Origin of the sequence: Pseudoalteromonas rubra, from assembly GCF_001482385.1 — a bacterium.
GTDB classification, from domain to species: domain Bacteria; phylum Pseudomonadota; class Gammaproteobacteria; order Enterobacterales; family Alteromonadaceae; genus Pseudoalteromonas; species Pseudoalteromonas ardens.
Window position 1 is genome coordinate 979,276 of the sequence record NZ_CP013611.1, and the last position, 230,686, is coordinate 1,209,961.

Here is a 230,686-nt window from a genome sequence, read left to right on the forward strand (position 1 = left end):
GTCCAGATTCGATCGCCTTCTGCGATTTCATCCAGGCGGTTTTCCATTTTGGCCGTAAAGTCAAAGTCCATCAGCTCATCGAAGTTTTCGATCAAACGGTCTGTCACTATTTCGCCCATTTTCTCGGCATAAAAACGGCGGTTTTCTACCCGCACATAGCCACGGTCCTGAATGGTCGAAATAATCGACGCATACGTTGAAGGACGACCAATGCCACGCTTTTCGAGCTCTTTAACCAGGCTTGCTTCGCTGAAACGCGCAGGTGGTTTTGTGAAGTGCTGCTTAGGATCAAGTGCCTGCAACTGAACGATGTCGCCCACCGCCACAGCTGGTAGTGCCTGCTCTTCTTCGTTTTTCTTACGGACTGCTGGCTGAACACGTGTCCAACCGTCAAAACGTAACACTCGGCCGCGCGCTTTAAGCGTGTAATCGCCCGCACCTACAGTGATATTGGTCAGGTCGTACTCTGCGGGGGTCATTTGGCACGCCACAAACTGACGCCATATCAGCTCATAGAGCTTCTTAGCGTCTGCATCTACGCCCTCAACATGGCCGGAAAGGATGTTCACATCTGAAGGGCGAATTGCTTCGTGCGCTTCCTGTGCATTGTCTTTCGCACTGTATTTAATAGGCGCACCCGGCAAGTACTTATCGCCAAAGTTGTCCTGAATATAACCACGAGCCATTTCAACCGCATCATTCGATAAGTTGGTTGAGTCAGTACGCATATAGGTAATATAACCCGCTTCGTACAAACGCTGTGCCAGCATCATGGTCTTTTTAACGCCGTAACCCAATCGGGTGCTGGCGGCCTGTTGCATGGTTGACGTTATAAAAGGAGCACTCGGGCGGCTCTTACTGGGTTTCTCTTCAACCTTAACAACCTGATACTGCGCTTTTTGCAGTTCAGTAACCGCTTTATTGGCCTGCGTTTCGTTCAACGGTTTAAACGCTTCGCCCTGATACTTAGTGACAGCAAAACGAACGTCCTGCTCTGCCAGTGCAGTATCTGCGTGAATATCCCAGAACTCTTCTGGAATAAAGGCTTTGATTTCACGCTCACGTTCAACCAGCAAGCGTACCGCCACAGACTGAACACGGCCCGCTGACAATCCGCGCGCGACTTTTTGCCACAACAACGGTGACACCATAAAGCCCACCACGCGATCCAGAAAGCGTCGTGCCTGCTGCGCATACACCATGTCTGTGTTTAACTGACCTGGCGCCTCAAAAGCTTGCGTGATGGCATTTTTGGTGATCTCGTTAAATACAACCCGTTTGTATTTGCTTGCATCAGCACCAATCACTTCTTCCAGGTGCCATGCGATGGCCTCTCCCTCTCTATCCAAATCGGTTGCGAGATAGATGGTGTCGGCATTTTCTGCGAGCTTAGCCAGCTCCTGAACCACTTTTTCTTTGCCGGGTAACACTTCATAGTGCGGCTCCCAGCCCTTTTCCGGGTCTATCCCCATGCGGGCAACCAGGTTCGCATAATCTTTCTTTTTTCTGTACTCAGCTTTTTCCTCTGGCGACATTTTTCTCACTTCAGCAGGAGATTTAGTTGCAAGGCCTTTGGTTTTGCCTGCGCCTGAGGTAGGAAGATCACGGATATGACCGACACTGGATTTTACAATGTAGTCTTTACCCAGGTACTTATTAATAGTTTTTGCCTTTGCGGGAGACTCTACGATTACTAGCGATTTGCCCATAGCTGCCTATTTGACTTCTGTCTGGTTGTTGCCCTTCATTGGGCGCGATTAAATATAGGTATATCCACAAATACCTATTGTTACAAGCTTTTCATTCGATCTTTTCGCCAAGCAGTGATTTTATGAACAATTGTTGCTGTTAATTTACCCAGGCGTATAGATTGCTTGATGGAAAGGGCGAATATAGCGGATATAAAAGGAATTTCAAGGGGTAAAGGGAAAGTGAGTACATTTCAACGAATTTGTGCAGACTTCATAGGAAACATTTTAAGAATGGCGAATATGGACCGGAGCTTCCTCCGGCCCATGCAAGTCACACCAATTTACCCTGCGTCTTGAATCTGTACTGAGTATGAAATGATTGAGGCGTCTCCACCATCAAACGCACTTGGGATTGTAAACTGAATGGTTAGTTTGCCAATGTCCAGGCTGTTTGCAGCTTGCTCTCTTGATACTGTGACAGTCGCGCTTTGAACGCCATCATTTGACGCTCTGGACACAACTCCTTGTAACCCACTGACTGTGGCTACACCGTTATCCGCTGTGATTTGAACTTCTGTCCCTTCTGGTAACGAGTTACCGTATAAGTCTGAGTAATACACAACAAAGCTGACATTATCGGTCGCTGGCAACGTAGAGTCTGTTAAATCAATACCAGTAAAATCACAATATGCGTCATCATCCGATACCTCTAAACCCGTCACGCCTAATCTTGGAATATCACGCCCGTTTGTATCTTTTGCGTTTTCACAACTAGATACTTCAAAGGCGATCTCAGACACAAATGTTGGGCAACTATCACTATCTAACGCAAGGTAGTCGCCATCATCGGGGTCTTCCACCATGATTGGTGCTCCTGTATTAAGCAAACACTCATTACCCAAATTCTCTACGCCAGGTACTGTGTCTTGCGTCGGAAAAGTGGGGCAATTAGTGTCATCTAACAAGATATTGCCATCATCATCCAATGTCGGCATACCTCTGAAAAATGCGCAACTCTGCCCGGTTCTGAATTGATAAGTCACATCAGATCTGCTCACTGTAAACCTCACATAAGGAGTATTACCAGAAGCGATAATTTCAAACTGTTTTCTCACCTCAACCAACTCACGCGAACAATAGGGGCCACCTTCAGCATTCATCGCTTCTTCAGAGCAAAGTAGACCGTTATAGATGCCATCCCCGTTATCATAGATGCCATTATTATTGGCATCATTGAATGTTTCGTTGTGGCCACCTCTGGTGTTATTTGGTTCGCAGGCTTCACCATCACACACTATGGGCTCTCCACAATTATTACCATCGACGTCACATAAAAATTTCCCATCTTCGTTATGGTCTACAAAGGCTTCTGGTAAGTCAAAGGCGCTGTAAAATTCTCCCTGATCAAAACGGCCATTACGTCGCTCTATTAATACATTACCATCATCATCAAGGGTACTGGGCCGGTCAATAAACGTTTCCTGTCCTTTCGCAGTCACCAGAACGGATACTCTACCGCCTCGGATCAATATGTTTCCATCTTTGTTTGTTTCCGGCCAGATGCGACATGGCGCAGGCTGGCCATTATACAGATCACAAACGCGGTCTAACGTATTACCCCACTTAGAAGCTGTAAACGGCATTTCTCCCTGACTACGCCACTGAACGGTACATCGTCCATCCACAGCCGAGCACTCATAAGTGTTTGTACCACCAGCACCATCTATATTTCCGACAATTCCCGCCTCTACCTGCACATTTGCAACGATATTGTCACCAGTTAACTGGTTGAACTGATCACCAAAAAAGATGCTAATGTCATTGGTAAAGCCCAATGTATTAAGTGCATTCATATAATAGGTGGTAGCACCGGCATCGAAACTATTTTGATCCGGTACACCAGAAGACAAGACAATGCCCGACGAAACGGCATTGATCTGCTTATCAGCTGACAGTAAACGAAGGGTCTTACCATCTGGACATTGATCATTCGTTGGCTCAGCAGTACATACGTCAATACGCGATTGCCAACAGGTGTAGTCCTCTCCATCAGGTAAGGTCGCTAATTCCTCATCGGAAATGTAACACGCTTCAACTATGATATCTCCGGGAACAATACCCGATCGGATCGTAGTTTGCGCAACACCTTCATTATCTGTGCTGCCTGTATAAGCAGTTAACAATGCGTCACCAGTGAGATCTGATATTTTAAAATCAATTCTTTTCTGGTTAAGAGGACGACTGTCACTATCTATCAGCTTAAATCTGACTGTAGACGTTGTAGGCACCCCTCCGATGCCAGGAGGAAGACCTATGAAGCTTTGACTAGCATCCAAAAACTGAATTGCCTGAGCTTCAGCCTCTGACACCGCAAAAGTTATGTTGGCAGGCTGGTTAACACCACCACCCGAAACCACAGTTGCAGTCACAGTATCTAAACCGCGACAACCATTCGCTCTATACGTCGTATTTGCCTGACCTTCTTCTGAGCTGACAGACTGGTCAATAGTAGCCAGTCCTTCATCTACGCAGTTAGACGTAAATTCGACATCGATAGGATTGAGGTAGAGCGCTGATTTAAACTCATCTACATACACATTTGCGGAAATCACCATACTTCCGCCAGCTTTCAATGGATTTTCTTCTGACGCAGTTGCCGACAACTCTATAAATAAGCTTTGCAGACCGACGGAGAAATTTACTTTTCCTTCTTCCCCTTTATATTGCGCGGTGATAGTGCCTGCTCCACCGGAATCTCCTGGCTGGAATTTAAGCAGAGCGACGCCAAAACGGTCTGTTAAAACACGCCCCTGAGCAGGTAGTAGCTGACCAATATCAGAGGTAACCTCAATAATGTCATTTTCAATATCCTCTTCGTCTTTATCTGTGACCTTGATAAACACATCAACCGTATCTGATGACTCTAACTGGTTAGTATCAGTACAATTTGTCGACGGCAAGCTCGGGTTAAGTTCAATGCTATCGCGCTCACTGTCCCAGCCAGGTAAACAGCCGGTTAAAACTCTGGCATTTATTCGATACTCACCCTCATCGTTCTCGATACCGTCAGAGTGGAACAGAACACCTGCACTTTCAAATACTTCACCCGCCTCGGAAGTATATTTAGCCTTGATTATACCGATGCCTTTTTCATTAGTGGGATTAAGGCTTATTTCGGCGTCGCCATCCTCATTAGTTTGTGCCCGACCATCACTGGGGCTGAGCGTCGCAATAGGCTCTACAGTGAATTCAACTAATACTTTTTCCAGCGGTTTATCATTTTTAAGAACTCTGGCAATAACAGTGCCTTTGGTGTTGTCGTCAAGTTGATTATCTTTATCGATGTTATTTCCGACGCTATCCTTAATACTTATAATTTGAATAGCAATGCCTTTTTCAACCGCGATGATCCCATCAGAATAGAAGCGACCATTTTTGGGCGAAAAACTTGGAATCTCAGGTAACGATACATTAAATGTGCCTAAACCTCCGTTGTCTGAGGCCCTTATATCGAACGAAGCACGACCACTGTCGTCTGTCAACGCCTTACCATTACCTCCGTCATCCAATTCCGCTAATACCAGATCATTTACAGAAACTACTTGTCCCTGGAAGGCAACGCCATCTCGAGTAAGTGTAACTACAATTTTGCCTTTATTGGATGCACTTAGCGGGTTGCTTTCATCTATTTCATTACCCGGCCCTCTGTCTAGGACTTCAACAACCATCTGTAAGCCACCATCTCCCGCGCCAACATAGCTGGCAACGCTTCTGGCTGCTTCATCACCGGACACTGAGTAAGTTGCTGTAAACGCATCAAGTTGTTGATCAACCGTCGCTGTTTCTGTGGCGAAAATCTGAATCTCAGCCTGGCCATTCGCATCCGTTCTGACTGACTCGGTTGGCTTTGCAAAGCGCGCGCTGGCTTCAACAGCAACCGTAACTTCAGCGTTTGCTACAGGCTGTTCATTCAAAGTGAGCTGAATCTTTGCAGTCAGTGGATTAGCCAGTGAGAGATCACTGGAAGCTTGCTCTGCGGCGTTAACCAATTGCACGCTCAGGTCATAAACCTCTTTATCGTAAAAGGGGTTACCGGCGGACTCAAAACCAATACGCGCATTAATTTCTTCATTATAAGTAACCTGAACATAACCGGCCCCAACTTTGTCAGTGGCCAGTACCAGTAAACGGGCAGCACCGTTTGCATCTGTTTGCACGTTAGAATTGCCATTGGTGACCAGCAGGTCCTCACTATCCACTTCTTTAGAAAACTCCAGTACCTGGCCTGTCAAAGGCGTACCATTGTCTGTAAGAACCGCAGTAACAGTCGCAACTTCTGCACCAGAAATAGGGTTGCTGGCATCAATTGCTTGACCATCTGAGCCAGTGATGGTCATGGCAATCTGAATACCCCCATCGCCGTCAGCTGCGTATGGCACTGAGCCGGTTACGGTATTTTCACCGACATCGGCGGTGGCGGAAATGGTGCCTGCGCCCCCTGCCCGGTTAGCGATAATGGTTACCTTGGCTTCACCGTTACTATCAGTTAATTGAGAACTGACAGAAGCAAAATCTGAGAACTCATCATTCGTGAAATTAACCAGGTTGTTTGCAATGGGCGCACCATCGTTAGTGAGCTTTGCTGTAATAGTAATGGGGTTACTAATACTCAGGCTACCACCACTAGCAGAACTAGTAGTAAGTACCAGTTCGTAGTCTGTATTTGTACCGTCACCTCCCGAGGTGTCTTTTTCAATCGAACCACCGCCACCACAGGCGATCATCAGCAAGCTGAGCAAAGTAATACTAAACCAGCGCATCAGAGACATTTTCGATTCTCCCTTGCAATCTAATAATTTTGAGTTATTTTCACCATGTTAACCCAATTGCGGATCTAAAATCACAAATTTTTAGCGGCCGTCATCGATTTTTTCTGTTCATCTTCAACTATCCTGTTAGGCTATAGCGATTTTGTAAATTAGAAGTGTTAGGACAATGTCAAAGGCTATGTCACAAAACAAAAAAATGAGCCTAACAACCCGTATCATGCTGGGCATGGTATTGGGTGTTATTTTGGGTCTGTTAATCCAATCCATACTAGGCGATCAGCCTGAAGTTGCAATTCCGCTGGGCCTGTTCGATTTACCGATTAAAGGTTTTTTCGTTGATGGTCTGTTCCACATTGGCGGACAAATTTTCATCGCCAGCTTAAAAATGCTGGTTGTTCCTCTAGTCTTTATTTCTCTCGTTGTTGGCACCTGTAGTCTGAGCGATCCAAAGAAACTCGGTCGCCTCGGTGGAAAATCCATTTTGCTATATTTGTCCACTACGGCTATCGCAATTACGGTTGCTATCTCACTTGCTCTGCTCGTGAGCCCAGGAGGGGGCGTAGAAATTCCAACGACCGCGACATTCAACGCACAACAAGCACCTACATTGACTCAGGTCATTATCGGGATGTTCCCAACCAATCCAATTAACGCAATGGCCAGTGGCAATATGCTTCAGGTTATTGTGTTTGCGCTGTTGTTTGGCATTGCTATGGCATTAAGTGGCGATGCAGGTAAGCGCTGTGCGACAGTGTTCGAAGATTTAAATACCGTCGTGCTGAAGCTAGTAACCCTGCTGATGAATCTGGCACCTTATGGTGTTTTCTGTCTGATGGCCAAACTATTTACCAGTATTGAAATGGACCTGATTGTCGAGCTGGGTAAATACTTCCTCGTTGTTGTTGCAGCCCTACTGATCCATGCTTTTGTCAACTACAGCATTTTACTAAAAGTGCTGACAGGCCTGAGTCCACTCACCTTCCTGGCAAAAATGAAAGATGCCTGTATGTTCGCATTCAGCACATCAAGCTCAAGTGCCACTATGCCTGTGACACTGGAAACCGCCACCAAAAAGCTAGGTGCTAATAACTCGGTTGCCTCTTTTACCGTGCCTCTGGGCGCAACCATCAACATGGATGGCACCGCCATCATGCAAGGGGTTGCAACTGTCTTTATCGCACAAGTCTTCGCTGTAGATTTGACCCTAAGTGACTACCTGATGGTCATTCTGACCGCCACTTTGGCATCAGTAGGTACCGCAGGTGTGCCAGGCGTCGGCCTGATCATGCTGGCTATGGTCCTTAATCAGGTAGGCCTGCCAGTTGAAGGGATCGCCATCATTATGGGTGTTGACCGTCTGCTGGATATGACGCGTACCGCAGTCAATGTTACTGGTGATTGTATGGTGACCTGTGTGGTGGCCAAGTCAGAAGGTGAGCTGGATACCGAAGTATTCAATGATGCCGATGCAGCCAAAGCGCTGGAAGAAGACATCGACTTGGACAAGCTGTCGAAAAAAGCTTAGCTGAGTAAATAGATAAAAAAGGCAGGTTGCATAAGCACCTGCCTTTTTTATTGCCCGCCACGTCTCACAAAGACGAGGCGCTACTTTTTATCATGAATAGCATCAAGGCGTGCTAACAAGCTCGAGGTATCAAAGCGTCCACCCCCGAGTGCCTGTACATCGGCATAATACTGGTCGACCATGGCTGTCAGTGACAATGATGATCCATTGCTACGCGCTTCGTCCAATGCAATGCCCAAATCTTTACGCATCCAGTCGACAGCAAAGCCAAAGTCATACTCTCCCGCGAGCATGGTTTTATAACGGTTTTCCATCTGCCATGAGCCCGCTGCACCTTTGGCAATTGTCTCAACCACTTTTTCGCCGTCCAGGCCAGCCTGTTTCGCAAAATGAAGTCCTTCTGCCAGCCCTTGTACCACACCGGCAATACAGATCTGATTCACCATTTTGCACAGCTGGCCCGAGCCCACTTCTCCCAAAAGCTGGCTAAAACGGCTGAAGGCCGCCATCGAAGGTTGCACACGTTCAAATACTTCAGGGTCACCGCCCACCATCACGGTTAATACCCCATTTTCAGCGCCAGCCTGACCACCCGATACAGGTGCATCCAGGAATGCAACGTGTTGCTCAGCTGCACGTTGCGCCACCTCACGTGCCACCTTAGCCGAAGTTGTCGTATGGTCAATCAAAACGGTATCAGGCTTCATACCTGCCAAAACCCCATTATCGCCGTAAACAACGGATCTCAGGTCATCATCGTTGCCCACACACATGAATACCAACTCAGCATCTGCGACGGCTTCTTTGGGTGTTGCTGCGAATGCGCCCTGATACTGCTGCGCCCAACGCTCTGCTTTTGTGGTGGTGCGGTTGTAAACGGTCACCTGATGACCCGCTTGTTGTAAATGACCGGCCATGGGATAGCCCATCACCCCCAATCCGATGAATGCAACTTTGACTGACATAAATTTGTCCTATTTGGCTGTTAAGCTAGAAAGATGGAGTTGTTATACCTGAGCCATCTAGCCATGGCAAATGAAAAATACCAGCTATGAATCAAGTGATTAAAAAGAAAAAACATCAAGGAGCCTGACAGGATGGAGAACATTTATCGTTTCAGCGTGAAACTACTTAACGGCGAGACGCTGGCACTCAAATCCTTACAAGGCAGACCCGTGTTGATCGTCAACATTGCCAGTAAATGTAGCTTTGCGCCGCAGCTGAGCGCATTAGAAAAGTTATATAAGAAATACCACCCTATGGGGTTAGAGGTTATCGCTTTTCCCTGCCACCAGTTTGGCCGTAATGAGCCACTGGAAAACGAAATGCTGAGGGAATTTTACCAGTCGCACTTCAATCTGAGCTTTCACATTTCAGAAAAAATACTGGTGAACGGCCCGGATGCTCACCCACTCTTTAATTACCTCAAGGTAAATACACGGGGGATCGCGCAAAACCGCGCTATTAAATGGAATTTTACTAAGTTTTTAGTAAACTCAGAGGGTGTTTTATTGTCCCGCTATGCACCCAGGACAAAGCCCGAAACCTTAAAATCGATTATAGAGAGCCAAGTGTCCAATGAGAGTCGCCCTATTCAGTTCGCAAAAGTATGAGCTGCCATTTTTTGAGCATGCACTGACCCTGTTTCCTGATATTGAGTTTGAATTTTTTGAGCAAGCACTGAACGATAAGACTGTTGCACTGGCGCAAGGGTTCGATGCCATCTGCGTGTTTGTGAACGATCAGGTTGATGCCAATGTGTTAGCCGAATTGGCTGAATTGGGCGTTCAAAGTATTGCACTACGCTGTGCAGGCTTTAACAATGTCGACATAGAAGCAGCACACGCATTAGGGATCAAAGTAGTACGTGTCCCTGCATACAGTCCTGAAGCCGTGGCAGAGCATTGTATTGCCCTGATGCTGACACTGAGCCGTAAAACTCATAAAGCCTACAACCGGGTACGAGAAGACAATTTTGACCTCAACGGCTTGCTGGGTTTTAACCTGCACAATAAAACCGTTGGTGTCATCGGCTGTGGTAAAATTGGTCAGGCTCTGGTGGCCATTCTCAACGGCTTTGGCGCACACGTGCTGGTCTACGATCCGAATATCGGAGAAGGCTCGTACACCCAAGTATCATTAGATATGTTGCTTGAGCAAAGCGACGTCATTACCCTGCATTGCCCACTCACCGATGCCACACATCACATGATCGATGATGCAGCCTTCGACAAAATGAAACTAGGTGTAATGCTGATTAACACCAGCCGGGGTGCGCTGGTAGACAGCAAAGCCTGTATCCGCGCGCTGAAATCAAGAAAACTCGGCTACCTTGGCCTGGATGTGTATGAGCAGGAGTCTGAACTGTTCTTTAAAAATCGCAGTGATGAAGTGATTCAGGACGATGTTTTTATGCGCCTGGCCAGTTTTCAGAATGTACTCATCACCGGACACCAGGGCTTTTTTACTAAAGAAGCCTTAACCGAAATCGCCCACACCACAGTGACTAACCTCAACGCCATCCGCACTGGGCAGACGCTGGAAAATCAGGTTTGATATTTACCTCAAGCCAGATGGTTCAGCAGACACAAAAAAGCCCGGCAAGCCGGGCATTTTTGTGTCCAATGATGGTTACTTAAAAAACGCCACATTGGCAAAGACGGCTGTCATCAGCACCGGGCAGACAAAACGCACATACTGGGCAAACCAGTACATTTTTCCACTACACTCCAGAGCAAGCTGGTTACCACGACGCCATACCCAACCTACGGTAACAAAGTAGAACAAGCCCATCAGTGGCAACTGATAATGGGTTAAAATCTGGATCACCAGACCAAACAGCCAGTCGAAATTGAGGATAATAGCCCCTGAGCTTATCAGCAGCACAAAGGTCACCAGCCAGGTTGCTTGGCCACGCTTAAAACCATGGTTTTCCACCAGAAATGACACGGGAATTTCGGTGGATGAAATCGTTGAAGTCAGTGACGCTATCGACATCAGTACAAAGAAAGTCAGCCCGACGAACAAACCTATCTCGCCCATGGTTGCAAACAGCTCAGGTAAAATAGCAAAAATAAGCCTGCCCTCACCCACCAGCTTGCCATTTTGGAAAACTTCTACACCATTATTCTGAGCAATAAACAAAGCAGGAATAATCAGTAACCCTGCCAGGAAGGCAACACCAGTATCCAGCATTGCGACACTAAAAGTTAGTTTTGGTAAGTTCTCATTTGGTTTCAGGTAAGAGCCGTAAATCATCATGCAGCCTACACCCAGAGACAAAGAGAAAAACGCCTGCCCCATGGCAGCAATGATCAATTCAGGGTCGCCAATCTTGCTAAAATCGGGCACAAGGTACGCCTTAAACCCGGCAGAAGCGCCTTCCAGTGTGCCCATATAAGCGATCAACGCTACCAACAGCATTAGTAACACAGGCATGAGTCGACGAGACCAGGTTTCAATCCCTGACTTAACCCCCTGTAATATAATGCCAGCCGTCAGCAGTAGCATCATTGGGGTAAAGATAAAATTCCGTAAGGTCGAATCACCTGAGAGAAAAGCGCTGGCTGCATCCCAGCCAACTAAACGAGCCAGTGGTTCGAGCGAATGCGCCAACATCCAGCCGGCAACAATAGAATAGAAACTGAGCATGACAATGGCACCGGCAAGGCCGATGTAACCTGCAGAGGCACCGATTTTAGGCTGTTTTTCCTGCCACGCCTGCTTAAGCGCTTTCACCGGGTTGGCTTGCGCCTGATGACCCAGGTACAACTCCGTATACAAAGCAGGTAATGCCAGTAAGAATATGACGATAAAGTAAACCAGCAAAAACGCGCCACCACCGTGGTTCGCTGCCTGAGTGGGAAACCCCCAAATATTACCAAGTCCGACTGCCGCACCGGCTGCCGCTAACACAAAGCCCAGACGGCTTTGAAAACCTTCACGCACTTGAGCCATAATCGAATGCCAAGTTAATTATTGTTGTAGACTGGCGATTATACGCACTTGTAAACAAATTGCGAGTGTCAGTTCGGGCAAATCGGAACAGCCAACGGTGACAAGGGTTTACGCCCTCAGATCAGAGCTGGTCTGCCAGCCTTCACCTGGTGACATCAAGCCCGAACACACAGTTCAGCAAGACTTAAAAACTCGAACCAGGCGTTTGCAAAAAAGCCAACTCTTCAGCGCTCGACTCACGCCCTAAAATGGCATTTCGATGGGGGTAACGGCCAAACTGTTCAATAATTTTTTTATGCGCCAGCTCAAACTCATAGTTTGGTAATGATTTAAACAGGGCATCCGCCTGCTGATGCATGCTCAGACTTTCACTGTGCATGTAAGGCAAATACAAAAAGGTGCGCTGAGTTTTCTCTAGTTGCTGATCAAACCCTTTTTCAACGGCGTGCTGTGCTAAACACAAAGCCTGCGGGTCGCTGGCAAACGCAGCCGGTGTGTCGCGGAACATATTGCGCGAAAACTGATCAAGCACAATGATTTCACACAGCGCCCCCACCGCGGTCTTTCGCCATTCAGCCAGTTCTCCGGCCACAGCCTGCTGGTGTACATGGGCAAACCGCGCCGTGATTTTATTGTCGAACTGAGTCGACTTTTGCCACCAGTCCTGTTCCTGACATTCGACAAACCAGAACTGATAAATTTCCTGATATTCCATGGATACACCTGTGAGTAATTGATTTAGGTATCAGAGCGAGTATTACCCGCTCGTGATAAAGTGTCCAGCCCGACTTGCCAGGCCCCTGAATTATGCCGCTTCCAATAATCGGCTGTGGATCGCCTGTACGACTGCGTCCGATTCCGTTTGCTCAACCAAAAAGCACAGGTTATGGCGACTTGCGCCGTGACAGATCAGGCGAATATTAAAGTCAGCCAGTACTTGCATCAGACTCGCTTCACCATGGCGCAGCTGGATCTCAGAACCTATCATGGCCACCAATGTCAGATTGTTTTCGACACTGACCTGACAAAACTCTCCGAGTTCATCCAGACAAGCTTGCGCCAGCTCGGGCCGTGTGGCATTTGGCGCATTGTCCAGCGTCAATGCAACGCTGATCTCAGAAGTAGTTACCAGATCAACCGAAATATTATGTGCACTCAAAATGGTGAATATACGTGCCAGAAAACCACTTGCAAGCAGCATTTCCGGACTTTTCAGTGTTAACAGGATCTGGTTCTTACGTTGCGTGACTGCACGGATCCCAGGTTCCGAGCGGTTGTTCTTTTCAATCCAGGTCCCACCAGCATGCGGGTCTTTACTTGAGCCCACAAACACTGATATTCCGCTGCGACTGGCAGGCAATATAGTGGCCGGGTGTAGCACTTTAGCACCAAAGGTTGCCATTTCTGCGGCTTCATCAAAACTCAACCGGGCGATTGGCTGCGCTTTTTGGCACAAACGCGGATCTGTACTGAAGATACCAACGACATCTGTCCAGATATGTACACTGCGTGCAGCAATTGCCTCAGCCAGTAGCGCTGCACTATAATCAGACCCGCCGCGCCCCAGCGTGGTGGTTTGTCCCTGATTATCACTGCCTATGAACCCTTGAGTCACCACCACCTGCTCCTGCAACAAGGGAATTAAATGGGCCTCGGCGGCTTCACGTGTTGCGTCAATATCTGGCACTGCCTTACCAAACTGGCGGTCTGTTTTAAGCACCCGTCGCACATCAAATCGGCTGCTGGCAACCCCTAAATCTCTCAGTACCTGAGTAAACAGATAAGATGAAAAGCGCTCTCCAAAACTCAGCATTTCGTCGCACTGCTGTGCGTCCAACGCAGGTAATTGAGCAAGTGTGTGAAAATCATCCCGTGTTTCAGTAAACCCTGCCTCCAGATCAGCATCGAGCGTTAGACATGCCAGAATGCTTTGTTGAATATCCATCACAGACTGAAACAATGCCTGGCGTGCCTCTGCATCGACTTTTTGCTGCGTCAGGGTTACCAGGTGATTCGTCACACCGGCACTCGCGCTCACGGCCACAACACGGACATTCGGGTCATCGTGGACTATCGTGGCGCATCGCTGCATGGCTTCGAAGTTTGCAACACTGGTGCCGCCAAATTTAGCAACGACATACTGGGAATTCATTTTATCTCCTTGGGATCACACTGGGCGATCAACATCAATAAGGAGAACTTGGCAATAGGATGGACTAACCATAAAGAAATGACCTCTGCCAGAAGCTCTCCACCTGAAAACGGTGACAGTCCCGAGGATTCAACCTCAAGGACCGAAAAATCACGCTGACGCAACCTGACTTTTCTCGGCGAGTACTTCCCTCACTGATGGTCACGGGTAATCGTCACCTCACATCAGCTACCTAAGCATCGCGCCTCTTCTGTTTATTTTGCCGGGATTTAACTGAATCCTGGCAAAATAAAAGCCCGCATTTTGTGCGGGCTCGAAAAAGGTATCTTTTAGACGTCTAGGTGTCAAGTACAAATTTGTCCCTGTCACCAAAGTTTAAATAAATTGCCCCATAAAATAGGCGCCCGCATAGCCTGCCGTATAGGCAATTAACAAATACAGGCTCATTCTTAAGTAACTGGTAAAGGTTAGAGCTTTAACTTTACTCATGGCAATGATCCCGGCAGCAGAGCCGATAATCAGCATAGAGCCACCGACACCCGTTGCATAAGTAAAAGTCAGCCATTGCTGAGGGCTCATAACAATGTCCGCCTTTAACAGAGCAGCCGTCAGGGGCACGTTATCTACCGCAGCACTCATAAGGCCAACCAGATAACTGGCATACTGAGGCTCAATGAATTCATACAACTGGGTAAACATATTCAGGACACCCACCTCTTTTAGTGCCCCAACCAGCAACAACACACCGACGAAAAACAGTAAAGTGTCGTACTCTATCTCGCGGATATAATCGATGATCTTTTTGTTGACGTCTTTCTTGCGCATCAGAAACTGCGCCATTAAAAACATCACCGACAGACCACACAGGAAAGTCAGCATAGGTGGGACCTGATATTGCACGCTCAGATACAGCGTGGTGAGTACAGTGGTCATGAAGATAACGGCAATCGTGATGTCCGTTTTCTCTATACGACGCAGCACTTGTTTTTCGAATAGCAGTTGATCTTTCATACCAATGGACAACAGTGTAGCCAGCAACAACACACTGACAATTGAAGGCGCAACTAGCAGCAGGAGATCGGGAATGGTGACCTTGCCAGCCAGGAAAATCATCAGTGTCGTGACATCGCCGGTAATGAGCGATACCCCTCCTGAGTTAACACTAAAAATGATCAATGTGGCATACTTAATCAGTTTCTTCGGGTCTAGTTTGAGTGACATGACCACAGCCAGCGAGATAAGTGTCGCAGTAATGTTGTCAGAAATCGAAGAAAACAAGAAGGCAAAGCCGCCAACCAGGAACATCATTTTACGTTCGCTGATCTGGGTTGGCATCACACGGTGAACAATGTTTTGTATAAAACCTTTGGAGTTCAGGTAAGCAACAAAGGTCATCGCTGCCATCAGGAATAACCACAATGTGGCAATTTCCAGAATGTTGTGATCGAGCCGATGTTGTATAGTTTCTGAGCTTTCGCCATGGATCGGAGAGATAAATAGGATAATCCAACATAAAGTGCCAAAAAAAAGGGTCGTTTTGGCCTTGTTTACATGGATAATATCCTCTATAACGATAAGCACAAAAGCGACCGCTATCAGGGTTAGGATAATGGGCGTGACCATATGCGTAAACAACCTGTAATTAAAAGTAAAAATTGTGAAGAGTAACGTAATCGGCGCGGAGTCTAACACTTAGCAGCACACTGTGCCACGAGTAGTTACATATTATGACAATTTTCTTACCTGATACCGTCACAAAATTGATACACACTGGAAAGCTATGATCCCAGCTAAAAAAGTATTAAATACGCTGAATGAACACTGGGGCGTCCTGGAGCTGCTTTTTAAACGCTTTAAGATGGCCGATTTCAGCCTAAAAGATGTGCAAAACATCATCAAATTGAAAAACCCAAACTGGTCAAGTGAACGTATTTATAGAGAAACCAATCGGTTACTAAACCAGGAAATAATTATTCCTCTGGCCAAATCATCGCAACTCGAAATTAACCGAGCCGTGGCCGACTTCGCTAGTTTTTTATTACAGGAAGAACACCTTGGCCTGGCTGAAGAAATCACAGTATTAGTTAAAGATCTGCAACGACTGGGAGAACGCTTGGCCCAGGCAGGCGATGAAGGCGATCACAGTGAGCTGCGTCGTTTTAGTCGTATTATGGATGAGCGTGTGCGCAAAATCGTCAAGCTGTATCATCATAATGAAAGTGCCATCATGAACCTGGTGGAACAGGCAAAATCAGATCAAGGTAATCTGTCTTTGCAAAAACGCTATCGCGCCGTGATTGAAGCATTTGATGAATATATCGAGCCAATGCTGGAAATGGTCGATATCCATGGACCCTTCCAAGCCTGCTTTACGACTATAGAGCATCAGATCAGTGAACAGATCGCGCAAATCGAACAACTTGGCCGTGGTGCACAGGACAAACGAATGCTCGAGCAATTGCGTACCCGGATCCTTGATATGCACCTGATCGGGCGTGAGAGCTTAGGTAAAAGTGCCGATATGCTGATGCCACTGCGCGAAGAACTCAGACGCAACACACTCATTACCCGCCAGGCGGCAAAAGTCCTGGGCTTGATCCGTAAAAATGGCGTTGATCGTATGCTCAGCCCGGTGCAGCCCTACTTTGTCTCAGACATACAGCGTTTCAGCCTGGGTCAGCAACGTCATATGGTGGCTTATATGGCCAGTCTCAGCGAGTTCGAACACGAGGAATATCAATTGCCGGATCAGCAGGATGTGCCTGCATATCAAAGCCCAAATATTCCGGATTATTCGGACGTGCGTAAATCGTTTAAAGGGTCCGGTAAAAAGCGTACCGCCTTGCTTGGCTTTTTGAGTGAACAATACCCGGCGCTGGAAGCGGATGAAATGCTGTTCTTGTACCAAAAGCTGATCAGCGATCCCGAACTCGATATCGCCCAGGACGAGCAACAACAAACGATGCAAATCGCCAATACCCGCATTCGACTTTATCCGTTCAGTGCAACGGACAAGCAATCAGATAACCAGAATTAGTAAACACCATGACACACATTAATCTAGACGAACTCAGTCAGTTACAGGCGATCAATAAAAAATTGGTCAGTGGCTACCATATCAGCGAACAGGACACGACACAGTGGCAAGAGCTGGATCAACACATAGAGTCATATCAGGCACTGTTCAATGCCCTTGGCCATGACCTGCAACACGACAGCCGTGGCTTTTATTATCTGGCCAGTGATGAAAGCACCCCCAACATGGGCAAGATCTCCCGTGCCATTGCCCTGACTGTATTCATCCTGATCGAGCACTTTGCCAACCAGGGTAAAGATCCGCTGCGCGCTTTGTTTGACGAAGTGCTGGATTTGGAGCTGATGCAGACTCTGGTTCAACTAAACAAACACCTGTTTGACCAGCTAGAAATTTTCTCAGGGTCCGATCTTCGCAAAGACGTTTGTCTGCGTATGGTTCGCCTGGGCCTGGCTCGCGAAGTAGAGCAAGGTTTCTCGCTACTGGCACCGGTATATCGTTATATCGACGCGCTGATGGAAGTAAATGAGGACAATTACGACACACTTGAGGAAGAAGTATGAACAAGCTGTATGGTCTCAGTAAACTCGCCCTGCTCAACACCGCAGGTTATGCCAAGTGTGTGATCCCACTGGATAAAAGTGCCTCTATCTGTGCCCCGAACAACACAGGTAAAAGCTCAGTCATCAATGCCCTACAATTCCCGCTTATCAACGATTTGCGCCTGACCGAATGGGATGGTCATGACCTCGAAGAAACCCGTAAGTTCTACTTTTCAAGTGATCAGTCTTACATTCTGCTTGAAGCAAATCTGCCTCATGGTGACGTCGTCATCGGCGTTGCGGGGTTAGGTAAAATTGCCGGTTACGCGCACCAATTCTTTTGCTATAACGGCAAACTCAACCTGGATGACTTCACCCAGGGAAAAAGCATCATTAAATACACCAAGTTGTTCAATCACTTACAGGAGAAAGGCTTTAAGCCCGTTGAACTCAAAGCGGCCGAACTGAATGCCTTGCTGACAGGCGGGGCAACGCCGTACGATGGTGACATCAATCTCAAGATGATCCCGCTGAACAACGTCCAGGATGCCGCGGTATACAAAGAGATCTTCCGCCGAATTCTGAACCTGCATAAACTGGGTGCCCATGATGTCAAACGCTTTATGCTTAAAGTCTTTGAGCGTCATATGTCCAACTCCAAAGTCGACTTTTATGAAGTATGGCGCCGTGCGTTTGATAAAGTAAACCGCTCTCGCCGAGAGTTGAATGCACTGGAGTCCATGCAGGAACCCATTGCTGCGCTGGAGCAAATGATTGAAGGCGAAGCGACCCTCAAAGGCAAACTTGCCGCCTACGCACCTAAGCTCGACAAAGCCATAGTGGAGTTCGATGAGTATCAGCAGAACCAGATTAGCGAGCTCAATGATCAACTTGAGAATATCGAACAGGAAAAGCGCGAGTTTGAGGAAAAGCAGCAGCTCTATGTGCAACAGTCACGCGATATTGAACGAAAGCAAACACAGATAGAGCAATGGTTTACTGACTACCACGCGCTCAAGTCTGAGTTTGAGCTCACCAACCATGCAACGCTAAAAACCAATCTGACGCTGCTGAAAAAAGAGTACGAACAGCTGTCGTTCTCCATTAACAGTGCACAGGGTCAGAGCCTCCATACGCTGGACTATCGAATTGGCGAAACGCAAAAGCAAGTCAAGAGCCTGAAACTTCAGCTCAAGAACCTGGAATTCAACCTCTTTACCCGAATGCGTGAAGACCTTTCACTGAAAGAAGTAGAAGAGGTCTCTCGAATTCTGAATCCGGATATTTTGTCTTTTGCCACCACCGGTAAGGGCGAAGTTGAGATCAGCGATGACGACGCCTTTGGCGACTTTCTGGCGCAATTATCTGCGGCTGTCAAAGGCGGTGAACTTAAGCTTCCTGGTGCCACCATCAAGCTGAAAAAGCTGGCACCAGTACAAATGCAAAGCGGCGAAAACAAAACCCAGTTGCAGGCGCAGCTGGAGGCACTACAACAGTCACTGCAGGAGCTGAAACAACAGCGCGAAGTGTCTGCCAATGTGGCCGAAAAACAACAAGAACGCGATGCACTCTACGATGAATTAATGGCCACCGAAGCGGCATTAAAACGCTTTGAACAATTCCAGACCATGGCGCAATCGGCTGAAGCCCAACAGGCATTGCAGGAACAGCTGCAAGCTGAGCGCGAGCAAGTAGATGATTACCTGCAGGATGTGCAACGTAATGCCGGGTCAATTTCAGATCGTCGCTCCATCATCAAGAGTAAACAAGATCTGATCCTGCGCCAGGCCGATCGCCTTAAGCAAGTGAAGTCTGAGCGCATCGATCATACGCTCGACTTGTATAGTGGCAAGCAAACGCCCTACCCGGTTGAGATTAAATTAGACTTTGATAACCTGGCCGAAGTGATCCATCAATTCAACAAAGACTGTCAGGAACTTCGAAACCTGGATGTCAATGTGCGCAACACTTACCTGCACATCTACAACGCCGGGATTACTAAGTTCGACAACGAAACAGACGATGCGACTAAGTACGCTAAGCTTATCAGCGCCTATCACAACCTGGATAATGAGCGAGATGCAGTAGAACGTCAGGCCCGTGTGGCACTGACGGAAGTCGCCGCAACCATCAAAGGTCTGCGTGAAGACCTGGATCGCCTGCGCCGGGAAATGAACAGCTTTAACAAAGGGATCAGTCAGCACCGCATCTCTAACCTTAAGGCATTTAAGATCAATGTGATCCCAAGAAAAATGCTGGTTGGGAGTATAGACACTATCATCGCAACATCCGACTTGTATGAGCAAGGTGAAAGCTTTGACTTACTCAGCGAGCAACCCGCCGACAGTCATGCAGTCAACGAAGCTAAAGATCACATTATCAAGCTGGCCAGCGACAAGGCAGGCCTGACACTCACTGACCTGTTTGATATTCGCTTTGAAGTGGTGAATCGCGCAGGCGATACTGAGCACTTTGATAAAATTGACTCTGCCGGCTCAAATGGGACCCGGATCACCATTAAACTTCTGTGCGGCATGTTGTTTATTCGTTATTTGCTATCGGATCAGGAGCAGGCTATGTATCGCATCCCTATCTATATTGATGAGGCAGCCGATATTGACCCGCAAAACCAAAAGGCGATCATCGAAACCGCCCTGAGCTTTGGCTTCGTACCTATTTTCGCCTCGGTTAAACCACAGATAAGTTGTGATTATCTGGTGCCAATCCGCAGCGTCAATCAGGGCAGCCAGAACTGGGTTGACGAAAAAGACTGGATCGAAGTCGAACACAATTAATATCAAAAGGGCACAATTGAGTGCCCTTTTTTGTGATGATCTTCGCGCTTTAACTGTCGTATACTTAGGTAAGCGTTAGATTTTTTTGTTTTTAAGGAGTAAACCATGCTGAACCAACTTAAAAAATACCTTGTCAGCACCAGGACCTTTGCCGTCGTGGCAAGTTTACTGATGCTCAGTGCCTGTGGCACCACCCCGGACTGGGACTACGACAAGTCTGTTGAATTTACAAACTATAAGACCTATGCCTGGTCGGCGGAGGCCAGCTTACAAGCACGCCCGCAAAATTATCAAATCAATGGGTTAATGGAAAAACGTATTCGTAACGCCATCACCGAACAAATGGCAAAGCAGGGATTTAAATTAGTTGACGCCACTGTGGCTGATATTCTGATCAACTACCATGTGGCAGTTGACAAAAAGCTGGAAGTGGACACCTTTAAAGTCAGTTATGGGGCACGCTGGAGCTACTGGGGATGGGGTGTCGATCACCATACTACGGCCCGGGAATATAAAGTTGGCACGCTTGTGGTAGACATTATTGACCGAACTTCCAACCAGCTGGTTTGGCGTGGAGCCAAAGAGAATCGGTTACGTGCCAAGCAAACCCCGGAGCAGCGTACCGAATCAATTAATAAGACAGTTACCGAAATCCTGGCAAACTTCCCGCCTGAAATACAGCACTAAGCTATCATTAAAAAAGCCGATGATATCTTCACGATATCAGCGGCTTTTTACTATTCTCACGTCGGCTCAATTAAAACTGATAGCCAAACTTCAGATAGACCTGACGACCCAACGCACTGTGGGTTTTGTTATCAATACCCATTGATTCAGATGGCGCTAACGGTGCCTCTTCATTCAACAAGTTTGATGCCCCGACGGTTACGGTCAGTTTGTCGTAACCTATATAGCTGACACTGGTATCAACTGTCGTCCAGGAGTCAATTTCATACTTATCGCCATTGCTGTCTGCCAGATCCAAATTCTTATCGACATAGTTAAAACTCAGATTGGCAACAAAATCATCCATTGACCAGTCCACACCAGCTGTCCAGCGATATTTAGGGTGCTGATACTCACCATTGAGGTCTTCAACGACTGTACTGGTGTTGCCAGTGTCGTCACTTTCAAACGATTGCTCTTCAAAGTTCAGTGTATACGTCAAATTGTAATTGAAACGGAACTCACCCATGTCGGACGTATTCAGTAAATATTCAATGTCCAGATCGAAACCATCCGTTTCACGACCACCAATATTCACAAAGGTATCATTGATTGTCAGGATCCGACCTAAGGTGCTTCCCTGATTCGGTGCACGCACCACCAGGTTAGGATCGGTACCACAGCAATCAACCAACTTCTGTGCACCAATTTTCTTGATCAAGTCTTCCTGATCATAGTTCCAGTAATCCACACCAATGCTGAAGGTATCCGTCGCCTGCCAAATCACGCCCAGATTAAAGTTTTCCGACTCCTCAGGTTGCAATTGCTTGTTACCTGCAACGATGGCCGTATATTCAGTCGGAGAACAATCGGCATCATCACCTGTTTGTTTACAACGCTCTTTATCAATTACACTGGGTGACTCATCAGTACGACCAAGGTGTAACTGAACGAGTGAAGGTGCACGGAATGCGGTTCCCCAGGAGCCACGGACCACAACTGAGTCAATGGGTGTCCAGCGAAAAGCCACCTTAGGATCCGTGGTATTACCAAAATCACTGTAGTCTTCATGACGCAATGCGAGCTGAAGCTCTAAGTTTTCCAGTAACGGAGCACTGAATTCTGCGAATACCGCTGTATTGTCACGATCACCATTGGCCTGAGTGGCCTCCGTACCGAATATCTCACCACGGATATACTGGCTATCCGGGTTATCTTCAATTTTTTCATAGCGGTGCTCAAAGCCAAATGCCGCCGACACATAACCATCACCAAATTCAAATAACTCACCAGAAATGGTGCCGTCTAATGACTGCATAGTGGATGAGCCGTAACGCGTTGTGGTAGTTTCAAAGAAATCCAACCCAGCTTGCGTATTCGTGCTGGGTTCAAACGGGTTCCAAAGTCCTGTATCAATCGCCTGCTGGGCCCGCACTTTATTTGGGAAGCCGTCAAAACCTTTTTCGACAGCACTGGACCGAATGGCAGAATATGCAAACTCCCACTCCCAGTCCTGCCACTCACCTCGCATCCCCATCACTGCACGATAGTATTCTGAGTCGACGTCTTTCTTACGGTTACCGATGTCTACGGTACGACGCCGCATTGAAATGTCCACACCATGGAGGTAGTGACCGGGCTGATCAGCTAAGGGGTGATTAGGGTTATCACCTGCCATATTCAGCTCCGTAAAGCTCGGGCTACCGGCGCCCTGAATGAAAGTTGAGGCGTGTTGTGCCGAAAATTCCGCAAAACCTTCAACACCGTCCATAATTTCCTGCACACCGTTATAGTTAAAAGTAACCCGTTCGGTTGAGGGTACCAGGCTCATATGTGGTGCATAATCGTAACGGCAGATATTCCCTATAATCATCTCTGCCGGACAGACATCATTTCCCCACTCGTCAGCGAACAAGGTTTGACGAACCTGAGTACCATCATCCTCGGTACGCACTACTGGCAGCCGTTCCCACTGCTCATCTGTCAACATACTGCGTACTACTTCAATACTGCCAGGGAAGCCAGACGAGCTCAGTGAATTATTTCCGCCCCGAAAAGTCTGGTCAGCCGTTGCCGTATAATCTCTGTCAGAATAAAAAATATCGCCGCGCTTAAAGTAATCAAGCGTAAAGTTGTGATGACCTTTACTGGTTGAATTACCCCATAATAAAGTAAAGTTCTGCTCTTCACCGCCACCGTCTGAAGTGTCAGATATTTTGGCAGCCACCTCAAAGCCATCGATGTCGTTGCGCAGGATAATGTTAATTACCCCTGCAACCGCATCTGAACCATAGGTTGCAGACGCCCCGTCTTTTAACACATCGACGCGCTTTACTGCTGAAACCGGTATAGTGTTTAAATCAACAAACGACGTTTCAATGTCTTTTGCAAACGGACTGACAGCAACCCGACGACCATTAATCAGTACCAAAGTGGATGATGCGCCAAGCCCACGAAGTGCAACGCTGGAACCACCATTTGCCGTGTCATCACTGGAGTTACCTTGAGTACTAAAGGTCCCCGTACCTGCCACAGGTAACTTTTGTAAAGCGCCAATCAGATCTGTTGAGCCTGTTGCAGCCAGATCGGCCGCAGAAATGCTTTGTACCGGCGAAGGCCCTTCCATATCAGAACGCTTGATATGCGAGCCAGTCACCTCTATGCGCTCAACTTCACCTTCTTCCGCCATCGCCATTTGTAAGCTGCCAGTGAGTACTGTTGAGACAGCCAGCGCAGTGAGTGTAATCCCCTTTTTCATTCTTCCTCTTCTCCATAGTGTTAATTATATTTGTAATTGCAAACATTTTATAACACAGAGAAAACAACTTAAGAACACATAAATACAAAAGATAAAACCAAAATAAACAAAAGAGATTGCAAATTAAGCAGGTATTGCGCTTTCACGCTTTATTAATGAATTTTTCGCTGAGATCAAAAAGCCCGGCATACCAGGCCGGGCTTTTTATTGCATTGATAGCAAGTAGTTAGATAGCTGTATTATTGATATTTTTAATAAACTGCTTAACAGGTACATCGTTACACTTTAGGTTACGTGCCTGATGACGGAATTTATCCAGACTTGATAGTCCCTCTTTGGCAGCCTTGAGACATAATTCAGTCGCAATTGTGCCATTTTTAGCAACAAGCTTTATTTTTGCTTGCTCATTCGCCGACTCAGCTTTAACTTGTTTGGCAAATGAACGGATGTCTTCACCGTTACACTCAAGTGTTTTAGAAAAACGTGATACGAACACACCGTGCTTGGAACCATACGCACGTGCAGCACTCAGACCTTGCTCTGCCGCGATAGCGCATACTTTAGATTCTGGTGATGCGTTGCCGTTCACAACTTGTGCGCCAGCAGAAGCAGAAAAAGATGCAATCGAGATCAGTGTAACAAGAGAGAGAGACTTAAACATAATTTACCCCAAATGAACGAATTGGTGCGCATTATATATACAACACTCCCTTTGTAAATGGTAAAAACTAACTTTACTGATCATTTAATAGCCTATTCACAACTCCCTAATCAGGCGCTTTAAAGCGGTTACAATTTTCGCGTTCATTAACAAATCTGCGCATCATAAATACCGTTTTATGGAACACATAATTCCCCACTTACATACCAACTTCAGGACCAAACGCAACAAGGTAAAATCTCGCTCCCCTCTCCATTCGCGCAGACATAAATGATAGACTTAACGCCACTTAATTCTGCATATTAAAGAACAACAATTATGAAAGTTATCTCATTCAATATAAATGGTCTGCGTGCCCGCTTGCATCAGCTGCAGGCTCTGATCGACAAACATCAGCCTGATGTTATCGGTTTGCAGGAAATCAAAGTCCATGATGAAGCCTTTCCGGTCGCTGACGTTGAAGCAATGGGCTACCACGTCTATTTTCACGGCCAAAAAGCTCACTATGGTGTTGCACTGCTTTCTAAAAAGCCAGCTAAACAAATCCAAAAGGGATTTTCAACAGACACAGAAGAGTCGCAAAAGCGCATGATAATCGGCACCTTTGAAAGTAACAGCGGTGAAGATGTCACGGTTATGAATGGTTACTTCCCACAGGGTGACAATATTAACCACGAAACCAAATTTCCGTACAAACGCCAGTTTTATGCAGATTTGATGACTCACCTGGACAGCACTGCCGATAACAGTGAGCATTTGATTGTGATGGGTGACATTAATATTTCTCCTGTCGATCTGGATATCGGGATCGGCGAGCCTAACCGTAAGCGCTGGCTTAAAACGGGTAAATGTTCATTCCAGCCCGTAGAACGTGAATGGCTGAAAACCTTACTCGACTGGGGCCTGAAAGATACTTTCCGTGAGCTAACTCCGAATGCGAGCGAGAAGTACTCATGGTTTGATTATCGCTCTAAAGGGTTTGACGACAATCGCGGACTGCGTATCGACGTTGTCCTTGCGACTGCCCCTTTGATGGCTAAATGTGTTGAGAGTGATATCGACTATGAACTGCGCGGTATCGAAAAGCCTTCAGATCATGCGCCAGTCTGGGCGACCTTTGACCTGTAATTGACATGTTCACAGCACTTATGGCCGTAGGCTTGTTTGCCCTGAGCTTCAACAAACAGCAGTACCAGGCATTGCTACAAACACCGGCAAGACAAACCGGCGTATTAGCTTGTGCCCTGGTACTGGCGCTGCTATGGCAGATCCAGGCAGGTATCTTGCCACACCTCTCTATCCATATCTTGGGGATCACCGCGGCAACACTCACGCTCGGTTGGCATATGGGCCTGTTATGTGCCACGCTCGCGACTTTACTCAGTTATTTCTTTGGCCCCATGCCCATCGAAAACTTATGGACATTCTGGCTGTTTACCGCTCTACTTCCGGTTTATCTGAGCTACGGCCTATTTTTGCTCTGTTATCACTTTCTCAGTCGCCATTTTTTTGTCTATATCTTTGTCTGTGCATTTTTGTGTGGCGGCCTCGTTGCAGCCAGTAAAATAGCGATAAGTGCACTGTATTACCTAAGCATTGGACTTTATGACTGGCCTGTACTGGTCGACAATTATATCTTTTATGCGATCATCATGTGGTTTCCGGAAGCCATGCTGAATGGCATGGCCATCACTTTACTGATCACTTACCGCCCACACTGGGTCAAAACCTTTTACGATAGGGATTACTTAGATAAATGACGCTACATTATCGCTGCCCCATTTGCTCAGCACCTTTGACTGAACAAAATAAAACGTTTCGTTGTGAACACAATCATCAATTTGATGTAGCGAAAGAAGGGTATGTTAATCTCCTCCCGGTCCAGTTTAAGAAGTCCCGCCAGCCGGGTGACAATTTAGACATGGTTCAGGCACGGCGCAACTTTTTTGCCACCGAACACTATCAGTTTTTACAAACTCACCTGGCACACGCCATAGCCACATTATCCAATGAGTCTGTTATCGACTTAGGGTGCGGAGAAGGCTTTTATACTCAGGAAATTGCCAACGCGCTGCCAGCAACCAGCCAGGTATTTGGTGTAGACATCTCAAAACCGGCTATCCGTTACGCGGCAAAACGCTATCCTCAGGTCCAGTTCAGCGTTGCCTCAATTAAAGATGCACCGTTTGTCGAACACCAAGCAGATGTGTTGCTGAGTGTGTTTGCGCCGGTATTTGCTGACGAAATGGCCCGTTTACTCAAACCTGAAGGCCAGCTACTGGTTGTCAGCCCAGGTCCTAAGCACTTGTACGAACTTAAAACACATATCTACGATGAAGTGAGATTACATGATGCACCGGACTGTCCAAAGGGCTTTACTGAAGTGGCTCAGGAGCATCTCGAGCAGACACATAAAGTCGCGACAGACGTCATTAAGCATTTGATAAAAATGACGCCCTTTGCATGGAAATTCAAAGAAAGCCATTACCAAGCATTAGAGCAAGCAAGTTACCACGAGGTAACCTTTTCGTTTCTGATCACACGCTACCAAAAATCTGAGTTGGTGGCTGATTAATCCGTATAAAACATAAAAAACCTCTGACTTATCAGAGGTTTTCTTTTGCAAATGCTTTGTCCATTTTCTCAAACATATCGTTCAGCAGTTTCGCCAGTTCACGATACTTGGGATCCCGTGCAGCATCGGCCTGATACCCATTGGCCACCATTTTGTGATACAGCTCTTTATACCAACTATTCAAAGCCGGATCCAACCGAGTATCCGCCCGCTTCCCCAGCCAAAGTAAACCCTGAACAGGCAAAGACAAGAAGAATAGCGCAATCGTAATGGCCTGAGGTAAATAAGCCATCCCCAAGTACGAAGTCTGGACAAAGACCGAAATAATCGCCAGCGCAGGCATTACCTGAAGGGCAAACTCAGTGGCTTTAATCACTCTGAATTCGGGAAATAACAGCGTCAATTCCTTGCGCATTGGCCATTCTTTGGCATACTGACGTCCAAGTTGCACTTGTGAAATAAGACTTTTCTGCATCATAACTCCCGGGTGCGAGGGAAAATTCTCTGCGCATTATATTGATTTAAAACCGCAACGGGCAACTTACATTTAGTCAATTTCAGGAAACCAAGCAACACTATTAACCCGTTGCTTACCTGCCATCGACCAGCGCCTGCTTAACAATCAATAAAACTCGCAATAAAACACGATAAACCAATATCGATGGCCTAACGTTTCTCAAAAAAATCGGGTAAAATTAACTTTGTACTCGTCAATTATACCTTAGTCTAATATTAAGCTAAATGCGCCATTTCATTTAGCTTAATACGCAATAACAGTTATTGTCAAAACGGATAGTCATTATGTCATCTACCCATGTTCTGGTACTCAATTGTGGCAGCTCCAGCCTCAAGTTCGCAATCATAGACCCAAACACCGCTCAGGAACACCTTTCTGGCCTCGCTGAACGCCTCGGCGAAGACAGCCCACAAATTAAATATAAATATGATGGCGAAAAACACATCATCATGCTCAATTCTGGCGATGCGCATCAGATTGCCATCGACAAACTTGTCGAACTGGTCAAATCCCTCAACCTCGACAATAAACTGGTGGCTGTGGGTCACCGCGTCGTTCATGGTGGTGAACACTTCACACAATCAGCACTGATAGATGACACCGTTCACCAGGCTATAGTTAAAACCGCAGATCTGGCGCCATTGCATAATCCAGCTAACCTGCTCGGCATTGACGCTGCTACCCAGGCATTTAGCCACTTGCCACAAATTGCCGTCTTTGATACCGCGTTCCATCAGAGCATGGCCCCCAGTGCCTACCTGTACGCTTTACCTTATGACCTGTATAAAACCCATGGTATTCGTCGCTATGGTTTCCATGGTACCAGCCACTACTTTGTATCGACTCAGGCCATCAAAGCATTAGGGCTTGAGCAGAAAAGTTCTCGTATTATTACCGCGCACCTCGGTAACGGTTGCTCAGTGTGTGCGATAAAAGACGGTAAATCAGTCGATACCAGCATGGGGCTTACGCCACTGGAGGGCCTGATCATGGGCACTCGCAGTGGAGACATCGATCCGGGCCTTTTCTCCTATCTGGTTAACCAGCTTGATTACAGCGTTGAACAAGTCGACACGTTACTGAATAAACAAAGCGGTCTGCTGGGGATCAGTGAACTGTCGAATGACTGCCGCACCATTGAAGAGGCGGCAGCGGACGGACACCCACAAGCAACGCTGGCATTGGAGATGTTCTGTTATCGCTTAGCTAAACAAATTGCCAGTTTTGCCGTGCCACTGGGTGGTGTAGATGCCGTGGTGTTCACTGGCGGTATTGGCGAGAATTCAGATGTGATCAGGGCAAACGTTGTCGAGCAACTCGGGTTCTTAGGTATGACAATTGATGAGTCAGCGAACCTGGATGCTCGCTTTGGCAAGCAGGGCGAAATTACACGCACAGGTACTGGCCCCAAGGCATTAGTCATCCCTACCAATGAAGAGTGGGTGATTGCCCATGATGCAGCGCAACTGGCACAGGAGCAATAAGCCATGAGCCGTCGTATTATGTTAATCCCTATTTCCACCGGTGTTGGCTTAACGTCAGTATCAGTTGGGATAGTCCGTGCGCTGGAACAAAAAGCCGTTTCGGTTAACTTTTTCAAACCGATTGCACAACCACGAAAAGAAGACACAGGCCCTGAAAAATCAACTTTAATCGTCCAACAAGGCTCTTCGATTTCTCCACCAAAACCGTTTGAGCTCAGCTACGCAGAGCAAATGATCGGTGACGGGAAAGGCGACGACTTGCTCGAAGAAATCGTTGAGCGTTTTGAAAGTGCCATCAACCCTGGTGAAGTGGCTATCATTGAAGGCATGGTCCCTACCCGTCGTCAGCCTTATGCAGGTCGAGTGAATCGGGAGATCGCGCAAACACTCGGTGCGGACATCGTATTTGTGCTCACCCCGGGCAATGACAGCAACGATCAACTGGAGGATCGTCTGGAGATTGCCGCCGGTAACTATGGTGGTGTCGACCACCCGCGGGTATTGGGTTGCATCTTTAACAAGGTAAACGCGCCACTGGACGAGGATGGTCGTGCGCGTGCGGACCTGGTTGATCAACATGAACCCGAGCAGCTAGAAAATGAAATTAACAGGCTCGCCTCACTACCTATCTTCCGTAAGCACCCGTTTATGTTACTGGGTGCCATTCCCTGGGACTTTGATCTTGTTGCGCCACGAGTGGTTGACCTGAGTAATTACCTGGGCGCAGAAGTGATTAACGCCGGTGACATGGCACATCGACGGTTAAGACGAGTGACCTTTTGTGCCAGAACAGTGTCAAACATCCTGAACCATTTTACGCCAGGTGCGCTATTGGTTACGCCAGGTGATCGTTCTGATATTCTCGTTGCTGGCTGTCTGAGTGCTATGAATGGCACTAAGCTTGGTGCTATTTTGCTCACTGGCGGATTCAAACCCGAAGCCAAAATCATGGAGCTGTGTGAGCAAGCTATGGCAACCGGCCTGCCAATTTTAGCGACCACAGCGGATACCTGGCGAACGTCTTTGTTGCTACATAACTTCAACATGGAAGTCCCGGCTGATGATGAACAGCGTATCGACAAAGTAAAGCAGCATAACGCCAGTCACATTGATGCAGACTGGCTAGATTCGTTGGCTCAGGGCGTGGCCCGGACACGGAAGTTATCGCCACCTGCTTTTCGCTTCTTGCTGACAGACTCTGCACGAAAAGCGAACAAGACCATAGTATTGCCGGAAGGCAATGAACCTCGCACGATTAAGGCCGCGGCAATCTGTGGCGAGCGCGGTATTGCCAGAACGGTATTACTGGGAGAGCGCGAAGAGATAGAACGTATCGCGGCACAACAAGGTGTTGAACTCAACGACAATGTCACCATTCTCGATCCGCAAGAAGAAGTTGAGAAGTATATTGCACCTATGGTTGAACTGCGCAAAAACAAAGGCCTGACTGAAGTTGTCGCTGCCGAGCAACTACAAGACAATGTGGTACTGGGTACAATGATGCTGGCTGAGGACAAGGTCGATGGTCTGGTATCAGGCGCTGTCAACACCACTGCAAACACGATCCGCCCGCCACTTCAGCTCATCAAAACAGCCCCGGATTCATCCTTAGTCAGCTCAGTATTCTTTATGCTACTGCCCGATCAGGTCCTGGTTTATGGTGACTGTGCCATTAACCCTGACCCAGCCGCTGAGCAACTGGCTGATATCGCGATTCAATCTGCAGAGTCTGCCGCTGCATTTGGCATTGAGCCAAAAGTGGCCATGATCAGCTATAGCACGGGTACCTCTGGCCAGGGTGCTGACGTAGACAAGGTACGTGAAGCTACGCGCATTGCGCAGGAAAAGCGCCCGGATCTCGATATTGACGGACCGCTGCAATACGACGCAGCTATCATGGAAAATGTGGCACGTAAGAAAGCGCCGAACAGTAAAGTAGCAGGAAAGGCGACAGTATTTGTATTCCCGGACCTCAATACTGGTAACACCACCTACAAAGCCGTTCAGCGGAGCGCCGATCTGATCAGTATTGGTCCGATGCTACAGGGGATGCGCAAGCCCGTGAACGACCTTAGCCGTGGTGCACTAGTTGATGATATCGTGTATACCATCGCACTGACCGCAATCCAGGCGGGACAAAACGACCAGTAACACCGCCGTGCAATCTGTGGTCTAATTCGGGAAGTATGCCCACTTCCCGAATTATAACCTGACGGGCTGTGCAGCCAACGGAAAAAGGTTTCTTTTGGCTATGCTTGACTATACTATTACAGAGTCGAAGATGTCGGGACTCGGATATGTCGAAGCAAACATTACAGGTATTGCCACACAATTTTACCATCCATAGTCTGGATAGTGATCAGGCTGTGCCCACAGAAGTAATGTCAGCCGAGATCTTCTTCATCGCCAAAACCTCTGAAGAGCTCTCGATTGTCTGTCCCAGCGACTTGGTGTTTAACAGCTTCGCCACAGAGCCACATTGGCGCGCATTGGAAGTCATTGGCCCTTTGGGGTTTTCGCTCACTGGCATCATGGCCAACATATCTGGCGTACTGGCCAGTGCCAATGTCTCCATTTTTTCCATTTCCACCTACGACACTGACTATATTCTGGTTAAAGAAACCCAACTACCCGACGCTATTAAAGCACTCAAAAAAGATGGATACCTGTTTGTCTGATGCACTTATCACAGCAAATTAATTACGCCCCCATTGCCCAAATTGCTAATCCGATCATGCATATTGCCAGTCCGTTTACGGGTAAGGTCCACCCAGCGAGTCAGCATCCAGAAGCGTTATTTTCCAGCGGTATGTTGGGTCCTGGGGTCTGCGTAAAGTTAAATGCAGCCATGATGCTGGCACCTTGCCCCGCCAAGGTCGAAAAAATCAGTCAACACGGTAGTGAATTTGTCCTTAGAACAAAATCGGGGTTGCTTCTGCTACTGCACCTCCTTATCCCGGCAGAGTACCGAAGAACTGAACACCTCATTCAGCACAGCTATGGCAAAAAGCACGTCGCGATGGGCGATATCTTGTGCTACTTCGATGTACCGAGCGATGTCGATGTGCTGGGCACCCTGCTATTGCTCAATGCAGACAAACTGGGACCGTGTTATTATCCTTTAAATCAAGTCACTGCGGGTAAAGATCCGCTTATCACATTATCCAGAGCATGTAATTTATGACCACCATTATGTACGGTATCAGCAACTGCGATACGATTAAAAAAGCAAAGAAATTCCTTGAACAAAACGACATCAGCTACACCTTTCACGACTACCGCAAAGACGGGCTCGATGAGCAAATGCTGGCTGAATTTGTTGCGGCACTGGGCTGGGAAAATGTACTGAACAAACGTGGTACCACCTATCGTGCACTCAGCGATGAAGACAAACAAAACCTGGATGCTGACAGTGCACAAACACATATGTTAGCCGCCCCAGCCATGATAAAACGTCCTATTCTGCTGCACGCTGGCCAATATCACCTGGGCTTTAAAGCGCCACAGTATCAGGAAATTTTCTCACTATGAGTGAGACACACAGTGAAGTAGTCGCGCTGGCCAAGGCACTTATCCAGCGCCCTTCCGTCACGCCTGAGGATGCCGGGTGCCAGGCAATGATCAATGCCCGCCTGAGTGCACTGGGGTTTAATGTCGAAGAGCACTTCTTCGTTGATACACTTAATACCTGGGCACGCAAAGGAGATGAAGGGCCACACTTTTGCTTTGCAGGCCACACCGACGTGGTGCCCGTTGGCAACGAACGTGACTGGCACTATCCGCCTTTTTCAGGTGAAATACACGACGGTATGCTGCATGGCCGTGGTGCTGCCGATATGAAAGGGTCACTGGCTGCTATGGTGGTGGCGACTGAACGTTTTGTCACGCGTTTTCCAGACCACAAAGGGTCGATCAGCTTTTTAATTACCTCTGACGAGGAAGGCCCCTTTATTAATGGCACCACCAAAGTGGTGGATTTACTTGAAGCAAGAAATGAAAAAATAGACATGTGTCTGGTTGGCGAGCCCTCATCCAGGGATCAGCTTGGTGATGTGGTTAAAAACGGACGTCGTGGTTCACTCACGGGACATTTGACCATCAAGGGAATACAAGGCCATGTTGCCTATCCGCACTTAGCCAAGAACCCAATCCATCTCAGTACACCCGCGCTGACTGAACTCAGCACAACCCAATGGGATCAGGGTAATACTTTTTTCCCGGCTACCAGTTTTCAGATCTCGAATATCCACGGTGGCACCGGGGCCGGTAATGTCATCCCAGGTAGCCTGGATGTGCAGTTTAATTTTCGTTTTAGTACCGAAGTGACCGCAGAGCAACTCAAGACACGTGTGGCCGAAATACTCGACAAACATGACCTCGACTATGAGCTTCACTGGACACTAAACGGTCTGCCCTTTTTGACAGAGCCGGGTCCTTTACTGAGTGTTACCCTGGATGCCATCAAAACAGTCACCGGGATTAATTCGAACCCGGAAACCACTGGCGGAACCTCTGATGGTCGCTTCATCGCGCAAACCGGTTGTAAAGTGATTGAACTGGGCCCGGTGAATGCCACGATCCATCAGGTCAATGAGTGTGTGAGTACGGAATCTCTCGATCAGCTTGCAGCAATCTATGAATTGATCCTGGAAAAACTACTTACATGATCCAACTCAGCACGCTTGCCTCACAGGCATCAGGCCTGTCCACCAGCCATTTGATTGCGGTAGATAATGTGATGGTCCATAGTGCGGTGCAACGTGATCTCTGCGCGCTTAGCAAAGCGGCCGAGCGCGCCGGGTTTACCTTCAGTATCGCCTCGGCACATCGTGACTTCCATCGTCAATGTCTGATCTGGAACAACAAGGTAAACGGTGTGCGCCCAGTATTGAACAGTCAAAATGAACCAGTTGACCTGGCTTTGTTATCACCACAAGCACGAGTGCACGCAATCATGCTTTACTCAGCGCTGCCAGGCGCAAGCCGGCATCACTTTGGCACCGATCTGGATGTTTACGCGCGCAATTGTCTGCCTGACGGTCAGCAGCTTCAATTGGAGCCCTGGGAGTATGAGCAAGATGGGCCTTTTGGCGAATTTAATGCCTGGCTGAGCGAACATTTAGCAGAGTTTGGTTTTTTTCGGCCCTATCAGCGTTACCAGGGAGGCGTTGCGGCTGAACCCTGGCACATCAGTCACCGTCGTTGTGCCACACAAATGATGACGGCATTGTCGTTGCAAACACTGACAACCGTGATTGACGCTCATGACGTTGCAGCGAAGGACACTATCTTGGCTATGTTGCCAACGCTGTATGATCAGTACATTGACAACATATGTGACTAAGTCAGCAATACAGAAATCGTTATTGCTGGCGATAGTGTTCAAAAAATCGCTGCATTCGCGCCATCGCAGGCTCCAGCTCATCCATATGTGGTAAAAAAACCAAACGGAAATGGTCTGGCTGAGGCCAGTTAAACGCCCTGCCGTGTACCAGCAAAATTTTCTCTTCACGCAACAAATCAAGCATCATTCGCTCATCATTTTTCACATTGAAATGTTGCGTGTCAATTTTGGCAAACGCGTATAACGCCCCCATAGGTTTGACACAAGATACGCCCTGCATGTCATTCAGCCCTTGCCATGCTATCTGGCGTTGCTCATATAACCGTCCACCGGGTTGGATCAATGCATCTATCGACTGAACCCCACCCAGTGCCTGCTGAATGGCAAATTGTGCCGGTACATTGGCACATAAACGCATGGATGCCAGCATGTTCAAGCCATCGATGAGATCTTTCATTGCGGACACTTTGCCACTTAACACCATCCAGCCCATACGTAAACCGGCGGCCCGATACGTTTTAGCAAGGCCATTAAAAGTGATCACCGGTAGATCATCGCACAATGAAGCAATTGACCAATGTTCGGCGCCATCGTAAAGGATCTTTTCATAGATTTCATCGCTAAGCAGCAACAGGTTATGCTCTCTGGCAATATCAATGAGCCCCTCTAGCAAATCTTTGCTATACACAGCGCCGGTTGGATTATTCGGATTGATCAGTACCAGTGCGCGCGTTTTTGCGGTAATTTTGTTCCGTATATCAGCCAGTTCAGGAAACCAATCAGCGGCTTCGTCACACAAATAGTGTACCGGCTTCCCCCCTGACAACTTAACAGAAGCAGTCCATAGCGGATAGTCGGGTGCCGGGATAAGCACCTCATCGCCATCATTCAGTAACGCCTGAGTAACCATCTGGATAAGCTCACTGACCCCGTTACCAATAAAAATGTTGTCTACGCTGATATTTGGCAGTTTTTTTTGCTGATAATGCTGATATACCGCGACTCTGGCAGAATAAAGCCCTTTAGAATCACAATAGCCCTCTGCATCCGACAAATTGCGAATGATGTCACGGTGCATATCTTCAGGCATATCGAAGCCAAAGGCAGCCGGATTACCGATGTTCAGTTTAAGAACCTTGGTACCTTCGTCTTCCATTTTCTTTGCCTGTGACAACACAGGACCGCGAATGTCGTAGCACACCCCATTGAGTTTGCTGCTTTTAGTAATTTTTATCATTATTTCTCCCCATTCAGGCTCTTAGAATAGCGCCCCAATGACAGGAAGAAAAGGAGATTTCTTGATGAAGATAAAAAGGAAAAGTGGGTTGACTTTGCAGTAAAGAATAAGCTGACAGTAACGCGGAAAACAAACAGCTCATCGTGGGTGTTGGGCAGACTAATTGAGCAACGCTCTAACGCGAGCGAAGCTCATAATTCTAAGCATTGGCCATCAGCCATTGCTGCAATTTTACCGTAGAGCCAGCTACCTGTTTGGATAAGTTACCTAACGATTCTTTGGCAGAATTGACATCTCCCTCCAACAGAAAAAGTTCAATCTCTCGGGCACTGTCAGACAAACTCATTGCACCAAACTGTGCCGCATTCGATTTTAGGCTGTGCGCGTTACGTGTCGCTGCCTCCAGGTCTCCAGGTAACGACTCGCGGACTTCACGTTCCAGCCGTTCAAATTCACTGATGCAGAATACCAAAGTGTCTGAAAATTGCTCACCTAACAGGGACTGCATCGTATCCAGGCAAGCTTCATCAATTATTACATTCATATTAGTCCTTTTCGTTATCAGGCTAACAAACCCAGCAAAAGCCTCTCTATATTGTTAATGCTAGCTAAGAGGGTCCTAAACTGCAAACTATGATATGATCTGTGACAGAAAAAACAGTTAAATAATGCGATGAAACGAGCCCTTTGCGATCACTGCCACTTTCCACTTCAGACATGCGTCTGTCCATTTTTGGGTAGCACCGTTCACAATCGCTGTAAGATAGTGGTATTACAACACCCCAGTGAAGCCAAAGTAGCCAAAAACACGGTCCGGTTACTGTCGCTGCAACTCAGCAATATCGAGGTCATTCAAGGGGAGTCGGAAGCCGACTTCAGCGATATCCGTACACAGCTACAATCACAAGCCTGCGCACTGCTTTACCCTTCTGACAACGCACTGACGCTCGATGGCACAAGCTATCAGCAAGACCAGCCACACATTGAAACACTGGTGGTATTGGACGGAACCTGGAAAAAGGTACATAAAATACTTATGCTGAACCCCTGGCTGATGAGTCTGCCACATGTCTCGTTCGCGAACTTACCAGAAAACCAGTACTCTATTCGTAAAGCTGAGCAGGCATTCAGTCTTTCAACTCTGGAAGCAACCGCCCATTTTTTACACCTTTATGAGCAGATCCCGCCTGCCCCTTTCTATCAAGCGCTGGCTGGTATGATTGCACAGCAGACCAGGCATATGCCAGATCATGTAAAACTTAGGTATCTGAGTGACGAATAGGCGCTCAACTAATCGGTTAAAACGCCAGTTTTTCCGTGATGGTCCGGATTACCGGTTTGGTGATCAAACCAGTTTTGATGAAATCAAAGCCACTTTCGGTTTTAAAACCATTACCTTAGGCGCCTGGGTGAGTAAGGAAGAGCAACATATTGCGGCTAACTTACTTTACGATGCGCTGGCTGACCTCACTCAGATCTTGTCACTGCCTCCTGTTGCTATTGGCTTGCGGGGTACATTAAATCTGGCCTTCGGCAGTGGTGGACAGGCCGGTGTGCAGGCCCATTATGACAGCAACAAGCGTACCCTGGCACTGGCTAAGAACGCGGGGGGTGGTGCACTGGCGCACGAATGGTGGCATGCTTTTGACCACTACATTGCCAAACACATGTTCCATGAGGCTCGCGCACACGACTTTGCATCCGCACTGTGGCTGGTGCAGCCGCCTGTACTTTCACACCCGCTTAACCAACAACTTGATGCATTATTCCGCTTGTTATTACTAAACAGCAGCGCAAACGAGCCAAGTGATTATTTTAAGCATGCAGTGTTACTGGATAAAGCACGTGGTACTCAATATTATGCAAAACCACAGGAACTAACCGCACGTGCATTTGAATGGGTCATAGCGAATCATCCTCAGATCCGCAACGCCTTTTTGGTAGATGACGTGCTCGACTCCCCGTTACAACATCAGGGCGGATTTCCCGATCCCGGTATCGCGGCAGCAACGCTGACAACCACAACTAACTATTTTCAGATGCTAGGTGCTGCGTTATATCGTCAAGCGCAATGAACTGCGTTAACCACGTCTTATATTCTTCAAACGGAAGTGGTCTGGAAATATAAAACCCCTGGCCAATATCACAGCCAAACGCTTTCAACATTTGGTAACAGTGCACGCTTTCAACGCCTTCAGCAACCACCATAGAGCCCAGATTGTGCGCCATATCACAGGTCGCCTTACAAATCGTTTGATTGGTCGCTGAGCTGGCGATATTCATGACAAAACTCTTATCTATCTTTATCTCATCAACCCCAAGCTGGCTAAGGTATGCCAAAGAAGAATACCCAGTGCCAAAATCGTCAATGGCCATTTTAACGCCCAGGCGCTTAAAGCCATCAATGACCTCATTCAGATCTACTTCATTAGCGAGGGTAACGGACTCTGTAATTTCCAACATAAGCTGGGATGGTGCCAAATTTAACTGACTGATCAAAGTTATCAATTGCACCGCCAGATCTTTTCGGCCAATGTCTTTGCCAGAGACATTGAGTGACAAAACATGATGCGAGTAAACACTGCACAGCTCGGCTTGTAAAGATAATGCCTGCTCGACCACCCAATCGGTAATTTCAGGGATCATGCCAGAGGCTTCTGCAATGGGAATAAATTCATCCGGCGGAATAACCCCCAACTCAGGATGATGCCAGCGCAATAACACCTCAGCGCCAAATACTTCTCCTTGCTGCAACTTGACCTGAGGCTGAAAATACAAGGTAAATTGACTCTGCGAAACCGCATATTTCAGCGAAGACGCCACCTTGATCCGTCGTTCCAAATACAACGAATCGTTATGATCAAACAACTGCCATTTTTGCGTACCAAGCGGTCGTGCCGATATTGCCTGCAATGCGCGCTGCATCAGCGCTTCAGTCGTTTGTGCATGAACAGGGTTACTGGCTACGCCAATTTCAAGCTGATCAACAAGCAGCTCTCCTTTAAAGTTGATCCCTTCTTCAAAAATAGATGCCAGCAGACAAGCGTACTGCTCTACCTGACTTAACTCTAACTTGCCACGCAAGACAATAGCAAACAGGGTGTCATCCAGCCGATAGATCTGGGTTTTACTGGTCGGTTCAGCAGCAATCGTTACCCGGCCATAGGTATCCAGCTGCACCTGTACTTTTTTCAATAACGATTTGAGCTGAATAGCAGCGTAATCCCAGCCCATATTCAGCCTAATTACACTCAGAACCTTCGGTCGAAACATGACCAATGTGTGATGCTGATGTGTGTTTTGCAAACCATCGAGGGCTTTTTTTAGCATATGCCGGTTTGGCAGTCCGGTTTCTTTGTCATGGTTTGCATACTGGAGTAACAACAGCTTTTTCTGCCTTTCATGCCAGTAGACAAAATAAGCCAGCAGCAGCACATGCCCCGTCAGTAAGGCATGATTGAGTAAATAGTAACGTGAACTGGCAAGCACGCCCAGCTGACCCAGCATCAGAAACACCAGTAACACCAACGCGGGTGCAAAAACGAGAGCAAGTAAACGCGCTTCACGTTGATGTTGGGGAGGTTGTACGTACAATATATAAGCCACATAAGCGGTCACCACCAAAGCAGCCATCACCTGAAACAACAACTGATAACTGGCATGTAACGGCGCACTGATACACACTACCAGCAACAGGGCCCACAGCAAACGCCACAGATAATACTTATGTTGCTCATTGAGACGCTTTTGCGCAGCAAAATAATGGAAGAAACACAGTACGCAAGTCAAAGAAAGCAAGAAAAACTGGCTACTATAAGTGACCAACGCGCCACTTATTACTGTCGGGAACAACAACACATTTATCCCGCTCTCAGCGCCACTAATAAACGCAATAAGCATGACGTATCCCGCAATGGCCAGTAACCCGGGCCTGAACTGAGAAACAGCCATCATGGCAAGAAAAAAAGCAACTAAATAAATGCTGCCCGTCTCAACACCAAACAAGAATACCCTGTGGCTAAATAACTGCACAAAGTCGGATTCCGACACCATGGAAATGGATAATACCTGTGGGTGCGTGCCCTGAGCCTGAATAAAGAGCTGCGCACTAAGCTCACTCCGTGGTACTTTGATATGCGGTAATACCGCCTGAGCAGGTGAAGCAAGCTCTTTAGCCGGCGCGATCAGCGTGTATTGAATTAATTTACCCGCGCGCTCAAGGTAGAACTTGAGAACTCCCTGAACCGGCTGAGTATATATTACTTGTTCACTTTGTGTGTTAGCCGGGATCTCGACGCGAACCCAAGTTGCGATGCCTCGCTGCAATTTAATAGTCTGCTCTGACTCTGACATTTGCGTCATCATTTGACGGATCTCCGCCAGAGTCAGTTGATTTGTGGCATCATTATAAGCTGAGAGCGAAATCGGTGTCTGATCGCCTGCGACAAGATCACTAGTCTGAGTATGGCCCTCAAAAGCCAAGCCTATCGTTACAATCAACAATACTGCTATCACGCGTATCACGCCTGACCACATCCCAACCTCCTTGAGCAAGTGGCATAAATAGCTCAGCCAATCAGCGAACCAGTTGCAACAGAGGCTTGTTTCGCTGGTTTCGGATTAGTGCTAACAACGCAGTGAACGTATTCAATTGTGCACATTACGATGTAGCGGTAATGTTAAGTATGGAAGCTGAAGTTTGAATTGCCAGTATCAAGTTAAAAAATTCTCACTGTTGCTGGCGCAAAGGGGGATTGATAGGCTGAAGTATGTGGCAGTTTTGATAGTCGCCACATACTCGCCGATAGATTTAATGTGTGCTCACTGTATCAGCGATTATCATCACTGATCCGGCTTGCAATTGCGCTGTTTTGCCCTTTGTATTTGGCATCTTTTCGCATATTGTATGGTGCTTCAGCGGGGCTGCTCAGGGTTTCAAAACTCAGTGCACCAATCTTCATCTTAGGTCTTAGTGCCAGTGGCAGCTTACCCGAATTATAAAACTCCAGCACGATATTACCCGACCAACCTGGATCTATGCGGTGCGCCGTTACATGCACCATCAAGCCAAGCCGGGCCAGTGAAGAGCGACCATCCAGCCAACCAACTAGATCCGCTGGTAACGTCACTGATTCATAAGTCATGGCCAATGCCAGCTCACCAGGGTGGAGGAAAAATGCCTGACCATCTTCAAGCACAATTTCATCACTCATAATGGATTCCATTGCGGCATTAATCTGCTCTTTAGGTCCGCTCAGGTCAACGTAAGGTGCAGCATGGTCCTGGAACACCCGAAACTTGTTACCCAGACGCAGGTCAACAGTAACCCCTGAGATCATCTCATCCGCCGGTGATGGCTCGATTTGAATATGTTGTTTTTTTATAGCTTCTTTTATATCTCTGTCGGAGAGTCTCATTAGTTAGTCATCCGTTATTAAAATTTCGACCCCTTGAGTCGATTGTGATTGTAAATACAACATGCTGCTCATCAACTGCGCACAATATATGTAGTGGTCTTTTATCACCAGCGACTGGGTTGTGATGTTCGCGCCCTGTTCCGAGTTTTCCCGGATCCCGGTATCAAGCGGAATTTCAGCCAGCAAAGGAACACCGTGACGCGCGGCCAGTTTAGCGCCCCCTTCACTGCCAAAAATCGCATTTTTACCACCGCAATGCTGACACGAAAAATAACTCATATTTTCGATCAAACCTATAATAGGCAGGTTCACTTTATTGAACATTGCGACACCTTTTTGTGCATCTGCCAGAGCCAGATCCTGCGGCGTAGTGACCACAATAGCACCGCTGGCAGGCACTTTTTGTGTCATGGTCAGCTGAATATCTCCTGTCCCAGGCGGCATATCGACTATCAAATAGTCCAGCTCACCCCAGGCTGTTTCATTCAGCAATTGCGTTAATGCTTGCGAAGCCATAGGCCCACGCCAAACTGTTGCGTCGTCCTCAGGTACCAAAAAGCCTATGGACATCGCCCGAATACCATCTTTTTCAAAGGGTTTTAAAGTCTTTTCATCGATTGCCTCTGGCTGTTGGCCGACCAGCCCCAATAATGAGGGGATTGACGGACCATAAATATCCGCATCCAGAATACCGACTTGTGCCCCCTGGGACGCAAGTCCGGCAGCCAGATTAACGGCAGTAGTCGACTTGCCCACTCCGCCTTTACCTGATGCCACCAAAACAATATGCTTTATTTGCTTAAACTGGGTACTGCCCGCTACCTCACTGTGGCAGGCAACCTGAATATCTGTATTGAGAGAGTCGCTCAGATGTGAGGACAAAACAGCGCCCTGCCCTGACGCCGCGAAAGGTAACATTAGTGATACTTGCCAGAGTCCATCCTGCGATTTGTCTGGGGTGATTTCTGTAATCCACTGCGTATCAATTCCCATTGGAAATATTGCACTGCGGTAGTGCTGCAGGTGAGTTTTAATCTGTTCTTTGATTGGGTCCTTCCTGGTAAATAGTTTTTCAATACCAAACATACAAATAAAACGCCTTGAGGTGATGAAATGGGCGCTGGAATTATGTAACATTCACCTCATTAAAACCAGTCAAATTCGCGTCTGCCGGGAATTTCCCAGCCGTTCTGGTCAGTCTTTTATCAATAATTGACGCACTGACCGGTCCGAAGTTTTTGTTCTCTGCCCAGATTAGCACCGAGCGTGATGCCAGTCGCCAGATCTGCAGAGCCAAACTGAGCCGCTCTATATTCGTGGAATAACTATGACAAAGAGAAAAATTCTCATAACAAGTGCATTGCCGTACGCCAATGGACCGACTCACCTGGGTCACCTTTTGGAATATATTCAAACTGATATCTGGGCGCGTTTCCAGAAACAACAAGGCCATGAAACCTATTATGTCTGTGCCGATGATGCACACGGCACCCCTATTATGCTTAATGCACAAAAGCAAGGCATTACACCTGAAGAGATGGTTCAGCAAGTCAGTATAGAAAGACAACGTGATTTCGCCGACTTCAACATTGAATTTGACAACTACCACAGCACGCATAGTGATGAAAACCGCGAGCTAAGTGAATTAATTTATACGCGTCTTAACGACAAAGGTCATATCAAAAAGCGCACTATTTCACAGTTGTTTGACCCAGAGAAAAGCATTTTCCTGCCTGATCGCTTTGTCACGGGAACCTGTCCAAACTGTAAAGCAGAAGACCAAAATGGCGATAGCTGTGATGCCTGCGGCGCCACCTACAGCCCAACCGAGTTGATTGAGCCTAAATCAGCGATGTCTGGTGCTACGCCCATTTTAAAAGACTCTGAGCACTTTTTCTTTGATTTACCAGCATTTGAAGACATGCTGAAAACCTGGCTACGCTCAGGCAGCTTGCAGGCTGAAATGGCCAACAAACTGGACGAGTGGTTTGCAGATGGCCTGCAACAGTGGGATATTAGTCGTGATGCACCTTACTTTGGTTTTGAAATCCCTGGTGCCCCGGGCAAGTACTTCTATGTCTGGTTGGATGCGCCAATCGGCTACATGGCCAGCTTCAAAAACCTCTGTGACAAGCAAGGTCTAAACTTTGACGAGTTCTGGGCTGAAGGCTCAGATGCAGAACTTTATCATTTCATTGGTAAAGACATCATCTACTTCCACAGTCTTTTCTGGCCTGCGATGCTGGACGGTGCAAACTTCAGAAAGCCGAACAACGTCTTTGCTCATGGCTTTGTTACCGTAAACGGCGCGAAAATGTCTAAGTCAAAAGGTACCTTCGTCAAAGCGCGTACCTACTTAGAGCATCTGGACCCAGAGTACCTACGTTATTACTATGCCGCGAAACTAAATAGTGGCGTGACCGATCTTGATTTAAATCTGGAAGATTTTGCACAGCGCGTAAATTCAGATTTGGTTGGAAAAGTCGTAAACATCGCCAGCCGCTGCGCAGGCTTTATCACCAAGAAATTTGACGGTAAGCTCAGCAGCACAGTCATGGATGAGGCTTTGCTAAACAGCTTTGTCGCAGCCAAAGACAGCATTGCCGGCCACTATGAGAACCGCGAATACAGCCGTGCTGTTCGTGAGATCATGACCCTTGCCGACAAAGCGAACCAGTTCATCGACGCTGAAGCACCGTGGGTACTGGCCAAAAATGAAGATACTCTGGAGCGTGCGCACCAGGTGTGTTCACTGGGTCTGAACCTGTTCCGAGCTTTGCTGACTTACCTCAAGCCGATTCTGCCTGGCATGGCAAAAAATGTTGAAGCATTCCTGAATTCGCAGCTGTCATGGGAAAGCCTGGGCACACCGCTGGTTGATCATGAGATCAACAAGTTTAAAGCCCTGATGCAACGTGTTGAACTGGATAAGGTGAATGCTATGGTTGATGCTTCTAAAGAAAGCTTGGAGAAAAAAGTGGGTGGTCAGAGCGCTCAGCCTGCAGCGGACAGTCCGCTGGCCAAAGAGCCAATCGCGGACGAAATCGAGTTCAATGATTTTGCCAAAGTTGATTTGCGCGTCGCTAAAATTGCCAACGCAGAGCACGTTGAAGGCGCAGACAAGCTGCTGAAACTGACACTGGACTTAGGTGGCGAAACTCGCCAGGTGTTTGCAGGTATTAAGTCTGCTTATGCACCCGAAGATCTGATCGGCAAACTCACCGTCATGGTTGCCAACCTGAAGCCTCGCAAGATGCGCTTTGGTATGTCTGAAGGCATGGTGCTGGCAGCAGGCCCTGGTGGCAAAGAAATCTATATTCTCAACCCGGACGAGGGCTCACAACCGGGCATGCGTGTGATGTGATCAGCGCTGCTATTAAGCTAGATTGAACAAACGGGCCATCAGGCCCGTTTTGTTTTTATTTAGGGGTTTGAGTGTCCTGCGACAACTTGTCGCGCACTGCCATCAGGGCATAACCCAGCAAGTTTAGTCCATGCCACTTCTGAGGCACACTTGCAAATTCGTGGTCTTCTGCCAGCCCAATCCCCCAGATTTTATCAACCGGACTGGCCTCGACCAGAATCCTCTTGCCGGTTGAAAACAAGAATTCCTTCAGTTCAGGGTTTTGAGCAAACTTCAGCATGTTTGCACTGACAACAATATCGAATCGCTTAGCATTCCAGGTGGCTTCATCAAAACCGGTGACAGCTCTGCCCAGCTTTTTAGCCTCGCCAGGATGACCACACTCTAAAATGCGCAGCGCCACATCGTGATTATCAAATAGCATCGCCTTGTGGTACATCATGTAATGCTCAGCGCTTTTAAACATCAACCCGTGCTGCTCAAAGTGAGCCGGATACCATTGACTGAAACAAGACTTGGAAACACCTGATTTGGCCTTTTGATGACCCCAGAAAAAAACAAACTTCGGCTTTTTTGATTTCGCAATATACTCGATTAATTGCGCGTTACTAGTTATTGTCACAAAGACTTCCTATGTATAATGTATGTCACTCATGCTCAGAGGCTGTTCACCGCTTCTGGGCACCTGATTACTCACTAAATCAATGTATGTGCCATAATGAACTTCTGTCCGTCCATATCAACGACACTAAATCCATGTGATTCATATAACTTCACCAAATGAGCCTCACAGCGAAGATACAGTGCAGGCAACTTGAGCTTAATTGCCTTGGCAATCGCAAACTCAATCAAAGCCGTTGAGATGCCTTTGCCACGATGTTCAGTCGGCACATACACGCCGTCTAACCAATGCCGATAGCCTGAATAATTAGAATCGATTTGCTGTTTGATTTCGCCTGCACCAACTAACTCATTATCAATATAGGCAGCGAACCCTGTGCGTGAATCAGATGACGATATTTTATCAATCACGCCTTGTACTGTGGCATGAGGGTCTTTACTGTCCCAATGCTGGTAATACCAATTGGCGATGAGCTCAATGTCTGAATGGTCGCTCGATAAGTCTGAGACTTTCATTTGGGCTGTCCTGGGTGATTGTTATTGTTCTTAATTCCGGTATAGTTTCAAGGCTTCATTTCCCGTTAAAGAGAGAGCTTGATACAGAGGTTTGGAATTGCCTGAGGCTCTGCAAAGCGCTGCCCTAGCAATGATATTGGAAGCATTGTATAACAATTTGGTCCGCTGTGCTTTTAACATTTCACCTTGTGCAAAGGCCGCGCTAAAGCACGACTTTGCACCGTAAAGCGTTCGGCGAGCTGCGAAGCGTTGCTTCGGTCTCAGAAAAGTACGAGTGGACACATATCCCTATGGAGGGCTCCCGGGTCAGGTATCAGCGACCAAAGCTCAATGCACATCCGGCTAAAATGGCTCATTTCACCTTGCGCAAAGGCCGCGCTAAAGCACGACTTTGCACTATAAAGCGTTCGGCGAGCTGCGAAGCGTTGCTTCGGTCTCAGAAAAGTACGAGTGGACACATATCCCTATGGAGGGCTCCCGGCTTTTCATCCATGAAAAGCGTTCGGCGAGCTGCGAAGCGTTGCTTCGGTCTCGCCTCACCCAACCATTTCTTCGCCTTTGGGCGGGGAGTATGGGACCCTGATGGTCACTTCAATGCCCTCGCCTGGGCTTGAGTTCGCTGAGATTTCCCCTTTAAGTAGCTGTGTGACCAGGTTATAAACGATATGCATGCCCAAGCCACAACCGCCCTGACTCCTTTTCGTCGTTACAAACGGATCAAACAGGGTTTTCAGGCCTGCTTTTGGCATGCCCACGCCATCATCGCGATAGATTAGTAACCAATGCTCTCCGACCATGCTTGCTGATACCTCAACCTTGCCCTGCGGATGAGCTTCAAAGCCATGGATCATGGAATTGTTGAATAAATTCGTCATGATTTGATAGATGGCGCCCGGATAGGTATTCACTAGCATGTCTTCGTCGCCCGTAATGGTCAGGCCGATCTCTTTGCCTTTGCTCAGTGGCAACAATGAACTGAAGACATCGGCAATATAGTCTTTCACATTGATGTCTCGTTCAACTTCACTGGACTGATCCACAGCAACCTGTTTAAAGTTGCTGATCAGCATTTGTGCCCTGTCCAGGTTACGTAAAATGAGCCGATACCCTTCTTCCTGCTCGGCATTGAAACGCTCTAAATCAGTCTGGCGTAGTTGCTTTTCCCGAAGCTTTTCGTTGATGTTGTGCAGACACTCTTGATTATAGGTCAGCGCCGTAATGGCCACGCCCAGTGGTGTATTGATCTCATGGGCGATGCCCGCGACCACATTACCCAATGAGGCCATTTTCTCACTTTCTATGAGCTCTTGCTGGGTACGTTTAAGCTCCATCATAGCTTGTTCGAGTTTCTGGTTTTTCTTATATAGCTCATCCGTACGCATAGCAACTTTGATTTCAAGTTGTTCATTGAGCGTTTGCAAGGCATTTTGATGCGCCTTCAGCTCCGCGATGTCCTTTAATGCCCCAACAATACGCTGTGGTCTGCCATGATGATCACGGCTCACCACCTTGCCACGCTCTAATACCCAGCTCCACTGGTCTTTTAACGTTTTGACACGCATGGCGATTTCATAAGTATCCAGCTCTCCTTCAAGGCATGATTCGATCTTTTCTTCCCAGACAATGCAATCTTTTGGATGCACAAACTGATCAATGTCTTCAACTGTCATGGTGGTTTGGTTTTTGCCATAGTCAATGCGCGGTTTTACGCAGTAGCGATAGACTTTTTTGTCTTCCAGATGCCAGTCCCACAGTTCGTCGCCACTGGCCCACAAACTCAGCTCAAGGCGCTGCTGAAGCTCATTCATGACTCTGTTGTCATTCACAACCTGACGATAACGTGCCTGCCGTTGCCTGAACCATAAAGCAAAGCTGAGTGTTAGGGCCACGATATAAAAGGTTTTAGAGTACCAGTCCCACCACCAGGGTGCCTTTATCTGAATTGTAAAGCGATGCACAGGTGACTTCTGATTGAAGCGATTCACCGTATAAGTCTGTACCTGATAATTACCAGGCTCCAGTTTCAGCAAATTAATTTGCCTGACACCATCTGCGAGTTTCAACCACTGGTCGCTCAGCCCAACAATACGGTAAAAGAAATTTAGCCGCTCAGAGCCATAATCCAGACTGGAGTAATGTAAGGAAACGATATCCTGATTGTAATTAAGCAGCAGTTTTTCAGTCAGCTCAGGCGCCAGTGTCAGCTCGCTGCTGGCTTTAGGATGTAAGACTTCACCAAGCAGCTCGATGTTGGAGATCAGTAAGGGACGGATCCCAAACGCAATGCGGATCTGTTCAGGGTAAAACTGGTTGAACCCTTTGGCGCCGCCAATAAATACCCGACCATCAGGGGCTAACCAGGCTGCATTGTAGTTAAATTCATTATCCTGTACGCCGTCTACTACCAGAAAATTATCGATATTATGGTCGTGAATATTAATCCGGCTCAGACCGCCGCTGGTTCCAAGCCAGATATGTTCCTGTTGATCAAATACCATGGCCCAGACTGCCTCATTGGCCAGCCCATCGGTCACTTTAAGTACTTTTTCCACCTCGAACTGCTTGTTGAGAATGCTTATACCGGACTCACTGGCCACCCAGACTGCACCGAGTGAGTCGCGGGACAACATGAACACAATATCTGATGCCAGCCCATTGTTGGTCGTGAGAGATTTGATATTCTGACCATCATAATGAAATAAACCATCGCCCACACTCCCAAAGTAGAAGCCATCGCCGTCTACCAGGAGTGAAGAAACATGATTGGGTGCCGACACGGATGGCGCAAAGAAGGGCTGCAACTTTTTCTGGGCTTCGTCGTAATAAAGCAACCCCAAAGTGCGTGAGCTAAGTAAAACCAGCTGTTTAAATACGGTGATATCATTAAAACTCAGCTCGGGTCCGTTGCCAAAATCAGGCATAAAATAGGTGACTTCACCGCTTATCAGATTTAACCGTGCGACTCCGGCACCACGTGATGTCAGCCAGGCATGCTCTCCGACAATCTGTATCTTAGTGATAAAAGTATTGGAAAAACGGGCTAGCTGAGGATAAACCTGCTCTACTTTCACAAACCTTTGCTGCTCAAAAATATAACCACCGCTAGAGGTTGCAACCCATAGTCTGTCCGATTCATCCAGCGCGAAGCTGCGAATATCTGAATTAGTTAACGGAGAGTGAGGATAATTGTACTCGCCCACATGACCAAAGGTTTCGCTGAGCTGACTGATAAAATGCAAACCCCGAGTCTCTGTGCCTATCCACAGATCGCTGTTGCTATCGCGAAATACCGAGAGGATACTGCTATCTTGTAATCCTGATTTATTATTGCCACGTTTATACCAACGCTTTTTAATTTCCCCTTTCATATCGAGCAAGTACACGCCATGACTGGTTGCAACAAAAAGCTCGCCAGCAGAAGCAAACACGGAATGCAGCACCAACTTAGCGTCGGATGTGATTGCGCTTTGCCATAACGCGCGCTCAAACAACGTATCATAAGCGGTAAGCTGGTTATCTTTACTGATCAAAAAAGCGCGCTCGCCACTGACCATCAGAGATTTATAATCGCCCGCCAACAATAGAGTTGTTATGCCCGTTTGACGGTTGCTGACCATCAATCCTTCGTCAGAAAGATAATAAACCAAGTTCTTATACACAGTTACATAGCGTATGAAATCCCCTTCCAACGCCACTTCCTGCGGCTCTAATGTAGTCTTATCAATTACATAATAAAATCCATCTTCTGTGGTCACGGACACAGCAGCGCCTTGGCAGCCTATTGATTGCACTCTATCTGATAGGATCAAAGGGCTAAAATCACCCAAAAAGCTCTGAAACCGTCCTGTTACAGTGTGATAAACACTCAACCCGGTGCTGGTACCAATCCACAAGGATTCACCGCTGTGACACAGGGCAGTAATAAATGCCCCGGCCAGCGCAAAGGGATCTTGTTGACGACTAGAAAATTGCTTAAAAGAATGGCCATCAAAACGATTCAGACCAGCCTGAGTACCTATCCAGATGTAGCCAAGCTGATCTTCTTCAATAGCAGTAATACTGACCTGACTGAGGCCAGATTCATAATCATAATGACGCATCACCTGTGCAGTATCTGAAAACACAGGAACGGCAAACGCGATTGCAGAGTGTAGCCAGATCATAAGCGATATGAGGATACTGGCACCTAACTTTGTTTGTTTTATCTGCTGCTGATACAACCCTATCACCTTTTAAACAGGCTCTTTGTTGTAACTATAGCAAAACTTTACAATCCAGCTGAGATGTCGCTTGCTGGGTTAGCCGGGTGCATCGTCATGTTCGGACAATGAGAACTCGGTCATTTGACCATCCCCCCGTAACAACCGATAGCGACTTAAACGTCCCAGCTCCAATTCAACCAGGCTAATGGCGGAAGCACTCACCAGATAACGCTTGCCGGGGCTATCACTATGGTGTTTACGCACCGAGAGTTGCCAACGTTTAGTAAATAAATTAAACGGGCTCCATGGGGCGAACAACCAGGTATCCAGCTTTTCCAGAATATGCAGCAGGCGTTTCGGAAACTCATTTTTAATTCCCGAAGAAGTGAGCTGCCAAATACGATTGTCATGGCGGCCAAATCGCGCGGCAACCGAAAAACAAAATGAATAGTGAACATCGCCCGAGAGTATGATTGTCTCAGAGGGGGTATCTTCACGTTTAAAAATATCGATCAGTTTTTTCGCTGCGCCCTCATGGGCCATCCAGTTTTCAACATCGACCACCAAAGGTTGACCACATGCGTTAAATACCGCTTGGATGGTCTCAATGGCCTTAACCCCAAAAACCGGTGCCGGGCTGACCAGTAATACACTCTCCTGCTGCAGCATTTGCTCCTGCAATTCCATCAATGTTTCCCAGTCCATGAGTCCACTGGGTTCGTTAAAGTCCTGTTCGTTACGCCAGCGGTGCGTGCGCGTATCTAACACCACCACTTTCGGTTGAGTTTCAAGGCAATAATGCCACTGGGTAAAACGATGCAAAGCTTTATCAAAGCTGGTCAGTGCCCATGTATTGTGCGCGGTAAGACTTTGTGTGAAGCCATCAATCAGCTTACCCGACGCCGACAGGGCATCATTCCCCAGTCCCTGAAACAACCAGTAGGCGATAAGACCATTGGCAATAATCCGCCGGCTTGCCGGCGAATTCGCTATATTCTGCTCCCAGCGAGCGGTCAGATTCCAGTCATCCGTCACATCGTGATCGTCAAACATCATCAGGGTCGACACATTCGCAAACAGGCGCTGCGCAGCTGGCAGCGTCTCAATAAAGCCCTCCAGCGCGCGCTTATCGGCTGCAAACTCCAGCGCTTGTGGATGGCTCAGTGACTGGCCATGTAACTGCGATAAATCAACCAACTGCCAAGCCTGGAAACTAAAGTTAAGCAGATAACAGGCAATAAATTCCTCAAGTGTGATGAGATGGTTGCCAGCCTTAACACTCGAAAAATGAGCTTCATCTTTTTTCAGCCAATGGCTAATTGACCATTTACTGCGTGCCTGCCAGGGGGTTTTGGGTAACCAATGATGACGCTGATACAGTTGCTGCTCTAGTGACTCAGGTAAGCTCAGTGTCTGGTTGTCTTCAGGGTAAATTTCCAGCAGCGAAATCAGCTTATGAACAGCCAGCAACATAGGACCCGCCACATCGTCGGCATAGATTTGATCGCCAGACATCAGCAATAAGGCGGGTCGTTTGTCGCTATCATCCAGAGTTTGATTCAGGTAATCGTCAGCGCTTGCCAGACTGTCACGACTGTGATGATGCGGATTACGACATGAACCGTGCAACACACTGCGCAATGTATCCGGTATCAATAACTGAGGCGCATCCGTATAACTCAGGCTGCTCATATCGAGCCATTGCCCGCCAGCTTTAACACGATAGCTCAGGTTGGTATCGCACTCGAAGCGACCCGTTTTAGGTGTCACCAGTACAAAGCACAGATACAGATAAGTGCCCAGGCGTATTTCACTCAGCTGTGACGACACTTCGACGCCTTCTACAGCGACTTCAAACTCAGGCACGTCCGTGGTAACAAACTGCAGGCAAATTTGTGTGGGCTCTGCCCGGCGCACCATAGGGCCGAGCAATACATAGGGAAGCGCAGAACGATTAGCTGGCATTACCACGCTGAGCCAGACCAAACAAACGGTAGAAGTTCTCCGTTGTCGCGCTAGCTAACTCCTTGTAACTAATACCTTTTAAATCCGCAATAAAATAAGCCACGTCCTGTACATAGGCAGGCTGATTGGTTTTACCTCGATGTGGCACAGGTGCCAGATACGGTGAATCCGTTTCGATCAGCAGCCGCTCAAGTGGCAGGCGCTTTACAACCTCTTGCAGCTCAACGGCATTCTTAAAAGTCACAATCCCTGAGATGGAAATATAAAACCCCATATCAATGGCTTGTTTGGCCATTTCCCAGTTCTCAGTAAAGCAATGTAAGACACCGCCACACTGCTCTGCCTGATGCGCGCGCATAATATCCAACGTGTCCTGTCTGGCATCGCGGGTATGGATGATCAACGGCTTATTGAGCTCATTGGCAATATCGATATGCTGTGCAAAGCTGTCTCTTTGTACCTGATGCGTGTCTTTTGAATAGTAGTAATCCAGCCCCGTTTCACCAACCGCGACCACTTTTGGGTGCTGTGCCAGTTCTTTTAATAGCGCAGGATCCAGTGCGTCTTCCTGATTGAGCGGGTGCACGCCACACGATGCCGAAACATCATCAAAGGGCAGAATTTTTTCCAGCATGGCAGGAAATTGTGCCAGCGTCACGCTCACACACAAAAAGTGTTCAACCTGTTTAGCTCGGGCATCGCTCAGGATCTCGGGTAATGTTTTTCCAATTTTATCAAAATCCAGCCTGTCCAGGTGACAGTGAGAATCTACAATCATAACAACTCTTACATGGTGTAGGTGGGTTTGCCTGAATTCAGCTTAGTACCCAGTATTTTTACTATTTTATCATTCAGCAATTCGTCTTCGGTCTCGAAGCCTACCCCTATCCCTGGCGGGTTGGAGTTCTGTGCTCCCTGTGGCGTGATCCAGACCACCTTGCCCGTGACAACATCTTCTTCCAGCGCATCCGGTAAAGTAATACGCAGCGTCAGCGCCTGACCCATTTCATAGCGGCTATTGGTTTGTACAAATAAACCACCACTTTTTTGATAAGGCATGTAACTACGATATAGCTCGTCAATGTCTTCAAAATCAACTAGTAACTCTTGCACCTTGACTCCTATCTTAAGGTTTGCTGCAACTGATAACACAATCGTGACAGACTCAGGGACAAGTTTAAGCCTAACACAGTGTGTTGGTCTACTGAAAACCGCCTGAGCGTGGCAATTGCGACCTGCGCTTTGTCGAATGCCAGTTCACCACGCGCTATTTTAGTGTTGATTGCCGCCAGTGCAAAGCCACAAAATACCTTGACCAGGCTGGTGTCTGCTTGTAAAGCTTTGGCTAATGCTTCGGCATCAGCGCCTTCACCAAGACGTTGAGCTTCCTGCCACAGGTTATCAATAGCACCCAGCTGCTGCGCTTGCGCCCATCTAAGTAATAATAGCGGCTGGGAGATAAAGTGAGCGACCCAAGGGTATTGTCCGCTGTGGATCCCTTGCTGTGCCAGCCAGCCTTCAGCGCTATCAACATCAGCAACTCCCACATTCATCTTGTTACAGCGACTCAAAACGGTCGCCGTAACACGCTCAGTATCGTTGCATAACAGCAGTAAGTAGCGCCCTTTTGCGGGTTCTTCGAGGGTTTTCAATAACGCATTCGCAGCAGATTCGGTGAGTTTTTCTATGCCATCAATCACCACCACTTTATTGCCTCCCTGCTGTGCAGAGTGGAATATAAAATCATTTAAACTGCGGATCGCCTCTACACTGATACTGTGTGATTCAGCCGTGATCAACAGTTTGTCCGGATGATTATCCGCTTCGACCAATAAGCAGCTTTTGCACTGCCCACAAGCGCGCAACGAAGTACCTGCCTGTTTGCACAACAATGCTGCACTAAGCGACTGCGCCAGCTCAAGTTTGCCTACGCCTGTCATACCATGAAACATCTGCGCATGATGAAAGCGCTGTTGCTGAAAACTCATCTGCAACTGCGCATAAACCGTTTCTAACCACGGGTACATATCAATTGACCTGTCAACAATTTGTGTTATCGCGGCGACTGGCCGCAATCACAGAATCAACGACCCTCAGGCAGGCAGACAATACAGACTGTTTATCTTCCGACGCATCAATCACACTAAAACGCTCCGGTGCAGCCTTGGCCTGAGCAAGGTAGCCCTCTCGTGCGCGATGCAAAAACTCCATTTTTTCATCCTCAAGTCTGTCGAGCCCTTCGCCTCGTTGATTGACGCGTTGCAGCCCCAGCTCAGGGTCTAAATCTAAAATGAGATTCATGTCGGGCTTAAATCCACCGAGCGCCAGTTCATTGATGGTCTTTATGGTCTCAAGATCAATGCCGCGCGCGTAATGTTGAAAACTAAAAGTTGCAGCGTCAAAACGGTCTGAAATAACGACTTTACCGGCCTCCAGGGCTGGACGGATTTTTTCTTCTACGTGTTGTGCCCGGGCTGCACCAAACAGCATCAGCTCAGTCATTGAGCACATTTCTGGTGTACTGGGATCCAATATCACGCTACGGACCTTTTCACCAATCGGCGTGCCACCGGGCTCGCGGGTCAGTACGACTTCAAATCCCTGTTGCTCGAGATAGTCAGCAATGCCCTGAATCACGGTTGTCTTGCCAGCACCGTTACTGCCATCACAAACCAACATAAAACCTTTACTCATACACTCTCTCTGACATACCGCTCGGTACCCTGTACCGTTATCTTAAAAATAGCTGACATTATAGCGGTTTCACGTCGCTATCAGTAGGATTAATTCTTTGAATAGTGTACCGTTTGATGCATCAATCGATTTTCGCAGGGATAAAGTAATGCAAATTGATCTCCATCACGCTATGACCTGGGTGGTTGCCAGAGACGCCGGTTTCTCACCTGCTCAGGCCACCACCATAGCGCATGCGGCACAATATGTAGACGATGCCACCAACTATGGTCATATCAAGTTTCATAATGGTGCAGCTTACGAGCGTATTGCAACTGCCCATAAAATGCTTGAGTATCGTAATCTGGATAGCCTTAAAAACATGAAAGTGTGGGTGCCGTTTCATTTTTTGCCTGGCAACGGGGGGTTACCTGCTGGGGAAAACCCTGCGGGCAGCTTTATTCAGAAACTTGTGTGTCGGCCACATTCGTTTGTAGCAAAAGACATGGTCGCAGAAGTGTTAGCGGATAAAGACCGGCCTCATTCATTGCATCGCCTGGGGATCACCGCACACGTCTTTATCGATACGTGGGGACACCGCGGTTTTGCGGGGGTCGACCACCCGGTCAATCACGTTCGTGACATCAAAGATCATAATGGTCAGAGCCACGAAACACTCATCGCAAAAGTCACAGATTACTTTGCTAATATTCTGCAGGACAACATTCCCAGTCTGGGCCATGGTCAGGCGCTATCACACCCTGATCTGCCACATCAGCACTGGTCTTATCAAAATGGTCTTGGTGAAGCCGTTGAACGCAATAACCCGATTGACTTTTTGCAAGCAGCAAACGCGCTGTGTAAAGTATTTCAGACTTACCTAGTCAGGCCCATTACTGGTTTGTCATCTGGCGTAGAGCGAGAGATTGCACAGTGCTTTAGTGAGTTTGTCAGTGATAACGGCGCGACACGCCACCTGCAATGGTTGGATGCCATCGCCGCCGATCGCTTTGGCCTGGGTGCACACCAACTGACTTACATCGCCAAAGGACCTGGCTCCTGGAAACATCAGGCGCTGGGCACCACGCTGGCGGATGGCGATGAAGATTGCTATCAGTATCACCCGGACTTTCTGCACAGTGACTGGAAACATTTCCATGATGCGGCGAAAAAACATCGCCAAAGTATCATAGTCGATATCTTACCCAGATACGGGATCTGTGTCAGTTAAACCCGTTGGCACCGTAATCAGATTCTGATACGGTGCCAACGCGACTAGTCTTGTTTTAGTGTAACAGGCTGATCTTTAACGCCGGCGTAGAATACCACTATCTGCGCGGCTTCTTTACCCACACTTTTCCCCCAGTGCCAGGTGTCAACGACCTCAACCAGGGTGTCACCCGCTTTGATGCGGATCGTCTCCCCGCTTTGTGTCTCAACCTCAAGTTCCCCCTTTAACAACAACCCGGCATTGATGTAGGGATGTTTGTGAACAGGTAAAGTCTGGCCGGAAGGAATGGTAAAGCGCATGATCCGCACCTCTGGCTGGCCTTTTGGGTAAGCTGGCAACACTGAACCATTCCAGCTATATTGCTGCTTTGTCAGCGTTTCTACCTTGATCTGTTCAGTACTGTGCGCTTGCGCTGTGCTGATGCTCGTGATACTCACTAACCATAAAGCCGATAAGGAAAATGCAGTGCTTTTCATAAATGATAATCCATAAGAGTTTTGCGTATCCTAAAACGTTAATGTGTTTTAATTGTGGATCTCTGTCGACGCAGCAATATCGCGCTGTGGCGACAGTTGTAGATTGATATCACACTGAGCGGGTAAAGTTTCCAGCCCCCATTGCGTCAGTCGCTGAAAGAACTGGACGAAGTGCGCAACCTCTTGTTGCGACATGCGGCGAGACTGTGCACCAGACAAGCTAAGCTTCTGCTCTTGCTCAAAGCGCCAGCGGGCAACATGAGAGAAACACCCTGCGTCGAGGAATATGAGCTTATCCACCTGTCTAAACAGCTTCTGATAGTCCGCTTTGAGAAATTGATTGACGGCATGCCGATAACGCCCATCCGGATCCCGGCTTTGTTCCAACCGATTGACAGGACAGCGCAATTGCTCAGCAGGTTGTGCTTCAACCCCAAGACACCAGCCTTCTAGGATCAAAACATCCAAGGTGCGGGTATGCGTCCACAGTTCAGGTGCAAACGGCTCATCCATGGATTTATCGAATCGGGGTAATATGAGCGGCTGCCGGGCACGAAATCTTGCCAGAATCTCTTCGGCCAGTGCGGTATTATGTGTACCAGGTACGCCCCGGGTTTGAAACAGGGGATGAATATCAGCTGCGCGCTGTGCGCGCTGTGACCGGCTCAGGTAGAAATCATCCAAAGATACGCTGTCAGCGCGCAGTCCGCGCTGCCTCAGTTCAGCCTTTAAATACTCTGCCAGTGTCGATTTGCCGCTGCCCTGAGACCCACTGATCCCCAGACACAAGGGTGTCTGCTGCGCTACCTGCTGCGCCAACCAACCTGTCACTGGCGCCAACGACTGAATGTAGTGTGCTGTTAATCCATGATCTCTACAAAATTGGCGTTGCCAGGGCGCTACAACAAAAGAGTCATTCATTGAATTATGAATTGTCGGTCAACTCATATTTGTAACCCGCGCCATAAATAGAGTGGATGAACTCACTGTTCGGGGACAATTGAGACAACTTTTTGCGAATTTTTTTGATATGACTGTCTATCGTACGATCACTGACGATGCGGTCATCATCGTAAATATTGTCCATCAAACGCGAACGGTTATAAATTCGTCCGGGGTATGCCACCAGAGTTTGTAACAACACAAACTCCACCTGCGTCAGTTCAACAGAATTATTTTGGTAGGTTACAAACAGGGTGTTTTCATCAAGCAGCAACTGCTCTGATTGTGGTGTGCTGGCCCCCACCCGACGCAAGATGGCTTTGACCCGTGCCACAACCTCTCTTGGGCTGTAAGGTTTGCACACGTAATCATCAGCTCCCACTTCAAGGCCAAGTAAGCGATCTATCTCTTCCGCTTTGGCGGTCGTCATGATAATGGGCACCATGGAGTTACGCCGCACTTCCCGACAGATAACAATGCCATCGACATTAGGTAGCATCAAATCGAGTAATATAATATCGGGATCAAAGCTCTCAACGGCAACCAACGCCTGGGCGCCATCATGGACCATCTGTAATTCATAGCCCGCCTGAGTGACGTACTTGCCCAAAATAGCCGCAAGCTTTTTCTCGTCTTCTATGATCAGTACTTTTTGCATCTTAGGCGCTCACTTTCACCTTGGGTCTTCTCCTTCCCAAAATTAAGTGAAATCGCTTGAATTTACAACCCTTTTAAGAAAACCGCATCACCACAGCCAAACCGCCAAGTTCACTTTCGCGAGCCTTGATCGTGCCATTATGCGCCTGCACGATACTAGTACAGATAGCCAGCCCCAGGCCTGAGCCCCCCGAGGCGCGATCTCTGGACTGTTTGACCCGGTATAATCGATCGAACAACTTGTCTAGCAGTCCGGGTTCTACCCCGGGCGAGCTATCCTGCCAGACTATCTCAATTTGCTTCCCATGCTGTTCAATCGTCACCAATATTTGGCCAGGATTGTTCTGATCAGAATCGGTGTACCGCAAGGTGTTTTGCATCAGGTTGCCGAATAATTGTGCCATGCGCCTGTCATCACAGTCCATCAAACTCTGCGTGTTTCCCTTCAGCTGATATTTAAAATGACGATTGGCAAGCTGTGCCTGATGATTGCCAAAGGTTTGCTCGACCAGCTCGCCCAGACAATGTGGTGCCATTTGATAGCTTAACGAGCCTCTGTCAGACATGGATAACTGGTGTAAATCATCCACCAACTGAGTCAGCCGGCCAATTTCCTCGTGCAACGACTGCAACTGCGCGGGATCCGTTTCTATCACCCCATCGATCATCCCTTCTAATTCTGCTTTGAAAACGGCGATTGGCGTGCGCAGTTCATGAGAGATATCGGCGATCCACTGTTGCCTGGCTTGCTGGTTTTCTCGCAAGGTCTCGGACAGAGTGTTCAGATCCCGGGCGAGCATGCCCAACTCATCGTTACTGTCCGTGTTTAAATTGCTCTGATAATCACCGCTTGCCAGGTTTTGTGCTGCGCGACGTAACGCCAGCACAGGGGCAACCAGATAATGGCTAAACGGAATGGCCAATAAGCTCGACGCAATCAAAGCGGTGATAGCGATGTACATAAACCATTTTTTTTGACGCTCGGCAAATAAGCTATCGAACCGGTTGCTGATCACCAGACCGTCTTCAAGCCCAACATACCCAAGCAAAGGCGCATCGGTTTTGTCAAATTGATATACAGGCACCCAAAGAGTGGTTCGGGTTGTTGTAAGCGAGCCAATCACTTGCTCTCCGGCCGCATTTTTATACACCAGACGACCACTACCATTGTCCCCATGTCCTCTGGGCGGCCTGCGGCGTCTTTCCGGACGTGCACTACCTTCGCCCTTTGCCGGCCGCTCAGCATCAAACCCTGTCTCTTTGTCTGAACGTCGTTTATAGTGGGGCTTTTTGCTATCCTCGCTGCGCAATCTTCGTCCTTCACGTCCAGGCCGCCGCCCCTCATGATCAAACGGCCGACGCGGCCGATGCATAGCAGGACTGTCGTAGCTATCATACGATGACGCAGATCTGGCATTGGTGGCGCTGGTTACATTTCCTCTCAGCTCTTCAACCAGCTGATGCCAGGCCGGATGACGATGAAACACCCACTCCTCACCGTAGCGTGCGTAATTATCTCGAATAGAAGGCAGTAAGGCGACCAGTCGGGCACGGCTATTTTGCTGAATATAGTCCTGGAAGCTCTTCTCAAAAGCAGTCTGATTGGCAAAGTAGATCGCCATGATCAATACGGTGTTGACCAACAGCAAAATAGCCAGCAGCTTGTGCCGTATTGTCAGTTTCATGATGTAGCTACCCCTGTGAACGGAATTCAAAACATGGAATACCAATTGTACTTAATACCGGGTCAATTTGATGGGACAAATAGGACGCTAACGGTATTAAAAATTTTTCACTTACAACAACTAAATAGAAAAATTTTTGCCTGGTTATCGACCCTAATTTTTCGCCTCAAAATAGAATACTTAATTAAGTCAATTGGTGTAAGACCAGTTGCTAGTCAGTATGTAAGGTTAATGTGCAAATAGTGTGGAAGTAGTGACAAAATTGACCAAAGCAATAACACGCTCATGCAACTGCTCAGTGTGAGTGGCCCGCCAAAAGTCAGGCGAGCCGGAGTTTCTAGTGACTAATTAAACTGCACGATTTCCAGGCCAAGCATATAGCCTTCACCTTCGCTGTTGTTACCACACCGGATGACTTTAACATGTGCGTTGAGCGGAGGAACTGATCCACCATGGCTATCAATAAACACATCCAGCATTTCGTTGACCTCGAGTGGTTCCTCAACAATGATTGATAATCCCGTGGCACTTAAGTCGTGACAAGTACCGTGCAGTTTGTGCCCCGAGGACAACACGGTTAACTGTGCCTGTGTATTGACCATCATGCGCATAAAGCGCCTTTTATCCTCATGTATCATGGCGTGCTCCACTCTTTGTTATCATTGCTTGCCTGCAAAAAATTACCTTGGAATAATTTGCACCATATTTTTTATTTTCTCAGATAAGGATTGCATGGAAAAGGGCTTAACCACATAGGCATCACAGCCGGCATCAAAGCCCGCCTGTTTCTCCTGATCAGACTCCAGGCCCGACACCATGAGTACGGGAATATCACGAGTTTCAGGCGTATTCTTCAACATCCGACAGGTATCATACCCATCCAGCCCTGGCATACATACATCGAGCAGGATCACATCTGGCGGATCGGCAATCGCATTCGACAGGCAGCTCTTACCCGATTCAGCATAGCTAAATTTAAATGCGTCTGACAAAGCCATTGAAAGCATCTCAAAATTGAAATACTCGTCGTCAACCACTAGCACATGCGGCGTTTTCATCCTGCTCCCCTGTGTGGGCATAGTCAATGCCGCTTCCTTTTCACAATCCAAAAATAGTTTCCTCTTAATAAGGTAATTGCCCTAATGCAAATTGCAAGTCAAAACACACTATTCGATCTCATTTAACGCATTGGTGATCCGTTTTGCCGAAATCGGATAAGGTGTTCCTAGTGTTTGAGCAAACAATGACACCCGAAGTTCCTGTTGCATCCAGAAAATCTCATCGAGTGTTGCCGGCATCGGGATCCCTTTTGGCTGTTTGTTACACTTATCGGTATAGGCCGACGCCACTTTTTCAAGCTCCAGAACACATAAACGGTCCCGATTAGGGTCAACAGGCAGCTTCTCCAGACGCTTTTCAATGGCTTTCATATAACGCAGCAAATCCGGCAGCTTATGTGCCCCATGCTGACTAACGAACCCTTTAAAAATCAGGCTTTCAAGCTGAGATTTAATATCACCATGCGCCGTGATCATGGTCAAATCCACACGTCCCTTCATACGCTTATTGATACCATGAGCAATGCTCAGCACCTGCTCAACCGCAGATGCGATTTCCACTACTTTATCGCCAAGTTCAGCCCGGACATGTTCTTTAGCTTGTTCAAAGTCCTGTTCAGAACGAATCGCACTATAGTCACCCAGCAAGGCATCAATCCCCGCAGCGGTACAATCATCAATTAAATCGTTAATTTTACCGAACGGATTAAAGTAAAGTCCCAGTTTGGCTTTATTAGGTAAATGCTGCTGTAGATACTTCACCGGCGAAGGCACATTCAGCATCACCAGTCGTCGTAAACCAAGGCGATGTGCCTGTTGCGCCTTCAGAGGGTGATCAAACAAACTGATTGATGTACTTTGCTCGTTATCTACCAGAGCAGGGAAAGCTTTGATCTCATACCCCCCCTGCTTCTTGGTGTATTCACTGGGCAAGTCACCAAACGACCACTCGGTAAGCCCTTCCTGCTCAATACCCTTTTCAGCAACCTTAGACAGCGTTTGTGTTACTTTGCCTTGTAACTTGGCTTTGAGCACATCCAGATCATAGCCATGAGCAATGACCTTATTATGTTCATCCAGTACCTGAAACTGCATTTTTAGATGGGATTCCAGCGCACTTAAATCAAACGCTTCCACATCAACTTTAACCCCTGTCATGCGCAATAAGCGGTTAGCCAGCGCCTCCAGAAAGCCCCCTTGCATCGGTTCAATCGCAGCCAGCACTGCATCAGCATAGTTAGGTGCAGGGACAAAATTACGCCGCAGACTTTTTGGCAGGCTCTTAATCAATGAACAGATCAAGTCATGGCGCAGTGCCGGGATATGCCAATCAAAACCCTCAGAGGCGACCTGATTGAGCAACGGCAGGGGTATATTTACCGTTACACCATCAACCGGCTGACCCGGCTCAAAGTGGTAGCTCAAGGGCAGCATCAGGTTACCCTGCTGCCACACATCGGGATAATCTAACGCCGTAATATGCGACGCTTCGTGCTGCATCAAGGCATCCCGATCCATGTGTAAAAATCGTTTATCGGCTTTTTTCTTATCTTTCCACCAGTGATTAAAAGCAGCGCGATTATTAACATCAGCCGGGATCCGCGCTTCATAAAAGGCCTGCATCATATGCTCATCAACCAGAATATCACGGCGACGGGCTTTATTTTCCAGATCCTGAATGTCTTCAATCAAGGCCTGATTGTGCTGTAAAAAGGCTTCGTTTTGCCCTAATTGCTGAGCAACCAGCGCTTCTTTTATGAATAATTCGCGACACAGTACGGGCTCAATCTGACTGTACACTGTGCGCTTTTTACCCACTATGATCAATCCATACAGGGTTTGTTGTTCAAATGCGATGACACAGCCCTGTTTCTTTTCCCAGTGTGGTTCACTGTAACTGCGCTTAACCAGATGCTCCGCCAGTGGTGCAACCCAGTTCACATCAATCTTGGCGTTAATACGGGCGTACAGCTTACTGGTTTCCACCAATTCGGCTGCCATTACCCATTTAGGGCTCTTTTTAAACAGGCCTGACCCCGGGAAAATATGAAACTGGCTGTTACGAGCGCCCTTGTAAAATTTCTTCTCGTCTTTTTGACCAATGTGACTTAGCATCCCGCTCAATAACGCCTGGTGAATGGCCTCGAAGCTCGCCTCATTACCAGACGCCTTTAATCCCATCTCAGTGCAGACTGTGGTTAGCTGGTAAACAATATCCTGCCACTCTCTCACCCGCATATAGGCCAAAAAGTCCTTCTGACACTGCTTTCTGAACTGGCTACGACTCAGCGCCTCTTGCTGCTCTTCCAGATACTGCCACAAGTTAAGAAACGCCATGAAGTCCGAATCTGCATCTTCGAACCGACCATGTTTTTCATCCGCTGCGCCGCGTTTTTCCTGCGGTCGCTCCCTGGGGTCCTGGATAGACAAAGCGGCTGCAATGATGATCACTTCACGTAACGCCCCTAAAGGCGCACCAGCCAGTACCATACGCGCGAGGCGAGGATCGATAGGCAAACGGCTCAGTTTACGGCCAGTCTGAGTCAATGAGGTTTGTTCACGTCTGGCTGCTGGCTTAACCGCCCCCAGCTCTTCGAGCAAACTGACACCATCTGTGATGTTGCGGTTGTCTGGTGCCTGAACAAAGGGAAAGCGCTTAATGTCACCCAAACCCAGCGCCAGCATTTGCAAAATAACTGATGCCAGGTTGGTACGCAGAATCTCGGGGTCGGTAAATTCAGGACGGCCCAGGAAATCTTCCTCGGAATACAAACGGATACACACACCCGCAGCAACCCGGCCACATCGACCCATACGCTGATTTGCACTGGCCTGAGAGACAGCCTCAATAGGTAGTCTCTGTACTTTGGTTCGGTAACTATAGCGGCTGATCCGCGCAGTACCCGGATCGATTACGTAGCGGATCCCGGGTACCGTCAGAGAGGTTTCTGCAACGTTGGTTGAAAGTACAATACGGCGATGGCTATGTGCGGCAAAGATGCGATTCTGCTCCGCATTCGACAAGCGAGCATACAAAGGTAATATCTCAACCCCTTTAAGATTGCGCTTGCTCAGTGCGTCCGCGGTATCGCGGATTTCTCGCTCACCATTCATAAAGATAAGAATATCACCGGAACCCTCAGCGCACAGCTCATCAACAGCATCAAAAATGCCCTGCAATTGATCGTTTTCGGCTTCGCTTTCATCTCCACTGGCATCAATCACCGGTCGGTAGCGCACTTCTACCGGATAAGTGCGTCCCGAGACTTCTATAATAGGTGCATTATTAAAGTGTTTTGAAAAACGCTCCGGATCTATGGTCGCTGAGGTGATGATCACTTTCAGATCGGGACGTTTAGGGAGCAGGTTTTTCAGGTAGCCGAGAATAAAGTCGATGTTCAGACTGCGCTCGTGGGCTTCATCGATAATAATTGTATCGTACTGATTCAGGTATCTGTCTTGCTGGATCTCAGCGAGCAAAATACCATCGGTCATCAGCTTGATATAACTTTTGTCGGAAACTTGATCGCTAAAACGGATCTTAAAACCCACTTCCTGACCAAGCTCACAATTAAGCTCTTCGGCAATACGGTTGGACACGCTACGTGCAGCCAGACGACGGGGCTGAGTGTGGCCAATATAGCCATCAACGCCACGACCCAGCTCCAGGCAAATTTTAGGTAACTGAGTGGTTTTACCTGAGCCAGTCTCACCCGCAACTATGACGACCTGGTTCTCAGCAATGGCTTTTTTAATATCGTCTTTTTTCTGACTTACAGGCAGTGCTTCGGGGTATTGCACACTCGGCAGGCCAGCCAGGCGCTTTACTCTGAGCGTTTGGCTGTGCGCTATATCACGCGTTATCTGAGTGATTACCTTTTGCTGTTTCGCTTCGTCTTTTATTTTTTTGACGCCCTGAAGACGCTTTTTAAAGAGAAACTGATCCTTTTTGAGGCAATCCGCTATGTTCGAATACAACGACTGCAAATCCACTACACGACACCTTGTTACTGAGAAAATCGTCGCGTAGTCTAGCAAAAAGCATGAGTACAGCCCAGTCCCTTTGACAGGGGCTGCGCACTAAATACCGACAGGCAGGCTTAATCTGGTAAACTGTATGTGACGCACTTGCCGGTATACTGAGACCTAATCAGCGATTAAACAAAGCGATTGCCCGACTCATAGGTATCATGGAGATGCTTGTCAATCGCGTACAACACATTAGTGCGGCTGATCACCCCTACCAAACGGCAGTCATCATCGCACACAGGATATAACTTGGGTTTATCGGCGGTCATTCTGTCAGCCAGCTTCAAAATGCTGTCGTCCGGGCTCACACACAAAGGTTCGGTATTCATCACATCAGCCACGATGCTGTGTGATTCGTTCTGATAAGTAGCTTCGAGCATAGTGCGAATACAGTCCTGTTCAGACAGAAATCCCACCACGTGTTGCATATCATCAATCACGGGGCCTCCGGCCTGACCACTTTGTAGTAACTTTTCCACTGCCGACTCGATGCGCATGTCCGCTTTAAAGGTAACCGGACGATGATTAAGATAGTCTGCTACTTTGACAGATTGCATATTTCATTCCCCTAAAAAAACACCAGCTTCATATTAAATAGTAGCTGGCGTTACAAAAATTGCCCAAGTTTACAGGCCTTAAGCATATTAATTAGGGTTGCTTTGTGTCGTCGAAAATACCGACATAGGTGGGCTGCGTGTTAGATTTGCTGGCGCGATACATTCCTTTGGTATTAAAAGGCATGCTGATATTGCCCTGGGCATCTAAAATGATCACTCCGCCGGTACCACCTGCCTTAAGCATTGGGCCAAAAATTACATCCTGTCCCGCTTGTGTCACTGTTTTTCCCTGATACTGTACCCGCGCGCAGATATCCGCCGCGACGTTATAACGAATAAAATACTCACCATGTCCAGTCGCAGAGACAGCACACGAGTCATTGTCCGCGAATGTACCTGCGCCAATGATCGGTGAATCACCGATACGACCAAATCGTTTTGCCGTCATCCCGCCAGTTGAGGTGCCTGCCGCGAGGTTGCCCTGTTTGTCCAGTGCCACTGCCCCAACAGTGCCCATTTTGTATTGCTGTGGTAGCTGTTGATGTAAAGCCTGATAATCCTTAATCCCCTGCTCTGCCTGCTCCAGTTTCTTTCGCGCTTTTTGCCAGGCCTCATAGCGGTGAGGTGTATCAAAATAGTCCTTGTTGACGAACGCAACCCCTTCACGCTTTGCAAACTCTTGCGCACCTTCACCACTGAGCATCACGTGCACCGATTTCTCCATAACCGCTCTGGCTAACTCAATGGGATTTTTTATCAGCGTCACACCCGAAATTGCGCCAGCCTGGCGATCCCGGCCATCCATAATCGACGCATCCAGCTCATGCGTGCCGTCATAGGTATATACCGCGCCTTTTCCGGCGTTAAAGAATGGGGAATTTTCCAGCACCTTAATTGCGGTCGTAATTGCATCCAGGCTTTCACCGCCTTGTTCCAAAACCGCATACCCTTGCTCAACGGCTGATTGCAAAGTTTGCCGGTAAGCCTGCTCCTGCTGTGGCGTAAATTTGGCACGCTCAATTGTGCCTGCGCCACCATGGATTGCAATAGCAATGGGTGATTGAGCTGGGGCTGAAAAAACGGGATTTGCAGTGCTTAATGCAGCAAGTAAAGATGAAGTAAGTAATAAACGGCGCATGTCGAATTCCTGTTGTTCTTTTATTGTCGAACTAAACTGCCGGATATAAATTCTGGTTACAAAAAAAAGCGATAAAAAAAGCGCCCTTAAGGCGCTTTCTTGCAATTCATAGTCACTCGTGACTTAGCTTGCCTGACGCTTTGCTTTCAGGCGTGCCAGACGACCAACTTGATGTGTAGAAGTCAGGAAAGAGAAGATAGGTGCCAGGTAGCCACGCTTACGCAGCTCAAGGTAAGCTTCGTCGCTCAGTTCGTTCAGCTTACGCTCGTCTACTAGGTAGATACCGTTGATGTCTTTCTTTTCACCAGCGATTTCAACAGTCAGGGTCTGTTGTACCAGCAGATCTTTCTCAGCCAGGTATTGTGTGAACGCTTCAGTAACGCGAGAGAACTCGATGAAGTTAACCAGCGCTTCTTTACGACGCTCAAGGTACTCAGTTTCTTTGCCGTCTTCGAACAAAGCATTGCCTTCTTCTTCACCTACCAGCGGACTCGCTTCATCAATCACGATGCCGTACTGATCTTGCTCTGGGTGCTTAACCAGACCAAATGGGTAACGAGATGCAGCCAGTGGTGCGATACCCGCAGTCCACTCGCCATCTTGTACAAACAGGTTTTCACCTGGCTCAAGACCAAATAAAGCAACTGCCTGATATTGACCGCTCTCTGTATTCTTAACAAATGCCATCGGGAATTCTGTTGCTACACGTGCAAACTCGTGTGCAACGACCGGGATCAAGTGCTGAGATTTTAAAAATTCTACATTGATGCCATTTTTTACTTTAGTGTTGGCATGTTTTTCGTTGTGTAAAGGCTGCACTTGTTGCTCCGCCATAATACTGCTCCGTTTTATCATAAAGTTGTTATCTATATGCGTCCAAGGCTATAGCTTTTCAAGGTAAAAGAAAAGAAATATTGTGGTTAAATTCTTTGAAAGCCATATCTTGCTGCTTTTGCAATCAGGTTGCTGTGCGTCTCTAACATTGCTCCAGCTTTTTGCTGCTGCTGGGCCACCAGCTTCAGCATAGCTTCCTGTTGTGACAGTTTTTGTGGCGACGGGTAATTGCATTGACTGGGATAATTCATGCCATACAACACGTACAGATGATTCTCCAATCTGAACACATCCAGACTACTGACAAAATCATACTCATTAGGAATGTCATTACGCCATAATGCCAGTTTATGTTGCAGCGATTCCGGGATCGATTCTGGCAAACGGTTCATACGCCAAAACTCACTATCGTCACGATCAGAAATGCAGTAATGAAGTTTGATAAAGTCAACGATTGACTGCCAGACATGTGTCATATGCTGATTAAACTGCTGTGCAATTGCGGGGATTTCCTGACGTTCACCAGGGAGACGCTTTGACAACATTCTCGCCGCTAAATCAAACACTAATAGCCCGGTTGCTTCCAGCGGTTCAACAAAACCCTGGGACAGCCCAATACCAATACAGTTTTTCACCCAGGCTTGCGACCGATATCCCACCTGCATTTTAATCAGCCGGGATTCGACGGTGTCTTCTGGTTTTCCGAGGTAATCAGATAGGTCACGATGCGCCTGTTCATGGCTCATAAACTGATCGCTATACACATGACCAACTCCCTTACGGGTTTGCAGGCCAATGTCCCAAATCCAGCCAGCCTGCTGAGCAGTTGAAATAGTATAAGGCGGCACCTCATGCTCATTTTCATAAGGAACTTGCGTCACCACAGCATGATTGGCAAAGAGAACGTCACTCTTATCAATAAACGGGGTATTTAGCGCTTTGCCAAGCAATAAAGACTGGAAACCGCTGCAATCAATAAACAAGTCGCCTTCAAGCAGGCCCCCATGTCTCAGCTGCAATCCCGATATGGATCCATCCAGTGCGAGCTTGACCGATTCTACCTCATCCAGCACGTGGTTAACCTGACGGTTTTTAATCGCATGTTCTGACAGCAATGCCGAGAATTTTCCAGCATCCAGGTGAAAAGCATAATTAATCATACGCTCATATTCAGCATTCGTGATCAGCTTAGGCGCCTTGTTTTCGAGCGCGATATGGGCCTGAATGGAAACACTTTGGTCAAAACGAGCCCTGGCTCCAGGTAACTGATGCAACCAGTAAGGCAACAGATTCACCCCGTTCACATTTGGATCGTCAAATGGATGAAAATAGCAATGGGGTTGTCCGTTAACTGGCTTATTCCAGCCAACAAAATGAATGCCATTTTTAAACGTAGCGTCGCACAGGCGAAACATATCCGACTCGCGAATACCAAACTTCTTCAGGCTATCAACAATCACCGGAACAGTCCCCTCCCCGACACCAATCGTTGGAATGTCAGGAGACTCTACTAATGTGATGCTCACATCCTCGGACGCATCTGCGGCCAAATGATTGGCAGCCAGCCAACCCGCAGTGCCACCACCGACAATGACGATACGCTTAATTTTAGTTTCTGCATTTTGCACAATTCACCTCACAACCACTGAAAAGACCACTTCGGACGGACATACCGCTTTTACTACAAACAATGTACGCCTGTCTCGATCTTGCCATAAAACAGGCATAAAAAAGCCCCACTATTTAAGCAGGGCTTTTCCAAACAACAAAATTAGAAGCGTAAGTTTGCACCCAGTGCAATCTTGCGCTCACCCACATAGCTCCATGCAGGGAAGTTGTGTTTCGTTTCTTCTTTCAACAGACCGTCAGAGCCAGAAATACCAATCTGGTAGCTGTCTTCTTCAAGAATGTTTACAACTTCAAGCGTCAGGCTGATATTGTCATTCACCTGGTAGTTACCAGTGAAGTCCAAAGTACCGAAGTCCATGTGCTCACGTGAAGAGTAGAAACCAGTTTCACGGATCATGAACTCAGAACGCCAGTTATAAGCAAGACGAGCACCGAAGTCATCATTCTCATAGTAACCAACCAAGTTAACTGTGTGGTCAGAACTGTCTGAGAAACGGCCGATACGGTCATCGAAGTTTGTTTCTTCAGATGAGCTGTCTGCATACGTGTAGTTAACAATCGCACCGAAGCCATTGTCAAACGCGTGTTGAAGCTGAAGCTCAAGACCAATTACGTCACCACCGTCACCATTAACACGGTTAACGATATTCCACACGTCACAGTTACATGCCGGGTCGTTAATACCGATAGACTGATTTGGCGTGGTTGATGACGTTACGAATGTCTCGATGTCTTTGTAGAAGAACGTCGCACTTGCGAAGTTGCTGTCACCGTAATAGTACTCGTAAGACACGTCCAACTGAGTTGCCTTGAACGGTTCAAGACCTGGGTTACCAGTTACTTCTTGCTGGTCGTTCGGGTTTTCATTGTCGTAACCACTCAGGCTAGAACGTGCAAACACATCCTGGTAGTTAGGGCGACTGATAACCTGTGCGATTGAACCTCTCAGGATAGTGTCTTCATCCAGGTCGTACGCGATGTTGAAGCTTGGCAGGATATCTGAGTAATCCGCTTCTTTGTTAGACAGTGTCTTAGATTTCAGTGCATTACCGCCGTAGAAGTTACCTGAATCTGTGATACCTGTCACAGTGATGTCTGAACCATAGTAGTCACTGTTTACATCTGTAGAGATGTAACGCAGACCGAAGTTACCACGGTAGTTTTCACCGCTGAAATCAGCCATTACGTAAAACGCAAAGTTTTCTTCTTCAAGTGCTGCATAACCACTGCGGTCACGTACATATTCGCTGAAGTTCTGCGCAGTGTGGTTGAACATCGCATCCAGGTGTGGACCTGGGATAGTGATGTATTCAAAACCAGCTTCGTTTACACCGTTACCATATAGTTGAGCAGGAGCGATATCAGCAATGTCCGCAACTACGCTAGTTGGGTCATTTGCATCGCTTAGTACTGGCGAACCATCTGCATTACGCTGAATGTTTGCCAGGCCTTTGAAGTTGTCTTCTTCAACCTTGTGGTTAGTGAAACGAGCACCAACGTGCACAGCTGTGATGATGTCATGATCAAGCATGAACTTAGTATCAAGTTGTGCGTACGTTTCTTCATCCGTATTTGGCTGATTACGTACTGCCCATGCTGCTACGCCTGGACTACCCTCATTCCAGTGACCAACGCGATAATCATTTTCTTTAAGCTGGATCTTGATACGCTTGCCCGTCATGTCGATCATGCCATAGCGATCTTCATGAGAACCAATCAAACCACCATAGTTTGTTTGTGCTTCTGTACCACCTGTTGCTTCTGAGCGACCGATACGACCAGAGATTTCGAACGTGTCACGTTTGAATTCAAAGCCAAAATCAACCGTTTCAGATTCCATCTTCGCACGACGTGCAAAGGCTTGTAGCCAAGACGGGTTATCTGTTGGCGTTGCCGCTGTTGCTTCAGACAACATACATACGCCATCTGGGTTTTCGCCCAGACAATTTGCGCCAGCCTGGAAGATCCAGAAGCTGCTGTTGTTGTTGTTCGCTTCTAACTCAAGGTTCATGTAAGTCAGATCGAATGACAGTTCATCATTTGGCGCGTACTGGAATGCTACGTTAGTTGCTGTTCTTTCACGCTCTTGCAGGAAGTAGTTAGCAGAAACTGCACCATTCCAGCCAGCAAGTGATTCGTTACCACGACGAACATAGTCAGTTTCCTGCACTGCTAACGCGGCAAGTACACCAAATGTTTCATCATCGTTTTTATAGCTTGCAAGGCCACTGTAAGCAGGGTCCCATTGCTCAGACTGGCTTGAATATACGCTCTTTACAGAAGCGAAAACGGTTCCGGAATCCAGGTCTAGTGGTTTACGGGTTTTTACGTTAACCGTACCACCAACACCACCTTCAACAATATTTGCTTGTGAAGACTTATACACATCGATACCTGAGATAAGTTCAGGTGGCAACAATGTGTAGTTGAAGCTTCGGTCAATTGCTTGCTCAGTGTACCAACCTGTTGAAGCAACGTTCTGACCGTTCAGAGTTGTCAGCGTTAGCTGGCTAGATGCACCACGAATAGATACTTGCTGGCCCTGACCAAACTGACGGCTAACCGCTACGCCCGGGATACGACCCAGTGCTTCACCTACGTCACTGTCTGGAAACTTACCGATATCTTCTGCTGATACCGCGTCTACAACGCTGGTCGCAAATCGTTTAGTATTAACTGCTTCAGCCAATGAACGGCGGATACCGCGCACCTCAATGACTTCAACGTTTTCTTGAACGCCAGTCTGGTTATCTTCAGCAAACGCTACGCCTGTCACACCCGTACTTAGGATGAGGCCAACCTTAGCTGCCAGTAAGCTTTTTTTAAAATTATTAGCTAACACAGGATTCCCCTTGAATCATTTTGTTGGTTTTTAAATCACTTCTGCCCAGTGATGATGACAACGCTGTCATCTAATAACAAACCATACACCCAAAATTACAGATTCGCTACATCTTTTTTTGTGGCTTACATAAGATTTTTTCAACAAAATCCTAACCTACTGAAATAGATAGAATAAATAATTTTGAGGTTATAGTTTGTTACAAACGAGAAGAATATATCACAAGCTATGCACTTTTTAACAGCAGTTGCGATGAGTTATGTAGAAGAATTGGACCTAATTAATAAACTAATCTAATTTAGGCGAGTTGTGCTATCTGATTATTCCATAAACGTTCGGGCAGAAGCGGATTCAAGGTGATAATAGATCTCAATGACAACGCTGTCATTTTATCTTTTTCATCATTGCTTTGTCCAGTGTATTTGCATGACAAATTTGCGAAGAAGCCTTTAAACACGCTGATGTACGGCATTTGTTCACCGCAAAACAAGTACTTAAACCGAGTTAAGAGAGTGAAAATTTGTCACTACCCTTTCTTTTAAATTCATATATGCATCAAGGCTTGTTAAATGAAATACCCCACTGATGGCTTTTACTGCTAAATATGGCTTTATGATATGAACTCTGACAGGATGAAAAAGGTAAACAGTACACCTCACTATCCGATGAGCTTTCTGCAATGTACCTTTAATTACAACAAAAAGCCCGGTCGAGTTACTCGCCGGGCTTTCTGACACAAATAAAAACTGCGTTGATTTATTTACTCAGGTCAAGCATCAGCTTGTTCAGGCGAGCAACAAACCCAGCTGGGTCTTTCAGGCTGCCACGTTCTGCAAGCAGTGCCTGATCCAGCAGTACCTCTGACCATTGTGCAAACTTATCTTCGTCCTGCTCAACGTTAAGGTGTTTAACCAACTGATGCTCAGGGTTGAGCTCAAAGATTGGCTTAGACTCAGGGGCAGACTGACCAATCGATTCCATCAGCTTTTGCATCTGTGAGCTCATGTCATGGTCATCAACAACCACACAAGCCGGAGAATCTGTCAGACGGTGCGTAAAGCGTACTTCTTTTACTTTATCGCCCAGCGCTTCTTTGATGCGCTCAACCAGGCCTTCTACCTGCTTTTCGCTCTCTTCCTGCGCCTTTTTACTTTCTTCGTCTTCCATATCACCCAGGTCTAAATCACCACGCGTAATTGACTGGAATTGTTTCTCAGCAAACTCTGTCAGGTGGCTCATCATCCACTCATCTACGCGATCTGAGAGCAATAGTACCTCAATGCCCTTCTTACGGAAGATTTCAAGGTGTGGTGAGCTCTTCGCAGCTTCAAAGCTATCTGCCACCACGTAGTAAATTTTGTCCTGACCTTCTGTCATACGCTCGATATACTGCTCCAGTGACACAGTTTGTGCACTCTCGTCAGTATGAGTCGAACTGAAACGCAGTAGCTTAGCAATCGCTTCTTTATTAGCAGCATCTTCAGCCGGGCCTTCTTTGATAACCTGGCCGAATTCATTCCAGAAAGTCTGGTAGTCTTCTGCCTTGTTCTTACCCATACGGTCAAGCATCTTAAGGATACGTGACGTACAACCCTTACGGATAGCCTGAGTAACTTTGTTATCTTGCAGGATTTCACGTGATACGTTCAGTGGTAGATCGTTGGAATCCAACAAACCTTTAACAAAACGCAGATAGCTTGGCATAAACTGTTCAGCATCATCCATAATGAATACACGTTGTACATACAACTTCAGGCCTGTCTGACGATCACGGTTCCACATGTCGAAAGGTGCCTTTTTAGGAATGTACAGCAAACTGGTGTACTCCGTTTTACCTTCCACTTTGTTGTGTGCCCAGGTCAGCGGCTCTTCCCAGTCATGACCAACATGCTTGTAAAACTCTTTATATTCTTCTTCGCTGATCTCTGACTTATCACGCGTCCACAAAGCCGTAGCACGATTAATCCCTTCCCACTCGCCAGGCTGGGCTTCAATTTTTTCACCGTCCGGACCTTCAGATTCTGGTACAGGGGCTTTGAACATTTCCACTGGGATAGAGATGTGATCAGAGTACTTAGTCACGATTGAACGCAAGCGGAAGTCATCTGCGAACTCCAGCTCTTCTTCACGCAGGTGAAGAATGATCTCTGTACCGCGCTCTGCTTTTTCAATATCAGCCAGGGTGTATTCACCCTCTCCTTTTGACTGCCATTCAACAGCCTGCGCCTCACCCGCTTTACGTGTGCGTACAGTCACTTCGTCAGCAACGATAAACGCTGAGTAGAAACCCACACCAAATTGGCCAATCAGCTGAGAGTCTTTTGCCTCATCACCTGTCAGATTTTTAAAGAATTCAGCAGTACCAGACTTTGCAATGGTACCCAAAGAGCTGATCACTTCGTCACGAGTCATACCAATACCATTGTCAGAAATGGTCACTGTCTTCGCGTCTTTGTCAGCACTGATACGTACACGCAGGTCGGCATCACCTTCATACAGGTTACCGTTTTGCAGCGCTAAGAAACGCAGCTTGTCAGCAGCATCCGACGCATTGGATACCAGCTCACGTAAAAAGATCTCTTTGTTTGAGTACAAGCTGTGGATCATCAGCTGAAGCAATTGCTTAGTGTTGGCACTAAATGAATGATTTTCTTTAGTATTTTCGGTAGTCATTTGGTACACCCTAACTTATTTGGTACACAATAATAGTACATAGTTAATCACTTAACTTGCGTTATGCTGAGGTATATTGTGCTGGGGAGATTTTTTTCAAGAGTGAGTAGGGAAAAAAAATTACGGATTGCATATATTCAGAGCAGGGAGAAAGCCCTTTCGGGCGTTCATTATATCGCTTTTCTGCCGCTAAACGCATGCATCAGAGTCATACCATCAACCAATTCAAGCTCCCCCCCTACTGGCATACCGTGTGCGATTCGCGAGGCAGTCACATTATGTTGATGGCACATCTCACCGATAAAGTGGGCTGTGGCCTCCCCTTCGACCGTCGGGTTGGTTGCCAGGATCACTTCATTGATGTTGCCATTACTAAGCGTTTTTTCCAGCACATCCATGCCAATTTCATTTGGACCAATTCCATCCAGCGGAGACAAATGACCCATCAAGACAAAATACAATCCCTGGTACTGGCCTGTTTGTTCGATTGCCAGCACATCGCTCGGAGATTCAACCACACACAACAACCCGGTATCCTGACGTTTAATATTGCTGCAGATATCGCATACCGGGGTTTCTGAAAACGTCCGGCAAGATTCACAGTGACCAATTTTATCCATTGCCTGTAACAGGCTCTGGCCTAACTGCGTGCCACCATTACGGTCTCTTTCAAGCAGGTGAAAGGCGATCCTTTGTGCCGATTTAGGTCCAATTCCGGGTAAACAGCGCAGCGCTTCAACCAAAGCTGAAAGTGAGGGAGATAATTGCATAATAGAGCGTTCTTAATTTGCTGACAGCGTTGCACGATAGCATGCAGACATCTGATGGCCTAACACCAACACGACGGCTATCTATGACACTGTTCGTATTCGTTCAATGGTTGCCATCTTACTATGTCTAATGCAGTAGCGACAAGCCAAAGATAAGTCACACGCCAGGTATCACAGCACGTTAGGTAAAAAGAAAAAGGCGGGCAATCGGAGAAGATTGGATCTCATGGGTAAGAGTGAATACCCGCCTGAAGGACGCAAATCGTGTCTTTAATTTGTACCGATTAACTCTTTGCCACCAGTTCTTTACTTACCTGATCGATACCAACTTCGCTGATCCGTGAGGTAATTTCTTTTTGCTTCGCGCTGAGCAATGAGATGCTCTCAGCAACCAGGTCATACACCTGCCACTCTCCAGCTTTGTTCTTACGAAACTTGAATACAATGTCGATAGTTGGGGCATTCGGTTCAACAATTTCTGACTTCACAGAGGCAAACTTACTGTCGGCGCTTACAACTGGTTCAATAAAGTTGACCTGCTGACCTTTATAGCTCATTAGCGCATTTGCATAGGTGTTTGCCAAATATTGCTCGACGGCATCGATGAAGGTCACCGCCTGTTCGCGCTTAATCTCACGGACATGTTTACCCAACAACTTAAAAGACACATATTTAATGTCTATATGTGGCATCAGTTGCTCACGTACCAACTTTTTCAGCTCAGCCTTCTTGTGCACTTCTTCCAGGGTATTGAGCTTGCTAATATCCACAAATAATTGGTCACCAACCGATTTTATCAAACCGTAAGGGTTACTTTGTGTATCCGTGGCAGCAATGCTTTGTAAGCTGCTAAACGCCAGCAGTGCCACCAGCATAAGTTGCATTAGTTTTTTCATGATCCGCTCCGTTATATGTTAATGACGCCAGTTTAGCGCTAACTTTGCAGATGAAAAACACACGAATCAGCACCATATTAGTGCCACTTTGGCATCAATAAGATTTCCTTTAAAAATCAGATACCTAGTTATTTAGTGCCAAAACAGCATCAATAAGTTTCTATTTGGTACCTTTTTAATGGCAGCTAACACCCAGACAATGGGGATATTCAATTCTACTGAGTTAGATATCATTATGATCAGAGCAATCGTATTCCTGCTGTCACTGCTTATTGTTGTTACTGTACCTGCACACGCGAAGCAACATGGCTATGCCATCCATTACATTCATGGTGAAGGTAGTGTCGATGGGATTAAATTAGCGTACCAATATCATCCTGAACTGGACTTACCGCCAGCCTGGCGCCACTTTGATGTTCACTTCGAAAGCAGTATCAACTTCTGGCGTTATGGGGAAGATAACCATCACGACGGTAACTTTGTCCTGGCCGTTTCTCCCATGATCCGCTACCCATTTACCACCTTTAACGGGCATCCGGTAGCCATAGAGTTTGGCATTGGCGTCGCCTTACTGGATGATACTCAGTTTGCCGGTAAGGACGTCAGTACCCATTACCAGTTTGAAGACAGAGTAGGACTGGTGTATCAGATGGGCGATGCCAATGTTGCGATCCGCTATATGCATTACTCCAATGCCGGCTTTAAAAGCCCCAACCCCGGATTGGATTTCCTGTCACTGTCCTATTCAGCGTATTTTTAAGCAATTTATGCCCGGTCAGTCGCAGTACTCAATGGCCTTAGGTCAAATAGCGAATATGACGTGGTCCAATCATCTGACCGCGTCCAGTCAAAGTCGCAATTACTTTGTTTTGTAAAACAGGGTTAGTTCTCACTAACCCTGTGAAGCCTCCAGGTTACCTCTTACAGAGTCAGCCAACCTTGACAAACAGGCAGTTTATTCTAACCTCCAAAGATTAGAGTAAGTTAGTCACTGACCATGTCATATCAGCGTTTTGATAGAGTAACACGTCATTGGCACACTACAATGAGTAGGGCAAGGGACAACTTATGACCAGGAAATTACCCAGCCAAACGCCAACGGCGCTCTTGCTATCCTCCGCTTTAATCATCAGTTCACATAGTGCAGCACAAGATGATGAACTTGATACATTGATGGAGCTAAGTCTAGAAGACTTACTCGATGTCACCGTGTCATCCGCTTCCGGCATTGAAGAAACACTACGTGACGCCCCCGCTGCTATAGTGATCATCACCGCTGCAGACATCAGGCAACGCGGCTATACCAGCATTGATGAAGTGATCCTGGATCTTCCCGGGTTTGATAGCACAGTCACCAATGGTAATGGTGGCGTTATCACCTATCAGCGCGGCTATCGTACGCCGCTCACCCAGCGCACACTCATGCTGGTCAATGGCATAGTCGATAATCACTTGTGGTATCACGAAGCCACCTTGTCAAAAAATTACCCATTGTCGAATATAGCGCGGATAGAAGTGCTGTATGGCCCGGTAGGTGCGGTATATGGCCCCAATGCATTTTTGGGGATCATCAATCTGGTCACATCCGATGCTCGAGATACGCATCAGGATAATGATTTTTTTAAAGTGCATATTCAGTCCGGCAGCTATAACACACAGAGCGTTGATATTGCAGCAGGCGGCAACCATAACAACCTGACCTATAATCTGTCTGCTAAATACTACTCAAGTGACGAAGCCGATATCTCTGATCTGGCGCCCTGGGGTTTTGTCAGTAACGAACTATTGAGCAACCGCGATATCTGGGGGCCAGTCATCTATGACACTGCCCTGTCCGCCAATTGCGAGGCGGATGGCTGTCCCCACAGCTCTAAATACAATGAGTTTGGTGCCTATCATGACCCACAACGGGAATGGGGTATTCTTGCCGATGTTGTGTTCAAAAACCTGACATTGGGGATCATAGAATGGGAGATGCGCCATGGCTGGGGTCCACAATACCCGCATGATAGAGCGCAGCCTGCGGCCCAGTGGTATCGTAACTCTGAACAATATTACCTGCGACACGCTGGCACAATTAAAAATAACTTACGGGTAAATACCCTGCTGCTGAGCAGAAAAAGTGGCAATGGCGGTTACTGGGTCGAGTCCTTCCCCGGCTCTACCGCTTTGACTGGTGCAGATGTGGTATCAACACTGACCATTTCACACTGGCGAACAAGTAATAAGAGCTGGCTGTTTAAGCAAGACTACGAGTTTGATTACTCTGAGCAGTTAAAGCTCAGCGGCGGTATTAAATTTGAGGATAAAGAACTCACCAAAGCTTACGACGCCTGCGGCTATTTTCCCGAAACCTTTTGTTCATCAGATACGCCTGAGACCGCCGGTGACGGGGTTGCGAGCAATAGGGACAGCACCATCAACATTCAACCAGATACGCTCAGTCGGATGCCAGACGAAAACCTCGCCAGCCTGACCGACAGAGGCGCATACATTCAGGCCATCTGGAATATCAATGACTGGCGGGTCAATGCAGGTGTAAGATACGACAAAAATAGTCTGTACGGGAGTACCACTAATCCCAGAGCTTCCGCAATTTATTTTCTCTCTGATAAATCAACCATTAAGATGCTTTACGGCACGGCTTTTCAGGAACCAGCCCCGATACAACTATGGGGAGGCTGGAGCGGCCGCTCTGCCAACCCAGATCTGAAGCCAGAAAAAGCAGAGAACTATGAGTTCATCTATATGTATCAGCAGGACAACTGGCTGCATGACCTATCCTTATTTACCGCCAGATACGACGACGTTGTGAAAGAAGAAGCGGAAAACGCCGGAAAGCGCAGCACCTATGGACTGGAGTATCGCGGTAAATTTGAGTTTAACAACGTTATCCCTGGCGCTGCCAATATCTCCGGTAACCTGTATTACGCCCATACTAAAACTAAAAGCAGTGTCAGCTACGACCACACACTGGATCTGTGGGTCGGTCAGGGTATAGAAAATTGTCAGGACATCGCCCAGAGCCATACGCTATCCTACGATCCCTGCCAGGATATGAATGCAGAGCTTGGAGATATCGCGCCGCACAAAATCAGTGCCGAACTCAATGTACCAGTCAATGAGGCACTTAATGTCAACGTCAGAGCCAACTGGGTTTCAGACAAACCGCTGTACATGAGAAATACACTGCGCGCGAAAAACAGAGAAAATAGTGCCTACTTAACGGTCGATGCCAACATCATTTACCGATACGAATCAATTGAAGTCGCGTTTAAAGTAAAGAACCTCTTTGATGAAGTCTATTACCACTCCGGCGCAGAAGCCGCCGCAAGTGGCGATGATTTTAAACAACGCTCACAGGGCTGGGCTAACTCCCTGATCCCTCAGGAAAAACGCAGCTTTATGCTATCGGTGAGAATGCGGTTTTAGTCTACCCCTGACCTCAAAAGGCCACCTAACCTAAGATTTACAATACACCACTAAAGTCTGTGCCGCTCATAACCATTAACGATCCTGCACCATGAAATCTTTGGCCATATCGTGTAAAGGCAGTGCAGGCTTGCTGTGATTCTGATTTCACAGGGCGTTGTTTCCTAAATCATTGAACTAATTTAGCCTTATGTGATCAGATCTCGAAAGCAAACACAGAGGCTGAACTTTGAAAGAAAAGCGTATCACCAACTGGCGCGAATACAACAAAGCCCTTATCGCCAGAGGCAACATCCAACTTTGGTTTTCCGAGGATGCGATTGAACAGTGGAACAACACGCAACATCACGGCGGTAAAGGCCGGGCTAATCATTTCTCAGAGCTGGCGATTGAGACCTGCCTGACTTTACGGGCTGTATTTCGCTTGTCTCTTCGAGCTGCACAGGGTTTTGTTTCCTCATTAATATCAATGATGAAGCTTGATTTGGATACGCCAACTTATAGCTGTTTGTGCAAGCGTAGTGCAGAGCTGGCAGTTCGCTATAGGCCACACTCCAGTGCATCCGGAGGCATTGATATTGTGGTTGATAGCACTGGTTTGAAGGTGTACGGAAATGGTGAGTGGCACGCAAGAAAACATGGTGCAAACAAGCGCCGAACATGGCGAAAGCTACACCTGGCAGTTGATCCAGATACACACCAAATCGTAGGCGCTGAGTTGTCCACAGTGTCTGTAGCTGATTCAGAAGTTTTGGGTGACCTACTCAGACCATTGCGCAGGAAGATCAGCTCAGTTAAAGCAGATGGTGCTTATGATACCAGAGGCTGTTATGCCGAAGTAGCAGCTAAAAAGGCCGAAGCAGTGATCCCACCAAGGAGTAACGCACAGTTGTGGGAGGATGGACATGCTCGCAACAGCGCGGTCATTTTAACAAAGCATATAGGCAGCAGTGAGTGGAAAAAATGTGTGAACTACCATCAACGTTCACTGGCGGAAACGGCAATGTACCGATACAAACAGCTAATGGGTGACAAGCTGGTCAGTCGTGGATTCAATCAGCAACACACTGAAGCGATGATCAAAGTGAAAGTACTCAATAGAATGACTAGGCTAGGTATGCCTGAATATCAGGGAAGCAGTTGAAATCTCGGTGTTACCTAAGTTATCTGGATTTGATCAACAAGGCCATTTCACAGGCACAAAGCGAAGGTAAGGCTGCTGGCCCGCTTCATAAATAACAAGGCAACCATTTTTATCGTTTTTATTCCCTCTGACAAAGGGGTGACGTGTTGTGCAGGCATTAGGTGAGTTTTATGAACTGCTTTGATACAGTTTCTAGCCCAATATTGGGGTTAGCTCAGGTGCCAATGTAGCATTGCTCCTGTGACATAAAAACGTAGGCTGAACAATTTCATGTCACAAGTGCAAAACGGGTGCTTCATTACTAAGCTTATTTCATCCTGATTAATCTGGGCTCTAATGTTGCACACCATCGGTTACCTCTTGATTTCTTACGCTTGTGTACTGGCAAATGGCATCTTTGCCCAGGATGAGTCACTTTCTGTTTATACTGAACACTTTGCCCCTTACACCATTGCTGAACCCGATCACAGACTGTCAGGTAGTGCTGTTTCTATTGTTAATCAGGCACTTGCTTTGGCCGGCCTCGAAACTGATATCAAAGTGATTCCCTGGGCTCGTGCCTATGAGATAGCATTAAGCCAGCCAAATGTACTGCTCTTTTCTATGGCAAAAACCCAAGAACGTGCGGCACTATTTCACTGGCTCTATCGCATCACTACATTAAAGTACGATTTTTATTCATTGCACAACAAACAGGTAGAACTGGAAAATATCACGGATGCACTCAGTTATACGACGGTCGCAATTCGGGGAAGCTATGAGGAAAGCAAGTTGATCAGCTTAGGGTTTACTGAAGCTGATAATCTGGTACTGGTTGCTAATATGGAAAGAGCGTGGCAAATGCTCAATAAGGGTAGAGTACATACCATATTTGCATCACATGTGCCCGTGAAAGTCATCTCTCAAATTCCCACCCAATACATACGGCATCAGGCCATAAACGATCAACTGAGTCTATACGTTGTCGCAAGTTTATCCACGGAGCCAGTTTATATCAATGCGCTGACTCGAGCCTTTGAACAACTGGAAATGGAGTACACGGCTAACTCATTTCAGGGGCAATAAGAAATAACTTAGACAGTAACTAAATTTGAATAGTTGCCTATCACAACATACTTTACAAAGAGTTAATTATGGGAGTATTAAAAGACATATATGGACGCTCCAGCGATCTCGCTTGTTTTCATGTTTTTGCTTTTTTTAGCTTTTTCTGAAAACTGCCACCAACAACATAGGTAATACCGTGAAGTCATAACACCAACGCTAACGGCCAAAATGCTTTGTATGGCCCAAACCACAGTCCCAGAAACAATAAAATTGCACCAACATATGGCACAAATGAAGTGCTATCATTTCTAAAAATTGCTGACAAATAAGCATACCAATTACCAAGGCCTATAAAAGCACCCAGAATAATCAAACTTAGAAGGGGTAAGGAGTTCATTTAAATCTTCATTTTCAGACAAGACACATAACGCTCGCTTAGCCAACTCAAAATATCAGGCTAAATTAGCAACAACGAAACGCGAGCCTTCTTTTTCACCTGTGGGGCGCAGCGCTTTTGATGGCCACATCTCTGAAGCCACAGCCATTCCCGTATAAGGCCCAATAACTATACAGCTTACGTTGAATGCCTATACAGCTTTACTTTTTTTGGCACCTGTTATGTACCAATTACTCGGAAGTTTCAAACTCAAAGCCGCCAACTTTTTTAGCCACCAAATTGTAAACCCAGCAAAACAGGCGCTGCATAAAGTAAAACATAACCCCATAGAATAAGGGAGCAAAAGCGAAAAATAAAAATGAAAAGCTGGGGATTTGTTCTCCATTGTTGGTCTTCATTTCTGGAGTCATAAAGAAGAAAAATATGGATATAAAACTGAACGGTAACATTAAGATTACTAGCGTAATTGCAAACACTTTACTTGTCTGATGACCAGAGATATTTGTGATTTGAATTTTCATAGTAGCCAATTTCCCCTTTACATATGACGCCCACAGTTGAGGAGTGCACAGATACCTATATCTCGAACCAATTTGCTGGACACCAACAACATTGATTGCGCTAACTTACATCCTACACAATATCCTCAGAAAAATCTGTAATTCCGCCTAATTCAAGAGCTTTCGCTCTGCTTGTGGGCATTTGGAAATCTCGAATCAATAAAAATGTCGAGTCGATGACATCCATTCCAATATGAGGCTCAAAAATTAAAAAGCCGACAAATTGAACGTGCAGGTGACGTGCTATCCACAACACGCCTGCCACTAAATATTGGCCTTTTGTCGCTTTGTGTATTTAGATTAGGTTGCTCAGTATAGATGCCTTAGAATAGCCTCCTCAAACAAAGGAGGCTGGCATGACAATAATCAGATACTGTTGCGACGATATCTACATACTCGATCTAAATAGATGCGGTGAACTCAAAATCGCTGATAACATAGAAGACGCGATAAGTATTGGGCTAGCTTTCAACGAAAAACTAGAAATTGGACACTACAAGGAAAAGATTGAGAATACCTCACAGTTACTGAGCTATCTCGATAAAATAAAACGTAATGTTGCCAGCACTGGAAGAGTTCCTCTCATAGTGATCACGGGTCACGCCAACAAAGATCATCTCCAGCTGCCAAACCGTGAGCATATCCACTGGAAGGATGTTTTTGCTTTACTCTCCGAGATCAATGAACTCACTAAAAATAATCTGGTTGTTTTATCTAGTTCTTGTTGGTCCGCTTTTGCCCTCAAGCATTCAGTCAAACTCGGCTGCAGAGCGCCTTTATATAGCCTCATTGCACCTGAGGTTGCCATTGAAGCAGGGAGTGTGGCTGATGGTTTTGGTAATTTCATTCGTGAATTACTACGCTCGGAAGATTTGCAAAAAGCGATTCAGTCATTTGATGACACTGAGGCGGTTAATCCTAAGCACTACGCACTACATTTCTGCGGTATATTGTTTAGAAAGGCGATCTATCAAACCATTAAAGGAAAAATTAACACTGATTATGAGAACTTATATCAAGCAGCGATAAAGCAAGAGCCTGCTTTGGCAAACTTTTCGAAACAGACAATGATAGATGGCCTAATTGAATTCAATCAAGAGAGGTTTTATCCGGTGTATGACAGGCACTACCGACATTACATGATGCTTGATCTATTCTCTGAAAACGAAAAACGCGATGCTTTCGATATCAAGGCTTTCGAAGAAGACGTGAGGGCTGGAAAAATTGTCATGGAGTAAAACAATCATCATATAGCCATCAGTTGAAAAGAAACTCTACCTCAGGTTTTGGCAACCATTTTCAGTGATGAAAAAACCCGACCATCAGGCCGGGCTTTGTTAACTCATAAATATCGTTGCGGTTTAATCACGCGTAATACGGATCACCGGGCGTTGCTGGCAGGTTTTCCCAAGCAGGCAACTCAGTGCGTCACGCACGGTGTCGACGCTAAAGTCGAGCAATTTGACCTCAGGTGCCTTAATACGACCATTGCTGACATCATCTAGTAACTGGCGGCCCATAAAACACAAATGCTGTTGAGCACACAAGCTGTTGGCCATCCAGGCACCAGCGACTGAGACCACGCCAATATTAGGCGCTTTCTCAAAGAGGAGTTCTTCAGGAATGGTGCCAAAGCCATTCAGACAAGCGATCCGGCCACAGAATCTCAGATGGCGCAGGTCATTCAAAAAGGAGTCACCGCCTTGTGTATTCAAAATACAGTCAAAACCACCCGGGCCCATTTCTCGTTTGATCTGTTCGCACACCGACTCTGATTCGCAATCGAACACCCAGTCTGCACCAAGTTTACTCAGTCTCTTGTGGTGTTCTTTCTGTGCAAAAGCAAACACCTGAGCACCGCGCTGTTTGGCATATTGCACTGCAAAATGAGCCACGGCCCCCTGTGCGCTGTTGATAGCTAAGGAGTCGCCATCCTGTACCTGCATTTTATCCAGTGCCAGTAGTGCTGCCATCCCCGCATTGGGTAAGGACACTGCCACTTCGCCGCTCATGCCATCCGGTACTTCCGACACCGCGTGGCTGGGTACAACCGCGTATTCTTTCAGCATCCCCTGCTCTGCCAGGCTGGCATTAAACAATACCCGACTGCCTTTAGGCGGAAATACCCCTTTAGCAGCTGACACCACAGTCCCGACGGCATCCAGTCCCAAAATATGCGGGTATTGCCACTGGCAAAATCCGTCTTTCGCCATCCGTGCATCCAGGTGATTCAGGGCCACATAATCAATGGCAACCAGTAACTCGTTATCTCCCGGCACTGGCATAGCGTGCTCTGCCATCGCTAAGTCAAACTCAGCGCCACTTTGACGCAGCTCCAGCGCTCGCATGGTGGTTTTTTCGACTGACATGGTGGTTTTCTCCACTTTTCGACCCTTTTGAGGCCTGATTGCCCATAACTTTAAATTTCCGATTATGGGCAAAACTTCGCAATTGTTGCTATTAAACCATCTTGGTCTCTGTCAAACAACTCAATATTGTGACAGGTGTTTAAATCCTGTTAACGGCTATTTCCCAATCACCGGCTCTCTTGTACTGTCTTTCGAGCCTTCCTTTGAGTTTTCGTTTAGGGTAAGTATGCGATAGAACACTGGCGTGAATAGCAAACCAAATACTGTTACCCCAATCATACCAAAGAACACCGCATTACCCATTGCCTGACGCATCTCTGCACCTGCCCCTGACGCCAGTACCAGAGGGACCACACCAGCTGTGAACGCAATCGAGGTCATGAGGATAGGGCGCAGTCGTAAACGACACGCTTCCATAATGGCTTCCAGATGGGTAGCCCCGGTTTTATGCTTGTCGCGGGCAAACTCAACCATCAGAATCGCGTTCTTCGAGGCCAGTGCCACCAGTACAATCAGCGCAATCTGGGTGAAGATATTATTGTCACCACCGAGCATGTATACACCTGCCAGTGCAGAGAATATCGTCATTGGTACTATCAAGATGATGGCAAGCGGTAAACGCAGACTCTCATATTGTGCAGCCAGTACCATGAAGACCAACACCACAACCAGAGGGAACACATAAACCATGGTATTGCCCGCCAGGATCTGCTGATAGGTTACCTCAGTCCACTCATAACTGATCCCTTCCGGTAAGCTCTCGGCCAGTACAGATTCAATCGCTTCTTTGGCCTGATCTGAGCTGTAACCCGGCGCTGGACTTCCGTTCAGTTCAGCCGTCATATAGCCGTTATAATGCATTACCCTATCCGGACCTGTGGTGGGAGTCACCGTAACTACCGAGCCCAGCGGTACCATGTTGCCAGCGGCATTGCGAACCTTCAGGTTGTTGATCTGTGACTGTTTGGCACGAAACTCAGCGTCGGCCTGTGCTTTTACCTGATAAGTGCGACCAAACAGGTTAAAGTCATTCACATACACAGAGCCAAGATAAACCTGTAGCGCACTGAATACTTCATCCAGCGGAATACCTTGTAATAGTGCCTGCTCACGGTCAACGTTAATATCCATCTGAGGTACCTGGATACGGAAGCTGGAGTACAGGCCCGTCAGTGCCGGATGTTGCTGAGCCTGACCAATGGTATTCTGAAGCGCCGCAAACAAGGCTTCGAACCCTTTATTACCTCTGTCCTGAAGCTGCAATTTAAAGCCTCCAGTGGTACCCAGACCCAGAATTGGCGGCGGTGGGAAAACCGCAACAAAAGCCTCATCAATTTCAGCAAAACGCATATTCAGTTGCATCGCAATCGCATGGGCAGAGAGGCTGGGATCCTGACGTTCCGAGAAATCAGCCAGTGGCGTAAACACAATGCCGCTGTTAGTACTGTTAGTAAAACCATTTACCGACAGACCTGGGAATGCCACGGTATGGGCAACACCTGGTACTTCCAGCGCAATTGCTTGCATTTGTCTGACAACGGCTTCTGTTCTGTCCAGACTGGCAGCATCCGGCAGTTGTGCCACCGCAACCAGATACTGCTTATCCTGCTGAGGAATAAAGCCACCCGGCACTGAGTTAAACAGACCAACCGTTGACCCCACCAGGCCTAAGTAAACCACACCCACTACAACGCTCATGCGGATCAGTTTTTGTACCAGCTTCTCGTAACCTTGTGCACCTTTGTCGAACATACGGTTGAACGGTTTAAACAACCAGGCACCAAACAGTTTGTCCAGCACACGAGTCAGACCATCTTTAGGCGCATCATGCGACTTCAACAACAAGGCAGAAAGCGCTGGTGACAGGGTCAGAGAGTTAAACGCAGAGATCAAGGTTGAAATCGTGATTGTCAGGGCAAACTGCTTGTAGAACTGGCCCGACAATCCCGTAATGAACGCCGTCGGAATAAAGACTGCACACAGTACAAAAGCAATCGCGATAATTGGACCGGTTACTTCGGTCATGGCTATTTTGGTTGCCTCGAACGGACTGTACCCGTCCGCAATGTTGCGTTCTACGTTTTCAACCACCACAATGGCGTCGTCCACAACAATACCGATGGCCAGTACCAGACCAAACAAAGACAGTGTATTAATAGACACGCCCAGCATCTGCATCACCGCAAAAGTACCAATCAGTGACACCGGCACAGCAATTAATGGGATGATTGACGCACGCCAGGTTTGCAAAAATACCACCACAACCACAACAACCAGCAGGATGGCTTCAAGCAAGGTCTGAATAACCGCATCAATTGAGCCGCGCACGAATACAGTCGGGTCATAGGCAATTTCATAGGTCATGCCTGTCGGGAAGTCTTTAGACAGACGTGCCATTGTCGCTCGTACGTTATCTGACAAGGCAATGGCATTAGAGCCCGGGCGCTGGAAGACAGGCATGGCAAGCGCAGGCTGGTTGTCCAGCATGGCACGCAGCGCATAGTTTTCCTGGCCCAGCTCAACGCGGGCGATGTCCTTTAAGCGTGTGATCTGGCCCTGCTCGCCCACTTTGATGATCACTTCTTCGAATTCATCAATTTGAGTTAAGCGACCTTTTACGTTTAACAATACCTGAAACTGGTTCTCATCCGGTGAAGGCTGAGCTCCCAGTGAGCCTGCTGCTACCTGCTGGTTTTGTGCGCGTAATGCGTTGATCACATCACCTGCTGTCAGATTGCGGGCTGCCAACGCGTCGGGGTTTAACCAAACACGCATAGAGTATTTAGCACCACCAAATAGTTGCAGATCGCCCACTTCCGGCAAACGCTTCAGTTCGTCTTTAATATAGATGTCCGCATAGTTGGCCATGTAAGACGTATCCTGCTGACCATCCGGAGAAACCAGGTGGACCACCAACGCCAGGTTAGGTGACGACTTTTGTGCTGTCACACCCAGGCGTTGCACTTCCTGTGGCAGACGCGGCAAGGCGTTATTCACACGGTTTTGCACCTGAACCTGTGCCTGGTCCAGATCGGTACCCAGGGCAAACGTCACAGTCAAAGTTAAACGACCATCGCTGGTTGCCTGAGATGAATGGTATAACATGTTTTCGAGGCCATTCAGTTCCTGCTCTAGCGGCGTTGCAACAGTCTGACCTATAACTTTGGGGTTCGCACCCGGGTAGCTGGCATTCACCACAACCGTAGGTGGCACCACTTCAGGATATTCACTGACAGGCAACTGAAACAGTGAAATGGCGCCAGTGATCACAAACACCAGCGAGAGCATGGCCGCAAAAATAGGCCTGCTGATAAAAAAGTGAGAAAAGTTCATAATGGCCTCTTAGTTTGCAGCGCTGAGCTGAGTGTCGCGCTGTGCAATCACAAGACGGGTATCATCCAGGTTTAGCATGACCATATTTGGTGTAATAGGCATACCCGGTCCGACACGCGCAGGACCATTGGCCGCCACTTTATCCCCATCTTCCAGACCCGATTTAATCGCGCGGAATGCGCCGTAGCGCTCGCCCAACTCCACCAGACGATATTGCAGGGTATTGTTAGCATCAACAGTCAACACAAAGCGGTTTTTCAGATCAGTGCCAATGGCGCGCTCAGGTACCAACGGCATCGTGGTCGCGTCTGCGGCGCCTAAAGAGATACGAGCAAATGCACCGGGCTTAAGGCCATGCTGCTTCGCGTCAAATACTGCGCGAACACCTAGTGTGCCGGTATTTGGGTTAATTTCATTGTCGATAAAGTCGACCACGCCAGGTACAGATGCACCACCGTTGATACGCTGCAATTGCACCGTGACCGCATCGGTAGCATCAACACCGGCAAATTTGTCGCTCCAGGTGCGTTCGTCCACATCAAAATATGCATAGATCTGCTGATCTGACACTATGGTTGCCAGCGTGGTTTCGCCCGCACTCACATAGTTACCTTTAGTCACGATGGCACGAGATACGACCCCGCTGATCGGCGCTTCAACCTGACTGAACTCCAGATCCAGACGCGCTTTTTTCAGTTGCGCCGCAATGGCATCACGATTAGCTTGTGCCTGACGTAATGTCGCCGCGCGCTGTTCAGCAAGCTCGGTTGACATGGCTTTCTCAGCCACCAGCTGCTTGGCTCGACGCGCTTCACTTTTTGCCTGCATCAGGGCTGCATCGGCGCTCACCAGTTGTGCGTTCAGGGTTTCAACCTGCACTTCAAACGGGCGCGGATCGAGCCTGAACAGAATCTGCCCTTTTTCAATACGCTCGCCTTCTTTGAATGTCATCTGCTCTACCTGACCAGACACTCGCGGCTTAAGCACAACCCGCTCTGGCGCCTGCAAACGCGTAGTAAAGGTATGCCAGGACTGGACCGGCGCCATTTTGACCTGTGCCACATCAATGGTCAGTGGCGGTGGCTGCTGCCCTTCCTGTGCGCTTGGCTGGCTACAACCACTAAGCACCAAAGCAAGTGCGACCGCACTAAGTGTATAGCTAATTTTATTCATGACATTCTCCGACAGTATGAGTTGATATGATGGTACGAAGAATTACCGTGAAGAAAAATGGTGGTTTTTTAAAAACATTAGTGCCAGAATGGCACCAATAAACTTTTCTTTGTGTTGAAAGGACAGGTTATGGATACCACCAGCCGCTTGATTATGTTGCTCGAAGTTGTTGAGCAGGGGTCATTTTCTAAGGCCGCTGAACTGAGAAATATAGACCGTTCAGTGATCTCCAAACAAATAGGCAAGCTCGAAGAAGAGCTGGGGGTTCGACTCCTAAATCGCACTACCCGGTCCTTTTCCCTGACTGCGGCCGGTGCTGAAATGGTAAAAAAGGCTGCGGATCTGCGCTTACTATTACAAGATACCGTGCAACTGGCCGAAAATTATCACCAGGAGCCCAGAGGCTTATTACGTATTACCGCATCGAGTTATATCGGCCAGCATTACCTGATGCCAGTCATCAACGACTTCCAGAAGCGCTTTCCTCAGGTCAGTATTGAGATACGTATGGATGACCGGGTGGTTGATATGATCTCTGAAGGGTATGATCTGGCCTTTCGGGTCGGTGAACCACGCGACTCGTCTCTGGTTGCCCGCAAGATAGCCCGAAACAAAATGCTGATCCTGGCAACACAGCGCTTTATCGACACCTATGGCAAGCCCAAAACCATGGCCGATCTGGCCGACTTGCCAGCGGCTTCCTACAGCAGTTCCCATCTGCGCTTTGAATCCATCAGCTACATCGACGAAAATGATAAACCCCAGGAACAACCCATTACACCTGTGTTTCGCTCCAATGATGCCGAAGCCCTGATGTCCAAGGTATTGTCACATACTGCATTCTTTACCGCACCAGCCTTCTTTTTTGCCGATGGCGTCGATACCGACCAGCTGATCCCGATGCTGACGCATGTCAACCTGCCCGACTACAGCGCGGTGTATGCTGTGTATCCACACCGAGATCTCCCCGTCAGAACCCGGTTATTTTTGGACGCGGTACGCCACTATATCGGCGAGCATAAGCCGCGCTGGGAGCTAAATATTCCCGGCATTGACCAGCTTTATCAGTCTAACAATAAATAATTGCACCTTGTGGGTATATTTATACCCATACAAAATATTCAATAATGACAACGATAAAATAACAGTAGTAATGACATGTTGTGCGCTGTAGAGCGCAAAAACTCGAGGGAAAGAGATTTTTTCAGATTTAATTCAACTCCAAATACATCAATAATGTCATTTCACAAAGAGTCATACATACACACCATCAAAATCAATAAAGCCGTTATTTTTCATAGCAATAAAATTTAAAGCCAGGTGTTTGCCGAGGTGTTAACGCACAAACCAAAGTCATTTATTAGCCATATATATGGCACACAGATGCCATGAATTCTTAGCCTCTTTGTCTTTTTTGGTTTCTATAGTACTGCCCCTGAAACAATTACAGAGTCAGGATTATGAAATTAAAATTACTAACACTTGCAATGCTTTGCGGCAGTGCCGCTTTACTCACTGGTTGTTCGGATAGCGACAACGAGTTGCAATTCAAAGAGCCGCCGAAAGAGCAACAAACGGACGATGATAAGCAACCTGTAACTGACAAGCAACCAACGGACAAAGATGACAATAAGCAGCCTGAAGAGCCCAAGATTGCTGAAGGTACACTGCTTGAGCTGCGCGTCATGGAAACCACGGACCTGCATGCTAACCTGATGAACTTCAATTATTTCTCGAACAAAGCAGATGACAAAGTCGGTCTGGTCAAAACTGCAACTCTGATCCGTCAGGCACGCGAGGCAGTTGCAAACTCCGTACTGGTTGACAATGGTGACCTGATCCAGGGCAGCCCGCTTGGCGACTATATGGCAAAAGTTAAAGGCCTTGAAGAAGGTGATGTACACCCAATTTATGAGGCGATGAACACGCTGGATTACGATGTCGCAAATATCGGTAACCATGAGTTTAACTTTGGTCTGGAGTTTTTAGACGAAGCCATCGACGACGCCAAGTTCCCATATATCTCGGCCAACGTATTTAAGGATGACGGTGACGATGACGCGAGCAACGATGTACCTCTTTTCACTCCTTATCTAATCAAAGAGAAACAAGTCATTGATAAAAATGGTGACACACAAACGCTGAAAATCGGTTACATCGGTTTTGTTCCACCTCAGATCATGCAGTGGGACAAAGCAAACCTGGAAGGTCAGGTTATTGCCAAAGACATCGTCGATATGGCCAAACACTATGTGCCTAAGATGAAAGAAGAAGGCGCGGATATCATCATTGCTATTCCTCACTCTGGACTGGAAACGGCTGAGAAGAAACCTCTGGCTGAGAATGCCAGCTACTACCTGTCAAAAGTCGACGGCATTGACGCAATCATGTTTGGTCATGCCCACGCTAACTTCCCGGGTTCGCGCTATGCGGGCCTTGAAGAACATGGTGTCGACAATGAGAAAGGCACCATCAATGGCGTTGCAGCCGTGATGCCTGGTTTTTGGGGTAATAACCTGGGTATCATCGACATGACGTTAGAATACAGCGCAGACGGATGGCAGGTAAAAGACACTCAGTCGACATTACAACCAATTTCTGTCACCAATGAGGATCGCACCGTCACGTCTTTAGCAGACAACGATGCCCAGGTCGAAAACGCGGCAATGACCGCTCATGAAGAAACCAAAACCTGGGTTAACGAGCCGTTTGCTAAGATTGCTGATGAGGTCAACAGCTATTTCGCTCTCGTTAACGACGACCCGTCCATTCAAATCGTGACCGATGCTCAGCTTTGGTATACGCAAACAATTGTAAAAGCGACTGAACTGGATGATCTACCTGTGTTATCTGCAGGCGCGCCATTCAGAGCAGGGCGTGGTGGCCCGGATGACTTTACAGCGGTCGATAAAGGAGATATTGCTTATCGTAACGTAGCCGACCTGTATATTTACCCAAATGTACTGAAAGTTCTTAAACTCAATGGTGCCGAAGTTAAACAATGGCTTGAAATGTCAGCAGGTCAGTTTAACCAAATCACGCCAAACAGTGAAGATGTTCAGGTTCTGGTTAATACCGACTTCCCTTCTTATAACTTTGATGTGCTAGATGGCGTGAGCTATCAAATTGATGTGACCGAGCCTGCTCGATACGACACCAAAGGCAATAAAGTATCTGATGGCAACCGCATTAAAGCCCTCACCTACCAGGGCGAACTGGTAACGGATGAACAGGTATTCCTGGTTGCAACGAATAACTATCGTGCGTCAGGTGGCGGTAACTTCCCGGGGATCTCAGGTGAGAAAATTGTAGTTGATTCTCCCAATGAAAACCGTCAGGTCGTCGCCGATTACATTGCACTACAGTCAAATAAAAACCCGGAAACCGGCATGGATCCTAGCGCGGATGGAAACTGGTCATTTGCACCGGTAGAGGGCGCAAACGTGGTATTTTACAGCTCTGCGTCGGATAAAGCCGCCGCATTCAGTGCGCGCTTTGCCCATATCACACCTTTAAACAAAACCACGGATGATGGTTTTGCAATCTATCAAATCGACCTGACTCAGTCTGCTAACTGAATTTCAGAGCGATAAACAAATTAAAAGCCACGCACTTGCGTGGCTTTTATATCGCGCCGTAATCACAAACAGTATACGGCAATATCATATCAACCTGCTGAACTGAACGCGCAATTTTGAGGCCAAAGGATTGTGTGCTTGCCAGGGAAACTTGGCTGTTCAGCGAGCTTAACTTAGTTCGTAATCAGTTTACTCACTGAGTTCATGCGCTCATTTAGCAAAGGTAGTCAGACAGGTTGATATTCACAACGGGAATTGATGATGAAACTATCTAAACTAACAGTTTTAGGCCTTGGTGTAACGCTGGCGCTTAGCGCTACCGCTTTGCAAGCAGCTACACCGTATAACTGGAATAACACCGCACCGGTCAAAGTACCGAGTGCACAACAAAGCAATGGCAAAACCGTTCTGTTCGACGTCTCGCACGGCGGCGTTGAAGGTAATGCCGACTGGGTTATCGACGGCGCATTTTCTGACTTCGCCGACGCTCTTGTCGCTGAAGGTTACCGCGTTGAGGAATATCGCGGCGTCGATTTGAATAACGATGGTAAAATTCGCTTTTTTGATGACCGTAGTTTCTCAACTCAGGCAAACGAAGCCATCATTACTTATGATGCCATCAAACATGCTGATGTGTTTGTCCTGGCAGAAACCAACCGCCCATTTACCCTGGCAGAGCAACAGGCGCTGGAAACCTTCGTCGCCGCAGGTAAAGGCATCTTCTTTATCGCCGACCACTATGATGCGGATCGCAACCTAAATACCTGGGATGCGACTGAAGTCTTCAACGGCTACAACCGCTCTGATCTGAGCAAGTATAATATGGGTGGCGCTTATGGCGACTGGCGCAACCCAAAAAGCGCACAACAAGGCTGGTTAGTAGAAAACTTCGGTATTCGTTTTCGCTTTAACGGCGTTGACTACAAGCAAGGCGTCAGCGGTGTTGAGCCGGCTTATCAGACCGAAGGTCTGACACAAGGTGTTGCACCTATCCTGATGGCGGCTGGTGCAACCCTGGCGATTGTCGACGGTCAAAAAGCCAAAGGACTGGTTTACTTTGCTGAAACCGACACTCCGACTAAGTGGCGACATGCCAAAGACTCAGGTTTGTATTTTGGCGGAGAAGCTGAAGGCCCTTATGTAGCAATAGCTAAATCAGGTGCTGGTAAAGCTGCTTTCATTGGTGACTCTTCGCCGATTGAAGATGCAACACCTAAATATCGTCGTCAGGACAGTGGCAACACTAAGAAGACTTACCCAGGCTGGACAGATCCGGGCCACGCTTCCGTGCTGTCAATTAACATCGTCAACTGGCTGGCTACGCCAGAGGGCTACACCCACTTTGATGGTGCCAATGGCCGCACACCTGGTCGCGTCACACCAGTGCCGATGACCTCAGAGGAAATGTTCGATCCTAACAATGGCCAGCCCTGGAGCAACCCAAGCAATGGCTTCAACCCTTGGGATACTGATACCTATAAAGACAACTCTTTCAATGCACCGTATGGCCAGGGCCAGGTAGACCCAGATCCTGATCCGGATCCAGATCCGACACCAGGTACAGCAGTTTCCGTTGCTGACGCTTTGGCAGCGACAACCGGTACTGAGTTGGTCGTTCAGGGTAAAGTGACTGATGCCGTTAATGGTATCTATGGCCTGCTACTGACTGACTTAAATAACCCGGCTGTCAGTATCAATGTCAAATTAGAGTCTAATCAACGCGCCGACTTCAACCCACAGTTGAACCCTGAAATTCTGGGTAAAACTCTATTAGTAACCGGTAAGCGTAACAGCTACATGGGTGAACCGGGTATCCGTTACGTTACTGATTTGGTTATCGCACCAAGCGCACTGTCCGTTTCTCAGGCGCTGGCCACCGCTCAGGGTGAAACCATTACCTTAACCGGTAAGGTCAAAGCACCGCTGAACAGCATCTATGCTTTGGTCTTGTCAGACCTATCTGACGACAGCACCACCATCAACATCAAGCTAGAGTCAAGCCAGCGCGCTGAGTTCAGCCCTCAGCTGAACCCAAGCATTTTGGATGAGACTTTAGTGATCACCGGTAAGCGCGACTCATATATGAGTCAGCCAGGGATCCGTAACGTCTCTGAAATTGCCAAGGCGTCGTCGACTTCACCAGACCCGGATCCAAACCTGGATATGACGGTTAGCGAAGTACTGGCTAAAAGCAATGGTACACCCGTTGTTGTGGCTGGTACCATAACTTCTGCTATCAACAACATTTACGCCCTGGAACTGAGCGATCCAAACGCACCGGGTAACAAGCTATATATCAAGCTGGAATCATCGCAGCGTGCGACATACAGCCCTCAGCTGAACCCCGCTTTATTGGGTAAAAAACTGCGCGTAACCGGCGTTAAAAATGACTATATGAGCCAGCCTGGCGTACGTAATGTCACTGCACTGACTCTGTTAGATTAACAGTGTATTTTGGCAGCATGGGGTAACCCCCATGCTGTCTTTTTTACTCGTAGTAACGAATATGCAGAGATGACCCGTCGGGGTCATGTATATGTCCCATCATCATATCTAAGTCCCCATCTCCGTCCATATCAGCGAATGTTGACTGGGCACTGTGAACCGTCCGCCAGAAATCTGGGTACTCATTGGCCATCACTAAAGGAATCAAATCCCCCAACGGCTGATAATACTCATCCAGAAGCGCTAAGCCAATACTGTAACTACTTGTGCCTTGCCCCTCCTCATAACCAGCCAAAACAATATCTGTGTTGCCATCACCATTGGTATCACCTACCGGCACGATTCGCACCAGCCGAAAAGGCTTACCGCTATTCACTGTTATGGGATGCGTTGTAAATGAAGTAAAAGAAGTATAATTACCCTGCGCGATGTGAAAAGTGAGCGCCTTTGAATCTGCGTTAGGCCCAACCATATCCGGCAAATCATCATTGTTCATATACCCGGCAATAATGGGCTGACCACCGAATGGCGAAAACAGATTGTTGATACTGTGCACATCACCATTGTTGCTTATTTTAAGTGCCATATACAGGCTCTCTGCTTGTGATCGGCCCATGGAACCGCGCAGATCGCCGTCGGTGTCAACAGCAAGAGTCAGAAAGTCCAGCGTACCGTTTTGATCGATATCGCCAATGGGGTGAGGCGATATTCCAAAGGTTGCGTTTGACGTAAGTACAACGGGTAAATTACCTGCGGCATTGGAATATTCCATGCTATTGAGTACAGTATATGAAAGCTGCTCGTTTTCGAGCTTTCTATCAAATAGCAAAACCCGAAAGCGTCCGGACGGATTCATGGGTGTTCCATTTTCGGCCATAACTACATCCGTGGTGCCATTACCATCAAAGTCGCCGACCCGTTTCAGATAGCGTGCATCAAACCCCGCCGTAAAGCCGCTATCTTTGAGCATTAGTTCATCCACAGACTGAACTCGGCTCACTGCACCCGATGCGTCCAAATAGATTATAAAGAAGTGCCCCTGAGTATGATTGGCAGACTTGTGCTTTCCCGTCACAAGCAGCTCAGGTATACCATTTTGGTCCAGGTCATCTAGTGTCGTGATGGCCAGGCCGTAATTACTTTCCATACTAAGGGCTTCGACACCCAGATCGCTTGCACGAATAACGATATCGCGCGCAAGCGTTGTGCCCAACGGCAAAGTAGGCACTATGTCGGCCTTAGTGTATTGGCTATTGAATTTTGGCTCTGCGGGCGGTGTTTGCGCCGCCTGGATGCGCACCTGATCAAGCGACACCCATTGCGCATCGGCGGTCTGATTTGACACCGATAACCCAACAACGCCTGTATGTGACCCCAGATTATAACAAGCTGGCGTATTCACAATGCCGACCTGAGAAAACTGCACCAGGTGCTTGCTACCGTCGCTGTAATGAACTGAAGCAACAACTTGGGTCGAGCGATACCGGGTGGAGTGCTGAACATAGCACAGTTCCAAGTTGACCGAGCCAGACTGTGCATAAGCAGCTAAACTTAAGTAGGCTTCTCCTTCATCCTGGGTCCCGTTGTGTGCAGCTTTACCGACTATATAAGCGCCACCGCTACCATACTGCCCTTGCGTACTGTTTCTCCAGTAGCCACTGAACTGCCACCGGGTATCATTCTCTTCAATCACCCCCAGAGTTGGTGATGCCTGAACCAAACCACTGAGAAAAGCGAAAACCATAATTTGAAGTACCAAAGAACATCGCATTTATTAATTCCTTCTATAAGTACATTGAGTCTTACGTGTTTTGAAATGAAGCTAGGTTGAGGTGTTGTGTTAACGTGGAACGAACAACCGGGCAAGTCTAGGCAACACTCCTATCTGATGCAAACAACACTGGGGGATGTCATCAAAAAATCATCTATTGGCAGTTCGGCGTCCCTGCATCACTGCAAACAGACAGGTATCAATCACCTTGTACCAATGACTCTATGTCTTCAATCAACTCTTCCAGTTCAGATACCAGACGTTTTTTCTGTTTAGCACTGAGGCTTTGATATACATCCAGCAAATATTGTTGGTTGGCTTTGCTGTTTTGCTCATTCGCCTGGTTCAGCTGCTCAGAACGATAGACTTCTGGAGCCATCAGTAACTCAGACAGGCTGGCTTTGAACGCTTCACCGCGCTCGGGCTGAGCAAACAAAGCTCTGAGCTCTCCCTGATAACGCGCGCGATAGTCTGACCATAACGCTGCAGTGCTGACTTGCTGCTCATACAACTGCTCAATGCGCCCTTCCTGTTCAGCAGACAACCTACCAATCCAGCGCTTCAGGTTGTTCTTACGCTCTTTTAGCCAGCGTTTGTGTTTTTTCTGCTCCGAACGCTTTGCTCTTTTCTCTGTCCGCTCAGCTTCTCCTTCGGCAATTTCATCAAATAGTTCACTGACCTGTGCGTCACTGAGCATCGGGGCCATTTCGACCAGATCAGGCACCACTTTGTTACGCAAACGATGCCAATGCTCAAGCATTTGTTCACGATGGTAGCCAATCCGCTCCAGCGTAATTTTGTCATTTTCTATATCTGATTTCAGCATAGTAAGCTGCTGGGCGTACTGTGTCAGCTCCTGCGACTTATGCCAGTCCAGCCAGGCAAGCAAACGCTCATCAAACTGCGCTTCCTGTTCATCGGTAAGCGAAACATAGTCATCAAGATACCAATAGCTCAGCCAGTCGGCGTTTTTATAAATAAATTTAGTTGAACAGCCGGTCATCGTTAGCAATGCCAGCACCAGTAAGAACTTTCTCATCGTCGTATCCATAGTCCGTGTTATTAGTCTCTTTAGTTAATACGGAATTCGACAAAATGTGGACTAAAAAAGTGTCTGTAAATATTTCGTTCGTTACAAACTCCGTCTAATCCCGAAATCTAACAATAAGCCGATTATCGCAAAATCTGAGCCCTCCCCCTCACGGCAACTAGCCTGCATACTGATGCTCAGACAACCATACACGAGGAATACCTATGAGCCACTGGAATGATGAAGATGCCATCAGCTATGACAATAAATGGGGGGAACTGGATTTCCACCAGCAGATCCCCCAACTTGCTGGCGTACAACCAAGTTTCAATATTGTTGAGTTAGGCTGCGGTGGCGGGTATCTGAGCTTATGCCTGGCACAGGCTGCTGAAAATGTACGTGTAACAGCATTGGATCCGGCCCCTAAAATGATCGCGCTGGCAAAAGCGCGACAACATAAAGCTGGCCTCTCACAAGCGCAGTTGCAATTCTTTGAAGCCGGTGCTGAAGCACTGGATGTCAGTCCTGACACTCAGGACTTAGTGATCGCTGCATTTTCCGTCCATCATTGGCAAAGTCCGGCACAGTCCATGGTATTGGTTTACACTGCACTCAAGCCGGGCGGTAAGATCTGGATATGTGAGGATCTGGATGCACCTACCGAAGGACATACCGAAGTGCACGCTGAATTGAAGACACTTAACGGCGTTAAAGGACTGCTGCAGCAAACTGGTTTTACCCAGCTTTCACATAAAGTGCATCGCAGTCATGAAGGTGAATTTCTGATAATTGAGGCACTTAAGCCGTCATAAAACAGCTAAACAAAGCGCCCGGCTTAATGTCCGGGCAACTATCATTACATCAGTACCAGAGAAAATACACTCAGCCAGATCAATTGAGTCCAGTAGGACAAGCGTTGATACAGACCTGCGCCGCGCTTAACTTGAAACGCATTTACCAGTTTGGCCGTGAAAAACATCGAGATTAAAACTATCAGGATAGAAAAAACACGAAACCAGGGAGTAACCAGTTCAGAGTCCGGACTAATGGCCACAAACACTGGCGCCAGTAATAAAGTTAACATTACGACAGAGCCAGCGGTGGAGTGGATCAAACAGTGACGACTAGGTGTGGGTGTATAGGGGTCTTTGTCCATCGGAAAATAACCCGCAAACCAGGTACCAATACCATGAAACACAATCAACACTCCGGTGATGTAAAACGCGATACTGGCCTCAGGTAACTGCGTCACATGCCAACCAAATATCACAAACATCACACTCAATGGATAGTTATTTAACCAGGGTGATAACTTTTGAGTTGGGCTCCCTGCAGCCCCCAATTCACTGCAAAACTGGTTAAAGTGATCGTAATTCGGATAAAATCGGCCTGCAATATAAACACCGCATGTTATCCACACGGTTGCAACCAGGCCCAATAACGCTGCAAAATATTCAAACATCCCCTTCCTCCTTGGTCCAGGAACAGCTTTAGATGATGGTTAAACGCTTTTCTTATTGTTTTGCACTATAGTCAAAAACCACTTGTATACTAAGTGCTAATACAATGTACCCATTAACGACTCAAATTGCAAAAATTGAGCTGTGTGACTCACCTATCGATATCTCCTCCTGGACACAAAAAAATACAATAGAAAACTAAAAAACAAGACTGATTAACAAGATACAATCAAAACCTTGATATGGAGAGTTTCTTACACAACGAAAAGTTGGACAAAATCCAGCCTGATCACATATTATTAAATTTATTCACATTTAATGACATTAGGCCATTAACTAAATCGTTATTTGTGGAAGGATCATAATAAAATATGAAGGAAACTAACATGAAAAAGCTTATTGCACTTACGACCCTGGCTGCCTGTCTGTTCTCGCTTAGCACCACAACGCAGGCAAGGGGCAGCAATCCCGGAGATTTCCGTTATTATCACTTCCAATGCCTGGACAGTAATCAGGTCCAACTTTGGTTCAGGATTTCACAGACCTATAATCCAACATTTGCCACCAGCTGTGAAAACGATGGTGGCAGACTCAAAGTCACCAAAGTGTTCTGGTAGACACCAAATAGGCTCCATTAAGCCATGATGGCCATAATTACTTCATTGGCCATTTTCAGCATAGTGCATATCCCAGCGGCGGAGAAATGATCTCACTTTTGCTTGCAATCACCAAAAAGTATCAATAGACTGTGCCCGTTCGAAAGACAAACGAACATTAATCACCCAATTTATATCAATCAACCGCAGAGGAGAAAAATATGACTAATACATCACGTTCCTTTGCAGGTCTTGTCCGCTAATTAGCTGAAAGCGACTAACTTCCTTTAGCTTTCTGACAAAACTATTACCCGGTCTCGCCATTATGAACAGGCGAGTAAATAGATCTGCCAATTCGTTTTACACTAAAAATTATAGTGCTCTTTTAAGAGCAAGGAATTGGTATTATGGGCAGATCCGTCCAACAAATTACACCCAACGTCAGCCTGATCGCGTCTGAAGAGACCTGGATTGAGGGTTTGGCAATTCAACAACTTAAAAAAACATCAGAGTTAGCTGGTATGCAGCAGGTTGCCGGTATGCCGGACCTACACCCGGGCAGAGGCTACCCGATTGGCGCGGCATTTTTTACCACAGATCAGATTTATCCTGCTCTGGTCGGCAACGATATCGGTTGTGGTATGTCGCTCTGGCAAACAGCAATGAAAACATCAAAAGTGCATCTGGACAAGCTGGTCAAAAAGTTTGCCCATGTTGAGTCTCCACTTGATGAAAGCTGGTGCGACTATGTTGCAGAGCGAAAACAAGCAAAGCAAATAGACAACAAGCAATTTGATCATGCTCTGGGCACAATTGGCGGAGGTAATCACTTCGCTGAATTTCAATCCATTGACAAGATCTACGACGAGACAACCATCAATGAATTAGGGCTGGACAAGCGCAGCTTGCAACTACTGGTGCATTCAGGCTCTCGGGGGCTTGGGCAATCAATTTTGGTCGAGCATGTATCCAGGTTCAATCACGCAGGGCTAGCTCACTCAGATAGCGCATTTGGAGCGTATCTGACCAGACATGATGAAGCACTGCGTTGGGCGGAGCTGAACCGTGAACTGATCGCACTGCGGTTTCTCGGGGCAATCCGTACCAAGGGCACGTGCGTACTGGATATAAACCACAATCTGATGTCACCCAAAACACTGGCTGGTGTTGAAGGCTGGTTACATCGTAAAGGGGCAACCCCAAGTGATAAAGGGTGCGTAATGATCCCAGGTTCGCGCGGTGATTACAGTTACCTGGTAAAACCCAAAAACACCACTGAGCCACATGTCAGCTTATATTCACTGGCCCATGGTGCCGGCAGAAAGTGGAAACGGGGCGAGTGTCAGGGGCGCCTGAGTCATAAATATAAGCGCGATGATTTATATCGCACTGAGCTCGGTAGCCGAGTGATCTGTGGCAACAAAGAGCTGCTTTATGATGAAGCGCCACAAGCGTACAAAAAGTGTGAAACCGTGATTGCTGATATGGAGGACGCAGGTCTCATTGACGTTGTTGCCCGCTTTAAACCGGTATTGACCTTTAAAACCAATGGAGACTGTAGCGGATGATTTTGTTGCAACTTTCTTCAGGACAAGGCCCGGCGGAATGCTGTCGGGCTGTCGCTTTGGCTGTGAGTCGTATCACGCGACAGTGTCACAAAACAGGTGTCGGGCTCACCGTGATTGACACGACCTTCTCCGGCAACAAAGAAGGATACAAATCCGTTTTGCTCAGATTGAATTCTGCAGATGGTGATACCATAGCGACACAACTCGCATACCAGTGGCAAGGCTCAATGCTGTGGGTATGTCAAAGCCCGTACCGGCCAAGGCATAAACGCAAAAACTGGTTTTTTAGCGGCACAGTTACAAAGCTAGATGAACATTCAATGAGTCAACAAATCACCTTTCAGCGCTGTCGGGCTTCGGGTGCAGGTGGCCAGCATGTCAACACCACAGATTCTGCTGTCAGGGCAACACATACCGAGACAGGGATCAGCGTCAGAGCCCAAAGTGAACGTAGTCAGCATGCCAATAAGCGGATCGCCATCGCCCTCATACACAACAAACTGGAAGCAATGAAATCCCAGCAACGACATGATCAGACCAAAATGCGCTGGCAGCAACACCAGACACTTGAAAGAGGTGCGCCAAAGCGCACCTTCACAGGTGAAGAGTTTAAGGAAAAACGATGACCAAATATCGTCTGGGATGCAACTAGTATCTGAAAGGATTTTAGAGAAATGATCTGTCAACTCGGATTACAATATGGCGCGCTGATCACAATTGTCGCATTTCAGCTGACAGAATCGGCGCTGCAAGCCAACAACAAAAACAGACTCCATACCGTGTCTGACGAGGTACTGAAATCACAGCTCGACAGGCTTCAGTGGCCGGCCAGAACTGAGGGGCATCGCATGTTGGTCATGGGCGACCTGGGGGTTGAACTAAGCAGGGCCGGGCGCTTTTAAATACCTATGCGCACAGCGTAATTACTATAAAAGGGGACTTAGCTATTTCCCCCCTATCAGGCTGCGCCTTACATAAACGCAATAAAGCGTGTTGGTTTATAAACACCACCACGCTTGTTGCAATCACATGTCGAATTTAGAGCTGTTTGTCATATTCAGAAATAATCGTGGTGTGCGTAACTGATGAATCGAAGTACCTTGCTTTGACCTTTAAATAATCTTCATCAGAGAAAAAACGCTCGGACGCCTCTTTACTTGGAAAGTGGATAGTGAAAACCCGGTTAATCAGTGCACTAGTCTCGGATTTGAGGACTTCACTGACGATAAAGTCGTATCCGAACCCACCATGATACTGACTTAATATAGGCTTCATTGCTGCCCTATACTGCGTATATACCGCATCATCCGATACGGCTAACCCGACTAAATATTCATACACCATAATCTTTCCTTTCTAATATAGGGGGTTGAGTTAAACTCAATCACGTTCTCAATTGCCCGGCAATTCACCACGCTGCCAGCTCCACCAAACCCTATTTTCGACATATCAATTGAACTGCAATCGCTTAAACGCCCTGACCACGAGGCCTTGGATTAATGCCTTTTAATTTAATGCGCAGACCAGTTGAGTAAAGTCGGACGGTCGCCACTACAAATGTCATCCGTGATACGCATAGCCACTGACTTATCAGCCATCCATATAGCCAGCAGTGCTGAATAATGTGTTATCCCTGGCTCTTTCGAAGTGTCAATCGCAACAACATTTCCTGGGTGTCCGCATCCTTTGGAGGTATGGGGTTTATCAATACTGATTGTAAATTGATTGCCATAAAATTCAATAATTTGAATTTTCGCACCACTGACCTGGCTTATTCCCGCTTGAGTAAACATGGAAGCCATCGCCAGCGCGCCCATCAGGAGATATTTTTTCATGATTCTGACCTATCCTCGTTATTTAGTCTTATAAAATTTCAGGTTGTTATCTACCTACTCTACACTCACGTTTATGCGCTTTGTCTTCGTAATATAAGCAGCACTTAATCCACTGATAAAACCAAAAATATGGCTTGAACTGCTAGTTTGTGCAGAGAAGTCAAAGAGGGTCGCTAAAAAACTGATGTTGGCGTAATAAGTGAGTATCAATAAAGCGATAAAACTCACAATACCCAGCACGTTGCGGTTAAATACGGCTGCGCCAAGCAGTAAACCAAAATAGCCCATAACCACACCCGATGCACCAATGTGATTACCTGAACCAGCAAAAAGCCAGACAAGCAACCCTGTCGCAACCACAATGAACAAGGTTACCCTTTTAAAGTTAGGCAACCTGGCAGCCAGATACCCACTGATGGACAAGCCTACCAGATTGCTCACCAAATGGCCCCAGCTACCATGGATAAAAGGCGCAGTAAACACACCGCTCAAATGGTTGATACTCAGTGGTATCACGCCAAAACGCCCTACAGGTAAGCCAAAGACACTGCCTAACAGGTGTACTGAGATCATCAGTATCATCGCGTAAACAACCCACATAAAATTGGGCGGTAAAATCAATGCGCGCTTGCTCATTTATCTCCTCATTGTTTTAGTCGCAGATTTCTAAATCTGAGGCAAAAAAATAGCGCCATACGGCGCTATTTTTCTTTTACTTTCAATTAAAAAGGCATTTTGAAGCCCGGAGGCATCTGCATGCCACCGGTGACTTCTGACATGCGTTTTTGCGACTCTTCACCTACGCGACGCACAGCGTCATTGACCGCTGCTGCTAGCAAGTCTTCGATCATGTCTTTGTCATCTTCCATCAGGCTTTCGTCGATTTCTACACGGCGCACGTTGTGGCTACCAAGCATAGTGACTTTAACCAGGCCAGCACCGGCTTCGCCAACAACTTCAAGGTTTTTAATCTCTTCCTGGGCTTTTTCCATGCGCTCTTGCATTTGCTGCGCCTGCTTCATGATATTGCCCATTCCACCTTTAAACATACTCTGCTCTCTTACACTTCAAAAATTAAAATTCTATGGGATACAAGATAAGGGCTTACTCTCGCAATTACAATGCCCTTACCGATTTTTCATCGACCAAGGCCTCAAACTCACGGGCAAAGGCCTGGATCACGGGGTCATGATTAACCGCATCAACCGCCTGCAGGTATCTCTGCTGATCAATATCCTGCTGGATAAGAAATGGCGTGTTGTTCACTGCGTCAACAAATTCGATATTCAACTCGACCGGTGCATTTAGTCGCTCAGTCAGACTTTCATGCAGTTTTTCTCTGAGCATACTGGAATCCAGATGCTGCTGACTTTGCTCCACTTGTAATGTACAGTGCTGGTCCTGACGATTAAACATGGCATGCAGTGCAAACTGCCTTACCCGGCCACCGAGCTGCATTTGTTCAATCATCTGCGCCCAGTCATCTTTTTGATAAGCGAATTTAATATCGCTGATTGGACTGACAAAATTCTCTGGAGCAGGAATATCCAGTGTATTTTCCTGCGTTTCTTGCTCGCCTGGAGCTTGTGGTGCTAATTGCTCAAGCAGCTCAGGCGCCAGCTTACTTTCATCTTTTTTAAAGCGCTCAGCCATATCTGGCTTTTTAGCTTTACGGACCGGTGCAACAGGCTGAAAGCTTTGCTGAGGCATTGGCTCTTGCATCTGGGTTTCCGCAGGTCCACTTTGCACAGGCTCTGCTGACGTTGGCGGGAAATGTCTGCCTGATGCAACAGCGCCGGACTCAGGTCCAGCTCCCTGCTGTGGCTCAGACTTTTTTCCTTCGTCCTCTCCTCGCAATAACTTACCCGCCCCGGAAATTTGCCGGTTTTGTAATATTCGGGCAATGGCCGACTGCGCTTGCTGCTGCTTTTGTGCAAGTTGCTGAACCGGTGCATGCTCCGGTTGTTGACCTTGATCCAATGTCGGATCCGATTGCTGATGCGCTGCCTTTGGCTGAGACTGAGGCTCGCTCTGGTACTGCTCATACCCCTGAGATTCGGCCTGAGCCATAATGTCCTGGTATTGTTGCTCAATCGAGGCATCGCCCGGCATCGACTGAGGTGCTGAAGGAGGAGTCTGTTTCGGAGCTGCGCCTTCACCCTGAATAACTGGTGCCACTCGCTCTGGTATGGCCTGCGATACCGGAACTTGGTGCGCAGGGACATCCGCTTTGTGAGCAATAACTGGTACATCATTTTGTTGCACCTGTGCAGGCGGAGCACTCTGATGTGTCTGTGTTGCGCCTGACTGTGCAGCCACTTCCGCGTTCTGTTGCGGTGCGGGCTGCGGATCTGGCGTTACCGCCTGACTTTGCGTTGATGCACTAGGATGTTCAGGGGCAGATGCACTGGTTTGCGCCTGTGGACCACGTGGCTTCGTACTCAGCATATCTCTGAGTTTGCTGACCTTTCCAGGATCTTTTGCAGCTGAGGCAGGTACCGAACCAGTCGGCAGGCTAAAGTCAGCCTGTTCAAATGCCAGCAATCTCAACATGATCATTTCAAAGCCCAGCTTCGGCTCAGGCGCCCAGCTCAGATCTTTTTTTCCGGCCAACAATAACTGATACATAAACTGGGTGTTTTGCGGCGTTAATTGCTGCGCTAGCGTCTTCACTTGCTCAGCCTCAAACTGACCAAAATTAGCCGCCTGAGGAACCAACTGAGTTAACTGCACCAGATGCAGTAAGCTAATCAAATCATCCAGTACGCTGGTAAAATTACCATTTTTCAGTGCGATGTCCGCAACTTCCGCTAGTAAGGCTTCCCCGTCTTGTGACAGTACAGCTGCCATCAGTAATACCGCATGACTACTGTCCATCAGGCCCAGCATTTGCTGTACTGCGGGCAAACTCAACTGACCATTAGTTTGTGCAATCGCCTGATCGGTCAGGCTGAGCGCATCACGCATACTGCCGTCTGCGGCTTTAGCCAGTACTTCTAGCGCGGGCTCTTCAAAATTGACAGATTCCTGAGGCAAAATTTGCGACAGTTGCGTTACTATCTGGCTCTGTGCCATCGCATTGAGGTTAAACTGCAAACAACGCGATAAAATGGTGATCGGTAATTTTTGTGGATCTGTGGTCGCCAACAGAAACTTAACGTGCTCCGGTGGCTCTTCCAGAGTTTTAAGCAAAGCATTAAAGCTATGCTTGGACAACATGTGCACTTCATCGATGAGATACACTTTGTAGCGACCGCGAGTTGGCGCATATTGCACGTTGTCCAGAATTTCTCTCGTGTCTTCAACTTTTGTGCGCGATGCAGCATCTATCTCGATGAGATCAATGAACTTACCGGCTTCGATCTCTTCACACGCACTACATTGACCACACGGGGTGGAGGTGATCCCCACCTCACAATTCAGGCTCTTAGCGAAGATCCTGGCAATGGTCGTTTTACCCACTCCGCGAGTACCTGTGAACAGATAGGCATGATGCAAACGTTGCTCATTCAATGCATTTATGAGCGCCTGTTTAACATGCTCCTGCCCCATCATCTCGTGGAACGACTGTGGGCGCCATTTACGCGCCAGAACCTGATAACTCATCGTGCGTTACTCGCCGTCAAACTCGACCAGTTTAAGCACTTTAATGCCCATGTCTGTAACACGCTTCTCACCGCCCAGTTCTGGCAATGAGATGACAAAAGCGGCATCGGTTGCTTTACCACCAAGGCGCTCAACCAGTTTAGCGGTTGCTTCAATGGTACCACCAGTTGCCAGTAAATCATCAACCAACAGAACTTTATCGCCCTGCTCTACAGCATCAGTATGCAGCTCTAACACATCTTCACCATACTCAAGCTGATAAGATTGGCTAATCACTTCACGTGGTAACTTACCTGGCTTACGTACCGGAATAAACGGCAAACCCAGTTCATAAGCTAAAGGCGCACCAAAGATAAAGCCACGAGACTCAGTACCAATGATTTTGGTGAATCCCTGATCTTTGTATGCTGCAACCAGGCAATCCATCGTTGCTTTAAAAGCTGCCGGATTAGCCAACAAGGTTGTGACATCACGGAACATGATCCCTTCTTTCGGATAGTTAGGAACCGTTGCGATGCTGTCTTTAATCAGTGACAAATTTGCTTGTGTCATAATTGAATGCTTAATAAGTTTTAATATCAAAGAGCTCGATTATAACAAGAAAGCATTCACATGAAATGCCAGGAGGCAGGATTTTGCGATAAATTCACAATCTTCGGATAGAAAAAAACCACCCAATCGACAGGTGGCTTTTTAACTCTAGGTTCTATGTAGCGATTAAGCGCTCAGTGCAGTCGCCCAGCCTAGAATTGCATTCAGGCAACCAATGCCAGCAAATACAGCGATAAAAGCCAGGAAATACTTCGCGTTGAACGGATCTTTGAAATCACCTTTAGACATATTACACCTTTATTTATTAAGCGCTGGGTGAGCAAACAGCCTAAAGTGGACAAAACTGTCCAGAGTCAGCCGCTTGTCCTGCACTCAGCATAAGCACGACAAAACGGCGCCCATAATAATCGAACTTAACAAGCTGATAAAGGGGAATTATGCTTTTTTATCGACCAATATGCCAAGGCGAACAAACTGACTAAGCGTCTGGATTGCGCCATTAATCAGGGTCTCTTCGTCAAATTGGCTAAATTGCTCGGCCAGATGTGCAGCCAACCCACCTATGGTTATCCCGGGGTTGACAACAATATTTTGGACCAACAATGCCGTCATCGGGTTAGTTTCGATAAATTGTACGTCAAATGCTCTGTCGCGATAAACAATAAAACAATGAGGGCCTGAGGTGCTCTGGGGCTGATAGTCACAAGTTATCTGATGCACAGGATACTGATAACTTACACTGCGCGCAGCCTGTGCCAGATACAGCCCCGACTGCTCAGACAAAGGCAGCGGTATTGGCAACTCTGCTTCGGCTTCCTGCACAATCGCAACTTCCAATTCGGTCCATTCATAATGGGCCAGTTCGAGCATAAAAGGCGGATCCGCAGGTGTAGATGTATACCCTTCTTGCAAAAAGCCCAAAAATTCCCGGCTAATATCCAAAAAGTAAGGAGACAGGCAATCGTGTTGACTAAAAAACGCCCGTACCAAAGTTAGCCAGGCTTGTTCATCATAGAGGCTTTTCAGCACCGGAAATGTAGAGGCGACAAATCCTTCAATATTATTGAAAAATAGCTCGCGATAAACTTGCATGCGCCTGTCTTCAATGTCTTTCGGCGCAGGGTTTTTGCCAGGGTTCTTAATGTGAGCCATAAAATCGGCCTGGATTTGCTGAAATGACATCAGGCGATCCCTCTATGTGATTTATCCAGACGCTGTAAGGCATGGATCTGATCCACCTCATCCAATAACTGAGGCATAGGGGGAATATTGAAGTCTCGTTCAAGCAAAGTCGGAAACACACCATGTATGCGATACGCCTCCTGCAATAGCTGCCAGACAGGGTCGCACACTGCATCGCCATGCGTATCGACGAGCAGATCCTCTGCCTCAACATAATGACCGGCAATGTGGCCATATGCAATCCGCTCACTGGGCATCGCAGCTAGAAATGCGCTGGCATCATAACCATGATTAATTGAGTTAACGTAAATATTGTTCACATCCAGCAGCAAATCACAATCAGCTTCTTCCAATACCGCCAGGGTAAAATCCAACTCTGATAATTGCTGACCAGGTGCTGCGTAATAGGAGACGTTTTCTACCGCGATACGACGCTCCAGGCGTGCTTGCGCTTCCCGGATCCGTGCAGCGGTATGCATGACGGCTTCTTCAGTAAAAGGGATCGGCATCAAATCATACATGTGTCCGTCCCCTGAACAATAGCTCAAGTGTTCGCTGTAGCAGCGTATGTTATGTTGGCTAAAAAAAGACTTCAGATCACTGACAAACTCGGTATCTAGCGGTGCCGGTGATCCAAGTGATAATGATAAACCATGACAGACAAATGGGTGCCGGGCCGTTAACTCTGAAAACTGAGCAGCGTATTTGCCACCGAGCGTCATCCAGTTTTCTGGTGCGACTTCGTAATAGTCTACCTGCTGAGGCGGCGTAGCCAGAATCTCATCCAGCATTTCACGCCTCAGGCCCATACCCACCATACCAAACGGTTTATTCATTATCACTCCTTAGCCTGATCACAAATTATGCGTGGCCACCGCATTTGCCTTCACCACACTTACCTTCTTTTTTGGTTTTGCCACCACATTTACCTTCGCCGCATTTGCCTTCTTTTTTACCTTTGGCATCGCCGCCACATTTGCCTTCACCGCATTTGCCTTCTTTTTTGCCTTTGGCATCGCCGCCACATTTACCTTCGCCGCACTTGCCTTCTTTTTTACCTTTGGCATCGCCGCCACATTTACCTTCGCCGCATTTGCCTTCTTTTTTACCTTTAGCATCACCGCCACATTTACCTTCGCCGCATTTGCCTTCACCTGCGTCTAACTGATAACCAGCTGTCATCTGCTCAAAGCTAAATGGATTAGCAGCAGCCTCTGGTGCGCTGAATGTAGCCGCAGTAACGACAGCAGCACCTAATGTCATTGCAAGTGTGTTAGTTTTCTTTACTGATTTCATGTTGTTCTCTCTCAATCGGTAGCAATAAAAAATGGATGATTCGCTTAGTAGACCACGGACTGAAGATATTTATTTCAGTATTTGAGAAATTTTTATCTCCATTTCCCTATTAATAATCTGCTCCTCTCGTATAGAATAGCGCGAATTTTTTCTGGTGCGGTAATAATGAAACTATTTTTGGCCCCGATGGAGGGCGTTGTCGATTTCAAAATGCGCGAACTACTCACTGATCTCGGTGGGTTCGATATGTGTGTCACTGAGTTTATTCGTGTTGTAGACCTGACACTGCCGCGCCGTGTCTTTGTCCGTTACTGTCCTGAACTCCTCAATGGCGGTTTAACCCGCGCAGGCACGCCTGTGCGCATTCAGCTGCTTGGCCAGGTGCCCCATGCATTGGCCGCGAATGCCAGAAAAGCCGTAAAGCTAGGCTCTCACGGTGTTGATCTTAATTTTGGGTGTCCGGCTAAAACGGTCAACAAGAGTAAAGGTGGCGCAGTACTGCTCAAAGCGCCTGAGCAAATATATCAGATCATTCGCGCTGTTCGCGAAGCGGTACCGCACGAGCATGAAGTCAGTGCCAAAATTCGACTCGGCTTTGACGACGATGCAAACAGCACCGAAATTGTCGACGCCGTGCAAAGCGCAGGCGCATCCAGTCTGGTGATCCACGCCCGCACCAAACGGGATGGCTATAAGCCACCGGCCTACTGGGAAAAAATTCCTCCGCTGTTAGAGCGACTGACAATTCCTGTTGTTGCCAATGGCGAAATATGGCAGGTAGAAGACGCCATGCGTTGCCAGCAGCGCAGCGCCTGCGACAATCTGATGTTAGGCCGCGGCGCCCTGGCAACACCGGATCTAGCCGCCAAGATAAAAGCACACGTCGAAGGACGAGACTACCGTCCACTTGAGTGGCAGGAAGTGGTTTACCACATATTGCATTCCTCAATGCATCAGGACCCTGAGGTGGGTGAAAAGTACTTTTCCTCACGCACCAAACAGTGGCTAGGTTACTTAAAGTTACAGTATCCTCAGGCTCATACCTTATTCGATGAAATAAAACGTCTGAAAAGCAAAGATGACGTGGTATCCGTGCTGGATAAATACGCAAAGTCCCCGCTGCTTGATTCAAATCATAACAATGAGCCGACTGCCTAATAGATAATGGATGCTCAGAAAAGGAGAAGAGCGCCATGAATGAGAATTTAAAGAATCACTATCAGGTAAAACTGCAGGCTGAGCTCGACCAGATCCGACACGAGTTTCTTGCGGATTTGAAGCAAGCCAGTAACCATGCGACCGAGGCGTTGATCAGCACACTACAGTCAGCGCCACCACACGAATGGGTCGATATCGCGACTGACAGGATCTGTCCGGGTCAATTTCCGAACTTTGAACGCCTGGTCAAAGTAGAAGCCGCGATTTGCCAGATGGACATAGGCCAGTTTGGCTACTGCTGCGACTGTGAGAAAAAAATTGAAGACACCCTGCTCGCTGTTGACCCAGCCGCACAAAGGTGCCTTGAGTGCCTGGCTAAGCAGAAGTAATTTGGTTTAACAGCGCAAAGCTGGTTGCAGGAAAGAAAAGGATATTCTTTAACACAACAAAGGCCTGGTCTTCATTCAGCGCTAACCTAGATTGCAGTGCCAACAGTGCTTGCTTTTGCGACCAAGCAAAGTAATGAACCCCCAAATCCACTTCCATCATGACTGTGGCGAATTGAAGTTCGCCTTTAGTCCACTTGGTGTCACATTGACTGGCAGTTTGGCGCAAAGATACGAATTGGTCCCGCCAGTTTAAACCCGCAGCTTTATCGCACTTAGCCAGCAACTGATGTACCAAAGGTTCACTGGTCTTGTAATTCAACTGTACCATAACGTCCCTGGTATTACTTGTGACACTCTGTAATTCACTCAACAAGGATTCAGGCGCATTAACAGTGCCACTATAGAAATTGAGCTTGCTCTGATACCACTCTTTACCGTTCGGCAGCTGGTACATACCCAGTGACGATCTGACCCGATAACTTTCCAAATACTTCATCAGCTGCCGCGCAGCTTGTGATTGTCTGGTTACCTCAGGCGTAAGATGTTCAAGTAACTGATTTCTTTCTAACCGGTTAAGGACTATTTTACTTTCCCGGGCTTCGTTAAGACGTGACTCTACATATCCGTACCAGGTATCCAATTGAGAAGACGACACACCTTGCAATTTTGCAACCTTGGGGAGATTAATATGTACCGGCCAGGGTAAAAAGCGTTCAGGGTATCTCTGCTGTATGCTCAGATACTGAGCTTCCTGCACCGCCACTTCCCCGAAGCTAGTCAGATCTGCGCGCAACAAAAGATCGTGACGTTTTCTCAAATAAAGTTCAGTAAAAGGCAATCCGGCAAACTCATTCTCAGCCAAGACCTGTAACTGACTTGTTGATGAAAACCAATTAAGTTGTTTGAGCTGCGCAGACAACTCTGTGTAAGGGAGGTTTACTTGCGGTTCAGTACAGCCGCTCATCATAGTCAACAGCACAAGTGCTGAGGACACATAACGCCGAGAGGTTTTCATGTCGGTTTATCCACTTTGTTTCACGTTGCAGATATGCACTAGGCACAGCTGATCCCAATCGGGTTAGATTATAACAAAGATAAGGAGAGGTTTTAGTACTTAAATCAGTGTACTAAGGTCGAGAATAGCACTGTTGATGACAGCGTTAGGTGAGCTGGGGCTATAAAAGCAAAAAGCCCCTTGCGGGGCTTTTTCGACTTAAAGGCTGATGCCTTTACGCTGTGCTTTCTCTTTGATGAAAGAGGCCCAGCTGCGAGCAAATTTGCGTGTTCTAGGATCTTCCTGAGCCTTAACAATCGCAGTATATGCTTGCTTATACTTTTCCTGATAGAGGTAAGCTTCCGCTAAGTCTGAGTAGATTGTACCTTTTTTCTTAGAACCCAGTTCCAGCGCTTTGTTCAAACGAACAACGGCTGCGTTGTACTGTTGGTCCTGAAGTAACAAACTACCGGCTTTACGGTATAATTCAGCATCTTCGTCGAACTTTGCAGCTTCTTCATAGTACTTAGCAGCATCACTGATGTGCTTAGCCTGATGGTAGTAGCTGGCAATTGCCGTTACGTTTTGCTTAGTGCGCTTAACCTTCTCCTCTTTGACCGACTTTTCCATCACCTTGGCGGCTTTGTATGGAATTTCGTTCAATGAGTAGTAGCTGCTCAGAATTTTATAATGGTTTTCTTTTTCAAAATAACCATTCTTATAAGCCACTTCCATCACGGTCTGACCTTTTTTATAGTCTTCCGTTTGCATATAGAAGGAGCCCAACTGAGTCCACATTTTCGGGTCTTCAGGGAATAATTTCACCAGCTCTTCAGCCACCTTTACGGCGTTTTTAAACTGCTTAAGCTCAAAGTAAGAACCAATTTTAAGCATGTAGAATGACTTATTCGGTTCTTCTTTGTTTAACGCAATTGCCTGGTCCGCAGGCTCAATCACATCTCTGAACTGCTTGAGTTCATAGTTTGCTTGAGCAATACGGCCATACACTTTAGCGTCTTGTTCGCCAGTGAAATCCATCCAGTCGTAGTAAGCTTTCTTGGCACCGTCGTACTGCTCAGTACCAATCAGAAGGTCACCCAACAACTTGATAAGATCGCCCTGATCTTTAAAGTTCAACACATCTGGTGCAATCGCCTGACGGATGTACTTAATTGCTGTTTGATACTCTTCTTTCTGAGCATACAAGTTACCCAGGTAACGGTTTACCGTAGCGCGGTCGAAATCATCAGACGCGTCGATCTCAAGCAATAATGCAATTGCTTCATCAACTTTGTCTTCGTTATATAAATCAAACGCTTTGATAACCTTTTTACCTACTCGCTCACCCATAACCTTGGTTTTGGCATTTTTACGCGCTTCGATCTTTGCAGGATCTGGAGCGGCAAACGCGGCAGTGCTTAAAGCACCGCCAGCCAAAGACATCATCAGAGCAAGAGCTGTTGCTTTAGACATTTGCTTCATACCTTACTCCTATTAGTCTTGGTTAAGTTTAAAGTCGAGTTGTACAGTAATACCTGGTTGTTTCTGAGGCTTACCATCAACGATTTTAGGTCTGTACTTCCATTTGCGAAGCGCACGTTTTGCTTCACGGTTGAAAATACGCTTTGGTTCAGCATCGATGATCTCAATGTCATCTACACCGCCCAGCTCATTGATAGTAAAGCGCAGCTGTACCCAGCCCTCTTTACCATCACGCGCTGCTTGAGGCGGATACTTAGGTTCGATACGAACGATAGGTGTTGCTTCACCGTCACGACCGAAATCACCAGGACCACTTAAACCACCAGCTGTGCCACCGATGTCGATGCTAGGCATGTTAAAGCCAATTGCACCTGCATTTGGGTTAGCATTCTCAGGCTGAGGCGGCTGCGGTTTAGGCGGCTGCTTTGGCGGTGGAGGAGGTGGAGGCGGTACACGCTTCCTCTCCTGCACATCTGATTCAGGCGGATTCGACATAATCTCGACTATGATCTCTTCCTTCTTGTTATCAGCCCTATCCGCTCCTCCTGAGATTAGATAGGACATAAAGAAGAATAAGCCGAAGGTTACTGCCCCACCTGCAAGAAGTGAAAACAGAAATCGAATCATCACTTAGCTCCAGCTATTGAAATCTTCAAGGCGTCGTCAGTTGCCTTAATCTGGTCCATTACCTTAACAACTACACCGTGTTTCGCGCCTTTATCCGCCTGGATAATAACGGTCTCGGTTTGTTGCTCAGCTAACAGATTTTCAAGGTTCGCACTTACACGCTCAACATCAACCTGACGCTTGTCCATCCAGATCTCACCGTTTTCACGGATAGCGATAAAGATGTTCGCATTCTTAGTTTGTTGTGCCTGCGCAGCTTTTGGCTTTTTAACTTCAATACCGGCCTCTTTAACAAAAGAGGTAGTAACGATGAAGAAGATCAACATGATGAATACGATGTCAAGCATCGGGGTCATGTCTACTGCTGCTTCTTCTTCCTCACGAAAACGTTGTTTACGTGCCATAATAAAATCTCTCTCTAGTGATGTGGCAAGCTATCAATTAGTTTTTCTTTAGCCATCTTAGCTCTCGCTTCAAGACGGGTGCTAAAGAATACACCTGATAGTGCCGCAACCATTCCAGCCATTGTTGGTATCGTTGCCATTGAGATGCCTGAGGCCATCAATCGAGGGTTACCTGTACCTTGTGTAGCCATGGTTTCGAATACCGAAATCATACCTGTTACTGTACCGAGTAGACCGATTAACGGACACATTGCAACCAATGTTTTGATAATCAACATGCGCTCATCTAATTTTTCAGACGCTTCAGAAATCCATGCATCGCGGATTCTGTGTGCGTACCAAGATGTAGTATCTTGGCGGGCATCCCATCTGCTTACAATCCCCTTTTTAATTTTAGGAAATTCAGCCAATAGGAACCAATAGCGCTCAATCATTAATACCCACATTAGAAAGAGTGCTATCGCGACCACGTATAATACATCGCCGCCTGTAGCAACAAAATCCCTGATAGATTCCCACGTCTCCACCAGGACTAGCATTATGCTCTCTCCTTCTCCGCGTGCGCAGCAACGATACCCGCGCTTTGCTCGTCAAGAATGTGTAGGATAGATTTACTACGACCCGCAACGATAGCGTGAAGTAGGATTAACGGTAGCGCAGCAATTAGACCAAGCGCAGTAGTAACAAGAGCTAGAGAGATGTTACCTGCCATGATCTTCGGATCACCAGTACCAAATAGTGTGATTGATTCGAACGTCAAGATCATACCAACAACCGTACCTAGTAGACCTAGTAGCGGTGCGATAGCTGCAAGGATCTTGATGATGTTGATACCAGCTTCGATGCGAGGCGTTTCACGTAGAATTGCTTCGTCAAGTTTAAGCTCAAGGTTTTCAACGTCTTGGTTCTTGTTGTCATGATACACTTTCAAGATACGACCCAGTGGGTTGCTGTCACTTGGGTTGTTAGCGTTCTTGATTTGCGCCTTGATCTTCGCACCAACCAGCATTAGGTCTAGGAAACGAACAACTGCGATTAACGCACCAAGAGCCAACAATGCAGTGATGATGTAACCTACTGTGTCACCCTGGTGCCAACGTTCTTCAACAGTTGCACGCTGAGTGTTCAGACGTAGGATAGCACCACGCGTTGGGTCAACAACGAAAGGTGTGTACTGGTTAGCAGACGTGCTCAGAAGATCAGCAACAGTTGCCAGAACGTCTGAAGAAGGTTGCTTACCTAAAGGTACGATTTGTTTGTTTTCTGCATCGTAAACAACGTAGCCGTCTTTAGTTACCAGGTTGAAGTTACCAACACGCGTTACTTGTTTAACATTGATGTCGCCGCTTAGTTCTGCTACTTCAGATTCGAACGTAGAGATCTTTGCAGACTCAGTCATTTCAGTTTGGAAAGCAATCCAAAGCTCTTCCAACTCGCGAGTAGTTGGTAGTTCTTTAGCAGCTGCCAGTGAACGAAGTACTTCTGAACGTCCAGGCTTTTCAGCACTGATGATTGACGCTTCGATAGCACCGATTGCTTCAGCAGCGTTACGACGTACCACACCGAACATCTCACCCAGGGTACCCTGCGCGTTAAGTAGTTCAGTTTCTTTTTCAGCAAGTGTTACTTCGTTTTGCTTGAATTCCTTGTTAAGACGCTCACCACGTGCTTTTTCAGCAGCAAGGTCACGCTTAGCTTTGTTCAGCAAAGCTTGCTTGTCAGCACGATCTGACAGGAACTCTTGTTCGCGAGCTTTGTTGATTTTACCTTCAGAGATACGGTTCTGCTTTACTTGCTCAAGGATTTTATCCAGAGACTCAGTGCTTGCATGTGCGTTCAACGCGCCACCAGCAGAAACTGTTAATGCTGCAGCAACGGCAAAACCTTTAAATAGTTTCTTCATGTTTTATTACTCCGCGCCGAAAATAGGTAGTTTAACTAGTTCTGGGGCAGCCTGACCACGTGCGATACGGATCATGTCTTTGATAGGCTTCAGATATTCTTCACCTAACTGATCCCACTGCTTGCTGCTGGTGTTCCAAACCCACGCTTGCTTCTGGTCAAAAGACTGAGCAACAAATGCGATACGGCCTAGACGGGCGAAGTCAACATTGATGTTTTTACCGTTGATCTCAAGAGAACCTTGAGAAGCAACCATTGCTGAACCATAGTTGGTTTCAATGCTGTATGCTTCAAGTACCTGACGATATTTTTCAGACGTCGTTACTTTTGCATTAGTAAGTGTCTCACGTAATCTCTCAATACGCTCTAGACGCTTTTCAGTATCAAACGGCACGTCCGCTTTGATGAATTGCTCGAGTGTATCAATCATGCGATACATCAAAGGCACAACGTCTTGCTTAGTTTTATCAACCGTCGCGATCTGACGTTCTAGAGATTCGATATTTGCATTTTGGTCTGCAACCAAACGTGCTACGTGGTCGTTGTAAACTTTCAGAAGTTCTGTTTCGTCAACAATTCCACGGTACTCAGCTACCATTTCGATAGTTTGACCGTAGATACCATCAATCTTGTCTTGAGACTTTTTAGCAGCCGTTTGAGTTTGCTGACCTACTTTTTGTATGTCATTCAAAGGATCTGCCATCACATTGCTGCTTGCAATTGCCGCTGCGCCAAAAAGCGCTGAAGCTACAAGGCTCTTTCTGATTTTAACAGACATAGTTCCCAACCAATTAAGTAATGTTACTTTTATAATTTTTGCACTCTCTTAGAGAGTACCCCGGATACTTTTAGCAGTATCAACCGTGCAATAATGCTAAATGCTATTGCCCATGTCAACTTCATGTTTAAAACAATTTTTGCTTGTCGCGATGAAATAAATTGAAAAAAAACATTGTATTAACAAGGAAACCAAGAATAAAAACCTTAAGCACTTATATTTCATACACAAAGCAACTTATTTTACATTTTATTACAGCTATTTAGCCCTAATCCATCGCTTTAATTTTGCACAAACCAGTAATTTATTTCGTTTTAAATATCAATGACCTAGGCATTTATTGAACACTTAACATTCACCTTTACGCAACAACAAAGACAGCAAGCGAGGAAGGCTTAGCCTGATAACTGTTCACACAATAACCTGCATTGTATTTCTATTTCCTGGATAAATTCTGCTACGTGTAAGCCGTCCATCAAAGCATGGTGCACTTCAATAGAGAATGGCAATTCACCTGTTTGTACATCAAAGCGTCCGAAAACACACTTTGGAATGCCAAGGTTATCTTTTGCGTTACGGGCATGACTAAAGCTACTGAAATCCAACCAAGGCAAAATGGATAAATAAAGCTGCTGAGGAGTTTCAGAAGTCGCCAAAAAGTGTTCACTAACCAAAGGCTGTTCCAGATACACATTTTTCTGCGCTACATTCTCTTTAATGTAGTCGTGGATATCATCACAAGCAACCAAAGGTACGAATCGAAAGCTTCTGTCTTCACGCAAAAATACGCAACTCATCTCAACTTGATCAACAACGCAAGGATAGCTGTTCATTATCCTGTAGCGAATAGGTTCGTAATTTTGACAAGCTTTACTTAGACAATACAAATAACTATAGGTAAAGGAGAGTTGCTGTTGCTTGCACAAGGTGTATAGCTTGCCCATCTTAAGGCGAGTAGTAATATTAAAATAAGGCTGTTCAAAGCCAAGATAAAAGTCAAAGTGGTCGGCTCTGGGCCAGTCTGAGGATGTGATTTTTTTCATAATTCAATACAGAGGGAGTAATCCCCCTCTATATTGATTGCATCAGCTCACGATTACAAACCGTTTGCGATGATCTCCTGTGCCAGCTCATCGGCGATCAGGTGAGTTGACTTTTGCTCAGCATCAGAACGAGCAAAGATTTCAGTCAGGGTGTCATAGATGCCTTCAACGTGCTTAGTTGCGGCTTCTTCGCTGTACCCTTCAGGTTTTGTCTCATAATATACATTGATGATACCACCCGCGTTAATGACATAATCAGGTGCATACAGCACACCCTTTTCACGCAAGATCTCACCATGTCTTGATTCTGCAAGCTGGTTGTTCGCACAGCCCGCAATTATGCTTGCCTTAATACGAGGGATAGTCTCATCGTTTACGGTTGCACCCAGTGCACACGGCGCATAAACATCCACATCCAGGTCGTAGATTTCATCAATGCTCACCGCAGTTGCACCAAAGTCGTTCACAACTTTATCAATCGATGCCTGATTAATATCGGTCACAAACAGCTGCGCACCCGCTTCGTGCAAGTATTTACACAAAGTGTAAGCAACTGCGCCTAGTCCCTGAACAGATACTTTCACACCAGACAGGTCTTGATGGCCATGTTTGTGTTGGTAAGCAGCCTTAATACCCAGGAACGTGCCCAATGCAGTGAAAGGCGACGGGTTACCACTTTTGCCTTCGAGACCCATTACATAATTGGTCTCTTTATGCATTGTCATTACATCACCCGTGGTAATGTTAACGTCTTCTGCTGAATAGTAACTACCACCGAGGCGTTCGAGGTGTTTGCCAAATGCTCTGAATAACGCTTCAGATTTGATTTTCTTAGCATCACCAATGATCACAGATTTACCACCACCAAAAGGCAAACGCGCTACGGCGTTTTTATAAGTCATGCCCTTCGAGAGACGTAAAACGTCATAGACTGCATCGGCATCATCTGCATAGTCCCACAGGCGACAACCGCCTACCGCAGGGCCAAGCTTAGTATTATGAACGGCAATGATTGCCTTCAAGCCCGATGCTTCATCAGAACAAAAAACTACTTGTTCGTGGTTATCAAATTCAACTTGGTTAAATACAGCCACTTTGTTTGTTCTCCGTTATAGACTGACTTTAAGTCAGATAGCGCTGAAATTGATCGAACTGTATCACTAACTCCCTAACCAATCCAGAATATGAGTTGATATTGACCTTAAAAGCGTTAAACCTGCCTTCATGATACATAAAATAGCCATATATTAGCTTGATTATGCAGTTAATTTAACTATATGAGTTTAATTCTTCACTATTTTCACGATTTTTAGAGGTTAATCTTTACGTAAACGTCAACATTATTGAATGTGTATGGTTATTTGTACGATAAGTAGAGATCTGATGAGATGAGAAAGCGCGTTCAGAAAAAGCAGATAGCTGTTTCACAGTGTGGCGTTTGAAAGCAGTTCAGAACAATACAAAGCGACCAGATCAAAAAAAGAGGGACATGCCCTCTTTATCTATCAATTCGGATTGCCGTTATTTCAGCTTACTATCCAGCTCTTCAATCTTAGCTTTCCAAATTGCCGGCCCCTGAGTGTGTGCGTTAACACCATCGCTGTCTACAGCAACAGTGACAGGCATGTCCTCTACTTCAAATTCGTAGATAGCTTCCATTCCTAGGTCTTCAAACGCAACGACTTTAGATTTCTTAATCGCTTTAGCTACCAAATACGCAGCACCACCCACAGCCATCAGATAAACAGCTTTGTTTTCTTTGATAGACTCTACAGTTGCAGGACCACGCTCTGCTTTACCTATCATGCCGATCAGGCCAGTCTTCTCTAACATCAGATCGGTGAACTTATCCATACGCGTCGATGTTGTTGGACCTGCAGGACCAACCACCTCGTCGCCTACAGCATCTACTGGGCCTACGTAGTAAATAAACTTGTTAGTTAAATCAACCCCTTCTGGCAACCCTTCGCCTGAGTTGATCATGTCCTGCAAACGCTTGTGTGCTGCATCACGACCCGTCAGGATCTTTCCAGATAACAACACGGTCTCGCCCATTTTCCAGTCCTGGATATCTTCTTTGGTGATTTCATCCAGGTTAACACGACGCGTATCTTCTCCAACTTCCCAGGTTACTTCTGGCCAGTCTTCTAACTTAGGCGCTTTAAGATCAGCAGGACCAGAACCGTCCAGCGTGAAATGTACGTGACGTGTTGCAGCACAATTTGGGATCATCACAACTGGTTTAGATGCAGCGTGAGTAGGCGCAGACTTAATTTTCACGTCAACCACAGTTGTTAAGCCACCTAAGCCCTGCGCGCCAATGCCGAGTTTGTTTGCACGTTCGAAGATTTCTAGACGTAGTTTCTCTTCCGCTGTTTGCGCGCCACGCTCAAGAAGTTCATGAATATCGACCGGATCCATCAATGACTCTTTCGCCAGAACCGCGGCTTTCTCTGCGGTACCACCGATACCAATACCCAGCATGCCAGGCGGACACCAGCCTGCCCCCATTGTTGGCAGTGTTTTCTCTACCCAGGCAGCAACATCGTCTGATGGATTAAGCATGACCATTTTAGTCTTGTTTTCAGAGCCGCCACCTTTGGCAGCGATCATCACCTCAACTTCTGCGCCCGGGACCATATCAATGTGGACAACAGAAGGCGTATTGTCTTTGGTATTTTTACGAGCACCAGCAGGATCGGCAACGATTGAAGCACGCAATGGGTTATCCGGGTTGGTATAAGCGCGACGTGTGCCTTCATCTACCATTTGTTGGACAGTCAAGTCTGTTTTATCCCATTTAACATCCATACCGACCTTTACAAAACAGGTCACGATCCCGGTATCCTGACACAAAGGACGCTTGCCCTCTGCTGACATACGAGAGTTAATTAGGATCTGGGCAATGGCATCTTTAGCCGCTTTGCTTTGCTCTTTGTCGTAAGCCTTTTCTAAAGCCTGCACGAAATCCAACGGGTGATAATAAGAAATGTATTGCAATGCATCTTCAATGCTGTCAATGAAGTCTTGCTGACGGATAGTACTCATGACGGTTCCTTTATTCTCCGGCCTGTGACGAGTCAAACCGGTGTTTATTGAGAGGCGCGATTATATACCATCTTGCGATGAGTGAGTATCGCAATCATAGATTAGCGACCAAAGTCCTGCACTTATCTAAAATCGCTCGACGGAATACAAGGAAACGCACTAGGGATTCAATGATAATTATGATACCCTCCTCGCCCGTTTCGGGCTAGCATTCGGGTTCAGTAAATGACAAATCCAAGTAGTAATTCCATTGAACTAGACATTTCTTTATCAACCATCGAGGTGTTTGACACCCTCGCCTCCCAGCAACTGGCAGTCTTACTCGATTCCAGTGATGCCAATCACGAAAATAGCCGCTTCGATATCATGAGTATCAACCCACTGTGCATACTAGAAGCCAGAGAGGGTCAGTTTTACCTCGATGGTAAGCAGGTTGAGCAAGATGGCTTCACCATAATGCAAGACAAGCTCGCAGCGCTCGACTCAACGTCACATACAGATATGCCCTTTACGGGGGGATGGCTCGGTTACTTTGGCTATGACCTTGGCCGATATATAGAGACCCTGCCTCAAATTGCGAAGCAAGACATTACACTGCCAGATATGATAGCAGGTCTGTACCCTGATGCTCTGATACGCGATAATCTGCACAATCAATGGTACTTTGTTACGCAACCTGGATACGACCGGCTGGATACTTACCTGTCACTGATTCAAAATGGTTGCAGTGATAGCGATACCTTCAGACTCACCAGTCGCTGGCAGGCCAATATGACCCAGTCAGAATATACGCACAAATTTGCCAGCATTCATGAGTACCTGAAAAGTGGTGATTGTTACCAGATAAACCTGGCACAAAGATTCAGTGCCGATTATCAGGGTTCCCCCTGGCAGGCCTATAAAACACTGCGCGCCAATAATCAGGCACCTTTTTCTGCATTTATTAATCTTGAAGAAAATGCCATCGTGTCTGTGTCACCAGAGCGCTTCATCTCAGTACGCAATGGCCAGGTTGAGACTAAACCAATCAAAGGTACATTGCCCAGAATACACAGCGACAAACATGCAGATGCCCAGCAAGCCAGCCGATTGCAACAGAGCCCCAAAGATCGCGCAGAAAATGTGATGATTGTAGACTTGCTACGCAATGACCTTGGCAAAGTGGCGACACCTGGTAGTGTGCAAGTGCCTAAGCTATTCGAAATTGAAAGCTTTCCCGCAGTACACCACCTGGTGAGCACAGTGACCGCGCAATTAGCTGCAGGCAAAACAGCTGTTGATCAGCTCAAAGCCGCGTTCCCAGGGGGGTCAATCACCGGAGCGCCGAAGATCCGAGCAATGGAAATCATCGAAGAACTAGAACCGCACCGACGCAGCGCCTATTGCGGCTCCATTGGTTACCTGAGTGCCTGTGGGGCCATGGACACCTCGATCACTATCCGAACCTTAGTTTGTCATCAGCAAAAAATTCACTGCTGGGCCGGTGGAGGGATTGTCGCAGACTCAGACTGTGAGTTAGAGTATCAGGAGACTTATCACAAGGTGAACAAGATACTCCCCGTCCTATGAATCTAGAACATGTCATCAGCCGCTTTAGTTTAAGTGCTTCGGATCAGGCGCCTGCTTTAGGGCAAGGTCAAGAAAGCGCAGTATTAGTACCTTTACTTGAGGTGGATGGGCAAGCGTCTGTGTTGCTATGTAAGCGCAGTGCCCAGCTGCGCAACCATCCAAGTCAGCTCTGTTTTCCGGGTGGCAAGGTTGAATTACAGGATAAATCAGTGATCACCACAGCATTACGAGAGAGTCAGGAAGAAATTGCCCTCGATCCGCTACAAGTTAACCCGGTCGGTATTTTACCTTTGCATACGACATTGACCGGCTTTCGTATTACACCTGTGCTGGCAACCTTAGCGCAGAGCGCGACCTGGCAAACCCACAGTGATGAGGTGGAACAGGTGTTCACCCTGTCCTTATCTTTACTCGCACAACAAGAGGTCTGGCAACCGGTTCAAACGCGGTTGCGCGGAAAAACAGTGACCTTCAATGCCCTTATGACAGAACATGGATTGCTTTGGGGAGCCACAGCGAAGATTGTTCAGCAGTTACTTGCCAGGGTGGCATGACCAGCTAAGCACTGACAACAATACCCATATTAACTAAATGAGTTTGAACAGATTTCAGTATTTTTTACCCACTCCTGATTACAATACCAGCGCACCCGCTTAAAACTGTATACAATTTTGCTGTGAAGTGGGTTACTTATGCAATAATTAACGTTATGATGTGCGCCCGTTCAGAGGCAATGTTGAGTAGAATTTATGATTAGTGCATTTGACATGTTCAGTGTTGGTATTGGACCGTCATCTTCCCATACTGTTGGGCCTATGCGTGCTTCACGTCTGTTTGTTAAAGATCTGCAAAGCAACCGCATCATTGATAAAGTCACATCAGTAAAAGTAGAGCTATTCGGCTCATTAGGCCAGACTGGCATTGGACATGGTTCTGGCAAAGCAGTGATCTTAGGGCTGGCTGGATATGATCCTGAGTCGGTAGATGCGGACAAAGTCCCTGAGATCCTGGATACCATAGAGCGTGAGCAGGTGATTTACCTGGATAAAACTCATAAAGCTGATTTTCCTAAGCAAGGTGCCATTGTTTTCCATCGTCGTAAAACGCTGCCCAAACACTCCAATGCCATGGAGCTTCAGGCGTACTCAGGCTCAGAGCTACTACATAGCCAGGTTTATTATTCCATTGGCGGTGGCTTTATTGTCACTGAAGAACAGTTTGACACTGAAAAACAAGCCGCATTAGATGTGCGTGAGCAAAATCCAGCGCCTTATCCTTTTGAGAATGCGCAACAACTGCTCGAAATGTGTAAAGAAACAGGCCTGAGTGTCTCTTCACTCATGATGCACAATGAAAAAACGCTACGTAGTGAACAAGAAATCAAAACAGAGCTTTTTCATATCTGGGAAGTAATGAAAGCCTGTATTGAACGCGGTATGCGCACTGAAGGCATCTTACCCGGCGGGCTAAAAGTAAAACGTCGTGCACCAAGCTTGTATTTAAAGCTGAATGTTGAAAACAGCAACGATCCACTCCGGGCAATGGACTGGGTTGATCTGTTTGCGCTGGCCGTCAATGAAGAAAATGCAGCTGGCGGCCGTGTAGTAACTGCACCAACAAACGGTGCGGCCGGGATCCTACCTGCGGTCCTCATGTATTACCATACGTTTATCAAAGAAGTGGATGCTGAAATTGCAACCCGCTATCTGCTCACTGCCGCAGCAATTGGGATTTTGTACAAGAAAAATGCTTCTATCTCAGGTGCTGAAGTTGGCTGCCAGGGTGAAGTGGGGGTTGCCTGCTCTATGGCAGCTGGCGCACTCACAGAAATTATGGGCGGTAATGTGGTACACGTAGAAAATGCCGCTGAAATAGGGATGGAACATAATCTGGGGTTAACTTGCGACCCAGTTGGTGGATTGGTACAGGTCCCATGTATTGAACGCAACGCCATGGGCGCGGTAAAAGCCATCAATGCATCACGTCTTGCCATGCGTGGCAGTGGTGAGCAAAAAGTGTCTTTAGATAAGGTTATCAAAACCATGCTGGATACTGGTAATGATATGAAAACCAAATATAAAGAAACAGCACGTGGTGGGCTAGCGGTTAATATTATTGAATGTTAATCCTTACCGTCAGACATTAAAAAAGCCGCTTTTGCGGCTTTTTTAATGTCTAATCTCAAGTCACATTCAGCAACCTGATGTGCTCATTCATTTGACTGGTAACTCGGTGTTTTCAAACAACGCATCAACATCGTCCTGATTGCGCATCAGGCTGGCGCGTTCAACCAAGTCTTTAGTCAGATGTGGCGCAAACCGCTCGATAAAGTCATACATGTAACCACGCAGGAAACTACCCTTTCTGAATCCAATCTTGGTTGTACTTGCTTCAAACAAATGACTGGCATCAATGCATACCAGGTCATTGTCAGTGATTTCATCGACGGCCATCGTTGCCAGCACACCAACTCCCAGCCCCAACCGGACATAGGTCTTAATCACGTCAGCATCCGTGGCAGTGAAAACGATATGCGGAGATAGTCCATGTGCATTAAAGGCTTTATCTAGTTCAGAGCGCCCGGTAAAACCAAACACGTAAGTGATCAAAGGAAACTTTGCTACATCCTGAACTGTGATGTTACTGCCTTTCTTTGCCAATGGGTGATCTTTCGTCACCACAATACTGCGATTCCAGTGGTAACAAGGCAGCATGATCAGGTCGCCATACAGATGAAGCGCCTCCGTTGCGATGGCGAAGTCTGCATCACCTCGCGCAGCCGCATCAGAGATTTGTTGCGGCGTACCCTGGTGCATATGTAATGACACGGCCGGATATTTTTGCATAAACCCCTGGATCACATTTGGTAACGCATAACGCGCCTGTGTATGTGTGGTCGCGATATTGAGCTTACCCTGATCGGGTAAAGTATGTTCGTTGGCAACGGCTTTAATGCCTTCTACCTTAGACAATATCTCTCGGGCAATATTGATTATTTCATTGCCAGCACTGGTAACATGGGTGAGATGTTTGCCACTGCGGCCAAAGATCTGTACACCAAGCTCGTCCTCCAGCATACGCACTTGCTTGGAAATTCCCGGCTGGGAGGTATACAAGCTTTCAGCGGTTGCTGACACATTGAGATTGTGATTCAGAACTTCAACTATGTATTTCAGTTGTTGTAATTTCATAACTAAGCATTTGTTTTAATTGTTATCTGGTGTACGACTAGGCCAATTATCGTTAGATACAGGCAAATAATGACTCAGCCTAGCATAATTATAGTATATCCGATAGGACAATACTTTCCCCAGTGTATTAGAGCCAGCTTCCAAGCATTAAGCTATACTAAAAAATGATGGAATTTGGTGGATTTTCAAGTCTCTTGTTATTAACACTGTTCAATCCCCAATTATTTGATGTAATATAAAAAAACTGTCAGCTGTATGATTTACGAAGAGATCCGGGTATGTTTATTACCGTAATAATTTTGTTGATTGTAGCACTCATTGTCATTGCAGTTTGGGTCAGTGCTATTCAACAACACAAAGAAAAACAAGAAGCGGAACGCCGTAAAGAGCTGGCAAAACAAAAGCGGATCATTGAAGAAGCCGAAGATGTCATCCTCAACAGCAGCAACATTCCTATGTCCGGTGCCATGATCAAAGTCATTCAGCGCCGTGTGCACGATGCTCTGGTATCTATGGTCGAGCTTTCACCCACCTCTCGAGAATTAAAAAGTCGCATGCATGAATCTCAGGAGCGTTTAAACAACGAACCTCAAAATGCAAACGAATCTGATAAAGTCACATTGCCCGACAACGATAAGCAGCTCATCGCACTGGTTCAGGGCATTAAAAAATTGCGCCACCTGCTACGTTCAGAACACAGCAAAGGCAAAGTAGACACACAAGTGTTTGTTCAGGAAGACCGAAAAATGGAGCGGTTGCAATTAAGAATAAACGTTGAAAGCCAAATCAAGCGAGGGATGTCAGCTAGGAGCGCTAACATGGTAGGGTCAGCACGACAATACTTCGAAAAAGCCTACGCGATTATCTGCGGTGTCACCCACGTCGATGAGTACACCAAAGAGAAGAAAACTCTGCTCGAAGGGTACCTGAGTGAGATAAGCACTGAGCTTAAAGCCTCCAATGCTTCTTCGGTGAAAAAGAAAGCAGAGAAAGAAAAGGACGATCTCGATGTCCTTTTCGCTCCCAAGAAAAAGTGGTGATCAGCCTCAGCTGATCGCAAACTTGACAATAAACAGCACAGTCAATACCCAGACACTGATAGAGATCTCCTCGCGTTTATTACACGCCAGCTTCACCGCAGTATAAGAAATAAAGCCAAGCGCTATGCCATGCGCAATTGAGAACGTTAGTGGTGTCATAAGTAACACAACGCTGACCGGAATGGCATCACTCATATCATCCCAGTTCACCAGCTTCAGGTTTTGCAGCATCAATACAGCGACATACAGAATTGCTCCGGCAGTGGCATACGCAGGCACCATTTGCGCCAGAGGCGCGAAGAACATCATAAGCAGGAAACACAAACCAACTACCACTGCAGTTAAGCCAGTGCGACCACCCACAGACACACCTGACACAGATTCAATGTACGAAGTGGTGGTAGAGGTACCAAGAAAAGATCCCGCAATCGTTGCTGAGCTGTCAGCAGAAAGCGCTCTGCCAAGGCGCGGCATCCGTCCCTCTTTATCTGCAATGCCAGCTTTTTGTGTCACCGCAACCAAAGTACCACTGGTATCAAACAAATCAACGAATAAAAATGCGAACACCACGCTCAGCATCGAAATTTCCAACGCACTGGCAATATCAAGTTGCGCCAGAGTTGGGGTAATACTTGGTGGCATAGAAACAATACCGGCATACTCGACTAAGCCAAGGCCCCAGGCAAGCACAGTAACCAACAAAATACTCAGCAGCACGCCACTTTTCATATCACGATACATTAAGGCAGCAATAACAAAAAAGCTCAGAATGGCAAGTAAAGGGCCTGGGCTGGTGATGTCACCCAATTGCACAAAGGTTGCGGGACTGGCCACAATGATCTGCGCATTTTTAAGCGCTATCAGTGCAAGAAAAGCACCTATACCTGTAGCAATAGCTTGCTTGAGTACCAGCGGGATTGCCTGGATCACCCACTCTCTGACCTTAAATATACTGAGTAATAAAAATAAACAGCCAGACAAAAAAACCGCGCCCAGCGCACTTTGCCAGGAATGACCCATACCCAACACGACGCCATAAGTAAAAAAGGCATTTAAGCCCATGCCTGGCGCCAGAGCCAGCGGATAATTGGCCCACAAGCCCATGATAAAACAACCTATGGCAGCGGCTAAACAGGTGGCAACAAACGCAGCACCATGATCGATACCCGCTTCAGCCAACATGGCAGGGTTCACAAAAACAATGTAAACCATAGTGACAAATGTCGTCAGACCGGCAATAAACTCGGTTTTGACTGTGCTCTGCTGTGCACGGAGCGAAAATAATTTTTCCAGCATGTCTTTGTATTTTATATAGAAACGAAAGCCGGATTTTATCACAAATCTCTGGTGTAATCGGACAAAATAGTTAAAAATCAGCTACACTCTGATCTAAGTCGTATTAAGTGAAATCAGTATGAAAAAGAACCAATTAGCAGTTGCAAACGGCAGTGATTTGGAGCAACAGCTGCTCAATGTGCTGGAATTTGTTACCGCAACACCGGACTCTGAAAACCGCTGGCCCAACGAGAGTGATAGCAAAGCAGTCTATAAAAAAGGCCTTTATTATCTGAAAAATAAACAATATCCGCTCGCCGCGAAATGGCTCCGGCTGGCTGCGATGTCAGGTGACAATAAAGCCCAGTTTTATCTCGGCATGCTATTTGTGAAAGGTCAAGGTGTACCAAAAAGCGTTTTTCATGGTATTGCCTGGCTATCGCTCGCCCAGAGCCAGGGTAATCAGGCAGCAGCCGGCACACTTGAGCAAGTGCGTACTCATCTGACAGCTAAGCGATTCATTGATGCCCAGTGCTATGCAGCAACCCTGTATGAGCAAATCCATCAAATGATGCACTTTAGCTCGGATGCGAACCCAAAATAAAAGTAAATGTAATCAAAGCACTATTAAAAAAGCACAAAAAACACGCGATATTTTACTTGCCAAATAGCACTGTATGAAATACTGTATAAACACTGTATAGAAAATCAGTGGTCTGCTCATGTTACATACCCAAGTGCAAAATATATCAGTATCTCAGGCTAATACAGCCAATAAACGCTATCAATTAGTATATGCGGAAGATGACATAGTAAGCAGTTTAGAACTGCTTAAAATCCTGTATCGATGCAATTCACTTCATAGATGGACCCTGCTTATTGCACCAGACAACATTCCAGGCAAAGCTCTGCTAGATAACAGCTCAATTGATAGCAGCAAGTTACTGGTGCTCCGTCAAAGACATTTGATAAACTTAGAGTATGTTATTAACAGCGCTTTATGCAAAGGTAACTTTGCAGCGGTGATCACCTGGACAGACATTGTGTCGGAACAACAGCTGTCTCAGTTTAAACTTGTTGACAGTGATACTGAGATATTTTGCTTTACCCGCACTTCTGAACAAGAAGTATCTGTCGTTGCGCATTAAGTTCAAATGAGAAAATATGTGTTATTGCGGTTCTGAGAGAGAAGCACAAGCGTGCTGTCTGCCTTTCATAGCAGGCCAAAAGCTACCTGACAGTGCGGAGCAATTAATGCGCTCCAGATACAGTGCTTATTGCCTCAAAGACACAGGGTACATACATCGTACTTATGCACAATCTAAACGTGCAGAAAATTGTGAGGCCAGTATCAGTGCATTTGCCGAGCATGCAACCTTTGTTGGCTTGGAAGTCATTCAATGCAGTGAGTCTCCAGAACATCAGTTTGTGGAATTTAAAGCAACATACCTAGATGGCAGTACGTGTATCACGATGCACGAGCGGTCTCGTTTTTTAAGAGAAGACGGCCAATGGCGTTATCTTGATGGAGAACTGTTTGCCTGCCCTGAGAAAAAAATTAGCAGGAATGATCCTTGTCCCTGCCAAAGTGGGAAGAAGTTCAAAAAGTGTCATGGCTAGCTTGGCAGGCTAGATAATCTGGATTATTGAATATGCAGTAATCCAGTGTTAGATAGACGACCTTCTCGTGTTCGTCGCTCCCAATATTTTGTGCTCTGCAACCAAATTAAGGCCGCACAGCGACTTCATAGCCTGAGAAGCGGCCTGACAGAATCCAAAAGAAAGACTCGACCAAACGACAACACCATTCTAAAAGGCTCATGACGTTTGCACGCATCAGCTGGCTCACCTAACATTAATTCATCGCTTAGTTTTTTCAAACTCACTATGGTGTTTGTTAAACCGCGACCTGCAACATAGATTGCATTTCACCACCGGCTATCTGATCATAGAACCCCGCGGCATCTATATCGGGATTATCAACAAGCATTTGCGGATTTCTGGTATTTTCGAGCTTCTGTCTCACCGCAGGCTCCAAATTATCAACGATATGCAGCGGAATGTGCTTTTTGTCGTTACGTACCGCAAAAGGCTCTGGCTGCAAACATTCTTTGAGGCGAAGACTGGTCAGATCGCCCCCCTGGGCCAAAAACCCATTGCTCTGACCAATCAGCATATCGAACTGCTCAGGCGCAAGCGGCTTTTGAGGACCAAGCTGCAACGCCTTTTTAAGCGCCTCTTCTGATTTATCCGCTTCCTGTGGAGACGTATGAGGCAGGTCAAACTGGCTAAAATCCAATGCGTCCTGAGACAATAAAGATAGCAGCAAGCCAAAGTCGCCGCGTCTTGCTTCATGAACACTGTGATTGAGTGCACTGCCCAGCTGAGCCTCTTTGCACAAAATGCCATCTATCTGCATGTAAAATCGCCACAATTTATCAAATATGAAAATTTATCGGCATTTTTTCAATTTTCTTTAGGACATTTCTTTACTTCACTAAAAACTTTGATATTATCAGCGCCCATGTTGAGGAGGGGTTCCCGAGCGGCCAAAGGGATCAGACTGTAAATCTGACGGCACTGCCTTCGCTGGTTCGAATCCAGCCCCCTCCACCACATCACAATTTGTATTCTCTTAGGAGGGGTTCCCGAGCGGCCAAAGGGATCAGACTGTAAATCTGACGGCACTGCCTTCGCTGGTTCGAATCCAGCCCCCTCCACCATCTTACAATTTGTTTTTCTCTTAGGAGGGGTTCCCGAGCGGCCAAAGGGATCAGACTGTAAATCTGACGGCACTGCCTTCGCTGGTTCGAATCCAGCCCCCTCCACCACTTTCCTAACGCAGTATTGCAACCCTTATTTATCCAGGCAAGCATACATCTCCAGACAACCACATCAGACTGAATTGCGGACCAGTGTTTTTTATTGAAGTGACGGCATGAAAGCAAGCGTCAGGCTGCCTATCTCAAAACCAACACCCCATCAGTGTCACTTTGTAGATCCAGCCTCGCGCTATGGCTTTTCAATCTGTAACCCAACTCCATATTGCCTCAGGTATGCCTGCGCTTCCTGATATCTGGGATAATGACGTGCCACTATCTGCCAAAAGACCTGGTTATGTGCCATCACATGACAGTGTGCCAGCTCATGCACAACAACATAATCTACAACCCACTTAGGCGCACCAACCAACAGGCTGTTAAGCGCCAACGTGCCATTTGAAGACAAACTTCCCCAGCGGCGTTTATATTCCCTTATTTTCAATTCCTGATACTGACTGTTCATCAGGACCGAATACTCAGCCAGTACCGGCGTTACATAGCTGAGCAGTATCTGGTTTAAGAGCTTAAATAAGGCTTTGCGCGCCCCCTCTGTTCCTGGTTGTGCCTGGGTTTTTAGACCAATACATTTGGCGTCATGATCAATATAAGAACGACACTGCGACAGCACCAGCTGGTATCGTTCACCAAATATCTGAATTTCATACCGACGAAAAGGTGACTGGATCTGTTGCTGCTGGGCAGACACTGCGCGCTTTTTATCCTCTACCCAGCTCGACTTGCTTTTCAGCCAGGCCTCCAGCCATTGTCGATCAATACCCTGCGGTGCAAACACCTTAACGCCATCCGCTGTGACTTTTATCGCAACACTCTGTCTGCGCTTGCTGATACTTAACTGATAATCGAATGACATAGATACAATTTTTTATTTACCCTGAAAAAATGCTGCTACCCTTACTAATAGGAAGGATTAAACTGGCGTAACATGAATAACAAACCACTTTGCCAATATGAATCTCCAGACGGCCATAAATGCCAGGAAATAGACATGGGTTCAGGCTATTGCTTCTGGCATGATAGCAAATTTGACAAAAGCGGTCTGGAGTTAACACAAAAGCTGGAACGGTATGCAAAACGGGGTGGCCTTTTACAGGGGTTAGAGTTAAAACGTGCCAACCTGGAAGGCCTTAACCTGGTTAAATTTGGTAACCATGAAGGGTATGACCTGTCATACAGCAACTTCTATCGCGCCAACCTGCAAGGTGCTCATCTGTTCAACAGCACCATCAAAAATGCATCGTTAATGAAAGCGGACTTGCGAGATGCCAACCTACATTGTTGCAAGCTCGAAAACACCAATCTGCTCGGTATGAAGCTAGATAAAACCCGTATTGATAACCTCTACCTTGGCGGCAAGTTATTACAGGAAAAGCAAGCTAGTGAAGCACTAAAAGAACAAGATTTAGATGAAGCCAACGATTTGTTCTTACAATCAGAAGAAATCTATCGCTTATTGAGAAAAGGCGCAGAACAGCAAGGTCTGTTTGAAATGGCTGGCAAGTATACCTACAGCGAACTTCGAATGCGCCACGCACAATACCCTAAATTGTCCAAACGCCGGTTGGTATCCTCTTTTGTTGATATGTTATGTGGCTACGGCGAAAAACCCGAAAATGTAATCCGCTTCAGTCTGGGCATGATAATCGCCTGTGCGATTTGCTACTTTATATTTGGGATAAATTATAACGACGGGCTGATCCAGTTTTCCAGTCAAGCCTCATGGTCAGACAACCTCAGTACATTACTCAACTGCATTTATTTCAGTGTGGTCACCTTCACTACACTGGGTTATGGCGACATAACACCGACCGGCATTACCCGGTTAATCGCAACAGTTGAGGCGTTTACCGGGAGCTTTTCGCTGGCGTTGTTTGTCGTTGTTTTCGTAAAGCGTATGACCCGCTAGTCAGCAACACCTATCTCTCTGCCCAATTCGAGCAAAAATCCACGCATGAACTCAGTTCGGCGCTGCGCTTCTTGTTGTGCCGACTGTGTATGCATTTGCTCTGCAATGTTCAGAAGCTTGATGTAGAAGTGATCTAACGTGTACTTTTTATCATCCGCTTCTCGTTGCTGACAAAATGGGTCATCAATGTGATACATATGTCTGGCAATAGCTCCACCGACTTTCATGCATCGACTCACCCCTATCGCCCCAAGCGCATCCATCCGGTCTGCGTCCTGGACAACTTTTGCTTCCAGCGTATCGGGTGGCACGTTGGCACTGAAGCTGTGCGCAACTATCGCATGATGTACCGCTGAGAGTTTGTGCTCTGGATAATCTAGGGTTGATAAAAAAGCAACCGCCCTGTCCCCGGCCAATTTCGACGCAATCGGCCTGTCCGGGTGATTCTTTGCCACAGCCACACAATCGTGTAACCAGGCTGCGGGCAACACAACTTCAAGATCAGCCCCCTCCGCAGCACAGAGTTGCTTGGCGGTTTTAACCACACGCAGGATGTGTGATAAATCATGCGCGGTATCGGCAAACTCGGTTGTGAGCATAAAATCTCTGCATGCCGTCTCTAATTCCGTCATATTTACTGTCATTTATCCCTTAACCTTATGGTTCTGATTGTATGTTTTTATTGGCTTCACTAAAATGTCACCATTATCCATAGTAAGGAATTTATATGTCTTGCGCGCTGTATTTACAACCTGGCCGTGAAAAATCTTTAAAAAGAAAACACCCTTGGATCTTTTCCAAGGCAATCAAAAAAGTCAAAGGCAAGCCTGGGCTTGGCGATACAGTGACCATTTATAGTCACGACGGACAGTACCTCGCAACAGCCGCATACAGCCCCGATTCACAGATCCGAGCCCGGATCTGGAGCTTTGATCAAACAGAAGTAATCGATCAGGCCTTTTTCGAGCGTCGACTCGCACGCGCACTTGCAGCCCGCGAACAGGTCATTGAGGAAGGACAGTTAACCGGTTTCAGATTGTGTGCCGCAGAGTCAGATGGTTTACCTGGCATTACCATAGATAAATTTGATAACTATTTGGTTTGTCAGTTACTCAGCGCCGGTGCAGAGCGTCATAAGGGTGAAATAGTACAAGCACTCAGAACGCTGTTCCCTAAGTGTCACATTTACGAACGTTCTGACGTCGATGTACGTAAAAAAGAAGGGCTTGAAAAAACCACAGGCGTATTGTGGGGAGACGAGCCAACGGCACCCGTTGTGATCATGGAAAACGGCTTAAAAATAGAAGTAGATATAAAATCCGGTCATAAAACAGGCTTTTATCTGGACCAAAGAGACAGCCGGGCAGCATTGGAGCGCTTTTCAAAGGGTAAATCTGTACTGAATTGTTTCTGCTATACAGGCACATTTGGCTTATATGCGCTGCGCGGCGACTGTGCTGAAGTCATTAATGTCGATGTGTCTCAGCCAGCTTTAGATACCGCGAAACGCAATGTCGAACACAATGAGCTGGATGTATCCCGTGCTCAGTTTGTTAAACAAGACGTGTTTAAGCTCCTCAGACAGTATCGGGAAGAAGGCCGTCAGTTTGACACTATAGTCATGGATCCACCTAAATTTGCTGAGAGTAAAGCACAGCTCAATGGTGCATGTCGCGGTTACAAAGACATCAACATGCTAGCAATGCAATTGCTCAAGCCAGGTGGGACTTTATTGACCTTCTCTTGCTCAGGCCTGATGGAACAGAATCTATTTCAGAAAGTCGTGGCTGACGCAGCGCTGGATGCCGGTAAGGATTTATTAATTATGGAGCGCCTCAACCAGGCTGCTGACCACCCTATTGCGGGTTGCTATCCGGAAGGGTTTTACCTGAAGGGTTTGATCTGCAAAGTCTATTGATTGTTACCAGCAAAGTAAAAAAGGCCGCTGTTGAGCGGCCTTTTCTATATTACTTACTCAGTACTATTTAGAAACTGCCTTGCAGAGTCAGACCTGAGTAGCTGCTGTATCCACGCACCATGATGTGGTAAGTACCGCCATCCGCACCTGAACTCAGGCTACAGCTTTCTGTGTTGCCAGACAGATATGGACGACAATCATAGTTATTAGTGGTCGGTTGAGTGCCTTTACGAACATACAAGTCCGCATCACCTGACCCACCTGAAATGCTCACGTTCAAGGTAACATTGGCCGGTACTTCGATTGTATAACGGGTATCTGTGTTAGTACCACCAGACAAGCCAGTGACTGGCACGCCGTTTTGAAGGCAGTTTGCACCACAGCCTGAAGCATCACCAAAAGTACCTGTCAGCGTAGCGCCTGAGTACTGGCTATAACCATGTAGCATGACGTACCAGTCACCCGCTGCCGGGTTAGAGAACTCACAAGATTCGTTGTTGCCATTTTTATATGGACGACACGCGTAGCTGCTTTGAGTCGGTTGAGAGCCTTGTTGAACATACAGATCCGCATCACCCGAGCCACCAGCCAGAGTGAACGAAACCGACGCTGCACCAGCTGGAACAGCAAGCTTATAGAAGGTCTCAGAGCCAGACGCACCTGACGCCGACACACCTACACCTGAAACAAGCTCAGTCGGGCCCGGAGGAGGCGGTGGTGGTGGCGCATCACCTTCCAGCGTGTAAAGCAATTCATTAGGCGAGCTTGCTTTTGCATCAGACACCGCACCTTTAGTACTTCTGCTGCTCAGTAGTGAGTCAATCTGAGTTGGTGTAAGCGTCGGATCCTGGTCAAGGTATAAAGCCACCGCGCCGGCAACATGAGGTGCTGCCATTGAGGTACCACTGATAGTGTTAGTAGCGCTGTCTGAGTTATACCATGCAGATTTGATGCTTGAACCTGGCGCATAGATATCCAGACAAGAGCCGTAGTTAGAGAAACTAGAGCGGCCATCACTGCTTGTTGTAGAACCTACCGTTATCGCGTCAGCCGCACGAGCAGGTGAATAGTTACAGGCATCGCTATTATCATTACCCGCAGCCACAACGAAGGTAACACCCGAGGCAACAGCAGCATTAACCGCATCATCAACAGCCTGAGATACACCCCCACCCAGACTCATGTTAGCAACTGACGGGCCTGACGCATTATTTTTAACCCAGTCAATCCCTGAAATCACGCCAGAATACGAACCAGAGCCATTACACCCTAATACGCGAACGCCTACAACGTTGACATTTTTCGCAACACCGTACTCTGAACCACCGATAGTACCAGCGACGTGTGTACCGTGACCGTTACAGTCAGACGAGTCTGCATCGTTGTCAACAAAGTCATAACCATGGCTTGCACGATTACCGAACTCACTGTGCGAAATACGCACACCAGTATCGATGACGTATGCGGTCACACCTGTGCCGTCAAAGTCATAGTGATAGTTTGAATTCAAAGGCAATGCACGCTGATCGACACGGTCAAGGCCCCAAATCGCATTATTCTGATCACCAGAAGCCTGAGGTGTAACAGTGACAATCTGGTCTTGCTCAATATAAGCAATGTTAGGGTCTTTAAGCATTGCTTTAACATCGCCTTCAGATGCCTTGACTACCACACCGTTTAGCACGCCGTTAAAGCGTTTAGCAACGCTTACATTATATGCATTGCTAAGTGCCTGTGCCTGGGTGGTCGCATAATCGGAGATAGCCATAGCGCTTTGTGTATTAAGCACGGTTGGCGTTTTAAACACGACAATATAATTGTCTGGAATGGCTTTACCCTGATCTGCTGTCAATAACTCGGCCTGAGCCATGGACTGTCCAGATAGGCCTGCCAAAACGGCAAAAGCCAGTGTGTTTAGTTTACGCATACTTGTTCCTTTTTTGTTGTTTGGTTAATTTCCAATCAAAATGTAGCGCATATGAAGAAAAAATAAACAACAAATTAGAACATTTATTTAACTACGTTTACAAAGTTTGTAAATTTAAATTTACATTAGTTTTTTTCACTTTAGTGAATATTTCATTAGCCTATTGATTTTTAGAATTTAATTTCACTAAACCCCGCCTTTATTACCCATAACAGGTTTTCCTAACGCCAATTCTTTTCACGTAACCTGTAAGTAACAGGTGTTACACAAGTTCCAGCACCCTCTTTTTTGCAGTTCAATTAACTTCCCCCCGTTCACATACCAGCCTGAACTTTATTGCCCAAACAACAGCTTCCTTGAGGTCAAACCGTTCAAAACTTATATGGTGACATTATCAGAAGTTTTTTCAGACGTGTTGGTGTAGAGTAATTGCAAAGGGCAGGCAGACACGAATTTTAGAGTACCGAGAGTGGATAGTTGTGTCACTGACTGCAAACTCAATCATGCCCTTCTTGTAAGTCTATACGTTTAAGGAAAAACCATGAAATTTAAGTATATTGGCTTTATATTGATGGCACTCAGCGTGAATGGTCACGCGGGTATGTGGGCATGGGTAAACAACGGCGCCACAAAGTGGCTGAATGGATATCCGGAATGTCAAAGCTACTTTAGCCTTAACTTTGCAGAAAAAGTCACTCCAAAAAGCGCAACGCACTTTGAATATCAGGCGACCCCATATCAGATTGTGGCGATACCCATAGCTTCATTTTCTGACAAGGATGCAAAGAAAGCAGGTCTAAAAAGCATATTAGAAAGTCATCTGGATCATGAGTTTAATTATCTAAAACAGGCCTCCAAAAATCACGTCGTCACAGTACATCAACAAACGTGGCTCGATGGATCAGAGCTTCTTTACTGGCACCTAAAGCGCCATAATGACGCCGAAGTAAGTCATTTAGTCTCTTTCTCAACGCTCAGTAGCCAGTGCGTCTTTTACATTGTTTCAATGCTCGAAAGCGAGGGCGACATTGCCAGTACAAAGGAAAATATTCTAAGCATTATCAGAACACTAAATACCCATGTGCCAACTTCACAGGCAGAATTTGAAGCTTTGATCTCACAGTTCAAACCCAAAGAATGATCCTGCAAGATTGATAAACGCCTGAGTGGCGCACTAAATCCACTTTTGATGTTAAGTACGCTCCGGAGAGAAAGTGAATTACATACTGACTATACTATTTGCAATCAGTTTCCAGGCACTGAGCTGCTTGCCACCAATCTCAATAGGGCTGAGCGAATTCCAGATTGAAGTTCCAGACCCTCTTTTTTCTGACAAAGCAAATATTCAAGACAGCGAAGGTAGAGTCACAGCTACCGTGTTTTTTGACGCACAAGGGCACGTTGTAAAGCTGAAGAACCTAAAAACGTTTCCGGCAACCTTGCCTAAAGAGCCTGTCATCAGGGCATTAAATTCTGCCAGGCGACTTTACTCAGCAGCTAAAGCAACATCCCACGATGTTGACCTGGTGTTTCCAATTAAATTCAAAGAAAAAATGCGCTTACAACTGAATTTAACGCCACCAATTTTATAGACTGCTTTACCCGTTATATCACTTTAAGGACAATCATATGGCTATTACCATCAGAGCTGCGAAAGCGTCTGATTCACAGGAAATTGCTCAGGTCTCAGAGCACCTCGGATATACAACTCTGTCACCGACAGAATCTCATGACAACCTCGTTGCACTGCTGGACTCTCCGGACAATAAGGTATTTGTCGCTCAGCTGGGTGGTCGTATTGTTGGCTGGATACATGTTTTCTTCGCCCGGCGGCTGGCCTCCAACAGCTTTTATGAAATCGGCGGACTGGTTGTACTTCCTGGCACTCGTGGCCAGGGTGTGGGTCGTATGCTGGTACAACATGCACTGGCGCACCAGTTAGGGCAATATCGCGTTCGTTGTAATGAATCCAGAAAGGAGGCGCATACGTTTTATGAATCCATTGGGTTCAAGCGCAGCAAAGTGCAACATGTCTTTGGGGCCGCCTCTGATAACAAATGACATTGAATACGCGTGAGGGATTGAACCCAGCCGACTGACTGCCCCTTTCTGACTGTTGATAATATCACTTTGTTCCCAATACAAAACCACTTGTAAACTTCGCCAAATCTCGTTTTAATGGGCTTAGCGGACAGGCCATGTTTCAGCCCATATATTTATGCCGAGCACACAAACGTAATATGACTGAGACACCATGAGGCATGTATCACAGCGAGCAAGTCACTCAAAACCAATTCTGGACACAGAGCAACGAGCTCCTAAAATCAGAGTATGGCCAAGACGTGCCATACTAAACAAAACACCTCAAAAAGGCGGATAAGATGCTTCTGAATAACCCAGTGAGATATTTTGAAATTCCGGTGACCGACTTAGATCGCGCCACGGCCTTTTATCAAGCCGTTTTTGGCTTTGAGTTCGAACGCGCCCTCATCGATGGTCACAACATGGCTCTATTCCCATCAAACGATCAGGTAGCCGGGATCACCGGCGCACTCGTCGAAGGAGACAGTTACATTCCTTCTAAAGCGGGAGCACGTCTGTATTTCCATACAGAAGACATAGACGCCACGCTGGCCAAGGTTCTGTCATTGGGTGGAAAAACCCTCTACCCCAAAACATCTATTTGCGGGTTCGGCTGGGTTGCGGAATTTGAAGATTCTGAAGGCAACTGCATTGCCCTGCATAATGAGTAACCACTTTTTGATTACCTGAGTATCTTTTTGACAACCTGTGTCAGGAGACATCGCTCAGAACATAGGTACCGCGTGCAACTCAATTTAACCAGTGATAGCCTTTCCAGCAAAGAGCTCAGCCACACGCTTGCTGTCGTTGCGCAATATGGCCAGTCATAGAATGACATTAAGGATAATTAAGGATAATTAACTATGTTCAGAGTGATTTATCAGTGGCAGGTACCCTCTGAAAATATGACTGAATTTCGAACCACATGGCAAGTAACAACCGATGAAATACACAGCTCTGTTGGCGGTGCACTTGGCAGTTTTATGTTACAAAGCACCGATTAGCCAGACAAAATACTGATCATAGCCAAATGGCGTTCTCGCGAAGACTGGCTGCACTGCTAGGGTAACAGCAACCCTGAAAAAATGCAGCGGATGCGTGAACTTGCACAGCGTATTTCGGTAGAAACTTTTGACGAGGTAGAAGACAGAACACGCTAGCGCGGCTCCAAAAGAACCATGCCAAATAGTAACAACGCAGTTAAAGGATATGATCATGAATAAGCAGTCAGCATATGCAGACATCAACGGCACCTTGTTCCACTATGAACTCAGTGGCAATCCAAATAGTTTGCCTCTGGTCATGATCCATGGTGGCCTGGGTTCAACCCGGGACCTGGATGTGCTTAGTGAATATTTGATTGAGCACTTCCGTTTGATATCCATCGATTTACGCGGGCAAGGAAAGTCGCACCTGGGCAATGCCCCATTGACTTATGCTCAGTATCAGGAAGACATACAAGCCCTGCTTAGTGCGCTGGGTATCAGGCAATATGCCCTGTTTGGCTTCAGTGATGGCGGTATCGTTGCCTATCGCCTGGCAGCGCAGAAACCTCAGCAGGTTGTTCGCCTGGTTACCCTGGGGTCAGCCTGGCGGCTGGAAGAAAATGATCCGGCAATTGATGCTCTGCAAGGCCTGACGGTTGAACTCTGGACAGAATTATTTCCTGAGGGAGTCGCTTATTATAACGCCTCAAATCCCACCCCTGACTTCCCCGCTCTGGTTAGTGCGGTGAAGGCACTCTGGCTCGATACCAGTGAGTCGGGATATCCTTGCGATTTGGTAAGCCAGATCACATGCCCTACCCTCATCATGCGAGGCGATGATGACTTTTTATTTTCTTTGTCAGAAGCCGTTGCCCTCAAAGCAAAACTGACTGACGCGAGTTTTGCGAATATTCCATTCACTGCGAATGCCGCTCACCTGGAATTACCTGAGCTGGTTTGCCCTATCATTCAGCAGTTTTTTATTACGGCAGACGCCACCACTGCATCAAAGAATTAGAGGACGTTTATGAGCACACAAACGAAAATTGCACGTATTGTCTCACCCAGCAGATCGGCAAATATCTTATCAGAAGAGACTGTGGCCACTGCCATTGAAACGCTGGCGGGGCTTGGTATTCAGTGTGACTTTGCAAAGCATTACATCCACCAGTCGGATACTCTGGCGCAACTAATAACAGACAAAGCACAAGATCTCAATGAAGCCTATGCAGATCCTAACGTCGCACTGATCCTGACCACCATAGGTGGCCACAATGCCAACAGAATACTCGACCACCTTAACTGGGAAATGATCCGTACTCAGCCTAAACCCTTGTGCGGCTATTCGGACATCACCGTGCTGCTCAATGCCATCTATGCCAAAACAGGTCAGGTAACTTTTCTGGGACCACACTTTTCATCATTTGGTATGCAACAAGGCTTTACGTACACATTAAAGCACTTTGAACACGCATTACTGCATGGTACTGACTATGTACTGGATGTATCTGAAACCTGGTCAGATGATCTTTGGTTTATCGACCAGACCAGGCGGCAATTTATCAAAAATGCAGGCCCGGTTATCGTCAACCCGGGAAGTTGTGAAGGCACTATTTTAGGCGGCAACCTGTGTTCATTCAACCTGTTACAGGGAACCCAGTATATGCCAAACCTGACAGGTGCCGTCTTGTTTTTGGAAGAAGACAATCTCCTTGGAGAACTGACTCTGACGGAGTTCGAACGCAATTTACAGTCCTTATTGTCTCATCGAGGAGCAGAGCACATTCAGGGTTTGATGATCGGCCGGTTTCAAAAAGACAGCAAAGTCGAACTCAACGACCTGGTTGAGGTTCTGCGCAGCTTTGAGCAACTTGAACACCGCCCGGTTGTGTGCAATCTCGACTTTGGCCACACCACGCCCATCTTTACTATACCAATTGGCGGGCGATGTCAGATCAATGCACATAAAGAGACCGTCTCGATAAAAGTGTCACCATGCATTTCAGGCTCAGTGGAATAAAAGCATGTCACAGAGCTTAATCACCACGGATGATACACACGCCTCACACACTGTACAGCACGCAAACTCAGCCTTGCCCATGTCCTTCTATGTTAAGTGGCTTTGGGCAATTGGCCTGCTGATATTACTGGGGTTTATTCCAAGTTATGTGCTGCAATTTTCATCCTTAACTGAAGCGCATCACTCGCACGCCTCGGTGTCTTTTTTATGGATCGCTGGCATGCTGGTTCAGGTAACACTCATTCACTATCAGCGCTACACCCATCATCGCATTCTTGGGTACTTATCAACCTGTGTCTTACTGGCGTTTGTCCTTTCTACCTTATCGCTATACGCCAATATATTTCAGACTCAATTTAATACCTCCACTATTTTTCGGCTCGTATTGAGCCTGGATCTGGTACTTTTTCCTGCCTTTATTTTATTCATGTATAAAGCTATTTTGCGCACTGACTCACCGCATGCACACGCCCACTGGATACTCCTTGCAGCTATGATGCTATTACCACCCGGACTGGGTCGCCTGATCCATGGCCTGTTCTTCTTTCCGTTTGATGCACCAGTGCGGTTTTTCTACGAACCCACGGTTGTGCTCACAGGGCTATTCATCTACTCAATAGGGCGTGCACAACGCTGGCACTTTAAAAGTACCAAAGCATGCTTAGTGCTATTTATCGCTGCTGTTATTTTCAGTTATGGTGTTGGCTATGGCTTTTAATATTGGTCTTAATATTGGTATTAATGCCCCCTTTTAAGCTTCGGAAGAACACATGCCAAAAAGAAATAAAAGTAAAGACGAATTGATAAAGCGCTGGCAGAGCCAATAGAATACAGATACCGCTAACGCAAAATCCAACGGGACACATCCATTGCCCGACCATCCTGCTTATTTGCCTGATGTGCCTACCTGCGGCTCTACGCTCAAATCAAACCCTCTGAAAATGAGCCAAAGTGGTAATAGGAGCTCAAACAAGCCACCAGGAATATACATCCAGGCACCACCCATACTCACATCAAAGAAATCAAACAGCACTTTCAATAACAGCATGACATAACCCAGCAACCCAAGACCTGCTAATACACGCGGTACCAGGCGATACTTAAACAAAGTGATGTTCAGCAGGAATCCGAAAATAGCCAGTGCTATCATCCCCATCAGGAAACTAAAATAGCGCTCCGTTTTCAGCGCACTGCCCATAATATAAAGCTGCTCACTGTGCATCACCGATGCTGGCTGCCAGCTTCTCTCCCATCGCCCCGAATGTCATCAACATCACCGCACCAGATGTCAGCATAGCTGCTTCTATCACACGGCCGGCAATATAACCAATCGCAACCCGTTCGCTATATCGCTTAACAATGGGATAAATCACAATGGCAATCCCAACAACCGCTGCACAGTTAATAAACTCAAGTAACGAAGCCAGCGCCAGTGTTGACTGATTCTATGCTGCCTGATTAAGAAAGTCGGGTGGTCTGTGCGTGATTAGTAACGCCATTGTCAGGGAGTACCTCAGGATTGTCGTTCGATTAGGCCCGTTCGAACTTTTTATTCATATATTTTTTAGGCCGTTACGGCCTTTTGTTGTTTACGGTACAAAGATGGTGTGAGCCCCGTGGCTTTTTTAAATGCAGTATTAAAAGTCGATTTTGAGTTAAAACCAACTTCAAACTGAATAGTCAGGATCTGCATATCTGTTTCTTTTAGCAGTTTTTCGGCTTGTGAGATCCGATAGCCATTCACAAACTGAAAGAAATTGGTTTTTAGCAATTGCGATAAAGTCTCTGAAATATGGTTTTCGCTGATACCAATTGCTTTGGAGAGTTTGTTTAAAGATAAGTCTTCTTCCATAAACAACTGATCCTCTTTCATCGCGCTTTGTAGCTTAACAGCAATACGTTGCATTCTATCCAGACTGACCGTCGACGTGCGCGGCTGCTCGGATCTGGGTTCTCCTTTATCTGCCTTCACCAATATGGGTTGTTTCAACGCCAGATACGCAAATGCCAGTAAGACACAAGTTTCAAAGATAGGCAAAATCACGCCTTGCCCGAACCAACGCCAGCCATAAAAAACGGAAATGTAACCGGTGGCGTAACACAACCACACTAACCCCCAGAACAGTAAAATGACCCCAAACCAGCTCAAAGAGCGTGACTCTATTTCAGAAAACCGCTCCATTAATTGCTGACGATGACGACGATGCAGTTTCAATGCACGGAAGAAGTAAACAGCCGTATACAAAACAAAAATTTGCGTTGCTGCAAAACAGGAAAATAACGCCAGCTTATAGTGCTCAGGGTTACGGGTGGCCGGATCTGCCAGTGCCAGCTTTTCCGCAGAACTCAGGCTGATGATAAACGGTAGCATCACCGCTATCACCAGAACCGGGCCCGACAGCGCCCACAGATAGGTGCGTTTTGAAAACACAGGGTTGGGAGACATAGTGGCACAGGCATACAAATACAAAGCAGGCCCAAGCAGTACACGTAAGGGATATTGAGCCCCCACCAGCCAGGGGACGTACTGATAAGCGCCCGTATATACGACTAACTCACCGCAAACATGGATGATCAGCAAAACCAGCAAAGCTATCAGGTAAGTCGTTTGCATTTGCCTGGGTTTATTAACCGCCTGCAACAAAGCCAGCGCCAATATGCCAAACATACAGGCGTAAATTAGCGTACCCAATACATTCATTTATTGCTCCCCGAAAAAAGCGCCTTGCGAAACAATGAGCCTTCTGCTTATCTATTCTTGCTCATGCTGTCATTCGGCTTTATTTTTATTATTATTTTAGCTTTTCAATTATCCAACAGAAGGTCAATATTTACAATATGTTAGGGTTTTACCCTGACACACCTAAAAAGACTGAACGAGCACTGGCCACACGAAATCTCATCGAGTCTTCTATCTCACTTCGGATTTTATTGCCCTACCTTCACTACTTTTTCACATAGTAACTTGTTAAATTTAGCCGAAATTTATCAGCCCTCGCCTTTTTCAACTCAACAAATGTTCGAAAATCGTTGTACGGGCACACGACCAGAGCCGGGTAAGGAGAAGTCAATGCTCAGAAGTCTTATCATATTGGCCACTTTGTTGCTGTCAAATTTGACCCATGCAGAGCCCAAGCATACCAAAATACAAACATTGCTCGACGCGCAGGCACTGTCGGGGATCACCTGGGGCATGGTGACTCAGGCACAGATCACGACGGGCAGTGCAGGATATGCCAATATTGAATACTCGCAAAAGATGCTACCCAATCAAAAAATGCATGTTGGCTCAGTCACCAAAACCGTACTGTCACTGGGGGTTTTGCGGTTAATTTCTCAGGGGAAGTTAACACTCGAAACCCCGGTTCAGCCTTTGCTGCCTCACCTGCATTTTAATAACCCCTGGGAAACCCGTGCACCTGTGAGAGTTAAGCATCTGCTCACGCATACAGCCGGGCTGGACAATATTCGTATGTGGCAATTTCTGAGTACCGCGCCCACACCAGTTACACCACTTGCTCAGGCTTTTCCGACAGAGAATAAAGCGCTACTCAAAGTAAGAACTGAGCCAGGTACTCAATATTCATACTCCAATATGGGCTATACGTTGCTTGGTATGGTAATAGAAGCTGTCACCGGTCAACGCTATGAAGCCTACCTGGATCAACACTTGCTCATTCCGTTGGGTATGCATGACAGCACCTTCGAATTTACCAGTCAAAGTACCAATACCACACTGGCCATGGGATACCATGAAAACCATGTTGCTCAGAGCGCCGTGCCTGTTTATACCCGACCTGCTGGTCAATTCACAACAACTGCGTCAGATATGGCCAAATTCATCCAGTTTGTATTGAGCGATGGCGTGCTTAATGGAGAAGCCATTGTTGACCCCGAATTAATGGACAAGCTTTTTGATTATCACATTACCAACGCAGACAAAGCGGGTCTGGAAATTGGCCGGGGTCTGGCATTTTCAAACCGCGACAGATATGGTGTTATCGGCCATTGCCACCCAGGCACAACTTTTGGTTTTCGCGCCAATATCTGCGTGTTCCCGGAGCAAAAGAAAGGTTATTTTTACGCTATCAACACGGACAGTGAGAGCGCCAACTATGAAGCGTTCAAAGCCTTGTTCGTCGAATTACTCGAGTTAAATGAAACCAAAATTGCTCAGCCCGGCACATCGACAAATGACATGTCTGCCTGGCATGGCCTGTATGAACTGTCGCCCAATAATATGGCTGAATTTGAGTTCCTTGATAAACTATTCGGGCTCGTTTGGGTCGCGGCATCAGGTGAGCAGATCACGCTACACTCGTTGCAAAGTGCCCCTCGAATACTGTACCACATCGAAGGTGGTCTTTACCGGGACTCTGAACGAACTCTGGCATCTCATGTGTTTTTTACCAATCAGGCCGGTGAGCCAATATTAAGCAACGGCCTGAAAAGCTTTAAAAAAGCCAATACAGTTGAAATTTCACTATATTGGGCCAGCCTGCTACTCGGATTGTGTGGCTTTTTATACACTCTGATCTTTGCACTGTTCGGATTGGTAACCAAACGCTTTACTGGATTCCGGCGCTTGCGGTGGGGGTTAGTGAATTTACTGGCCTTTACTGTGCCAGTCATCCTGTATTTAAATCAGTCTTTTCTGGCTTTTGGCGATGTCACTCTGGCGAGTATCTCACTCGCCACTCTGACCGCTTTGTTGCCATTCAGTTTGATCTGTTCATTGTGGCAGTGTTACCAGCAAGGTATAACAACAAAAGGCAGTATGAGAGATGCTATATTTCTTATTATGGCCCTACAGTTGTGCGCAGTCCTGGCAGCCTGGGGGCACTTACCTGCACTATTCTGGCGATGAGCAAAACCTGCGGATAAAATTAAACATACCGGTCTGTCGCCGGTATGTTTAAAACGCCAATTCCTGTTACTGGCGTTGATCCACTTCTACTTTGCCGTCTTTGATCACCAGAGTAACGGTTTCCATAACCTGAATGTCCTCCAGCGGATTGCCTGGTACAGCAATAATGTCGGCCAATTTTCCAGCCTCTAAAGAGCCCAGTTTGTCCTGCATTTTTAGTAGTGATGCAGAGTTGATGGTTGCAGCCTGAAGCGCCTGTAGCTCATTCATGCCAAATTTAACCATACGACTGAACTGCTTACCATTTTGGCCATGGGGGTAAACCCCGCCATCGGAGCCAAATACCATGTTAACGCCAGCTTTAACGGCTTTGGTAAAACTCGCCCGCTGGGTGCCTCCCACTTTACGCTCTTTATCCAGGCTTTCAGGTAAAATACCGGCCTTTTCCCCTTCGCTCAGGATATATTCCGTGTTGTAAATATCCATTGAAAAGTAAGTGCCGTGTTTTTTGGCAAGCACAATGGCTTCATCGTCCAAAAAGCTCACATGCTCAACTGAATCGACCCCGGCACGGATAGCAGACTTAATACCATCGGTGCCATGCGCATGCGCTGCGACCGTCAATCCACGCAAATGGACTTCTGCCACCAATGCCTGCATTTCCTCAAAAGAATATTGCTGTGCCCCGACTTTAGTGCCCTTTGACAATACCCCACCGGTTGCACAGAACTTGATCACATCAACACCATATTTGATGTTCTCACGTACTTTTTGCCTGACAGCCCACGGGCCATCCGCTACGCCAGCTGCAACCACCTTATGCTCATGGGTAAAGAGGTTATTATCACAATGGCCACCGGTGATCCCAAGCGCTGGGCCAGAAGCAAATATCCGTGGTCCTGGCACATCACCATCATAGATGGCATCTCGTAATGCCAGGTCGGCATAACCCGGTGCACCCAGGTTACGAACAGAAGTAAAACCTGCAGCCAATGTGCGTTTGGCATTGCGCACCCCCGTGATTGCCGAGCGCGGTGCTGTGCGACGTAAACGTTTATAACCGTGAACCTGAGAATCTCCGGTCAGATGCACGTGCATATCAAATAGTCCGGGCAATAATGTGTGCCCCTTGAGGTCAATCACTGTCGCGTCTTCAGGGTAAGCCCTGCGATTACTGCGCGCTACAGATACTATGGTGTTATCTTCAACCACCACAGTGGCCGGGCGGATCAACTTACCCGTCTTCACATCCAGTGCAGCATCCGCATTAAGAACCAGGGTGTCAGCAAATGCGTTGCCACAGGCCATAAGCACAGCAGCACTGATCAGAGTTGTTTTCAACATATTCGCTTCTTTTTTGTAGTAATTAGTCGAGTCAGTCTAGTCACAGCACGCTGACAAAGGCAAACTAACTGCGACTAAAAGCAATCAACCTCACGCATTCTGGCTGCAAATACACTAACTAGCTTGTCTGTGGTGCAGGTGAGATCTCCTGCGCAGATCTCTGAATCACATACCGATTAAACAAATACAAAGCGATCGCTGTCAGCAACGCAAGACCACCGAATAGCGCCCACATTAAATCGGGACGGCCATCCTGTTGCACCAGAGTTGCATAACTCCAGCCAGATAAGAACCCGGCAAACAAGAAACCCAGTGCCATGGAGACGAAATAGTAACCCATATATAAGGCTGCCTGAGAAGGCGGTGCAATGCTAGCCACATATTCCTGGCTCTTCGGAGAGGTGAGCATTTCGCCCAATGCAATCAACAGGATCACAGTTACTATTAGCGCACCACCCGTGGCTGTCAGCTCTACTGCCATCAAAGCAAACGCACAACACATCACCACCAGCCCGGCTGTCAGCACGTAAAAAGGACGGATCCGTTGACACAAATAACTCACCAGGATCTGGAGCAGCACAATGGCCGCAAAGTCGAGGTTAATCAAGTACTCCGGATTAATCTGGCGATATACTAACAACGCGCCTGTAAACTGCTGCAACTGGGTCGTTGTCAACACTTCCAGGCCTTTTAAATGCGCCATCAGGGTTGAGAGCTCTGAGGCTGGCACATTTACCTTCAAATGCACCCACTCTAGGCGCAGCGCTTCAGCAGCTGGCTGAGTACCTGCATGCAACTGGATATGCAATGCCTGCACCGCTCCTTGCAGCTGCGCCCTGTCGACATAGGCAAAGAACGAGACGGCATCTTCACCAAACCAGGCGATAAAGTTCAGCAAGTCGCGCGTATCAACATAATCACGAATAAATAAGGGCAAGGTATAAAACAACTGATTGTATACCGTCCAGAACCCAGCAATAATGGCCAGGTACAGGGCAAAACGGACATTACTCACTCGCATCGGCTGAGCCCACCAGCTGACACTCGATGAGACCGCTTTCGGTGCAATGCGATCCCAGATCAGATTAATCACCAGCCACAACCCAATGCAGGAGAATGCTTGCACATAGCTGAGCACCTCGACACCTGAACACATCAGCAGCAGGACAGCAACCAACAAAGTCAGTGCAAAACGACCATTGCCCAATACTGACTGGGCTTCTCTGATCACGTTGCTCAGAGGCGCTTTTTCACGTTTGAGACTAGGTGGGTCACGATAGAACCACAACACGGGAATAAAGTTAACCAGGATCCAGCATGCCGACATCATAAACACCGCATCCCAGCTGATAGCACGCAATGCGCCGGCCAGCAAAGGACCCAGAAAGCCGCCAATATTCACCATGGTATAAAAAATACCAAACCCCAGGCCGCGATTGCTGTCATTGGTACTATGAGAAATGGTGCCCACAACCACAGGTTTAAAGCACGCAGCGCCCAGTGCCACCAAACTCAGCGCAGCAAAAAACGGCCAGAAACTTTGCGCCTGACCCAGTAAATAATAGCCGGGCGCCATGATGGCAAACGACAGTAAAAACATTTTCCGATAACCGAGCTGATCACCCAGCGCGCCGGTCAGCACAGGTAAAAGATAAAGAAAAAATGGAATTATCCCTTGTACAGCACCACGCTCAAGATCAGTAAAACCCACACCCCCTTGCGCACTGGGCGTGGTCATATACACAGACGATACAGCAAAAAAGCCATACCAGGCTAACCGCTCAAAAATTTCCATCAGATTAGCCACATAGAAAGCGCGGCTAAACCCACGGTGCTGAACATTTCCAGTTTGCAGCTCAGGCCCTGGCTGACTGGACGGTGTACTTATCGACATTGACTTGGATCCTATTGATTATTATTGTATACAATATACATTAACCACTAATAAGAGAAAGTCAAAATGTTATGTTTGAGTTTAATTGCGCTGGCACTACTGAGTGGCTGTCAGTCAATAGAAAAACCCCATCAGGAACCAAGAGCACAATTATCACAACAGCGTGCTCAGGCCATACCAAGCCCGGCTCAGATGCGCGTTGATATTGACGTTGCTGGCAGAACCAGCACGTTAAATCACATAGACATCACGTATGTAGGCAAGCAGATCCCGCGCACCTATAGCGAGGGCAAGATCACCAATAGCCGAGGTTACAACTGGTGGGTCAGCAAACACTTTGCACTGAAAAGTGACTTGAGCGAAGAAAAAGTGCGCTTATATCTTGAGTTACTAGAGATGTCTTACCCTCATTATGTTGAGCTGTTTGGAATGGCGCCTGCTAACATAGAGCATCAGCGTATTGCCGTAGTGTACGGCAGCTCTCGGGAGCGCGTGCGTGAAGCCATGCTGGATGATGGCTTTTTGCGTGGTGTACACAAAACGGCGGGCGGTGAAACCATGTATTATAACCGTGCCGGATATAGTTTTCCCAGCCACCGCCAGCACCACCAGCGTTATATTGTGATCCACGAAACCATGCACGCCTTTCACATGGCACTGAACGGCCACTCGACCTGGGCACCGAATTGGATCACGGAAGGCATGGCTGATGCCATCGCAAGCCATACCTATGACAGCAACAAAAAGCAGCTCAGAGTCATGGTGTTCGACCGCGCTCCGATGAACTACCAGTCACTGGGGCTGGCGCAATATCATCAAAATGCACAGCCCAGTTTTGAGCAAATCAACGACGACCCACAATTACGCCGGGGCCTTAACTTCTTTATCGTGCATTTTTTACTTAACGACCCCATCCGTTACCAATACTTTAAGCGCTATCTGAGCTCACTAATGGCTTTGAACCCGGACTCAGAAGCCACATTGCCAACGGCCAATGCCCTACTTAAAGAGACCTTTGCAGACTGGCCAAAACTGGAGCGCGATTTTGCCAAGTTCGTCAATTCCGCACACCCCAGCTTTTATATTGTGCGTGGGCCCTGGGAGCAAAATGGCGCAGGCTATTGGCTGCGCAGCAATGACCAAAAGCAGCTACAACGCTTAGATATCACCCCAAAACACAATGCCACACATCCGGTGTTAGATTACCCGGCACCCGCTCCACACCCTGCCATAAATCCAATTAGTAAGGAGTCATTTTCAGCTTTGCTGACTCTACAACCCGAACAACACACACGCGGGGAAATTGGGTTCGGCTTACTTACCAAGCTCACGACAGACAGTCTTGCCAAACGCGCCGGACTCACAGACAAAGCCGAGTTTAAACAAGATCAAATGATAAAAGTGTTACTTAAAGATGGCACCCGGTTATCGGTCTATAACACCTCGAAGTGGACCTCTCAGGAAATAGCGCTGAAACCCACCGTATTGCAGAGTTTAAAACAAACATCGCAGCTCGGCCTGAATCTACAGCGCACCCCTGCTGGCCTCGCCATTGAGATTAAATCCGGCAACAGCCAGCAGAGCGTGCTGTTTAAATTGGAGGACGACACATTAAGCGCAATCAATTTTCAACAGGTTGCGCTGCTTGGTCGCAACATGAACCACACAATCACCCCTTACCTGTTCGGTCACACATATAAGGTGCCAGAGCTAAACAATGACACTGCCAACCCCTGGTACTTTGCTAATGCGGCTTTAGCGCACCGGGCTTTTAATGCGTGTGTCGAGTTCTCCGCTCAGCTGCCGGGCTGCATGGCAACCTTGCGCGACCAGTTAGCTCAACAAGCAAGCGTTACTAAGCACCCCGCTATTAGTAAAAACCTGCACTCCCTAATGCAGGACTGGCAAAGTAAGCTCTCTGACACCGCCCTGTTTACGCTCAGTGGTATTGAATTAAAACTGAGGTTTGACGGCCAGACCCCGTTTATCTTTGCCCATAATCCGAGTGAGCAGGCAGCAGAAATCACGCTGCGAAATGGGACATCCTACTCCCTGTTGCCAGGGACACATAACCTGCCTCTGTCAGCCAAACAGAGCAAAGTTGACTATTCTGTGAGCTGGCAAGGTTTAACCCAGCCGGGTCAGATCACACTTGAAAATCAGCACTTTGACGGTGTGTATTTAAACGCACAGTTGCATCGAGATAAATCAGATATAGAGATCACCCTGACCGGCCCGTATTCGGGAGACACACATGGTAAAGTGTCAGTGCAGTTTCTGCCCTATCAGACTCCCGAAACTCAGCCAACACTCTGGGAGCAGGACGTCACCATTGCGCCTTATGAGAAAAAGCGCTGGCAACCACGCTTGAACGAAGCAGGTAATCTTGAAAATGGCGTCCTGAAAGTGATTGCTGTATTAGATGTGGATGGTGAACCCATCAGATTGGTGGAGCGCTTTAAGCTTTAAGAAACAAGCAGGGCCGACCGAATGAGTTGGCCCGGATACGCTAAAGCCAAATATCGTGATATTGGCATCGCTTGCATTTACTTCAATAACGCGCTATTTCAGGTAAAGCCCTTCAAGTTTAATAGCTGATGGCAGGCCACCGCATGCACTTTGCTTGTCATAAACAGTTACGGGTCTATCGCGTGCCTGGGCCGACAGAGCCATCGCATACCAAGCGCTGTGGCTGGGGTCGTTAATACTCCAGCCCCACCAACTATCTATAGCGCCGCATGCACCATAGGTAACGCCTACCTTCAGCCTCACCACTTCATCAATTACCTGTATCTCCTCGATTTTACGTTCAAATGAACTCCCGGCAAAACACAGCGAAGGGGCAAAAAAAAGTAATGGCAGAATTCTCTTCATAATGTTTCCTTATAAGCAATAATAATACTGTGAAATTTGGCTCAAACTGATTGATTAAGACACACAAAAAACGAGGTCATGACAAGTCATCAATAATATCAAGTAACGTTAAATGAGTAATAAGCAAGCAATGCTTTCGCTTTGTAAACGCGTCTAAATTCACGATAGAACTGCATTAAACAAAACAATCGGAATATACCTAAAAAAGGAAACTAGAGAAAGTCTGAGTACGACTATTGCTAGCTTATGATGATTTACTGACGAAACATGCAACAATAAGCGTGCCATGGCTCAGGGAATTCTCAAAGTACACATCAGGCACCAACAAGCCAAGCAAGTACGCTGCTATGATACTGACGAAAACCCCGAGTAGAGGCTGTAACTAAATTTGTGTTCTGTCTTGATGAAGCCATTGGACGTTTGTTTCTTTGATACCTAAACCAGCCATAAACTTGACAGGAAACGCTAATGTTGGTTTTCCTGCCCAACCTCGCTCCAGGTATAAATGATACCCTTCGCCATTTCTTTCGTACCGTACGGCAGATAACCATATACCATCCCAGTCTCCCAAAAACTCCAACTCACTCAGGCTATTAGGATAGTGACCATTTCTTAGTTTATGTAATTCTATGATTGATACGGCTGATATAAAGTTCTGCTTACCAAACTTCTCGTCGGCACCGGGGACTTCAAGGTCACAGCCCAATAAAGTTACCGCGAACACTATGCTGATTATTGTTTTGAACATTTACTCTCTGTCCTTTTATAAAAATCCACACCATTTCCATGCTAGATATGATACTCAATAGCTGCTGCAGTTTATGAGGGGTTACAAGCTTATGCCACACGTTGCACCTTCCCCTAAATCAGATTGCCAGTTTTAGTGCTGACGACTTAGCAACAAATTTGCTCCAGATATAGCCAAAAAGGTTGCGCAGCCTCTATTGAAGCGCTTTGCTATTTTCGGCTTCGTGAACCACAGCCTTAGATATACTCCGAATAGAGCATAAATTGATAGTGCCACTAATTCTAAAAAGAGAAAAGTGGCTCCTAAAACGAAAAACTGTTCATTTACATTGGCTTTAACATCAACGAATTGAGGTAGAAAGGCAGTAAAAATTAAGATCGCCTTTGGATTTCCTGCAGCTAATAAAAATTCCTGCTTCGCTAAACCAAGTCGGTTGCGTGTACTATCGGGTTCAGAGACTGGACTTGCTTCCGAACACCAGAGATTAAAGGCAATCCACAACAAGTATGCAGCACCGGCAACTTTAATGGTTAAAAACAGCGTCTCAGATGCAAAGAGCACAACCGCTAAACCTGAAGCAGCCAAAGCAATCATGACTGTGAATGCCAAAATTCGACCCAGACCAGCAATAAAAGCGGACTTAAAACCGTAACAACGCGCATTGTTCATAGACAATAGGTTGTTTGGACCAGGAGTCATATTGAGCGCAAAACACGCCAACGTAAAGAATAGTAAATTCCAAAACTCCATAAATTCTCCCCATAAATATAACGCTCTTTTGAGCGGTGAGCCATAATTGGTCAGGTTTGAAGTAAAGCAGAGCCAACTACTATAAATCTAACTTTAAGGCTTTATAATTATCTTTTCCTGTATTCATAGCAGCGCCTTTCTCGCTCTTTCATTTGCAGTACTAATACGCCAACCCATATAGTTATTTACATCTTCTATTGACGCTTGATCACACCTTTTATCTCAATCACTAAAGTCTTACCTCAGTGGCCACGAGAAACCTGTTAAGCGCCTTGCTCACCTTCATTTTTGACCATTTTATTTACCGTTACTTTTACAGAATTGTAAGTGGTTTCAAATGTTTCTGTGATCACGAAACCAGACTTTTTATACATTTCCTTTGCCGGAAAGTTCGAAGCCGCAACATACAAACTCGCACTTCGCGAGGTAAGAGACACTAGATGTTCAAGTAAGTCTTTGCCAATTCCGTGCCCGCGATGGTTAGGGTGTACAAATAACGCCCTAATTTCTGACTCAAAGATTGCGCAAAAAGCGACTATAGACTCAAGTTCGTAAACGAATATTTGTGATTCAAATAACAGTTTGCTTCGTTCCTTGTCTTCTGACAATGGCAATAAAGTAAATTGTGTCTCTTCCTGCGACAATTCGTCTAATTTGGAGAGGTTATATATTTTTTCTATTGACTGAAAGTCAACCTCTGAATACATCCTTATGGTCAAATTTTACTCCTGACGGCTAGCGCCTTATTTGGCGCCTGAATGTTTGGCTAAATTTGACGACAAAGAAGCACCTGCTTCTGCTTTTCGTCCTTGGCTAAAACGTTTTTTAAGTTTGTGTAATGACTCTTCGTTGCCAGAGCAATAACACCCCAGCAAACACAATTGAAATAAATGACAAATAGAACAGCGGTTGCGAAGTTCCGGTAACACCAAAGGCCGTTAAAATTATCAGGCTTACAGCTAAAAACAAGCAAGTTAATCTTGTCACATTTGGAAAGTCATATATCGATTTCACACCAAAAAAAATACACGTCAACCCCAGTAAAGAAAAAGTGAACAGACCAAAATAAAATAAACTTTCAAACATCATGAATGCACTGATAAACAAACTAATCAAAGATAACACGCCCCAGCCGACTGCTGAAGGAAGTATTAATACCATCAAAAGTAGTTGTCTTATAAAGTTACTTTTCCGATTCAAAGGTATTCCTAACGCTCTTATTTCCGGCTGGTTTGAAACTTGACGAACAACCAGTCCCGAAACGTGCACTTGTTAGCTGATTTAGATTGATTCTAACAGGCCACTATCATTTTCTTTTACAAGTACCATGAAGTCTATATATTGAAACTAAGCATTCTCCCCCCCATCTGGCCTTTATTTTCAAAGCGTTAGATGAAAATCTGGCCTCCTCAGTAAAACCAAGAAAGCAGTCTCAACTACCTGTGTTAGAAGAGCGATCATTACCTTGCACGCGATGCGAAGAGATCAAGCAATGTAAGAAGCGCCAAATACTGACATTTAGCTATTGACGCCATAACGTTTTGTTAAGTACCACTATTAGTAATAATCATTTCCTTTGCAACCAGAGCAGCAGATGGGCGTTGTTTCCTAAATCATTGAACTAATTTAGCCTTGTGTGATCAGATCTCAAAAGCAAACACCGAGACTGAACTTTGAAAGAAAAGCGTATCATCAACTGGCGCGAATATAACAAAGCCCTTATCGCCAGAGGTAACATCCAACTTTGGTTTTCCGAGGATGCGATTGAACAGTGGAACAACACGCAACATCACGGCGGTAAAGGCCGGGCTAATCATTTCTCAGAGCTGGCGATTGAGACCTGCCTGACTTTACGGGCTGTATTTCGCTTGTCTCTTCGAGCTGCACAGGGTTTTGTTTCCTCATTAATATCAATGATGAAGCTTGATTTGGATACGCCAACTTATAGCTGTTTGTGCAAGCGTAGTGCAGAGCTGGCAGTTCGCTATAGGCCACACTCCAGTGCATCCGGAGGCATTGATATTGTGGTTGATAGCACTGGTTTGAAGGTGTACGGAAATGGTGAGTGGCACGCAAGAAAACATGGTGCAAACAAGCGCCGAACATGGCGAAAGCTACACCTGGCAGTTGATCCAGATACACACCAAATCGTAGGCGCTGAGTTGTCCACAGTGTCTGTAGCTGATTCAGAAGTTTTGGGTGACCTACTCAGACCATTGCGCAGGAAGATCAGCTCAGTTAAAGCAGATGGTGCTTATGATACCAGAGGCTGTTATGCCGAAGTAGCAGCTAAAAAGGCCGAAGCAGTGATCCCACCAAGGAGTAACGCGCAGTTGTGGGAGGGTGGACATGCTCGCAACAGCGCGGTCATTTTAACAAAGCATATAGGCAGCAGTGAGTGGAAAAAATGTGTGAACTACCACCAACGTTCACTGGCGGAAACGGCAATGTACCGATACAAACAGCTAATGGGTGACAAGCTGGTCAGTCGTGGATTCAATCAGCAACACACTGAAGCGATGATCAAAGTGAAAGTACTCAATAGAATGACTGGGCTAGGTATGCCTGAATATCAGGGAAGCAGTTGAAATCTCGGTGTTACCTAAGTTATCTGGATTTGATCAACAAGGCCCAGCAGATGGTAAAAACATAGTTGTAACCACACGTTGGTCAATGACAACATCATGTTTATTTTTTAATGTTTCCTTATTTTGCGCAAATGCCCCGTTCTTATTAAACTGGCTTTCAATCAAAAAGGGTAATAGCGTCCCTTGTTTCGCCCACTTTTTCGATTTTTCTGTGGAGTTAGGGAAACCTGCGACTTTTTTACCCTTAACGAGAAATTGCCCGGAAGCCAATTTCACGTTAGCAATACCTGCAGCCCCATGACCCCCCGTGCCTACAACACCGCCCGACTCATAGATTCTGGCAATGATTGACTGTATTTCTTTATTGCTCGCCACATCAAAAACAGGGCCGTACCCTCCACCTATATATACGCCCCAGTAGTCATCAGGATTAACGTCTTCTGGTTTAAGTGAACTGTTAGCTTTACCTAAAAAGTTCTCGTATTTTATTGTATAACTGCTGATTCCGAGAGGGTCCATCATAAAAGGAACTTTCCCACCTTGAGGTGATACAAAGTCCACGTCAAAGCCATGACTAACAAACACATGATATGGCGGTGCCACTTCCCATAGGTTGTTTCTTGCATCATGTTTTTCTGGATCTCCCATGTTTTCCATATTTGATACAATAATCAATACTTTTTTAGCTGGCTCAGCGTACAAAACACTTGATAGCAACAGACAAAGTGCACTAAAAAATAAACTAAAAAACTTCATAATTTCCCTTAATTAAACCTGTGCCACAAAGACATATAACCTGTTGATTTTTATATATTATTACATTTCACCATGAATGCCCAGCAATAAATTCCCGATAACAGAAACTTTTGCAAAACACTTACCTCCCCCCTCAAGTGTTCTTTGAACAGGTTCTCGCACGCTTAATGCTATCCTGCTATCTCTTGTCTGGGATCATGAGTTCTGACATATTAGATGACTGCCCACAGTCAGATTCGGCAAAGAGGTCGGACGACGAAATGATTATTTTATGCCAGGGAAACGATTGCACGGTGCTATACACGAATACGTGCGTTTGATACACCAGCTTGAGCGAACTCAATTATTTAAGAAGCTCCACGCGTCGCTGTAGCTGGCTTAAAATATAAGCACGAACAAAACAATGGTTTCCTGCCCGCGTTGATAATCTGATTAGATTACTGTTCATAAACACGTATTACTGCGAATTCTGCGTACTTTTCGCCCTGTACTTGAAATAAACACAAATGATTTATCATCGATAGTGACTATTTTGTCTGTAACTATTATGCCTGTAGGCAACGGGTTTTGACCTTGGCTTTCTGTTACCGTGATCGTGAGTTGTCCATCTTTAATCAACCAACTGCCGAGAGTAATTGAGTCTATCGAATTGCATTTACCGGAAGTGTATTGAATATGCTCTATAGTGCCATCACTTCTATAAGTACTGATATGACCTTCTTGCCCATAATACTTATCTGTTTTTGAAATTGACCATGACCCAACCAGTTTTTTCGAAAGTTTAAAATCTGAAATTGGTTGAGCAGTAACATCAACAGACACAGATAACAGAAACGCGACTATTATATATTTCAAAATAAGCTCCCTTTTTAAATAAACCTGACGCCTTGCTCGGCCGCCGCCGGGGTGTAGTCGATTAGATGCAGTACCTTACTATGCAGCTAAAACCTTCTCCATTAAGACTGCATTTTTTCCATAACCTGGATATAGATTTGCTCCTGAGATTTCTTCGAAGCCCAGTAATGACCAAAAGCGACTTGCGCCTTGAACGGCGACAAGAGTGATTCTCTTAACCCCTTTCTTTACAGACACTTCTATTAGCAATTCCATCATTGAACGGCCTATTCCTTGGCCCTTGAAGTGTGGACCAACTGCCATATCATGGAGAAATAAGGAGTCGCTATTTACAAGGTCTGGCAAAGGCTCAAACAGCTTGGGAGGCTCTTTCCCGCTCCATGGATGTGCCAACAAATAGCCTAACACATCATCTCGATCTGACACGCAGACAAAGCAAGTGTCCGGCGAAGCAGATTGCTTAGATTTGAGTACCTCTAGTTCTTCTAAGCCAACTTCATGATAGGCACTATCTTGAATTTCTAAGATCCCGATCCAATTCTTTTCTTCGATTTTTTGAATTTTCATGTGTTTTGTATGACAGCGTCAAAGGATGATACTACTTGGCTATACTTGTGCAACGAAACGGAGCTGAACCAAGTGTTAGCAGCCCCACCACTTAACCCGCTTGTTATAATTCACTGTGTACTGAATGATTAGCGTGCTTTCCAAAGTGGTCAACAGCAAAGCTAAACAGTACCTTGATCATGAAAAAAATACTCACCATCAAAAACCAAAGCGGCAGTGATAAATAAATCAATAAAATGATGCCATAACACATAAAATTGGCAGCAACGAAAAATTGAATTGACTTCCCCTTTAGCGCATTGACTATCAATGCTGACACGATAGTGTAGCCCCAAATCATGATTGCACTGCCCATCGGTTCAGAAAGCAACCATGCAATAGCTAAAATATGCACATGAATGGCGATAAAAATAAGGCGACTTTTGGGCCGCTGAGAATAAAATTCATTAGTGCCATAGCTAAAATTAGCAATACAGCCTGCCAACACATCAAAGATTAATAGAAAAGCTATGATTGATTTCCAATTACCTAAGCGTATATCTGCAACTGAATAAACAACCAAACTTCCAAATAAGGCAAATACAATCGTACAGCAAACCTCTAAAAGTGATTGTTTTTCACCAAATACTTCGAAGAGAAACTCTGGGGTTTTAAAGTACTTCATTGTCTTTGTACCACTTCCTTATATGCACCGAACTTTAATGTGAAATATAACGCCATAATAGAGCAGCCAATACGTAGATTGCTTTGTGTTAATTTGGAGCAAAACGACAACACAAAACAATTAGAGTGTTGAACATCCAACCGACCCGTTTTTTCCGGCGATCTTTAATTTCCTTGTTAACAGTTTAGTTTAGCAACTTAATACGTTTAAATATCAATACTCTTGTACCCATTTGAAGATTAAGTTCATGATTATTTCTTAATAGAATCTTTAACTTCTGACTTTGAACACCATTTTGTAAGAAAGATGGCTGATTAACCTTACGGTTAAAGAAGTAGAAATAGTCGTTATCGAACTTAATATTTCCACTTTCGATGATGGGCTCTTTTGGATCGAAACCGTAGCAATCATTATAAATCCTATAATTATCACCCTTAAGTTTTAGGGCATCAGGACATTCAAGTTCTTCACCATACTGAAGCCATGTGTCGGCACTTACCGGAAAGTTCAGTAGGAATGTAAAGATAGCTACTATTCTGCTCATAACCAAAGACTGCTACCAGTTTATTTGTGAGAATGCCGGTTAAAGCCTGTTTTCAGCTTTCTCCAGCCCACCACAAGAAAATTAACATAATAGGAACAACCTACCACCCTGAACCTTAACCTGCAAGCCTGATACAGCCCGCAAAAAGCGAGCCTTAGTATTGGCGAGACCTGAGCGCTTGGATAAACACGCATATAAGACTGATATAATGGCGCATTCATTTTTGCCTGTGTATGTCTTTTGATATGTACCGCAGCATCAGGGAAGACAAGGAACGTGTTTTTAGCTATTCATTCACCTTAGCGCGAGCTACAGAAACCTGACAAACTCAACATAGAGCGCCCTCCCATTTCCAGAAATCGCAATTCCATTTCCACAAATAAAGCCGTTCAAACACACTCAAGAAACAGACAAACCAAATAAATACAAACACTTAAATAGTGGCACATACCTTGTAACGTCTGCTATCAAGTACCCGCAGAGGATTGAGTATGGACATACAAGTCGAACAAAGAAAGAACATCAAAGTGAACTGGCTGTGGCTGGGTGGGATTGCCTTGCTCGTGATCATGACGGGCTGGCTGCTTGTCCAGCCCAGCGCGCAGGCCTCTTTGCCGGCAGAAGATGCCTGGATTGGTGAGGTCAGACAGGGAGATTTAGTCATTTCAGTGGCCGGATTTGGTCAGCTTAAATCGCGCACGCCACGTTTGATCAGTGCTGCCAGTGAGGCCACGGTAGAAGAAATTGTACTGCGCCCGGGCGTTGAAGTTACGCCCGACAGTGTGATCATGAGACTTAAGGATGCCAGCCTGACTCAGTCGCTAAAAGACGCAAAACGGGCGCTACAACAGGCAAAAGATCAGTATCTACAGTCAAACATTAATCAGCAGCGTGAAATGCTGTCGCATCAGGCAGATCTGGAGATCTTAAAATCTGACTTAGAGCGCGCTGAGCTGGAGGTATCTGCTCAGGCAGGTCTGGTTGAGGATGGTGCGGTATCCAAGCTGGATTATCAGCGTACGGTTCTGGAGCATCGCCAGATGACCCGCAGGATAGACATAGAACAACGTCGTATTAGTCAGCTTGAAACCTTGCATCAGGCTAACTTACAGCTGGCCAACTCTGATATCGAAGCCGCCGAAGAGGCTTATCAGCTGATCCAGCACAGAGTTGACCGCCTCACTGTGCGGGCGGGGATCACAGGTGTGGTGCAGCAGGTACATGTCGAACTGGGGCAAAGTGTGCCCATGGGCGCACAGCTGGCGCTGGTTGGCAGCACCCGGGATTTATATGCCCAACTGCAAATACCACAGGCGTATGCGGAGCAAGTAGCACTGGCGCAATCAGTTCAGGTGAATACCCGCTCAGATCTAATCACAGGCACTGTCTCACGCATAAATCCTGTGGTGCAAAACGGCAATATTGAGGTTGAAGTAGCACTGCCTAAGACTTTACCCGACAGCGCCCGGCCCGAACTCAATATTGAAGGCACAATACATATCAACACACTCAACGACGCGCTGTTTATCGACAAGCCTGTCGGTGCCAAAGCCTTTAGCCACGCCACTTTATACCGTATCGACACGAATACCCAACAAGCACACGCCATTGAGGTACACTATGGCGCCCAAACCGCACAGCATATTCAGTTGCTATCCGGCGCACAGCCAGAGCAGCGCTTTATTCTGTCGGATATGGCATCCTATCAGGATGAGCCGGTCGTGTACCTGAGTAAATAAGGAAACCACAATGAACAACAAATGCGTTATTGAACTCACAAACATCACCAAACACTTCTTGCTCAGTGGTATGGAAACACAAGCCTTACGCGGCGTGAACCTGAGTATCAACGAAGGTGAATATGTTTCTATCTCTGGCCCATCCGGTTGCGGCAAATCTACCCTGCTCAATATTCTGGGCCTGTTAGACACACCTACCGACGGCCGTTATCAGATTGCCGGAAACGACGTCAGCCAGCTCAGCGTCAACCAACGCGCAACATTAAGGAACAAGCACATTGGCTTTGTCTTTCAATCGTTCAATCTGATAGATGAGCTGAATGTATTCGATAATCTGGCGCTGCCAGTTAAGTACAGCGAGCGCCCCCTGAATGGCCCTCAGCTCAAAGATCGAATAATGCACTGTCTGGAGCTGGTGCAAATGACACACAGAATAGATCATCAGCCCAATCAACTGTCGGGTGGCCAGCAACAGCGTATTGCCATCGCCCGGGCGCTGGTCAATCAGCCGGATATTCTGCTGATAGACGAACCCACAGGTAACCTGGATTCCAAAAATGGTGATGCCGTCATGCAGATGTTGCACGATTTAAATGCACAAGGCACCACCATGTGCATGGTGACGCACGACCCGAGGTATGCCGATATGGCCAGTCGCAAACTGTTTCTGCTTGATGGCGTTATGGTGGATGAAGTGAAGCTGGAGATGGCAGGATGATCAAAGAAGAACTTAAACTGGCTGCGTCTAATCTGAAAAAGTTACCCGGCTTTAGCGTGACCGTGATTTTCACACTAGCGCTGACCCTCGCAGCATTGTGTGTGGTGATCAACATCAACCACCGGTTGCTGACTAAGCCTTTACCCTACCCCAATGCCGATACTTTATGGGTCACTGATCAGAGCGAAACCATCAATGGCGAGACGCAATACGGCTTTCAAATGTTGCCAACTCAAACGCTGATCTACCAGGACGAACAGTTTATTGATGAAATGGCCATGCTGCATCACACCTCACCTCGCCTGATGGATGTCGACGGACGACCCACCGTGGACGTGCTGCGTGTTTCCCCTGAATTTTTCTCGTTACTCGGCGTGCCCATGCATTTGGGTCGTGCACTAAGCAGCAATGAAGGGATCAGTGATGAACAAAAAGTGCTGGTACTCAGTTATCAGACCTGGCTGGAAGACTTCAACGCAGATCCCGCCATAATTGGCACCTTTACCCAGCTTAACCGGGTGGCTTACCAAATTGTGGGCGTCGCTGCCGAGGATTTTGAAGTACCAGAGATTTTCCGCAGCTCTGAGATCAGTGGATTCAGCAGCTTTCCAGAAGCACTCAGCACCACTAATAACTGGAACAGCATCAGCAGCCAGTTTAACGGGATCGCCCGCTTTAAGCCGGGTGTGAACACAGCGCAAGCTAATCACGCGCTGGGTGAGCAGATCAATACTCTGTATCAATCCCAGGAAAATGTTGCCCCCGATACCGCCATCGGCGCACGCTTCACGCCATTGCGCACCAGGATCATCGCCGAAAGCGATAATCTGGCACTGAGTTTGTTGTTTTCCGCAGCAGTGCTGGTTTTGATTGCGCTGACCAATGTCACCAACCTGTTTTTATCACGGGGCGCACAAAAGCAGCGTACAATGGCAATTCAGGCGGCACTGGGAGCCAAACCGCGCCATATTTTCATCAGTATGTTTTGTGAAAGTGCTCTACTGATTGGCGCCGCAACCGTGCTGGGCCTACTGGGTGCTCAGTGGCTGAATGTCCTGTTGGCCGAAGACCTGAGCTATCTGTTCACTCGTATGCAAGCATTGTCGCTTGATGCACCCACAATTGTGGTTGCAATGATCCTGGCACTGCTTATCACCCTGCTCATTGCCGCCATCACCAGCAGTCAGGTGAACTACCATGCCCTGACGGGCGCCCTGCATGCCAGCGGCAAAGGCACAGGTACACAAATCTCAGCCCGTACCCGTCATATCCTGGTGGCACTGCAAGTCATGTTTGCCAGTCTATTGCTGTTTCTGGCGGCCAATAAACTTCTGCCCGCCTATCATACAATGACCCACCCGACCGGATTCAACACCGAACACCTCTACTATGTGCGTGTTGATGGCAGTGCCACTGAGATTGACCCATTTGAACTCACCCGGCAGGTTAAAAGTAGCCTGGGCACACAAGCAAATGTCAATGCTGTAGCAGCCAGTATGACCTCTCCGTTGGTCATGGGTTGGAAAAACTACCTGTATGACGAACAAATAGCGCTACTGGGCATAACCAGTATGGCGTTTTTAGATCAGGATGCCTTTACCACCTTATCTTTGCCTGTCAGGCAAGGGCGCAGCTTTACCCCCATTGCAGCACCTGGTGAAGATAACAACGAAATTATCATCTCAGACTCACTGGCAAAACGCCTGTATGGCACAAATAACCCGCTGGGGAAAACACTATACATCGACCAGGAAACCCCCAGACAGGTTGTTGGAGTTGTAGGCGACGTATACGTACCCACCGGCCCACTGGGGTATGAATTGGAGCGCTACTATGTGCCGCTCACCGAAGGCAGCAGTGCGTTTATTATCAAAGCCAACGGGCCTTTGTCAAAAGCGCAGCTTGGCGAGTCACTCAGGGATATTCATCCGACCTTAAACTTCTCGGTTTTCAGGAAAGTGGATGATATGCTCAGTCAGCGACTAAGACAAACCTGGCTTCAGGCCATGCTGACCGTGGCGCTGCTAACACTGACGCTGAGCCTGGCTGGCGCAGGCATTTACGGTGTACTTACCTATAGCGTGCAAATGCGCCGTTACGAGTTGGGCATTCACTTGTCTCTGGGCGCACACACGCACAAGCTGGCCGCCATGATCATTAAACAGAGTTTTGTGCCTATTTTTACCGGCCTGGCCGTCAGCCTGCTGTTTGCAGGCCTGGGTTATCTGGTGTGGTCTCGTATCGGCGACGGACCAGTCGATGTGAACTGGCTGGCCATTATCAGCAGCATTCCGGTGATGTTACTGGTCGCACTGATTGCCAGTTATCTGCCGGTACAAAAGGTGATCCGTCAGGATCCAATCCGGGCATTGAGAAATGAATAACAAATCGAACAACAGTCAATAAGGAAATGCAGGCGCTTCAAAGCGCCTGCCAGTTATATCATGCAAGGCACCCTACTTATCGTAGATGACAAGGCCGATATTCGCCTGAGTCTTCACATGCTGCTGAAAAACAGCGGCTTTACTACCCTTCAATGCAGCTCATTGAGTGCGGCAGCAGGCACACTTGCACGACACGCCGTCGACCTGGTGTTGCTCGATATGAATTATGAGCTGGATACCACGTCGGGCCAGGAGGGTCTGCAATTTCTATCTGAGCATGCCAAAGCAACCCCAACCAGCCCGGCGTTTATTGCTATGACTGCCTGGTCGAGTGTGACCCTGGCTGTCGAAGCCATGCAGCGAGGCGCTGTGGACTTTTTTGCCAAGCCCTGGGACAACCACGCCGTGCTGATGATGATTAAAAAACACCTGGGGCTCAGACAAATGGCCCAGGCTCAGCAAAGTGCAATACCTCAAGCTAAAAAAGCGTCTGACACAACACTACTGTGGCTCAGCCCGCAGATGCAAACACTCAAAAAACAACTAGATAGGGTTGCACCAACCGGTGCCAATATTTTATTACGCGGTGAAAACGGCACGGGTAAATCCCAGATTGCTCAGTACCTCCACCAGCAGAGCGCCCGGACAGGCAAACTGGTCAGCGTTAACATGGCGGCTATCCCAGAGTCCTTGTTCGAAAGCGAACTATTTGGTCATGTTAAAGGCGCCTTTACCGATGCCAGACAGGACCGCGACGGCCGTTTTACTCAGGCCACTGGCGGCACTCTATTTTTAGATGAAATTGCCACCCTGAGTGAAGCGCAACAAGCTAAGCTATTGCGGGTGCTGGAAAATGGCGAATACGAGCCTGTGGGCGCGGATCATACGCTTCACGCCGATTGTCGCCTGATCAGTGCCACCAATGCAGATTTAGAAGCGCGTCAAGCACAAGGGGAATTTCGCCAGGACCTGTATTTCAGACTCAACACCATAGAGCTGACTGTGCCACCCCTGTGCCAGCGCAGTGATGAAATCATCCCGCTGGCAAAACACTTTATCTCGCACCATGCGCAAACGTACGGCTTGCCTGAATTAACTTTGTCTGATTGTGCATGCAACACCTTGCAAGCCTATCACTGGCCGGGAAATGTACGGGAGTTAAGTCATATCATGGAGCGCGCCATACTGATGTGTGACGAGCCCGAGATCACCGCCCGGCAGTTGCAAATAAAAGCCGTCAAAACCGAGAGCAACAACCCGGTACCAGAGCTGGTGACACTGGAGCAGGCAGAGCAAAAACTCATCCGAATGGCACTGGCTCAGTGTCAGGACAATGTTGAAGACGCCGCAATCCTGCTGGGGATCAGTAAAAGTGCGCTCTATCGGCGCATGGATAAATTCAGCATTAAAACCCGGCAGTCATAAATATGATGGCGCTAAGTTACGAACGATCCGCGACCTTGTTTTGCATGCTCGCCTGGCTGCTACTAGCCTCACTCAGCACCGGGTTGCTGCTCAGCCTGGGAAGTGGCTGGCTGGGTGTCATTACACTGTGGATATTGGGTTTGTGCCCCGCTGCAATGCTGTTACAGCATATCAAAGTACGTCTCGTTCAGCCTTTTTACCACCTGACGACGACCATCGAAGCCATGCGGCTGGAAGACTATGGTCAGCGCTTTTACAGTACCGACAAAAGCGGTATTCTGGCCCAGCTGCAAACCGAAACCAGCCAACTATGTGATCATTTACAAGCGTATAAATCTGCACGGGATCATCAAGCAATCTTATTGTTCAGGCTCATAGAGCAGCTGCCCAGCCCCATTGTGGTGTTTGATGAAAGCAACACGCTGGTTCATGCCAACGACGCTTTTTCAAACTGGACCGGCAAACCCTGGCAAACGCAAAGACGACTCAGGGCCGCTCATTTTAGCCTGACGCAAACTAACGGACAGTGGCAATTCAGTCACCCGTCGCTGGCTCAGCAATGGCAGATCCGGCAAAGCCAGATCCCCATTGACGACAGCCACGCCCATTTATTGATCCTGACCGATGTCCAATCTGTGGTCAGTCAGGCGCAACGCGACGCCTGGCAAAAAATGATCCGCATTCTGAGCCATGAGATCCACAACTCACTGTCTCCCATTAAATCACTGGCACAGACACTGCAAACGTTACAACCCGGCGCCGATACGCAAGCTGATTTTGAGCAGGCGCTGGCTGTAATAGTACAGCGCAGTGACGGACTGATGTCATTCGTCAATCGCTACGCCAGCGTTGCCCGGCAACACCAGCTGCATACAGAAACGGTGAGTATAGACGCCCTCCTCAGCCCCATGCAGGTTTTATATGACACCCGGGTCCGCTGTTCAATTGAGCAGAACTTTGCATTGCATGTGGATGTCAGCCTGCTGGAACAGGTATTGGTTAACCTGATCACTAACGCGCTGGAGGCCAGCGATGAAACCGGGGGGGTTGATATTATCGTTGGCAAAACAGCACAATACGCGTTTATAGATATTCTGGATGAAGGTCAGGGACTCACTAATCCGGACAACTTGTTCGTGCCCTTTTACACAACCAAACCAAATGGCAAAGGCATCGGTCTGGTGCTGTGTAAAAACATTGTGGAGCAGCACAATGGCCAGTTAACCCTGGTCAACCGTACAGATAAGGCAGGTGCCAGAGCCAGAATTCAGTTACCGCTGGAGCTGGCCTGAGCAAAACCAGCTCATTGCTCAACAAAGATCAGCGCATCGGTATCAAAGCCGCGCTCGGCAGCCATGCTGACAAACTTATCGATGATCGCCTGATCGACTTGTGGAGTTCGGGAGAGTAACCACAAATACTCCGTATCCGGGCCAGACACAAACGCATACTGGTAGTTATCGTAGTCGAGCTCAAACACAACATAAGCCCCATAAAACGGACCAAAGAACGACACTTTCAGGTAAGCTTCATCATCCTGGTTGACAAAAAACGCTTTACCTTCGGCTTCGCGCCACTGGTTCTCTACAGAGTTGAAGCCACGATTAATGACCTTCACGCCGCCGTCTTCGCGCATACTGTATTGCGCCGTCACCCGGGTCAGGCCGCGCTCAAAAGAGTGATCCAGGCGGGCAATCTCGTACCACTTGCCCAGGTAGCGATTGAGCTCAAAATTCCCGACTGGCTGCACACCCTGTGGCATGCCCAGACAACTACTGAGGACAAGCGTCATCATGATAATTAAGACTGTTTTCAATGTCTGCTCCTTGTATAACTAATAACGGTTAATACGACATTGCAAAGAAGTAGGTTCACAGGTTTGCAGGCTTTTCACGACGCTCCGCAATCCAGTAGTACAATTTGTGCAGGTGCAGCCACCCGCAATGCAAATCCAACAACGAAAATGGTCAAACAAACTACAATTCTAGGCTGCTTGTAAAAACGACGCCGACTTTTCCGTCTGCAACGCTCACTGGCAATAGTTCAGTGTAATCAGAGTATATGCTCCCGTGGTTGTCGGACCACAATGAGATACACCCATTCAATTACTAATAGGTCGACGTGTATCCAGATCCCAGATAATCATTTGAGCTCCCTCATCGACAGACACTAGTATTGATCCATCAGGCGATGCGCCAAGTGAAAGGATTATGTCATCATGCCCCTCTAGAGATGCACCATCGGAATGCAAGCTATCTAATTCATATATAAATATTTTAAAAAACCAATCCGTAGAAACGACCAATCTCTTTGACTTAATAATCGAGGGGTAAATAGCACCACCGACGAAATTGCTAGCATTGAAGTGCTTTTTTAGTTTATTTAGATTCCAAACTTCATATCCAAAAAATATTGTATTCTCAGCTCTATATATTCCTGCGCGTAGAAAGCTATGCTCTCCAGACCATATCATGTTTGCTATCTTACCAGAGTTCATATCGAGTCGGCAGAATCCATTTCTCAAACCTTTGCTATGTATACCCACCCAAATTACTTCGTTGCCAGGTTCAATGGCAAAAGCATCTGGAATGACGACAGGTTTGCCAATTATTTGGCCCTCTAAAGTACTGCGAAAAATAGCAAACCATTCTGTAAGGCAAACTATGGATTTGCAATCAGGTGACAACTTTGCGGCGAGAATACCTCGCGGCACATTGGGTGGGATATCGCGGTAATATCTCCAACTGGACCAATTACGAAATGGCCACCAAGACCCTTTTTCAGCTAGAATTACGTTTTTAAGTAAGAAAAAATTATTTTTTAGTAATGCTGTGGTAGATAGTAAAAATAAACGTTCATGTAGCCGCCACTTTTTTAAATTACCATCGTGCCCTACAGTGACAAAGCACGACTCTTCAGGCAATAATTCAATATAATAGAAACAATCTCCTGGGTAGTTTATCTCTCCTCCTCCTGGCGTAAATTCGCCCACACGTATACCATCTTTACGTGAGTCGATGAGCTCTCCCGTTGTTAAGTTCACAGCTGCTAATTGCCCTTTTTCTCCACCCAACACAGCTGTTTTTCCATTATGGAGTACTTTTACAGCGACGACTTTAAATGGCAACTTGTATTTACCCTGACCAATCGCAAGTAATTGGTTAATTGCAAGCCTTTTTTTGGGTTGCTCAACGTGTGTCGAAGTTGTTGACTGTTGGGTAGCTTTGTTTGGCTGAGCGTAAATGTTAAGCCAGCGCTCCCAAAAGAACTTATTTAGTGCGTGTCTATCATCGGAAGAGATAACAGCGTCACAAGCAAACGTTAAAACGGCTTGCCCTGTTAGAGTTTGCTCTTGATTAGTAATTTGTACAATTGTTAAATTATAAGGGGCTTTGTACCTCACCGCCGGCATTCCTTTCCCCTCACCTTTTGCGGTAAAAAGTGGCATACCTTTTTCTAACTTATTATCAACTGAAAGAGCTTGAGGCAGCAGAATCGAGAGCTTATCAGACAGTATGGTAGGTATAACTACTTGATATTTATGATCTTCAGAAAAGGTTTCATGAATTGAAGTATTGACTCCTTTTAGCGCATGAAACCAACTGCTAATGGCCCAAGCTGCAGCAGTTTGATCTGTGCCATATTTGTCGTGTAGACGTTTTGTAAGCAGAGGAGAAATAAATTCTAAATTTGTGGCAGAATCAATTTTGTGCAAGATATCTTCTTCAACGACAAGAAGCCACAGATTGACTTCTCGGGTATATTCTCCACATGCGTAATCACGAACTAAAGACTTTAAGCGTTGGGGGCTGCTAATTACATTTTTCCCATGTTCGTCGATCAATTCCCTAAGCATCCTTTCCGCTAATTTAGTCAAAATAACCTCTCTTATTTAGCTTTGCACGTTCAATCAAAACGTGGCGCTGCTAATTTGCTGTTATATCTTACTGTTGAATTACTTTTTAAAAAAAGCCTAAGTTTGCTAAACCCCTACAATACCGATTTCTTGCGTACCGATTCGTATCTTTGCTCCTGGTACAAGTACACGAGCAACACCAGAATCAAAGCTATGCTCGCTATTATCAGGCCCGATAAATGCCCAGTTTTGCTCAGATATATTGCGCAGAATAAGATGTTTATTTGATTTTGGGTGCAATTCCACTACGGCTAATGGCTTTTCTGTAGCTACTTCCTGATCTAAGCTATTTAACTGAGAACCAAATACTTCTTTCCCTGTACTTAAAAGCATAACGCGTTTTTCATACCTACCTAGAGGTATAGAAAGGCATAAAGGTAGCTTTATTTCTTTCTCGCAGCGCCAGCACATTAGCGGCTTATTAACCCCATCCCACACATTTTTTGCTCCACATTGGCATGTGACTTCATTTGCCTCCATATCTTGGAACAGTTTCTTCCATTCAGGGAGCCTTGGACGACTTGAAGGGTTATGCACACCGTCAGTGAAAATTTTGATAAATAATGTCTTAAGTCGCGGAGGACACATTCTATACCAACGCCTAACATGCGTATCAGGCTCGAGACCTATCGCTGTATTACTTTTGTCGGTTGGGTGGAACACAAAAATGGGCTCTTCACAATAAATCTTTGATCTCACAACACCATCAAGACAGCGATAACCATCAGCTTTAATGCCATACATTGGGTGTTCCCACATCCAAAGGAAATAAATGAGCATAGCTACTGAATATAAATCAGAGTCAGCATTAGGCCTTGAATTTCCTAACCCAACTTCTGGTGCCATAAACTCCCAGACACCAGCTATGGATGGTCTACAATTGTTAATAACAACATTGTCGTTATCACAAATCACGATTGCACCGTTTACGGGGTCCATCATGATATTTCCGGCATTTATGTCGCAATAAGCAAACCCTGAAATATGAATTGCATCAAGAGCCGTGATCAGTCTTCGGCAAATACGACTCAGTGTAGCTTGTAAAGGTTGTAAAAACTGCTTATCTCGTTGATCTATTATTCTATTCATTGAGGTAAACACACTAGTGTCGATTAAAGGCATGACGTAACCAAACGAATTATTGCCTTCTTGGGTAACGCATTCCATTGGCCAAATAAAATGAATACCGTCGTCCAGAATAGGTGGTGCCCCCCGCGCTACTAAAGCTTGTATTTGTTCTTTTTGAGCAATAGAACCTGCGGCCTTGTTATACCATTTCACTGCATATTGAGCCCCCTCCAAATCATCTTCAACTAAAAAAACGGAGCCTTGCCCTCCTTTACCTAGTAATTTCTTTTTATGATAAATTCTGTTGCTATCTAAACCTTTAAAATGATCCATTTAGTTAGTCTCCTGCTTGCTGGTTTGGCAAGTAAAATATAGAAGCGACATCATCTCCAACACCTTCTTGAGTTAGATGAGTGAGAAAGCCTGGCAAGTTTTCCGACAGCCATTCAGTGCCCTTGCCTATGACGCGGTCGGTTATAGAGTTAAGTGTTAGCTGTATATCAGCTAATGAATCAGAGAAGCCATCAGTCACTGCACACATCATTTTAACTTCGTCCAATGCAATTATTTTGAACTTCCATTGCTGTGGAGCGTCGCTTTGCGAAAGGCTATTGGTTGTGAGCCCTAAATTATTGTCCTCAGTGTCATTGAGAACGAAAAACTCTCCGTTGTTTAGGACGGCAAAAACGCCACTGTCTCCAATTGCTCCCACAAAAACCTGACCATTAAAGACAACCGCCAAAGCGATTGTTGTGCCATATGCGTTTATCGGTGTGGAGTTGAGCGCTAACTCATCTTCTTTAAAAGGGTGTTCCTTTAGATGTTCTGTCACTCTATCAAGCCAAGTTTGCCTCAATTTGTGCGCAAATCTTGGTCCAAAATCATGTCGCAAATGACTAAGCCAATTGCCAGGGTTATCTCTTGATATTTGCTCTACGGAGACTAACCAGTCCGATACAACAGAGCAGGCAGACTGAACCGCAAAGTGGGCACCAATATCGCTTCTTACGTAGCGAGCTGAACCATGACCATCTGCTACTGTAAAAAGAACATATGGCTGTCCCTTTATATACTGAACTGATGTTAAGCAGGCATCTTGGCATGGTGTATTTTTTGATACGTGATTTGCTCCGATAACGTTGCCGCATATCAGTATGCCATAACGCTGATCGACGACCGTAGGTGTAGACATTTTCTTTCCTTCAAAGTGGTGTTGACCAGTCGATTTCATCATCGTTAATTGATTCAAAATCCTCTTCATAAGGAAGAGGAACCTCAGCCGGTTTTATTGCCGCATCAGCTTGGGCTTCTTCGGATGTGAGCTTGGAGTCAGGTTTCGAGACAGCTCGTATAGCACTCTCTGTTAGTACTTTAATGTAGTTCACCAACGATTCGGCGGTTTTGGCATTGAGGGTTTCCATTGGGGGTTCCGCTTGCTTTAAATAAGGTGAGACAAACTGGTCAAGTTGCTCTTTGTTATAACTACTGGAATCATTTGATATGCCTATTGAGAGCCTAACTGCTTTACCTCCCCAAGGTGATTTATTAAGTGCGTCTATCGAAAAATCATATTGTGACTCAGGATCAGTAGAGTAGCCATCAGAAAGTAACACCGCTACAGGAGGTACGTTTCGACCGCCCATTTTTTCTAAGGTTAATTCAGAGCTCAATAACTCAATAGCCTGGGCCGTGGCTGTTGCGTGTTCATTTGCATCAATATCTACCCACTGAAACTCTTCAATAGGGACTGGATCAGGTCCAACAAACCAATGAGCCCCTTTTCCGAAAGTTATAACGCGCATTTTGACGTTAACTCTCTCTTCGCGTTGAAGGTCTTCAACTTTTGGTAATACATTTTTTATTGCGTAATTAACACTTTGTATTTTAGTTCCAGCCATTGAGCCTGATATATCTACCAGCCAGAAGAAATGTAAGTCTCGGCGTACAACTGGTCCTGCAATTCCGTTTTCATCAAAATCTTGAGCCTTCATTGTATTTACTTCCTGTTGTGATGCGGAAAGTTCACTCGCTGCGTCTAGCATGCAAATTGTTAAAGTTACAATGCATCAAGGTGACCGGAAAGTTTCAAAATACCAAACCAGCTAACTCAATAGTAACAACAGGATAAAATTTAACCCACAATATTGGTGATAGCAAGCGTTTATCCAATCGTGAGTTTTCTAATTGGCTCTAAGTATTGATACTAATAATCACAAGGGAATATATGCGTTACTAGTTCCGTTTAGCAAAAATAAACTCATCATTGGAACTGGCTCTCATGCTGCCAAATAAGAGGAAATTGCAACCGTTCTTAAACTAAACAACTATGCTGGCCTGAACCCTACCAAAATCAATTTTAGCTATTTTTGATAAGCTCTTGACTTGATTAATATCAATTTCAGACTTTTCACCGTTTGTAAGTTGTAGTTTCCACTTTTGCTTAGAGCAATTCTTTAGTCCTAACATTTTTGGTGTACTGGTGCTTTCTACAATCTCAAGAAAAAGGTGTCCTGATGGGTTTCCAATTTCAGGGATATCTTCTCCAAATAATTTGCAACCGCTTGTCAAAATAAACTTCCTTCCATCACGAAGTTTCAATGCATAAGGGTTCTTTTGCACCACCAAAGTCGTATTATCGATTTCTATTTTACAATACTCTCCGAGCAAAAAGCCTCGGCCTTTGCTAATTTTAGCCCTATTTCCTCCGCTTCCTAGCACATTCCAAGTGAATCCAGAGTGGTTTTTTAATCCAAAAGATGAAGTATCATTAGGGTTGGACAAAACTTCCATCACGACCTGCTCGCCTGTTGAACATGGCAAAGAAAGAGTTCTTGCTGTAAGTTTTGTTTTGCTTTTCAACGAAAAAACATCACCTTTGTTTACGCTTAGTACAAACCCAGTATCAATACCAATATTATCTTGCAACTTAGTATCAACGGATTCCCCCACAGATTTGAAGTTATTTATGGGCTCTGATTTATGGAAGGAAGTCTTTTCTATATTTGGCGAGAGTATGATGTTAGAAGTACTCCCCGCAGTATCTCTCCCCTCATACCAATTTTTAGGAAAATGCTTGTAGTAATCATACAGTTCCAATAATGCTAATGGTCTGCCTTGAAAAGATATAATCTGCCTGCGCGAGTCTCTTACCAAGTAATCAGTAGTTAGCGCGTGAGTGCTTAACAATGGAGCCTCGTAATAGGTACCATCTGGGCGCACCTTTTGCTTTTTACCACTTTTTTCTTCGATGTATTTTAGCGTATCAGGTTCTTGCTCATTAAAGAACTGAACGGCACGACAATTCGTCATAAAAGTCTGATAATTGTTGGGGTAAAGAGCTTTTAACTGGCCTATATTCTGCAAAACAGGCCACAATGTCACACCAAACCCTGCAAATAAGCCCATACCTACATCAATTGAATCGTTCTTACCCAAGGCATAGCATTCATCGATTATATAAAGAATATTTTCTTTAGGAGAGTGTTTGTCTGTACCAAACGCAACTATCGACAGTTCAATAAACACTGAAAGAATTTTAACGAGCTGGGTTGATAAACTAGTAGATTGTATGCATAAATATACTGTGGTTGGTGAATGCTTCATTGCGCTTAGTGAAAAGTCAGAACGAACCATTGCGTTTTCTAACCCTGGATCATCAAAGATATCCGTCTGTTCTTGCAATGTACCCATAACACCACTACGCTGCTCTGGAGCGGACCGAATGTAACTATCTGCTGCGCGAGCTATTTTCCCATTCTGAGCACCTGATTGCGCCATGAACTGAAACAATGCTTCTTCAGCGTTAGTAAATGTAGCCCCGTTGGCCAGACAACTTTGGTATAGCTCATCGTCGCCTTCCATTATTAACTTCCTGACATAGATAAGGTTCTGTTTTTCAGGGGACTCCGTTTCTAATACATGAACAATTAATGCAGTAAGTAAGGTTCGAGCATGATTGGTAAAAAAAGCTGAATTAGGGTCATCATTTTTTGGGATAATCGCCGCAGAAATTCGTGACACGTGTGCCCACAAGCGGGGATCATCAAGATTAAGCTCAGAAAGTGGATTCCAAGAAGCAGATGGAAAACCCGGCACACTGTTTTCGGGATCAAACACAAAGACATTTTGGCCCATATAAGAGGTGACTCTTTGAGATCCGCAACCGCGCCTCGATGCAGTAATGGAGGCAAGCTCTCCCTTCGGGTCAATCGCTATCACAGAACCTGGATATAGAAGCAAATTGGGAATTATTGCCGCAGTTCCTTTACCCCCTCTGGAACCAGCAATAGTTAGGAGGTGTCTGTCGTCTTTTGGACCAACTTTAACGCGGTTAAATAATCCAAACAACCTATGCTCAGGTAAAGGTCTTCCTAAAAAGATTCCACCTAATACGAATCTATAAGTTGTAGCGAGTTCCCACAAACTAAGAAAGCGACCTTTGTCTTCACCAGAAACAGGTTGGAACGTGCCCCACCCGGGTGGGATGTAGGACAGACCATATACTAACCGGACATATTTCAACTCCAAGACCACAACAAACACCATACCCAATAAAACCACAAAACCAGCTCTCATTTGCAGCAAACCATCTGGGATATCTGGCGCTAGTAAAATCCAAATACTTGATAATACGAGGATAGAAAAGAGCCACTTATGCTTCAATAAAGAAAAAGCTGCTATCAAGCACAAACTAGTTACAACCGAATAAATTAGGTACTGTGGTAGTTCATCTGAATAATGACCAAAGCTGACACTGACAAAGCAGAACGCCAATATTAACAACTGTCTAAACCTCATGAAGTAATGCTGACGATTCAAGATAATATCTTTTTTTTGTACTCATATTAGACTCCTTCTATCCCTCTTCCTTGCTTGATTTAGTTTTTTTTTTGTACAATTATAATACCACCCGCAGCAAATATAACCCAATCAAATTACATGATCGACGGAAAGGAGCAAATATTATGGAAAAGTCTAATGTAAGGCAGGCGTTCAATAGTGCAGCTTCAGCACAAAGTAAACAAAAACAAGACTTTATACAACAAAAAGCGCAGGGTAATTCTTCTCCAGCCCTTGTACTAAAGCCTCCTACAACACAAAAAGCGATGCAAGCCCAAATGGCTATGGATAAAGTGGCAGCACATAGAAATCAAGACAAAAAGTCACCAGAAAAATCACCTGTCAAACCATCTTCAAAAGAGCAATTTGCGAAGAATGCAGCTAAACAGAATACAAAAACGAAATCGACTGAAAAAACTCAAGAAAAAACAGGAAACTTAAAACAAGCTTTTGCTGATTCGGCAGTAAAACGACCTACTCAATCATTCAATCAAAGCGCAAAACAAGGACGATCTAGATGAAGCTGATATTGTTGCTTAAAAACAATTAATAGTATGAGAAAATTCGACTGTGTTTGAACAGACTAAAATAGTCAAATCAGAAGATTCACTACTCTTCAAAAGTACTGAAGTAATTTGAATAAGCTTGGTTTAAACAGGAGTCAGTTACACCCTCAGCATTTAAAACTCACTGAGTAGACTCTATAATCCATTGAGCTAGGAAGCACCGCCAGTCAGGGAAGCGTTGTTTGATATGTACTATCTAAAACAACGCTATCCACACACCACCTGAAACAAATCAGGCCTTTTTCACGAATTTCGCGGTGACCATCATTTCGCCTACACCATCGACCTTGCAATCCAGTTCGTGGTCTTTTTTGTCCAGAACACGACGAACCAGAGCTTTAGTGCCAATTTTGATCACCTGAGAGCTGCCTTTGATTTTCAGATCTTTGATCACAGTCACTTTGTCGCCGTCGGCCAGCAATGCGCCGTTGGCATCTTTCACTGAGATTATATCATCTTCGTTGACTTCATTGGGGTTCCATTCATAGGCGCACTCCGGGCACACCAGGTTGCTTTGATCCTGATAGACGTATTCAGAATTACATTTCGGGCAAGGAGGTAAAGACATGCTGACTTACTACATTTTGATTCATTTGGCCTGCATAGTAATGGCTCGCACGCGGATGTGCCAGTGCTAAGCCAATATTTATTGATTTAGTGCAGATTAGAATAAACTGGTCAGTATTATAAACTACTTTTTGCGTGTTCCATCACAGTCAGTACTCTGGCTGGCAGTGCTGCATGTCGCGCTGTGCATAGGTAAATTGTCTCGCTCACGGGTTGGCTCAGCGAATGTACCCGTATCAGTTCTTGTCGGGCAAAGGCCTCAACCGCAAAAGCAGGCAAAACACTGAACCCTAAGCCCCGGCTAACCGGTTCAAGGATCAGGCTTATCTGATTAGAAAACCCTTTACGCGCAAACTGTGCACAATGCTGGAACTGGGCAAAGTTAGCTCTGAGTAGCAACTCACTATGGTGTGCGCCATCGGGGTGGTCGATAAACCCCAATAACTGCAAGCTCTCCCAGCTGGGTTCATCTATCTCAGCTGGCGTAACCAGCAACAAGGGTTCCGTCGCTATCGCCTCGCTCATTACTTCGGCCGTCTTAGCCGCGACAGTGGTAAAGCCCAGCTGCGCACTGCCATCGGCTACGGCCTTTTCAATGGCCTTATTAGGCGCAAACCTGTGATCAATAACAAGCCCTGGATGGCGGCTTTGCAACGTCAACAACTGTGGATAGAGCCTGAGTCCGAGGCTCCCCGGCGACATCACCCTGACTTCTCCCTCATAAGGCGGGTCCTCCCCAATACTGAGTTCCAGTTCCGACAAATCTTGTAGTATCTTTGATGCCTGAACGCGCAACCGCTTACCCACTTCTGTCAGCTGAACCTGTTTGCCATCACGCAGTAGCAAGGCCACAGCAAAATGCGACTCTAACTTTTGTACATGCTGGCTCACCCCCGACTGAGTCATATGCAAGTGTTCAGCCGTGCGGGTAAAGTGCCCTATATCCGCCAGGGTACAAAATGTACGGAGCCAGTTGTTATTTATCATTACAAAAAATACTTATTTCGATAATTTTTAATAATTTTACATTATAGTGCGACGTTTGTAATCTGCTCACTATTCAAACACAGGAGCGTATTTATGAACCAGGTTTACCCACGTACCTTTTCACATATCGGTATCTCAGTGCCCGACCTTGAAAAAGCCGTTGAATTTTACACTCAGGTCATGGGTTGGTATGTGATCATGGCCCCCACCGAGATCATCGAAGACGACAGCGCCATCGGTGAAATGTGCAGTGATGTATTTGGTCCTGGATGGAAACGATTTCGGATCGCACACTTGTCCACCGGCGATCGCATTGGCGTAGAGCTGTTCCAGTTTGATAACCAAACCAGCCCGGAAAACAACTTTGAATACTGGAAAACTGGTATTTTCCATTTTTGTGTACAAGACCCGGATGTTGAAGGCCTGGCAGATAAAATAGTGGCCGCAGGAGGTAAACGACGTATGGCAGAACCACGCTATTATTACCCTGGAGAAAAGCCCTATCGCATGATTTATATGGAAGATCCGTTCGGTAATATCGTGGAAATTTACAGCCACAGTTACGAACTGATATACAGTGCCGGTGCATATCAGGAGTAATATCTGGCAGGGCTGAACATATCGGCCCTACTTATTTACCAGCTTGCTTATTAGCCCCCCACAGGGCAACACCCAGCGGTTATGCCAACCGCGGTGCCAATACCTGCACCAATCCCAATATACAGGCCCGGGTTAGGCCCGACTTGTGCTTGCTTATCTGTCATGGGGATTTCCTTATCTTCATACTAGATAGGCTTAAATTTATACACAGACGTAAACAAAGCACAATACAAAATTGTATGCCTATCTCTTGCAAAAATACGATATGCTTTAATTGAGTGACGACAACCTCAGGTTTGTATGCATATTTTATTAGTTGAAGACGACCCGGACACGGCTGAATTTATCTGCGCCGGACTTGCCCAGCACAATGCACAAGTTCAGCATTGTGACAACGCAGAGCGCGCCATGTTAAGTGCCTCTGCCCACGCATTTGATGTCATCATTTTCGACCGCCTATTACCCAATATGGATGGCCTCGACGCAGTACGGATTTTACGTGCCAGTAATGTCACTACCCCAATTATCATGCTCACCGCACTGAGTGATACCGCCGATCGGGTAACCGGACTCGAAGCTGGTGCCGACGATTACTTAGTGAAACCCTTTGCTTTTGCTGAGCTGTATGCACGTTTAAAAGCCCTGGCCAGACGCCAGCCTCTCAGAGCCGATACGCTGGAGCTGGTGATCGGCGAGCTGCGACTCAACCGCACATCCCGCAAGGTGCTAAGAGCTGGGCGGGAAATTGAACTGATGCCCAAGGAATATCAGATCCTGGAATATATGATGCAGCACCCCGAACAGCTGATCACCAAAACCATGCTACTGGAGCAGGTCTGGGGGTTTAGTTTTGATCCCAAAACCAGCCTGGTGCAAACCCATGTCAGCCGCTTGCGCAATAAACTGGATAAGCCTTTTACGTTTGACATGATCAAAACCATTCGCGGCAGTGGTTATCTGCTCACAGGTTCCACGGATGGTTAGTCATTATCATTTAAAGCGAGCGTTGCTTTCAGGCGGCGCACTCTGGGCTGCTATGTTGTTGCTGCTATGGCTCTTAGGACAGCTACTTGTGTGGCAGGACAAACAAACACAGCAACACGAGTTTAGTGAATTTCTCAGCGACATTGAAAACATGCTTGAAGAGCATGGCTTTGAGCAGGTATTGCAGGAGTTTGAACTCGAAGATGAGGTTATCTGGCCAGAGCATGAGGCACGCGCACACCTGGCGGATGAAGGCTGGCTGATTGCTGTGTTTGAGCAAGATAAACTGCTTTTTGGCGCTGAGACTCAACTGACGGCGTCGCCCACTCTCCAATGGCAAACCGTATCGCTTGGCGAGGAAGGTGATGCAGAACTGTTGTCTGCCACAGTGAACTTGTCCGATGGCCTGCGTATTCATTACTGGCAAAAACAAGATGAGCTGCATGCCCATAAAAACGCGTTTTATGCGCAACTGATGTACTGGTTTGCCCTGCTCAGCTTGCCCCTGATGGTAGCAGCAATCGCCTGTGTTCAGGCTAAGCGCAGCCGTGCCCTGCAAGCACTATCAGAACAACTGGTCCAGGTCGCACATTCTCCAGACTCTAAACGCACCAAGGTGGCGACATCAAACTCAGACATCATTACCCTGAGCGTCTCAATAAACCGCATGCTTGATGAAATATCCCGCCTGCATGGCAATCTGAAAACCATGTCGGTGGGCATCGCCCATGATCTGAAAACCCCTTTATCCCGCATTTCTAACCGCTTGCAGAGTATGTATCAGGATCTCGATGACCCGACAAGACTGGAGGGACACATAGATAAAGCGAGTAACGAGCTGGCCCAGGTAATCAACACTTTTAATAATCTGGTGCGACTGAATGCCATTGAGTCTGGAAAGCATATTCAGGGCTTTAAAACATTTGATTTGTCGGCACTTATTGATGAGCTGGCACAAAGTTATTTACCGGTCTTTGAAGACAGCGAAAGGCACTTTGAAGTGTCCATTGTGCCGGCTGTGCACTGCCACGGTGACAAAGACTTGCTTGGTCAGTTGATCTGTAACTTGCTGGAAAATGCACTGGAACATAGCCAGCCAAATGCCCATGTGTGGCTCAGACTGCAAAGCCATACCCTGAGTGCCCTGCTGCAAATCGGGGACGATGGCCCTGGCATCCCGGTCAAGGATCAGGCCAAAGTGTTTGATAAATTTTATCGTGCCGACATCAGCCGAGGTCGCCCTGGTAATGGGCTCGGGCTGAGTATTGTGCGCGCTATTTGCGAGGTCCATCAGGCCCAGCTATGCCTGCTCGACAACCAACCCGGTGCGGTGTTTAATATTGAGATCCCGACACGCCAGGCGCTGAGTAATTAAGTTTGTTAATGCACCGGTTCATGTCACAACACGCATGAGGGCTCGGAGTAACAGAATGCACAGAACCTAAAAGCATACAATTTTGTAAACAAGCCGTATGACAACTGTATGACCATTTGAGCTCGTTTCACTCTAGACTTAAGGTATCCGCAAGTAAGAGAGTGAAACCATGTTCAGACTAACCCCGCTTAACATACTGCTGCTCAGTGTTTGCCTGAGCCTGACTGGGTGTGGCGGCAGTGATGCCAACCCAAACAACACAAATAATACCAACAACCCGACTACCCCACAGCCAGAACCCGATATTTCGGGGGGAGATACTAACAACAATTCTGGCGGCGATAATAGCGAGCCCGATGACGGTGGCGCAGACGAAACACCCGACGACAACACATCTGAAATCAACCCGCCCTTTGCCACAGCCCTCACTACATCACGATTTTTACAACAAGCCACCTTCGGGGCCCGGCCACAAGATTTGGATGCCCTGACAGGAAAAAGCGCATCAGACTGGTTTAAAGCACAGCTTAAACTGCCACCCAGCCTGATCATGCCGGTGGTAAGTAAGTTTACTCCACCGCCAACCGCAGAAGATGACTTTAATGCTCTGTATATTGAATCAACCAGTGTGGCATTCTGGCGCAATGCCATTGCCGGTGAAGATCAGTTGCGTCAGCGAATGGCGTTTGCCCTGTCGGAACTGCTGGTCGTGTCCAATGCCGGCGGAGAAGAACTGACCGATATTCCAGAGGCTGTCGCTTCTTATCAGGATATTTTGATCCAACATGCCTTTGGCAACTACCGGGAATTACTCGAAGCGGTGACCTACGCTCCCGCCATGGGCTTTTATCTGACCTATATGGGCAACCTCAAAGGAGATGAGGCCACCGGCCGGATGCCAGATGAAAACTATGCCCGAGAATTATTGCAACTGTTTACGGTTGGCGTTGTTGCACTGAATCCAGACGGTACCGAACAGCAAGATGAACATGGTGCAACAAAAGAGCTGTATAATAATCAGGATATCACTGGCCTGGCACGAGTGTTTACGGGTCTGGATATGAACTATGACATGTCCGAAGAACTGGAGATAAACGAGTTTGCCCTCCCCATGACTGTCTACCCGGAAAATCACTCTGAGAAGAGTAAAACCTTCTTGGGTACCACAATTGCCGCCGGAACAGGCCCCAAAGCCTCGGTAACACAGGCGCTGGATCATATATTTGCCCATCCAAATCTGCCCCCTTTCGTTGCAAAACAACTGATCCAACGCCTGGTCACCTCTAACCCCTCTCCCGGCTACGTGACACGTGTTGGCACGGCATTTAGCAACGGTCGTACAACTTTGCCCGATGGCACCTCAGTAGGAGATGGCCGTCGTGGCGATTTAACCGCAACACTGGCAGCAATTTTATTTGACCCGGATGCCAGAGCAAACGCCACTGAGCGTGGCGGTAAGATCCGTGAACCTATCTTACGCTTTACACAATGGGCGCGAGCGTTTGCAGTCAAAAACATCACCCCGGAGTACCAGGAAATGCTGTGGGACACCCGAGATGCCAGCATGCTGGGCCAACACCCTTATCGCTCACCCAGTGTCTTTAACTTCTTCCGCCCTGGTTATGTCGCACCGGGCAGCGTGAGCGCAGCCAATGGCATGGTGGCACCTGAGCTGCAAATCACCAATGCCAGCACCATTACCGGCTACGCCAACTTCATGACTTACTACATCACCGGGTTACAACAAGAAGTAGATGTCGAGGAACTGCAAGTCATCTATGACGAAGAGAATATTCCGCTCAATGCACAAAACGCCGCAGAGAGCTTCCTGGCAAGCTATGACACAGAGCTGGCACTGACAGCTGATCTCGGCGCACTAATAGACCGTCTCGACTTGTTGCTATGCGCCGGGCAACTCAGTGCCACCAGCAAGCAGTCAATTCAGGACATATTGCAAACGGTGACCCAAAACGACGACGCCGAGCCGCTGCGGATCGTACACCAGGCCATTTTATTGGTTATGACCTCACCTGATTACTTAGTTCAGAAATAGGAGTAAAACCCATGAACAGACGCGATTTTATCAAACTCAGCGGTGCCTCGGTAATGGCTTCTTCGATGTTTCAGTTAGGTCAGGCTCTGGCAAACAGTCCGGCGCAGGATAATGATTACAAAGCCCTGGTCTGCGTATTTCTATACGGTGGCATGGACAATCATGACACCATAATCCCTTATGATGAAGCCAGTTACGCGCAATGGGCGGGACACCGGCAAAGCCTGCTGGGGAAGTACAAGACCCCACGCACTCCGGCCAACCTGCTACCGATTGCAACACCCGGGCGTTTTGGTTCGCGCCGCTTTGCTCTGCCAGCGGAATTTGCCGGGCTGGCAAACTTATATCAGCAAAATAAGCTAGCCGTGGTTGGCAATGTTGGTCCGCTACTGAGTCCGGTTACGGCCGCTATGATTGCACAGGATACGGCTCGTCTGCCATCCAGATTGTTCTCACACAATGACCAACAATCAACCTGGATGTCTGGCGCTGCCGAAGGCGCACAATTTGGCTGGGGAGGCTTGATGAATGATGCCCTGATGGCACAAGGCCACACCGCCAATACGCCTTTCAATGCCATTACGACGGCAGATGGCGCATTATGGCTGACCGGCAAGCAAACCGCACCATACCATGTCAGTGACGGACAAGCCGCCACCATAGAGGCATTGGAAGAGTTTGACGATCATCCAGAACTGGTCGCACATTTCAGCAACCAACCTCAGAATGCGCAACAGTTTTTGCAGCAAGACGTCACCAACGCCATTAACAATGCTTATCAGGCCAACAGCCAGTTTAATGCAGCGCAAGTGAACACGACCGTCACACTACCAGAGTTTCCGGCAACTTCGTTAGGCAAACAATTGCAAACCGTGGGTAACAGCATTGCTGCGCGCCAGCAACTTGGTGCCTCAAGACAAGTCTATGTAGTCGCGATAGGCGGCTTTGACACCCACTCCGGGCAGGCACAAAACCTGCCCAAATTGCAGGCTACGCTGGACAGTGCGCTGGTGGCGTTTAACACTGCAATGGAAAGCCTCTACCTCAGTGATCAGGTCACTGTATTCACGGCATCTGATTTTGGCAGAACACTGGCTATTAATGGCGATGGCACCGATCATGGTTGGGCAGGACATCACTTTGTGATGGGAGGCGCGGTCAATGGTGGCACCATTTTTGGCGATATACCCAATGCAGAACTCAACCATGAACTGGATGCCGGTGGTGGTCGCCTCATCCCGACTATCTCAGTTGATCAGTACGCTGCCAGCCTGGGTCAATGGATGGGGTTAGATCTGGGCACGCTCAGCGGCATCTTTCCCAATCTGAATAACTTTAACGGGCCACTTTCTTTATTTAAATGACATCAAGACTAAACGTTCCTTGTCTATAGTTCGTAAGAGGAGATGCCTGACTCAGTGTTCAGGCTTCAGTTCATCATGCATACGTGAGAACAGAATAATAAACTCAGATAAGGACACACTATGTTTAAACACGCATTTTGTATTGGTACCCTGCTGGTTGCCTCATTGCCACTTCAGGCTCAAACCGATGAACGGGGCGCGGCAAGAGCTCAGCTTGAACCCAAGGGCTTTTTGTACGGTATCGGGCTGGGCGTCAGTGAAGAAATATATCAGGGCTACGACAGGCGTGTGATCCCCCTGCCTATCTTGGGTTACCGGGGAGATAAACTCTCCGTTCTTGGACCATTCATCAGCTATGAAGTGCTGGAAGTCAATGATATTGAGATCCTGCTACAAGCAGCCCCGCGCTTTCAGGGCTTCGATGAATCGGACAGCGATGTGTTTAAAGGCATGGCTGAGCGTGACTTATCAATGGATGCTGGTCTTGGTATCAGATACGAGCGTAACAACTGGAAGTTTAATGTCTCTGCTGTACACGATGTGCTGGATAAATCGGATGGCTACGAGCTGTCAACCGGGCTTGGTAAGGTCTTTAGATCCGGTCCGTTTTTCTACGAGCCCAGCCTCACCGTCAGCTATCTCGATAGTAATCATGTTGACTACTATTACGGGATAAGGCTGAACGAAGCCACCAACATGCGCCCCTACTATCAGGGCGATAATGCCACCAATGTTGCGCTCGGGTTCTCGGTATCAACGCCGATCTTTTTTGCTGGCTTTACCCAGCTTGCATTTGACTACACTTGGTTTGATGACAGCATAACCAATAGCCCGCTGGTCGACAGCGACGGCAGCTTCTCGCTCCGCTTACTGTTCAGCAAATTCTTTTAAGCACAAAAAGGCCGCAGCTCATATATGAGACTGCGGCCTGTTATGTCGGATTAGATGCTTGCTGGCATGCCCATACAACTAGCATAGTAAGTCGTCGTAGCCGGCCAATCAGAGAATACGCCCATTACGCCCACATCTTTCGCCAGTATATCAAGTAGCTTAAAGGTATCACCATCGTTGTTAATCATACTTTCACCACGATGTGCGCCATTGACACTTTGATAGTACCAGCCGCCACCAGCTGCAAGATGGCCTGAACGTTCCAGTGTCCAGGTAATGATCCCAAGGCCTGCGTCACGCGCTGCTTTGGCATACGCAGATGGCACCATTTCGCCGTTTTCTTCGGTTACCAGCACCCACATAGGTGGTGCAATGATCTTCACGCCGTCTGCTGCCAGCTCAGCCATGGTAGGCACCAATAGTTCAGGGTTGTTGACCAGTTGCTGCGGCGTAACACCCTTTTCATTCTCAGCGGTTTGCGCTTCGTAACGGTCATCCAGATAAACTGCCTGTGCACCAAACTGCGGATTTTGCACTATCCAATAGTTGATGTCGTCACGGTTAAATGACTGTGCCCAGACGTGCTTAGGATCAACCCCCGCAGCCTTGTACTCGTCAATCATTTTCTGAGCATAATCCTGCTGAGAAAATCCATCGAACGGCATAGTGACGGACGGAGACTTAAGCTCAGGCGTCATCTTAGTGCCCAGCTCTTTGAACAAAGCAATACTTTCTGCATGGGTCATCAATGTACCCCGACTGGAATACAAGTCAGTGCGCCAGTTGGACGTACCATTCATGTATTCTTCCACTGTGGTACCCATAGAGTTTGCAGCGTCCATTTTACCTTCAAGCGTCATAAATTCCGCCAGCGTAATGTCGCTGGTACAGCACTTGGCCTGAGCCACAACGCCATTTTCAGGATCTGCCGGTACAAATGGCGTCGAACATTTCTGTGCCAGATCAGTTTCCAGAATGTTAGTTGTGGTGTGTAGATCGCACTGAGAGTGGCGGCACACCAGTTCTTTGTCTTTGGTGAAGGTCACATCACACTCCAAAATACCCGCGCCCATTTTGGCCGCTGCGAGATACGACTCTTTAGTGTGCTCAGGAAACTGCATCGGTGCACCACGGTGGCCGATTGAAAAGTCTGTCTTGTAGAAAGGCCCATTTGAACATTGGGCCAGTTTGTCTTTTAGCTCACCCTCATCCATGTCCTGCACCAGAAAATCCGGGCGCGTACCGACCTGCATGTTGTTGGCACCACCCGCTGGTACTTCAACTACAACCGGTACTTCTATGGTTTTGATCTCAGTAATGGTATCGGTAACCACTATGGTCTTTTCGACTTCCACTACCTGCGTTTGCGTGTCTGTGGTGACAACCGCTTTTTCTACTTCAACGACTTCGGTTTTGTCGTCATCACAGCCTGCAAGTAGCAAAGCCGCAATCACAGCAGAGAGAGATGTTATTTTTTTCATTGTTATTCCTAAGTTTACGTCCAAAGAAAGCGTTTTTATTCTTCAAGGAAATAACAATAGAGGGACACTATTACTGAAGTAGGAACAGTCAGTGACCTTTTTATGACTCGTCGCTACTGATATTGCGCAGCTGTAATAAACTCTCCAAAGGCTTCACACCAGACAATCACAGTATTGTAATCCGCCGGATTGACCTGCTGGGGTACATCGACCACAAAGTTGCTAAAGGTTTTAATGTCACCGACTTCAACCATGGTGCTCTTGAGGCGATTAAAATCCGCTTCTGTTTCCACAAACTGAGGTGACAAATACAAACGATAATCCGGCCCCGGGGCCAGCTCGCCAAGCAAAGTTATGTGATCTTCGCTGATCGAAACCATGCCTTCCCCCCAATGTAATGCATCACTGTCTTGTAAAGATTTACGAAATTGTGCCGAATAATCGGCCCCTAAAGATGCAGCTGTGACGGCTCCCTCGTTAGGTGCAGGTGGCGCAGTTAAAATGGGCAGCATATAGATGCCACCCACAAAACCGGCGAATCCAACCAGGCCATGGGTAATGATGAGCGTAAGCGCACGTAATGTCATAGTCTCTTTCCTTATAGCTGATGGGCTAAAGTGTAGTACAACTCAGCACACACTCGGGCACTCATCACACAGTGTTTTTATGGGCATAACCTTTATGGGTACATTGAACATTTGCCCGTAGCACAATTACCTGCACCGTACATATGAGTGCTGCAAAAGTTAGACCCGATAATAGGCCAGAAAGAACGCCACGGTTTCCGCTGTGAGTACTTCAATCTGTTCATGGGTCAGTGCGGGTTGTTGATGCAAAATCTGAGGCCAAAAGGCCTGCCCTTTTAACAGACTGATCAGCTGGGCATGTGCGCTTTGAGGATCTGCCTGACGCAACTGTCCATGTAACATGGCTTGCTTAATCCAGCGGATTAAGGCGGTTTCCTGATCAAAAAACTCACTCATTTCAGCAGTGAAAATATCAGGGTTAAACAGACAATACCCTATCGCTACTCGGATCAGTTCCTGTAAATTTTGATTGCTCAAAAAGTCCAGCTCATTCTTCAGTAACGCAGCCAACTGTGCATCCAGTTCTGTGTCATGCACATACTCTATGTCACACGTCAAAATGTTCTGACGCCAGATTTCTTTGATGATATGCGTCACTAACTGTTCTTTGCTTGCAAAGTGATTGTATACGGTACGCTTTGAAACCTGGGCTGTTTCAGCAATCTTGTCCATGCTGGTATCGCTGACACCATATTGCTGAAACGCGCTCAGGGCACCATCTATAATGGCCTGTCGTTTTAGCATACTACGGGTAATTTTTACGGTCATTGTGGGTTCATTGTATGTAACTTTATTCTGACTATTTTTACACTTACCAGTTTACTTTTCAATTTATCCTTATTGTTCTAAAGCACGGCTTCCTTGCAGTCATTACTTTGATACTCAATCGAATTGTGCAATCTGCTGTTGTTTCAGTATGGTCTCTGTGATCTGCACGTAATGATAGCGTTCAGCCAGGTCCAGTGGCGTGTCATTTTCATAAGTTTTGAGCTGCAATTGTGCGCCACCTTGAATAAACACTTTGGCCGCATGTGTCCGTATGCCCCGCTCTATGTGTACTTTCATCGTTATAGCCAAAAAGCCAGACGCGTACGAGTGCTGATCGACTTTTTACTGGCGCATTGTGGTAATGACTGAGCGTAAGACACAACCCTTTGCCGTGTCTGACTTTTTAGTGAATTTAACGCAAATATTCTAACTTCTATCATCAAATGGCAATAATCTTGATACACTATAACACTATTGCAATTTTATGAATTTAAACACTTCATGACTCTTTCAAATCTAAAGCCTGTTGCAGCCTTATTAACACTCGTGTGTGCCGCACCCGCGCTGTCGCATGGTCATCAGGAACATGCCACATCGAAGCAACCGCTGCGTGTTGCAACCTGGAACATTGAACACCTTTCTGCATCTGATAGCACAGGCTGTAAGCCAAGAACCGCAAAAGACATTCAAGCCCTGAAACAATATGCGCAGGCACTTGATGCCGATATTATTGCTCTGCAAGAAGTCGCCTCAGCGTCAGCCGTGCGCCAGGTATTCGGGGAAAAAGACTGGCACGTAGTAATGTCAGACAGAGCCGACAGTAAAACATACACCTGTCGTAAAAGCGGTAATAAGTCGACACAGCAAAAAGTCGCCTTCGTGGTAAAAAAATCACTGATCGTCGATAAGGTCGTGCAACACAGCTCTTTATCAGCGGTAAAACCTGGCCTAAGAAATGGGCTGGAGATCCAACTGACCTATCAGGGTGATGCGCTGCATCTGCTGAACGTACATCTGAAAAGCGGCTGTTTTGTTGATGACTACCAGCGTTCAGATAAAGAAGCCTGTAAACTGTTGTCGAAACAAGCCCCGATACTGGACAGCTGGGTTGAACAAAAAACCCAACAAGAGACAGATTTTGTCGTGCTTGGCGACTTTAACCACCGCCTCACGGCACCTTACAACCGCCTAAGCCGGGATTTGTATTTTCCACAAGGTGCTGCCAATACACAGCCTAACAACATAGACAACGCGCCTTTGTTTAACGCAAATCAGATGCTGACTGGCTGCCACCCCTACTACCCGGCTCCCATCGATCACATTCTTGTGGCAAAAACACTGAAAGACCAGTTTCAGTCAGGCAGTGCGCAGTTCCACTATTTCGCAGATATGACCCCACAAAGCATGCTTGCGGATCACTGTGCTTTGAGTATCGACTTTAAGTAACATGTCGTTCATGGGCCAGCTTTGCCTGGCCCAATTACTTACTTTTCAAGTTGTTCTATTAAATCAACCACGGACTGGAATACACGCCTGTTTGCCAGTCCTATGTGTTTATTTACGACCGAGCCATAGGCACCAAAACGAGCCACAACAAGTTGCTTTGAAGGTATGATCACCACATATTGCCCCCGATGACCACGCAATGATACTGTATCTTTGGGTAACCTTGGCATCAACCAGCCCATATCATTGAGCCATAGCTGACCACCGTAGTGTTCGGATACACCGGGAGACATCATTACGTCAGCAACCCAACTGCGCGGAACGACTTGTTGACCCTGCCAACTGCCCTGCTCAATAAACAACTGACCTATCTTAAGCCAGTCGTGCACGGTAAGGAACATCCGAGCCCCGCCCCTTAAGTTCCCGGCCTCATCATACTCTGCAACGGCATTGTTGATCCCCAGCGGCTTAAATAGCCCATCATGATAAAGATTGAGCAGAGACTGCAAGTTACCGCCTGATGCTGTTTTTAGCGCATCACTTAGCAGTTGTGTGGTCCCGGTAGCATATTCAAATCGCCCCCCCGGTTCATACTCTTTAGGCAATTGAGTAACATATTGAACTGAATCAGGCGTGTGGTACCACATTGGAGCCAAATCCTGATAGCCATGAATATCGGCCGTTTCAGACCATTTTACGCCTGAACTCATATGCATCAGGTTTGCGATTGTCATAGAATGTGAACCAGCCACCACATCCTGATCCAGAGTCAGTTTACCCTGTTGAACCAAAATACCCGTCAACAGACCTGTCAGCGTCTTAGCCATTGACCAGCTCAGCATCCGGGTATCACCATCATGGTGCTCATCGTAGTGCTCAGCCACCAACTTCCCCTGGTACATGACTGCCACGGCAAACGTATTATCACTGTGTGCGTAATTACCCGTGTTGTGAGCGAAAAAACCACCCAAAGACACATCCTGGCGAATAGCGTGCTCTAACGGGGTGCTGGGAGTGAGTTCAGGTACGCTAACATGTTGAGCTTGTGCGTGTAGTTGCTCAGGGGTCAGATCAAACAAAAGGGTACAACCTAAGCCAGCCCGAAAAACGGATGTTTTATTCATGACTGTGCCATTTACCTGTGCACTTACACTCACCGTCTTTAGTCTTGTATCAACGCTAATTTCAGGCCTATCAGGTAATGCCGCCAACGCCTCCGGAATCACGTTTTGAGTAATAAAATCAATGGACTCATTAGAAACAAAATGTCTGGAGCACAGTTGATTGGCACTATAACCCAGTAACTCCTGAGGGTCAGATTGACATCCTGATAATAGTGCTGCAGATATTGAGGTCACTGCACTCATAAAAAGGGGTTTCATAGTTATCCTTACATAGCGTTTTTAATTACTGCTATGACGAATAACTAATCAATAAATAAACGATTATGTCATAGTGAGCACTTGTGGTCTGCGCTGCACATTCAGTGCCCTATACAATAACCATGCACCCACCATAAAATTGGCCAACGCCAGCGCCCAGATAATTCCCTGAAAACCGTTCAACTGAGCACCGATATACGCACCAGGTAAGGACAAGGCAAACAATCGGACCAAAGTCACATTCAGCGCCAGGCCGGTGCGGCCAATGGCATTACAACAACTCACATATAGCATCACCCCCGCCAGTGCAGCATAAGATATCGGCAAAATACACATCGCCAGCTCAATAGAGTGACTCACAAAAGACTGTTTACAGAAACCAACACCCAGCATGTCGGCACCCCAAAAGAGTACCAACGCAATGATACTCTGCCAGACCAAACAGGCGGCCATTGCCTGCTTAATGCCTCTGCGTACCCGTAGAGATTTGTTCGCAGCCCAATTTTGACCAACAAAAATGGGTAATGACGTCGTCAGTACCATAGGCAGCAATAATGCAAGCGGCTCTATACGCATGACGACGCCAAATGCGGCCACGGCATCACTCCCCTGCGAAGCAACGATCATCATCAGTAACGACTGAGCCAGCGGCGTAAGCAATTGCATAGCCACAACGGGCACGAACAGTCGGAATAAACGGCGAAACGCTTGTCGGCTGCGCTGTGATAACAGATGTACTTTGAGCCTGATATTTTCTTTAACACGCAATAAATAAAGCGCATAAAAACTGGCACTCATTGCAGCTGCAAAATGGGCAACTCCCAGTCGTTCCAGGCCACTCATCGATAACGCAGATTGCGCCCAGGGCGTGAACAGTGCAGCGCTAATGAGGATTTGTGCACCTGCAAACATCACCAGTAACTGCGCAGCGCCGCGCATATTGCCAAATGCCCGAAGTACGCCAAACACCACCATGACAATAAAAAAGAATACGACTGCGCCCAGTCGATATTGCATATAACGTTCAAGTGTCGGCCAGACTTGCTCACGAGCAGAAAACTCAGCAAACCCCAGCATGGTCAATATCGGCTGTAAACCAAACCAAATGATAATCGCCAAACTGGCACCTATCAGTATGGTGAAAATCAGACTCACCGCTGCCAGCTGCTCAACCTCGTTTGCCTGTGTTAAACGGGTCGCTACAACAATCCCCAGGCCAATCGCAAAAGCAAACAAAGTGGCCTGAACGGGTAAGGTATAACTCATCGCTGTGAGCTCTTCTACACCCAAACGCGAAGCAAAATAAAGTTCCATCAGGTCGGCGCTAAACAGTGCCAGAATTGCCCACAGCATAGGTAAAGTCAGTTGCTTTAAAACTGCGCTGGTAGAGCCGGTTAATATCCAGCGCTTTCGCACCGCCCGTTTTCTTTGTTTATCACATACCTGAAGCGGCTCGCCCAGGCTTAATGCAAGTGAATTATCTGATCCCATAGTGGGTCGTTTACTCCCTCAGTAACGCGGTGTATTTATTATGGCTTGGTTCTTTTACAGCATTTATCTGCAAAAGAGGAACGCCCTAGAGTCTTGACCCGGTTTCAGCATAAGAGTTCACAAAAAGCGGGCAGCAATTCGATTAACAAACGAGATTAGAGGATGAATGGAGTGACGTACATGTGCGCATACTTTCTCAGGCTGTCCTCTGAGTCAAACATTCACATAAAATGCCCGCCGCTAACTATCTGACTTTAATGTTGGTTTTGCACACAGATGCTCACTGTCAACTAAATTTAACCTTTCGCCATTATGCTGGTTCCGGTTTTGTTCCAGATTATGGTAATTCATTTAACGTCTGGACTAACACAAAGGAAAAACAAACTAATTAAAAAATACCAAGGATATTTATGTTTAAAAGATCATTGGGGGTTGTGCTTTCTTGTCTTTGCATGACAGAAGCCATTGCAACACCAGAACTGGATAATCTTGCCCTAAGTGCTCAACTTAACAAAAGCTATCAGGCGTTAAAATCTCAAACACAACAAGGAAAAAATGTTCGTGTGATAGCCAGGTTAAAGCCTATACAGCAGCCAGCTACCTATGTTTACCGTACCGAAAAATTTGCCAAACAGAATCAAATTCAGGCTCGCCTCTCAGAAGCTAACTCAGAATTACAAACGCTCGGCGTCAAAGTAAGTCGCAGCCTCCCACGCTGGGGATATATGACAATGGAGGTCAGCGATACCGAGCTGGACGCCTTAGCGCACAGTGGCTTATTCGACATGATTTCAGAAGATACTGCCAACTCAGCGCATATTTCTGCCTCATCACAACACGTAAACGCACAAGAGGCTCATGATATGGGCTACTCTGGCGCAGGTCAGACGATAGTTGTATTTGATAGTGGGTTTGACGTTGACCACCCATTTTTAGGTGGCCGGGTTATTCAGGAAGCATGTTTCTCATCAAACGCTACTAACCACGATACCAGTTTGTGTGCGAATGGTGCAACGACAGGGATAGGGCCAGGCTCTGCAAGCATATGTGAAAATGAGGACCTCAATGAATGTCACCATGGAACACATGTTGCCGGAATAGCAGCAGGTGCCCTTACCGGCTTCAGTGGCATTGCGCCAGAGGCTAATATTGTTGGCGTACAGGTCTTTACCCGCGTTAACCACACAGCAATCTGTGAAGAAAGCACCCCATGCCTGCGCACATATGACACGGATCTGTTAGCAGCATTTAACTGGGTCATCGAAGAGGTTGAACGTGGTGCATTAGAGAATGTCGCCACACTTAATCTCAGCCTGGGTGGCGGAGAGTTCGCTGGGGCTTGTGATGATCGCTTACTTGCGGCACCAATAGAAGAACTAAGAGAAATGGGTATTGCAACCGTTATATCCGCAGGCAATGACTACTTTAATGGCTCAGTTGGGCAACCAGGGTGCGTTAGTGATGCGATTACCGTAGGCGGTACACTGCGCACAGAGGACGACCTGCTCATTGTGAGGGACGCAAATGGCGTAATTGACTGGGGGACGAACATGTCCGAACAAGTCGACGTGCTTGCACCTGGACGTCGAATTGAATCATCGATACCCGGCCCAACCTTTGAGACAATGTCTGGTACGTCTATGTCTGCGCCGCATGTTGCCGGTGCGATTGCTGTACTCAAACAAATCAACCCAGATGCCAGTGTAGATCGTATTGAGCAGGTGCTAGAGTCAACGGGCGTCAATGTAACCGATCCACGAAACGGCATAACGCGTCCCAGAATTGATGTACATGCTGCCGCTTTGGCTTTAGAAGGAAAACCCATCGCTGCGCTGGATCAACCTTCCTATTCTGTGATGGTAGGCACACAAACCACATTTACTGCGAAAGCGTCGTCAGACCCCAATGGGCACACACTCAGTTACGGCTGGGATTTTGATGGCAATGGAGTCGTTGATGAAGAAACCAGTCAATCTTCCGCACAGCATACCTATGAGAATATTGGCAGCTACCAGATGAAGCTCACGGTGAGTAATAACGAAAGATCGGATACTACGCAAGCAAGTGTCACTGTTTATGACCCCGTTTTACTTTCCATCATAATCAGTTCATCGTTGCTCTAAACAGAGTGCACAAGCGCCTACCGGTGCTTGTGCATCTCCTGAGTACCTGCATGCCAGTACGTTGCTCGATTGCCAGGAAGAGCCCCGGAGTTTAACCCGGCACAGTCGTCAGGTTGGTCCTGGAAGCGTAACGCGCGCCCCTGATATATCTGGCAAGTGGTTTTTCTATACAAACAAAAAACACAAACGCAACGGCAACACTGAGCAAAAACGACGTTAGCAGTTTTATCTCCACAGCCCAGTCGAACTGATGCACAAAGGCTATCACCGGCATGTGCAACAAATACAGTGAATAAGAGATTTTACCGAAGCAATCACCTACCTTGTTTGCCAGTGACAGTCCCTGGCTACCAAAAACCATGACCCGAATCCGGGGTAACAGGTCACACATTGTGAGAGGGAATTCGATTAACGACCAAGAGTGGGGGGAATGACTTATGGGTGCACCAGTCGTCTTATTTTGCTGGTAACAAGTCCGACAGAATTAACGAACAGACGGTGCTGAGCGAAACTGGTAACACAGACCAGTTTCGCTCAATCTAGGTTTTACCGGCCTAGAATTGAGATCGATTCTATCGATTCAAGCCGTGTCAGCAAGTCTTCATCCATCTCAGTGTCGTAAAGATAAAGAGCTAATGGCCGCCCACTTTCGATGAAAGCATCCAATCCATGAATCGCATTGAGCGTATTGTGTTGGAAAGTCACATAAACTAACTGTGAATTGTCAGGAATAGTGAATTCTGTCATTGGGACACGGGATGCATGCAAGCCACTCAGGCTAGCAGGCACGGTTACCTGCGCAATATTAGTCTCAGCTATATTTAGCCTGTCAAGATGCTTCACTGCCGTCAAATCGAGCGCGGTTAATTTGGTACCACGCAGGACTAAGCTATCGGCATCAAGCTGATTGGCAATAAACTCCGTCAGGGGATTGTTCATCAAATTAACGGTTGGAATATTGACCCCCTCTTCAGGCATGATAACGCTCGTTAATTGAGCGTCTGCTAGCCGGATTGTCGACAACTCAGAATTGAGTGATAAGTCGAGACTCGAGAGCATCGAGCGCGTCGCATCCAGTGAGCGTAATTTTTTCATAAACGCTGTATTTAGCTGCGATAGAGGGACATTATCAATTTCCAAACTTGTTATATTAGACTCTCCATTGAGTGTCAGAACACTCAGTGGCGTATCTGACGCTTTCAGCTCAGCCAGTTTTTGTGCAAAAGTGATATCCAGTGATGCAACCTGCGTCCTTCGAATATCCAATTTTTCAAGGTGTGTGAATTGACTTAAGTCCAGGTAGTTTAACTGGGAATTCATAGCTGACAGGGATTCAAGCATGTGCGCGTGCGTCACACCAACCACTTCGAGTACTTGAGAATAAGATATGTTCAATACAGTTAACTGCGTATTATGACTGATATCCAAACTGGTCGCGTTTATTCCCGATGCAAAGAGAGTTTGTAAACCCGTAGCTTCTGCTATATCAAACTCGCTAACGTCGGACTCAGAGACATTTAGCTCTGTAAGTGAGTGTGCATTGTGCAACGAAACCGCACCAAAGCTCCCGTGACTCAGGTCAATTGCTCTAAGAGACGGTAGGTTAGCTAGATCCATTTCAAACACGCCATCGTCCTTTTCGCCATCTCGGACAGTCAGCTCTTTTAAATTTGTCAGTTGTTCAATTGTTTGCAGCGCATTCGAACTCAATACCGTCTCTTCTAGATACAACTTTTCCAGAAACAGAAGCTTCTCTAAACCAGCTAAATCTGTTGGCTGTTTTTCTTGTTTGTAACAAGACAAGCCGGAACCATATTCAATATAGTTGCCTGATTGAGCATCAATACAATCACGCAGGTAGTCATCTGTGATACCTAACCTGTCAGCATGCGACTCCGGCTCTTGGTCCACGGTTATCCTGAAATCGCAGGACTCGGTAACCGAATCGACTCTGAAAGTTAAACTGTTGTCAGAAAAATACAAGGGCTTTTCGATACCACAGCCTTCGAAAGACGACACAAACAAACTACTGTCCCGACCAAGAAAAACAAAGGCCTCCAAATAATCACCATATTGGATATAAGGTAAAGTGAGGTTACTTGACAAGTATACACTTTGTGGTGCTGTAATAGCCACTTCAACCATAGCAGGCTGGTAGTACAAGATAACGTGCTCATCTGAATCGCATTGACCATCCGTTAATCGACACAAGGTAATAGAGTCAATGTCATTATCGATCAATTTATACTGCTCAACTAACTCACCACTCAGATCCAATAACTCAATAATATCATTTTGCTCGTCGACGAGATATTTGGTCTGTGGGAATTTATCATCGATCAACAAAGTACCATGTGAATAACCACTTTGGTGATAGAAAGACCACTTTCGAAGTGAGGACCCTGTTTTCTGATAATACTGGTTGTTTGACCTCATGGAGTAGTCAATTTCATTGAGCTTGCCATCCGGGTCAATATCCACTTTTACCAGAGTCCCGGTTGATCCCGATTCGTTATGCTCATACACATAAAGGCGACCTGAGATAAAGGATAAAACGGTATACGAACCAACTAGTTGCTCTTGACACTCTGCTCTGTCAGCGCTACATAACGCATCATGCCTTCCTAAAATATCATTATAAAAAGCGGTCACTGTGAGTTGATGATTGTCCAACTTGGCTGTCGCGGCGCCGCTAAAGCGACCCGAGCGAACCTCACCGCCCTGATACAATTCAAAACCATAATATGAATCATTGAGATTGAAACGCCAGCTCCCAGCCAAGTTATCCATAGTCATGCCTTTAAGTGGAACCAGCAAACCTGCCCCGTAACTCAACCAGGTTGGCTTAGCACCATTTGACATGCCACCTAATTCAACCTGCTCAACAGCAAAGGCATAGCCCCCTTCCCTTTGTTCATATAGCTTCACTGTGGCTGAATCACCAGACTGTTCGCCATACAAGCGGATTTCACCCTGCGCGGTCAACTCCCAGGTAAGCTGTGACGGTACACCCACTCCCGGCTCAATTCTCGATAACACTCCGGTATGGTCATCATTGAGAGTTAGCCGAACTGTTTTTCCGTGCTCAATAGAAGTGACTGACCATTCACCGATCAAATTATCTCTGTCTATGTCAAGCGACGCCAGATAGTGACTAGGGTGTACCGAGCGCACTTCCGTCATACTGACCGGCCCCCATTGCCAGTCAGACGCACTCCAGCGAATATCCACGTCTTGCCCCTGATGGGAGAGTGTGAACCCATTTACCCACTTTAACTTACGATGATTAAGCTGTACTGCTACTCTCTTTTGATCATCAAAGGTAAAAACAGAAATACCTTCACTCTGTGTTACTGAGAAATTAGCACTAGCGTCTGTACCATAAAAAACTCCACGACTATCACCCGTCATTTCATAGTACCAGCCGGTTGGTATAGCCTCCGCGTTTGTATCGATCAGTAAGGTTGACTCTGTCGGCACAAAATCCTCAATAAAGCTGGCGTTGACCTCACAATCTGCAACCGGGTTATTCACCTGATAGTAGGCTTGTCCCTGACGTTCAATAAGACGGCCATTACACCCCTCAATACTTGCAAGATGTGAACCTTCTTGCGCGTTTACAGTAACTAAGAATGCTTCACCATAATAATACTCAGCGGTAGTTGGCAATAGCTCCCCCAGGCCTGAGACAGTGAAGCTGATGTTCAGTTCAGGTTTCGTATAGCTAAAACGGAAGGTGTTATCGACACTGCACACATCTCCTTCGGCAACATGACACAATACCAAATCAGACTCAGATTCGTCCTGGATCAATAATTGCGAGCGTTCTCCGGTAACAAGGTGTTCAAGCTCTATGCGCGTGCTATCCAGTCGTGCTTTATACTCAACGCCATCGATAATCAAAGTGTCGGAACACAAGTGAGCGGGTGACGGGTTAGTCGGGCAATGAGAGTCTCGTTCAATATGCGATACACCATTATCGGTTACATGATAAAGACCCACACCATGATCCAGTACTCGCCCAAAGCGCTCATTCTTGTAGAGCGACTTGTCAAACTGGCCCAGCTTCCAATCCCTGTCAGACAGGCGATAAAAATGTATACTTCTAGAGATATCATAAGATATACCGAAATCACTTCTGTTATATACATCTTTGGCAAACTCTACGGCAATGTGATCACCTTGAACTGCAAGCAGTTTGTGGCGGAATACTTTGCTAATATCACATTCTGGTTGACTGGTGTCACAATGCCCCACGGCCTGGCCTGCAAACTCATAGTGATACTGGTGAAAAGAGCCATCTGCTTTAACCCCTTCAATACCTCTGTGCCAGCGGTAATGGTAGCTGTCATTGCTATCAACCTTAAATTTGCTTTGAGCTCCCTTGTTACCTATCTGGCGCCACATTTTCTGGTAATCAATATCGTCGAAGCTAATGTCCTGATGCTTAATTAGATTTGCCTGAACTACCCGCCGGTGCTCATCGAACCCTTGCAACATCAGGCCCTGATAACCGAATTCAGTCTCTCTGACCGGCACAAACCCAAAATTGAAAAAGAGGGCATCGATCCTGACCTCTTCCCAGGGCCTGGTGTAATACCAAGTACCTAAAACTGAAAAGACTTCATCATCGGAAAGCATGGGTTCATCGGCGAACACCTCACTTTGATTACCGGCATTCATATCCAAACGAATACGCCTTGGCTCACTCTGATCATCACTGAAAAGCAGCGACCATTTACCGATAAAGGCATCGTCTGCTAGCTGAGTGGTCTGGCGGCTATCAAACAACTGGGCATTGACAGAAACTATACCATCAGGTGCCTGAGGCAGGTTCTGGGTTGGCACAAAATCAATGGTGACGGCCTGAGCATGCTCCGCACTGTCGAAAATAGTCAGGGTAAGCTGGGTCGTCTTAAAGCCCCCGCGGGTGCTAAATTGACTGGTATTGACATCAAGTTCACTCTCAAGGTTGATTAGGATTTGCTGCCCCTGAATTTCCCATGTGAAGTGAGACAGAGATCTGCCTGCCAGAGAACCGGTCTGATCTTCTTTAAACTCTATGCTGGCGCCGAAACCATCAACCACTGAGGTTTCAAGTAAGTAATATGTACCCAAAGGAGAAAAACGAGAGACATCAACTAAAGTATCATCCTGTTTAATTTCCTCTTCAATTTGCGCCAGTAACGCAGGCTGCTCTGTGTCCAGGGAGTCAGTCAGCTGAGCGAGTAATTCGGCATTTTGTGCAAGCGCCAGTGTCGAAGTTGCTCCTTCTGGTAGTGCAACCCCATGGTCAATCACCGCTTTTAATATCGATGCAATCGACAGTTTCTCGCCCGTGGCAATGTGTTTACGCGCTTCTTTCAGCGCGCTCGCATTATTGAAACCGACTGGGTGCCTGCGCTGAAGTAAGGCATATTCTGCTGTGGTCACGTTGGTGACGTTCACGTCAAATAACTCACTACTACTGACTGTGCTATCTTCTCCTGCTGCTTCTTGAAGCTCCGACACGGCCCCCAGTTGCGATACCAGTTCAACACGCCCTTGCGTTTGAGCATCCGTCGCGCGCAAAATACCCAGGGCATTCACTTCACTTTCATCAACGCTGAAGGTCAGTTGATAATCGCCCTGTTCATCTGCCTGCGCGGTAAAGCTTCTCTGCGCTACTTCCAGGACGACATCGGCAAATGGGATCGGGGCATCCGTGACCTTACCCGATACTGTCAGCTCGACCATCTTGGGCTCTATGGTTACCAAGTGAGTATAGCTGGATTGCGCTTGCTGATTATCCGTCACAGTCAAGGTAAATGTCACCGCTTGTGCTTGCTGGATATCCGGGCTGGTCACTGACAGGCTGGCACGCTCGCTACCGTCCAGTATCAGCGACAGACTCGAATCATGATGCCACTGATAAGCCACCACTTCGCCGTCGGAGTCATTCGTATCGCCAATCAGTGAAAAAGCCGAGCGTTCGCTCGCCTGTGCGGGGCCTGCTATGTTCACTTGCGGTGCAACATTTGGCAGCGCTTCTATCTCAATGTTATGTGCAACTCTGGTAACCGCACCTTGATTATCTGTGACTTCAAAGTACACAGTGGCAGTACTGTCGGCCATAATATCTGGGGTGGAAAGGGTAAGCTGCCCCTCAACTGTGGTGTCTAATACCAGATCAACAGATGCTGTATGACTCCAGCTATACTGCTCAATTTCGCCATCACTATCACTGGCCTGCGCTGTGAGTATTAGCTGTTGCCCTTCAAGCAGAGTTGACTCGCCCTGAATGACTGCCGTTGGCGCAATATTGGGCAGTGCACGAACCACAACGGAATGCGATGCCGTCGTGGTTGCCCCCTGGTTGTCTTCTACTGTCACGGTAAATTGAGCGGTCTTGTCTGACATTATATCGGGCGCAGTTACCTGCAAGATTTGCTCTGTCACATCTGACACACCCAGTTGCATCTCAGAGCTATATGACCAGGAGTAGCGCATTACCTGACCATCACTATCAGAGGCATCAGCTGCCAGCGTAAAAGTGACTCCCTCTATCACTTCATCGTCCGCAGAGACAGAAACCATAGGAGAGACATTCGGTAATGCCTGGATCTGTACCCAATGCGATTCAGATTGTACTCGCCCATCGATGTGCTCAACATTGACTGTGAAATTCACCCCCAGATTATCCGTGAGATCCGGGGCGCTAACAGTGAGCTTGGGCTCATCTGCACTACTGAGCAGCAAATCAACCGCAGCATCATGCGTCCAAGTAATCTGCGCGATATGGCTAATGTCAACAGAGGGCACCAGGGTAAGTACAAAATCGGTTTGCTCTGTATATGCGCTTTCACCGGTCACTTCAATCGAGAAGGGCTCTAACACATTTTTGATAGTGACCGGATAGGTCGCGGTTGCCTGCGCGCCCTTGTCGTCAGTAACGGTCAAAGATACTGTGACCAGGGTATCTTCATCGACACCTTTGCTTGTCATCTCAAGCGTCGGGCTGTCCGCACCGGCTAGCTGCAATTCAGAGTCGGCCTGATATGACCACGCGTAGGTATGAATACGGCCATCGGGATCATCAGCGTCGGCTGTTAGGGTCAACGTCTCATTTTCGTTGACGCTTTGCGCTCCAGTGATTGACACAGTCGGTACTCTGTTATCCACAGATACAGTAGACCCACCATTGCCTGTTTGAGTGTTTGTCTGGGATCCAGTCGATGTATCACCACCGCCTCCCCCACATGCACTTAGTCCCAAACCAAGCAGCAAGATCACCAAGGACCTTCTCACTACACCAACGATATTATTTTCCACTAAACTATGCCTCGCTCTCAGCAACCGATATTCGAACAAAAAAGGAGCGATCTTAATTAAATTACCGTACAGGTCAAATATAAATAATGTTATTTAAAAGGGCCCTTTGTTAACACAACCAATCAAGCCAACACCAAGAGTTGCAAATGTTTAATATAAGTAATTTAGTTAAATGGGTTGCTTATAAAATAAAAAAATTAACTTCAAAATGTCGCGCACTACACCTGTTGGTTTTTGAGTGATTTGATATAACTCTGCGTCGCAATATTTTACGACTCTTTTGAGAACAATAGATTACGAATACCCTGTTTTAACTTGCCACGAACCGGATAGCTTCGAACTAGCCTAGCGAGCTGAACGTCTTAAAAACCCGGCAATGGGCTTTTCAATACAAACAAATGACACAAACGCAATCGCTGTGCTCAATGCAAACGAAGCGATAAGTTTAATCTCAACAACCCAGTCAAACTGATGTATGACAGTGATCACTGGCATGTGTAATAAATACAGTGAATAAGAGATTTTACCGAAGAAATCACCAACCTTATTGGCCAGCAAGACATTATTGTCTGGCACCAGAAAAACCACACAGAAGAACACGGAGCTCATTACCAGCAACACCTCGTAAGTCAGCCACATGCGATTTTTTGCATCCGATGTCACCGGAGACAGCTCAGGGTACATCAGTGGAATAAGGCATAAAGCCAAAATAAATCCGTGCTTTTTCAGATATGAGGGAATAACCAGGGTTTTATAATGTAACCCGAATATCACTCCGATAAAGAAATAAGGCAGACTGCGCAACACAGTGAACTGATTGTAAGGCACACCGTATATGTCACCGTAAATACGGGGGAAATTAGTAAAAAACAGAAGCAGCAGTCCCCCGACTATAAAGAGGTAGATGTAGCCTCGCCTTGTCGCAGCGAATGACCATAACAACACAAATAAAGCGTAGAACTGCACTTCGGGCGGGATAGACCAAAGCACGCTGTCGCCATATAAAAACAACCCATGCGCCAACAGCGCTTGGTGGTCAGGGATATGATAGAGGAGATCGCTGCCTTCCTGAGTCAGCACGAACGATGCAAAGACCACCAGCAGATAAAGTGGCACAACACGCGCAAAACGCGCTACAAAGTATTGCTTTACACCCCTTAGAGTAAAGTCTTTGTCCAGATATAAGTGCGACATCAAAAAACCGCTCAGCAGAAAAAATAACATCACACCATACGCACCGGCTCCACCTCCCAGCGCCCCATCCAGCCAGTGTGTGATGTCGCTGAAATGCGTTACAAACACGATGATTGCCGCAATGCCTCTCAGGGCATTGAGTTTTCTGATCTCCATACTGGATCCTTTTTTATTATTTTTATGACGTGCAACAGGATGCGTTTATTAACTAAAGCGCATCAAATATTTATCGTCTGATGCTGGTTTATGCCAGGGCGATGTCGACGATTTTAGCTGCTTTTTATCACACTCGAGCAAACATGCCAGTGACAATAAAAAGACACATTAGGTCCTATAGTTGACACACTGCAAGCGTAAAATGAAAGAAAAGTAGAGACAAATTAGTATAAAAGAACTAGAATAGGCGAATTTTTGACAAGGCAGCTGCGCAAAAACCTAAGTGCAGGCCTAACTCGTGGAGAACTTAATGAAGAAAAAGCTGTTCGCAGGCGCACTGGTTGCTTGTGCATTTTCGGTAAGCGCGTCATCTGAGCATGACCTGGATAAAGGCTATGCCGCACTGGTATTTGATGACTTTTATTCAACATCGGGAAATGCACTGGGTGCCGTGTTTGCAGGCGATGATGTCAGCCTCAATGGCTATTCTATCGGGTATGGCCATAACAGTGCACTGAATGCGCATTATCTGGTTGCTGGTGGAGACATTCAGTATATCAATGGCAGGCAGTATGTTGGACATATCATTGCTGGTGGCCAAACAGACAAGGTGAGCGAAGCCGTGCGTTTAGGTCTTGAAGCCGGTGCCGAGGTCATTGCCAACGCTACGACTCTGCCTGTCGACTTTGCCGATGCTCAGTCGGATATGTTAGCCCTGTCTGCCAGCCTGGCTGAATTGTCACAAACAGGTGAAACACTCAAGCAATGGGGTGGCCTTTACCTGACAGGCGATAATACCAGTGAGCTGCAGGTATTTAATCTTTCCGGTCAGGACGTTCAGTCAAGTCATACATTTGATGTCTCGGGTATTCCAGACAACGCCACGATTGTGTTCAATATTTCAGGTGCCGACGCTAATTTTGCACCGCTAAATAACAAAAGCTATGCAACGCTGAGCAACCACAGACAACGCACCATTTTTAACTTCCCAGATGCCACAGCACTAAACCTGGCCGGCTTGCAAACCGAAGGCGTGATTTTAGCACCCAAAGCCGATATCACAGCACCACACGGTACGGCAACCATGCCAGTTATCGCAAATAGCTTTAATGGCTCTATGGAGTTACGTGGCGGAAGCTTTACAGGTCAGCTGCCTGATGACAGCGCTGTATGTAACGGTGGTTTGTATGCCATTAACTATTACGGCGATGCCGAGCAAGGCTACGTACACCAAATAGACCTGGGAACAGGCCAGTCGAACAAAGTAATTAACCTGAATAACACAGCATCAAATATCGCTGCACATGACGGTAAACTTTACTTCATCGACCAGCAAAGCGCTAAGACCCGTAGCTCACACATTTACAGCTATGATCTGTCTGCACAAACGCAAACCCTGGAATCAGTGACTGATGGCTATAAAGTTATTCGTCTTGCCTATGACATCTCGGGTGACGTTCTGAAGGCCACCAGTCGCACATATGCTTACGACTACGATGTAACCACGGGTGAAAAGCGCGTGCTGGGTAAAATGAAAGCCTCGAACGAAGACTTTAAAAACGGCGATATTGCCTACTCAGCGGATGGCAACACGCTTTACGTGCTCACCGGCACTGCGCTGTACACCGCAGACGCAAATCTGGAGCTAACCCTGATTGGCAAGCATGGCATTAACTGGGCATCCGGTTTGGCCATCTCACCAGAAGGGACACTGTATGTGTCGGGCCGTGAGCGTAATGCTGAGGCGGCAATCTATGAGATTGATCCGCAAACTGCACAATCAACTAAGCTCTTCCACGTTCCGCATCGCGTGAATGACCTTACCTGGATGAAGAACTTCTGTAACTAACACCAAGTTACGACCTCATCAAAAAAAGAAGCTGCCCGGTGCAGCTTCTTTTTTTGTCTCATATTCACTTTAGGCCTAAAGTTGCCCTTTAACCCCAGTTTGCCGTACACTCAGGCCATTCGTTGTTTAGAACTACAGGGGACAAAGTGTCGTCGTCCAATAAGAAACAAAGCGGCTTTTTTAGCCAAATGATTTTTAACATTATTATTCCGGTGGTTATCCTGACTAAGTTTTCGGGAGAGCAATACTTGGGTCCGGCACTCGGGGTTGCAGTCGCGCTGGCCTTTCCACTAGGGTTTGGTCTGTGGGAACGTAAAAACACAGGAAAGTTCAGCTTTATCTCTGGTCTGGGTATTGTCTCCGTCTTGCTCACCGGAGGGATTAGTCTGCTGGAGCTGGATGCAAAATACATCGCCATCAAAGAAGCTTTAATCCCGGGGCTTATCGGGATTGGCATTATTGTCAGCCAGTATACTAAGTATCCCTTGCTAAAAACGCTGATGTTCAATGACACTGTCATGGACATTGAAGGAATAGAAAAGGCATTAGCAGAAAAAGGCAACAGCGATAAGTTAATCAAAGTGCAACAGGTTGCCTCCAAGATCCTTGCCAGTGCATTTTTCTTATCTTCAGCGCTAAACTATATTCTGGCAAAAATGATTGTCGTCAGCCCGGCAGGCACAGAGGCCTATAATAGTGAACTGGGCAGAATGACTGCGCTGAGCTACCCGGTGATTATGGTACCAACAATGATTGTCTTCTTTATCGCGCTCTATTACTTACTGAACTCTTTGAAGAAGCTCTCAGGACTTAAGCTTGAAGAGATGTTTCACGACCAGGAATGATCCCAGCGTCAACTGGTGAATGAATTGGGATGCTGGTCTGGCATCCCTTTTTTAACCGCTTTGAGTTAATGTGATTAATGACTCTGGATTTGCTGTTTAAGCCGCAAAAACGCCACCTCCTCTGCCGGACTCATAGGCAATGGCGCTTCCGGATAGGTATTCGTCCGTAACAAAATGCCATCCTTGATGTAAAACAAGTATTTATAAGTCTCAACAGCATACGCGTCGTCTACACTTGGCTTCTGAGCCTTGACACAAACATAGAGATCGTCAATTCGCTCTGCATCTGAAAGCGATTCAGTTTTTAACATCAGCGCGGAAACCTCAGCGCTTGCAGCCCCCTTGAGCACGCTATACACAGTAAAAAAGACCCTTTGCTGGTAGCCCCAGACTTCTTCATCAACAGAACGTACTTTTACTGCGCGACCAATCCCGATAAAATCGGCCTCTTGTGCTATCTGCAATGCAAAAGTCTCTTCCAACTGCCTTTCCTCCCGGAGTTCGTTGGAAAACGTCGTTGCATTCGGGTTACAAGCAAATAGCCCGGATGAGAACAAAAGCAGGCTCAATACAAACCATTTCATAGACTTTAACCTTCTCTAAGTTTCGCTGCACTCTGTGTGGGTGAGATTTCCCCCCAGGCTTGCCAGGAAATCGCTCTTCCTACAAAAGCAACCTTGTTAAATGGCCATTGTTCGCCGAGCCAGTTCTGAACCGTTTTGTATAGCACGGGATCCAATGCCTGACTGTCTGATCGCACCCATAAATACACTTCACAGTCATATTCAGGTGAACGGCTTGGATCAATATATACCGACCCCAGACAGCGCTTTTGTGAACAATCAAAAACGGAGTAGGCAAATGCCTCACGGGCGGCAAATTCGCGCTGATGCACTTTCAGGCTTGCTCTGCTCCCATCCAGAGTCATATCTGCTTTCGGCCAGTCAAAATCCGGGCCGAAGATCCCCTGCAAGTTTTGCAGGCTTGACATTACCGCTTCGTAATCAGGTTCGGCAACATTGATGTCCAATACCCTGAAATGAAAGTGCTCCGTATCCAGATTAACTGGCGGTTCAAATGACTCCGGAATAAACTGTTTATTCATTCGCATATCCCATGCCTGATATAAAAAATTGGCCGGTTAATCGCAGCCTGGTTACCTGGACGTTGTTGCAAGAAAACAGCCTGCACCAATAAACGTGGAACCAAATAGTTTACCCAGCCATTTACCCGACACCAGATTGCGTGCTTTAGATTTTGCGCGCTGGGCTGCAAAAGCGTAACTGGACAAACACAACACCGACAAAGACATAAAACTCAAAACCAGGACAGAGAACTGAGCAAACAAAGGCTCTGAGACAACAATAAACTGCGGAAAGAGCGCAGTTGTAAAAACGATTGCTTTGGGATTAGTTAACGCGACCAGCACACCCTGACCGTATAAGCTGAGTGCGTTACTTTTAGCACAGCTGGATTCGTTGACGTCTAGTTTACTCAGCCCATGTCGCCACAATTTCACACCCAAATAGATCAGATATAATGCACCCAGGGCTTTAACCATGGTAAAGGCAAGTGCAGAATGCAGGATCACCGTGCTAAGACCAAGTACAGCTAACCCGGACATAATGAAAAGCCCGGTGATATTACCCAGTACGGTCAACATCGACTTTTTAAAACCAAAACTCAAACTGTGCATAGACACCAACAAAGCCGCAGGTCCGGGTGTGGCAGTTGCCAGTAACGCGATTGAGCAAAAAGTTATCCAGCTTTCAAATTGCATGGTGTTTTCCCTACAAATCATTGCTTATATAATTAGCAAAAAGAACAAATACAGACATTATCTCACCAGAAGCCTTGCCTTTATTGTTCTTTCTCTACTTTAGGTGTCAGAGGAAAAGCCCCATTATAACTCTCTGGTACCGTTTCAAGCACCGGCAATCGTAGTTGGCTTGTGTAGGTGTTATCATGCCATAGCGTGACTTTTGCGACCTTGGCATCTTTAGCGGTTTGATGGGCAACCGCACCTTCCCCGTTATAATGCTTCTGATGATACCAACTGCTCGATGAGACAACAAAGCGTAATTTGCAGCCCTTGGATAACACACGTGAAACATAATTGAAATCGTCCATATTCAGGCTAAACGGTTGACCAGGCGTCACCATTTCTGGTTTTTGAAGGCCGTTACGATACCTTGCTCTTTTAATTGCAAAAGCTAATAGCAACGGCTTATTCTCAGGGCACACTTCAAATGCGCTCGCATGAAAATCCGTATCAGGGACATTGATACTCAGCCACAATCTCGCCTGGATCCGACCCGATAGTACAAGATCTTCGGAAAGCTCTGCACTATCAAAGACAAGCTTTTCATCATCAGCATGCCAAAGAGGCGCTTCTCCACTGAGATCAAACGCCGATGGCGCACTGACCTTACGCATAGGATCATAAACATAGCGGGAGTGACGGCGATCAGCATCAACCAGAACAGAAGGGGATGCAGATAACTCTGGCCGCTTAGTACGTGCTAAGTACAGTGTATGCCAGCGGCCCTGTGCCAACTGCTTGCTGGCATGCCAAATACCCGCTTTCTGGATATATTTACTGATCTTTCCTTTGAGATAGCGTGGTTTACCTTTGCCTTTCAGAGTCCAGTTAAACCAATCCAAATACACTTGCTTCATATCCAGCACGCTGTGCTCTCCCAATTGCAACTGCCCCAGAACCTGTTTTGGGTAACGAGTGCCACCGTGATCCCATGGGCCCATGATCAAATAATGCTGATCAAACACCTCTGGGCGACCCCATTTTTGATGGTTTTGATAGTAAAGCAAAGTGCCATGCTGATCTCCATCATAATGCCCGGTCACAGACAGGATAGGTACATTGATCGCCCGGTAATTATCGGCGTTTGGTACAAAGCCCTGCCAATAATCATCATACTTTGGATGCTGCAACCAGGTTTGATACTCAGTGGTTTGATTGCCAGCTAATTTATCTAATTCAGAAAATGCGAGTCCGTTATTTTTCTGCTCTAAGTAAAGCTCATTCCAAGGACCCCCTCCGTACGAAGCGCCCTTACCTGCTTTTGATACCATGTTTAACCAGGACATAGTGTAATTCACAAAAATGTTGTTTCTGAGGGGGAAATCCTTACCGGGATAAACAGAGGCAATGGCTATCATAGATTTTAGGGATGGCGGTGAGAACTTTTGCATCGACCACTGAACAAAGCCACGATACGAGCCACCCAGAGTGGCAACCTGACCGTCACTAAATGACTGTTTCGCGGCCCACTCCACGATGTCATAAGCATCCTTACCATCATCTGCAAAAGGGACAAACTCACCCTGGGAGTCACCCGTTCCTCGGCTATCAACGGCGATAAACACATAGCCATGATTTCGGAAAAACTCACCACGCTCGGTCGCTTCATCTCGACCATAGGGCGTGATCTGTAAAATAACCGGTTTTTCCTCATCTGTCTCAGGCAGAAATACAGTCGCCCTGAGCAAAGTGCCGTCCGACAAAGGCACAGTGAGCGGACTAGCAGCTTCCTTTGCAACTAACACACGACTGTTGAACGTACAAAACATAAGGACTAAAAAAAGATAGACCACCTTCATATTTATGCTTCCTTGAATAATTTAGCCTAACAATTAAGTTACGTTATAACACACCAAAAGTGGAGCGAAAACAGGTAAAGTAACGAGATAGAACAAATGGGCTGGATTAACGCACCAAGGGGCTTATCAGTATTTTAAAGAAGGTGAGCCAACAGATAGAGAGCTTTGTACAGGCCCTTTCAGAACAGACACGCTTTACTGGTGGCCCGTAAAAAGAACAGAAAGAACTTCCTGTATTAGCAAAATAAAACCATTGACCTATACCAAAAGCTTTCCTGACGTGAACTCACAAGATAAATTGAAGCGACTAAGATGGGCACAACTAAAAATATAAATGACTCTGTCGTTTTGTTTAGCAGCTTTAAAATGAACACCCTCAAATTGTAAAATACGACAAAGAGAGGTACTAGAAAGATGACGTATAGCAAAATTTTCCCTCTATTAAAACAGTAACATAACACGCTTAATTAGGTCGCCAAAATCACTATGCCACTACGGGATGAGTATGTATATAGCCGTCCACCCTGAATGGAGCTACTGCTAGGTTGTCCTTAACAGGCTTCAGCTAGCAGGCAAGGATAATATGCAAATAGCAAAGCTTGCCACTAACGGCTACAGAACAATGCTGCATGGTTTTAGCTGGCACTCGTGTCTGTGATGCAGGGTGAAACCTTTATACTGAAGGGCTAATTGTTTGTCAGTTACTCCCGGAAACAAGAAGGCAGCTCCAGACCAGACGGGAAACACGGCAAGGACCTGTTCTGTGTTTCAAGCTACTCCAAGGCGTGCGCTGCAAAAAGCCCTCTTTTAAGGCATGTTTTTTAGTCCCCCTTAAATTTCGGCCCTTTGTTTGACTATTTCTCCTCCAGTATGTTGAAAAAAAATGCAATCAAGCTGATTTAGCGCAGCTTTTACTGTCTCTACCCATTGAATTGAGACCCTTATGGCCTTAGTATCGGTAAAAACAATAATAATAACTGTAACGTTTTGAGTTCTTTAAGCCGCTTTTTCTTACTTGAGGAAGAAACCCAATCGCCAAGCGAGGTGCCTAACTGGCGTGTCAGTGCACTGCGCATTATTTTGGTGACCGGACTTTTATTGTGCCTGGGGATCTTTATCAACAGCTTGCCTGCTGCATTGGCATTTGAACTTAACTATGTGCTGGCGCTCACATCCGGCTTTACACTCACCATAGGCGTGTTGCTTACGCTGAGTCGCAGTGCCTACCAGCTGTGTGCTCATCTGCTGATGATTGCCATTGTGGCCGCCGGTGTGGCCATTAAACTGTTTATCCCCTTGTTATCCCTTGCTCAGCTTGGCTCTATTTTTGTTTACATCACGCCTATTCTGGCTTTACTGCTGCTGGGTAAGCGAACCGCGATTTTTTACGCAGCGTTGAATATCCTCCCGTTTCTGATGATAGTACAGCAGGTTAATGTCTCGGTGATCCCGTCAGGTGAACGCATGCTGGTAGACGGAGACATTTACATACATTTTTTATTGTTTTTCTTCTTTAACTGCACGGTGCCGCTGGCCGTGTGGCGCACCAGTCTGGCCGCCAGCCGACTGAACTTGCATATGGCGAGCAATAACGACCTACTGGCTTCTCAGAAACAAATTTATCAGCGCTTCTTTCAGAAATCATTTCATGCCATTGTGCTGGTAGATCAGCAATTTAATATCGTTGAAGCCAATGAAAAAGCGCGCCGATTACTGGGGATCCAAACTCAACCCCTGCCCTGTAATTTCGCCCGCGTAACTCAGGACGACCTGAGCCGATTGCTAAACAACAACGACCTGATTGATGCTGACCTGAATACCTTTCATGTAGGCGAACGCATGATAGAGCTGGCGTCGCGGGAATATCACTCCGAGCAGCTATGTGCCTGGTACCTTAATGACGTCTCTGATCAGCATCAGCTTCAGCAGGATCTGCTGACGCTGGACGTCGCCCACCAGCAAGCCAAATATTTTGATGCGCGGACCAACTTACCGAATAAAACCTGGCTTACCGAGCAATTACAGGTGCACATTGATCGCGGTCAGCCATTTGCCCTGCTGATTGCTGAAAACCTTAACAAGCATGTACTGGATTACCTGATTGATGGTGAGCTGCACAAACACTTATATGGCCACATTAATCAGGTAGCTGAGCACGACCCCAGCTTGCTCGATCAGATTGCCTATATTGGTGCCGGAAGACTCGCTATTATCATCGAGCCCGATGCACCTGTGCTGGAAGTAGCACAACGCTGGCATCAGAATCTCGATTTCTGGCTCAAACTGGGTCAACATCAGTTCCACGCTCGTTACGCTGTGGGCATTGCCACCTACCCTGAACATGGTTACATCCCGGAACGACTGCTGAAAAATGCGCAGCAGGCTTGTGAATTACGTGGTGCAGGCGATGACCTGGCCATCTTTGACCACGGCACTCGGCGTCAGACGCTGGCGCGTCACGAAATGGCCCTGTTGCTTGAAAAAGCACTGGAACATGACGAGTTGCAAATTGTCTTACAAAGCAAGCACGATAACACCCACTCCGTGATTGGCTATGAAGCCCTGGCCCGTTGGCACAGCCCCTTGCTGGGCTGGGTATCTCCTGGGGAGTTTGTGCCCATTGCTGAAGAGTTTGGCCTAGTCAATCACTTGACACAACGCATACTGCACAAAGTGTGTCACACCTTACAGAGCCACCCGGATATTCATGTGCCTATCGCCATCAATATCAGCTCCCGAGACATTGCCTGCGAGCAGTTTGCCCGCAATACACTGGCTATAGTGCATAGCTACGGCCTGAATCCGCGCATGTTTGAATTTGAGCTAACGGAGTATAGTTTTGCCGATGATCACAATCAGATCATGGAAGCCCTCGATAGAATGGGATTCAGCCTGAGTATTGATGACTTCGGGATAGGGTATTCCAATATTGCACGTGTACTGGCCTCGCCCATTAAGCGACTTAAACTGGACCGCTCTTTGGTCACGCAGATCACCTCAGATCAAAAACAGCAGGCGCTGTTGCTGGGGATCCTGACTATGTGTGATAACCTCGGTATTGCGGCACTGGCAGAGGGCGTTGAAACCCAGGAGCAGCTGAATAAACTGCTCGAACTGGGCGTTAAAGAGTTTCAGGGCTACTGGTTTAGTCGTCCTGTGGCAGTTGAACAGGTGCTGGCGAACTCACACGAGGCCTCAGCCACTTAATCGCTTTGCTGATCTTCCAGCGCCATACACTGAAATCTCAGCTCCCCAAGAAACGCCCTGGCAGCCGGGCCGAGCGTGTCTCCATCTTTAAAAATCAGGTTGAGCTGAGCTTGACGTGTGCGATTGTGAGTTAATGGCAGCGGTCGTAACGCGCCTGTGCCCAGCTGCGCTGTAATGGCACTTCTGGGCAACCAGGCAAAACCCAACCCCTGAGTCACCATATCCACCATAGTGCGCAAATGACTTACGGTCCAACGTTGATCAGCCCCCAACCAGCCGCTGTCTGTCCCCTTACCCAACGCAGAATCTCTGACTACGATTTGCCGGAACGATTTGAGGTCCTCCAGCGTCAGCTCACGTTCCAACTGATGTAACTTATGCTCCGGATGAGCAACAGCCACAAACTCCACCTGACATAGCTGTTCACTGAACCCATCCGCCAGCACCATAGGCGAGATGGCAATATCAACCTTGGCATTCTGAAGCGCCTCAAACGACCCTGACAGAATAGACTCAACCAGTTCAATGCGAAGCAATGGATAGGCCTGAGAAGTTGTTTCCAGCACTTTGTAGAGCAATGACTGAGGAAAGATTTCGTCGACGGCAATACGCAGGTGGCTCTCTACGCCTTTTGCCAGAGTCTGCCCAACCGCTTCGACTTTCTCGGCTTCGTCGAGCAAATAATTGGCGCGGCGCAACATCATATCGCCCGCTTCCGTCAGGTGCGTTTTGCGCCCTTCCACCTGAAATAGCTTAACCGATAACGCTGTTTCTATTTTCTGTACTGACGTATGTATGCTCGACTGACTCTTATGGATAGCCTTAGCAGCCTGATTAAATCCGCCATACTCCACGACAGCGCGAAACATACGCCACTGCTCAAGCGTAACTCGTAACATCTCACCTTCCTCGTCATTTGACCCTGCAGGCCCTTAGTCTGTAACTATTCTAATCTATTCAAGTACTTTTCTCTATTGACACACAGGGCGTTCAACTTTTCATTACCTTAAGCAGACTCACCTCAGAAACGAAAGAAAACTAAATGGCCGGCACAGTTTGTCATAATTTAGTCATCTAACAGGGGTATGATGCGCCTGCTTTTAACCGGTATGTACTCTTATTGGTTACTTAGATTTTCAACCTACCTTGAGTATTTACTGCACGGAGGCAGTAAGATTTCCCTTGGTGCTTTTGGCCCAACCAATAGCTGATCCACATAGCCGACAGAAGTCGGCTTTTTTCTTTATTGCTATCAATAACCTGCTACTTTGCCAGAATGAGTGTAAAAGATGTCTGTGAGAAGATACGGTTTTAACTGGATGTCTATGGAAGCGCATGGAAGCAGGCGTAAACAGTTGCTTGAGAGGAAAACTGGATGAGGCATAACAGCCTCATCCATAGTTCAGCAGATTAACCTGCCGGATAAATATAGCTAGACTGTAGACCCAGAGGAATGCTCAGGCCCCAGTATGCCAGCAAGAATAAGCTCCAGCCAATCAGGAAGGCAATAGAGTATGGCAACATCAGTGCCAGCAACGTACCAATCCCGGTGTCTTTCACATACTTCTGACAGTAAACCACCACCAGCGGGAAGTAAGGCATCAATGGCGTAATGATGTTTGAGCTGGAGTCACCAACACGATATGCCGCCTGAGACAGATCAGGTGAAATACCCAGTTGCATCAGCATAGGCACAAAGATTGGGCCCAACAGTGCCCATTTTGCAGAACTTGAACCAACGAACAAATTCACAAAAGCAGTCAGGAAGATAATCCCAATCACTGTCACAGAGCTTGGCAGCGCCATTGCCTTTAAGACTTCAGCCCCTTCGATGGCCAGTAATGCCCCCAGATTAGACTGGCTAAATGCCGCGATAAACAACGCACAGAAGAACGCCATGACGATGTAATAAGACATTGAGTTCATCGACTTACTCATTGCATCTATCATGTCTTTTGATGACTTAAAGGTGCCAACCATAAAGCCAAATACGGCACCTGGGATCCAGAACAGTAAGAAAATCAGCGGTACAATGGACTGCATCAGCGGCGCACTAAAATCGGTCAATGCACCACTTTCACTGCGTAGTGCCGAGTCTTCACCACTGGCAGCATAGATGAGTAAACCAATACCGGCCAGCATGACAGCAGACGCCGCGTAAAATGCCGAACGCTCTTTACCCGTCACTTCATTAAATTCAGGCAGATCGTCAGTATCTCCATCGACTTTGGTCGATGCCAGACGCGGTTCAATAATTTTATCAGTAATGTACCAGCCAAGCAGAATGATAAAAATGCTCGACGCCGACGTGAAGAACCAGTTGTTCAGCGGGTTGACCGAGATTTCAGGGTCGATGATTTGGGCTGCGCTTTGTGTGAAGCTCTGCAGTAAGGGATCAATACCTGAAGGGATAAAGTTCGCACTAAAGCCACCACTTACCCCGGCAAATGCCGCTGCAATACCAGCCAACGGGTGACGGCCCATGGCGTAGAAAATTACACCCGCTAATGGAATTACCAGTACATACCCGGCATCGGTCGCCGTATGGCTTACAATCGCAATCAGGATGATAGAAGGAGTAAGCAGGGCCTGTGGCGTACGCTTCAACATCAGCTTCAAGCCCGCATTAATGTAACCCGAGTGTTCAGCTACACCGACACCCAACATAGCAACTAAAACTACGCCCAGCGGCGCAAAGCCAGTGAAGGTTTTAACCATTGAGGCCAAAAATCCGGCCAGTGAATCACCGCTAAGCAGGTTATGAACAACAATCGCTTCTCCGGTGCGCGGGTCGATCGCATCGAAACTGACGCCTGACAGCATCCAGGATAATAGCCAAATAAGCAGCATGGCACCGAGGAAAATCATGGCAGGATCTGGCAGCTTATTGCCCACCCTTTCAATGTTGTTGAGGAATCGCATAACGAAACTGGTGTCGTTATTCGCGTTTTTCGCTTGTTCCATAGTTAATCCCTAAAAAGAAAATTAGCCAACTTTAACTTAACAACCGTAACAATGCCAATTCAATTGTTCCTTAATCCATTACGTGGGTATTATTTATGCGTTTTTTTGCGTTATCACAAAGCATGTGCAATTCAACTCAGCGACTATACTTGGGAAAAACAGCCAGATTCCAAGCTGGCTGATCATGTTTTCAGTATTTTTCTCAACGAGACCGCTATGATCGAAATAGACAACGCCGTGCTTAAGGATATGAATCATGGGTTTTGCCTGCCAGCAAAGCCCGAGCTGTTGCAAAGTTTGCATCAGGTATTGCAACAACCAGAACCTGAGCTAGGCGAAATTGCCGCGCTGATAGCAACAGATGTAGCGACCTCTGCCGCAGTATTAAAAGTAATTAACTCCTCCAGCTATGGCTTTTCACGTACCATCACGGACATTCGTCAGGCCGTGATGTTTTTGGGACAGTGCTCAGGAAATTGCCGATGTGGCGACACTGATTGGCAGTAAGATAAAAAGTAAAGTACCAGTCGAAAACCTCTACATGCTTGGCCTTTTCCATGATGCAGGTATCCCCGCCATGGCGTTCAATTATCCGGATTATGTCGAGGTATTGGGCGCCGCAAACCGTAATTACGATACCTTGCTGGTTGAGTTCGAAGAAGCCCGCTACCAGACCAATCACGCTGTGATTGGTTATTACCTGGCAAACAGTTGGAATTTGCCCAAGCCCATTTGTCAGCTTATTCTGCGCCATCACGACATTACCTATCTTCAGGAAAAACGTAATGATGAAGAAGTGCTGACCTTCTCAACACTGAAAATGGCGGAAAACCTGGTCCACACCAATAAACGCTTTGTCGCGGCACCAGACTGGCCACTGATGAAACAAAGTGTACTGGATGCGCTTAACCTCGATGAAGACGACTATCAGGACCTAAAAGACGATACCGAAGAATACTTCACCAGCTAACTAAGTTATACGTTCTAACAGGGCTTTTGATCTCCCAACCTCATTAGCCCAGTCATTTTCCACTTGGCAAATGCTTTCAAATCGTTAACATGAGTGGCAAAAATCATGGAACGTCGTGTTGGAATCAATGTTTGCTAAACTCAGGAACCTGGGCCCCGGGATCCTCATGGCTACCGCCGCAGTCGGAGGCTCTCATCTGGTCGCCGCCACCCAGGCAGGCGCCTTATTCGGCTGGCAACTATTATGGTTAGTGGTTGCGGTTAACTTACTCAAGTACCCCTTTTTTCGTTTTGGCGTGGAATACACACTGCATAGCGGTAACAGCCTGGTCACGGGCTATCACAATAAAAACCGGGCTTTGTTCTATCTGTTTGTGGTGCTCAATGTTATCGCCGCAGTAGTGAATACGGCAGGGGTACTGTTGCTCACCGCTGCACTGCTTCAGTATGCGTTACCCTGGTCTATCTCGCTGACCACTTTATGCTATGCCTTGCTATTTATCTGCCTTGGGATCTTATTGTTTGGTCACTATAAACTGCTCGACAAAGCCAGTAAGTGGATCATGGCCATCTTGTGCTTTACCACACTTGCAGCCTTGCTGGTCGCAGTATCACAGGGTCAGGCCCACCCATCACCACAACCGGCCCCGTCACCCTACTCACTTGCATTACTGGGGTTTATGGTAGCCCTGATGGGCTGGATGCCAGCGCCGATTGAGATCTCAGCCATCAATTCGCTCTGGCTCAAAGCCAAAACTCGCACTCAATCGCTCAGTAAAGCACAGGGCTTATTTGATTTTAACCTTGGCTACTTTCTGACGCTGTTTCTGGCCGTGGTGTTCTTTTCGCTGGGTGTGTTACTACAGTATGGCCAGAGTCAAAAAATCGAACTGGCAGGTGTCGCTTTTTCTAAACAGCTGATAGACATGTATGCACTGACACTGGGTGAGTGGGCGCGCTGGTTGATAGCCATGATAGCCTTTCTATGTATGTTTGGCACCACCATCACGGTACTGGATGGCTATGCCAGAACCCTGGACGATGCTGTGAAACTGATCAAACCACATAAAAACAAAGCCAGCCTGTCATTGTTTATTACCCTGCAAGCCCTATTCGGTATGGTGCTGGTGCTGTTTTTTAAAGCCAATCTCAAAGACATGCTGATGTTTGCCATGACACTGGCGTTTTTAACCACGCCATTTTTTGCCTGGCTGAATTTCTCGCTGATCCGCAAGGAACTGTTTGCGCAGCAAAGTAAGCTGGTGCAAATATTGACCTGGACAGGTCTTACCTATTTGATTGCGTTTGCAGTGTTATTTGTGGTGTGGCGCTGGGTGCTCTGAAGTAGTAATACCAATTTCACTTAATACTTGGTCTATTTGAAGGAGCAAATAGGACGCTGACAGCGTTAAAAATTTCTCATTTAGAACAACTAAATAGCAAAACTTTTGCCTCGCCTACATGGATGTAGGTGCCTCAGCGATAGCAGGACGCGGTAGCGGTGTTATCGCCCCTACTTTCTCGCCTCAAAATAGATCACTTAATTAAGCAAGTTGCTGTAAAAAGGCGGTATAAACCGCCTTTTTCTTTGGGTAAATTAAGCACCTAACTGCTTAAGTCGTTCCCAGATGGTGACTACGTGATGCTTGTCTTCCTCATTAAGCTCACCGTCGCGATATGCTTTCACCAGGCTGGACTCAACTTTGGCATTCAACTCATCGACTGATAACGTCAGTTCCTCAACCTGAGCATACCCAACTGCCAGGTCAAAATGACCGCGTAAGTAGCCACCAGCAAACAGTTCATCATCGCTTGCTCTTTCTACTAATTCATCAAAAAACTGCTGTGCAGCTTCTATATACGCTTGAAGTGACATTCTGTCTCCTAAATTAAATCCTGATGCCCGACGGCATACATTACATGGTCATTATAACCTGTTACTACTTTAATGTAGCCACTCAGTTCGTTGTCTAAGTCCTGATCGCCCGTGTCTGCTATCAGAGGACGACCATTGAGTGCCTGCAACTTGCTTTTAGTTGCAACCACGATGATATTGTCTTTGCCGATATGGCGGATCAGCGCCGGACTCAACTGCTGATTACCCCGGCCAAAGATATGGCCTTGTCCGCCAATCAAGGTAATAACCAGCTTGGTAGGTGCCTGCCCGACGTTATCCAGTAACTGTTGTGCAGTCAGGTCGCTCCCTAACAGAGTATGGTCGCGGATCAAATCTACTCCGAGCAGCGTGTTATCAAGCCCCAGCTCTTCCATAATCGCGGCCACGGTTGAGCCTGAGCCCATGATATATTGCTCGTCTTCTTCCATCTCTGAAATCACGTACGCAGCGATATCGGCCAGCACCAGTTCGTCGCTTTCTTTGCCGCCATTTTTTACGCTTTGTACGTAACGCAGTTCACTGGGTACCTGCATTTCACCATAACGCTTAGCACGCACCGTTCCGGCTCTGAATGCATTTTCATCTATGTCCATAACATCGGCATCGTCTATCGTAACCAATTCACCTTTGATGAGCATTTCAACCACCCGGCCCGCCGCTTTCGGCGTGATGGCATACACGCCGCTGTGGATCTTGCAGCCGGCAGGCACTCCCAGCACAGGGGCCTCGCTCCCGATCGCAGCGCAAATATTGCGTGCGGTTCCATCTCCACCCGCAAACAACAACAAATCTACTTTCGCTTCGGCGAGTAACCTGGCGGCCTGTTCAGTGTCCTCAGGGGTCGTGGGCGTACTACAGGTCATAATGACCTGGGTGGTAAAACCATGCGCTTTAGCAAGGTCCTCCCCCATTTCACCACTAACGGTATAGACCTCCAGCACATCCCGATAAGGATGTAACAAAGCCAACGCCTGCGCCGTACGGCTATGTGCTTTTGGCTCAGCACCCATGGAGCGGGCAAGTTCAGCGGTGTCGCTACCATCACTGCCCTTCAGCGCCACTGCGCCGCCCAACCCGGCAACCGGGTTGACTATCAATCCTAGTTTAAACTGCATCTGCAAACTCCTGTGGACAATGCCATTCAAACTGGCCAGTACTGAGTGGCCAGGGGGTCGAGTAAAACTGAGATAACGCTTTGAGTAAAGCCTGAGTGCGAACGTTGAAGCCGGATGTGAGCATCTCCGTCACCTGTGAATGAACACGCTTTTGAAAAGCGAAACGGCAAGTCGGCTCACCATTTAAGTTGTCAACGGAGACGTTAAATGCAAACCCCGCAGCAGTGCTCAGGGCCCATTCGATAGCCTGAGGTTTCACTTCTACCTGTTCAAATGCCAGTTGCTGATCTTTACTGCGCCCATCAGGACAGTACCAGTAACCATAATCTTCCTGCTCCCTGCGCGCTGTACCCGCAACCAGCCAGTGGGCAATTTCATGCAAGGCACTGGCATAGAAACCATGCGCAAATACAATACGGTGATAATCACACTGTGCATCTGCTGGCAGATAGATTGGCTCATCTGTGCCTGTCACCAGCTTGGTATTGTACTTAGGATAGAATAAGGCATTAAATATCGAGATCAGATCGTCAATGTGGTGCATACAACTCGCAGGTGGCCCTCAGGTTGGTTAATGGCCGCAGATTGTACGGATTTTTGGGGCTAAAGTAAAAAGTCAGTGCTGTTCAGCTTCAAATGACACCGCTCTGCTACGGCCCTGTGCCTTGGCCTGATACAAAGCCTGATCGGCCTCCTCAATCAATTGTGCCAAATCTGATTTTTCGCCCACTTGTGTGCGACTGGAAACGCCGATACTTAAACTCAGTTGATACTGGTTTTGTTCGCAATAGGCCCGTACCAGACGCTGTGCCATCTGTAAGGCTTCTTGTGCATCAATTTCCGGGCAAACCAGCACAAATTCATCTCCTCCCCAACGACCCAGCGCGTCACTGGGGCGCACTGAATGGACCAAAAAACGACTTAACTCAGCCAGCGCGCGATCACCAGCTTGATGGCCCAGCGTATCGTTCAGTACCTTAAATTTATCTATGTCGACTATCATGACCGACAAAGAGCGCTGATAGCGACTTGCCCGACTCAGCTCGTCATTCAGAATTTGCTCTATCTGACCCCGATTGTAGACCTGAGTTAAAAAATCGACTTCTGCTTTCTTCTGCAATTGTAACTCATGACGAAGATCGCGGATCACCGCAATGAAGTAAGTTTCTTTTCCCAGCGCCGTTCGGGCAATCGCGATATCCAGAGGTATCTCATCACCAGATTTATGTACACCTATAATATTTAACCCATTTTGCCCTTTACGACGCATTTGTGCGCGACCCGTAAAATTGCGCCGCTCTTTGCTGTGCAAATCACGAAATCGCGCGGGGATCAGCTCTTCTACCGACATGTGCAGCAACTCCTGAACGGAGTAGCCAAACAATTCGGTGCACGAATGATTAACCCGGGTGATCTTGCCACTGTACTCACAATAAAGCAGTGCATCTGGGATTGCATCAAACAAACACACTCGCTCCTCGATAGTCCTGAGCTGACCACGTAACACCACCGCACCAGCACAGGCCAATATGACAACCAAAGACAACAGCAACCAAGCTTCAACAGAGCCCTTATTAATAACACTGGTAAGGGCTGCCTGATGCTGACGCTTGGTCTCCTCAATTCTCGCCTCCATACCTAATCGCAACGACTGGAGCGCGTTGTCCAACCGACGATATCGCTGTGATGAAGAGTTTTCAGGTGACTGGATAGATGCAGTGTCTGAGGATTTGTCTGGGGTTGATTGTCGAGGCGCACTCAAAATACGTTGTACTTCATCAAGCGCCTTTCGTTCGGCATCACTCAGGTCCATCTCAGCAATCATCGTCTCTATGTGTAAAGCAACATTAGCATCCGCATTGATATTGTACGCGCGCTGCTCTGGCGAGTAATCTCTGACCTGGTGCTCAGGTTCAATGTCACTCAGTTGACGTTCCAGTTCATTGAGCAGCTGTGCTTCTCGCAATATAATGTCGGCCTGTTGCTGCCAGTGCTGCTCAAATCGTGTGATCACGTCGCTGGTATCATCACTGATGTACAACATGACCACGTTCGCCAACACCGTCGCGCTAACAAGTGTGGCAATAAAAGTGAAAAAGTACCTGCTGTGCATGCCTTATCCCCGGCCACTGACGCGCACCATCACGTGCAATCACCATTGCAAGATGAGCAAACAAGGTGACGATACTCATCCCCTTATTTTAGCCGAAAATAAAAAAGCCGCATAAATGCGGCTTTTTTACATGCTCAGACAAAAAGTTAACTGTAATACACTTCGCCTGCTTCAGCCTTTGCCAAAAGCGGCTCAGCGGGGGTAAACACCGCATTGTCAGTCGCATAGGTAGATAGCTCAGAACACACCTTGTTCAGGCCGCGCTTGTCCATGTAGCTGAATGGTCCGCCCAAAAATGGCGGGAAGCCAATACCAAAAATGGCACCAATGTCGCCATCTCGGGCGCTGGCAATAATGCCCTCGTCCAGACAACGAGCAGCCTCATTTAGCATCTGCGCAACACAGCGGCTGGCAATTTCTTGCTTGTTGAGACGCGGTGCCGGTGTAATACCCAGCAAGTCATAGACAGAGTCATCCACTTTTTTGCCTTTGCTTTCGTATTTGTAAAAGCCTTTTCCGGTTTTACGACCCAGACGTTTGCTGTCAATCATACGAGCGAATGCATCAGGCGCTTTGAAACGATCACCCAGCTCTTTTTCCAGGATTGGCGCAATTTTTGAACCAATGTCTACGCCCACTTCATCCAGCAGTGCCAAAGGCCCAACCGGGAAGCCAAATTCAACCAGAGCCTGATCAATTTTCTCAATCGGCTCTCCCGCCAGCAGTAAGTTCGCCGCTTCATTCACATAAGGCGCGAGGATTCGGTTAACGTAAAAACCCGCTTTGTCTTTTACCACAATGGGCGTCTTACCTTGCTTGCGGGCAAAGTTAACGGTGCGTGCGATGGTCTCTTCTGAGGTCCCTTTGTGCGGGATGATCTCAACCAGTGGCATTTTTTCTACCGGCGAAAAGTAATGCAGACCAATGACATTTTCAGGGCGCGTAGCGTTTTCTGCTATCTGCGCAATCGGTAACGACGAAGTGTTGCTGGCAAAAATGGTTTTCTCTGTACATTCACGCTCGATGTCTGCCACCATGCTTTGTTTTAATGTCAGGTCTTCAAATACCGCTTCAATGACAATATCGGTATGACGCATGCCTGTGTAATCGGTTGTGCCTGTGATGCGATTCATCGCCAGCTGTAACTCAGCTTTGGACAAGATACGTTTTTTCTGTTTTTTCGACAGGATCTTGTAACTGTAACTCAGGGCATTGCTGATCCCCTGATGTGCAACATCTTTAATTCGTACCGGCACACCGGCTTTCACTGCGCTGACATGGGCAATGCCACCTCCCATCAGGCCGCCACCAAGTACAGCTGCGCGGTTAATCTTAGGTGCGTCGTCACTTTGCCATTCTTTTTTCATTTCAGTGGTGGCAAAGAAAATGCCACGTAACGACTGAGATACCTCTGTCATGACCAAATCGGCAAAACCTTCGGCTTCTGTTTTATAGGCTTTCAGTTCGCCCAACTCAACCGATGCACGGACCGCCTTGATGATAGCCAGCGGTGCCGGATAGTGGCCGCCTGTTTTCTTCTCAACATTTTCTTGCGCTTTTTTGAAGATGATATTGCGGCCAAACGGGTTTGACTCCAGCAGCTGACTCAGTTTATCCAGCTTAGGCTTGCGTGCTTTTGGCTTGCTACCCCGGGCCAGTTTAATGGCCACATCCAGCAAGATGCTGTGTGGTACACTGTCATCCACCAGGCCGGCCTTTTTAGCCTGCTTGGCACGTACTTGCTTACCTGTGAGCATCCACTCCAATGCTTTTTGAATACCAACCAGTTTAGGCAGACGCTGTGTACCACCACCGCCCGGTAACAGGCCTAGCTGTACTTCTGGCAGACCCAGCTTGGTTTTATCATCGTCGCTACATACGCGATAATCACATGCCAATGCAAATTCAAGGCCGCCACCCAGAGCCGCACCATGAATGGCAGCGACAGTTGGGAATGGCAGTTTCTGCATTTTGAAAAACGCCTGCTGACACATTTCAGATAAACGCAGCGCATCTTCGCGCGTTTTTGCCTGATCCAACATCTTGATGTCGGCACCGGCGATGAAGTTATCGTCTTTACCGCTGACAAACACCATGCCAGTCACATCATCATTGCGGCCCTGCTCCAGAATAGTCAACAACTCATCGGCAAAGCTATCACGCAACGTATTCATCTTCTCGCCCGGCACATCTATGGTGACGATGGCCACGCGGTGGCTGTTTAATTCATAGCTAAATACTGACATTATGCACTCTCCAATACAAAGGCTGCACCCAGACCACCAGCCGCACAAGCGGTAGTCAGCGCAAGTCCGCCGCCACGGCGTTTCAGCTCATTCAGGGTTTGCGTGATCAGACGCGCGCCTGTTGCTGCAAACGGGTGTCCATAGGCCAATGAGCCACCGTTTACGTTGAATTTATCCATATCGATTTCGCCCAGCGCTTTGCTGCGACCCAGCTTTTCTTGTGCAAACTTATCAGAAGCAAACATTTTCATGTTAGCCAGCGTTTGCGCCGCAAACGCTTCGTGCATTTCAATTAAATCTAGGTCTTGCAGAGTCAAACCAGCGCGCTCCAGGGCCAGTGGCGTGGAGTGAGCCGGGCCCATCAACATGTCTTCATGCACACCGATAGCGGTAAATGCATAGTTGCGCACATAGCCCAGGATTTCGTAACCCAGTGCTTTGGCTTTGCTTTCGCTCATCATCAGTACCGCAGCGGCACCATCTGTAAGCGGCGTTGCGTTTGCGGCAGTGACCGAGCCATGTTTGCGATCAAAAACCGGACGCAATTTCGCATAGCCTTCCAGTGACGAGTTCGCACGAATATTGTTGTCTTTATCAATAAAGCCTTTGTACGGTTCAACGTGCGCTGCCATGACTTCATCTTTTAACAAGCCATCATCCCAGGCCTTGGCAGCCAGGGTGTGTGAACGGTGCGCCAGTGCGTCCTGATCAGCACGGCTAATTGCATGAGTTTTGGCCATTTGCTCAGCAGTCTGACCCATGGACAAGCCTGTTGAGTACTCTGCAACCGCAGGGGGGACCGGCATCAGGTCTTTCAGTCTCAGCTTTGAGAAAATTTTCAAGCGCTGTGACAAAGTACGCGCCTTGTTGAGATCAACCAGGCTGCCTGCCAGCTTTTTGCTTACACCAATCGGTAATACCGACGATGAATCTGCACCGCCGGCAATGCCCACAGCCGTATGACCTGCAATAATAGATTCAGCAACATTCGCCACAGCCTGGAAACTGGTGGCACAAGCACGTGAAACAGAATAAGCATCGACTGACACAGGCATGCCTGTACCCAGCACGATTTCACGCGCGATGTTAGGTGCTTCAGGCATTTGCACAACCTGACCAAAGACCAGCTGATCTATCTCTGTTTTATCGATATTCAGACGTTCCAGCATTTCATTGACGACGACCTTACCCAGGTCCAGTGCTGGTACATGGTGATAGGCCGTGGCCTGTTTAGCAAAGGGCGTACGCAAACCAGAAACAATGGCAATGCGGTCCCCTTTTGTTGTTTTTAGAATGTTTTGTTCAGACATGAATTTTGCTCTCCCGCTGACAGGTCTGACCTGTTATTGTCGCTTGATTCTAAACAACCGAATCCTTAATGCCAATAGCTAATTAGAAAATCTTGTAATTCAAGCGCGACTCACAGGGCCTATCCAATTGCCGCTTTTAAATCTAGTCTGATTTTTGTTCAATTCAAAAAGTCACTGAAAAATAAATGAAGATTTATGAACTTTTACCCAATTCAGTGTCTAATCAAGTTACAAAAAAACGCCCGCAAAACCTTGAGTTTTGCGCCTCAATCCTTATAAATAAGCAAAAAATTTGTCACAACAAGGACAAAGCACCATGGCAGTAAACGCATTTAGTGAACTGAAAAACTACCTCGACTCGCAAATCTTAGGTCAGAGCGCACTAACAGAAGCGCTATTGATCGCCTTACTGGCTGATGGCCACTTACTGGTTGAAGGCCCGCCGGGTTTGGCTAAAACCCGTGCAGTAAATGCCCTGGCAAAGGGCATCGAAGGAAGCTTTCAGCGCGTTCAGTTTACCCCGGACTTGTTGCCTGCCGATATTACCGGTACCGACATTTATCGTCAGCAAACCAGCGAGTTTGTGTTTGAAAAAGGCCCCCTGTTTCACCACCTGATCCTCGCGGACGAAATTAACCGTGCGCCGGCCAAAGTGCAGTCTGCGCTGCTCGAAGCAATGGCGGAGAGACAGATCACGGTTGGCAAAACAACCTATCCACTGCCCGAGCTCTTCATGGTGATGGCAACACAAAACCCGCTGGAACAGGAAGGGACCTACCCGCTACCAGAAGCGCAGCTTGACCGTTTCCTGTTACATCTGAATATTGATTACCCGCAAGCCAGCACTGAGCTTGAGATACTGCGCTTAACCCGTGGCGAAGCGCTATCAGAACAAAGTGTGCAGTTCACCCCTATTTCACAACAAACCTTGTTTGAAGCACGTAAAAAAGTACTTTCTCTGCATCTGGCTGAGCCACTTGAACAATATCTGGTGCAATTAATCATCGCCACGCGTGAAGCGGGCAAGCTGGACACGCAGCTGGGCGCCTGGATTGAATATGGTGCCAGCCCGCGAGCGACCATCGCTTTGGATAAATGTGCTCGCGCCCATGCCTGGTTACAAGGACAAGACTTTGTCACTCCGGATGATATTCAGGCCGTCCTGCATAATGTGCTTCGCCACCGTATCATTTTGAGCTATGAAGCACAGGCAGATGGGATCAGCAAAGATCAAGTGATCAGCCGTATTCTGGAACTGGTACCCGTTCCGTAAGTGGTTGCGACTATGAAACATGCTATGCAACCCGATGATCACACAAGCTGGCTGACACAAAGCCACAGTAATGGTGTTGAACTGACACTAAAAGAGCTGTTGTACTATAAAAGTAAAGCTCGCCTGCTGGACCTCAAGCCTAAACGTGCAATTCGCAGCGATCAGGCCGGACAGTATCTGGCCCCGCATAAAGGCCGGGGGATGGAGTTTGCAGAAGTACGTCAGTACCAGTACGGGGATGATATCCGTGCCATAGACTGGCGTGTGACTGCGCGCACCGGAGAAGCGCATACCAAGCTCTATCAGGAAGAAAAGGAGCGTCCGGTCTTTATTTTTTGCGATCTGTCCAGCCCGTTGCTGTTCGGCAGCCGCTTGTTGCTTAAGTCTGTGCAGGCGGCACACCTGAGTGCCCTGGTTGCCTGGTCTGCGTGCGCCCGTGGTGATCGACTTGGTGGCGTCGTGTTCAGCGAACACGGTCACCATGAACTTAAACCCACCGCGCGTGACAAAGGAGTGCTGGCATTTTGTCACCAGTTATGTGACATCCATGCACAAAGCCTTGCTCAGCGCAGCGATAATCAAGCCTCAAGCTTTGACAATAACCTGAAACGTTTGTCACACTTGGCCAAGCCCGGCAGTCTTATCTATTTGATCTCAGATTTTAGCCAGCTCAATGAAACCAGTTTTAAGCAGCTTGAGCACCTTAGCCGGCATTGTGAGCTGATTGGATGCCAGATCAGCGACCCATTTGAACACACCTTACCGGCTTATAAAGATGCGGTAGAAGTCAGGTCCGCGTCTGGCAGTTGGACTTTACCGCTAGCGGATGCGCAATTCAGAACCCAATTTGCCAAGCAGGCTGAACAAGCTTTTCAGAGCAGGCTGGCACGCTTGCAGCGTGCCGGAATGACCATGCAAACGTTTTGTGCCTCAGCGCCAATTGAAACCCAGATCTCCAGGTAAATGATGATGCAAAACCCCTTAGACGCGCTTCATGATGTGATCCCACCCGAACAGGTTGACTGGTGGCCGCTTACCCCTGCCAGCTGGGCGGTGATCATTGCAGCCATATTGATAGTGAGCGTCAGTATCTGGCTGGCTGTCAAAAAATGGCAGCATAATGCAGCCAAACGCGAAGCCATTCAGCTGAGTGAACAACATGCCCAGGATGCACTGGCATTACACGGTATACTCAAACGTCTGGCCCGACACTATTATGGTAATGAGCACGCAGCTCAGCCTACAGCACAGTGGCTGAAGTTGCTAAACAGACTCACAGGACAGCAGTTCGAGCAGCAGGACCTCAATTCGTTATATAGTAGTAACCCGACGCTGGCGTGCACTAAACTAATGGCGGCAATTAAAACCTTCAAAACCAAGGAGGCCATCAATGTTTGAACTTGACTGGCCACTGGCGCTGCTCTTGCTTCCCCTGCCCTGGCTGATTGCGCGCTTCAAACCAACCACTGCACACACTCAGATCCGTATGCGGATGCCCGGCTATCAGCAACAAAGTGGCTCCGGGCAAAATGTGGCTCGCCCGAAAAGCAGCGTTAATGTACTCGAAGCATTGATCTGGTTATGTCTGATTGCGGCACTGAGCGGCCCCAGCTGGCTTGATGACCCTATTACCTTACCCAACGAAGGACGCGATATTATGCTAGCCGTTGACTTGTCTGGCTCGATGACAGAACAAGATATGGCTTACCAGGGCAAATATGTCGACCGTCTGTCGGTGGTCAAAGCGGTTTTGTCTGATTTCATCGTTGAACGTCAGGGAGATCGACTGGGCCTGATCTTATTCGGCGATACCGCTTTTTTACAAACCCCGTTGACCCGGGATTTACAAACCGTAAGTCAGATGTTACTCGAAGCACAGATAGGTCTGGTCGGCCGCGCAACCGCCATTGGTGACGCCATCGGGTTATCGGTTAAGCGCTTCAACCAAAAGGAGCAAAGCAGCCGTATTTTAATCCTGCTCACCGATGGCCAGAATACTGCCGGTAATCTGAAACCAGAAGAAGCGCTGATCCTCGCCCGCGAAGAAGGCATTAAAATCTATACCGTCGGTGTCGGCTCGGATGGCCAGGGCGGGTTTAGCTTGTTTGGCATGGGTGGTATGACTGGCAGCAGCATAGATGAGAATACCCTCAAGCACATCGCCTCTGAAACCGGCGGCGCGTATTTCCGGGCCAAAGATGTGAAAGGATTACAGCAGATTTATGCAGAGCTCGATAAACTTGAGCCGATAGCCGATGAAAACCAAACCTTCAGACCCAGACTGTCGCTCTTTTATATCCCCTTACTGATAGCGCTGGCGTTGTGGAGCCTGACGTTACTCAGTAAAGCCATCAGACAATTGCGAGTGAAGCCACTATGACCGAGTTTATTTTTATTCGCCCCGCTTTGTTGTGGTTGCTCCTTCCCTGGCTGCTGCTGACAGGCATACAGTGGATTAAACGTCACCGTAGTAACGACGGCCAACTGATCGCCCCGCACCTTGCACAGTTCGTATT

General features: G+C 47.0%; 194 protein-coding genes, 3 tRNA genes, 1 pseudogene and 1 riboswitch (2 of these 199 running past the window's edge). Of the genes and pseudogenes, 83 read left to right on the forward strand and 115 right to left on the reverse strand.

The window, feature by feature from the left end:
• Window positions 1-1,709 carry the 5' portion of a type I DNA topoisomerase gene (topA, locus tag AT705_RS04405; protein ID WP_049864193.1) on the reverse strand. Its footprint begins 934 nt before the window's first position, so the window shows 1,709 of its 2,643 coding nt (coding positions 1-1,709); its start codon is at window positions 1,707-1,709; its stop codon lies off the left edge, out of view.
• Window positions 1,710-2,032: 323 nt separating this feature from the next.
• On the reverse strand, window positions 2,033-6,520 hold the full coding sequence (locus tag AT705_RS04410) for a hypothetical protein (RefSeq protein ID WP_058795646.1): 4,488 nt from the start codon (window positions 6,518-6,520) through the stop codon (window positions 2,033-2,035).
• A gap of 178 nt (window positions 6,521-6,698) precedes the next feature.
• Here AT705_RS04410 and AT705_RS04415 point away from each other — a divergent pair, with 178 nt between their 5' ends.
• On the forward strand, window positions 6,699-8,045 hold the full coding sequence (locus AT705_RS04415) for a dicarboxylate/amino acid:cation symporter (RefSeq protein WP_058795647.1): 1,347 nt from the start codon (window positions 6,699-6,701) through the stop codon (window positions 8,043-8,045).
• 80 nt (window positions 8,046-8,125) lie between these two features.
• Here the strand turns inward: AT705_RS04415 and AT705_RS04420 are convergent, their stop codons facing one another.
• A complete protein-coding gene (locus AT705_RS04420; protein ID WP_058795648.1) occupies window positions 8,126-9,010 on the reverse strand; it encodes an NAD(P)-dependent oxidoreductase in 885 nt (294 codons plus the stop codon).
• 132 nt (window positions 9,011-9,142) lie between these two features.
• On the opposite strand from AT705_RS04420, the gene AT705_RS04425 reads away from it, so the two are divergent.
• Both AT705_RS04425 and AT705_RS04430 read left to right on the forward strand, forming a co-directional pair.
• Window positions 9,143-9,658, forward strand: coding sequence for a glutathione peroxidase (locus AT705_RS04425; protein ID WP_058795649.1), 516 nt, complete (start codon window positions 9,143-9,145; stop codon window positions 9,656-9,658).
• The gene (locus tag AT705_RS04430) at window positions 9,624-10,601 is read left to right on the forward strand and encodes a 2-hydroxyacid dehydrogenase (RefSeq protein WP_058795650.1); all 978 of its coding nucleotides are present in this window, start codon (window positions 9,624-9,626) and stop codon (window positions 10,599-10,601) included. The genes AT705_RS04425 and AT705_RS04430 overlap by 35 nt, the downstream gene beginning before the upstream one ends.
• A 75-nt stretch (window positions 10,602-10,676) precedes the next feature.
• Here AT705_RS04430 and AT705_RS04435 read toward each other — a convergent pair whose 3' ends face one another.
• From AT705_RS04435 to nhaD, 4 genes are all read right to left on the reverse strand, one after another.
• Complete coding sequence (locus tag AT705_RS04435) at window positions 10,677-12,002, reverse strand: sodium-dependent transporter (protein ID WP_058795651.1); 1,326 nt, start codon at window positions 12,000-12,002, stop codon at window positions 10,677-10,679.
• A 184-nt stretch (window positions 12,003-12,186) separates the two neighbouring features.
• Entirely contained in the window at window positions 12,187-12,717 is a 531-nt protein-coding gene (locus AT705_RS04440; protein ID WP_058795652.1) for a DUF924 family protein, read from the reverse strand.
• A gap of 90 nt (window positions 12,718-12,807) precedes the next feature.
• On the reverse strand, window positions 12,808-14,154 hold the full coding sequence (gene lysC, locus AT705_RS04445; protein ID WP_058795653.1) for a lysine-sensitive aspartokinase 3: 1,347 nt from the start codon (window positions 14,152-14,154) through the stop codon (window positions 12,808-12,810).
• Between the two features lie 84 nt (window positions 14,155-14,238).
• A riboswitch (Lysine riboswitch) is annotated at window positions 14,239-14,412 on the reverse strand.
• A gap of 117 nt (window positions 14,413-14,529) precedes the next feature.
• Window positions 14,530-15,777 carry a sodium:proton antiporter NhaD gene (gene nhaD / locus AT705_RS04450; RefSeq protein WP_058795654.1) on the reverse strand — a complete coding sequence of 416 codons (1,248 nt, stop codon included), beginning with the start codon at window positions 15,775-15,777 and terminating at the stop codon, window positions 14,530-14,532.
• A gap of 157 nt (window positions 15,778-15,934) precedes the next feature.
• Here nhaD and AT705_RS04455 point away from each other — a divergent pair, with 157 nt between their 5' ends.
• The 4 genes from AT705_RS04455 (at window position 15,935) to AT705_RS04470 (ending at window position 21,212) form a co-directional block, all read left to right on the forward strand.
• A complete protein-coding gene (locus tag AT705_RS04455) occupies window positions 15,935-17,191 on the forward strand; it encodes a hypothetical protein (RefSeq protein WP_058795655.1) in 1,257 nt (418 codons plus the stop codon).
• A gap of 8 nt (window positions 17,192-17,199) precedes the next feature.
• A complete protein-coding gene (locus tag AT705_RS04460; RefSeq protein WP_058795656.1) occupies window positions 17,200-17,751 on the forward strand; it encodes a condensin complex protein MksE in 552 nt (183 codons plus the stop codon).
• Entirely contained in the window at window positions 17,748-20,525 is a 2,778-nt protein-coding gene (locus AT705_RS04465) for a hypothetical protein (RefSeq protein WP_058795657.1), read from the forward strand. Before AT705_RS04460 ends, AT705_RS04465 begins: the two co-directional genes overlap by 4 nt.
• Window positions 20,526-20,630: 105 nt before the next feature.
• Window positions 20,631-21,212, forward strand: coding sequence for a DUF4136 domain-containing protein (locus AT705_RS04470; RefSeq protein ID WP_049865106.1), 582 nt, complete (start codon window positions 20,631-20,633; stop codon window positions 21,210-21,212).
• Between the two features lie 70 nt (window positions 21,213-21,282).
• On the opposite strand, the gene AT705_RS04475 is transcribed toward AT705_RS04470, so the two are convergent.
• On the reverse strand, window positions 21,283-23,949 hold the full coding sequence (locus AT705_RS04475) for a TonB-dependent receptor plug domain-containing protein (protein ID WP_058795658.1): 2,667 nt from the start codon (window positions 23,947-23,949) through the stop codon (window positions 21,283-21,285).
• Between the two features lie 226 nt (window positions 23,950-24,175).
• Window positions 24,176-24,610, reverse strand: a complete 435-nt coding sequence (locus AT705_RS04480; RefSeq protein WP_058795659.1) for a hypothetical protein — start codon at window positions 24,608-24,610, stop codon at window positions 24,176-24,178.
• Between the two features lie 318 nt (window positions 24,611-24,928).
• Here AT705_RS04480 and xthA point away from each other — a divergent pair, with 318 nt between their 5' ends.
• Genes xthA through rlmA form a run of 3 tightly spaced genes read left to right on the forward strand, consistent with a single transcriptional unit; the run spans window position 24,929 to window position 27,185 of the window.
• Window positions 24,929-25,738 (forward strand): exodeoxyribonuclease III, encoded by an 810-nt coding sequence (gene xthA, locus AT705_RS04485; RefSeq protein WP_058795660.1) that lies wholly within the window; start codon window positions 24,929-24,931, stop codon window positions 25,736-25,738.
• A gap of 5 nt (window positions 25,739-25,743) precedes the next feature.
• Window positions 25,744-26,370, forward strand: a complete 627-nt coding sequence (locus tag AT705_RS04490) for an energy-coupling factor ABC transporter permease (protein ID WP_058795661.1) — start codon at window positions 25,744-25,746, stop codon at window positions 26,368-26,370.
• The gene (rlmA, locus tag AT705_RS04495; protein WP_058795662.1) at window positions 26,367-27,185 is read left to right on the forward strand and encodes a 23S rRNA (guanine(745)-N(1))-methyltransferase; all 819 of its coding nucleotides are present in this window, start codon (window positions 26,367-26,369) and stop codon (window positions 27,183-27,185) included. Before AT705_RS04490 ends, rlmA begins: the two co-directional genes overlap by 4 nt.
• A 31-nt stretch (window positions 27,186-27,216) precedes the next feature.
• Here the strand turns inward: rlmA and yfbV are convergent, their stop codons facing one another.
• Entirely contained in the window at window positions 27,217-27,660 is a 444-nt protein-coding gene (gene yfbV, locus AT705_RS04500; RefSeq protein WP_058795663.1) for a terminus macrodomain insulation protein YfbV, read from the reverse strand.
• Between the two features lie 326 nt (window positions 27,661-27,986).
• Between yfbV and AT705_RS04505 the strand changes: the two genes are divergently transcribed.
• The 7 genes from AT705_RS04505 to AT705_RS04535 all read left to right on the forward strand — a co-directional run bounded on the left by AT705_RS04505 (window position 27,987) and on the right by AT705_RS04535 (window position 34,530).
• Window positions 27,987-29,186, forward strand: coding sequence for an acetate/propionate family kinase (locus AT705_RS04505; protein ID WP_058795664.1), 1,200 nt, complete (start codon window positions 27,987-27,989; stop codon window positions 29,184-29,186).
• 3 nt (window positions 29,187-29,189) lie between these two features.
• Window positions 29,190-31,337: a phosphate acetyltransferase gene (gene pta, locus AT705_RS04510; RefSeq protein WP_058795665.1), complete on the forward strand. Its 2,148-nt coding sequence runs from the start codon at window positions 29,190-29,192 to the stop codon at window positions 31,335-31,337.
• Window positions 31,338-31,483: 146 nt separating this feature from the next.
• On the forward strand, window positions 31,484-31,864 hold the full coding sequence (locus AT705_RS04515; RefSeq protein WP_058795666.1) for an ACT domain-containing protein: 381 nt from the start codon (window positions 31,484-31,486) through the stop codon (window positions 31,862-31,864).
• A complete protein-coding gene (locus tag AT705_RS04520) occupies window positions 31,864-32,370 on the forward strand; it encodes a PTS glucose transporter subunit IIA (RefSeq protein ID WP_058795667.1) in 507 nt (168 codons plus the stop codon). The genes AT705_RS04515 and AT705_RS04520 overlap by 1 nt, the downstream gene beginning before the upstream one ends.
• Window positions 32,367-32,717, forward strand: a complete 351-nt coding sequence (locus AT705_RS04525) for an ArsC family reductase (protein ID WP_058795668.1) — start codon at window positions 32,367-32,369, stop codon at window positions 32,715-32,717. Before AT705_RS04520 ends, AT705_RS04525 begins: the two co-directional genes overlap by 4 nt.
• Window positions 32,714-33,853 (forward strand): succinyl-diaminopimelate desuccinylase, encoded by a 1,140-nt coding sequence (gene dapE / locus AT705_RS04530; RefSeq protein ID WP_058795669.1) that lies wholly within the window; start codon window positions 32,714-32,716, stop codon window positions 33,851-33,853. Before AT705_RS04525 ends, dapE begins: the two co-directional genes overlap by 4 nt.
• Window positions 33,850-34,530, forward strand: a complete 681-nt coding sequence (locus AT705_RS04535; RefSeq protein WP_058795670.1) for a M15 family metallopeptidase — start codon at window positions 33,850-33,852, stop codon at window positions 34,528-34,530. The genes dapE and AT705_RS04535 overlap by 4 nt, the downstream gene beginning before the upstream one ends.
• Window positions 34,531-34,549: 19 nt before the next feature.
• On the opposite strand, the gene AT705_RS04540 is transcribed toward AT705_RS04535, so the two are convergent.
• Both AT705_RS04540 and AT705_RS04545 read right to left on the reverse strand, forming a co-directional pair.
• Window positions 34,550-35,767: a pyridoxal phosphate-dependent aminotransferase gene (locus AT705_RS04540; protein WP_058795671.1), complete on the reverse strand. Its 1,218-nt coding sequence runs from the start codon at window positions 35,765-35,767 to the stop codon at window positions 34,550-34,552.
• A gap of 199 nt (window positions 35,768-35,966) precedes the next feature.
• On the reverse strand, window positions 35,967-36,311 hold the full coding sequence (locus AT705_RS04545; protein WP_058795672.1) for an Hpt domain-containing protein: 345 nt from the start codon (window positions 36,309-36,311) through the stop codon (window positions 35,967-35,969).
• 129 nt (window positions 36,312-36,440) lie between these two features.
• Between AT705_RS04545 and AT705_RS04550 the strand changes: the two genes are divergently transcribed.
• Both AT705_RS04550 and AT705_RS04555 read left to right on the forward strand, forming a co-directional pair.
• The gene (locus AT705_RS04550) at window positions 36,441-37,049 is read left to right on the forward strand and encodes a tRNA-uridine aminocarboxypropyltransferase (RefSeq protein WP_058795673.1); all 609 of its coding nucleotides are present in this window, start codon (window positions 36,441-36,443) and stop codon (window positions 37,047-37,049) included.
• Entirely contained in the window at window positions 37,039-37,842 is an 804-nt protein-coding gene (locus AT705_RS04555) for a CLCA_X family protein (RefSeq protein WP_058795674.1), read from the forward strand. Before AT705_RS04550 ends, AT705_RS04555 begins: the two co-directional genes overlap by 11 nt.
• Here the strand turns inward: AT705_RS04555 and AT705_RS04560 are convergent.
• The 3 genes from AT705_RS04560 to AT705_RS04570 all read right to left on the reverse strand — a co-directional run bounded on the left by AT705_RS04560 (window position 37,793) and on the right by AT705_RS04570 (window position 42,270).
• Window positions 37,793-40,303: a putative bifunctional diguanylate cyclase/phosphodiesterase gene (locus AT705_RS04560; RefSeq protein ID WP_058795675.1), complete on the reverse strand. Its 2,511-nt coding sequence runs from the start codon at window positions 40,301-40,303 to the stop codon at window positions 37,793-37,795. The genes AT705_RS04555 and AT705_RS04560 overlap by 50 nt on opposite strands.
• Window positions 40,304-40,596: 293 nt before the next feature.
• Window positions 40,597-41,184: a dCTP deaminase gene (dcd, locus tag AT705_RS04565; RefSeq protein ID WP_010381646.1), complete on the reverse strand. Its 588-nt coding sequence runs from the start codon at window positions 41,182-41,184 to the stop codon at window positions 40,597-40,599.
• A gap of 3 nt (window positions 41,185-41,187) precedes the next feature.
• On the reverse strand, window positions 41,188-42,270 hold the full coding sequence (locus AT705_RS04570; protein WP_058795676.1) for an Mrp/NBP35 family ATP-binding protein: 1,083 nt from the start codon (window positions 42,268-42,270) through the stop codon (window positions 41,188-41,190).
• Between the two features lie 241 nt (window positions 42,271-42,511).
• Between AT705_RS04570 and metG the strand changes: the two genes are divergently transcribed.
• Window positions 42,512-44,548, forward strand: coding sequence for a methionine--tRNA ligase (gene metG / locus AT705_RS04575; protein ID WP_058795677.1), 2,037 nt, complete (start codon window positions 42,512-42,514; stop codon window positions 44,546-44,548).
• 55 nt (window positions 44,549-44,603) lie between these two features.
• Here the strand turns inward: metG and AT705_RS04580 are convergent, their stop codons facing one another.
• The 8 genes from AT705_RS04580 to tmk form a co-directional block, all read right to left on the reverse strand.
• Window positions 44,604-45,170, reverse strand: coding sequence for an NADAR family protein (locus AT705_RS04580; RefSeq protein WP_058795678.1), 567 nt, complete (start codon window positions 45,168-45,170; stop codon window positions 44,604-44,606).
• Window positions 45,171-45,244: 74 nt separating this feature from the next.
• Window positions 45,245-45,685, reverse strand: coding sequence for a GNAT family N-acetyltransferase (locus AT705_RS04585; protein WP_058795679.1), 441 nt, complete (start codon window positions 45,683-45,685; stop codon window positions 45,245-45,247).
• 536 nt (window positions 45,686-46,221) lie between these two features.
• Window positions 46,222-49,905: a two-component regulator propeller domain-containing protein gene (locus AT705_RS04590; RefSeq protein ID WP_082668916.1), complete on the reverse strand. Its 3,684-nt coding sequence runs from the start codon at window positions 49,903-49,905 to the stop codon at window positions 46,222-46,224.
• Between the two features lie 78 nt (window positions 49,906-49,983).
• Complete coding sequence (locus AT705_RS04595; protein WP_058795680.1) at window positions 49,984-51,852, reverse strand: alkaline phosphatase D family protein; 1,869 nt, start codon at window positions 51,850-51,852, stop codon at window positions 49,984-49,986.
• Window positions 51,842-52,630, reverse strand: a complete 789-nt coding sequence (locus AT705_RS04600; protein ID WP_058795681.1) for a TatD family hydrolase — start codon at window positions 52,628-52,630, stop codon at window positions 51,842-51,844. Before AT705_RS04600 ends, AT705_RS04595 begins: the two co-directional genes overlap by 11 nt.
• An 8-nt stretch (window positions 52,631-52,638) precedes the next feature.
• Window positions 52,639-52,965: a PilZ domain-containing protein gene (locus AT705_RS04605; RefSeq protein ID WP_058795682.1), complete on the reverse strand. Its 327-nt coding sequence runs from the start codon at window positions 52,963-52,965 to the stop codon at window positions 52,639-52,641.
• An 8-nt stretch (window positions 52,966-52,973) separates the two neighbouring features.
• On the reverse strand, window positions 52,974-53,879 hold the full coding sequence (holB, locus tag AT705_RS04610; protein ID WP_058795683.1) for a DNA polymerase III subunit delta': 906 nt from the start codon (window positions 53,877-53,879) through the stop codon (window positions 52,974-52,976).
• A 13-nt stretch (window positions 53,880-53,892) separates the two neighbouring features.
• Window positions 53,893-54,546: a dTMP kinase gene (gene tmk, locus AT705_RS04615; RefSeq protein ID WP_058795684.1), complete on the reverse strand. Its 654-nt coding sequence runs from the start codon at window positions 54,544-54,546 to the stop codon at window positions 53,893-53,895.
• Between the two features lie 148 nt (window positions 54,547-54,694).
• Between tmk and AT705_RS04620 the strand changes: the two genes are divergently transcribed.
• On the forward strand, window positions 54,695-55,756 hold the full coding sequence (locus AT705_RS04620; protein WP_058795685.1) for a DUF6765 family protein: 1,062 nt from the start codon (window positions 54,695-54,697) through the stop codon (window positions 55,754-55,756).
• A 44-nt stretch (window positions 55,757-55,800) separates the two neighbouring features.
• Here AT705_RS04620 and AT705_RS04625 read toward each other — a convergent pair whose 3' ends face one another.
• The 15 genes from AT705_RS04625 to AT705_RS04695 all read right to left on the reverse strand — a co-directional run bounded on the left by AT705_RS04625 (window position 55,801) and on the right by AT705_RS04695 (window position 75,930).
• On the reverse strand, window positions 55,801-56,232 hold the full coding sequence (locus AT705_RS04625; RefSeq protein ID WP_058795686.1) for a cupin domain-containing protein: 432 nt from the start codon (window positions 56,230-56,232) through the stop codon (window positions 55,801-55,803).
• Window positions 56,233-56,280: 48 nt separating this feature from the next.
• On the reverse strand, window positions 56,281-57,153 hold the full coding sequence (locus AT705_RS04630) for a hypothetical protein (protein WP_058795687.1): 873 nt from the start codon (window positions 57,151-57,153) through the stop codon (window positions 56,281-56,283).
• Between the two features lie 4 nt (window positions 57,154-57,157).
• On the reverse strand, window positions 57,158-57,832 hold the full coding sequence (locus tag AT705_RS04635) for a response regulator (RefSeq protein WP_058795688.1): 675 nt from the start codon (window positions 57,830-57,832) through the stop codon (window positions 57,158-57,160).
• 73 nt (window positions 57,833-57,905) lie between these two features.
• Window positions 57,906-59,516, reverse strand: coding sequence for an ATP-binding protein (locus AT705_RS04640; protein WP_058795689.1), 1,611 nt, complete (start codon window positions 59,514-59,516; stop codon window positions 57,906-57,908).
• A 344-nt stretch (window positions 59,517-59,860) separates the two neighbouring features.
• The gene (locus tag AT705_RS04645) at window positions 59,861-60,154 is read right to left on the reverse strand and encodes a PilZ domain-containing protein (RefSeq protein ID WP_058795690.1); all 294 of its coding nucleotides are present in this window, start codon (window positions 60,152-60,154) and stop codon (window positions 59,861-59,863) included.
• Between the two features lie 42 nt (window positions 60,155-60,196).
• The gene (locus tag AT705_RS04650; protein ID WP_237113783.1) at window positions 60,197-60,574 is read right to left on the reverse strand and encodes a response regulator; all 378 of its coding nucleotides are present in this window, start codon (window positions 60,572-60,574) and stop codon (window positions 60,197-60,199) included.
• A gap of 108 nt (window positions 60,575-60,682) precedes the next feature.
• A complete protein-coding gene (gene hrpA, locus AT705_RS04655; protein ID WP_058795691.1) occupies window positions 60,683-64,567 on the reverse strand; it encodes an ATP-dependent RNA helicase HrpA in 3,885 nt (1,294 codons plus the stop codon).
• 164 nt (window positions 64,568-64,731) lie between these two features.
• Window positions 64,732-65,160 (reverse strand): CBS domain-containing protein, encoded by a 429-nt coding sequence (locus tag AT705_RS04660; protein ID WP_010381692.1) that lies wholly within the window; start codon window positions 65,158-65,160, stop codon window positions 64,732-64,734.
• A gap of 91 nt (window positions 65,161-65,251) precedes the next feature.
• Window positions 65,252-66,298 (reverse strand): isoaspartyl peptidase/L-asparaginase family protein, encoded by a 1,047-nt coding sequence (locus AT705_RS04665; protein ID WP_058795692.1) that lies wholly within the window; start codon window positions 66,296-66,298, stop codon window positions 65,252-65,254.
• Between the two features lie 123 nt (window positions 66,299-66,421).
• A complete protein-coding gene (locus AT705_RS04670) occupies window positions 66,422-67,132 on the reverse strand; it encodes a SapC family protein (RefSeq protein ID WP_049866574.1) in 711 nt (236 codons plus the stop codon).
• Window positions 67,133-67,218: 86 nt separating this feature from the next.
• On the reverse strand, window positions 67,219-68,760 hold the full coding sequence (locus AT705_RS04675; RefSeq protein ID WP_058795693.1) for a tryptophan halogenase family protein: 1,542 nt from the start codon (window positions 68,758-68,760) through the stop codon (window positions 67,219-67,221).
• Window positions 68,761-68,903: 143 nt separating this feature from the next.
• Window positions 68,904-71,603 carry a TonB-dependent receptor gene (locus AT705_RS04680; RefSeq protein ID WP_058795694.1) on the reverse strand — a complete coding sequence of 900 codons (2,700 nt, stop codon included), beginning with the start codon at window positions 71,601-71,603 and terminating at the stop codon, window positions 68,904-68,906.
• A 756-nt stretch (window positions 71,604-72,359) separates the two neighbouring features.
• Window positions 72,360-74,276, reverse strand: coding sequence for a molecular chaperone HtpG (htpG, locus tag AT705_RS04685; protein ID WP_058795695.1), 1,917 nt, complete (start codon window positions 74,274-74,276; stop codon window positions 72,360-72,362).
• A 170-nt stretch (window positions 74,277-74,446) separates the two neighbouring features.
• Complete coding sequence (gene recR, locus AT705_RS04690) at window positions 74,447-75,046, reverse strand: recombination mediator RecR (RefSeq protein WP_058795696.1); 600 nt, start codon at window positions 75,044-75,046, stop codon at window positions 74,447-74,449.
• A 284-nt stretch (window positions 75,047-75,330) separates the two neighbouring features.
• Entirely contained in the window at window positions 75,331-75,930 is a 600-nt protein-coding gene (locus AT705_RS04695) for an MlaC/ttg2D family ABC transporter substrate-binding protein (protein ID WP_420492116.1), read from the reverse strand.
• Window positions 75,931-76,177: 247 nt separating this feature from the next.
• On the opposite strand from AT705_RS04695, the gene AT705_RS04700 reads away from it, so the two are divergent.
• The 4 genes from AT705_RS04700 (at window position 76,178) to AT705_RS04715 (ending at window position 81,583) form a co-directional block, all read left to right on the forward strand.
• Window positions 76,178-76,702, forward strand: a complete 525-nt coding sequence (locus AT705_RS04700; protein ID WP_058797905.1) for an acyloxyacyl hydrolase — start codon at window positions 76,178-76,180, stop codon at window positions 76,700-76,702.
• A 308-nt stretch (window positions 76,703-77,010) separates the two neighbouring features.
• The gene (locus AT705_RS04705) at window positions 77,011-79,374 is read left to right on the forward strand and encodes a TonB-dependent receptor plug domain-containing protein (protein ID WP_058795698.1); all 2,364 of its coding nucleotides are present in this window, start codon (window positions 77,011-77,013) and stop codon (window positions 79,372-79,374) included.
• Window positions 79,375-79,603: 229 nt separating this feature from the next.
• Window positions 79,604-80,518 (forward strand): IS5 family transposase, encoded by a 915-nt coding sequence (locus AT705_RS04710; RefSeq protein WP_058795072.1) that lies wholly within the window; start codon window positions 79,604-79,606, stop codon window positions 80,516-80,518.
• A gap of 336 nt (window positions 80,519-80,854) precedes the next feature.
• Entirely contained in the window at window positions 80,855-81,583 is a 729-nt protein-coding gene (locus tag AT705_RS04715) for a substrate-binding periplasmic protein (protein ID WP_058795699.1), read from the forward strand.
• A 609-nt stretch (window positions 81,584-82,192) separates the two neighbouring features.
• Here AT705_RS04715 and AT705_RS04720 read toward each other — a convergent pair.
• Window positions 82,193-82,483: a hypothetical protein gene (locus AT705_RS04720; RefSeq protein WP_058795700.1), complete on the reverse strand. Its 291-nt coding sequence runs from the start codon at window positions 82,481-82,483 to the stop codon at window positions 82,193-82,195.
• 112 nt (window positions 82,484-82,595) lie between these two features.
• A complete protein-coding gene (locus tag AT705_RS25160) occupies window positions 82,596-82,787 on the reverse strand; it encodes a hypothetical protein (RefSeq protein WP_157576661.1) in 192 nt (63 codons plus the stop codon).
• A gap of 91 nt (window positions 82,788-82,878) precedes the next feature.
• Between AT705_RS25160 and AT705_RS04725 the strand changes: the two genes are divergently transcribed.
• Window positions 82,879-83,760 (forward strand): hypothetical protein, encoded by an 882-nt coding sequence (locus tag AT705_RS04725; RefSeq protein WP_058795701.1) that lies wholly within the window; start codon window positions 82,879-82,881, stop codon window positions 83,758-83,760.
• 123 nt (window positions 83,761-83,883) lie between these two features.
• Here AT705_RS04725 and AT705_RS04730 read toward each other — a convergent pair whose 3' ends face one another.
• The 3 genes from AT705_RS04730 to AT705_RS04740 all read right to left on the reverse strand — a co-directional run bounded on the left by AT705_RS04730 (window position 83,884) and on the right by AT705_RS04740 (window position 89,397).
• Complete coding sequence (locus AT705_RS04730; RefSeq protein ID WP_058795702.1) at window positions 83,884-84,891, reverse strand: zinc-binding dehydrogenase; 1,008 nt, start codon at window positions 84,889-84,891, stop codon at window positions 83,884-83,886.
• Between the two features lie 156 nt (window positions 84,892-85,047).
• Window positions 85,048-88,224: an efflux RND transporter permease subunit gene (locus AT705_RS04735; protein ID WP_058795703.1), complete on the reverse strand. Its 3,177-nt coding sequence runs from the start codon at window positions 88,222-88,224 to the stop codon at window positions 85,048-85,050.
• Between the two features lie 9 nt (window positions 88,225-88,233).
• On the reverse strand, window positions 88,234-89,397 hold the full coding sequence (locus tag AT705_RS04740) for an efflux RND transporter periplasmic adaptor subunit (protein ID WP_058795704.1): 1,164 nt from the start codon (window positions 89,395-89,397) through the stop codon (window positions 88,234-88,236).
• Between the two features lie 129 nt (window positions 89,398-89,526).
• On the opposite strand from AT705_RS04740, the gene AT705_RS04745 reads away from it, so the two are divergent.
• The 3 genes from AT705_RS04745 (at window position 89,527) to AT705_RS04755 (ending at window position 95,420) form a co-directional block, all read left to right on the forward strand.
• On the forward strand, window positions 89,527-90,480 hold the full coding sequence (locus tag AT705_RS04745; protein WP_058795705.1) for a LysR family transcriptional regulator: 954 nt from the start codon (window positions 89,527-89,529) through the stop codon (window positions 90,478-90,480).
• Window positions 90,481-90,857: 377 nt separating this feature from the next.
• A complete protein-coding gene (locus AT705_RS04750; RefSeq protein ID WP_082668918.1) occupies window positions 90,858-92,975 on the forward strand; it encodes a bifunctional 2',3'-cyclic-nucleotide 2'-phosphodiesterase/3'-nucleotidase in 2,118 nt (705 codons plus the stop codon).
• A gap of 261 nt (window positions 92,976-93,236) precedes the next feature.
• Window positions 93,237-95,420, forward strand: a complete 2,184-nt coding sequence (locus AT705_RS04755) for a DUF6359 domain-containing protein (RefSeq protein ID WP_058795706.1) — start codon at window positions 93,237-93,239, stop codon at window positions 95,418-95,420.
• A 43-nt stretch (window positions 95,421-95,463) separates the two neighbouring features.
• On the opposite strand, the gene AT705_RS04760 is transcribed toward AT705_RS04755, so the two are convergent.
• Complete coding sequence (locus AT705_RS04760; RefSeq protein WP_157576663.1) at window positions 95,464-97,191, reverse strand: hypothetical protein; 1,728 nt, start codon at window positions 97,189-97,191, stop codon at window positions 95,464-95,466.
• Window positions 97,192-97,390: 199 nt separating this feature from the next.
• On the reverse strand, window positions 97,391-98,230 hold the full coding sequence (locus AT705_RS04765; protein ID WP_058795708.1) for a DUF6279 family lipoprotein: 840 nt from the start codon (window positions 98,228-98,230) through the stop codon (window positions 97,391-97,393).
• A 215-nt stretch (window positions 98,231-98,445) separates the two neighbouring features.
• Here AT705_RS04765 and AT705_RS04770 point away from each other — a divergent pair, with 215 nt between their 5' ends.
• Window positions 98,446-99,033: a class I SAM-dependent methyltransferase gene (locus AT705_RS04770; RefSeq protein ID WP_058795709.1), complete on the forward strand. Its 588-nt coding sequence runs from the start codon at window positions 98,446-98,448 to the stop codon at window positions 99,031-99,033.
• Window positions 99,034-99,077: 44 nt separating this feature from the next.
• On the opposite strand, the gene AT705_RS04775 is transcribed toward AT705_RS04770, so the two are convergent.
• Window positions 99,078-99,683 (reverse strand): DUF998 domain-containing protein, encoded by a 606-nt coding sequence (locus tag AT705_RS04775; RefSeq protein ID WP_058795710.1) that lies wholly within the window; start codon window positions 99,681-99,683, stop codon window positions 99,078-99,080.
• Between the two features lie 384 nt (window positions 99,684-100,067).
• Between AT705_RS04775 and AT705_RS04780 the strand changes: the two genes are divergently transcribed.
• From AT705_RS04780 to AT705_RS04795, 4 genes are all read left to right on the forward strand, one after another.
• Complete coding sequence (locus AT705_RS04780) at window positions 100,068-100,298, forward strand: hypothetical protein (RefSeq protein WP_049864941.1); 231 nt, start codon at window positions 100,068-100,070, stop codon at window positions 100,296-100,298.
• A 386-nt stretch (window positions 100,299-100,684) separates the two neighbouring features.
• Complete coding sequence (locus AT705_RS04785) at window positions 100,685-101,845, forward strand: RNA ligase RtcB family protein (protein WP_058795711.1); 1,161 nt, start codon at window positions 100,685-100,687, stop codon at window positions 101,843-101,845.
• Window positions 101,842-102,471 (forward strand): peptide chain release factor H, encoded by a 630-nt coding sequence (gene prfH / locus AT705_RS04790; protein WP_058795712.1) that lies wholly within the window; start codon window positions 101,842-101,844, stop codon window positions 102,469-102,471. Before AT705_RS04785 ends, prfH begins: the two co-directional genes overlap by 4 nt.
• 48 nt (window positions 102,472-102,519) lie before the next feature.
• A complete protein-coding gene (locus tag AT705_RS04795) occupies window positions 102,520-102,747 on the forward strand; it encodes a hypothetical protein (protein WP_058795713.1) in 228 nt (75 codons plus the stop codon).
• A 136-nt stretch (window positions 102,748-102,883) separates the two neighbouring features.
• Here AT705_RS04795 and AT705_RS04800 read toward each other — a convergent pair whose 3' ends face one another.
• The 10 genes from AT705_RS04800 to AT705_RS04840 form a co-directional block, all read right to left on the reverse strand.
• Window positions 102,884-103,189 carry a DUF1330 domain-containing protein gene (locus tag AT705_RS04800; protein WP_058795714.1) on the reverse strand — a complete coding sequence of 102 codons (306 nt, stop codon included), beginning with the start codon at window positions 103,187-103,189 and terminating at the stop codon, window positions 102,884-102,886.
• A 167-nt stretch (window positions 103,190-103,356) separates the two neighbouring features.
• Window positions 103,357-103,680, reverse strand: coding sequence for a hypothetical protein (locus tag AT705_RS04805; protein ID WP_058795715.1), 324 nt, complete (start codon window positions 103,678-103,680; stop codon window positions 103,357-103,359).
• 54 nt (window positions 103,681-103,734) lie between these two features.
• Window positions 103,735-104,316 carry a rhomboid family intramembrane serine protease gene (locus AT705_RS04810; RefSeq protein ID WP_058795716.1) on the reverse strand — a complete coding sequence of 194 codons (582 nt, stop codon included), beginning with the start codon at window positions 104,314-104,316 and terminating at the stop codon, window positions 103,735-103,737.
• Between the two features lie 86 nt (window positions 104,317-104,402).
• Window positions 104,403-104,729 (reverse strand): YbaB/EbfC family nucleoid-associated protein, encoded by a 327-nt coding sequence (locus tag AT705_RS04815; protein ID WP_010381780.1) that lies wholly within the window; start codon window positions 104,727-104,729, stop codon window positions 104,403-104,405.
• A 67-nt stretch (window positions 104,730-104,796) separates the two neighbouring features.
• Complete coding sequence (gene dnaX, locus AT705_RS04820; RefSeq protein ID WP_058795717.1) at window positions 104,797-107,286, reverse strand: DNA polymerase III subunit gamma/tau; 2,490 nt, start codon at window positions 107,284-107,286, stop codon at window positions 104,797-104,799.
• Between the two features lie 6 nt (window positions 107,287-107,292).
• A complete protein-coding gene (gene apt, locus AT705_RS04825; RefSeq protein WP_058795718.1) occupies window positions 107,293-107,838 on the reverse strand; it encodes an adenine phosphoribosyltransferase in 546 nt (181 codons plus the stop codon).
• Between the two features lie 165 nt (window positions 107,839-108,003).
• Window positions 108,004-108,126: a hypothetical protein gene (locus tag AT705_RS25940; RefSeq protein ID WP_010381788.1), complete on the reverse strand. Its 123-nt coding sequence runs from the start codon at window positions 108,124-108,126 to the stop codon at window positions 108,004-108,006.
• Between the two features lie 147 nt (window positions 108,127-108,273).
• Window positions 108,274-109,020, reverse strand: a complete 747-nt coding sequence (locus tag AT705_RS04830; RefSeq protein ID WP_058795719.1) for an HvfC family RiPP maturation protein — start codon at window positions 109,018-109,020, stop codon at window positions 108,274-108,276.
• Entirely contained in the window at window positions 109,020-109,856 is an 837-nt protein-coding gene (locus tag AT705_RS04835; protein ID WP_058795720.1) for an HvfB family MNIO-type RiPP peptide maturase, read from the reverse strand. The genes AT705_RS04830 and AT705_RS04835 overlap by 1 nt, the downstream gene beginning before the upstream one ends.
• A 25-nt stretch (window positions 109,857-109,881) precedes the next feature.
• Window positions 109,882-110,316, reverse strand: a complete 435-nt coding sequence (locus tag AT705_RS04840) for an HvfA family oxazolone/thioamide-modified RiPP metallophore (RefSeq protein ID WP_010381799.1) — start codon at window positions 110,314-110,316, stop codon at window positions 109,882-109,884.
• Between the two features lie 165 nt (window positions 110,317-110,481).
• Here AT705_RS04840 and AT705_RS04845 point away from each other — a divergent pair, with 165 nt between their 5' ends.
• On the forward strand, window positions 110,482-111,474 hold the full coding sequence (locus AT705_RS04845; RefSeq protein ID WP_058795721.1) for a tRNA-dihydrouridine synthase: 993 nt from the start codon (window positions 110,482-110,484) through the stop codon (window positions 111,472-111,474).
• A gap of 35 nt (window positions 111,475-111,509) precedes the next feature.
• Window positions 111,510-111,863: a TraR/DksA C4-type zinc finger protein gene (locus AT705_RS04850; RefSeq protein ID WP_058795722.1), complete on the forward strand. Its 354-nt coding sequence runs from the start codon at window positions 111,510-111,512 to the stop codon at window positions 111,861-111,863.
• Here the strand turns inward: AT705_RS04850 and AT705_RS04855 are convergent.
• From AT705_RS04855 to AT705_RS04900, 10 genes are all read right to left on the reverse strand, one after another.
• Complete coding sequence (locus tag AT705_RS04855; protein ID WP_058795723.1) at window positions 111,850-112,878, reverse strand: hypothetical protein; 1,029 nt, start codon at window positions 112,876-112,878, stop codon at window positions 111,850-111,852. The two genes, AT705_RS04850 and AT705_RS04855, sit on opposite strands and share 14 nt — an antisense overlap.
• A gap of 198 nt (window positions 112,879-113,076) precedes the next feature.
• Entirely contained in the window at window positions 113,077-114,339 is a 1,263-nt protein-coding gene (locus AT705_RS04860; RefSeq protein WP_058795724.1) for a tetratricopeptide repeat protein, read from the reverse strand.
• Between the two features lie 12 nt (window positions 114,340-114,351).
• Window positions 114,352-114,966 carry an energy transducer TonB gene (locus tag AT705_RS04865; protein WP_021032687.1) on the reverse strand — a complete coding sequence of 205 codons (615 nt, stop codon included), beginning with the start codon at window positions 114,964-114,966 and terminating at the stop codon, window positions 114,352-114,354.
• Window positions 114,966-115,370 carry an ExbD/TolR family protein gene (locus AT705_RS04870; protein WP_010381814.1) on the reverse strand — a complete coding sequence of 135 codons (405 nt, stop codon included), beginning with the start codon at window positions 115,368-115,370 and terminating at the stop codon, window positions 114,966-114,968. The genes AT705_RS04865 and AT705_RS04870 overlap by 1 nt, the downstream gene beginning before the upstream one ends.
• A gap of 14 nt (window positions 115,371-115,384) precedes the next feature.
• On the reverse strand, window positions 115,385-115,909 hold the full coding sequence (locus AT705_RS04875) for a MotA/TolQ/ExbB proton channel family protein (RefSeq protein ID WP_010381817.1): 525 nt from the start codon (window positions 115,907-115,909) through the stop codon (window positions 115,385-115,387).
• On the reverse strand, window positions 115,909-117,273 hold the full coding sequence (locus AT705_RS04880; protein WP_049865936.1) for a MotA/TolQ/ExbB proton channel family protein: 1,365 nt from the start codon (window positions 117,271-117,273) through the stop codon (window positions 115,909-115,911). Before AT705_RS04880 ends, AT705_RS04875 begins: the two co-directional genes overlap by 1 nt.
• 6 nt (window positions 117,274-117,279) lie before the next feature.
• The gene (locus AT705_RS04885) at window positions 117,280-118,050 is read right to left on the reverse strand and encodes a DUF3450 domain-containing protein (protein ID WP_010381823.1); all 771 of its coding nucleotides are present in this window, start codon (window positions 118,048-118,050) and stop codon (window positions 117,280-117,282) included.
• A 395-nt stretch (window positions 118,051-118,445) separates the two neighbouring features.
• The gene (locus AT705_RS04890) at window positions 118,446-119,093 is read right to left on the reverse strand and encodes a CatA-like O-acetyltransferase (protein ID WP_058795725.1); all 648 of its coding nucleotides are present in this window, start codon (window positions 119,091-119,093) and stop codon (window positions 118,446-118,448) included.
• A 53-nt stretch (window positions 119,094-119,146) separates the two neighbouring features.
• Window positions 119,147-120,187 carry a Leu/Phe/Val dehydrogenase gene (locus tag AT705_RS04895; protein ID WP_058795726.1) on the reverse strand — a complete coding sequence of 347 codons (1,041 nt, stop codon included), beginning with the start codon at window positions 120,185-120,187 and terminating at the stop codon, window positions 119,147-119,149.
• 427 nt (window positions 120,188-120,614) lie between these two features.
• Complete coding sequence (locus AT705_RS04900) at window positions 120,615-122,141, reverse strand: fumarate hydratase (protein WP_058795727.1); 1,527 nt, start codon at window positions 122,139-122,141, stop codon at window positions 120,615-120,617.
• Between the two features lie 225 nt (window positions 122,142-122,366).
• Between AT705_RS04900 and pabB the strand changes: the two genes are divergently transcribed.
• From pabB to AT705_RS04915, 3 genes are all read left to right on the forward strand, one after another.
• The gene (gene pabB, locus AT705_RS04905; protein WP_058795728.1) at window positions 122,367-123,710 is read left to right on the forward strand and encodes an aminodeoxychorismate synthase component I; all 1,344 of its coding nucleotides are present in this window, start codon (window positions 122,367-122,369) and stop codon (window positions 123,708-123,710) included.
• Window positions 123,707-124,264 (forward strand): CoA pyrophosphatase, encoded by a 558-nt coding sequence (locus AT705_RS04910; RefSeq protein ID WP_058795729.1) that lies wholly within the window; start codon window positions 123,707-123,709, stop codon window positions 124,262-124,264. Before pabB ends, AT705_RS04910 begins: the two co-directional genes overlap by 4 nt.
• Before the next feature lie 195 nt (window positions 124,265-124,459).
• Window positions 124,460-125,836 (forward strand): L-serine ammonia-lyase, encoded by a 1,377-nt coding sequence (locus tag AT705_RS04915; protein ID WP_058795730.1) that lies wholly within the window; start codon window positions 124,460-124,462, stop codon window positions 125,834-125,836.
• Between the two features lie 87 nt (window positions 125,837-125,923).
• Here the strand turns inward: AT705_RS04915 and cysB are convergent, their stop codons facing one another.
• Window positions 125,924-126,901 (reverse strand): HTH-type transcriptional regulator CysB, encoded by a 978-nt coding sequence (gene cysB, locus AT705_RS04920; protein ID WP_049866017.1) that lies wholly within the window; start codon window positions 126,899-126,901, stop codon window positions 125,924-125,926.
• Window positions 126,902-127,179: 278 nt separating this feature from the next.
• On the opposite strand from cysB, the gene AT705_RS04925 reads away from it, so the two are divergent.
• Window positions 127,180-127,941 (forward strand): hypothetical protein, encoded by a 762-nt coding sequence (locus AT705_RS04925; protein ID WP_058795731.1) that lies wholly within the window; start codon window positions 127,180-127,182, stop codon window positions 127,939-127,941.
• 6 nt (window positions 127,942-127,947) lie between these two features.
• On the opposite strand, the gene AT705_RS04930 is transcribed toward AT705_RS04925, so the two are convergent.
• Entirely contained in the window at window positions 127,948-129,237 is a 1,290-nt protein-coding gene (locus AT705_RS04930; protein WP_058795732.1) for an NCS2 family permease, read from the reverse strand.
• 118 nt (window positions 129,238-129,355) lie between these two features.
• Between AT705_RS04930 and AT705_RS04935 the strand changes: the two genes are divergently transcribed.
• The 3 genes from AT705_RS04935 (at window position 129,356) to AT705_RS04945 (ending at window position 130,836) form a co-directional block, all read left to right on the forward strand.
• Window positions 129,356-129,820, forward strand: a complete 465-nt coding sequence (locus AT705_RS04935; protein WP_058795733.1) for a tetratricopeptide repeat protein — start codon at window positions 129,356-129,358, stop codon at window positions 129,818-129,820.
• 118 nt (window positions 129,821-129,938) lie between these two features.
• Window positions 129,939-130,364 carry a SulA-like leucine-rich domain-containing protein gene (locus AT705_RS04940; RefSeq protein ID WP_058795734.1) on the forward strand — a complete coding sequence of 142 codons (426 nt, stop codon included), beginning with the start codon at window positions 129,939-129,941 and terminating at the stop codon, window positions 130,362-130,364.
• A 106-nt stretch (window positions 130,365-130,470) separates the two neighbouring features.
• On the forward strand, window positions 130,471-130,836 hold the full coding sequence (locus tag AT705_RS04945) for a YchJ family protein (protein WP_237113784.1): 366 nt from the start codon (window positions 130,471-130,473) through the stop codon (window positions 130,834-130,836).
• Between the two features lie 277 nt (window positions 130,837-131,113).
• Here AT705_RS04945 and AT705_RS04950 read toward each other — a convergent pair whose 3' ends face one another.
• On the reverse strand, window positions 131,114-131,635 hold the full coding sequence (locus tag AT705_RS04950) for a VC2046/SO_2500 family protein (protein WP_058795736.1): 522 nt from the start codon (window positions 131,633-131,635) through the stop codon (window positions 131,114-131,116).
• 112 nt (window positions 131,636-131,747) lie between these two features.
• Between AT705_RS04950 and AT705_RS04955 the strand changes: the two genes are divergently transcribed.
• From AT705_RS04955 to AT705_RS04965, 3 genes are all read left to right on the forward strand, one after another.
• A tRNA-Tyr gene (locus AT705_RS04955) sits at window positions 131,748-131,832 on the forward strand.
• Window positions 131,833-131,854: 22 nt separating this feature from the next.
• Window positions 131,855-131,939: transfer RNA gene (locus AT705_RS04960), tRNA-Tyr, on the forward strand.
• Between the two features lie 23 nt (window positions 131,940-131,962).
• Window positions 131,963-132,047 (forward strand) — tRNA-Tyr (locus tag AT705_RS04965).
• Window positions 132,048-132,228: 181 nt separating this feature from the next.
• On the opposite strand, the gene AT705_RS04970 is transcribed toward AT705_RS04965, so the two are convergent.
• A complete protein-coding gene (locus tag AT705_RS04970) occupies window positions 132,229-132,909 on the reverse strand; it encodes a M48 family metallopeptidase (protein ID WP_058795737.1) in 681 nt (226 codons plus the stop codon).
• Window positions 132,910-132,981: 72 nt separating this feature from the next.
• Between AT705_RS04970 and AT705_RS04975 the strand changes: the two genes are divergently transcribed.
• The gene (locus tag AT705_RS04975) at window positions 132,982-133,962 is read left to right on the forward strand and encodes an ion channel (RefSeq protein ID WP_058795738.1); all 981 of its coding nucleotides are present in this window, start codon (window positions 132,982-132,984) and stop codon (window positions 133,960-133,962) included.
• Here the strand turns inward: AT705_RS04975 and AT705_RS04980 are convergent.
• Window positions 133,959-134,606 (reverse strand): HD domain-containing protein, encoded by a 648-nt coding sequence (locus AT705_RS04980; RefSeq protein WP_058795739.1) that lies wholly within the window; start codon window positions 134,604-134,606, stop codon window positions 133,959-133,961. The genes AT705_RS04975 and AT705_RS04980 overlap by 4 nt on opposite strands.
• Before the next feature lie 83 nt (window positions 134,607-134,689).
• On the opposite strand from AT705_RS04980, the gene AT705_RS04985 reads away from it, so the two are divergent.
• Window positions 134,690-135,880: a class I SAM-dependent methyltransferase gene (locus AT705_RS04985; RefSeq protein WP_058795740.1), complete on the forward strand. Its 1,191-nt coding sequence runs from the start codon at window positions 134,690-134,692 to the stop codon at window positions 135,878-135,880.
• Window positions 135,881-135,947: 67 nt separating this feature from the next.
• On the opposite strand, the gene AT705_RS04990 is transcribed toward AT705_RS04985, so the two are convergent.
• Window positions 135,948-137,807: a S8 family peptidase gene (locus tag AT705_RS04990; protein ID WP_058795741.1), complete on the reverse strand. Its 1,860-nt coding sequence runs from the start codon at window positions 137,805-137,807 to the stop codon at window positions 135,948-135,950.
• 541 nt (window positions 137,808-138,348) lie between these two features.
• On the opposite strand from AT705_RS04990, the gene AT705_RS04995 reads away from it, so the two are divergent.
• From AT705_RS04995 to AT705_RS05030, 8 genes are all read left to right on the forward strand, one after another.
• Window positions 138,349-138,948 carry a hypothetical protein gene (locus AT705_RS04995; RefSeq protein WP_058795742.1) on the forward strand — a complete coding sequence of 200 codons (600 nt, stop codon included), beginning with the start codon at window positions 138,349-138,351 and terminating at the stop codon, window positions 138,946-138,948.
• Window positions 138,949-139,021: 73 nt separating this feature from the next.
• Window positions 139,022-139,399 carry a hypothetical protein gene (locus tag AT705_RS05000; protein ID WP_058795743.1) on the forward strand — a complete coding sequence of 126 codons (378 nt, stop codon included), beginning with the start codon at window positions 139,022-139,024 and terminating at the stop codon, window positions 139,397-139,399.
• A 37-nt stretch (window positions 139,400-139,436) separates the two neighbouring features.
• Window positions 139,437-139,868, forward strand: coding sequence for a GNAT family N-acetyltransferase (locus AT705_RS05005; RefSeq protein ID WP_058795744.1), 432 nt, complete (start codon window positions 139,437-139,439; stop codon window positions 139,866-139,868).
• 320 nt (window positions 139,869-140,188) lie between these two features.
• On the forward strand, window positions 140,189-140,560 hold the full coding sequence (locus AT705_RS05010; RefSeq protein WP_058795745.1) for a VOC family protein: 372 nt from the start codon (window positions 140,189-140,191) through the stop codon (window positions 140,558-140,560).
• Between the two features lie 192 nt (window positions 140,561-140,752).
• Window positions 140,753-140,893 carry a hypothetical protein gene (locus tag AT705_RS25655; RefSeq protein WP_237113785.1) on the forward strand — a complete coding sequence of 47 codons (141 nt, stop codon included), beginning with the start codon at window positions 140,753-140,755 and terminating at the stop codon, window positions 140,891-140,893.
• A 211-nt stretch (window positions 140,894-141,104) separates the two neighbouring features.
• Window positions 141,105-141,893 (forward strand): alpha/beta fold hydrolase, encoded by a 789-nt coding sequence (locus AT705_RS05020; RefSeq protein ID WP_058795746.1) that lies wholly within the window; start codon window positions 141,105-141,107, stop codon window positions 141,891-141,893.
• 9 nt (window positions 141,894-141,902) lie between these two features.
• Window positions 141,903-142,895, forward strand: coding sequence for a S66 family peptidase (locus AT705_RS05025; protein ID WP_058795747.1), 993 nt, complete (start codon window positions 141,903-141,905; stop codon window positions 142,893-142,895).
• A gap of 4 nt (window positions 142,896-142,899) precedes the next feature.
• Window positions 142,900-143,613 (forward strand): hypothetical protein, encoded by a 714-nt coding sequence (locus tag AT705_RS05030; RefSeq protein WP_058795748.1) that lies wholly within the window; start codon window positions 142,900-142,902, stop codon window positions 143,611-143,613.
• Between the two features lie 168 nt (window positions 143,614-143,781).
• Here AT705_RS05030 and AT705_RS05035 read toward each other — a convergent pair whose 3' ends face one another.
• The 3 genes from AT705_RS05035 to AT705_RS05040 all read right to left on the reverse strand — a co-directional run bounded on the left by AT705_RS05035 (window position 143,782) and on the right by AT705_RS05040 (window position 145,596).
• Window positions 143,782-144,117, reverse strand: coding sequence for a DUF4386 family protein (locus AT705_RS05035; RefSeq protein ID WP_058795749.1), 336 nt, complete (start codon window positions 144,115-144,117; stop codon window positions 143,782-143,784).
• Window positions 144,107-144,328: a DUF4386 family protein gene (locus tag AT705_RS25900; RefSeq protein ID WP_082668919.1), complete on the reverse strand. Its 222-nt coding sequence runs from the start codon at window positions 144,326-144,328 to the stop codon at window positions 144,107-144,109. Before AT705_RS25900 ends, AT705_RS05035 begins: the two co-directional genes overlap by 11 nt.
• Window positions 144,329-144,459: 131 nt before the next feature.
• On the reverse strand, window positions 144,460-145,596 hold the full coding sequence (locus AT705_RS05040) for a helix-turn-helix domain-containing protein (RefSeq protein ID WP_058795750.1): 1,137 nt from the start codon (window positions 145,594-145,596) through the stop codon (window positions 144,460-144,462).
• 369 nt (window positions 145,597-145,965) lie between these two features.
• Between AT705_RS05040 and AT705_RS05045 the strand changes: the two genes are divergently transcribed.
• Window positions 145,966-147,762, forward strand: coding sequence for a serine hydrolase domain-containing protein (locus AT705_RS05045; RefSeq protein ID WP_058795751.1), 1,797 nt, complete (start codon window positions 145,966-145,968; stop codon window positions 147,760-147,762).
• Window positions 147,763-147,828: 66 nt separating this feature from the next.
• Here AT705_RS05045 and AT705_RS05050 read toward each other — a convergent pair whose 3' ends face one another.
• The gene (locus AT705_RS05050) at window positions 147,829-149,106 is read right to left on the reverse strand and encodes a Xaa-Pro dipeptidase (RefSeq protein ID WP_049864380.1); all 1,278 of its coding nucleotides are present in this window, start codon (window positions 149,104-149,106) and stop codon (window positions 147,829-147,831) included.
• Window positions 149,107-149,224: 118 nt separating this feature from the next.
• Window positions 149,225-151,000 carry an MFS transporter gene (locus AT705_RS05055; protein WP_058795752.1) on the reverse strand — a complete coding sequence of 592 codons (1,776 nt, stop codon included), beginning with the start codon at window positions 150,998-151,000 and terminating at the stop codon, window positions 149,225-149,227.
• A gap of 66 nt (window positions 151,001-151,066) precedes the next feature.
• On the opposite strand from AT705_RS05055, the gene AT705_RS05060 reads away from it, so the two are divergent.
• Complete coding sequence (locus AT705_RS05060) at window positions 151,067-153,469, forward strand: hypothetical protein (RefSeq protein ID WP_058795753.1); 2,403 nt, start codon at window positions 151,067-151,069, stop codon at window positions 153,467-153,469.
• A gap of 93 nt (window positions 153,470-153,562) precedes the next feature.
• Here AT705_RS05060 and AT705_RS05065 read toward each other — a convergent pair whose 3' ends face one another.
• From AT705_RS05065 to AT705_RS05080, 4 genes are all read right to left on the reverse strand, one after another.
• Complete coding sequence (locus AT705_RS05065) at window positions 153,563-153,874, reverse strand: hypothetical protein (protein WP_058795754.1); 312 nt, start codon at window positions 153,872-153,874, stop codon at window positions 153,563-153,565.
• A gap of 382 nt (window positions 153,875-154,256) precedes the next feature.
• A complete protein-coding gene (locus AT705_RS05070; protein ID WP_058795755.1) occupies window positions 154,257-154,622 on the reverse strand; it encodes a hypothetical protein in 366 nt (121 codons plus the stop codon).
• Window positions 154,623-154,754: 132 nt separating this feature from the next.
• Window positions 154,755-155,372, reverse strand: coding sequence for a LysE family translocator (locus AT705_RS05075; protein ID WP_058795756.1), 618 nt, complete (start codon window positions 155,370-155,372; stop codon window positions 154,755-154,757).
• A gap of 263 nt (window positions 155,373-155,635) precedes the next feature.
• Entirely contained in the window at window positions 155,636-156,091 is a 456-nt protein-coding gene (locus AT705_RS05080; RefSeq protein ID WP_058795757.1) for a GNAT family N-acetyltransferase, read from the reverse strand.
• A 954-nt stretch (window positions 156,092-157,045) separates the two neighbouring features.
• On the opposite strand from AT705_RS05080, the gene AT705_RS05090 reads away from it, so the two are divergent.
• Window positions 157,046-157,960, forward strand: coding sequence for an IS5 family transposase (locus AT705_RS05090; RefSeq protein WP_058795759.1), 915 nt, complete (start codon window positions 157,046-157,048; stop codon window positions 157,958-157,960).
• Between the two features lie 33 nt (window positions 157,961-157,993).
• On the opposite strand, the gene AT705_RS05095 is transcribed toward AT705_RS05090, so the two are convergent.
• From AT705_RS05095 to AT705_RS05110, 5 genes are all read right to left on the reverse strand, one after another.
• Window positions 157,994-158,716, reverse strand: coding sequence for a type 1 glutamine amidotransferase domain-containing protein (locus AT705_RS05095; protein ID WP_058795760.1), 723 nt, complete (start codon window positions 158,714-158,716; stop codon window positions 157,994-157,996).
• A 444-nt stretch (window positions 158,717-159,160) separates the two neighbouring features.
• Entirely contained in the window at window positions 159,161-159,571 is a 411-nt protein-coding gene (locus tag AT705_RS25165) for a hypothetical protein (protein WP_157576665.1), read from the reverse strand.
• 78 nt (window positions 159,572-159,649) lie between these two features.
• A complete protein-coding gene (locus tag AT705_RS05100; RefSeq protein ID WP_058795761.1) occupies window positions 159,650-160,138 on the reverse strand; it encodes a GNAT family N-acetyltransferase in 489 nt (162 codons plus the stop codon).
• A gap of 103 nt (window positions 160,139-160,241) precedes the next feature.
• Window positions 160,242-160,802, reverse strand: a complete 561-nt coding sequence (locus tag AT705_RS05105) for a hypothetical protein (protein WP_058795762.1) — start codon at window positions 160,800-160,802, stop codon at window positions 160,242-160,244.
• 184 nt (window positions 160,803-160,986) lie between these two features.
• Entirely contained in the window at window positions 160,987-161,346 is a 360-nt protein-coding gene (locus AT705_RS05110) for a hypothetical protein (protein WP_058795763.1), read from the reverse strand.
• Window positions 161,347-161,837: 491 nt separating this feature from the next.
• Between AT705_RS05110 and AT705_RS05115 the strand changes: the two genes are divergently transcribed.
• The 5 genes from AT705_RS05115 to AT705_RS05135 are packed head-to-tail and all read left to right on the forward strand — an operon-like array spanning window position 161,838 to window position 168,904.
• Window positions 161,838-163,085: an HlyD family secretion protein gene (locus AT705_RS05115; RefSeq protein WP_058795764.1), complete on the forward strand. Its 1,248-nt coding sequence runs from the start codon at window positions 161,838-161,840 to the stop codon at window positions 163,083-163,085.
• A gap of 10 nt (window positions 163,086-163,095) precedes the next feature.
• Entirely contained in the window at window positions 163,096-163,803 is a 708-nt protein-coding gene (locus AT705_RS05120) for an ABC transporter ATP-binding protein (protein ID WP_058795765.1), read from the forward strand.
• The gene (locus AT705_RS05125; RefSeq protein ID WP_058795766.1) at window positions 163,800-166,187 is read left to right on the forward strand and encodes an ABC transporter permease; all 2,388 of its coding nucleotides are present in this window, start codon (window positions 163,800-163,802) and stop codon (window positions 166,185-166,187) included. Before AT705_RS05120 ends, AT705_RS05125 begins: the two co-directional genes overlap by 4 nt.
• Before the next feature lie 60 nt (window positions 166,188-166,247).
• Window positions 166,248-167,612, forward strand: a complete 1,365-nt coding sequence (locus tag AT705_RS05130; RefSeq protein ID WP_058795767.1) for a sigma-54-dependent transcriptional regulator — start codon at window positions 166,248-166,250, stop codon at window positions 167,610-167,612.
• Between the two features lie 2 nt (window positions 167,613-167,614).
• A complete protein-coding gene (locus AT705_RS05135; RefSeq protein WP_058795768.1) occupies window positions 167,615-168,904 on the forward strand; it encodes a sensor histidine kinase in 1,290 nt (429 codons plus the stop codon).
• Between the two features lie 11 nt (window positions 168,905-168,915).
• On the opposite strand, the gene AT705_RS05140 is transcribed toward AT705_RS05135, so the two are convergent.
• The 6 genes from AT705_RS05140 to AT705_RS05165 form a co-directional block, all read right to left on the reverse strand.
• On the reverse strand, window positions 168,916-169,407 hold the full coding sequence (locus tag AT705_RS05140; RefSeq protein WP_420492117.1) for a lipocalin family protein: 492 nt from the start codon (window positions 169,405-169,407) through the stop codon (window positions 168,916-168,918).
• Between the two features lie 306 nt (window positions 169,408-169,713).
• The gene (locus AT705_RS05145) at window positions 169,714-171,489 is read right to left on the reverse strand and encodes a WD40 repeat domain-containing protein (protein WP_157576667.1); all 1,776 of its coding nucleotides are present in this window, start codon (window positions 171,487-171,489) and stop codon (window positions 169,714-169,716) included.
• Between the two features lie 105 nt (window positions 171,490-171,594).
• Window positions 171,595-172,929 carry a protein kinase domain-containing protein gene (locus AT705_RS05150; protein WP_058795771.1) on the reverse strand — a complete coding sequence of 445 codons (1,335 nt, stop codon included), beginning with the start codon at window positions 172,927-172,929 and terminating at the stop codon, window positions 171,595-171,597.
• Between the two features lie 4 nt (window positions 172,930-172,933).
• On the reverse strand, window positions 172,934-173,788 hold the full coding sequence (locus AT705_RS05155) for a PP2C family serine/threonine-protein phosphatase (RefSeq protein ID WP_058795772.1): 855 nt from the start codon (window positions 173,786-173,788) through the stop codon (window positions 172,934-172,936).
• Between the two features lie 10 nt (window positions 173,789-173,798).
• Window positions 173,799-174,587, reverse strand: coding sequence for a vWA domain-containing protein (locus AT705_RS05160; protein ID WP_157576669.1), 789 nt, complete (start codon window positions 174,585-174,587; stop codon window positions 173,799-173,801).
• Between the two features lie 325 nt (window positions 174,588-174,912).
• On the reverse strand, window positions 174,913-177,414 hold the full coding sequence (locus AT705_RS05165) for a type IV secretory system conjugative DNA transfer family protein (RefSeq protein WP_157576671.1): 2,502 nt from the start codon (window positions 177,412-177,414) through the stop codon (window positions 174,913-174,915).
• A 146-nt stretch (window positions 177,415-177,560) separates the two neighbouring features.
• Between AT705_RS05165 and AT705_RS05170 the strand changes: the two genes are divergently transcribed.
• Window positions 177,561-177,956 (forward strand): hypothetical protein, encoded by a 396-nt coding sequence (locus AT705_RS05170; RefSeq protein ID WP_058795775.1) that lies wholly within the window; start codon window positions 177,561-177,563, stop codon window positions 177,954-177,956.
• A 277-nt stretch (window positions 177,957-178,233) separates the two neighbouring features.
• Here AT705_RS05170 and AT705_RS05175 read toward each other — a convergent pair whose 3' ends face one another.
• Window positions 178,234-178,569 (reverse strand): zinc ribbon domain-containing protein YjdM, encoded by a 336-nt coding sequence (locus tag AT705_RS05175; protein ID WP_058795776.1) that lies wholly within the window; start codon window positions 178,567-178,569, stop codon window positions 178,234-178,236.
• 116 nt (window positions 178,570-178,685) lie between these two features.
• Window positions 178,686-179,555: a LysR family transcriptional regulator gene (locus AT705_RS05180; protein ID WP_058795777.1), complete on the reverse strand. Its 870-nt coding sequence runs from the start codon at window positions 179,553-179,555 to the stop codon at window positions 178,686-178,688.
• A 93-nt stretch (window positions 179,556-179,648) separates the two neighbouring features.
• On the opposite strand from AT705_RS05180, the gene AT705_RS05185 reads away from it, so the two are divergent.
• The 6 genes from AT705_RS05185 to AT705_RS05210 all read left to right on the forward strand — a co-directional run bounded on the left by AT705_RS05185 (window position 179,649) and on the right by AT705_RS05210 (window position 186,822).
• A complete protein-coding gene (locus AT705_RS05185; RefSeq protein WP_058795778.1) occupies window positions 179,649-180,155 on the forward strand; it encodes a lactoylglutathione lyase family protein in 507 nt (168 codons plus the stop codon).
• 300 nt (window positions 180,156-180,455) lie between these two features.
• Complete coding sequence (locus AT705_RS05190) at window positions 180,456-181,139, forward strand: response regulator transcription factor (protein ID WP_058795779.1); 684 nt, start codon at window positions 180,456-180,458, stop codon at window positions 181,137-181,139.
• Window positions 181,132-182,514, forward strand: coding sequence for a sensor histidine kinase (locus AT705_RS05195; protein WP_058795780.1), 1,383 nt, complete (start codon window positions 181,132-181,134; stop codon window positions 182,512-182,514). Before AT705_RS05190 ends, AT705_RS05195 begins: the two co-directional genes overlap by 8 nt.
• Before the next feature lie 169 nt (window positions 182,515-182,683).
• Window positions 182,684-184,567 (forward strand): DUF1800 domain-containing protein, encoded by a 1,884-nt coding sequence (locus AT705_RS05200; protein WP_058795781.1) that lies wholly within the window; start codon window positions 182,684-182,686, stop codon window positions 184,565-184,567.
• Window positions 184,568-184,578: 11 nt separating this feature from the next.
• On the forward strand, window positions 184,579-185,931 hold the full coding sequence (locus tag AT705_RS05205) for a DUF1501 domain-containing protein (protein ID WP_058795782.1): 1,353 nt from the start codon (window positions 184,579-184,581) through the stop codon (window positions 185,929-185,931).
• A gap of 120 nt (window positions 185,932-186,051) precedes the next feature.
• A complete protein-coding gene (locus AT705_RS05210; protein ID WP_058795783.1) occupies window positions 186,052-186,822 on the forward strand; it encodes a MipA/OmpV family protein in 771 nt (256 codons plus the stop codon).
• A 50-nt stretch (window positions 186,823-186,872) separates the two neighbouring features.
• On the opposite strand, the gene AT705_RS05215 is transcribed toward AT705_RS05210, so the two are convergent.
• From AT705_RS05215 to AT705_RS25170, 4 genes are all read right to left on the reverse strand, one after another.
• Window positions 186,873-188,303, reverse strand: a complete 1,431-nt coding sequence (locus AT705_RS05215) for a glycerophosphodiester phosphodiesterase family protein (RefSeq protein WP_058795784.1) — start codon at window positions 188,301-188,303, stop codon at window positions 186,873-186,875.
• Between the two features lie 113 nt (window positions 188,304-188,416).
• Complete coding sequence (locus AT705_RS05220) at window positions 188,417-188,890, reverse strand: DM13 domain-containing protein (protein WP_082668922.1); 474 nt, start codon at window positions 188,888-188,890, stop codon at window positions 188,417-188,419.
• Between the two features lie 159 nt (window positions 188,891-189,049).
• The gene (locus AT705_RS05225; protein ID WP_058795786.1) at window positions 189,050-189,658 is read right to left on the reverse strand and encodes a TetR/AcrR family transcriptional regulator; all 609 of its coding nucleotides are present in this window, start codon (window positions 189,656-189,658) and stop codon (window positions 189,050-189,052) included.
• A gap of 114 nt (window positions 189,659-189,772) precedes the next feature.
• Entirely contained in the window at window positions 189,773-189,955 is a 183-nt protein-coding gene (locus AT705_RS25170; RefSeq protein WP_058795787.1) for a hypothetical protein, read from the reverse strand.
• A gap of 204 nt (window positions 189,956-190,159) precedes the next feature.
• Between AT705_RS25170 and AT705_RS05235 the strand changes: the two genes are divergently transcribed.
• On the forward strand, window positions 190,160-191,104 hold the full coding sequence (locus AT705_RS05235) for an endonuclease/exonuclease/phosphatase family protein (RefSeq protein WP_157576673.1): 945 nt from the start codon (window positions 190,160-190,162) through the stop codon (window positions 191,102-191,104).
• A gap of 38 nt (window positions 191,105-191,142) precedes the next feature.
• On the opposite strand, the gene AT705_RS05240 is transcribed toward AT705_RS05235, so the two are convergent.
• Window positions 191,143-192,486: a serine hydrolase domain-containing protein gene (locus tag AT705_RS05240; RefSeq protein WP_058795789.1), complete on the reverse strand. Its 1,344-nt coding sequence runs from the start codon at window positions 192,484-192,486 to the stop codon at window positions 191,143-191,145.
• A gap of 63 nt (window positions 192,487-192,549) precedes the next feature.
• Window positions 192,550-193,977, reverse strand: a complete 1,428-nt coding sequence (locus AT705_RS05245) for an MATE family efflux transporter (protein ID WP_058795790.1) — start codon at window positions 193,975-193,977, stop codon at window positions 192,550-192,552.
• Window positions 193,978-194,387: 410 nt separating this feature from the next.
• On the opposite strand from AT705_RS05245, the gene AT705_RS05250 reads away from it, so the two are divergent.
• Window positions 194,388-196,100: a S8 family peptidase gene (locus AT705_RS05250; protein WP_082668923.1), complete on the forward strand. Its 1,713-nt coding sequence runs from the start codon at window positions 194,388-194,390 to the stop codon at window positions 196,098-196,100.
• A gap of 91 nt (window positions 196,101-196,191) precedes the next feature.
• Here the strand turns inward: AT705_RS05250 and AT705_RS05255 are convergent, their stop codons facing one another.
• From AT705_RS05255 to AT705_RS05265, 3 genes are all read right to left on the reverse strand, one after another.
• Window positions 196,192-196,461, reverse strand: coding sequence for a hypothetical protein (locus AT705_RS05255; RefSeq protein WP_058795792.1), 270 nt, complete (start codon window positions 196,459-196,461; stop codon window positions 196,192-196,194).
• Between the two features lie 185 nt (window positions 196,462-196,646).
• Complete coding sequence (locus tag AT705_RS05260) at window positions 196,647-203,411, reverse strand: PKD domain-containing protein (protein WP_058795793.1); 6,765 nt, start codon at window positions 203,409-203,411, stop codon at window positions 196,647-196,649.
• Window positions 203,412-203,756: 345 nt separating this feature from the next.
• Window positions 203,757-204,761, reverse strand: coding sequence for an acyltransferase family protein (locus tag AT705_RS05265; RefSeq protein WP_058795794.1), 1,005 nt, complete (start codon window positions 204,759-204,761; stop codon window positions 203,757-203,759).
• A 310-nt stretch (window positions 204,762-205,071) separates the two neighbouring features.
• Between AT705_RS05265 and AT705_RS05270 the strand changes: the two genes are divergently transcribed.
• Both AT705_RS05270 and AT705_RS05275 read left to right on the forward strand, forming a co-directional pair.
• Entirely contained in the window at window positions 205,072-206,610 is a 1,539-nt protein-coding gene (locus AT705_RS05270; protein ID WP_058795795.1) for a choice-of-anchor A family protein, read from the forward strand.
• Window positions 206,611-206,798: 188 nt separating this feature from the next.
• Window positions 206,799-207,455: a VC0807 family protein gene (locus AT705_RS05275; protein WP_058795796.1), complete on the forward strand. Its 657-nt coding sequence runs from the start codon at window positions 206,799-206,801 to the stop codon at window positions 207,453-207,455.
• 74 nt (window positions 207,456-207,529) lie between these two features.
• Here AT705_RS05275 and AT705_RS05280 read toward each other — a convergent pair whose 3' ends face one another.
• The 4 genes from AT705_RS05280 to AT705_RS05295 form a co-directional block, all read right to left on the reverse strand.
• The gene (locus AT705_RS05280) at window positions 207,530-208,039 is read right to left on the reverse strand and encodes a hypothetical protein (protein WP_058795797.1); all 510 of its coding nucleotides are present in this window, start codon (window positions 208,037-208,039) and stop codon (window positions 207,530-207,532) included.
• A 5-nt stretch (window positions 208,040-208,044) separates the two neighbouring features.
• A complete protein-coding gene (locus tag AT705_RS05285) occupies window positions 208,045-208,560 on the reverse strand; it encodes a hypothetical protein (RefSeq protein WP_058797906.1) in 516 nt (171 codons plus the stop codon).
• Between the two features lie 51 nt (window positions 208,561-208,611).
• Window positions 208,612-209,235: a LysE family translocator gene (locus AT705_RS05290; protein ID WP_058795798.1), complete on the reverse strand. Its 624-nt coding sequence runs from the start codon at window positions 209,233-209,235 to the stop codon at window positions 208,612-208,614.
• An 80-nt stretch (window positions 209,236-209,315) separates the two neighbouring features.
• The gene (locus tag AT705_RS05295) at window positions 209,316-211,022 is read right to left on the reverse strand and encodes a CocE/NonD family hydrolase (protein ID WP_167551975.1); all 1,707 of its coding nucleotides are present in this window, start codon (window positions 211,020-211,022) and stop codon (window positions 209,316-209,318) included.
• A gap of 1,041 nt (window positions 211,023-212,063) precedes the next feature.
• Between AT705_RS05295 and AT705_RS05300 the strand changes: the two genes are divergently transcribed.
• Entirely contained in the window at window positions 212,064-214,283 is a 2,220-nt protein-coding gene (locus AT705_RS05300) for an EAL domain-containing protein (RefSeq protein ID WP_157576675.1), read from the forward strand.
• On the opposite strand, the gene AT705_RS05305 is transcribed toward AT705_RS05300, so the two are convergent.
• Both AT705_RS05305 and AT705_RS05310 read right to left on the reverse strand, forming a co-directional pair.
• Window positions 214,280-215,182, reverse strand: coding sequence for a LysR family transcriptional regulator (locus AT705_RS05305; RefSeq protein ID WP_058795801.1), 903 nt, complete (start codon window positions 215,180-215,182; stop codon window positions 214,280-214,282). The two genes, AT705_RS05300 and AT705_RS05305, sit on opposite strands and share 4 nt — an antisense overlap.
• A 511-nt stretch (window positions 215,183-215,693) precedes the next feature.
• Window positions 215,694-217,247 carry an AbgT family transporter gene (locus AT705_RS05310; protein ID WP_010382038.1) on the reverse strand — a complete coding sequence of 518 codons (1,554 nt, stop codon included), beginning with the start codon at window positions 217,245-217,247 and terminating at the stop codon, window positions 215,694-215,696.
• Between the two features lie 216 nt (window positions 217,248-217,463).
• On the opposite strand from AT705_RS05310, the pseudogene AT705_RS05315 reads away from it, so the two are divergent.
• Together AT705_RS05315 and AT705_RS05320 are read left to right on the forward strand one after the other, a co-directional pair.
• Window positions 217,464-218,217 (forward strand): annotated as a pseudogene (locus AT705_RS05315) (HDOD domain-containing protein).
• Window positions 218,218-218,383: 166 nt separating this feature from the next.
• Entirely contained in the window at window positions 218,384-219,559 is a 1,176-nt protein-coding gene (locus tag AT705_RS05320; RefSeq protein ID WP_208856775.1) for an NRAMP family divalent metal transporter, read from the forward strand.
• A gap of 254 nt (window positions 219,560-219,813) precedes the next feature.
• Here AT705_RS05320 and AT705_RS05325 read toward each other — a convergent pair whose 3' ends face one another.
• From AT705_RS05325 to fadI, 6 genes are all read right to left on the reverse strand, one after another.
• Entirely contained in the window at window positions 219,814-220,092 is a 279-nt protein-coding gene (locus AT705_RS05325) for a YfcL family protein (protein ID WP_049863908.1), read from the reverse strand.
• An 8-nt stretch (window positions 220,093-220,100) separates the two neighbouring features.
• Window positions 220,101-221,228 (reverse strand): ATP-NAD kinase family protein, encoded by a 1,128-nt coding sequence (locus AT705_RS05330; RefSeq protein ID WP_058795803.1) that lies wholly within the window; start codon window positions 221,226-221,228, stop codon window positions 220,101-220,103.
• Window positions 221,218-221,772, reverse strand: a complete 555-nt coding sequence (locus AT705_RS05335; protein ID WP_058795804.1) for an elongation factor P hydroxylase — start codon at window positions 221,770-221,772, stop codon at window positions 221,218-221,220. The genes AT705_RS05330 and AT705_RS05335 overlap by 11 nt, the downstream gene beginning before the upstream one ends.
• A gap of 72 nt (window positions 221,773-221,844) precedes the next feature.
• Window positions 221,845-223,341: a GGDEF domain-containing protein gene (locus tag AT705_RS05340; protein WP_058795805.1), complete on the reverse strand. Its 1,497-nt coding sequence runs from the start codon at window positions 223,339-223,341 to the stop codon at window positions 221,845-221,847.
• 146 nt (window positions 223,342-223,487) lie between these two features.
• Entirely contained in the window at window positions 223,488-225,587 is a 2,100-nt protein-coding gene (gene fadJ / locus AT705_RS05345) for a fatty acid oxidation complex subunit alpha FadJ (protein WP_058795806.1), read from the reverse strand.
• Complete coding sequence (gene fadI / locus AT705_RS05350) at window positions 225,587-226,897, reverse strand: acetyl-CoA C-acyltransferase FadI (protein WP_010382059.1); 1,311 nt, start codon at window positions 226,895-226,897, stop codon at window positions 225,587-225,589. The genes fadJ and fadI overlap by 1 nt, the downstream gene beginning before the upstream one ends.
• 316 nt (window positions 226,898-227,213) lie before the next feature.
• Here fadI and AT705_RS05355 point away from each other — a divergent pair, with 316 nt between their 5' ends.
• The 5 genes in view from AT705_RS05355 to AT705_RS05375 are tightly spaced (at most 12 nt apart) and all read left to right on the forward strand, a layout consistent with a single transcriptional unit that may run on beyond the window.
• Window positions 227,214-228,170 carry an AAA family ATPase gene (locus tag AT705_RS05355; RefSeq protein ID WP_058795807.1) on the forward strand — a complete coding sequence of 319 codons (957 nt, stop codon included), beginning with the start codon at window positions 227,214-227,216 and terminating at the stop codon, window positions 228,168-228,170.
• Window positions 228,171-228,182: 12 nt separating this feature from the next.
• The gene (locus tag AT705_RS05360) at window positions 228,183-229,133 is read left to right on the forward strand and encodes a DUF58 domain-containing protein (RefSeq protein WP_237113786.1); all 951 of its coding nucleotides are present in this window, start codon (window positions 228,183-228,185) and stop codon (window positions 229,131-229,133) included.
• A gap of 6 nt (window positions 229,134-229,139) precedes the next feature.
• Window positions 229,140-229,568, forward strand: a complete 429-nt coding sequence (locus AT705_RS05365) for a DUF4381 domain-containing protein (protein ID WP_058795808.1) — start codon at window positions 229,140-229,142, stop codon at window positions 229,566-229,568.
• The gene (locus AT705_RS05370) at window positions 229,561-230,550 is read left to right on the forward strand and encodes a vWA domain-containing protein (protein ID WP_058795809.1); all 990 of its coding nucleotides are present in this window, start codon (window positions 229,561-229,563) and stop codon (window positions 230,548-230,550) included. The genes AT705_RS05365 and AT705_RS05370 overlap by 8 nt, the downstream gene beginning before the upstream one ends.
• Window positions 230,547-230,686, forward strand: the 5' end (the start) of a protein-coding gene (locus AT705_RS05375) for a vWA domain-containing protein (protein ID WP_058795810.1). Its footprint extends 1,786 nt past the window's final position; only the first 140 of its 1,926 coding nucleotides appear in the window; it begins with the start codon at window positions 230,547-230,549; the stop codon falls past the right edge of the window. The genes AT705_RS05370 and AT705_RS05375 overlap by 4 nt, the downstream gene beginning before the upstream one ends.

Excerpts from the sequence above, each read along its gene's own strand:
- AT705_RS05200 (WP_058795781.1), top strand. The coding sequence starts at position 182,684 with ATGTTCAGACTAACCCCGCTTAACATACTGCTGCTCAGTGTTTGCCTG.
- AT705_RS04865 (WP_021032687.1), bottom strand. The coding sequence starts at position 114,966 with ATGATTCGATTTCTGTTTTCACTTCTTGCAGGTGGGGCAGTAACCTTC.
- rlmA (WP_058795662.1), top strand. The coding sequence starts at position 26,367 with ATGACGCTACATTATCGCTGCCCCATTTGCTCAGCACCTTTGACTGAA.
- AT705_RS05095 (WP_058795760.1), bottom strand. The coding sequence starts at position 158,716 with ATGAAGTTTTTTAGTTTATTTTTTAGTGCACTTTGTCTGTTGCTATCA.
- AT705_RS04740 (WP_058795704.1), bottom strand. The coding sequence starts at position 89,397 with ATGAATAAAATTAGCTATACACTTAGTGCGGTCGCACTTGCTTTGGTG.
- AT705_RS05070 (WP_058795755.1), bottom strand. The coding sequence starts at position 154,622 with ATGTTCAAAACAATAATCAGCATAGTGTTCGCGGTAACTTTATTGGGC.
- AT705_RS25655 (WP_237113785.1), top strand. The coding sequence starts at position 140,753 with ATGTTCAGAGTGATTTATCAGTGGCAGGTACCCTCTGAAAATATGACT.
- holB (WP_058795683.1), bottom strand. The coding sequence starts at position 53,879 with ATGTACCCGTGGTTAGAAACGGTTTATGCGCAGTTGCAGATGAGTTTT.
- AT705_RS25170 (WP_058795787.1), bottom strand. The coding sequence starts at position 189,955 with ATGAAAGTACACATAGAGCGGGGCATACGGACACATGCGGCCAAAGTG.
- AT705_RS04765 (WP_058795708.1), bottom strand. The coding sequence starts at position 98,230 with ATGAGAAAGTTCTTACTGGTGCTGGCATTGCTAACGATGACCGGCTGT.
- AT705_RS04945 (WP_237113784.1), top strand. The coding sequence starts at position 130,471 with ATGCGCTCCAGATACAGTGCTTATTGCCTCAAAGACACAGGGTACATA.
- AT705_RS05355 (WP_058795807.1), top strand. The coding sequence starts at position 227,214 with ATGGCAGTAAACGCATTTAGTGAACTGAAAAACTACCTCGACTCGCAA.
- AT705_RS05110 (WP_058795763.1), bottom strand. The coding sequence starts at position 161,346 with ATGAGCAGAATAGTAGCTATCTTTACATTCCTACTGAACTTTCCGGTA.
- AT705_RS05330 (WP_058795803.1), bottom strand. The coding sequence starts at position 221,228 with ATGCAGTTTAAACTAGGATTGATAGTCAACCCGGTTGCCGGGTTGGGC.
- AT705_RS04415 (WP_058795647.1), top strand. The coding sequence starts at position 6,699 with ATGTCACAAAACAAAAAAATGAGCCTAACAACCCGTATCATGCTGGGC.
- AT705_RS04755 (WP_058795706.1), top strand. The coding sequence starts at position 93,237 with ATGAAACTATCTAAACTAACAGTTTTAGGCCTTGGTGTAACGCTGGCG.
- AT705_RS04460 (WP_058795656.1), top strand. The coding sequence starts at position 17,200 with ATGACACACATTAATCTAGACGAACTCAGTCAGTTACAGGCGATCAAT.
- AT705_RS05185 (WP_058795778.1), top strand. The coding sequence starts at position 179,649 with ATGAACCAGGTTTACCCACGTACCTTTTCACATATCGGTATCTCAGTG.
- AT705_RS04725 (WP_058795701.1), top strand. The coding sequence starts at position 82,879 with ATGACAATAATCAGATACTGTTGCGACGATATCTACATACTCGATCTA.
- AT705_RS04840 (WP_010381799.1), bottom strand. The coding sequence starts at position 110,316 with ATGAAATCAGTAAAGAAAACTAACACACTTGCAATGACATTAGGTGCT.
- apt (WP_058795718.1), bottom strand. The coding sequence starts at position 107,838 with ATGACACAAGCAAATTTGTCACTGATTAAAGACAGCATCGCAACGGTT.
- AT705_RS05215 (WP_058795784.1), bottom strand. The coding sequence starts at position 188,303 with ATGAAAAAAATAACATCTCTCTCTGCTGTGATTGCGGCTTTGCTACTT.
- AT705_RS04705 (WP_058795698.1), top strand. The coding sequence starts at position 77,011 with ATGACCAGGAAATTACCCAGCCAAACGCCAACGGCGCTCTTGCTATCC.
- AT705_RS05250 (WP_082668923.1), top strand. The coding sequence starts at position 194,388 with ATGTTTAAAAGATCATTGGGGGTTGTGCTTTCTTGTCTTTGCATGACA.
- AT705_RS04880 (WP_049865936.1), bottom strand. The coding sequence starts at position 117,273 with ATGAAGAAACTATTTAAAGGTTTTGCCGTTGCTGCAGCATTAACAGTT.
- AT705_RS04910 (WP_058795729.1), top strand. The coding sequence starts at position 123,707 with ATGAATCTAGAACATGTCATCAGCCGCTTTAGTTTAAGTGCTTCGGAT.
- yfbV (WP_058795663.1), bottom strand. The coding sequence starts at position 27,660 with ATGCAGAAAAGTCTTATTTCACAAGTGCAACTTGGACGTCAGTATGCC.
- AT705_RS05335 (WP_058795804.1), bottom strand. The coding sequence starts at position 221,772 with ATGCACCACATTGACGATCTGATCTCGATATTTAATGCCTTATTCTAT.
- AT705_RS05170 (WP_058795775.1), top strand. The coding sequence starts at position 177,561 with ATGGAAAAGTCTAATGTAAGGCAGGCGTTCAATAGTGCAGCTTCAGCA.
- pabB (WP_058795728.1), top strand. The coding sequence starts at position 122,367 with ATGACAAATCCAAGTAGTAATTCCATTGAACTAGACATTTCTTTATCA.
- dnaX (WP_058795717.1), bottom strand. The coding sequence starts at position 107,286 with ATGAGTTATCAGGTTCTGGCGCGTAAATGGCGCCCACAGTCGTTCCAC.
- AT705_RS04420 (WP_058795648.1), bottom strand. The coding sequence starts at position 9,010 with ATGTCAGTCAAAGTTGCATTCATCGGATTGGGGGTGATGGGCTATCCC.
- AT705_RS04875 (WP_010381817.1), bottom strand. The coding sequence starts at position 115,909 with ATGCTAGTCCTGGTGGAGACGTGGGAATCTATCAGGGATTTTGTTGCT.
- AT705_RS04770 (WP_058795709.1), top strand. The coding sequence starts at position 98,446 with ATGAGCCACTGGAATGATGAAGATGCCATCAGCTATGACAATAAATGG.
- AT705_RS04545 (WP_058795672.1), bottom strand. The coding sequence starts at position 36,311 with ATGAATGTAATAATTGATGAAGCTTGCCTGGATACGATGCAGTCCCTG.
- AT705_RS05190 (WP_058795779.1), top strand. The coding sequence starts at position 180,456 with ATGCATATTTTATTAGTTGAAGACGACCCGGACACGGCTGAATTTATC.
- recR (WP_058795696.1), bottom strand. The coding sequence starts at position 75,046 with ATGCAATTATCTCCCTCACTTTCAGCTTTGGTTGAAGCGCTGCGCTGT.
- AT705_RS04620 (WP_058795685.1), top strand. The coding sequence starts at position 54,695 with ATGCAAATTGATCTCCATCACGCTATGACCTGGGTGGTTGCCAGAGAC.
- AT705_RS04700 (WP_058797905.1), top strand. The coding sequence starts at position 76,178 with ATGATCAGAGCAATCGTATTCCTGCTGTCACTGCTTATTGTTGTTACT.
- fadI (WP_010382059.1), bottom strand. The coding sequence starts at position 226,897 with ATGTCTGAACAAAACATTCTAAAAACAACAAAAGGGGACCGCATTGCC.
- AT705_RS05135 (WP_058795768.1), top strand. The coding sequence starts at position 167,615 with ATGATGGCGCTAAGTTACGAACGATCCGCGACCTTGTTTTGCATGCTC.
- AT705_RS04800 (WP_058795714.1), bottom strand. The coding sequence starts at position 103,189 with ATGGTGTATGAATATTTAGTCGGGTTAGCCGTATCGGATGATGCGGTA.
- AT705_RS04475 (WP_058795658.1), bottom strand. The coding sequence starts at position 23,949 with ATGAAAAAGGGGATTACACTCACTGCGCTGGCTGTCTCAACAGTACTC.
- AT705_RS05340 (WP_058795805.1), bottom strand. The coding sequence starts at position 223,341 with ATGCACAGCAGGTACTTTTTCACTTTTATTGCCACACTTGTTAGCGCG.
- AT705_RS05235 (WP_157576673.1), top strand. The coding sequence starts at position 190,160 with ATGACTCTTTCAAATCTAAAGCCTGTTGCAGCCTTATTAACACTCGTG.
- AT705_RS05045 (WP_058795751.1), top strand. The coding sequence starts at position 145,966 with ATGCTCAGAAGTCTTATCATATTGGCCACTTTGTTGCTGTCAAATTTG.
- AT705_RS05310 (WP_010382038.1), bottom strand. The coding sequence starts at position 217,247 with ATGGAACAAGCGAAAAACGCGAATAACGACACCAGTTTCGTTATGCGA.
- AT705_RS04870 (WP_010381814.1), bottom strand. The coding sequence starts at position 115,370 with ATGGCACGTAAACAACGTTTTCGTGAGGAAGAAGAAGCAGCAGTAGAC.
- AT705_RS05220 (WP_082668922.1), bottom strand. The coding sequence starts at position 188,890 with ATGACATTACGTGCGCTTACGCTCATCATTACCCATGGCCTGGTTGGA.
- AT705_RS04465 (WP_058795657.1), top strand. The coding sequence starts at position 17,748 with ATGAACAAGCTGTATGGTCTCAGTAAACTCGCCCTGCTCAACACCGCA.
- AT705_RS04980 (WP_058795739.1), bottom strand. The coding sequence starts at position 134,606 with ATGACAGTAAATATGACGGAATTAGAGACGGCATGCAGAGATTTTATG.
- AT705_RS05025 (WP_058795747.1), top strand. The coding sequence starts at position 141,903 with ATGAGCACACAAACGAAAATTGCACGTATTGTCTCACCCAGCAGATCG.
- tmk (WP_058795684.1), bottom strand. The coding sequence starts at position 54,546 with ATGAGTAAAGGTTTTATGTTGGTTTGTGATGGCAGTAACGGTGCTGGC.
- AT705_RS05285 (WP_058797906.1), bottom strand. The coding sequence starts at position 208,560 with ATGAATAAACAGTTTATTCCGGAGTCATTTGAACCGCCAGTTAATCTG.
- AT705_RS04935 (WP_058795733.1), top strand. The coding sequence starts at position 129,356 with ATGAAAAAGAACCAATTAGCAGTTGCAAACGGCAGTGATTTGGAGCAA.
- AT705_RS04480 (WP_058795659.1), bottom strand. The coding sequence starts at position 24,610 with ATGTTTAAGTCTCTCTCTCTTGTTACACTGATCTCGATTGCATCTTTT.
- AT705_RS05360 (WP_237113786.1), top strand. The coding sequence starts at position 228,183 with ATGAAACATGCTATGCAACCCGATGATCACACAAGCTGGCTGACACAA.
- AT705_RS04815 (WP_010381780.1), bottom strand. The coding sequence starts at position 104,729 with ATGTTTAAAGGTGGAATGGGCAATATCATGAAGCAGGCGCAGCAAATG.
- AT705_RS04490 (WP_058795661.1), top strand. The coding sequence starts at position 25,744 with ATGTTCACAGCACTTATGGCCGTAGGCTTGTTTGCCCTGAGCTTCAAC.
- AT705_RS04915 (WP_058795730.1), top strand. The coding sequence starts at position 124,460 with ATGATTAGTGCATTTGACATGTTCAGTGTTGGTATTGGACCGTCATCT.
- AT705_RS04775 (WP_058795710.1), bottom strand. The coding sequence starts at position 99,683 with ATGTTTGAATATTTTGCAGCGTTATTGGGCCTGGTTGCAACCGTGTGG.
- AT705_RS04625 (WP_058795686.1), bottom strand. The coding sequence starts at position 56,232 with ATGAAAAGCACTGCATTTTCCTTATCGGCTTTATGGTTAGTGAGTATC.
- AT705_RS05205 (WP_058795782.1), top strand. The coding sequence starts at position 184,579 with ATGAACAGACGCGATTTTATCAAACTCAGCGGTGCCTCGGTAATGGCT.
- AT705_RS05325 (WP_049863908.1), bottom strand. The coding sequence starts at position 220,092 with ATGTCACTTCAAGCGTATATAGAAGCTGCACAGCAGTTTTTTGATGAA.
- dapE (WP_058795669.1), top strand. The coding sequence starts at position 32,714 with ATGAGTGAGACACACAGTGAAGTAGTCGCGCTGGCCAAGGCACTTATC.
- AT705_RS04670 (WP_049866574.1), bottom strand. The coding sequence starts at position 67,132 with ATGGCGGAGCAACAAGTGCAGCCTTTACACAACGAAAAACATGCCAAC.
- pta (WP_058795665.1), top strand. The coding sequence starts at position 29,190 with ATGAGCCGTCGTATTATGTTAATCCCTATTTCCACCGGTGTTGGCTTA.
- AT705_RS05050 (WP_049864380.1), bottom strand. The coding sequence starts at position 149,106 with ATGTTGAAAACAACTCTGATCAGTGCTGCTGTGCTTATGGCCTGTGGC.
- AT705_RS05265 (WP_058795794.1), bottom strand. The coding sequence starts at position 204,761 with ATGGAGATCAGAAAACTCAATGCCCTGAGAGGCATTGCGGCAATCATC.
- AT705_RS04660 (WP_010381692.1), bottom strand. The coding sequence starts at position 65,160 with ATGCAATCTGTCAAAGTAGCAGACTATCTTAATCATCGTCCGGTTACC.
- AT705_RS04635 (WP_058795688.1), bottom strand. The coding sequence starts at position 57,832 with ATGCAAAAAGTACTGATCATAGAAGACGAGAAAAAGCTTGCGGCTATT.
- AT705_RS04600 (WP_058795681.1), bottom strand. The coding sequence starts at position 52,630 with ATGATTGTAGATTCTCACTGTCACCTGGACAGGCTGGATTTTGATAAA.
- fadJ (WP_058795806.1), bottom strand. The coding sequence starts at position 225,587 with ATGTCAGTATTTAGCTATGAATTAAACAGCCACCGCGTGGCCATCGTC.
- AT705_RS04695 (WP_420492116.1), bottom strand. The coding sequence starts at position 75,930 with ATGCAACTTATGCTGGTGGCACTGCTGGCGTTTAGCAGCTTACAAAGC.
- AT705_RS04560 (WP_058795675.1), bottom strand. The coding sequence starts at position 40,303 with ATGTGGTCAGGCGTGATACGCGTGATAGCAGTATTGTTGATTGTAACG.
- AT705_RS05175 (WP_058795776.1), bottom strand. The coding sequence starts at position 178,569 with ATGTCTTTACCTCCTTGCCCGAAATGTAATTCTGAATACGTCTATCAG.
- AT705_RS04640 (WP_058795689.1), bottom strand. The coding sequence starts at position 59,516 with ATGAAACTGACAATACGGCACAAGCTGCTGGCTATTTTGCTGTTGGTC.
- AT705_RS05195 (WP_058795780.1), top strand. The coding sequence starts at position 181,132 with ATGGTTAGTCATTATCATTTAAAGCGAGCGTTGCTTTCAGGCGGCGCA.
- AT705_RS04855 (WP_058795723.1), bottom strand. The coding sequence starts at position 112,878 with ATGAAAACCTCTCGGCGTTATGTGTCCTCAGCACTTGTGCTGTTGACT.
- AT705_RS05030 (WP_058795748.1), top strand. The coding sequence starts at position 142,900 with ATGTCACAGAGCTTAATCACCACGGATGATACACACGCCTCACACACT.
- AT705_RS05210 (WP_058795783.1), top strand. The coding sequence starts at position 186,052 with ATGTTTAAACACGCATTTTGTATTGGTACCCTGCTGGTTGCCTCATTG.
- cysB (WP_049866017.1), bottom strand. The coding sequence starts at position 126,901 with ATGAAATTACAACAACTGAAATACATAGTTGAAGTTCTGAATCACAAT.
- AT705_RS05065 (WP_058795754.1), bottom strand. The coding sequence starts at position 153,874 with ATGAAGAGAATTCTGCCATTACTTTTTTTTGCCCCTTCGCTGTGTTTT.
- AT705_RS04735 (WP_058795703.1), bottom strand. The coding sequence starts at position 88,224 with ATGAACTTTTCTCACTTTTTTATCAGCAGGCCTATTTTTGCGGCCATG.
- AT705_RS05280 (WP_058795797.1), bottom strand. The coding sequence starts at position 208,039 with ATGAAATGGTTTGTATTGAGCCTGCTTTTGTTCTCATCCGGGCTATTT.
- AT705_RS05150 (WP_058795771.1), bottom strand. The coding sequence starts at position 172,929 with ATGGATCATTTTAAAGGTTTAGATAGCAACAGAATTTATCATAAAAAG.
- AT705_RS05320 (WP_208856775.1), top strand. The coding sequence starts at position 218,384 with ATGGCTACCGCCGCAGTCGGAGGCTCTCATCTGGTCGCCGCCACCCAG.
- AT705_RS05140 (WP_420492117.1), bottom strand. The coding sequence starts at position 169,407 with ATGATGACGCTTGTCCTCAGTAGTTGTCTGGGCATGCCACAGGGTGTG.
- AT705_RS04730 (WP_058795702.1), bottom strand. The coding sequence starts at position 84,891 with ATGTCAGTCGAAAAAACCACCATGCGAGCGCTGGAGCTGCGTCAAAGT.
- AT705_RS04435 (WP_058795651.1), bottom strand. The coding sequence starts at position 12,002 with ATGGCTCAAGTGCGTGAAGGTTTTCAAAGCCGTCTGGGCTTTGTGTTA.
- AT705_RS05040 (WP_058795750.1), bottom strand. The coding sequence starts at position 145,596 with ATGAATGTATTGGGTACGCTAATTTACGCCTGTATGTTTGGCATATTG.
- AT705_RS04850 (WP_058795722.1), top strand. The coding sequence starts at position 111,510 with ATGAATGAGAATTTAAAGAATCACTATCAGGTAAAACTGCAGGCTGAG.
- AT705_RS05255 (WP_058795792.1), bottom strand. The coding sequence starts at position 196,461 with ATGGTTTTTGGTAGCCAGGGACTGTCACTGGCAAACAAGGTAGGTGAT.
- AT705_RS04860 (WP_058795724.1), bottom strand. The coding sequence starts at position 114,339 with ATGAAGCAAATGTCTAAAGCAACAGCTCTTGCTCTGATGATGTCTTTG.
- AT705_RS04715 (WP_058795699.1), top strand. The coding sequence starts at position 80,855 with ATGTTGCACACCATCGGTTACCTCTTGATTTCTTACGCTTGTGTACTG.
- AT705_RS05155 (WP_058795772.1), bottom strand. The coding sequence starts at position 173,788 with ATGTCTACACCTACGGTCGTCGATCAGCGTTATGGCATACTGATATGC.
- AT705_RS04515 (WP_058795666.1), top strand. The coding sequence starts at position 31,484 with ATGTCGAAGCAAACATTACAGGTATTGCCACACAATTTTACCATCCAT.
- AT705_RS04845 (WP_058795721.1), top strand. The coding sequence starts at position 110,482 with ATGAAACTATTTTTGGCCCCGATGGAGGGCGTTGTCGATTTCAAAATG.
- AT705_RS05035 (WP_058795749.1), bottom strand. The coding sequence starts at position 144,117 with ATGCACAGTGAGCAGCTTTATATTATGGGCAGTGCGCTGAAAACGGAG.
- AT705_RS04745 (WP_058795705.1), top strand. The coding sequence starts at position 89,527 with ATGGATACCACCAGCCGCTTGATTATGTTGCTCGAAGTTGTTGAGCAG.
- AT705_RS05020 (WP_058795746.1), top strand. The coding sequence starts at position 141,105 with ATGAATAAGCAGTCAGCATATGCAGACATCAACGGCACCTTGTTCCAC.
- AT705_RS04425 (WP_058795649.1), top strand. The coding sequence starts at position 9,143 with ATGGAGAACATTTATCGTTTCAGCGTGAAACTACTTAACGGCGAGACG.
- AT705_RS04645 (WP_058795690.1), bottom strand. The coding sequence starts at position 60,154 with ATGATACATGAGGATAAAAGGCGCTTTATGCGCATGATGGTCAATACA.
- AT705_RS05365 (WP_058795808.1), top strand. The coding sequence starts at position 229,140 with ATGCAAAACCCCTTAGACGCGCTTCATGATGTGATCCCACCCGAACAG.
- AT705_RS04990 (WP_058795741.1), bottom strand. The coding sequence starts at position 137,807 with ATGCGTAAACTAAACACACTGGCTTTTGCCGTTTTGGCAGGCCTATCT.
- AT705_RS05305 (WP_058795801.1), bottom strand. The coding sequence starts at position 215,182 with ATGTTACGAGTTACGCTTGAGCAGTGGCGTATGTTTCGCGCTGTCGTG.
- AT705_RS04885 (WP_010381823.1), bottom strand. The coding sequence starts at position 118,050 with ATGTCTGTTAAAATCAGAAAGAGCCTTGTAGCTTCAGCGCTTTTTGGC.
- AT705_RS04975 (WP_058795738.1), top strand. The coding sequence starts at position 132,982 with ATGAATAACAAACCACTTTGCCAATATGAATCTCCAGACGGCCATAAA.
- AT705_RS04455 (WP_058795655.1), top strand. The coding sequence starts at position 15,935 with ATGATCCCAGCTAAAAAAGTATTAAATACGCTGAATGAACACTGGGGC.
- AT705_RS04410 (WP_058795646.1), bottom strand. The coding sequence starts at position 6,520 with ATGTCTCTGATGCGCTGGTTTAGTATTACTTTGCTCAGCTTGCTGATG.
- AT705_RS04470 (WP_049865106.1), top strand. The coding sequence starts at position 20,631 with ATGCTGAACCAACTTAAAAAATACCTTGTCAGCACCAGGACCTTTGCC.
- AT705_RS04585 (WP_058795679.1), bottom strand. The coding sequence starts at position 45,685 with ATGAAAGTCTCAGACTTATCGAGCGACCATTCAGACATTGAGCTCATC.
- AT705_RS04665 (WP_058795692.1), bottom strand. The coding sequence starts at position 66,298 with ATGCGCCGTTTATTACTTACTTCATCTTTACTTGCTGCATTAAGCACT.
- AT705_RS05100 (WP_058795761.1), bottom strand. The coding sequence starts at position 160,138 with ATGAAAATTCAAAAAATCGAAGAAAAGAATTGGATCGGGATCTTAGAA.
- AT705_RS05275 (WP_058795796.1), top strand. The coding sequence starts at position 206,799 with ATGATTTTTAACATTATTATTCCGGTGGTTATCCTGACTAAGTTTTCG.
- AT705_RS05290 (WP_058795798.1), bottom strand. The coding sequence starts at position 209,235 with ATGCAATTTGAAAGCTGGATAACTTTTTGCTCAATCGCGTTACTGGCA.
- AT705_RS04785 (WP_058795711.1), top strand. The coding sequence starts at position 100,685 with ATGGGCAGATCCGTCCAACAAATTACACCCAACGTCAGCCTGATCGCG.
- AT705_RS04940 (WP_058795734.1), top strand. The coding sequence starts at position 129,939 with ATGTTACATACCCAAGTGCAAAATATATCAGTATCTCAGGCTAATACA.
- dcd (WP_010381646.1), bottom strand. The coding sequence starts at position 41,184 with ATGAGACTCTCCGACAGAGATATAAAAGAAGCTATAAAAAAACAACAT.
- metG (WP_058795677.1), top strand. The coding sequence starts at position 42,512 with ATGACAAAGAGAAAAATTCTCATAACAAGTGCATTGCCGTACGCCAAT.
- AT705_RS05225 (WP_058795786.1), bottom strand. The coding sequence starts at position 189,658 with ATGACCGTAAAAATTACCCGTAGTATGCTAAAACGACAGGCCATTATA.
- AT705_RS04830 (WP_058795719.1), bottom strand. The coding sequence starts at position 109,020 with ATGTCATTTCAGCAAATCCAGGCCGATTTTATGGCTCACATTAAGAAC.
- AT705_RS04760 (WP_157576663.1), bottom strand. The coding sequence starts at position 97,191 with ATGCGATGTTCTTTGGTACTTCAAATTATGGTTTTCGCTTTTCTCAGT.
- AT705_RS04805 (WP_058795715.1), bottom strand. The coding sequence starts at position 103,680 with ATGAAAAAATATCTCCTGATGGGCGCGCTGGCGATGGCTTCCATGTTT.
- AT705_RS05060 (WP_058795753.1), top strand. The coding sequence starts at position 151,067 with ATGTTATGTTTGAGTTTAATTGCGCTGGCACTACTGAGTGGCTGTCAG.
- xthA (WP_058795660.1), top strand. The coding sequence starts at position 24,929 with ATGAAAGTTATCTCATTCAATATAAATGGTCTGCGTGCCCGCTTGCAT.
- AT705_RS04570 (WP_058795676.1), bottom strand. The coding sequence starts at position 42,270 with ATGTTTGGTATTGAAAAACTATTTACCAGGAAGGACCCAATCAAAGAA.
- AT705_RS05180 (WP_058795777.1), bottom strand. The coding sequence starts at position 179,555 with ATGATAAATAACAACTGGCTCCGTACATTTTGTACCCTGGCGGATATA.
- AT705_RS04505 (WP_058795664.1), top strand. The coding sequence starts at position 27,987 with ATGTCATCTACCCATGTTCTGGTACTCAATTGTGGCAGCTCCAGCCTC.
- AT705_RS05055 (WP_058795752.1), bottom strand. The coding sequence starts at position 151,000 with ATGTCGATAAGTACACCGTCCAGTCAGCCAGGGCCTGAGCTGCAAACT.
- AT705_RS04550 (WP_058795673.1), top strand. The coding sequence starts at position 36,441 with ATGAAACGAGCCCTTTGCGATCACTGCCACTTTCCACTTCAGACATGC.
- AT705_RS05270 (WP_058795795.1), top strand. The coding sequence starts at position 205,072 with ATGAAGAAAAAGCTGTTCGCAGGCGCACTGGTTGCTTGTGCATTTTCG.
- AT705_RS04950 (WP_058795736.1), bottom strand. The coding sequence starts at position 131,635 with ATGCAGATAGATGGCATTTTGTGCAAAGAGGCTCAGCTGGGCAGTGCA.
- AT705_RS04720 (WP_058795700.1), bottom strand. The coding sequence starts at position 82,483 with ATGAAAATTCAAATCACAAATATCTCTGGTCATCAGACAAGTAAAGTG.
- AT705_RS05245 (WP_058795790.1), bottom strand. The coding sequence starts at position 193,977 with ATGGGATCAGATAATTCACTTGCATTAAGCCTGGGCGAGCCGCTTCAG.
- AT705_RS04595 (WP_058795680.1), bottom strand. The coding sequence starts at position 51,852 with ATGCCAGCTAATCGTTCTGCGCTTCCCTATGTATTGCTCGGCCCTATG.
- AT705_RS05120 (WP_058795765.1), top strand. The coding sequence starts at position 163,096 with ATGAACAACAAATGCGTTATTGAACTCACAAACATCACCAAACACTTC.
- AT705_RS04525 (WP_058795668.1), top strand. The coding sequence starts at position 32,367 with ATGACCACCATTATGTACGGTATCAGCAACTGCGATACGATTAAAAAA.
- nhaD (WP_058795654.1), bottom strand. The coding sequence starts at position 15,777 with ATGGTCACGCCCATTATCCTAACCCTGATAGCGGTCGCTTTTGTGCTT.
- AT705_RS05370 (WP_058795809.1), top strand. The coding sequence starts at position 229,561 with ATGTTTGAACTTGACTGGCCACTGGCGCTGCTCTTGCTTCCCCTGCCC.
- AT705_RS04900 (WP_058795727.1), bottom strand. The coding sequence starts at position 122,141 with ATGAGTACTATCCGTCAGCAAGACTTCATTGACAGCATTGAAGATGCA.
- AT705_RS05010 (WP_058795745.1), top strand. The coding sequence starts at position 140,189 with ATGCTTCTGAATAACCCAGTGAGATATTTTGAAATTCCGGTGACCGAC.
- AT705_RS25940 (WP_010381788.1), bottom strand. The coding sequence starts at position 108,126 with ATGTCTAAAGGTGATTTCAAAGATCCGTTCAACGCGAAGTATTTCCTG.
- AT705_RS04835 (WP_058795720.1), bottom strand. The coding sequence starts at position 109,856 with ATGAATAAACCGTTTGGTATGGTGGGTATGGGCCTGAGGCGTGAAATG.
- AT705_RS05105 (WP_058795762.1), bottom strand. The coding sequence starts at position 160,802 with ATGAAGTACTTTAAAACCCCAGAGTTTCTCTTCGAAGTATTTGGTGAA.
- AT705_RS04970 (WP_058795737.1), bottom strand. The coding sequence starts at position 132,909 with ATGTCATTCGATTATCAGTTAAGTATCAGCAAGCGCAGACAGAGTGTT.
- AT705_RS05130 (WP_058795767.1), top strand. The coding sequence starts at position 166,248 with ATGCAAGGCACCCTACTTATCGTAGATGACAAGGCCGATATTCGCCTG.
- AT705_RS04535 (WP_058795670.1), top strand. The coding sequence starts at position 33,850 with ATGATCCAACTCAGCACGCTTGCCTCACAGGCATCAGGCCTGTCCACC.
- htpG (WP_058795695.1), bottom strand. The coding sequence starts at position 74,276 with ATGACTACCGAAAATACTAAAGAAAATCATTCATTTAGTGCCAACACT.
- AT705_RS04795 (WP_058795713.1), top strand. The coding sequence starts at position 102,520 with ATGATCTGTCAACTCGGATTACAATATGGCGCGCTGATCACAATTGTC.
- AT705_RS04650 (WP_237113783.1), bottom strand. The coding sequence starts at position 60,574 with ATGAAAACGCCGCATGTGCTAGTGGTTGACGACGAGTATTTCAATTTT.
- AT705_RS04750 (WP_082668918.1), top strand. The coding sequence starts at position 90,858 with ATGAAATTAAAATTACTAACACTTGCAATGCTTTGCGGCAGTGCCGCT.
- AT705_RS05125 (WP_058795766.1), top strand. The coding sequence starts at position 163,800 with ATGATCAAAGAAGAACTTAAACTGGCTGCGTCTAATCTGAAAAAGTTA.
- lysC (WP_058795653.1), bottom strand. The coding sequence starts at position 14,154 with ATGAATTCCCAGTATGTCGTTGCTAAATTTGGCGGCACCAGTGTTGCA.
- AT705_RS04930 (WP_058795732.1), bottom strand. The coding sequence starts at position 129,237 with ATGCTGGAAAAATTATTTTCGCTCCGTGCACAGCAGAGCACAGTCAAA.
- AT705_RS04780 (WP_049864941.1), top strand. The coding sequence starts at position 100,068 with ATGAAAAAGCTTATTGCACTTACGACCCTGGCTGCCTGTCTGTTCTCG.
- prfH (WP_058795712.1), top strand. The coding sequence starts at position 101,842 with ATGATTTTGTTGCAACTTTCTTCAGGACAAGGCCCGGCGGAATGCTGT.
- AT705_RS05160 (WP_157576669.1), bottom strand. The coding sequence starts at position 174,587 with ATGAAGGCTCAAGATTTTGATGAAAACGGAATTGCAGGACCAGTTGTA.
- AT705_RS05115 (WP_058795764.1), top strand. The coding sequence starts at position 161,838 with ATGGACATACAAGTCGAACAAAGAAAGAACATCAAAGTGAACTGGCTG.
- AT705_RS05240 (WP_058795789.1), bottom strand. The coding sequence starts at position 192,486 with ATGAAACCCCTTTTTATGAGTGCAGTGACCTCAATATCTGCAGCACTA.
- AT705_RS04995 (WP_058795742.1), top strand. The coding sequence starts at position 138,349 with ATGAAATTTAAGTATATTGGCTTTATATTGATGGCACTCAGCGTGAAT.
- AT705_RS04985 (WP_058795740.1), top strand. The coding sequence starts at position 134,690 with ATGTCTTGCGCGCTGTATTTACAACCTGGCCGTGAAAAATCTTTAAAA.
- AT705_RS05075 (WP_058795756.1), bottom strand. The coding sequence starts at position 155,372 with ATGGAGTTTTGGAATTTACTATTCTTTACGTTGGCGTGTTTTGCGCTC.
- AT705_RS05005 (WP_058795744.1), top strand. The coding sequence starts at position 139,437 with ATGGCTATTACCATCAGAGCTGCGAAAGCGTCTGATTCACAGGAAATT.
- AT705_RS04540 (WP_058795671.1), bottom strand. The coding sequence starts at position 35,767 with ATGATAAAAATTACTAAAAGCAGCAAACTCAATGGGGTGTGCTACGAC.
- AT705_RS04810 (WP_058795716.1), bottom strand. The coding sequence starts at position 104,316 with ATGAGCAAGCGCGCATTGATTTTACCGCCCAATTTTATGTGGGTTGTT.
- AT705_RS04890 (WP_058795725.1), bottom strand. The coding sequence starts at position 119,093 with ATGAAAAAAATCACATCCTCAGACTGGCCCAGAGCCGACCACTTTGAC.
- AT705_RS04520 (WP_058795667.1), top strand. The coding sequence starts at position 31,864 with ATGCACTTATCACAGCAAATTAATTACGCCCCCATTGCCCAAATTGCT.
- AT705_RS04925 (WP_058795731.1), top strand. The coding sequence starts at position 127,180 with ATGTTTATTACCGTAATAATTTTGTTGATTGTAGCACTCATTGTCATT.
- AT705_RS04430 (WP_058795650.1), top strand. The coding sequence starts at position 9,624 with ATGAGAGTCGCCCTATTCAGTTCGCAAAAGTATGAGCTGCCATTTTTT.
- AT705_RS04630 (WP_058795687.1), bottom strand. The coding sequence starts at position 57,153 with ATGAATGACTCTTTTGTTGTAGCGCCCTGGCAACGCCAATTTTGTAGA.
- AT705_RS04440 (WP_058795652.1), bottom strand. The coding sequence starts at position 12,717 with ATGGAATATCAGGAAATTTATCAGTTCTGGTTTGTCGAATGTCAGGAA.